Origin of the sequence: Rhizobium sp. S163, assembly GCF_030380805.1 — a bacterium.
Classification (GTDB): Bacteria; Pseudomonadota; Alphaproteobacteria; order Rhizobiales; family Rhizobiaceae; genus Rhizobium.
Window position 1 is genome coordinate 1 of record NZ_JAUDSA010000007.1, and the last position, 229596, is coordinate 229596.

The 229596-nt window shown below is 58.0% G+C and carries 213 protein-coding genes, 2 tRNA genes, 11 pseudogenes and 2 riboswitches (1 of these 228 only partly in view); of the genes and pseudogenes, 117 read left to right on the forward strand and 109 right to left on the reverse strand.

What is annotated here, in order from left to right:
* Both QTL96_RS08620 and QTL96_RS31255 read left to right on the forward strand, forming a co-directional pair.
* Positions 1–499 (forward strand): ATP-binding protein (locus QTL96_RS08620; RefSeq protein WP_289727432.1); only part of this gene is annotated, 499 nt, incomplete at its 5' end.
* Positions 500–532: 33 nt separating this feature from the next.
* Positions 533–673 carry a hypothetical protein gene (locus tag QTL96_RS31255; protein ID WP_354669126.1) on the forward strand — a complete coding sequence of 47 codons (141 nt, stop codon included), beginning with the start codon at positions 533–535 and terminating at the stop codon, positions 671–673.
* A gap of 93 nt (positions 674–766) precedes the next feature.
* Here QTL96_RS31255 and QTL96_RS08625 read toward each other — a convergent pair.
* A pseudogene (locus QTL96_RS08625) lies at positions 767–1050 on the reverse strand (helix-turn-helix domain-containing protein).
* A gap of 582 nt (positions 1051–1632) precedes the next feature.
* On the opposite strand from QTL96_RS08625, the gene QTL96_RS08630 reads away from it, so the two are divergent.
* The 14 genes from QTL96_RS08630 (at position 1633) to QTL96_RS08695 (ending at position 13353) form a co-directional block, all read left to right on the forward strand.
* Positions 1633–1842 carry a hypothetical protein gene (locus tag QTL96_RS08630; protein WP_289727433.1) on the forward strand — a complete coding sequence of 70 codons (210 nt, stop codon included), beginning with the start codon at positions 1633–1635 and terminating at the stop codon, positions 1840–1842.
* 345 nt (positions 1843–2187) lie between these two features.
* Positions 2188–2775, forward strand: a complete 588-nt coding sequence (locus QTL96_RS08635) for a thioredoxin family protein (protein WP_289727434.1) — start codon at positions 2188–2190, stop codon at positions 2773–2775.
* Positions 2776–2828: 53 nt separating this feature from the next.
* Positions 2829–4460 carry an FAD-binding protein gene (locus tag QTL96_RS08640; protein ID WP_289727435.1) on the forward strand — a complete coding sequence of 544 codons (1632 nt, stop codon included), beginning with the start codon at positions 2829–2831 and terminating at the stop codon, positions 4458–4460.
* Complete coding sequence (locus tag QTL96_RS08645; RefSeq protein WP_289727436.1) at positions 4457–4783, forward strand: ferredoxin family protein; 327 nt, start codon at positions 4457–4459, stop codon at positions 4781–4783. Before QTL96_RS08640 ends, QTL96_RS08645 begins: the two co-directional genes overlap by 4 nt.
* Positions 4784–4797: 14 nt before the next feature.
* Positions 4798–5634 carry an ABC transporter ATP-binding protein gene (locus QTL96_RS08650; protein ID WP_132671086.1) on the forward strand — a complete coding sequence of 279 codons (837 nt, stop codon included), beginning with the start codon at positions 4798–4800 and terminating at the stop codon, positions 5632–5634.
* A gap of 14 nt (positions 5635–5648) precedes the next feature.
* The gene (locus tag QTL96_RS08655; RefSeq protein ID WP_289727437.1) at positions 5649–6506 is read left to right on the forward strand and encodes an ABC transporter permease; all 858 of its coding nucleotides are present in this window, start codon (positions 5649–5651) and stop codon (positions 6504–6506) included.
* A gap of 41 nt (positions 6507–6547) precedes the next feature.
* A complete protein-coding gene (locus QTL96_RS08660) occupies positions 6548–7582 on the forward strand; it encodes an aliphatic sulfonate ABC transporter substrate-binding protein (RefSeq protein WP_289727438.1) in 1035 nt (344 codons plus the stop codon).
* Between the two features lie 56 nt (positions 7583–7638).
* Positions 7639–7842, forward strand: a complete 204-nt coding sequence (locus QTL96_RS08665) for a hypothetical protein (protein WP_289727439.1) — start codon at positions 7639–7641, stop codon at positions 7840–7842.
* Positions 7843–8039: 197 nt separating this feature from the next.
* Positions 8040–9602, forward strand: a complete 1563-nt coding sequence (locus QTL96_RS08670) for an FAD-binding protein (protein WP_289727440.1) — start codon at positions 8040–8042, stop codon at positions 9600–9602.
* Positions 9599–9937, forward strand: a complete 339-nt coding sequence (locus QTL96_RS08675) for a ferredoxin family protein (RefSeq protein ID WP_289727441.1) — start codon at positions 9599–9601, stop codon at positions 9935–9937. The genes QTL96_RS08670 and QTL96_RS08675 overlap by 4 nt, the downstream gene beginning before the upstream one ends.
* A gap of 12 nt (positions 9938–9949) precedes the next feature.
* The gene (locus QTL96_RS08680) at positions 9950–11005 is read left to right on the forward strand and encodes an ABC transporter substrate-binding protein (RefSeq protein WP_289727442.1); all 1056 of its coding nucleotides are present in this window, start codon (positions 9950–9952) and stop codon (positions 11003–11005) included.
* An 11-nt stretch (positions 11006–11016) separates the two neighbouring features.
* Complete coding sequence (locus QTL96_RS08685; RefSeq protein WP_289727443.1) at positions 11017–11850, forward strand: ABC transporter permease; 834 nt, start codon at positions 11017–11019, stop codon at positions 11848–11850.
* Positions 11843–12616: an ABC transporter permease subunit gene (locus QTL96_RS08690; protein WP_289727444.1), complete on the forward strand. Its 774-nt coding sequence runs from the start codon at positions 11843–11845 to the stop codon at positions 12614–12616. Before QTL96_RS08685 ends, QTL96_RS08690 begins: the two co-directional genes overlap by 8 nt.
* A complete protein-coding gene (locus tag QTL96_RS08695) occupies positions 12616–13353 on the forward strand; it encodes an ABC transporter ATP-binding protein (protein ID WP_289727445.1) in 738 nt (245 codons plus the stop codon). Before QTL96_RS08690 ends, QTL96_RS08695 begins: the two co-directional genes overlap by 1 nt.
* A gap of 795 nt (positions 13354–14148) precedes the next feature.
* On the opposite strand, the gene QTL96_RS08700 is transcribed toward QTL96_RS08695, so the two are convergent.
* The 3 genes from QTL96_RS08700 to QTL96_RS08710 form a co-directional block, all read right to left on the reverse strand.
* Positions 14149–14343 (reverse strand): hypothetical protein, encoded by a 195-nt coding sequence (locus QTL96_RS08700; RefSeq protein WP_289727446.1) that lies wholly within the window; start codon positions 14341–14343, stop codon positions 14149–14151.
* A 190-nt stretch (positions 14344–14533) separates the two neighbouring features.
* A complete protein-coding gene (locus tag QTL96_RS08705; RefSeq protein WP_289727447.1) occupies positions 14534–16123 on the reverse strand; it encodes an ABC transporter substrate-binding protein in 1590 nt (529 codons plus the stop codon).
* The gene (locus tag QTL96_RS08710) at positions 16120–16677 is read right to left on the reverse strand and encodes a MarR family transcriptional regulator (RefSeq protein ID WP_132671166.1); all 558 of its coding nucleotides are present in this window, start codon (positions 16675–16677) and stop codon (positions 16120–16122) included. Before QTL96_RS08710 ends, QTL96_RS08705 begins: the two co-directional genes overlap by 4 nt.
* A gap of 44 nt (positions 16678–16721) precedes the next feature.
* Between QTL96_RS08710 and QTL96_RS08715 the strand changes: the two genes are divergently transcribed.
* The 5 genes and pseudogenes from QTL96_RS08715 to QTL96_RS08735 all read left to right on the forward strand — a co-directional run.
* Positions 16722–17597 carry a creatininase family protein gene (locus QTL96_RS08715; RefSeq protein WP_354669124.1) on the forward strand — a complete coding sequence of 292 codons (876 nt, stop codon included), beginning with the start codon at positions 16722–16724 and terminating at the stop codon, positions 17595–17597.
* A gap of 26 nt (positions 17598–17623) precedes the next feature.
* Positions 17624–18598: an ABC transporter permease gene (locus QTL96_RS08720; protein ID WP_289727448.1), complete on the forward strand. Its 975-nt coding sequence runs from the start codon at positions 17624–17626 to the stop codon at positions 18596–18598.
* Positions 18598–19476, forward strand: coding sequence for an ABC transporter permease (locus QTL96_RS08725; RefSeq protein WP_289727449.1), 879 nt, complete (start codon positions 18598–18600; stop codon positions 19474–19476). The genes QTL96_RS08720 and QTL96_RS08725 overlap by 1 nt, the downstream gene beginning before the upstream one ends.
* On the forward strand, positions 19473–21179 hold the full coding sequence (locus QTL96_RS08730; RefSeq protein WP_289727450.1) for an ABC transporter ATP-binding protein: 1707 nt from the start codon (positions 19473–19475) through the stop codon (positions 21177–21179). The genes QTL96_RS08725 and QTL96_RS08730 overlap by 4 nt, the downstream gene beginning before the upstream one ends.
* 60 nt (positions 21180–21239) lie before the next feature.
* Positions 21240–21635, forward strand: a pseudogene (locus QTL96_RS08735) (transposase); the annotation flags it as partial.
* 211 nt (positions 21636–21846) lie between these two features.
* Here the strand turns inward: QTL96_RS08735 and QTL96_RS08740 are convergent.
* From QTL96_RS08740 to QTL96_RS08775, 8 genes are all read right to left on the reverse strand, one after another.
* A complete protein-coding gene (locus QTL96_RS08740) occupies positions 21847–22986 on the reverse strand; it encodes a 3'-5' exonuclease (protein ID WP_289727451.1) in 1140 nt (379 codons plus the stop codon).
* A 547-nt stretch (positions 22987–23533) separates the two neighbouring features.
* Positions 23534–24331, reverse strand: a complete 798-nt coding sequence (locus tag QTL96_RS08745) for a 3-methyl-2-oxobutanoate hydroxymethyltransferase (protein WP_289727452.1) — start codon at positions 24329–24331, stop codon at positions 23534–23536.
* A gap of 30 nt (positions 24332–24361) precedes the next feature.
* Entirely contained in the window at positions 24362–24670 is a 309-nt protein-coding gene (locus tag QTL96_RS08750; protein ID WP_112942904.1) for a MocE family 2Fe-2S type ferredoxin, read from the reverse strand.
* Between the two features lie 14 nt (positions 24671–24684).
* Positions 24685–25794, reverse strand: a complete 1110-nt coding sequence (locus tag QTL96_RS08755; RefSeq protein WP_289727453.1) for a fatty acid desaturase family protein — start codon at positions 25792–25794, stop codon at positions 24685–24687.
* 7 nt (positions 25795–25801) lie between these two features.
* A complete protein-coding gene (locus QTL96_RS08760; RefSeq protein WP_289727454.1) occupies positions 25802–27010 on the reverse strand; it encodes an aldose 1-epimerase family protein in 1209 nt (402 codons plus the stop codon).
* A 13-nt stretch (positions 27011–27023) separates the two neighbouring features.
* Positions 27024–27803: an ATP-binding cassette domain-containing protein gene (locus tag QTL96_RS08765; RefSeq protein WP_289727455.1), complete on the reverse strand. Its 780-nt coding sequence runs from the start codon at positions 27801–27803 to the stop codon at positions 27024–27026.
* Between the two features lies 1 nt (position 27804).
* The gene (locus QTL96_RS08770; protein ID WP_289727456.1) at positions 27805–28809 is read right to left on the reverse strand and encodes an ABC transporter permease; all 1005 of its coding nucleotides are present in this window, start codon (positions 28807–28809) and stop codon (positions 27805–27807) included.
* A 42-nt stretch (positions 28810–28851) separates the two neighbouring features.
* A complete protein-coding gene (locus QTL96_RS08775) occupies positions 28852–29790 on the reverse strand; it encodes a substrate-binding domain-containing protein (RefSeq protein WP_112821830.1) in 939 nt (312 codons plus the stop codon).
* 318 nt (positions 29791–30108) lie between these two features.
* Here QTL96_RS08775 and QTL96_RS08780 point away from each other — a divergent pair, with 318 nt between their 5' ends.
* Positions 30109–31131 carry a LacI family DNA-binding transcriptional regulator gene (locus QTL96_RS08780; RefSeq protein ID WP_289727457.1) on the forward strand — a complete coding sequence of 341 codons (1023 nt, stop codon included), beginning with the start codon at positions 30109–30111 and terminating at the stop codon, positions 31129–31131.
* Positions 31132–31310: 179 nt separating this feature from the next.
* Here the strand turns inward: QTL96_RS08780 and QTL96_RS08785 are convergent, their stop codons facing one another.
* From QTL96_RS08785 to QTL96_RS08815, 7 genes are all read right to left on the reverse strand, one after another.
* Positions 31311–32225 (reverse strand): sugar phosphate isomerase/epimerase, encoded by a 915-nt coding sequence (locus QTL96_RS08785; protein ID WP_289727458.1) that lies wholly within the window; start codon positions 32223–32225, stop codon positions 31311–31313.
* A 22-nt stretch (positions 32226–32247) separates the two neighbouring features.
* Positions 32248–33342 (reverse strand): Gfo/Idh/MocA family oxidoreductase, encoded by a 1095-nt coding sequence (locus QTL96_RS08790; protein ID WP_289727459.1) that lies wholly within the window; start codon positions 33340–33342, stop codon positions 32248–32250.
* 24 nt (positions 33343–33366) lie between these two features.
* Positions 33367–34437 carry an ABC transporter ATP-binding protein gene (locus tag QTL96_RS08795; protein ID WP_289727460.1) on the reverse strand — a complete coding sequence of 357 codons (1071 nt, stop codon included), beginning with the start codon at positions 34435–34437 and terminating at the stop codon, positions 33367–33369.
* Positions 34437–35543 carry an ABC transporter ATP-binding protein gene (locus QTL96_RS08800; RefSeq protein ID WP_289727461.1) on the reverse strand — a complete coding sequence of 369 codons (1107 nt, stop codon included), beginning with the start codon at positions 35541–35543 and terminating at the stop codon, positions 34437–34439. The genes QTL96_RS08795 and QTL96_RS08800 overlap by 1 nt, the downstream gene beginning before the upstream one ends.
* The gene (locus QTL96_RS08805; RefSeq protein ID WP_289727462.1) at positions 35540–36496 is read right to left on the reverse strand and encodes a sugar ABC transporter permease; all 957 of its coding nucleotides are present in this window, start codon (positions 36494–36496) and stop codon (positions 35540–35542) included. The genes QTL96_RS08800 and QTL96_RS08805 overlap by 4 nt, the downstream gene beginning before the upstream one ends.
* Complete coding sequence (locus QTL96_RS08810; protein WP_289727463.1) at positions 36493–37260, reverse strand: carbohydrate ABC transporter permease; 768 nt, start codon at positions 37258–37260, stop codon at positions 36493–36495. Before QTL96_RS08810 ends, QTL96_RS08805 begins: the two co-directional genes overlap by 4 nt.
* A 162-nt stretch (positions 37261–37422) precedes the next feature.
* Complete coding sequence (locus tag QTL96_RS08815) at positions 37423–39039, reverse strand: extracellular solute-binding protein (RefSeq protein WP_289727464.1); 1617 nt, start codon at positions 39037–39039, stop codon at positions 37423–37425.
* 402 nt (positions 39040–39441) lie between these two features.
* Between QTL96_RS08815 and QTL96_RS08820 the strand changes: the two genes are divergently transcribed.
* Positions 39442–40668, forward strand: coding sequence for an FAD-dependent oxidoreductase (locus QTL96_RS08820; protein ID WP_289727465.1), 1227 nt, complete (start codon positions 39442–39444; stop codon positions 40666–40668).
* Positions 40669–40730: 62 nt separating this feature from the next.
* Positions 40731–41615 (forward strand): formyltetrahydrofolate deformylase, encoded by an 885-nt coding sequence (gene purU / locus QTL96_RS08825; protein ID WP_132671177.1) that lies wholly within the window; start codon positions 40731–40733, stop codon positions 41613–41615.
* 218 nt (positions 41616–41833) lie between these two features.
* Here purU and QTL96_RS08830 read toward each other — a convergent pair whose 3' ends face one another.
* A complete protein-coding gene (locus QTL96_RS08830) occupies positions 41834–42721 on the reverse strand; it encodes a LysR family transcriptional regulator (protein ID WP_112942918.1) in 888 nt (295 codons plus the stop codon).
* An 81-nt stretch (positions 42722–42802) separates the two neighbouring features.
* Here QTL96_RS08830 and QTL96_RS08835 point away from each other — a divergent pair, with 81 nt between their 5' ends.
* The gene (locus QTL96_RS08835; RefSeq protein ID WP_289727466.1) at positions 42803–43042 is read left to right on the forward strand and encodes a helix-turn-helix transcriptional regulator; all 240 of its coding nucleotides are present in this window, start codon (positions 42803–42805) and stop codon (positions 43040–43042) included.
* 276 nt (positions 43043–43318) lie between these two features.
* Here QTL96_RS08835 and QTL96_RS08840 read toward each other — a convergent pair.
* Positions 43319–43431, reverse strand: a tRNA-Ser gene (locus tag QTL96_RS08840).
* A gap of 405 nt (positions 43432–43836) precedes the next feature.
* Here QTL96_RS08840 and QTL96_RS08845 point away from each other — a divergent pair.
* Positions 43837–45468, forward strand: a complete 1632-nt coding sequence (locus QTL96_RS08845) for a DUF262 domain-containing protein (RefSeq protein ID WP_289727467.1) — start codon at positions 43837–43839, stop codon at positions 45466–45468.
* A 19-nt stretch (positions 45469–45487) separates the two neighbouring features.
* A pseudogene (locus tag QTL96_RS08850) lies at positions 45488–46102 on the forward strand (NYN domain-containing protein); the annotation flags it as partial.
* 174 nt (positions 46103–46276) lie between these two features.
* Here the strand turns inward: QTL96_RS08850 and QTL96_RS08855 are convergent.
* The 3 genes and pseudogenes from QTL96_RS08855 to QTL96_RS08865 all read right to left on the reverse strand — a co-directional run.
* Positions 46277–46402 (reverse strand): annotated as a pseudogene (locus QTL96_RS08855) (integrase core domain-containing protein); the annotation flags it as partial.
* A gap of 283 nt (positions 46403–46685) precedes the next feature.
* A complete protein-coding gene (locus QTL96_RS08860) occupies positions 46686–46997 on the reverse strand; it encodes a hypothetical protein (protein ID WP_289727468.1) in 312 nt (103 codons plus the stop codon).
* 285 nt (positions 46998–47282) lie between these two features.
* Positions 47283–48125, reverse strand: coding sequence for a hypothetical protein (locus tag QTL96_RS08865; RefSeq protein WP_289727469.1), 843 nt, complete (start codon positions 48123–48125; stop codon positions 47283–47285).
* A gap of 135 nt (positions 48126–48260) precedes the next feature.
* Between QTL96_RS08865 and vsr the strand changes: the two genes are divergently transcribed.
* The 3 genes from vsr to QTL96_RS08880 are packed head-to-tail and all read left to right on the forward strand — an operon-like array spanning position 48261 to position 50513.
* Positions 48261–48686: a DNA mismatch endonuclease Vsr gene (gene vsr / locus QTL96_RS08870; protein ID WP_289727470.1), complete on the forward strand. Its 426-nt coding sequence runs from the start codon at positions 48261–48263 to the stop codon at positions 48684–48686.
* Entirely contained in the window at positions 48673–49830 is a 1158-nt protein-coding gene (locus QTL96_RS08875; RefSeq protein ID WP_289727471.1) for a DNA cytosine methyltransferase, read from the forward strand. Before vsr ends, QTL96_RS08875 begins: the two co-directional genes overlap by 14 nt.
* A complete protein-coding gene (locus QTL96_RS08880) occupies positions 49827–50513 on the forward strand; it encodes an Eco29kI family restriction endonuclease (protein WP_289727472.1) in 687 nt (228 codons plus the stop codon). The genes QTL96_RS08875 and QTL96_RS08880 overlap by 4 nt, the downstream gene beginning before the upstream one ends.
* A gap of 20 nt (positions 50514–50533) precedes the next feature.
* Here the strand turns inward: QTL96_RS08880 and QTL96_RS08885 are convergent, their stop codons facing one another.
* From QTL96_RS08885 to QTL96_RS08925, 9 genes and pseudogenes are all read right to left on the reverse strand, one after another.
* Positions 50534–52864, reverse strand: a complete 2331-nt coding sequence (locus QTL96_RS08885; RefSeq protein ID WP_289727473.1) for a hypothetical protein — start codon at positions 52862–52864, stop codon at positions 50534–50536.
* A gap of 154 nt (positions 52865–53018) precedes the next feature.
* Entirely contained in the window at positions 53019–53687 is a 669-nt protein-coding gene (locus tag QTL96_RS08890; protein ID WP_289727474.1) for a GIY-YIG nuclease family protein, read from the reverse strand.
* Positions 53605–54528: a Kiwa anti-phage protein KwaB-like domain-containing protein gene (locus QTL96_RS08895; protein ID WP_289727475.1), complete on the reverse strand. Its 924-nt coding sequence runs from the start codon at positions 54526–54528 to the stop codon at positions 53605–53607. The genes QTL96_RS08890 and QTL96_RS08895 overlap by 83 nt, the downstream gene beginning before the upstream one ends.
* A gap of 794 nt (positions 54529–55322) precedes the next feature.
* Positions 55323–55520, reverse strand: coding sequence for a hypothetical protein (locus QTL96_RS08900; protein WP_289727476.1), 198 nt, complete (start codon positions 55518–55520; stop codon positions 55323–55325).
* A 353-nt stretch (positions 55521–55873) separates the two neighbouring features.
* A tRNA-OTHER gene (locus QTL96_RS08905) sits at positions 55874–55952 on the reverse strand.
* Between the two features lie 63 nt (positions 55953–56015).
* Positions 56016–57321 (reverse strand): annotated as a pseudogene (locus QTL96_RS08910) (NtaA/DmoA family FMN-dependent monooxygenase).
* Positions 57318–58571 (reverse strand): monooxygenase, encoded by a 1254-nt coding sequence (locus QTL96_RS08915; RefSeq protein ID WP_289727477.1) that lies wholly within the window; start codon positions 58569–58571, stop codon positions 57318–57320. The pseudogene QTL96_RS08910 and the gene QTL96_RS08915 overlap by 4 nt, the downstream one beginning before the upstream one ends.
* Positions 58572–58664: 93 nt before the next feature.
* Positions 58665–59750: a rhodanese-like domain-containing protein gene (locus tag QTL96_RS08920; RefSeq protein WP_289727478.1), complete on the reverse strand. Its 1086-nt coding sequence runs from the start codon at positions 59748–59750 to the stop codon at positions 58665–58667.
* 17 nt (positions 59751–59767) lie between these two features.
* Entirely contained in the window at positions 59768–61366 is a 1599-nt protein-coding gene (locus QTL96_RS08925) for an ABC transporter substrate-binding protein (protein WP_289727479.1), read from the reverse strand.
* A 364-nt stretch (positions 61367–61730) separates the two neighbouring features.
* Between QTL96_RS08925 and QTL96_RS08930 the strand changes: the two genes are divergently transcribed.
* The 6 genes from QTL96_RS08930 to QTL96_RS08955 all read left to right on the forward strand — a co-directional run bounded on the left by QTL96_RS08930 (position 61731) and on the right by QTL96_RS08955 (position 68232).
* Positions 61731–62909 (forward strand): acyl-CoA dehydrogenase family protein, encoded by a 1179-nt coding sequence (locus tag QTL96_RS08930; RefSeq protein ID WP_289727480.1) that lies wholly within the window; start codon positions 61731–61733, stop codon positions 62907–62909.
* 11 nt (positions 62910–62920) lie between these two features.
* Entirely contained in the window at positions 62921–64279 is a 1359-nt protein-coding gene (locus tag QTL96_RS08935; RefSeq protein WP_289727481.1) for an LLM class flavin-dependent oxidoreductase, read from the forward strand.
* A 10-nt stretch (positions 64280–64289) separates the two neighbouring features.
* Positions 64290–64631, forward strand: coding sequence for a DUF3088 domain-containing protein (locus QTL96_RS08940; protein WP_289727482.1), 342 nt, complete (start codon positions 64290–64292; stop codon positions 64629–64631).
* Between the two features lie 153 nt (positions 64632–64784).
* A complete protein-coding gene (locus QTL96_RS08945) occupies positions 64785–66005 on the forward strand; it encodes an acyl-CoA dehydrogenase family protein (RefSeq protein ID WP_289727483.1) in 1221 nt (406 codons plus the stop codon).
* Positions 66002–67387, forward strand: coding sequence for an LLM class flavin-dependent oxidoreductase (locus QTL96_RS08950; protein ID WP_289727484.1), 1386 nt, complete (start codon positions 66002–66004; stop codon positions 67385–67387). Before QTL96_RS08945 ends, QTL96_RS08950 begins: the two co-directional genes overlap by 4 nt.
* Complete coding sequence (locus QTL96_RS08955; RefSeq protein ID WP_112821870.1) at positions 67384–68232, forward strand: NADPH-dependent oxidoreductase; 849 nt, start codon at positions 67384–67386, stop codon at positions 68230–68232. The genes QTL96_RS08950 and QTL96_RS08955 overlap by 4 nt, the downstream gene beginning before the upstream one ends.
* A gap of 38 nt (positions 68233–68270) precedes the next feature.
* Here QTL96_RS08955 and QTL96_RS08960 read toward each other — a convergent pair whose 3' ends face one another.
* Complete coding sequence (locus QTL96_RS08960) at positions 68271–69281, reverse strand: LysR substrate-binding domain-containing protein (RefSeq protein WP_289727485.1); 1011 nt, start codon at positions 69279–69281, stop codon at positions 68271–68273.
* A gap of 111 nt (positions 69282–69392) precedes the next feature.
* The gene (locus QTL96_RS08965) at positions 69393–69650 is read right to left on the reverse strand and encodes a hypothetical protein (RefSeq protein WP_289727486.1); all 258 of its coding nucleotides are present in this window, start codon (positions 69648–69650) and stop codon (positions 69393–69395) included.
* 13 nt (positions 69651–69663) lie between these two features.
* Here QTL96_RS08965 and QTL96_RS08970 point away from each other — a divergent pair, with 13 nt between their 5' ends.
* Positions 69664–71280: an ABC transporter substrate-binding protein gene (locus QTL96_RS08970; RefSeq protein WP_289727487.1), complete on the forward strand. Its 1617-nt coding sequence runs from the start codon at positions 69664–69666 to the stop codon at positions 71278–71280.
* A gap of 69 nt (positions 71281–71349) precedes the next feature.
* Here QTL96_RS08970 and QTL96_RS08975 read toward each other — a convergent pair whose 3' ends face one another.
* From QTL96_RS08975 to QTL96_RS09005, 7 genes and pseudogenes are all read right to left on the reverse strand, one after another.
* Entirely contained in the window at positions 71350–72765 is a 1416-nt protein-coding gene (locus QTL96_RS08975; RefSeq protein WP_289727488.1) for an FAD/NAD(P)-binding protein, read from the reverse strand.
* 238 nt (positions 72766–73003) lie between these two features.
* Positions 73004–74261 (reverse strand): annotated as a pseudogene (locus QTL96_RS08980) (acyl-CoA dehydrogenase family protein).
* A gap of 69 nt (positions 74262–74330) precedes the next feature.
* Positions 74331–75389, reverse strand: coding sequence for an aldo/keto reductase (locus QTL96_RS08985; RefSeq protein ID WP_289727489.1), 1059 nt, complete (start codon positions 75387–75389; stop codon positions 74331–74333).
* 22 nt (positions 75390–75411) lie between these two features.
* Positions 75412–76347 carry an oligopeptide/dipeptide ABC transporter ATP-binding protein gene (locus tag QTL96_RS08990; RefSeq protein ID WP_289727490.1) on the reverse strand — a complete coding sequence of 312 codons (936 nt, stop codon included), beginning with the start codon at positions 76345–76347 and terminating at the stop codon, positions 75412–75414.
* Positions 76328–77320 carry an ABC transporter ATP-binding protein gene (locus QTL96_RS08995; RefSeq protein ID WP_112821880.1) on the reverse strand — a complete coding sequence of 331 codons (993 nt, stop codon included), beginning with the start codon at positions 77318–77320 and terminating at the stop codon, positions 76328–76330. Before QTL96_RS08995 ends, QTL96_RS08990 begins: the two co-directional genes overlap by 20 nt.
* Positions 77320–78324, reverse strand: a complete 1005-nt coding sequence (locus tag QTL96_RS09000) for an ABC transporter permease (RefSeq protein WP_289727491.1) — start codon at positions 78322–78324, stop codon at positions 77320–77322. The genes QTL96_RS08995 and QTL96_RS09000 overlap by 1 nt, the downstream gene beginning before the upstream one ends.
* The gene (locus QTL96_RS09005) at positions 78321–79310 is read right to left on the reverse strand and encodes an ABC transporter permease (RefSeq protein ID WP_289727492.1); all 990 of its coding nucleotides are present in this window, start codon (positions 79308–79310) and stop codon (positions 78321–78323) included. The genes QTL96_RS09000 and QTL96_RS09005 overlap by 4 nt, the downstream gene beginning before the upstream one ends.
* A gap of 267 nt (positions 79311–79577) precedes the next feature.
* Here QTL96_RS09005 and QTL96_RS09010 point away from each other — a divergent pair, with 267 nt between their 5' ends.
* The 12 genes from QTL96_RS09010 to QTL96_RS09065 all read left to right on the forward strand — a co-directional run bounded on the left by QTL96_RS09010 (position 79578) and on the right by QTL96_RS09065 (position 90727).
* Entirely contained in the window at positions 79578–81185 is a 1608-nt protein-coding gene (locus QTL96_RS09010) for an ABC transporter substrate-binding protein (protein ID WP_289727493.1), read from the forward strand.
* 22 nt (positions 81186–81207) lie between these two features.
* Entirely contained in the window at positions 81208–82386 is a 1179-nt protein-coding gene (locus QTL96_RS09015; protein WP_289727494.1) for an LLM class flavin-dependent oxidoreductase, read from the forward strand.
* Positions 82387–82396: 10 nt separating this feature from the next.
* Entirely contained in the window at positions 82397–83434 is a 1038-nt protein-coding gene (locus QTL96_RS09020; RefSeq protein WP_289727495.1) for an ABC transporter substrate-binding protein, read from the forward strand.
* A gap of 300 nt (positions 83435–83734) precedes the next feature.
* Positions 83735–84817, forward strand: coding sequence for an LLM class flavin-dependent oxidoreductase (locus tag QTL96_RS09025; RefSeq protein WP_289727496.1), 1083 nt, complete (start codon positions 83735–83737; stop codon positions 84815–84817).
* A 271-nt stretch (positions 84818–85088) separates the two neighbouring features.
* A complete protein-coding gene (locus tag QTL96_RS09030) occupies positions 85089–85787 on the forward strand; it encodes a hydratase (RefSeq protein ID WP_289727497.1) in 699 nt (232 codons plus the stop codon).
* A 190-nt stretch (positions 85788–85977) separates the two neighbouring features.
* Positions 85978–86172, forward strand: coding sequence for a hypothetical protein (locus QTL96_RS09035; protein WP_289727639.1), 195 nt, complete (start codon positions 85978–85980; stop codon positions 86170–86172).
* Positions 86173–86314: 142 nt separating this feature from the next.
* A complete protein-coding gene (locus QTL96_RS09040) occupies positions 86315–86857 on the forward strand; it encodes an NUDIX hydrolase (RefSeq protein WP_289727498.1) in 543 nt (180 codons plus the stop codon).
* 268 nt (positions 86858–87125) lie between these two features.
* Positions 87126–87695 carry a type 1 glutamine amidotransferase domain-containing protein gene (locus QTL96_RS09045; protein WP_289727499.1) on the forward strand — a complete coding sequence of 190 codons (570 nt, stop codon included), beginning with the start codon at positions 87126–87128 and terminating at the stop codon, positions 87693–87695.
* A gap of 608 nt (positions 87696–88303) precedes the next feature.
* On the forward strand, positions 88304–88930 hold the full coding sequence (locus QTL96_RS09050) for a HipA domain-containing protein (protein WP_289727500.1): 627 nt from the start codon (positions 88304–88306) through the stop codon (positions 88928–88930).
* A 108-nt stretch (positions 88931–89038) separates the two neighbouring features.
* The gene (locus QTL96_RS09055; protein WP_289727501.1) at positions 89039–89251 is read left to right on the forward strand and encodes a hypothetical protein; all 213 of its coding nucleotides are present in this window, start codon (positions 89039–89041) and stop codon (positions 89249–89251) included.
* Between the two features lie 18 nt (positions 89252–89269).
* Positions 89270–89542: a hypothetical protein gene (locus QTL96_RS09060; RefSeq protein ID WP_289727502.1), complete on the forward strand. Its 273-nt coding sequence runs from the start codon at positions 89270–89272 to the stop codon at positions 89540–89542.
* 927 nt (positions 89543–90469) lie between these two features.
* Positions 90470–90727 (forward strand): helix-turn-helix transcriptional regulator, encoded by a 258-nt coding sequence (locus QTL96_RS09065; RefSeq protein WP_289727503.1) that lies wholly within the window; start codon positions 90470–90472, stop codon positions 90725–90727.
* A gap of 700 nt (positions 90728–91427) precedes the next feature.
* Here the strand turns inward: QTL96_RS09065 and QTL96_RS09070 are convergent.
* Together QTL96_RS09070 and QTL96_RS09075 are read right to left on the reverse strand one after the other, a co-directional pair.
* Positions 91428–91952, reverse strand: coding sequence for a hypothetical protein (locus tag QTL96_RS09070; RefSeq protein WP_289727504.1), 525 nt, complete (start codon positions 91950–91952; stop codon positions 91428–91430).
* Between the two features lie 865 nt (positions 91953–92817).
* Positions 92818–93081 carry a hypothetical protein gene (locus QTL96_RS09075; RefSeq protein WP_289727505.1) on the reverse strand — a complete coding sequence of 88 codons (264 nt, stop codon included), beginning with the start codon at positions 93079–93081 and terminating at the stop codon, positions 92818–92820.
* Positions 93082–93650: 569 nt separating this feature from the next.
* Here QTL96_RS09075 and QTL96_RS09080 point away from each other — a divergent pair.
* The 4 genes from QTL96_RS09080 (at position 93651) to QTL96_RS09095 (ending at position 97788) form a co-directional block, all read left to right on the forward strand.
* Complete coding sequence (locus tag QTL96_RS09080; RefSeq protein WP_289727506.1) at positions 93651–94778, forward strand: helix-turn-helix domain-containing protein; 1128 nt, start codon at positions 93651–93653, stop codon at positions 94776–94778.
* 246 nt (positions 94779–95024) lie between these two features.
* Positions 95025–95837, forward strand: a complete 813-nt coding sequence (locus tag QTL96_RS09085; protein ID WP_289727507.1) for an NAD(P)H-dependent oxidoreductase — start codon at positions 95025–95027, stop codon at positions 95835–95837.
* Positions 95838–95841: 4 nt separating this feature from the next.
* The gene (locus tag QTL96_RS09090; RefSeq protein ID WP_289727508.1) at positions 95842–97095 is read left to right on the forward strand and encodes a cation:proton antiporter; all 1254 of its coding nucleotides are present in this window, start codon (positions 95842–95844) and stop codon (positions 97093–97095) included.
* A 534-nt stretch (positions 97096–97629) separates the two neighbouring features.
* On the forward strand, positions 97630–97788 hold the full coding sequence (locus tag QTL96_RS09095; protein WP_289727640.1) for a cold shock domain-containing protein: 159 nt from the start codon (positions 97630–97632) through the stop codon (positions 97786–97788).
* A 165-nt stretch (positions 97789–97953) separates the two neighbouring features.
* Here QTL96_RS09095 and QTL96_RS09100 read toward each other — a convergent pair whose 3' ends face one another.
* Entirely contained in the window at positions 97954–98205 is a 252-nt protein-coding gene (locus tag QTL96_RS09100) for a hypothetical protein (RefSeq protein ID WP_289727509.1), read from the reverse strand.
* Positions 98206–98408: 203 nt separating this feature from the next.
* Here QTL96_RS09100 and QTL96_RS09105 point away from each other — a divergent pair, with 203 nt between their 5' ends.
* The 4 genes from QTL96_RS09105 to QTL96_RS09120 all read left to right on the forward strand — a co-directional run bounded on the left by QTL96_RS09105 (position 98409) and on the right by QTL96_RS09120 (position 100413).
* Positions 98409–98879, forward strand: a complete 471-nt coding sequence (locus tag QTL96_RS09105) for a hypothetical protein (RefSeq protein ID WP_289727510.1) — start codon at positions 98409–98411, stop codon at positions 98877–98879.
* 151 nt (positions 98880–99030) lie between these two features.
* A complete protein-coding gene (locus QTL96_RS09110) occupies positions 99031–99378 on the forward strand; it encodes a hypothetical protein (protein ID WP_289727511.1) in 348 nt (115 codons plus the stop codon).
* A gap of 75 nt (positions 99379–99453) precedes the next feature.
* Positions 99454–100044, forward strand: coding sequence for a hypothetical protein (locus QTL96_RS09115; protein ID WP_289727512.1), 591 nt, complete (start codon positions 99454–99456; stop codon positions 100042–100044).
* A 165-nt stretch (positions 100045–100209) separates the two neighbouring features.
* Entirely contained in the window at positions 100210–100413 is a 204-nt protein-coding gene (locus QTL96_RS09120) for a hypothetical protein (RefSeq protein ID WP_289727513.1), read from the forward strand.
* Between the two features lie 214 nt (positions 100414–100627).
* Here the strand turns inward: QTL96_RS09120 and QTL96_RS09125 are convergent, their stop codons facing one another.
* Positions 100628–101068: an OmpA family protein gene (locus QTL96_RS09125; RefSeq protein WP_289727514.1), complete on the reverse strand. Its 441-nt coding sequence runs from the start codon at positions 101066–101068 to the stop codon at positions 100628–100630.
* A gap of 776 nt (positions 101069–101844) precedes the next feature.
* Here QTL96_RS09125 and QTL96_RS09130 point away from each other — a divergent pair.
* The 3 genes and pseudogenes from QTL96_RS09130 (at position 101845) to QTL96_RS09140 (ending at position 102840) form a co-directional block, all read left to right on the forward strand.
* On the forward strand, positions 101845–102219 hold the full coding sequence (locus QTL96_RS09130; RefSeq protein WP_289727515.1) for a response regulator: 375 nt from the start codon (positions 101845–101847) through the stop codon (positions 102217–102219).
* 109 nt (positions 102220–102328) lie between these two features.
* Positions 102329–102520, forward strand: a pseudogene (locus tag QTL96_RS09135) (sigma factor); the annotation flags it as partial.
* Complete coding sequence (locus tag QTL96_RS09140; RefSeq protein ID WP_289727641.1) at positions 102514–102840, forward strand: sigma factor-like helix-turn-helix DNA-binding protein; 327 nt, start codon at positions 102514–102516, stop codon at positions 102838–102840. The pseudogene QTL96_RS09135 and the gene QTL96_RS09140, both read left to right, overlap by 7 nt.
* Before the next feature lie 246 nt (positions 102841–103086).
* Here the strand turns inward: QTL96_RS09140 and QTL96_RS09145 are convergent.
* Positions 103087–103667 (reverse strand): annotated as a pseudogene (locus QTL96_RS09145) (cysteine hydrolase).
* 450 nt (positions 103668–104117) lie between these two features.
* Between QTL96_RS09145 and QTL96_RS09150 the strand changes: the two are divergent.
* The 8 genes from QTL96_RS09150 to nrdF all read left to right on the forward strand — a co-directional run bounded on the left by QTL96_RS09150 (position 104118) and on the right by nrdF (position 112108).
* The gene (locus tag QTL96_RS09150; RefSeq protein ID WP_289727516.1) at positions 104118–104528 is read left to right on the forward strand and encodes a hypothetical protein; all 411 of its coding nucleotides are present in this window, start codon (positions 104118–104120) and stop codon (positions 104526–104528) included.
* Positions 104529–104608: 80 nt separating this feature from the next.
* Positions 104609–105982, forward strand: coding sequence for a PepSY domain-containing protein (locus QTL96_RS09155; RefSeq protein WP_289727517.1), 1374 nt, complete (start codon positions 104609–104611; stop codon positions 105980–105982).
* A 14-nt stretch (positions 105983–105996) separates the two neighbouring features.
* On the forward strand, positions 105997–106914 hold the full coding sequence (locus QTL96_RS09160) for a copper uptake system-associated protein (RefSeq protein WP_289727518.1): 918 nt from the start codon (positions 105997–105999) through the stop codon (positions 106912–106914).
* Complete coding sequence (locus QTL96_RS09165) at positions 106911–107513, forward strand: SCO family protein (protein WP_289727519.1); 603 nt, start codon at positions 106911–106913, stop codon at positions 107511–107513. Before QTL96_RS09160 ends, QTL96_RS09165 begins: the two co-directional genes overlap by 4 nt.
* A gap of 334 nt (positions 107514–107847) precedes the next feature.
* A riboswitch (cobalamin riboswitch) is annotated at positions 107848–108070 on the forward strand.
* Between the two features lie 249 nt (positions 108071–108319).
* Positions 108320–108541, forward strand: a complete 222-nt coding sequence (gene nrdH, locus QTL96_RS09170; RefSeq protein WP_112942244.1) for a glutaredoxin-like protein NrdH — start codon at positions 108320–108322, stop codon at positions 108539–108541.
* A gap of 10 nt (positions 108542–108551) precedes the next feature.
* Complete coding sequence (nrdI, locus tag QTL96_RS09175; RefSeq protein WP_289727520.1) at positions 108552–108965, forward strand: class Ib ribonucleoside-diphosphate reductase assembly flavoprotein NrdI; 414 nt, start codon at positions 108552–108554, stop codon at positions 108963–108965.
* Positions 108935–111103 carry a class 1b ribonucleoside-diphosphate reductase subunit alpha gene (gene nrdE / locus QTL96_RS09180; protein WP_289727521.1) on the forward strand — a complete coding sequence of 723 codons (2169 nt, stop codon included), beginning with the start codon at positions 108935–108937 and terminating at the stop codon, positions 111101–111103. The genes nrdI and nrdE overlap by 31 nt, the downstream gene beginning before the upstream one ends.
* 15 nt (positions 111104–111118) lie before the next feature.
* On the forward strand, positions 111119–112108 hold the full coding sequence (nrdF, locus tag QTL96_RS09185) for a class 1b ribonucleoside-diphosphate reductase subunit beta (RefSeq protein ID WP_289727522.1): 990 nt from the start codon (positions 111119–111121) through the stop codon (positions 112106–112108).
* A gap of 219 nt (positions 112109–112327) precedes the next feature.
* Here nrdF and QTL96_RS09190 read toward each other — a convergent pair whose 3' ends face one another.
* The 9 genes from QTL96_RS09190 to QTL96_RS09230 all read right to left on the reverse strand — a co-directional run bounded on the left by QTL96_RS09190 (position 112328) and on the right by QTL96_RS09230 (position 122582).
* Complete coding sequence (locus tag QTL96_RS09190) at positions 112328–112612, reverse strand: hypothetical protein (protein WP_289727523.1); 285 nt, start codon at positions 112610–112612, stop codon at positions 112328–112330.
* Between the two features lie 367 nt (positions 112613–112979).
* Complete coding sequence (locus QTL96_RS09195) at positions 112980–114071, reverse strand: sn-glycerol-3-phosphate import ATP-binding protein UgpC (RefSeq protein WP_289727524.1); 1092 nt, start codon at positions 114069–114071, stop codon at positions 112980–112982.
* Positions 114071–114919, reverse strand: a complete 849-nt coding sequence (gene ugpE, locus QTL96_RS09200) for a sn-glycerol-3-phosphate ABC transporter permease UgpE (RefSeq protein ID WP_112822024.1) — start codon at positions 114917–114919, stop codon at positions 114071–114073. The genes QTL96_RS09195 and ugpE overlap by 1 nt, the downstream gene beginning before the upstream one ends.
* A gap of 8 nt (positions 114920–114927) precedes the next feature.
* Positions 114928–115809: a sn-glycerol-3-phosphate ABC transporter permease UgpA gene (gene ugpA, locus QTL96_RS09205; protein WP_289727525.1), complete on the reverse strand. Its 882-nt coding sequence runs from the start codon at positions 115807–115809 to the stop codon at positions 114928–114930.
* Positions 115810–115877: 68 nt separating this feature from the next.
* Positions 115878–117185, reverse strand: a complete 1308-nt coding sequence (gene ugpB, locus QTL96_RS09210; RefSeq protein WP_289727526.1) for a sn-glycerol-3-phosphate ABC transporter substrate-binding protein UgpB — start codon at positions 117183–117185, stop codon at positions 115878–115880.
* A 167-nt stretch (positions 117186–117352) separates the two neighbouring features.
* Positions 117353–118153, reverse strand: a complete 801-nt coding sequence (locus QTL96_RS09215) for an inositol monophosphatase family protein (RefSeq protein ID WP_289727527.1) — start codon at positions 118151–118153, stop codon at positions 117353–117355.
* Between the two features lie 20 nt (positions 118154–118173).
* Positions 118174–119247, reverse strand: coding sequence for an ABC transporter ATP-binding protein (locus QTL96_RS09220; RefSeq protein WP_289727528.1), 1074 nt, complete (start codon positions 119245–119247; stop codon positions 118174–118176).
* Positions 119244–121484 carry an iron ABC transporter permease gene (locus QTL96_RS09225; protein ID WP_289727529.1) on the reverse strand — a complete coding sequence of 747 codons (2241 nt, stop codon included), beginning with the start codon at positions 121482–121484 and terminating at the stop codon, positions 119244–119246. The genes QTL96_RS09220 and QTL96_RS09225 overlap by 4 nt, the downstream gene beginning before the upstream one ends.
* A gap of 69 nt (positions 121485–121553) precedes the next feature.
* Positions 121554–122582, reverse strand: coding sequence for an ABC transporter substrate-binding protein (locus QTL96_RS09230; protein ID WP_113197693.1), 1029 nt, complete (start codon positions 122580–122582; stop codon positions 121554–121556).
* 159 nt (positions 122583–122741) lie between these two features.
* Here QTL96_RS09230 and QTL96_RS09235 point away from each other — a divergent pair, with 159 nt between their 5' ends.
* The gene (locus QTL96_RS09235) at positions 122742–123752 is read left to right on the forward strand and encodes a LacI family DNA-binding transcriptional regulator (RefSeq protein WP_289727530.1); all 1011 of its coding nucleotides are present in this window, start codon (positions 122742–122744) and stop codon (positions 123750–123752) included.
* A gap of 44 nt (positions 123753–123796) precedes the next feature.
* Here QTL96_RS09235 and QTL96_RS09240 read toward each other — a convergent pair whose 3' ends face one another.
* Positions 123797–124699 (reverse strand): LysR family transcriptional regulator, encoded by a 903-nt coding sequence (locus QTL96_RS09240; protein ID WP_289727531.1) that lies wholly within the window; start codon positions 124697–124699, stop codon positions 123797–123799.
* 226 nt (positions 124700–124925) lie between these two features.
* Here QTL96_RS09240 and QTL96_RS09245 point away from each other — a divergent pair, with 226 nt between their 5' ends.
* Genes QTL96_RS09245 through QTL96_RS09260 form a run of 4 tightly spaced genes read left to right on the forward strand, consistent with a single transcriptional unit; the run spans position 124926 to position 129558 of the window.
* Positions 124926–126212, forward strand: a complete 1287-nt coding sequence (locus QTL96_RS09245; protein ID WP_289727532.1) for a sugar ABC transporter substrate-binding protein — start codon at positions 124926–124928, stop codon at positions 126210–126212.
* Positions 126213–126216: 4 nt separating this feature from the next.
* On the forward strand, positions 126217–127170 hold the full coding sequence (locus QTL96_RS09250; RefSeq protein WP_113197696.1) for a sugar ABC transporter permease: 954 nt from the start codon (positions 126217–126219) through the stop codon (positions 127168–127170).
* Positions 127167–128024, forward strand: a complete 858-nt coding sequence (locus QTL96_RS09255) for a carbohydrate ABC transporter permease (RefSeq protein WP_289727533.1) — start codon at positions 127167–127169, stop codon at positions 128022–128024. The genes QTL96_RS09250 and QTL96_RS09255 overlap by 4 nt, the downstream gene beginning before the upstream one ends.
* 37 nt (positions 128025–128061) lie before the next feature.
* On the forward strand, positions 128062–129558 hold the full coding sequence (locus tag QTL96_RS09260; RefSeq protein WP_289727534.1) for a sulfatase: 1497 nt from the start codon (positions 128062–128064) through the stop codon (positions 129556–129558).
* Between the two features lie 105 nt (positions 129559–129663).
* Here the strand turns inward: QTL96_RS09260 and QTL96_RS09265 are convergent, their stop codons facing one another.
* Positions 129664–130158 (reverse strand): MgtC/SapB family protein, encoded by a 495-nt coding sequence (locus tag QTL96_RS09265; RefSeq protein WP_289727535.1) that lies wholly within the window; start codon positions 130156–130158, stop codon positions 129664–129666.
* A 213-nt stretch (positions 130159–130371) separates the two neighbouring features.
* Complete coding sequence (locus QTL96_RS09270) at positions 130372–132579, reverse strand: EAL domain-containing protein (protein WP_289727536.1); 2208 nt, start codon at positions 132577–132579, stop codon at positions 130372–130374.
* A 409-nt stretch (positions 132580–132988) separates the two neighbouring features.
* Between QTL96_RS09270 and QTL96_RS09275 the strand changes: the two genes are divergently transcribed.
* Both QTL96_RS09275 and QTL96_RS09280 read left to right on the forward strand, forming a co-directional pair.
* The gene (locus QTL96_RS09275) at positions 132989–133270 is read left to right on the forward strand and encodes a hypothetical protein (RefSeq protein ID WP_289727537.1); all 282 of its coding nucleotides are present in this window, start codon (positions 132989–132991) and stop codon (positions 133268–133270) included.
* A gap of 524 nt (positions 133271–133794) precedes the next feature.
* Positions 133795–133974 (forward strand): hypothetical protein, encoded by a 180-nt coding sequence (locus QTL96_RS09280; protein WP_112942269.1) that lies wholly within the window; start codon positions 133795–133797, stop codon positions 133972–133974.
* A gap of 171 nt (positions 133975–134145) precedes the next feature.
* Here QTL96_RS09280 and QTL96_RS09285 read toward each other — a convergent pair whose 3' ends face one another.
* Both QTL96_RS09285 and QTL96_RS09290 read right to left on the reverse strand, forming a co-directional pair.
* Positions 134146–134424 carry an HU family DNA-binding protein gene (locus tag QTL96_RS09285; RefSeq protein WP_112942270.1) on the reverse strand — a complete coding sequence of 93 codons (279 nt, stop codon included), beginning with the start codon at positions 134422–134424 and terminating at the stop codon, positions 134146–134148.
* A 339-nt stretch (positions 134425–134763) separates the two neighbouring features.
* Positions 134764–136083 (reverse strand): LLM class flavin-dependent oxidoreductase, encoded by a 1320-nt coding sequence (locus QTL96_RS09290; RefSeq protein WP_289727538.1) that lies wholly within the window; start codon positions 136081–136083, stop codon positions 134764–134766.
* A 691-nt stretch (positions 136084–136774) separates the two neighbouring features.
* Between QTL96_RS09290 and tkt the strand changes: the two genes are divergently transcribed.
* The 6 genes from tkt to QTL96_RS09320 all read left to right on the forward strand — a co-directional run bounded on the left by tkt (position 136775) and on the right by QTL96_RS09320 (position 144061).
* Complete coding sequence (gene tkt, locus QTL96_RS09295; protein ID WP_289727539.1) at positions 136775–138805, forward strand: transketolase; 2031 nt, start codon at positions 136775–136777, stop codon at positions 138803–138805.
* A gap of 370 nt (positions 138806–139175) precedes the next feature.
* A complete protein-coding gene (locus tag QTL96_RS09300; RefSeq protein ID WP_289727642.1) occupies positions 139176–140324 on the forward strand; it encodes a GGDEF domain-containing protein in 1149 nt (382 codons plus the stop codon).
* Positions 140325–140644: 320 nt separating this feature from the next.
* Positions 140645–141043, forward strand: a complete 399-nt coding sequence (locus QTL96_RS09305; protein WP_289727643.1) for a 2'-5' RNA ligase family protein — start codon at positions 140645–140647, stop codon at positions 141041–141043.
* 373 nt (positions 141044–141416) lie between these two features.
* Complete coding sequence (locus QTL96_RS09310) at positions 141417–142250, forward strand: MetQ/NlpA family lipoprotein (protein WP_112942276.1); 834 nt, start codon at positions 141417–141419, stop codon at positions 142248–142250.
* Positions 142251–142341: 91 nt separating this feature from the next.
* Entirely contained in the window at positions 142342–143427 is a 1086-nt protein-coding gene (locus tag QTL96_RS09315) for a methionine ABC transporter ATP-binding protein (RefSeq protein WP_289727540.1), read from the forward strand.
* Complete coding sequence (locus tag QTL96_RS09320; RefSeq protein ID WP_132669616.1) at positions 143408–144061, forward strand: methionine ABC transporter permease; 654 nt, start codon at positions 143408–143410, stop codon at positions 144059–144061. The genes QTL96_RS09315 and QTL96_RS09320 overlap by 20 nt, the downstream gene beginning before the upstream one ends.
* Here QTL96_RS09320 and QTL96_RS09325 read toward each other — a convergent pair whose 3' ends face one another.
* Positions 144062–145417 (reverse strand): LLM class flavin-dependent oxidoreductase, encoded by a 1356-nt coding sequence (locus QTL96_RS09325; RefSeq protein WP_289727541.1) that lies wholly within the window; start codon positions 145415–145417, stop codon positions 144062–144064. It abuts the gene before it with no gap.
* Between QTL96_RS09325 and QTL96_RS09330 the strand changes: the two genes are divergently transcribed.
* The 4 genes from QTL96_RS09330 to QTL96_RS09345 are packed head-to-tail and all read left to right on the forward strand — an operon-like array spanning position 145370 to position 149589.
* Complete coding sequence (locus QTL96_RS09330; RefSeq protein WP_289727542.1) at positions 145370–146650, forward strand: ABC transporter substrate-binding protein; 1281 nt, start codon at positions 145370–145372, stop codon at positions 146648–146650. The genes QTL96_RS09325 and QTL96_RS09330 overlap by 48 nt on opposite strands.
* A complete protein-coding gene (locus QTL96_RS09335) occupies positions 146650–147513 on the forward strand; it encodes an ABC transporter permease (protein WP_289727543.1) in 864 nt (287 codons plus the stop codon). Before QTL96_RS09330 ends, QTL96_RS09335 begins: the two co-directional genes overlap by 1 nt.
* Positions 147510–148238, forward strand: a complete 729-nt coding sequence (locus QTL96_RS09340; RefSeq protein WP_112942282.1) for an ABC transporter ATP-binding protein — start codon at positions 147510–147512, stop codon at positions 148236–148238. Before QTL96_RS09335 ends, QTL96_RS09340 begins: the two co-directional genes overlap by 4 nt.
* Before the next feature lie 13 nt (positions 148239–148251).
* Positions 148252–149589, forward strand: a complete 1338-nt coding sequence (locus QTL96_RS09345; RefSeq protein WP_289727544.1) for an LLM class flavin-dependent oxidoreductase — start codon at positions 148252–148254, stop codon at positions 149587–149589.
* 159 nt (positions 149590–149748) lie between these two features.
* On the opposite strand, the gene QTL96_RS09350 is transcribed toward QTL96_RS09345, so the two are convergent.
* Complete coding sequence (locus QTL96_RS09350) at positions 149749–150144, reverse strand: hypothetical protein (protein WP_289727545.1); 396 nt, start codon at positions 150142–150144, stop codon at positions 149749–149751.
* Between the two features lie 291 nt (positions 150145–150435).
* Here QTL96_RS09350 and QTL96_RS09355 point away from each other — a divergent pair, with 291 nt between their 5' ends.
* A complete protein-coding gene (locus QTL96_RS09355; RefSeq protein ID WP_289727546.1) occupies positions 150436–151113 on the forward strand; it encodes a dimethylsulfonioproprionate lyase family protein in 678 nt (225 codons plus the stop codon).
* 186 nt (positions 151114–151299) lie between these two features.
* Here the strand turns inward: QTL96_RS09355 and QTL96_RS09360 are convergent, their stop codons facing one another.
* The 3 genes from QTL96_RS09360 to QTL96_RS09370 all read right to left on the reverse strand — a co-directional run bounded on the left by QTL96_RS09360 (position 151300) and on the right by QTL96_RS09370 (position 153312).
* A complete protein-coding gene (locus tag QTL96_RS09360) occupies positions 151300–151422 on the reverse strand; it encodes a hypothetical protein (RefSeq protein ID WP_289727547.1) in 123 nt (40 codons plus the stop codon).
* Between the two features lie 336 nt (positions 151423–151758).
* Positions 151759–152244: an Lrp/AsnC family transcriptional regulator gene (locus QTL96_RS09365; protein ID WP_112821979.1), complete on the reverse strand. Its 486-nt coding sequence runs from the start codon at positions 152242–152244 to the stop codon at positions 151759–151761.
* A gap of 33 nt (positions 152245–152277) precedes the next feature.
* Positions 152278–153312 carry a fatty acid desaturase gene (locus tag QTL96_RS09370; RefSeq protein ID WP_289727548.1) on the reverse strand — a complete coding sequence of 345 codons (1035 nt, stop codon included), beginning with the start codon at positions 153310–153312 and terminating at the stop codon, positions 152278–152280.
* 224 nt (positions 153313–153536) lie between these two features.
* On the opposite strand from QTL96_RS09370, the gene QTL96_RS09375 reads away from it, so the two are divergent.
* The 5 genes from QTL96_RS09375 to QTL96_RS09395 are packed head-to-tail and all read left to right on the forward strand — an operon-like array spanning position 153537 to position 158902.
* A complete protein-coding gene (locus QTL96_RS09375; RefSeq protein ID WP_289727549.1) occupies positions 153537–155111 on the forward strand; it encodes an ABC transporter substrate-binding protein in 1575 nt (524 codons plus the stop codon).
* Positions 155112–155153: 42 nt separating this feature from the next.
* On the forward strand, positions 155154–156128 hold the full coding sequence (locus tag QTL96_RS09380) for an ABC transporter permease (protein WP_289727550.1): 975 nt from the start codon (positions 155154–155156) through the stop codon (positions 156126–156128).
* Positions 156109–156966 (forward strand): ABC transporter permease, encoded by an 858-nt coding sequence (locus QTL96_RS09385; protein WP_289727551.1) that lies wholly within the window; start codon positions 156109–156111, stop codon positions 156964–156966. Before QTL96_RS09380 ends, QTL96_RS09385 begins: the two co-directional genes overlap by 20 nt.
* On the forward strand, positions 156963–157937 hold the full coding sequence (locus QTL96_RS09390; RefSeq protein ID WP_289727552.1) for an ABC transporter ATP-binding protein: 975 nt from the start codon (positions 156963–156965) through the stop codon (positions 157935–157937). Before QTL96_RS09385 ends, QTL96_RS09390 begins: the two co-directional genes overlap by 4 nt.
* Entirely contained in the window at positions 157934–158902 is a 969-nt protein-coding gene (locus tag QTL96_RS09395) for an oligopeptide/dipeptide ABC transporter ATP-binding protein (RefSeq protein WP_289727553.1), read from the forward strand. Before QTL96_RS09390 ends, QTL96_RS09395 begins: the two co-directional genes overlap by 4 nt.
* On the opposite strand, the gene QTL96_RS09400 is transcribed toward QTL96_RS09395, so the two are convergent.
* Positions 158884–159690, reverse strand: a complete 807-nt coding sequence (locus QTL96_RS09400) for a PhnD/SsuA/transferrin family substrate-binding protein (RefSeq protein WP_289727554.1) — start codon at positions 159688–159690, stop codon at positions 158884–158886. The genes QTL96_RS09395 and QTL96_RS09400 overlap by 19 nt on opposite strands.
* Positions 159691–159778: 88 nt before the next feature.
* On the opposite strand from QTL96_RS09400, the gene QTL96_RS09405 reads away from it, so the two are divergent.
* Together QTL96_RS09405 and QTL96_RS09410 are read left to right on the forward strand one after the other, a co-directional pair.
* Positions 159779–161356: an FAD-binding protein gene (locus QTL96_RS09405; RefSeq protein WP_289727555.1), complete on the forward strand. Its 1578-nt coding sequence runs from the start codon at positions 159779–159781 to the stop codon at positions 161354–161356.
* The gene (locus tag QTL96_RS09410; RefSeq protein WP_112821986.1) at positions 161356–161676 is read left to right on the forward strand and encodes a ferredoxin family protein; all 321 of its coding nucleotides are present in this window, start codon (positions 161356–161358) and stop codon (positions 161674–161676) included. Before QTL96_RS09405 ends, QTL96_RS09410 begins: the two co-directional genes overlap by 1 nt.
* Positions 161677–161949: 273 nt before the next feature.
* On the opposite strand, the gene QTL96_RS09415 is transcribed toward QTL96_RS09410, so the two are convergent.
* The 8 genes from QTL96_RS09415 to QTL96_RS09450 form a co-directional block, all read right to left on the reverse strand.
* The gene (locus QTL96_RS09415) at positions 161950–162669 is read right to left on the reverse strand and encodes an ABC transporter ATP-binding protein (protein WP_289727556.1); all 720 of its coding nucleotides are present in this window, start codon (positions 162667–162669) and stop codon (positions 161950–161952) included.
* Positions 162666–163490, reverse strand: coding sequence for an ABC transporter ATP-binding protein (locus tag QTL96_RS09420; RefSeq protein ID WP_289727557.1), 825 nt, complete (start codon positions 163488–163490; stop codon positions 162666–162668). Before QTL96_RS09420 ends, QTL96_RS09415 begins: the two co-directional genes overlap by 4 nt.
* Positions 163483–164340, reverse strand: a complete 858-nt coding sequence (locus QTL96_RS09425) for an ABC transporter permease (RefSeq protein ID WP_113197730.1) — start codon at positions 164338–164340, stop codon at positions 163483–163485. The genes QTL96_RS09420 and QTL96_RS09425 overlap by 8 nt, the downstream gene beginning before the upstream one ends.
* Positions 164337–165419 (reverse strand): ABC transporter permease, encoded by a 1083-nt coding sequence (locus QTL96_RS09430; protein ID WP_289727558.1) that lies wholly within the window; start codon positions 165417–165419, stop codon positions 164337–164339. The genes QTL96_RS09425 and QTL96_RS09430 overlap by 4 nt, the downstream gene beginning before the upstream one ends.
* Positions 165420–167000 carry an ABC transporter substrate-binding protein gene (locus tag QTL96_RS09435; RefSeq protein ID WP_289727559.1) on the reverse strand — a complete coding sequence of 527 codons (1581 nt, stop codon included), beginning with the start codon at positions 166998–167000 and terminating at the stop codon, positions 165420–165422.
* Between the two features lie 185 nt (positions 167001–167185).
* The gene (gene cysE, locus QTL96_RS09440) at positions 167186–168034 is read right to left on the reverse strand and encodes a serine O-acetyltransferase (protein ID WP_289727560.1); all 849 of its coding nucleotides are present in this window, start codon (positions 168032–168034) and stop codon (positions 167186–167188) included.
* Between the two features lie 26 nt (positions 168035–168060).
* Positions 168061–169095: a 2-oxoglutarate and iron-dependent oxygenase domain-containing protein gene (locus QTL96_RS09445; protein ID WP_289727644.1), complete on the reverse strand. Its 1035-nt coding sequence runs from the start codon at positions 169093–169095 to the stop codon at positions 168061–168063.
* Positions 169096–169156: 61 nt separating this feature from the next.
* On the reverse strand, positions 169157–169327 hold the full coding sequence (locus QTL96_RS09450; protein WP_289727561.1) for a hypothetical protein: 171 nt from the start codon (positions 169325–169327) through the stop codon (positions 169157–169159).
* Positions 169328–169949: 622 nt separating this feature from the next.
* Here QTL96_RS09450 and QTL96_RS09455 point away from each other — a divergent pair.
* Positions 169950–170198, forward strand: a pseudogene (locus QTL96_RS09455) (TOBE domain-containing protein); the annotation flags it as partial.
* A 227-nt stretch (positions 170199–170425) separates the two neighbouring features.
* On the opposite strand, the gene dhaL (QTL96_RS09460) reads toward QTL96_RS09455, so the two are convergent.
* From dhaL (QTL96_RS09460) to QTL96_RS09500, 9 genes are all read right to left on the reverse strand, one after another.
* A complete protein-coding gene (gene dhaL / locus QTL96_RS09460) occupies positions 170426–171067 on the reverse strand; it encodes a dihydroxyacetone kinase subunit DhaL (protein WP_289727562.1) in 642 nt (213 codons plus the stop codon).
* Between the two features lie 58 nt (positions 171068–171125).
* Positions 171126–173150, reverse strand: coding sequence for a bifunctional sugar-binding transcriptional regulator/dihydroxyacetone kinase subunit DhaK (locus QTL96_RS09465; RefSeq protein WP_289727645.1), 2025 nt, complete (start codon positions 173148–173150; stop codon positions 171126–171128).
* A gap of 200 nt (positions 173151–173350) precedes the next feature.
* Complete coding sequence (dhaL, locus tag QTL96_RS09470; RefSeq protein ID WP_289727563.1) at positions 173351–173998, reverse strand: dihydroxyacetone kinase subunit DhaL; 648 nt, start codon at positions 173996–173998, stop codon at positions 173351–173353.
* A gap of 11 nt (positions 173999–174009) precedes the next feature.
* A complete protein-coding gene (locus QTL96_RS09475; RefSeq protein ID WP_289727564.1) occupies positions 174010–175002 on the reverse strand; it encodes a dihydroxyacetone kinase subunit DhaK in 993 nt (330 codons plus the stop codon).
* A gap of 33 nt (positions 175003–175035) precedes the next feature.
* Entirely contained in the window at positions 175036–175809 is a 774-nt protein-coding gene (locus tag QTL96_RS09480; protein WP_112942326.1) for an SDR family oxidoreductase, read from the reverse strand.
* 63 nt (positions 175810–175872) lie between these two features.
* A complete protein-coding gene (locus tag QTL96_RS09485; RefSeq protein WP_018897678.1) occupies positions 175873–176859 on the reverse strand; it encodes a substrate-binding domain-containing protein in 987 nt (328 codons plus the stop codon).
* Positions 176860–176943: 84 nt separating this feature from the next.
* Positions 176944–177948, reverse strand: coding sequence for an ABC transporter permease (locus tag QTL96_RS09490; protein WP_112942327.1), 1005 nt, complete (start codon positions 177946–177948; stop codon positions 176944–176946).
* A gap of 54 nt (positions 177949–178002) precedes the next feature.
* Entirely contained in the window at positions 178003–179481 is a 1479-nt protein-coding gene (locus QTL96_RS09495) for a sugar ABC transporter ATP-binding protein (protein ID WP_113197756.1), read from the reverse strand.
* A gap of 495 nt (positions 179482–179976) precedes the next feature.
* The gene (locus QTL96_RS09500) at positions 179977–181083 is read right to left on the reverse strand and encodes a Fic family protein (protein ID WP_113197757.1); all 1107 of its coding nucleotides are present in this window, start codon (positions 181081–181083) and stop codon (positions 179977–179979) included.
* Between the two features lie 446 nt (positions 181084–181529).
* A riboswitch (TPP riboswitch) is annotated at positions 181530–181641 on the forward strand.
* 91 nt (positions 181642–181732) lie between these two features.
* On the opposite strand from QTL96_RS09500, the gene thiC reads away from it, so the two are divergent.
* From thiC to QTL96_RS09525, 5 genes are read left to right on the forward strand one after another with little or no spacing between them, the layout of a single operon-like run.
* Entirely contained in the window at positions 181733–183559 is a 1827-nt protein-coding gene (thiC, locus tag QTL96_RS09505; RefSeq protein WP_289727565.1) for a phosphomethylpyrimidine synthase ThiC, read from the forward strand.
* A gap of 1 nt (position 183560) precedes the next feature.
* Positions 183561–184535 carry a glycine oxidase ThiO gene (thiO, locus tag QTL96_RS09510; RefSeq protein ID WP_289727566.1) on the forward strand — a complete coding sequence of 325 codons (975 nt, stop codon included), beginning with the start codon at positions 183561–183563 and terminating at the stop codon, positions 184533–184535.
* Complete coding sequence (gene thiS, locus QTL96_RS09515) at positions 184532–184729, forward strand: sulfur carrier protein ThiS (protein ID WP_289727567.1); 198 nt, start codon at positions 184532–184534, stop codon at positions 184727–184729. Before thiO ends, thiS begins: the two co-directional genes overlap by 4 nt.
* Before the next feature lie 3 nt (positions 184730–184732).
* The gene (locus QTL96_RS09520; RefSeq protein ID WP_289727568.1) at positions 184733–185506 is read left to right on the forward strand and encodes a thiazole synthase; all 774 of its coding nucleotides are present in this window, start codon (positions 184733–184735) and stop codon (positions 185504–185506) included.
* Entirely contained in the window at positions 185503–186114 is a 612-nt protein-coding gene (locus QTL96_RS09525) for a thiamine phosphate synthase (protein ID WP_289727569.1), read from the forward strand. The genes QTL96_RS09520 and QTL96_RS09525 overlap by 4 nt, the downstream gene beginning before the upstream one ends.
* A gap of 26 nt (positions 186115–186140) precedes the next feature.
* On the opposite strand, the gene QTL96_RS09530 is transcribed toward QTL96_RS09525, so the two are convergent.
* The 9 genes and pseudogenes from QTL96_RS09530 to QTL96_RS09570 all read right to left on the reverse strand — a co-directional run bounded on the left by QTL96_RS09530 (position 186141) and on the right by QTL96_RS09570 (position 195141).
* The gene (locus QTL96_RS09530; protein ID WP_289727570.1) at positions 186141–186806 is read right to left on the reverse strand and encodes an acyltransferase family protein; all 666 of its coding nucleotides are present in this window, start codon (positions 186804–186806) and stop codon (positions 186141–186143) included.
* Between the two features lie 100 nt (positions 186807–186906).
* A pseudogene (locus QTL96_RS09535) lies at positions 186907–187230 on the reverse strand (acyltransferase); the annotation flags it as partial.
* A 610-nt stretch (positions 187231–187840) separates the two neighbouring features.
* Complete coding sequence (locus tag QTL96_RS09540) at positions 187841–188767, reverse strand: SMP-30/gluconolactonase/LRE family protein (protein ID WP_289727571.1); 927 nt, start codon at positions 188765–188767, stop codon at positions 187841–187843.
* Positions 188768–188795: 28 nt separating this feature from the next.
* On the reverse strand, positions 188796–189563 hold the full coding sequence (gene otnI / locus QTL96_RS09545) for a 2-oxo-tetronate isomerase (RefSeq protein WP_289727572.1): 768 nt from the start codon (positions 189561–189563) through the stop codon (positions 188796–188798).
* Position 189564: 1 nt separating this feature from the next.
* On the reverse strand, positions 189565–190479 hold the full coding sequence (ltnD, locus tag QTL96_RS09550) for an L-threonate dehydrogenase (RefSeq protein WP_289727573.1): 915 nt from the start codon (positions 190477–190479) through the stop codon (positions 189565–189567).
* Positions 190479–191459 (reverse strand): ABC transporter permease, encoded by a 981-nt coding sequence (locus tag QTL96_RS09555; protein ID WP_289727574.1) that lies wholly within the window; start codon positions 191457–191459, stop codon positions 190479–190481. Before QTL96_RS09555 ends, ltnD begins: the two co-directional genes overlap by 1 nt.
* Positions 191456–192424, reverse strand: coding sequence for an ABC transporter permease (locus QTL96_RS09560; protein ID WP_289727575.1), 969 nt, complete (start codon positions 192422–192424; stop codon positions 191456–191458). The genes QTL96_RS09555 and QTL96_RS09560 overlap by 4 nt, the downstream gene beginning before the upstream one ends.
* Positions 192421–193956 carry a sugar ABC transporter ATP-binding protein gene (locus QTL96_RS09565; RefSeq protein ID WP_289727576.1) on the reverse strand — a complete coding sequence of 512 codons (1536 nt, stop codon included), beginning with the start codon at positions 193954–193956 and terminating at the stop codon, positions 192421–192423. The genes QTL96_RS09560 and QTL96_RS09565 overlap by 4 nt, the downstream gene beginning before the upstream one ends.
* Positions 193957–194013: 57 nt before the next feature.
* Entirely contained in the window at positions 194014–195141 is a 1128-nt protein-coding gene (locus QTL96_RS09570) for a sugar ABC transporter substrate-binding protein (protein WP_289727577.1), read from the reverse strand.
* Between the two features lie 160 nt (positions 195142–195301).
* Here QTL96_RS09570 and QTL96_RS09575 point away from each other — a divergent pair, with 160 nt between their 5' ends.
* The 8 genes from QTL96_RS09575 (at position 195302) to fhuB (ending at position 205468) form a co-directional block, all read left to right on the forward strand.
* Positions 195302–196306, forward strand: coding sequence for a LacI family DNA-binding transcriptional regulator (locus QTL96_RS09575; protein ID WP_289727578.1), 1005 nt, complete (start codon positions 195302–195304; stop codon positions 196304–196306).
* A gap of 23 nt (positions 196307–196329) precedes the next feature.
* Positions 196330–197598 carry a 3-oxo-tetronate kinase gene (otnK, locus tag QTL96_RS09580; RefSeq protein ID WP_354669125.1) on the forward strand — a complete coding sequence of 423 codons (1269 nt, stop codon included), beginning with the start codon at positions 196330–196332 and terminating at the stop codon, positions 197596–197598.
* Positions 197598–198242, forward strand: coding sequence for a 3-oxo-tetronate 4-phosphate decarboxylase (otnC, locus tag QTL96_RS09585; protein WP_289727579.1), 645 nt, complete (start codon positions 197598–197600; stop codon positions 198240–198242). The genes otnK and otnC overlap by 1 nt, the downstream gene beginning before the upstream one ends.
* A 275-nt stretch (positions 198243–198517) precedes the next feature.
* The gene (locus QTL96_RS09590; RefSeq protein ID WP_289727580.1) at positions 198518–199030 is read left to right on the forward strand and encodes an RNA polymerase sigma factor; all 513 of its coding nucleotides are present in this window, start codon (positions 198518–198520) and stop codon (positions 199028–199030) included.
* Positions 199031–199088: 58 nt separating this feature from the next.
* Complete coding sequence (locus QTL96_RS09595) at positions 199089–200030, forward strand: FecR family protein (RefSeq protein ID WP_289727581.1); 942 nt, start codon at positions 199089–199091, stop codon at positions 200028–200030.
* A gap of 101 nt (positions 200031–200131) precedes the next feature.
* A complete protein-coding gene (locus QTL96_RS09600; protein ID WP_289727582.1) occupies positions 200132–202612 on the forward strand; it encodes a TonB-dependent siderophore receptor in 2481 nt (826 codons plus the stop codon).
* A 74-nt stretch (positions 202613–202686) separates the two neighbouring features.
* Positions 202687–203499, forward strand: coding sequence for an ABC transporter substrate-binding protein (locus QTL96_RS09605; RefSeq protein ID WP_289727583.1), 813 nt, complete (start codon positions 202687–202689; stop codon positions 203497–203499).
* Positions 203462–205468, forward strand: a complete 2007-nt coding sequence (fhuB, locus tag QTL96_RS09610) for a Fe(3+)-hydroxamate ABC transporter permease FhuB (protein ID WP_289727584.1) — start codon at positions 203462–203464, stop codon at positions 205466–205468. The genes QTL96_RS09605 and fhuB overlap by 38 nt, the downstream gene beginning before the upstream one ends.
* 299 nt (positions 205469–205767) lie before the next feature.
* On the opposite strand, the gene QTL96_RS09615 is transcribed toward fhuB, so the two are convergent.
* Positions 205768–206028: a YMGG-like glycine zipper-containing protein gene (locus QTL96_RS09615; RefSeq protein WP_112820797.1), complete on the reverse strand. Its 261-nt coding sequence runs from the start codon at positions 206026–206028 to the stop codon at positions 205768–205770.
* A gap of 294 nt (positions 206029–206322) precedes the next feature.
* Here QTL96_RS09615 and aztD point away from each other — a divergent pair.
* A pseudogene (gene aztD, locus QTL96_RS09620) lies at positions 206323–207548 on the forward strand (zinc metallochaperone AztD).
* Positions 207549–207798: 250 nt separating this feature from the next.
* On the opposite strand, the gene QTL96_RS09625 reads toward aztD, so the two are convergent.
* The 5 genes from QTL96_RS09625 to QTL96_RS09645 all read right to left on the reverse strand — a co-directional run bounded on the left by QTL96_RS09625 (position 207799) and on the right by QTL96_RS09645 (position 214605).
* Positions 207799–208311: an RES domain-containing protein gene (locus QTL96_RS09625; protein WP_289727585.1), complete on the reverse strand. Its 513-nt coding sequence runs from the start codon at positions 208309–208311 to the stop codon at positions 207799–207801.
* Complete coding sequence (locus QTL96_RS09630; protein WP_289727586.1) at positions 208311–208976, reverse strand: hypothetical protein; 666 nt, start codon at positions 208974–208976, stop codon at positions 208311–208313. The genes QTL96_RS09625 and QTL96_RS09630 overlap by 1 nt, the downstream gene beginning before the upstream one ends.
* Positions 208977–209142: 166 nt before the next feature.
* On the reverse strand, positions 209143–212400 hold the full coding sequence (locus tag QTL96_RS09635; protein WP_289727587.1) for an error-prone DNA polymerase: 3258 nt from the start codon (positions 212398–212400) through the stop codon (positions 209143–209145).
* Positions 212397–213908, reverse strand: a complete 1512-nt coding sequence (locus tag QTL96_RS09640) for a DNA polymerase Y family protein (RefSeq protein ID WP_289727588.1) — start codon at positions 213906–213908, stop codon at positions 212397–212399. Before QTL96_RS09640 ends, QTL96_RS09635 begins: the two co-directional genes overlap by 4 nt.
* Positions 213829–214605, reverse strand: coding sequence for an ImuA family protein (locus QTL96_RS09645; protein ID WP_289727589.1), 777 nt, complete (start codon positions 214603–214605; stop codon positions 213829–213831). The genes QTL96_RS09640 and QTL96_RS09645 overlap by 80 nt, the downstream gene beginning before the upstream one ends.
* Positions 214606–215384: 779 nt before the next feature.
* Between QTL96_RS09645 and QTL96_RS09650 the strand changes: the two genes are divergently transcribed.
* The 4 genes from QTL96_RS09650 (at position 215385) to dinB (ending at position 218172) form a co-directional block, all read left to right on the forward strand.
* Positions 215385–216158: an SOS response-associated peptidase gene (locus tag QTL96_RS09650; RefSeq protein ID WP_289727590.1), complete on the forward strand. Its 774-nt coding sequence runs from the start codon at positions 215385–215387 to the stop codon at positions 216156–216158.
* A gap of 162 nt (positions 216159–216320) precedes the next feature.
* Entirely contained in the window at positions 216321–216590 is a 270-nt protein-coding gene (locus QTL96_RS09655; RefSeq protein ID WP_289727591.1) for a hypothetical protein, read from the forward strand.
* A gap of 60 nt (positions 216591–216650) precedes the next feature.
* Positions 216651–217073 carry a hypothetical protein gene (locus QTL96_RS09660; RefSeq protein WP_289727592.1) on the forward strand — a complete coding sequence of 141 codons (423 nt, stop codon included), beginning with the start codon at positions 216651–216653 and terminating at the stop codon, positions 217071–217073.
* A 10-nt stretch (positions 217074–217083) separates the two neighbouring features.
* On the forward strand, positions 217084–218172 hold the full coding sequence (gene dinB / locus QTL96_RS09665; protein WP_289727593.1) for a DNA polymerase IV: 1089 nt from the start codon (positions 217084–217086) through the stop codon (positions 218170–218172).
* 16 nt (positions 218173–218188) lie between these two features.
* Here dinB and QTL96_RS09670 read toward each other — a convergent pair whose 3' ends face one another.
* Positions 218189–218497: a hypothetical protein gene (locus tag QTL96_RS09670; protein WP_289727594.1), complete on the reverse strand. Its 309-nt coding sequence runs from the start codon at positions 218495–218497 to the stop codon at positions 218189–218191.
* A gap of 597 nt (positions 218498–219094) precedes the next feature.
* Positions 219095–220216, reverse strand: coding sequence for an NAD(P)/FAD-dependent oxidoreductase (locus tag QTL96_RS09675; protein WP_289727595.1), 1122 nt, complete (start codon positions 220214–220216; stop codon positions 219095–219097).
* Between the two features lie 78 nt (positions 220217–220294).
* Between QTL96_RS09675 and QTL96_RS09680 the strand changes: the two genes are divergently transcribed.
* The 3 genes from QTL96_RS09680 (at position 220295) to QTL96_RS09690 (ending at position 221108) form a co-directional block, all read left to right on the forward strand.
* The gene (locus QTL96_RS09680; protein WP_289727596.1) at positions 220295–220585 is read left to right on the forward strand and encodes an acylphosphatase; all 291 of its coding nucleotides are present in this window, start codon (positions 220295–220297) and stop codon (positions 220583–220585) included.
* A gap of 93 nt (positions 220586–220678) precedes the next feature.
* Entirely contained in the window at positions 220679–220879 is a 201-nt protein-coding gene (locus QTL96_RS09685) for a cold-shock protein (RefSeq protein WP_112943077.1), read from the forward strand.
* The gene (locus QTL96_RS09690) at positions 220809–221108 is read left to right on the forward strand and encodes a DUF1289 domain-containing protein (RefSeq protein WP_289727597.1); all 300 of its coding nucleotides are present in this window, start codon (positions 220809–220811) and stop codon (positions 221106–221108) included. The genes QTL96_RS09685 and QTL96_RS09690 overlap by 71 nt, the downstream gene beginning before the upstream one ends.
* A 331-nt stretch (positions 221109–221439) precedes the next feature.
* Here the strand turns inward: QTL96_RS09690 and QTL96_RS09695 are convergent, their stop codons facing one another.
* From QTL96_RS09695 to QTL96_RS09720, 6 genes are all read right to left on the reverse strand, one after another.
* Positions 221440–222270, reverse strand: a complete 831-nt coding sequence (locus QTL96_RS09695; protein WP_289727598.1) for a ThiF family adenylyltransferase — start codon at positions 222268–222270, stop codon at positions 221440–221442.
* Positions 222271–222282: 12 nt separating this feature from the next.
* On the reverse strand, positions 222283–223011 hold the full coding sequence (locus QTL96_RS09700; RefSeq protein WP_113197865.1) for an amino acid ABC transporter ATP-binding protein: 729 nt from the start codon (positions 223009–223011) through the stop codon (positions 222283–222285).
* Between the two features lie 69 nt (positions 223012–223080).
* Positions 223081–223722: an amino acid ABC transporter permease gene (locus QTL96_RS09705; RefSeq protein WP_113197803.1), complete on the reverse strand. Its 642-nt coding sequence runs from the start codon at positions 223720–223722 to the stop codon at positions 223081–223083.
* Between the two features lie 9 nt (positions 223723–223731).
* Positions 223732–224400 (reverse strand): amino acid ABC transporter permease, encoded by a 669-nt coding sequence (locus QTL96_RS09710; RefSeq protein WP_289727599.1) that lies wholly within the window; start codon positions 224398–224400, stop codon positions 223732–223734.
* A 28-nt stretch (positions 224401–224428) separates the two neighbouring features.
* Positions 224429–224875, reverse strand: coding sequence for a type II 3-dehydroquinate dehydratase (gene aroQ / locus QTL96_RS09715; protein WP_289727600.1), 447 nt, complete (start codon positions 224873–224875; stop codon positions 224429–224431).
* A gap of 91 nt (positions 224876–224966) precedes the next feature.
* Positions 224967–225797 carry a transporter substrate-binding domain-containing protein gene (locus tag QTL96_RS09720; protein WP_289727601.1) on the reverse strand — a complete coding sequence of 277 codons (831 nt, stop codon included), beginning with the start codon at positions 225795–225797 and terminating at the stop codon, positions 224967–224969.
* 207 nt (positions 225798–226004) lie between these two features.
* On the opposite strand from QTL96_RS09720, the gene QTL96_RS09725 reads away from it, so the two are divergent.
* A complete protein-coding gene (locus tag QTL96_RS09725) occupies positions 226005–227900 on the forward strand; it encodes a sugar phosphate isomerase/epimerase and 4-hydroxyphenylpyruvate domain-containing protein (RefSeq protein ID WP_289727602.1) in 1896 nt (631 codons plus the stop codon).
* Positions 227901–227918: 18 nt separating this feature from the next.
* Here QTL96_RS09725 and QTL96_RS09730 read toward each other — a convergent pair whose 3' ends face one another.
* On the reverse strand, positions 227919–228593 hold the full coding sequence (locus QTL96_RS09730) for an FCD domain-containing protein (RefSeq protein ID WP_113197806.1): 675 nt from the start codon (positions 228591–228593) through the stop codon (positions 227919–227921).
* A 173-nt stretch (positions 228594–228766) separates the two neighbouring features.
* On the opposite strand from QTL96_RS09730, the gene QTL96_RS09735 reads away from it, so the two are divergent.
* Positions 228767–229444, forward strand: coding sequence for a GntR family transcriptional regulator (locus QTL96_RS09735; RefSeq protein WP_289727603.1), 678 nt, complete (start codon positions 228767–228769; stop codon positions 229442–229444).
* A 3-nt stretch (positions 229445–229447) separates the two neighbouring features.
* Here the strand turns inward: QTL96_RS09735 and QTL96_RS09740 are convergent, their stop codons facing one another.
* Positions 229448–229596, reverse strand: partial view of an IclR family transcriptional regulator C-terminal domain-containing protein gene (locus QTL96_RS09740; RefSeq protein ID WP_113197808.1) — the 3' end only. It continues 613 nt past the right edge of the window; only the last 149 of its 762 coding nucleotides appear in the window; the start codon falls outside the window, past its right edge; it ends in the stop codon at positions 229448–229450.

The window sequence follows — 229596 nt, forward strand, 5'->3', positions numbered from 1 at the left end:
TACGACCGAGCTCGTTCAGAAGCTGCAGGTGGCTCGTCGCGAACTCCAGCTCGAATCCGCCATTGCCAAGCTCGACAAATTCGATCTGCTCATCCTCGATGATCTCGCCTATGTAACCAAGGATCAGGCCGAAACGAGCGTGCTCTTCGAGCTCATCTCCGCGCGCTACGAGCGGCGATCAATCATGCTCACCGCCAACCAGCCCTTCGGTGAATGGAACAGGGTTTTCCCCGATCCCGCCATGACACTCGCCGCCGTTGATCGTCTCGTCCACCACGCGACTATCTTTGAGATGAATGTCGAAAGCTACCGGCGTCGATCCGCGATGGAAGCCAAACGCCAGCGTGGCAGGCCCGCTTACTTCGCGACAATGAAAAATGCCGCCGAGATTGACGCTGCGCGACAATCAGAACCCAACGAAGCGCTTGCCAGCGACAATCACGATGATACCGTCGACGACGACCGCGACACTAGAATCTCATCCAGATTGTCGCGCTGATCTCATCCAGATTGTCGCCCTACAGATCTTCATATTTCGCGGCAGACCGCTGCAAAATATCTCGATCTGCTCGCTGAAAAAGGGTTTGTCGCCAAACATCGTTCGGGCCGCAGCAATTACTATGTCAACGAAGAACTTTTGCGGCTCTTCCTTGACGTTTCGGGAGGGCGGTAACGAGCATGTCGAAGGAAGCCGATATGGCATTGTGAAATGGGCGTATGGCTGCGCGTGGGCCAATTCCAGACAAAGGCTTCGCTACTGTTCGCCCTAGAAGTCATCATCGACCTCCTTCACAGTGTGGCGGACGCTCTTCGGCAGAAGAGTCAGTTTTTCGTCAAGGCGAGCGTTGTGCATCTGAAGGGTGCGCTCGTCATAGTCGAACAGGCGCACGCCGACGATCGAGGCGACCTCGAAGACGATGCCGATCTCAGGCCCGGCGCGCCTTTTTCGATGCTGGATAAGGTCGTGCGGCTGATGCCGGCGCGGTCGGCTAGTTCCTGTGCGGTCAGGCCGCGTTCCGACCGGCCAACGCGGATCAGCTTGCCAAGCATGGTGAGGGCTGGGCGCGTGACTCTGGAGTAGCTCCTCTGGCGGGGCACGGTTATACCTGTTGTTCATTTTAGTGGACGTGAAGCCATCTCATGTCCAGAATTTTGTACTTTTTGCCAGGGGGATTGGGTTAAGTTAAGTTTGGCTCATTTGATTGGTCATAAGACTGGTTCATGGCCAAAATTTTGAACAAATTTTGTGCCATGTGCGACCGCAGGCGGTCAGGCTCTAGGCTTTGCCCGGAGTCGCGCAACGGTCTCCGCCCATACGGGTGACGATCCTTCGCGCGGGAGAAAGGGCTCGGTAGCCCACCACTAAAGCTGGCGCTGGAGCTTTTTCCGCCGTTGTACCTCAGCTGGTGAGGGCGACGGGCGGCTCCAGACGAAGAAGGCGCGAATACTTCGCTTTGGACAATGTTCCATGTTTTTCATAAGGTTGTCATCGATGTACGCCCTGAGATGGTCTGGCATCTCTATCAGTGCGGCGATGCGGTGGAAGTGCTTGAACCAGCCGGGTCGCGCGCGATGGTGGCTGGTTAACCCCAGCGCAGACTTTGCATCTCCACTGCAGCTTCGGCAAGAGGCATGAGTGAAGACTTAACCACCGGAATAGTAAAGGAGCTGATCGGCCAGCTTCCCATCAAAGATGCTTACAACGACGCCATGTCCAGCGGCATGAAGCAGAGTGGCCGGCACTTCGAGGACATCGCGAAAACGGTCAGCGATCCCGTAGTCGTGATATCGGCATCCTCCAGCTTCTTAACCTGCCCCTTTTTGATGTTGGCGACGGTGTAAAGGCTGCCTTGCTCTGTCCAGAAACTGTCGCAGTGATCCGCCCAAGTGCGGGCGTCGCTTTAGCTCGGCGGCTCAGGGACTGGGGCTTTAAGTTGATCGAGGATCCGCGATGTCCTCAAAGTTGCCCTGTCTTTTTTCTCCCGAGAGATGCGTGGTGACTTGCTAGTCAATGCGAAAGCCGGGTGTCCGCAATAAGCAAACAAATGCAATCAGTGGCCGACGCTTTTGCTCCTAGGCCTCACCGGATAGGACGTTAATTTTAAAGGATAGACCAGGAAGCAATTATATTTTCTTTAGTATCTATGTTTTTGGTCGATTATTAAGTCCCATCCAAAGGAGGGCTTTATGCCAAAGACGACTTCGAACTCAATCGCGATCGGCACTAAAGCGGCGGATTTTTCCCTGACCGATGCGAGCGGTGCTTTGCATCAGCTTTCCGACTTTGATGCCGCACCAGCACTACTCGTGGCGTTTATCTCCAACCGCTGTCCTTTCGTGCAGCTCATCCGCGACGAATTCTCATCCTTTGCGCGCCAGTATGGCGCTAGTGGCCTTCAGGTCATTGCCATCAACAGTAACGACTCCGAGGTTCACCCCGAGGAAAGCGTTGAAGCCATCGGCCGCGAAGTCGAAGTGATCGGCTACTCCTTTCCTTACCTGAAGGATGAAAAGCAGGCTGTCGCAAAGGCCTATGGCGCTGCTTGCACGCCAGACCTTTTCCTCTTCGATGGAGGCCGCAGGCTCGTTTACCACGGTCAATTCGATGATGCGCGTCCGGGCAATGGTAAGACACCGACCGGCAGGGACCTGCGAGCTGCAGCGGATGCCGTTTTTGCCGGACGGGAGCCTGCAGCCGAACAGACACCGTCGATTGGGTGCAACATCAAGTGGACTCTAGGAAATGAACCATCCTGGTTTTCTAGCGCCGCGTAACTGGATCGCAGCGGTCTTGGCCGCCCAGTCGAAATGAGTTTTCTGGAAATCCCATGTCCCTTCAACGAAAAGTCCTTGTAGGCGGAGAACCTCTACACTTGCAAGCAGATGTGCTTGTGCTGGGAGGAGGTCCCGCCGGCGCATGGGCCGCGCTGTCTGCAGCGCAGAACGGTGCGCGAGTCGTGTTGGCCGACAAAGGTTATCTCGGCACCAGTGGCGCCACGGCACCGTCGAACACCGGCACCTGGCTGGTGCCGCCAGGTGAAAGCCGGGCGCAGATCGTCGAGCGGCGTTGGCAGCGCACCGGCAATCTTGCCGATCAGCGCTGGATGCTGCGCACCGTCGATCAGGCCTACGAAAACCTGCTAACACTGGCCGAATGGGGCTATCCCTTTCCCGACGACGAAGACGGCAATCTCTACATCGCCAATCTCCGTGGGCCCGATTACATGGCCTTCATGCGCCGCCGCGTCCTTAAAGCCGGCATCACCGTTCTCGATCACCACCCCGCCCTCGAACTTTATTTCGACGGCGAAGCGGTTACCGGTGCTGCGGGCATGGATCGTCAGCGCAACCGTGACTGGCGTGTCGATGCCGGCGCTGTGGTGCTGGCAACGGGCGGCTGCGCCTTTCACGAGCGCATCATGGGGGCTGCGGCTCTAACCGGCGACGGCCTTCTGATGGCGGCCGAGGCCGGCGCAAGCCTTTCGGGGATGGAGTTCACCGGCAAATATACGCTTGCCCCCTTCGGCTCTTCCCTCAACAAGGGATTGCCGTTCCGCTGGGCGTCGTTCTTCCGTGAGGATGGCACGCACATTCTCGATAGCGATGGCAACCATCTGCGAAACGGTATCGGCGAGCGCGAGAAGGAAATCGCCAAGGCGATGATCGAAGCCCCCGTTTACGCGGTACTTGATCAGGCGGAGCCGGCGCTGCAGGATTGGCTGCGCCGCGGCCAGCCGAACTGTTTTCTGCCCTATGACAGGGCACCCGTCGATCCCTTTCGAGACATGTTCCGGGTCACCTTCCGTGCCGAGGGCACCGTTCGCGGCACTGGCGGCATCCGTATCGCCGCACCGGATTGCGCCACCGATGTCGCCGGTCTCTATGTCGCCGGGGATGCCGCAAGCCGCGAGAAGGTCGCTGGCGCGACGTCGGGCGGTGGCGGGCCAAACTCCTCATGGGCAATCGCCAGCGGCTGGTGGTCCGGCCACGGGGCTGCTTCGCATGCCAAGCGCCGTGTCGACAAGTCCTTCAGAACCAATTCCAACCCTCTCGGCCAGGCCGGCTTGCGCCCGGGATCGACAGCGAAGGCGTCGCTTACGCCGAAGGACGTCATTGAAGGCGTACGTGCAGAAGTAACGCCGCTGGAGAAGAACTATTTCCGAGAAGGCGGACGGCTGCAGGAGAGCAGCGAGAGGCTCGATGCTATCTGGAGCGACGTCAGGAACCACCTTTCGGGCTCTGGCCTCGATCGCCTAAAGGCGCGCGAGGCGGCCGCAATCGCTGCGTCCGGCCGCTGGTCGGTGGCGGCGGCACTTGCCCGCAAGGAGAGCCGCGGCATGCATCGCCGCAGCGATTGCAAAGGGAGCGTTCCGGCCTTCACACATTCAGTCACCTTGCGCGGCGTCGACGAGATCAATGTGTCCGCCGCGGCGGACAGCCGCCAGGAGATCGCGTCATGATCGAGATCATTTCGGAAAGCCGCTGCGTGGAGTGCGATATATGCGTTAAAGTTTGCCCGGCCAATGTCTTCGATGCGACCGACGGCGTTCCTGTCATCGCCCGGCAGGACGACTGCCAGACCTGTTTCCTCTGTGAAATCTATTGCCCGACCGACGCTGTCTACGTGGCTGAGCGCGCCGACGGGCCGCTTGCGATAAGCGAGGCTGAAGCCGAAGAGCGAAACCTCTTCGGAAGCTATTCCCGCGCGCTCGGATGGAAGCGCGGCAAGCCGGGCGGATCGGAACTTGATCCGACCCACCGCATCCGCGTCGCGCAAGTCTGAAATTGGAGAACCGCATGGACCGTATCACCGTCACCGACGTCCACAAGACCTTTCAGCTCAAGCCAGGCCAGTCGGTGCTGATCGACGGTCGGCCTTCCGAACACGTCACCGTCCTCAACGGTGTCGATCTTGCTATCCGGAAGGGTGAGTTCATTACGCTGGTCGGCCCGAGCGGCAGCGGCAAATCGGTACTGCTCGACATCATCGGCGGATTAACGGACGCCTCCGACGGGATTGTCAGCATCGACGGCAAGCGGATCGTCAAACCGGACCCGAAGACTGGCTACGTCTTCCAGCAATATGCGCTGTTTCCATGGCGCACAGCGCTCTCCAACATCGAATATGCGCTGGAAGTTCACGGCGTTGCAAAGCGAGAGCGGACCGAGAAGGCGCGCTATTTCTTGTCGCTGTTCGGGCTTTCAGGTTTCGAGGATCGCTACCCGAACCAGCTCTCGGGCGGCATGCAGCAGCGCGTCGCAATTGCCAGGGCGCTCGCGACCGACCCCGAGGTGCTCTTGATGGACGAACCATTCGCCGCACTCGACGCGCAAACCCGCGAGATCCTGCAGACAGAGCTTCTGCGCATCTGGGAGAAGATCAACACAACGGTTGTCTTCGTCACCCATTCCATCGATGAGGCCATCTACCTCGCTGACCGGATCGTCGTCATGACCGCGCGTCCCGGGACGGTCAAAGAGATCATCGACATCGACCTGCCCCGTCCGCGCGACGGCGATATACGCGCAAGTTCGGAGTTCAATGCGCATCGCGGCCGCGTCTGGGAGGCGCTGCGCGATGAGGTTAACAAGGCACAAAAAGACTGGGCGCTTTCGCCCGCCTATGCTCACTGAAGGGACGAACGCTTATGGCCTATGCAGCAGACAAGACCGCCTTCGGTGCGCGCCTCACATCCGGCAACAACACGAAGCGAGCGCCGAAAGTCCGGCGGCGCCTGGAATTTGGCACGTTCATCTATGGCTTGCCGCTGATGGTGGTCTTCCTTGCCCTCTGGGAGATCGCGCCGCGCCTCGGCTGGCTGAACCGGATTTTCTTTCCGCCGCTGAGCGAGGTCTGCGAGGCTTGGTATGTGATGCTGCTCGACGGAACGCTGACGGCCAATATCGGCATCAGTCTCCAGCGCGCAGCCATCGGTTTCGTTCTCGCAGTTATTGTCGCCGTGCCGCTCGGCTTCTTGATGGGTCGCTACACACTGTTCGAAAAGGTCTCAGACCTGCTGGTGCAGACGTTGCGAAACACCTCGCAGTTCGCTCTGTTGCCCGTCTTCATTCTACTGCTCGGTATCGGCGAGGCATCGAAGATCGCGATCACCTTCTACTCGTCGATCTTCTTTCTGCTGATCAACACGATCTCGGGCGTCAAATCCGTCGACCCCCTGCTTCTGAAGGCGGCACGCTCCATGGGCACGTCGGATATCGACATGTTCCGTAAGGTCATTTTGCCGGCCAGTATCCCGTCGATTGTCTCCGGTATGCGGCTTGCCGTCAAATCCTCGATCTTCGCCGTCATCGGCGCTGAGATGCTGGCGGCGAAATCTGGCCTTGGATTTCTGATCCAACAGTCGCAGCTGATGATGGAGACCGCCGACATGTATGCCGGCATCATCACGATGACCGCGATCGGCCTCTTGGTGAACTATCTACTCGTCTGGTTCGAGCGCTGGGCCACCGCCTGGAAGGGAAGTTCCGACATCTCGCACGCCTGAATTCGCATCCGCTTTCAACCTGGTTTCAATGGGGACACAAAATGATCGCTCTCAACTCATCCACACTGCGCCGTGCCGTGCTCGGCGGCCTTGCAGCACTCGCCTTCGGCAGCGTTACGCTGGCATCGCCGGCCTTTGCCCAAGACAAACCGAACGTGATCCGAATCGGCAGCACAGCGCCCGGCCACCTAAAATTCATCCTTCAACGGCACAACGGAACGCTCGCCAAGGAATTCGAGAAGGACGGCATCAAGGTCGAATTCATCGCCTTTACCAATGGCGGCTCTGAGGCCACGACTGCGCTCGCCACGGGCGCAGTCGAATTCATCTACACCGGTAATAACCCGGCATTGCGCGTTGCGGCAGCCGGTGCTGACGTCAAGGCGATCGGCCTATCCAGCTTCGTCAAGGAAAACGGCTCTGCCATCATCGTCAAGTCGGATTCGCAGATCAAGACGCTGCAGGACCTGAAAGGCAAAAAGGTAGCCTACTTAACCGGGACAGTGCGTCACTCGACTTTCGCCAAGGCCCTGAAGTCTGCCGGTCTCTCGCTTAACGATGTGGAATCGCTCAACCTTGCCTTCGACGCTTCGGGTCCGGCACTGGTGCGCGGTGACGTCGATGCGGTCGTGGAAAGCGGTGATGTCGCCGCCAAGCTCGTCGAAACAGGCCAGGCGCGCGTTATCCTTGATGCCTCTTCGCATCCAGAATGGTCGGCCCCCTTCCTGATCTCGGCAAATGGCGAATTCGTTCGCAACTATCCTGACCTCGTCAAGCGCCTGCTGAAGGTCGATATCGAAACCGCGCGCTGGGCTGATGCTCATCCCGAAGAAACGATCAAGATTTTTGTCGATGAGACCAAATCGTCGGAGAAATCTGTGCGGAAAACCTTCAAAGAAAATGTCTTCTACCAGGATCCTAAGATCACTCCGCAGGCACTTGCATCCTTGAAAAGCGAAGAGCAGTTCATGGCTGACGCCAAGCTTCTCAAAGGGTCGGTCGATTACGACAAGTGGATCGACACCAGCTTTCTGGACGCCGCCTACAAGGAGGTAGATCAGAAACAATCCAATTAGGCTCAGGAGTTCAGGGCGTACCCTATCGCTCGGGGTGCGCCCTAGAGGATGTCGCGATGCTTACAATTAAGCGCTGCCGAAAAATTATAGAAAGTCTTCGTGCCGTCGAGCGCTTGCGTGGGGAGCGAGCGGTGTGGGAACGCCAGGAAGCCGAACGCTACGAGAAGCTGGTCACCGTCTGTCTGCTGCTTGGGATGAGCGATATGGAAGAGATCGACGAAGCGGCCATGACAGCGCACGCTTCTGGCTTAGACCCCTAGCTCTCTGGCACCCCTCTAGACTTGCCCGCAATTCAACGTTGCCCCCGTTTGCCTGATCTGCGGCCCAATTTGCTGATGCCCCTTGTTCGCCGAACAAGCCCAGCTGGAATTGTTTTCCCAAAATTGCGGCCACACTGGCAACCCCTACCTCGATTAAGACTACTAATCTTATAGTCTATTATCAAACGCGAGGGACCATGAGCGAAACAGCAGGCAGAATTGATGTCGACGTCCTGGTTGTCGGCGGCGGACCCGCAGGTTGCTGGGCAGCTTGGAATGCGGCGGCAAGTGGTGCCAAGGTCCTCCTGATAGACAAGGGTTACGTCGGCACCAGCGGCGCGACGGCGGCGGGCAACACGACTACTATCTACACGCAGCGCGGCACAGTCGAACGTGCAGCCACCGTAGGTCAGCGTGTTCGGTTGGGACACGGTTTTACCGAGGCCGAGCGCGTGGAGCGTGTCCTTGATAGGACACTCGAAAACCTCGATCTGCTTGCCGAGTGGGGCTACGACTTTCCCAGCTATGAAGACGGACGCCCCTATCGTGGCATGCTCCGCGGTCCCGACTACCTCCGTTTCATGCGCCAGAAGCTCATCAAGGCGCGGGTGAAGGTAATCGATCACTGTCCCGTGGAGGAGCTCCTGGTCTCGGATGGGGCCGCGGCGGGCGCAATCGCGCGGTTCCGTCGGTCTGGTGAAACGTTGGCAATTCAGTCCGGCGCCGTTGTCATCGCGACGGGCGGTTGCGCATTCCTTAGCGGAGCGATTGGAACGAACAACCTGACGGGTGATGGCTACCTGATGGCGGCCGAAGCGGGCGCAGTTCTTTCCGGAATGGAATTCTCTGCGCAGTACGGGATATCACCTGCTTATTCGAGTGTGACCAAGGGCGTCGTATACTTCTGGGGCACATTTAGCGACGAGCAGGGCAACGTGCTGACCTCGCCCGGTGATCGGCAAAGCGTGGTGGCGAGCGAACTCATTCGCGGCCCGGTCTACGCCATCCTCGACAAGGCATCACCACGCCTACAGGAAGGCTTCCGCCGAGGGCAGCCGAACATCTTCGTTCCCTTCGACCGAATGGGCATCGATCCATTTAAGGAGCGGTTCCCTATCACCCTCAGGCATGAGGGTACTGTCCGTGGCACGGGTGGTCTCAAGATAGACGAGCGGTCCACGACCACGGTGCCGGGACTCTTTGCGGCCGGCGACGCCGCTACCCGGCAGGGCATGTCGGGAGCGTCGACGGGCGGTGGTGGGCCGAATTCGAGCTGGGCCATGGCGACGGGCTCATGGGCTGGCGAGGACGCAGCACGCTACGTGCGGTCGCTCGGTGCGAACTGGAAAACGAGAGAGGTTCGTTCGGCTAACCAGCGTGAAGCATCCCCATCGTCGCACAATGCTGTCGATCTGGATTCCGTGATCACCCAGACCCAGCAGCAGATCCTGCCGCTGGACGGCGGATACTTCAGGAGCCAGGAGAGCCTCTCAAAGGCGTCCGGCATACTGTCGGCTCTTTGGAACGATGAATCTTGGCGGTCAGGAGATCGGACCAAGGTTCGGGAGGCCGAGGCGCTGATCGCGACTTCGCGGTGGGCCACAGAGAGCGCGCTGCTGCGCAAGGAAAGCAGAGGTCTTCAACGCCGGACGGATTTTCCCGATGCCAATCCGCTGCTCGCACGATCGATCGATTCCGGTGGGACCGACAACATTTGGGCTTCTTTCCAACCCCAGCAGCAAATGAGCGAAGCATCATGATCGAGATCGTCAGCGAAGATCGCTGCGTAAAGTGCGACCTCTGTGTCGACGCCTGCCCGGACAACGTTTTCGATGCCGTTCCGGACGGCGTTCCGGTCATTGCCCGGCAATCCGACTGTCAGACGTGTTTCCTCTGCGAACTATTCTGCCCGACGGACGCCCTGTACGTGTCACCGCTTTCGGAATCTATCGAGGGCTCGACTGAAGCCGATCTGGTCGCAAGAGGCATCATGGGAAGCTTCCGTCGCGAGATGGGTTGGAAGAACGCAAAGCCGCGGGGGACCGCAGGCGACATGAGCTACCGGATCTTCGAGACCGGAACCATTACACCTTAACTGGAGAGATCAATGAGACGACTTCTATCGACACTCCTCTTGGCGGCGACCGTCGCTTTGGGCGCGGCGGCGGCTAAGGCTGAAGATGCCCCCGCGACCATTCGCTTCGGCGACGTCGGCTTCGGATTTGGAACGCCCTTTGGGGTCGGTCTGCAGGCCATCGCGGACGCCAAGGGGTTCGTCGTGGACGAATTCAAGGGCACGCCCACCAAGGTCGAGTTCACCTACTTTACCGGGACCGGTCCGGCGATCAACGAGGCACTCTCGAACGGCCAGCTCGACTTCGCATCATATGGTGCCGTGCCTAACATCATCGGCAAGGCCAATGGGCTGGATACCGTAATCCTTGCTTCTTATGGTGGCACGACGATCTTCGGAGCAGCACGTCCGGATCTCGACATCAAGTCGATCGCGGATCTCAAGGGCAAAAAGGTTGCCATCCAGAAGGCGACCATCATCCATTGGGGCCTCATCACCGCCCTGAAGAACGCCGGGCTGTCCGAAAAGGACATTACGATCGTCGATCTCAAGAATGCCGATCAGCTCGCTGCGATCGCAGCCAAGAGCGTCGACGCAGTGTTCGGCGCAGACTTCCTGCTGCCGCTTGAGGACAAGGGCGTCGCCAAGATTTTCTACAAGTCATCGGACGCCGGAGCTTCCGGCGATGGTTTCGGCGCGTTCCTCGTGACCGACAAGTTCCGAAAGGCATATCCGCAAGCCACGCAGAAGGTTGTGACGGGCTTCGTCAAAGCGGCTCAATGGCTTGCAGACGACAAGAACCGCGACGAGGCATTCAAGATTTGGTCACGCGCCGGATCGCCGATCGAAGTGATAGCCAAGTCGAATGCCGGGAGCTCGCTTGGCCAGAAATACAATCCACGTCTCGACGCCTTCTTCAGGTCCCGGTATCAGAGCGGCATCGCCTTCGACCGCGAGCAAAAGCTGATCCGTCGCGATGTCGATCTCGATGCATGGGTTGACCGTACCTATGTCGACAATGCCGTGAAGTCGCTCAAGCTCGAAACGCTGTGGCCGGATCGCTCCGCCACAGGCGCCCTTCAGAACTGATCGGAACGTCAATGGCAACGATCGGTGCAGAAGAAGATATTCGCGTCGCTCGCAGCGTACCGGAATTGCGCCCCGCAAGGCTCAAGTCGTTCTTCGTCAGCACCTTACTCGTTGTCATACTGCCAGCAGGGCTGCTCACACTCTGGTGGGCAGCCTCGACGCAGGGCTGGGTATCAGCGCAAGTCTTGCCTCAGCCGGACTGGGTTTTTCAGACCTTCCTCGATCTGGTCGCCAGCGGCGACATCCTCGCCGCGGCCGCAGTCAGCTTCCGCCGAATCGCCGAAGGCTTCCTGATTGGGGCATCCCTGGGGTTCCTTTTCGGTCTGCTAATCGGAAAGTCAAAGACAGCGGACGCCTATCTCGGGCCGACCTTCAGAGCGTTGGCTGCGGTGCCCTCGCTGGGTTGGCTGCCGATATTGATCCTTCTTCTCGGCATTGAGGAGAGCCTAAAGATCGTCATTCTTGCCAAGGCCTGTTTCGTTCCGATGGCAATCAGCACGGCTGCGGGCGCCAGAAATGTGCCCAAAGGCCTAACGGAAGTCGCAGAAGTGCTGCGCCTCCGGCAGACCACCCGGTTCTTCAAGCTGACTATCCCGGCGATGGCGCCCTTCATTGCGAATGGTGTCCGGCTTTCGCTTAGCCAGGCTTTCGTCTCGCTGATCGTCGTGGAGATGCTCGCTGGAACTGACGGGCTCGGCTACATGATGGTCTGGGGAAGAACTCTGTTTCAGCTTGATATCGTCATGGTCGGCATGATCGTCGTCGGGGTGGTTGGCTTCGCCTTGGATCTCCTTCTGAAGCGCGCAGAAGTGCTCGTTCGTCGAGGGAGTGGTGCTCATGTCTGACCGTTCTGCACGGATCAACGGATTTCCTCGTGGCGCAGTGCTGCCACTCGCCGCCGCGCTAATCTGGTTCGCAGCTTCGGCGGCCGGATTTCTCTCTGGCCCCATGGCGGTCACTCCCCTCGAAGTGTTCGTCACCCCCTTCGTCGATCCCTCCGGTCGAGAACTCTGGATGGCCCTGCTCGCGAGCGTCGCCCGTGTACTTTCGGGAGGAATCCTTGGCGGCCTGCTTGGTCTGGTTTTGGGTTATATTGCCGGAATGTACAGGATCGCGGCCCTAGGACTGGCGCCGACTGTCCACACAGTCAGACAGGTCGCCCTGTTCGCGTGGATACCGCTGCTCACGGCATGGTTTGGAAATGGCGAAAGTACAAAGTTGGTCTTCACCGCTCTGTCGACGTTCTTCCCTTTGTTTCTGGCCACTGAGCAAGGTGTCAGGCAGGCTCCCCTACCCCTCATCGAAGCGGCACAGACGCTGGGCCTGCGACCTTGGACCCGCGTTCGCAAGCTTTACCTTCCTGCTGCTCTTCCGAGCATATATATCGGGCTGCAGATTGCAGTCCTTTCGGCATGGATCGGAGCCATCGGTGCGGAGTATGCGATCGGGAATGGCCGTGGTCTCGGAAGCTATATCGCCAGCGCTCGCGATCAGTTCAGAATGGACATCGTTATAGTTGGCGTCTTTGCGCTCGCCGGAGGCGGCGTCGCGTTATCAGCGGCCGTGCGGCTCGTCACCGCCAAAATTTCACCATGGAGCCAGGAAGCCTGATGAACGCCCTCGCACTTGAACACGTGAGCAAAAGCTACATCCTGGAGGGTACAGAACGACCCGCTCTCAAGGACATAAACCTCAAGGTCCAACACAACGAGATCGTCGCGATCGTTGGGGCATCCGGGTGCGGCAAGTCCACGCTGCTGCGTCTGGTGGTCGGCCTCGATAAGGACTACCGCGGCACGATTTCATGGGGTGGTCAGGACACCGCGTCCTTGTCCAAAGTTGGCATGGTGTTTCAAGACCACCGTCTTTATCCCTGGCTGACTGTTCAGGGAAACGTAAATCTGGCCTTCGACAATACCAGCCTTTCGGCTGCGGAGCGACGGGATCGGACTAGCCACTATCTTCAACTCGTTGGTTTGAGTGATTACGCCAAGGCCTACCCGCGCCAATTATCTGGCGGCATGGCGCAGCGTGCAGCGATTGCCCGTGCATTGGCGCAGGAACCAGAAGTCCTTCTCATGGACGAGCCGTTTGGAGCGCTGGACTCGATCCTAAGGATGCGGCTTCAGGATGAACTCCTCTCGATCTGGGAAAGAAACAAGGTTTCCATCGTCATCGTTACACACGACGTCGAAGAAGCTCTGTATCTCGCGGACCGCGTTCTTGTGATGGAGCCCAACCCTGGGCGCATCCGCGATGTCGTGGAAGTCGAGTTGCCTCGACCCAGGGACCGCGGCGATCCTGCTCTCGCTGCGCTCAAGCGGAGGTGTCTGGAAACTCTAATTTAAGGTAATGCCGGATGATCATGAGCGTCTCTCAGAGACATTATGCTCACTCCCCTCGTCATCATAGGGGCGGTTTTCGATGGGAGAATAACCCCGGCTGGCGGAAGTGAATCCATAGGATGCTGATCCAGGGCGGCGGGTGTTCACCTCGGTCGCATAGCGATGGGGCGCGTCGATTCGCGTCGCAAGCGCTCCAATGATGTAAGAAAACGCCTCGCCTGCTCTACAGCGGAGGCGAAGTTATTATCGTCAACAGCCGCAAAGGTCGAAGCGAGGCTCTCTGTCTCGCTAACAAGTTCAGCAAGGGGCAGTGAGCTTCCGGCGGCGTCATGCAAAGACGCTATTTCCAGAACGCTCGTGAGCTCGCATACCAATTTGTCGATGATTGCCCGCCGGTAAACTCTTTTAGGGGATATGGGAGTGCTGTCGGCAGCGAGTGGGTCGACGTTGTTTGAATTTGTCATATTTGAAGCAGCTTTCCGGGACTGAAATGGCTAGCGCTCTGAGCATTAAGAGAACGCCCAGAAGCCCGAAACTATGACGCCCAAAAACATAATGAGGACGATGATCCTTTCTGCTCGGGCACTCATCATAGGCTCCTTGCAGTTCCGGTCATCTCGATCGACCAACATAAAGAACGCGCATGTCCCGCCCTTCTCCCGATACCAATGAACGATAGGAGTTGGGGGCCGGAATTCTGAAAGTCGTCGATCAGCATGTTTCGATACCCGTGAGCCAATTTCCTGTCTCGGCTCCCGCCGAGGCAAAGCAGCGTCGGCAGTTTCCCATTCTTCTACCTCAAGCGGCTCTCGAGCTGTCGCTGGCACGGCCCAAAAGCGTGTGGATTGCCTTGAGGACCTCAGCTTGTGAGCCGAAAGAGTGTCCGTCCAGATCGTGCACATGGAACTTCACGGCAATAAAGCGCAGGCGCCCCTCGTCCGGCACAACTATGCCGACTGGCAATCCCCGATATTCGATAACCTGCTTTGACATGTCGCTCTTTCGTCGCTGCTCGATCGCATAATCTAGTATATGATAGACTATATCCGCGCGGGCCAGGCTTGGCGTGGTCCGCCTTGCTGAATATCGAGTGCTACGAGGAAAAATGTTTTCCTTTAAATTGCAGTAGGAGAGATTGAAGGTAGCGCGGGGCGATCGTGGTACGACCGCCCCAATGATGATCTCATTTTACAGGACGGATGTTCATTGCCAACGTATCCTCGTCAGACCGGGGAACGATAGTGAGTTTCTTGCTGAGGCCCCACGCGGTGATAACCGAAGTGATGCCCAAGTTTGGTCGGTCCGAAGCGACCAGCGCGTTTGCGTCCTTGAGCTGTTGCTCGCGCTTCTTAGGGTCCATCTCGACGCCTGCCGCCGCGATCAGTTTGTCCAGGGCTGGATTTGAGTAGCCGCGATTGTTGTAAGCGCCGAGCTTTGTCTTGGGATCAAAGGTATGAACCAGTGACGAAAGCGTGTAGTTCGATTCACCGGTCAACGTGCCCCAACCGGACATCGTAAACGAGTAGTCGCCGCGGGTGTTTGCGGGGAAGAAGACGGCACCGGGAACTGCGTTGGCGACCGCGTTGATGTTGATGGCAGACAACATTTGGACGATCGTTGTTCCGACATCCTTATCGCCCGGCAGGCGATCGTTGGTGAAGCTGAAGGTAACCTTGAAGCCGTCAGGGTAGCCGGCCTCCGCCAGGAGCCCCTTTGCTTTCGCAACATCCGGCTCAGGGACCTTGATATCCGGATTGTATCCAAAGATATTCGGCGTCACCAGCTGTGACTGAGGGGTGCCCAGCCCTTCCATTGCAACCTCGGCAAGGGCAACACGATCAATCGACAAATCGATGGCCTCGCGGACCTTCGGATCCTGGAACGGGTTTTTTGGAAGTGGCGTGCCGTCGTTGGCGGTAATCTGCGCCGGCTTATCCCTGAAATCGAACGAGAGGTTGAACCGATACACACTGTTCTGCTTGACGATCGAGACATTGGGATCGGTTTCCAGTGTCGGGACGTCAGATGAGGGAACACGCGAGATCAAATCGACTTGGCCGGCTTTGAGCTGGGCTACACGGGCAGCATCGTTTGGAAGCTCCTTGCGGACAACCTTTTCCCAAGGCTCCTTTCCACCCCAATAGCCGTCGAAGCGCTGCAGGACGAGTTCTTCTTTGGGAGTCCAGGACACGAACTTGTAGGGGCCTGTACCGATTGCTGCTTTGCCTGAATTGAAAGCGGCTGACGATTCCTCCGGCGTATTGAGCCCCTTGGCCGCATTGTGTGAGACGATGAATAGGCGGATGAAATCGTTCGGCAGAGTAGGAGCTGGTCCGGTCGTCTTTACGCGAATTGTGTGATCATCGATGATCTCGGTGCTCGCTACGCGACGCACGTAAATCGTCGGCGGATTGGGACCGGCAACGTGAGGAATTCGTTCGATCGAGAACTTGACATCCTCCGCGGTAAAATCCGATCCGTCGTGAAACTTCACACCCTTACGAAGTTTGAATTCCCAGGTCGTGTCATCAATCGCTGCCCAGCTTTCCGCAAGGCCGGGTTCAAGCTCCAAGTTGTTTCCCGACTTAATGAGCGTATCGAAAATGTGCTTCATCGCTTCGGCGTGCGTGCCGGCCGATGTAAAGTCCGGATCGATTGATAGCGGGCCTGCACGGACGCCGATCGTCAGATCGTCAGCAAGTGCAGGGAAAGATATCCCACCTATCAGGATCGCCGCTAATGCAAGCGTTTTGGTATTCCGTTGAATAATCATTCTTCATTTTCCTCTGATGAAATGTCCGTTGACCAGTTTGGTGAATCGACGACGACCTTGCAGAGCAATTCGGAGAGCATCAGCTTTTCAGCGGCCGTGAGGCCGGCAAGCATTTCCTGCTCTCTTTCGATTTGCGGCTGCATGCATTCGTCGACAATGCGCTTCCCTTCGTCCGTAAGGTAGAGGACGAAGCTTCTGAGGTCGGCGGGATCGATTTCCCGCCGAACTATGTCTTTGTCGAGCAGCTTTTGAATCGCACGGCTGATCGTATTTTTGGGAAAACCGGAAGAGGTACACACCGCGCTAGCGGTCAATCCATCTTTGAGTCCGAGCGCGTAGATGACGACGAATTCAGCTCGTTGCATCCCGAACTTCTTCTCGATCCAGCGATAGATCGGAACATTGAAATTCAGCGCCAAGAAATTGATCCGGAAGGAGAACCAGCAAGGATTGTTCCAAAGTTTGGCCGCCACGAGTTCGTCGACATTTGCCTCGTTGAAGCGCTGCCTCCCTCCCTCCCGCAGTAGCGCCGAGAAAGCTTCAGTATCAGCCATTGACAACCCTCGCCCTTTACTTCGCTCCTGGTGTTTCGTCCCGCATGGAACTTGACTGTGGAGTTTTTGGCTGTCAATGTCTTTTTTTAGTTCCGTACGGGACTTTATTTGATCTTTCATCGCCACAAAACGCAGCCACTAAAATCCAGCCGCTTGGTAGGTTTTTCTTCCTGACCAAGCGGGTACGCAGCGCAGAAAATGCTACGCAGGAGACGGTATTGAGAATTGCTGATATGAACTGGATGATGGTTGAGGCGCGTGTTGTGACCGACGACCGTTGTATTCTTCCGATAGGAAGCGTCGAGCAGCATGCTTATTTGAGCCTCTGCGTTGACATGATCCTCGCGGAAAAAGTCGCGGTTGACGCGGCAGCTCCGCTTGGCGTTCCGGTCTTCCCTGTTCTTCCATATGGATTGGCGTCATCGTTCGCCGCGTTTCCTGGAACACTCTCTTTGAGCCTTTCAACCTACGTCGGCGTCATCCGTGATCTGCTCGATAGCATCCACCGCTCGGGCTTTCGAAGAGTTTTTGTGGTCAACGGGCACGGAGGCAATTCGCCGGCAGCAACGGTTATCTCGGAGTGGCTGAATGACAACCCAGAGACCTCCGTCAAATTTCACGACTGGTGGCGGGCCCCGAGGACTTGGGCAAAGGTTATGGCTACAGACCCCGACGCATCGCACGCATCCTGGATGGAGAACTTCCCGTGGACACGACTGGCGGGAGTGGAGCAACCATCGCACGCCAAGCCTCTTGTCGACCTTGCGCGATTTGCACGGGTTGATGCTCGTCACAAGCGCGAGATGATCGCGGACGGAAACTATCACGGGCGCTTCGAGCGCCCGGATCATGAAATGCTAGCGATTTGGGATGTCGCAGTTGCCGAGACGCGTGAAATGATCGAGCAAGACTGGGACTAACGCCCTCACTAAGCGTGGAAATATTTATGACTGGTTTCATACTTCAACGCCTGGTCCAGGCTGCAATCGTGATTGTCGCAATGTCTATGCTTGTGTTTGCCGGCATATATGCGATTGGCAACCCGATCGATGTCCTGATCTCGCCGGATGTCACACAGGACATCCGCGCCGCCATCATTACCCAGTATGGCTTCGACCAGCCGCTCTGGCGGCAATATCTGAGCTTCGCCATGAGGCTTCTTCACGGCGATTTTGGCAATTCCTTCGTCTACAACATGCCGGTTTCGCAGCTGATTATCTCTCGCGTCCCAGCCACTCTCGAGCTCACTCTGTCTGCCGTGCTTTTTGCCAGCCTCATCGGCATTCCACTTGGCATGTACGCGGGATATCGCTCACAGAGCAGCATCGCGAAAACGATCATGGGGCTTTCAATCCTGGGCTTTTCCGTACCGACTTTCTGGTTTGGGTTGATGCTGATCATGACGTTCGCTGTCCAATGCGGATGCATGCCGGCCGGCGGACGGGGTGCAACCGCGACTTTTCTCGGTACCCAATGGAGCTTCTTAACTCTTGACGGCCTGTCGCATCTGGCGATGCCGGCGCTGAACCTGGCATTATTCAAGTTTTCCCTGATGATCCGTCTGGCGCGTGCGGGAACACGCGAAGTGATGGTCAGTGACACCGTCAAATTCGCTCGCGCCGCAGGACTTGCTGAGTTCACCATCCTACGTCACCATGTTTTGCGCCTCATCGCAATTCCGCTGGTTACGGTTTTCGGGCTCGAACTTGCCTCTACGCTAGCCTTTGCCGTTGTGACTGAAACCATCTTTTCCTGGCCGGGCCTGGGCAAACTAATAATCGACAGCATCACGTCGCTCGACCGTCCCGTCATGGTTGCTTATCTGATGTTCGTCGCTCTCCTTTTCATTGTTATAAACCTCGCGGTGGATTTCGCATATCTCGCGTTGGATCCGAGACTGCGGACAGGACGCTCTTCCTAATGTCAAACGACACCTTTCTTCGACAGTTCTGGCGCGACTTCTCGAGAACTCGCATCCCGGTTATAGCTGCTCTCATTGTGCTTCTCATTGTCCTGCTGGCGGTCTTTGCTCCATTGTTGACGCCGCAGAATCCTTATGATCTTTCCCATCTTGTGCTTCGTGATGCTCGCAGGCCACCGGGCTACATCGGAACCGGGGGATATGTTCACTGGCTTGGCACTGACGCGCAGGGCCGCGACCTCTTCTCGGCGATTGCCTATGGATTGCGCATTTCACTGTTGATGGGCGTTGTTGCGACCGGGACAGCACTGGTCATCGGCGCGATTGCAGGCTGCGGCGCAGCTTACATGGGAGGGCGACTGGAAACCGTCATTATGCGGTTTGTCGACCTTCAGCTCTCTTTTCCCGCGATGCTGCTTGCCTTCGTCATCGCCGCGGTACTTGGCCAGGGGCAATACCAGCTGATCCTAGCCCTTATCTTTGCCCAGTACGCCTATTTTGCCCGAACCGCGCACGGAGCTGCGGCTGCGGAACGCCGGAAAGACTACATCGAAGCCGCACTTTCGATCCCGCTGAGTTCATGGCGGGTGCTCAGTCGCCATATCCTCCCCAATGCCATCCCGCCGCTTATCGTCGTCGCAACGGTACAGGTCGCGAGCGCCATTTCGCTTGAGGCGACCCTCTCCTTTCTCGGCGTGGGACTGCCACCGACTGAGCCGTCCCTCGGAATGCTGATCGCAAATGGGTTTCAGTATTTGCTGTCCGGACGTTACTGGATCTCGATATACCCAGGGATCGCACTTATTATTTTCATCGTTTCCCTCAATCTGTTGGGGGACCAGATTCGCGATCAGCTCAATCCAAGGCTCCAACGATGACGGCACCGCTTCTAGAAGTACGGAACCTCAAAACAAGCTTTGAGACGTCTCGCCGCCTCGTGAAGGCCGTTGATGGGATATCCTTCGATGTACATGCAGGCGAAATCGTCGGCCTCGTAGGTGAATCGGGGTCGGGAAAGAGCATCACCGGCTTTTCGATCATAGGGCTTCTTGACGAACCCGGTCGGATTGTTGAGGGCTCGATCAAATTCGATGGCCGTGAACTGGTTGGCCTTCCCTGGCACGAACTCAGGGCTATCCGGGGAAAAACCATTTCCATGGTCTTCCAAGACCCTCTGATGACACTCAATCCAGTTCTCACGATTGGAGCGCAGATTGGACTGGCGCTTGCCGCACACGGTCGGGTATCGGCATCTGACGCTCGACGGCGCGCGATCGAGGCACTTGCACTGGTCAAGATCCCGGAACCAGAGCAAAAGGTCGACTTCTATCCTCACCAATTGTCAGGCGGAATGCGCCAACGCGTAGCAATCGCAATCGCGGTTTTGCATAAGCCGAGGCTCATTATCGCGGATGAACCGACGACGGCCCTTGATGTGTCGGTCCAAGCCGAGATACTGCGCGAGGTGAAAGAGCTCGTTGCAAAGCTTGGAACCGCTTTGATCTGGATAAGCCACGACTTGGCAACAGTCTCGGAAATCTCGCGACGCATCATGGTCATGCAGACTGGTAAGATCGTGGAAACGGGCAGCACGATAGAAGTGTTGACGGCTCCTCGCCACCCATACACCAAACGACTTCTCAACTCTTTGCCGTCGCGAGCAGTTCCGGGCGAGTACCTCGCCCGTGATATCGGTGTTGAGGACGAAGCGCCGCCCACCGCTCCAATTAAAAAAAATGCTACAATTCCTCTCGGTGGTCCATTTCTAGTCATTGATAGCGTCAGCAAACGGTTTGAGAGCAGGGTTGGGCTAATCCGGTCGCTTGGGATTCGAACGGGTCTTGCATCGCCGCCGGCTGACGTTCAGGCTGTCGATGCCGTGAGCCTTGTGCTCAATCGAGGCGAGGTACTTGGGCTCGTTGGGGAGTCGGGCAGCGGAAAGTCGACCTTAGGAAGGATGGCAGCGGGAATTCATGTTCCGACGTCTGGAAGTGTGAGACTTGCTGGGAAGAGCTTGATGAGCAACGGCAGAACTCCGCGAAAGATCACGACGTCGGTTCAGACGATCTTTCAGGACCCGTTTTCGTCCTTGAACGGACGGATGAAGGTTGGCGACGCTATCGCGGAAGGACCGCTGGCCCACGGATTGATCAGCAATGCACACGCCAGCGACTATGTCGCGAAATGGCTATCAGCGGTGGGTCTCGATCCAACATTCGCCGATCGCTACCCCCATCAGTTCTCAGGGGGGCAGAGGCAGCGGGTCGCCATAGCCCGCGCTCTGGCAATGCAGCCCGATGTGGTTGTCTGCGACGAACCTGTCGCATCCCTGGATGTTTCTATTCAAGCTCAGATCATCAATCTGCTGATACGCCTGCGCAGAGAACTGGACCTTTCACTCATTTTTATCTCGCACGATCTAGCCGTCGTGCGACACCTGTGCGACCGAGTTGCGGTCATGTTCAAGGGTGAAATCGTTGAGGAGGGATTGACCAATGATATCTACCGGCAGCCGCGTCATGAATATACGCAGCGATTGCTGGCCGCGGTTCCTGAGCTTCCGGTTGCTCACGACCGCTAAGAAAGTTTCGATAAGCAATGATAGGCCGTGGGAACCTGCACCTTTTCCGAAAGGGCCACAGGTCTGATCGCGAACCGGACCGAACTGACCTCGGATGCCATCCTTGCCTGGCCGAAGGATAACAAGGTCGAGTGGCACTACATCGCGCCGGGAAGTCCGATGCAAAATGGCTATGTCGAGAGTTTCAACGGCCGCATGCGCGACGAGCTGCTCAACGAGAGCCTGTTCTTTGGGCTCGATCATGCCCGCAGCGCCATTGCAGAATGGGCCGACGATTATAGCAATTCCCGGCCGCACTCATCGCTCGGATACCAAACCCCGGCGGACGATGCCGGGATCATCGCCGCAACCGGCTTCAACGCTTTGCAATATGGAAGCTTCGCGTTTCCGCCGGTTGCGTCCATCACGCCTTTTAGCTTATCAAAAACTGCCGAAACTCTAATCGCAGCAGGATGAAACGTCAGTGGCAGGTCACAGCTCATGGCCTTAATGGCCGGAATGGATTGGAAGAAGATCCGCCGGGCAGATTTTGATCTTCGCGTAACCTTCCACGGGAAAACGATGATCATTTAGACAGAGGATGGGGTTCCAGATCGAGCCCCCAAGCTATCGGTTGCCAGCATTCGGAAATCGCTGGACAAGGCGGCGGAGCGAAGTCTTTTGTAGCCTAACAGCTGAACACAAGCTCCGGCAGAACCGCCTCCCAGGTATCACGGCGAAGGTGTACTCGAAACTCTTCGAGATTGTCATACCTGCACCAGCGCACGATTGCACCCACCTCGCCGCGGAAGAAGTTGAGCCCATCAGGTGGCGACCAGCTTTTGGCCATTCGTCCGACAACTTGTCCCCGAGCATCTTGTATTATCCAGGTGAGGCCATGGCGCACGATCTGAAGTGGGTCTCCTACCTTCGCCGCCGAGATCGCGGCCAGCGAGGGATCACCGGGCGCGAGACGACCAGCCCACGACAGGTCCACTGTCTTGAGGTTTGGCACCTGATATTGTTCGTCGGGAAAATCAGTTCCATCGGAGATTGCAGGCGCGGCACGGCGGAGCACATGCTCTTTGCTTTCCGGTACAAATGGATGCTGTCCTTCGGAAATAACTGCAAGGCTACGACGCGCCCTGGTCATGGCGACATAAAAGAGGCGGCGTGGCGCATCGGGATCCTCACCCTTAGAAGGCCTATCCCAACCGCCATTCAGAATAACGACATCGTCGAACTCCAGCCCTTTCGATCGATGCGCGGTCAGCAGCAATAGTCCACGCTGATCGCTGCGTGCATCACGAGCCCACTCGGCGAACCACTCGACAATGTCTGGCACAGGCATAGTTTTGTTTGCGAGTTCCTTCGTCAGCGCGGCGATGCCTTCGGCGATCAGCTCCGTCCAGCGGTTGGCCGGTATAGCGTTCAGGACCGTCAACAGATCGCGAATTCCCAAGAGAAGAGTAGTATCGCGCCGTATTGCGTCGATGAACTGCTGCATTTCGCGCAGACGCCAAATGCTGGGCAGGCTCTCGTTTGCCATCTCTACCGGAATACCCAGTTTCTCCGCATAAGCACGTACCGGCGCCAATCGCCGCCAGTCACGAGCGATCACTGCGGCACGCGACCAACTCCAGTCTGGATCAAGGCGCGACAGTCGTATCAGTTCGTCTATTGCGGTCATTGCTTGAGCGATTTCGCTTGATGGGCAGTCTAAAACCTGAACCCGCCCATGTGCGACCGGGTCAACCCCCGCCAACTCGCCACCGGGTGGTTCCTTGCTGCGTTTGCGATCAATCGCTATGTCATGACCGGTTTTCATACGGGCCGCGGCTGGCGCGATGACTGCATTGGCCGCCGCAATGATGTGTCCAGTGGAGACAACAACAGCGGCTTGGTGATAGGTTACCAGGGAAAGAGCGATGCCAGTTCGTACATGGTTTCGACGAATGTTGCGTTCGCACCCCGTCAGATTAATTCGGTTTAGCGAGCAATTCCTTGCGACAAATCATGGGATACGATAGTTATTCGGTCGGGCCTGGCCCACGAGATCGCCTTTGCGGTCGCCCAAGAGCCTCGATGGAAACGTCGGAGGCTTTTGAGTTTTTAGGCCTTCCGTTCGACATTCTCAAAGCAGCTATGTTTGGATCCGAGCATCGGCCGCTCGTCTTCCTTGATATGCCAGTTGTGCCATCGGCGAAGTCTCTGCCTAGTCTTGAACTCGTCAGGTGCCCACAAACGTAGGTTTTAAATGGGCGGACAGAGCGTGTCCCCTGATACCAGGTAAAGGTGCTGTCGAAAGCGAGCGCAAGAACATGCCTGGCAGCATTATTAAATTTAGTATCCACCACACGTTCCGTGACGGCTAGCTAACGATCGAGCATCTCGAGGAAGCGCTGAAGTTCCCCACTCGGCATGTTTACAATGTGGCCATCTTCCGGATAGGCAGCCGAATTGACGTCGGCGACGTATTCTTGGAAGGCGGCGATCCTCTCGGCTTGCAGCCGCTCAAACTCCGCAGAAAAATTGCGATAGACCTTGGAATGGCGAGGGACCCGGCCCTTGGTCTGACCGAGAATGTCGTCTGCAAAAAGGTACTGGGCGTCGCATCCAGCGCCGGCGCCCATCGAGAGCATAATGAGCGGGGTGCGTTGAGATATGGCGGTTGCCACTTCGACCGGAACAACCTCGATTTCCGCTCCGATGGCACCTGCAGCCTCCAGCTGACGCACGGCATTGAAGACGTCCATTGCCTGTACGGCAGTCTTTCCTACCGCCTTGAAGCCGCCAGTCCAGGTGGCGCGTGACGGAATGAGCCCGACATGGCCTATCACTGGAATCGCCTCGTCGGCCATGCGCTTAACAGTCGCAAGGCTCGCGCTGCAATAGACCGCGTCGGCACTGGCTTTGTAGACGCGAAACGCCCATCGCACGAAATCATCGGCGGTTCCGATTTCGAAGAAATTGTCGCCCGGCATGGTGAAGAGGTTCGGCGCTGCATCACGGTAACGCGGATCACAGATGAGCTCCGGCGGAACGGAAACAATATCGATGCCTGCCCTGTCGGCGGCTTCGGCTTCCTCTAGCGTCAAGACGCGCAGCATAGTAAGCTGCCGCTTACCTTTCATTGATCGCAGATCTGCAACAGTCGGTCGTGTCTGACGCATGGTAGCCTCTTTTATCCGTCGATGTTTCTGTCAGCCGATCATCATCCAGACGGTGTCGGCTTCCGTCTTGATCGGGAACGTCTTTAGGTTGACGCAGACCGGGGCGCCCTTGGCTTCACCTGTCTTGTAATTGAAGCGCCCGTTGTGTTTGGGGCACTCGATGATGTCACCCATTACCAGGCCGTCAGCGAGATGGACCTTCTCATGAGTGCAAAGTCCCGCTGTTGCAAAGTACTCGTCGTCCTCGGAGCGGTAGATGGCGAACGTCTGGCCGTCGTGATCAAACCGGATGAGATCTTCGGCTTCGATGTCGTCGACCTTGCACACTTCAATCCACATTATGGTTCACTTCCTTATTCCGCAGCGCTCGTCGCACCGTCTAGATGATGAAATTCGTCCTTGTAGGGCCGCGCCGTCGGAGGCAGTTCGCGCTTGAGGAAGTAATCCTCATTTCGCAGCTGCCGGATCAATACCGGGAAAACTTCCCTGTAGGCGTGCCACATCGAAGGGTTGGGTTCGGGTAGATCGTGCTTGATCAGGGCATGCAGTCGCGGCAAAGCGTGGAATGGCACCATCGGAAACATATGATGTTCGACATGATAGTTCATGTTCCAGTAGATGAACCGGCTGATCGGGTTCATGTAGACGGTGCGCGTGTTCAGCCTGTGGTCGATGACGTTGTCGGCAAGCCCAATATGTTGCAGCAGCCCGGTCAACACCATGTGCCAGCAGCCATAAAGACGCGGTAGTCCAATGAGCATCAAAGGCAGGAACGAGCCAATGAGCAGGCTAAGAGCGATCGCTGCAACGTAAATCGCAATGTGAATGCGGGCAGCAAAAACGACCTTCGGCCATTCGCTTTCCGGCACGAATGTCTTTTCTTCTGGTGTCACTGTCCCGAGGCTGTTTCGAATAAGTGCGATCATCGAGTAGCAGGCATCGAGAATACCGAAGAAATTGACGATCACCCGGATCAGGTCGGGCGGGCGCATGACGGCAATTTCCGCATCGCGCCCGACAATGGTTGTATCGGTGTGATGACGCGCATGGCTCCAACGCCAGGTCACCGGATTGCGCATCAGCATGAAGCTTGCGATCTGGTAGATGACATCGTTCATCCAACGGGTCTTAAAGGCGGTACCATGGCCGCATTCATGCCAGCGCGAGTCCGATGACGATCCGTAAAGAACACCGTAGACGAACAGGAAGGGAATGCAGAACCAGGTTGGCCAAAAATAGATCGCGCCCGCTGCCGAGACAGCGAATGCAGCGAACCAGATAAGCGTGTCGCGAATGGCCGGTAGATCGGAGCGTTGCATTAGCTCCTTCATGGTTTTTCGCGGTACGTCTGTATGATACCAGTCCGCCGAGGCCAGCCCGATCTCGATTGCTCGCTTCGTGCTTTCTCCGACAAGACTGTAATCGCGCTTCATCATGATCTTTTCTTGCTGTTTATCTGTCATTGCGACATCACCTCGACCAGGCGCTCGACGCGGCGTTGGCGGGCCGCGCAAGCTTGGGAAAAACATTGGATGGCTCTGGGAACTCATCGTCCGGGGCTGCTGCAAGGGAGGTAATCCTGTGGGCTGCATCATCGAATGCGCCTGCACCGTCGAGTATCCGGAAGGTCAGGTCGTACGCTCGCTCGTCACCATGCGAGAGCCAGAGAATTTCTCCACGCTCTCGCGCAAAATTTTCTCCGCGCACGTGATTGGTCGAAGGCTCGATGCCAAGGGCGTACTGGCCGGCCTGGAAGTTTTGCCAGACGTAAGCGCAGGGAAGTTGCTCCTTGATTGTCTCGATCTCCAAACCCAGCTTCAATCGATCATTGAGGACGGCGACAGGCACACGTCCAGCTTCGTCTGCGGTCATGGAGTGCTGCCAGACCTGTTCACGAAATTGGGGCTGCGGGGCGACAGCTGTTCGATACCCGGCATCCTGTCTGCGAAGATCTTTCCCCGCATGCGACGCCCAGACCACGTCTTCGATTGGCGCCAGGTACCGTGTGCCGGCATCAAGCAACGGATAGCTGACATTGATGTGGTAGAAGAGCATGTGAGGCGTTGGCATGAAACCTTGGTTGATAACCCGGTCGGTCACCCTGATTTCGTTACCGCCGACGTCGGCTTCTATCCTGCGAACGAGATGCAGATTTTCTCCAAACACGGCTGCCTGCTGGACGACGCCTTCAGCCCACAGGACACAACGGTTATCGATCCAACGTTCACCATAGCCGACCAGGCGGGCTGGGATATTGCCGATCCGGCCATGGAGCGAGTGGTGAATGGTTCGCTTGCCCGGATAATTGAAGTGGTCAGCAGGGACTTCTTCCGGGCCAAGAATATGATCTAGGCCGCAGGTGACCAGCAATCCTGAAAATGACCGCGCCCATGCCAGCCCCCCCTCACCCTCGTACTCATGGAGGGCCGGGTTTCTAAATCCCGTTGGCGAATTCCAGGCAATGCCAAGCCCCTTGTAGTCACAGTCACCGATGTCCATCGCCCGATCGACGAGGACTGTGAAGCGCAATCCGCTTCCCGTGCGAAAGTCGAGCATACGCACACCGCGCTCGACGCCGTCGGAAAGCGTCATCAATCTGACGCCGGCGACCTGCGAGAGGCAACCCGCCCGCTCGGCAAGTTGGCGTTGAGTTAGCGTGTGACCGAACAGTTCTACCATGGTCGATCCACCCTCAATGTAGCGCCGCTTCGCCCGCAAAGGCCGATTTGTCGACGCCCATGATAAGGCTTTCCACCGTCAGGAGATCCGTCTGGGCAACGCTCATCTCGGCCACCACCTCACCGCGCCGCATGACGACAATCCGATCGGCCACCTGGAAGACGTGATGGATATTGTGTGTGATGAACAGGACGGAATGGCCCGCTTGACGCATGTCTTTTACGAAACGCAATACGCCGTGCGTTTCTTCGACGCCCAGATTGTTGGTGGGCTCGTCGAGGATGATGACCTTTGCGGCGAATTGCATGGCGCGCGAAATGGCGATGGACTGTCTTTCGCCTCCAGACAGTGTGTTGACGGCTGCATCAGCATCAAGTTTCTTGGAGATGCCGACCCGCTTCAAGAGTGTGGATGCGGCTTCGCGCAGTCTTGCGAAATCCATCGGGGCGAAGACGCCAAGAAAGGAAAGTGTCGTCGGTTCGCGGCCTAAGAACAGGTTGCGCGCGATACTCAGGTCTGGCGCAAGCGAGGTATCTTGGTGGATTGTCTCGATCCCGAGATCCATGGCGTCCCGGGGCGACTTCACCGACACCTTGTGGCCACCGACAAAGATGTTGCCGCCGTCGGCGGGGTGGATGCCGGAAATGGCCTTGATCAGGGTCGACTTGCCGGCGCCATTGTCGCCGAGCAGCGCAACGACTTCGCCCTCGTTCAATGTGAAAGAGGCGTTGCGCAAGGCGCGAACATTGCCAAAGGACTTTTGCAGGTTTTCCAGTCGAAGGACTTCCACCATTTCAGCTCCTTGCGACCGTCTTTTGCAGCAGCGCGTGCAAGACGAGCATGACGAGGATGATGCCGCCGACAAAAATGTTGTATGCAAGGCCAGGCACGCCGATCAACACAATGCCATTGCGGATGGCGCGCAGCATCACGACGCCGACCACTGTCCCAAGGATGGTGCCACGCCCGCCGGTCAGTGCGGTGCCGCCGACAACGACCATCGCAATGACCTCCAGCTCGTAGCCGGTTCCCGCAACCGGTGACGCAGCTGAGATGCGAAAGGCACTGATCATGCCTGCGAGGCCCGCCAGGACAGACGTCAGGATGAACAGCCAGATTTTGACGCTGTCAGCCGGCACGCCACGGGCAATTGCAGCATTGCGGTTTGAGCCGATGGCCGAGATCCAGTTGCCAAGTTTCGAAAAGCGCAACACGTAGGTCGCAGCCAGGGCAAGCGCTATGAACCACAAGAGTGATACATAGAGCCGGAAGGGTCCGATGGCAAAATCACCGGCGAGAAGCGTCACGAAGATGCCAGGTTGGTCCCATGACTTCAGGGGAAAGCCCTGGGTGATGTAAAGCGCGATACCGCGGACGATCAGCAGCATCGACAGCGTCACGAGGAAGGACGAAATCCTGACCTTGGTGACGATCAGCCCGTTGATTGCGCCGACGAGGACGCAGAGCAAGAGGCCGGCAAGAAGCGAGAACCCGATACCCCAATCTGCATTTTGTACGAGCAGGGTCACGAGAACAGGGGCAAGTGCGAAGACGGCACCCACTGAGAGATCGAACTCGCCTGCCGTCAGCAATAACGTCATTGCCAGAGCAATGATGCCAAGTTCGGGCAGGAAGGCCAGCATGTTGGACAGGTTGAGAGGCGACAGAAAGTTTCCGTCGGCAATCGCAAAGGCCACCAGCACCACGATGAGAATGATGAGCGAGGCAATTTCAGGGGACCGGCCGATAACAGGCAGTCCCCTTGCCCTGGTTGTCGTCACTGATGTCAGCATCGTCATGTTACGCGCTCGCAATCGCCAGACTGTCTTTGTGCCTGCAGCTCACTTCTTGTCGTAGAGCTTGAGGATCGGGTCGACGCTAGTGGCGTCGTAGAGGCTGAACGTATGGATATCGTAGCCGATTGGTTCGCCCGAAGCCGCCAGTGACAGGAGCGAGACGGGCATGAAGCCTTGGGCAGATGGAAACTGCCAGGCGGCGGCGTTGACATAGCCGGCCTTGACCGCTTCGGCCGTTGCCTTCGAATTGCCCCAGCCTACGACCGGGACTTTGCCAGGTGCTAGGCCCGCACTATCAAAGACCTGCTTGACGCTTGCAGCAACCGAATCCCCTAGCGCGATGATAGCTGGTGGATTGTTTGCGAGCATGTAGTCGCTCATCTTCGCGATGATGCCGGCTGGATCTGTGCCGCAATCGACGACATCGTACTGGATGCCAAGCGGATCGAAGACGCTGGCGATGCCTTCCGTTTCCAACTGCTGGTAGCTAGCGCCGGGGACCTCGACGGGAAGGAAGACCTTGTCGCCCTTCTTGACTGCTTTCTTGTCGACCAGGTACTGGGCCCACATCACGCCGGCCGCCTTTAGATCGGCGCCGACATAGGCCTGGCGGTTGGTCGATGTGTCGTCGGTGTTGAAGAAGACGACGGGAATATTGGCCGCACGTGCGTCCTTGACCTCTCCGGTCCACAGGCCCGGCTGCGCCGATGTCGTGGCTATACCGTCGGCCTTGGCGGCAATCGCAGAGCGAAACGCCTCCTTTTGAGAGGCCATGTCGCCACCGCTGAACGAGATCTTGCAAGTGACCTTCAACTGGTCGCACGCCTTTTGGGCACCGGCGTTCCAGTCGAGCCAGAAGGCGTCTGACGGACCGCCGTGCGAAAGCAGGTAGAAAGTCTTCTGGCTGTCGGCCGCCTGCACTGCAGGGCCTGTGAGCGTAAGCGCAATGCCAGCGGCAATGGCGAGCGTGGTGTTAAATCTCATGACCAATCCTCCCGGCCGGCCGATCTCAGGGCCGGATCGCAATCCTTCGGCTCAATCTTCGAGTGACGTTTCCTTGCAGCTTTTTCTCGCCGCTAGGGAAAGGACACCGACGCCTCCCCGCGGCGATGTCTGTTCTGAGGAATAAAGATGGTTTGAGTTCATGTCAACATCAAAACAAATCATAAAGCATCATTCAGTGAATCCGGCGTCACATCATCACTTGACAGCAGACGCTTTGTGGCCAATTGAATGGAGCATTGCATCAATTCGCATCAACATGGCCTTTCACCGAGGCCGCAGCGATCAGAAGGTCCACGGTTGCGGTCCACCATCTTAGACATTGCGCGCGAAGCCGGCGTTTCCCCGGCGACAGTCGATAGGGTTCTTAACAACCGGCCCGGCGTGAAGCTGCGCACCAAGCAGGTCGTTCTTGCGGCTGCGCAAAAGCTTGATTATTCCGCCGAGATCGACAGCGGCCCTGTCGCAGTCAACCCGGGCCGGATCAGGCTGCATTTTGCTTTGCCGGCCGGCAGCAATGCGTTCATATCGACATTTCGCCGACAGATAGAAATCCTCGCAGCAGCCCGTCCGGAGCTCGATGTTTCGGTTATGATGATCGAAGGTTTCAGCCCCGATTCACTGGCGCGCACGCTAAGAGAGCTCGAAGGCCGGACGGACGGCGTGGGCGTCATCGCGCTCGATCATCCGACTGTGCGCGAGGCGATCCGATCGCTGGCTGCAAGTGGCGTCAAGGTTGCGACCGTTGTTTCCGATATCTCGCATGTGCCCCGTACCGCCTATATCGGTATCGACAACAGAGCGGCGGGCCGCCTCGCCGGCTATCTCCTGAGCCGCTTCATCGGGGCACGTCCGAATGCCAAGGTAGCGCTTTTGGCAGGCTCGCTTTCCTATCGCGGGCACGAGGAGCGTGAGATGGGTTTCCGCCACATCCTGAAAGAGGAATTCCAGTCCATCGAGATCGTCGAGATCAGGGAGATGCTGGATGATCAGGATCGGGCATATTCGGAGGCGGCTGCCCTGTTGGAAAAACACCCGGATCTCGCTGGTATCTATAATGTCGGCGCTGGAAGCATGGGGATAGGCAAGGCTCTGAAAGACCGCAATCTTCAGTCTTCGATCGTCTTTGTCGGTCATGATGCTACCGAAGACACCAAGCCATTGCTCCTCGACGGTACCATGGACGCAGCCATTGACCAGAACCCGAGGGTCGAGGCGCGTGAAACGCTCAATATCCTTACCCATGCCGTGCGTGGCCTGCCCTATGAGGGTCATCCACCACGACTGCAGGTGATCTTCAAGGAAAACATCCCGGAATTTTGATCGCAGACGCCGGCAAATTCCGTTCGCGCACTGATGCAGCCGCGAGGCGCAGATATGGCCGTGGCATTGCCACGACCATCAACTTGTCAAAGATATCCAGGCCGAAAGCAGCGATGCGCTGCGATCTCAAGAGGTCGATTGGGTAGCGCGCGCTGCCCTCGGCGGCGCGCGCCTTGTCCTCAAAGGCCCTGTGCGCGCAGTTTCCCATCGAGGAACTTCTTGGCGCGCGGCACGTCGGGCTCATCGAGGTGTTCAATGATCATCGCGATGTTGGGGTGCTTTTGCGCTAGACGCTTGAGATAGAGGTCGTAATTCATCGAGCCGAGACCTGGCGCCGGCAGCTCAATTTCACCGACACCGCGGAATGTGTGGCTCTCGGAGGCGTTCTCGTCGCCGATATCGGCGTGCTTTTCGCTCTTGTCGTCGCCGGAGCGCTTGACGTCCTTGGCATGCCCGATCTTGATCTTGTCGGAGAGCGTGTCGAACACCTGGTTCAAGATCGCATCCATGCGGTCGATATTGTGGGTCTCGAAGTAGTTTGTCGGATCCATCAGGAGGCCGAGGCCCGGGTGGTCAACCTGCGCGAACATCCTGACAGTTTCCTCGACCGAGCCGACGACGTTGTTCACATAGGTTTCGAGCAGGAACATCGCGCCGTGATCATAGGCGTACTGCGCCAGATCAGCGACCACCTTGCGGCACTCCTCGAAGCCCTCTTCCGTCTTGTTCTTGGGATGGTGGACCCAGTCCGATTCCGTGTTGAATGTGCCCGTCTCCGAGATCACATAGGGCGTACCGAGATACTGGGCGTGACGGATGATCTCCTTGAGATAGCCAACACGACGTTCGCGCTCTGCCTTGTCGGGATGAATGATATTGGTGTAGCCGGAAATGCAGGATATCGGCAGATTGTGGTCGCGAAACGTCTCTCGGATGCGAATGCACTTTTCCTTGGTGATCTGGCCCGCAGAGACGTCGATGTCCTTGAAATGCACGTCGAGCTGGACGGTATTGAAACCAAGTGTGCGGATCTTGGCGGCGGTCTCGTCGAGACCATAGGGGAAATAGCCGGTGAATATACCTGTCTGCATCATGATTTTGTTCCTCCCTTGGAATCTATGACTGGATTGAGATTTCGGTGAGTTTGACGGCGCGGCCATTTGCCATGGACCTGTAGCCGGCCTCCACCAGCGCCATGGTCCTGACATTGTCGGCAACCGACAAGGCCGGTGCCTCGCCGCTTTTGATCGCATATTGCAACTGCTCCATCACGCCAATGAAGGCCTGTGGGAACCACATCGTATCCCAGCTTGGCGTCACCCATTTGCCGCCGGTTGCAGTTTTCGATGCGTAAGTGAGGGTCGATGGCTTGCCATGAGGCCAGCCGATCGTGCCTTGAGCGACACCGGCAGTGCCCTCCACGCGCCATTTGATGTAGTTGTCGCTATCGAACCCCTCTTCGCGTGGCCCCGCCCAGACGTCTTCCATCGACACGGCCAGCACATTGCCCGGAAACTTCATCGTCGAGACGGTGATGCCGTCTTTGTGAGCGAAGGCGGTTCTCGGGTCCACACGCGAGACGGTCGTGATTTCCTCGGGCTCACCGAGTAAGAAGCGCAGAACGTCAAGGTGGTGCACGCTCATATTGGCGAGGGTGAGCCGGTCATAACCTTCCAGAAAACCCTGCCAATGGGGGATGGCGCGCATCTCGATCGTCGCCATCACGACATCGCCGAGATCGCCGCGATCTAGGATCTGCTTGAGGACGCGCATCGACTGGTCATAGCGCATGTTCTGATTGACCGAGAGGATCTTGCCTGCCCGTGCTGCTTCGTCTCTAAGCGCAATCGCTTCTTCGAGCGAAAGTGCGAGCGGCTTTTGTGCCAGAATTGCCTTTATGTGTGGGGCCTGAAGCGCCTTGCGGATCAGGGCTGGCTGCTGGTCCGGGGGGAAGGCAAGATCGACGATGTCGACAGTCTCGTCGGCAATCAGTGCCTCGGGGGTGTCATGGACTGTCGCAATGTCCCAGCGTCTGGCCACAGCCTCTGCCTTCGACCGCGTCCGCGATGCGATGGCAACGACCGGGAAGCCGGCTTGGCGATATGCGGCGAGATGACACTCCGCCATGATCATGCCGGCCCCGATGCAGCCGATGCGATAGTCACGGGAACGGATCGGCGGATCCGGGGTGAACCCATTTGTGTCTGACATGTTTCCTCCCAATTTTCTTTTCGTTTATCGGGCCAGCGCCTCACCCGCCGGACCGAAGAAGTGCATTTTTGCCGGATCGCAACTCAATGCGACGGCGCTGTCTGGCGTAACCCGCGGCTGACCGCGCATCAGGGCCCTGAGCTTCTGGTTGCCCGTGTCGATCGTCACGACCGTATAGCCTCCAAGCGGTTCGACTTCGAACACGCGCGCGGGCTTGCCGTGACGACCATCCGACCAAGCTTCGACCTTGAGGTCCTCCGGCCTGATACCGACAGCCGTTACCGTCTTCGGCAAGGCCTCCTGCGATATTCCAATCGTTCCATGTGCAATGTGCTGGCCCCCACCAGGATTGCCATTGAGTTCGGCCGCCATGATGTTCATGACCGGCGCGCCAAGCAAGCGCGCAACGTACTCGCTGGCCGGCCTGTCATAGATTTCGACCGGGGAGCCGATCTGCCGGATCCGACCGTTTTCCATGATTGCCATCCGATCGGCGACCGACATTGCTTCTTCCTGATCGTGGGTCACATAGATCAGCGTCTGGCCGAGTTCCCCCTGGATGCGCTTCAGTTCGACGCGCGTCTCCTCGCGAAGCCTGGCATCGAGCGCAGAAATCGGGTCGTCCATTAGATAGGCGACCGGGTCGCGTACCAGTGCTCTGGCGATAGCGACGCGCTGACGCTCGCCGCCCGACAACTGTGCCGGCGGCTTGTGAAGGAGATGCGCAATGTGCAGCTTGGCCGCCACAGCCTCGACACGCGCTGCGATCTTCGTCTCGGGTACCTTGCGTTCAACCAGCGGGAAACGGACATTGTCACCGGCGCTCATGTGCGGGAAAAGCGCCAGGTTCTGAAACACCATGGCGACGTTGCGGGCGGCCGGCGAGATGTCGTTGACCGGCTTTCCACCGATCAGCACCTCTCCCTCATCGGGTCTTTCGAGCCCGAGGATGAGCTTGAGGATCGTCGATTTTCCCGAAAGCGGTGGGCCGAAGAAACAGAAGAACTCTCCGGGCCTGATGTCGAAAGACACGTTTTTGACCGCAACTGTCTTGCCGTAGGACTTGGAGACATTTCGAAAGGATATGCCGGCCATCAACGCACCTTTGGAGTTGCGGGTCGTATTGCGACGCCACTTGCGGCGTCAAAGAGCCGCACGGCGTCCGGTTCGACGACGACATGGACCACCGCTCCGGCAGACAGGCCGACATTGTTGTCGAGAACGGCCTTGACCGCGACTTGACCGCGGCCGAGATGCACGATGGTGCGCGCGCCGATGCGTTCGACGAAAGTGACCTCCATGGGAATACCGCCCTGGTCGGCAAGTGAGACGCGCTCCGGGCGAAATCCATAGATGACCTGCGTGACGCCGGCGCGCCGAGCGCCTTCGGCCACTTCGGCAAGGAGCGGTGCGCTCACGCCCAATGGACCAAGATCGATCAGCAGCCCGCGATCTGCCTGTGCGAGGGTGCCCTTTAGGCGGTTCATGCCGGGCGCTCCGATAAAATCGGCGACGAAGAGATTGATCGGATCGTCATAGACCTGAAGCGGTGTGCCAACCTGCTGAAGCACGCCGTGATCCATCACGGCGATCCGGTCGGCCATGGTCATGGCTTCCAGTTGATCGTGGGTGACGTAGACCATCGTTTGCCGGAACTGGCGCTGCAGGTGCTTGAGCTCGGTTCGCATGACGGCGCGGAATGCGGCGTCGACATTCGACAAGGGTTCGTCGAGAAGAAAGATCGCCGGCTCGACGATCGCCGAGCGGCCGATCGCCAGTCGCTGGAGAATATTCACCGACAGCTTTGCCGACGGCTGCTTCAGGAAAGGCGTCAGTTGCAGGAAATCTGCCATTGCCAAGACGCGCCGGTGTGTTTCAGCTGCAGCGACGCCGCGCACCTTCAGCCCATAGGCCAGATTGTCGTAGACGCTCATGTGGGTGAAGATCGCATAGTTCTGGAAGACGAAGCCGACGCCACGCCGGCCCATGGCCACGCCGTTCATGTCCTTGCCGTCGAAGAGGATGCGTCCTTGCGACGGGTTTTCCATGCCGGCAATCATGTTCATCGTCGTCGACTTGCCGCAACCGGATGGCCCAAGCAGCGCCATGAACTCGCCGTCGTGAACCTCGAGCTCCATTTCCTTGAGAGCGGTGAATGTCCCGAAGCGTTTGACGAGATTGTTAAGGTGAATGGTGGTCACGCAACGCGCTCCTTCCTGGCAGCGTTCATTCGCCCGATGGCGAAGGCAACGAGGATCGAAAGGACAAGGAGGATCGCAAGGGCGATGGCAGCGACATAACCCCAGATCAGATCCTGCTGCGTGACCTTGTAGATGTAGACCGAGATGGTTTCTGTCGCGACACCGGGGCCGCCGCCGGTCATGATGTAGAGCGTATCAAAGATCTTGAAGTTCTCGATGACGCGGATCGCAAGGGCGATGATGATGATCGTCTTCATCTTCGGCAATACGATCGTTCGGAAACGCTGGGCCCAGGAGGCGCCGAGCAGGGTCGCCGCACGCATTTGGTCTTCGGGAACGCCGACGAGACCCGCAAGCAGGATGAGAAACATCAGCGGCGTCCATTGCCAGATATCGGCCACCATCACCGCGATCAGTGCAGTCGTCGGGCTTGATAGCCAGGCAAGCGTGATCGGTGTTCCTGTCAATGTCGACAGGATGTTGTTGATCGGTCCGCCCGACTGAAACAGCATGAAGAACATGTAGCCCGCCACAGCCGGCACGACCATCATCGGGATCAGCATGATGGAGTAGAACAGCCGCTTTCCGACAAAGTCGTCGATAAACAGGATGGCAAGGCCGAGGCCGAGCAGGAATTCGACGGGCACGCAGATGGCCATGATCAGCGCAGTTCGCCCGAGCGCGCTCCAGAAGCGACCGTCGACGGCAAGATCGGTATAGTTTGCAAAGCTGTTCCAGGACTGCCAGGCTTGCCACCAGCCGACGCCATCGAGCGGAGACCAATCTGTCATGCTTATATAGAGCTGCATAAGCAGCGGAAAAAGCGCGATAAACAGGACGAGTACTTGCGCTGGCAGCGTCAAAAGGAGCCCCAGCTTACGTGCCTCGGGCGCAGTGTCGGATGTCTCTGGCGCTGCGATGGGCAGCTTCTTTTCGGTTGCAACGGCACTCATTGCTTGAGAGCTCCAAAGGTCAGCCCGCGAACGAGATGGCGCTGGATGGCGATCCCCATGACGACGGGCGGAACGGCGGCGATCAGGCCAAGGGCGGCCTTGGCGCCGTAGAGTTGCCCCGTCATCGAAGACGAGAGTGAAGCCATGTAGACGGGAATGGTCACCCATTCGCGCGTCGTAAGAAGCAGCGAAATGAGATAGTCAGACCAGTTCAGGATGAAGACGAAGAGCGCTGAGCTGGCAAGCGCCGGACGCATCATCGGTAGCGTGATCTTCATGAAGACCCGCATCCGAGTGCAGCCCTCGACGAGTGCTGCATCCTCAATCTCCCGCGGCATGTCGTCGAAGAACGTCTTCATCAGCCAGAATGCGAAGGGCAGCGTGACGATACCGTAGATCAGAGAAAGACCCCACCAGGTATCGATCATGCTAAAAAACGCCCACATGATCATAACCGGGATCATAACGGCCATGGGCGGAAAGAGCCGGAGCTGGATGAGCGCGAGTGGAAGGTTCTGCCCGGATCCGAAGCGCGACAGTCCGTAGGCGGCCGAGGTGCCGCACACCATGGCAATCAGGGTTCCGAAGATCGCAGACAGCAGGGACGCGACAATTGGCTTGGCGGCAGTGCGATCCAGGGCGACGATGAGGTCCGTTGTCGAGGTGCCGAAGATGAAGCGGAAATTGTCGAGCGTCGGGTTCCTTGGCCACCATGTCAGATCTGCGCCGCTGGCCGACCACTCGGCAATCGGCTTGAACGCCATAGAGGCCATCCATACGGTCGGCACGAGCGTGACTGCGAGCGCTGCAAGGATTGTGCAGTATCGGAAGATTTCAAAAGGTAGCGAACGGTTCATGACAATCACGATCGAGACAGGGTGATTGGGTGTGCGGGCATATTCGCCCGCACATCCAGCGTCTGGTCGTCAGCTTTCCAGCGGATCCAGCAAGGTCGGCCAGGCCTGCTTGTTGGTCTTGATGGCTTCAACGAGCTTGTCTTCGCCAACGCGGCGCGCAATGCGCGTCCATTGTTTTTCGGTGTCGGCCATCGCTTGCTGGACGGTCTTGGCCTTGGTGAGCGCTGCGACAAGGTTCTCGTCGAGTGCGCTGTGGAAGGCCGTTGCACCGGGATAGTTGATCGAAGGGACGACACGGCTGACGGTCTCACGCACGACGTCCATGTGATAGGCGTGGTAGGTATCGCGAACCAGCGGATCAGCGAAGTTGGCTAGCTGGAACGGATCGAAATAGCCGCCCGGATTTGCCGTCATCCAGGAATAGATCCGGCTTGAACCGAGCCACTGCAAGAGCAGATAACAGATCTCCGGGTTCTTGCTTTGTGACGAGATCGAAGCCGACAGATTGAGCCATAGGACGGAACGACGTACCAGGTGCCCATCGATTTCGCGACCGGGCGGCAGCATTGAGCCGATCTTGCCGGTGATCTTCGAGCCTTCATTGGCCTTGTTGTCTAGGAATTTCGGCAGATTGGAAAAGGCGCATGTCATGGCCGCCCCGCCGCTCGCAAAGTTGCCGTATTGCTCCGGCCAACCCCAGGAGACGGCATCCGGCGAATGATAGGCCAGTGCGCCCACATATTCCTGCGTTGCCTGATAGCCGGCATCCGAGTTGATCAGCGGCTTGCCATCATCACTGAAGAGATACTGGTTCGGCGACGCCATCGAGGTGAAGCGCTGATACCAGTTGGTATAGCCCCATCCCTGGTTTCGAAGATCGGTGCAACCAAAAAGACCCTTGTCCGGCCGATGGAAGAAGGCCGCGATCTCGTCCAGTTGCTTGAAGGTGCGCGGTGGCGCGAGTGCATAGCCGTGCTTGTCGGCAAATGCCTTCTTTTCGACTTCGTCGTTGAACAGATCCGTACGATAGTTCCACGTCTGGAAGTCTCCATCGAGCGATACGCCGTAAGTCGATCCGCGATACTGGTTAAGCAGGGATACGCCGGCCTTGCCATTGACGTACCCGCGCTGCGGGTCGTCCCATTCCGGTTTGTACTGGGCGACGAAGTCGTCCATTTTGATGATGCCGCCGGTTTCTGCGAGATCGCCGAGACGGTTCCACTCGACCGCATAGATGTCGAAGGCGCCGCCCTTGGTGGAGATATCCTGCATCGTCTTGGTGAATTCCTGGCCGTTTGGTACGCCGACCACGTCAAGAACGATGCCTGTCTCCTTTTCCCACAGATCCTTGATGGAAGGAGCGCCTGCAGGGAAGGGCTTTGTCAGTTGCCCGATCGAGCCATCCGATAGACCGAGCACAATCTTGGTCGGCGCCTTGCCGGACCCCTTCAGTGCTTTGACGGCTTCGATTGCGCGCCCTTCCGGCGTATCGGGTCCATATTGATAGCGCTCGGCGCCGTCAAAACCTGTAGGGCCGCCGATCATGCCTGGCGCGAGTGCGTCGGCGGCATAAGCGCGGCCAGGCCGGATGAACTGGGGTGCAATACCCGCGGCTGCAGTCAAGGCCAAGGCACGGCCACTGGTGCTCAGCAGGTCGCGTCGCGACATGCGCATAAAATCTGACATTTGGTGTTCCTCCCCATCGACGGTTCCTCCTCCGTCGATTTTGATGATTATTGACGCGTCATCGGATTGATGTCAACATCATTTCCAATCATCCCAAAGGTTGGTCATCTGGCCGGACTGGCGCCGCTTCACCGCGGGTCTTGGGCTGGATACCGAAAAGAGAAATTGCTGATGCCAGTTAGTTCTATCTGCTCGAACACATCAAAACCAATCATTTTTGTGCGGGCGCGTGGCAGTGAGATGTCGTATTGGCGTTGCGATCTGGTCGAGAGACTTGAATATGAAGCGCCAGAGTGCGCGGCAGCCGCGCGGGGTCTGATGTGTCGCGCCTGATCGCCATGCGCGCCTGTAGAACCAGGCGCGCGTCGCGAATTCTATCCCAAAAGATGACAGAGGACGAAAATGACAGGAACGATCATCATCGCCGGCGCAGGATTGTGCGGTGCGCGCGCAGCCTTCGCCGTGAGGGAACGTGGCTATGAGGGAAAGGTCGTCCTTATCGGAAGTGAGCGGCACGCCCCTTATGATCGCCCTCCCTTGTCCAAGCATGTAGATGATGGATCGCTGTCAATCCAGCACGTTGCCGACGAAAAAAGTTACCGTGTCGCCGGCATCGATCACCTGGGCGGCGTTGACGTGACGACCATCGATCCTGTTGGCCATGTCGTCACACTGAGCGATGGTCGCCATCTGACTTACGACAAGCTTCTCCTGGCTGTTGGTGCGCGACCGCGACTGCTGCCTGGCACTGAAAATCTGACGAAGGTTCTGACCCTGCGTTCGTTCGACGACGCCCTGAAAATCCGTGACGGCATTGGGCCAGGTCGCAGGCTGGCGATCATTGGTGGAGGTTTTATCGGGCTCGAGCTTGCCGCAATGGCGCGCAAACTCCAGACGTCGGTAACGATTATCGAGAGCATGCCACGCCTTCTGGCGCGCGCTGTGCCAGCCGAAATTGCATCCGTCATCGAGGAACGCCATCGGCTAGAAGGGGTCGAGGTGCTGTTGCAGGCGGGAATCTCGTCGATCGGTGAAGACGGTGACGGCGTTCAAATAGAGCTCGCCGATGGCAGTGCCATTGTTGCAGATCTCGCGGTTGTCGGTATCGGAGCCATTCCCAATATCGAGATCGCCGCGGCTGCCGGTCTTGCGATCGAAAACGGTATTGCTGTCGATCACTTCATGCGGACGTCGGATACTGACATCTTTGCAGCTGGCGATTGCTGTTCATTTCCACTTCAGACGTATGACGGTAGCCGAGTGCGTCTGGAATCCTGGCGCTGCGCTCAGGATCAAGGGATTATTGCTGCGGCCAACATGCTTGGGATTGCGACACCTTACGAAGGGGTACCCTGGTTCTGGTCGGATCAATACGACCTCACGCTGCAAATTGCCGGCCTTCCTGGCCTGGCCGTCGAAACGGTGCGGCGCGAGCATTCAGACGGTTCATTTCTTCTGTTTCACCTTGGTTCCGACGGAAGGCTGGTGGCAGCGAGCGGGATCGGGCGAGGTAATGCGATTGGACGGGACATCCGTCTGTGCGAGATGCTCATCGCAGCAAGAGTCCATCCAAAGCGCGAAGAGCTTGCCTCTCCATCTACGCGATTGAAGTCGCTTCTGGCTGCGTGAACCGCAACTTATTAACGGTCCCCTCCTCTCCCCCTTCCATTCCCATAAGGCCGAAAACATCCATGAAAAGCTATGTCTTGACCGTATCGTGCACGTCGACACGCGGCATTGTCGCGGCAATCGCCAATTATCTCGCCGACCAAGGGTGCAACATTACCGATTCCTCCCAGTTCGATGATCTCGGAACCGGGCAATTCTTCATGCGCATCAGCTTTATTTCAGAGCAAGGTGTATCTCAGGACCAGCTCATCGATGGCTTCGGGCCGCTAGCCTCCAGGCTCGGGCTGGAATTTGCTCTGCATGACGCAGATAAGCGCATGAAGGTGCTTCTCATGGTGTCGCGCTTCGGGCACTGCCTGAACGACCTTCTATACCGGTGGAAGATTGGCGCATTGCCGATCGACCTTGTAGGGGTCGTCTCGAACCACTTCGACTATCAGAAGGTTGTGGTGAACCATGACATTCCGTTCCACCACATCAAAGTGACCAAAGAGAACAAGCAACAGGCTGAAACACAGCTTCTCGATCTCATCGAGCAGAGCGGAACGGAGCTCGTCGTGCTGGCACGCTACATGCAGGTACTGTCGGACGCCATGTGCAAGAAGATGTCTGGACGCATCATCAACATCCACCACTCGTTTCTTCCAAGCTTCAAGGGGGCCAATCCCTATAAGCAGGCTTATGAGCGCGGGGTGAAGTTGATCGGTGCAACGGCCCACTACGTGACCGCGGATCTCGATGAAGGCCCGATCATTGAACAGGATGTTGCCCGTATCACGCATGCCCAATCTGCCGAGGATTACGTCTCGATAGGCCGCGATGTCGAAAGCCAGGTGCTTGCGCGCGCCATTCACGCCCACATTCACCACCGTGCCTTCATCAACGGCAACAGGACAATCGTCTTTCCCGCGAGCCCCGGCTCGTTTGCGTCCGAGCGGATGGGCTAACGAATACAGTCCCGTTCAACGGTGGAGCCGTGAAGTTCGAACGCGCGCCAATGCGGGCAAATAACCCATGCGCGTGACGCTTCTTGCAGAGTTTGCCGAACGTCTGCGCGAGGAAGCTGCAAAGGCGAAGGATCAGCGTCATAGTTCAATGAACTGTTTGGCCTCGACGCCGGGTCGCCCCACGTCAAGACCGAATTGGCGGCCCATTAGAACGAGTATCACCCGCGCCGGACCATCGATTTCGCGATCTCGACGATATCATCGCGGGACGCTGTGGGATCCTCCTTCGACCAGGCAATGCCAAGCCCGATCTTGAAGTCGATCCCCCTCACCTTCTTGAGCACGAAGCTCCGGTTCGGGATATCGGTCGTCCATTCCGGTGCGAAACCGATCCCAAGACCGGCAGAGACGAGTGAAACCAGCGAATAGGTGTCGTCACAGCTATAGGCGACGTTTTTGGTCAGGTCGTATTCCTCAAACTTCTCATTGAAGTACCGTTCGGTGAAGGAGAGGTTTTGCCGGTTGAAGGCAATGATCTTCTGATCGCGCAGGTCCTCGATCGAGATCTCGTTGAGCGAAGCCAGAGGATTGCTCTCGGCAACAGCCAGCAGATAGCGTTCATGGGCAACCGAGAAGAAGCGGAGTGACCCGATGTTTTCCACCGGCCTGATGAAGCCAAGGTTCAATTGCCCCGTCTCCAACCCGCGGATGATGTCTCCGGTGTTGCCTGAAGCGATATGGATGCGGACATCGGGAAACTTGCGGGCGATCTTGCCAAGGAACAGGGGTAGCATGCCCATGGTGGCTGGATAGACGGTACCGATCTTGATCTGGCGGATGCGACTGCCGCCTGCGGCGCGTGTCAGCTCGGTCGTCAGCTCCATCTCGCTGAGGATCCGGACGGCGCGGTCATAGAAGGTCTCCCCTGCCCGCGTCAGCTCAACCCGTCGTGTCGACCGGATGAACAACGGACAGCCCAATTCCCTCTCCAGCGCCATGACATGATTGCTGAGCGCCGGCTGAGCAATATTCATCTTGATCGCAGCCCGACCAAAGTGAAGCTCTTCAGCCACTGCTCGAAATAGAGATAGTTGGCGCAGTTCCATTGGCCCTGACCCTCGCAGCGCTACGTTTATTTACATACTATAGTTGATAAACATAAAGTATGTAAACTGCGAGTTTCACGCATGGATATGCGGAAACTTGTCGGTCGCAATTTTGCTCGCCTTCGTCGGGAAAGGGGCCTGACGCAGGAGGATGTCGAATTGCGCTCAGGTTATAGCCAGCAATACCTGAGCGGACTCGAGAGAGGGCTTCGCAATCCGACAATAATTACGCTTTACGAACTGGCACAGGCACTAGGTGTAAGCCACGTCGAACTAGTGATACCCGAGGGTGCGGGCATCCCCAAAAGGCAAGAGCATTGAGGCTCGTGAGCGTGTCCTAACGAGGCACCAAGATTGAGAGACAACGATAACGTGGCGGTTGCTGACTACCGTATGCCCTGGCGCGCCGCTTTATCGAGCAAGGAATCGAGTTGGTCGCGCATGGCGGTAAGTTTGAACCGCTTCGACCAGCCTAGCAAAGTCTCATGGTCGACAGACATCACTAAGGTCCCCCTGCCAATTGTTCGTACTCGGTCAGGGGCGCAGCAAGTCAGGGACAAGAACAACAGCCTCTTCAGTAGCTGAGGATGGATCAGGTGGCCCTCGGCATGGGAGACAAGCTCGCTGACCTTGGTGAACTGTACCTGTGCCATCGATAGGGTTGCGCGTATGCCGCATTTCGAGTGCGGTGCTTTCGACCACTCAGCAACCTCTCGCTTGAGCATGATGACGCGTTGGTCAGCGCGGGCTGTCTCATAGCGGCGAAAAATCGGGCTGGCAATTTGTGCCTCCGGCGTCGCCAGTGCGGCCGAGGCGTACCCTCCAGAATCTGTCGCCGTAATTTATGGTCGTTAGCCACAGAGCTAACATAGAGAACCTCTGTGCCAGTCGCTGCTGACACAGCGCTTCGCCTCCCCCCGTTTTTGCCATATCGAGAAATCGGGACATGTTCAGTTTCTTCCAGATGCACGGGCAGGGTAAACAGAGGTGTTTCACTCTCCTCAACCTAGTGATGCCGCTTCATTATCTCCTTAGCCTAGCCTAGTGTGTTTTCTGAGGCTGATTCGGCGCAATTTGTCAGTGCTCATCCATGGTTAGTAAATTGAGGCAACACAATGGAAGCTTCCGAGCGGACCATCTCGCAGATACTTACCGAGCAAATCCGATACGAGATACCGCCATATCAGCGACCTTATTCCTGGGAAAAGGGAAACGTTGAGCAGCTCCTTGATGATGTCTGGGAGGCTTATCAGGCTGGCGACGAAGAGTATTTTATCGGATCGCTGATTACGATTGAACGGGCGAAGGATGCGCTCTACGACGTAGTTGATGGGCAGCAACGGCTTACGACGCTCAATTTAATATTTGCAAAACTCCGTGGCAGGATAAGTGATCCTTACGCCATGGTGGATCTTGAAGCACGCGTCCGGCTCCCCAAGAAAAACAAGAACGACGAGAGCAAACCAAGGCTAACTCTGCGCAATCGCGATCAAGCATTCTATCTAAAACATGTGCTAGATAACCAGCCGGTGAGCGTGAGCCTTCGACGCGAGATCGAAAAAGCGCAGGACAAACCAAAGCTCAACATCCTTGAGAACATTGAGGCGATTGACCGTTTTTGTGAAAATAAAGATGAGCTGACGATTCAAGCGTTCAAGGACTATCTTCTTGACAAGGTATTTGTCGTTTTGGTGGCGACACAATCAACAAAGTCGGCCTACCGATTGTTCAATGTTCTCAATGCTCGAGGCATGCCACTTTCTAATGCTGACCTGATAAAGAACTTGCTTTTTGCCCGCCTGATAGAAGGCCGGAGAAGTGATGAACTTGAAGAGCGCTGGCTTGAACTCGAAGAAACCATTGGTATTGACCGGTTGGATCAGTTCTTTGCGCATCACCGCTCGTCCTTCGTCGCGATAAAGTCACGAAAATCGCTCCACGAAGAATTCGAGCCGCTCATCGAAAAAAGCCCAGATCCCTTCCTTTTTCTTGAAGGAATAACGGCTTCTGCCAAGAATTATGTCAGAATTCTTCAAGCTAGCTTCGACGACAGCTCGGCTTTGAGATCGCTTCGCTCACTCCATCGCGTCGCGTTCGAGGAGTGGATTCCGCCGCTCCTGGCATTTCTCAATCAGCCAGTTGCAGGAATGACAGAGGGTGAATTTATCATCCTTCTCGAGAAAATAACGTATCAGAACTGGATCCGTCGGCTTGCGTTCACCGCGCGGCTGACTGTTTATTTCCAACTGATAAACGCCATACGAGACGGCAAAAACGCCGACGAAGTTGTAGCCATAATTCAAGCCAGTTCCAATGATGTCGAGTTCAAAACGCTGCTCGACGGTGAAGTCTATGGCAGGCCGTTCGCGCACGCCGTGCTCATGCGATTGGAAGAAGCTGATCAAGATGAATCCGTTACAAAGACTTATCGCGGCAAAATCACTATTGAGCACGTCCTTCCGCAGGCACTAAAGGACTCCTATTGGATTGAAAGATTTACGGAGGATCAGCATCGTTCTTGGCTTCACCGGTTAGGAAATCTAGCTTTATTGGCAGGGACAAAAAACTACAAAGCGCAATATTTCGCATTCGACAAAAAGAAACAAATATACGCAGAGAAAAATAAAATTGTATCATTCGATACGACAAAACAAATCCTAGGCAAAAACCATTGGACTTCAGAAGAGGTCGGAACGCGCCACGACGACCTAATATCTAAGGCAATGACCATTTGGGCGATTGGATGATGCAATGGCGTCAGCATCTGGTGATTTCGCGAATTCGCGGTCGACGGCCTGGACTGACGTTCTTGCTCGGCACGCCATTTTCCCACAGCAGCAGTTCGCTTATAAGACCGGCAAAAACGCGTCGGACATCACTCTTGTCATCGACGCGATGGATCTGCTGCACAGCGGTCGCTTCGATGGGTTCTGATTGGTTTCTTCCGACAGCGACTTTACTCGCCTAGCTGCAAGGATCCGCGAGCAGGGCGTTGATGTCTTCGGCTTTGGTGAGCAGAAGACACCGGAGAGTTTTCGGCAAGCGTGCCGTAGATTCATCTACACTGAGAACCTGCTTCCGGCTGTTGCGCCTAACGGCATCGAGCCCGTTCAGGCGCCTACATCGCTCCAGCCACCCACCGCTGCAACGCCGGTCATTAAGCGCGTTATCGCGCAGATGGAAAGTGAGGACGGATGGGTGCCACTCGGTGCCGTAGGCAATCAGCTCGCGAACCTGGCATCGGATTTCGATCCGAGAACATATGGCTTCCGCAAGCTCAGCGATCTCGTGCGAAAAACCAATGCCTTTGACGTCGATCAGCTTGAGGGTAAGCAGCTACGGATCCGGGTCAAGCAGACAGCCAGCAAAAAGAAGAGGTGATTGGAGAGTGAAACGTGTCTGGTTGAAGCAAAGACGCTCACTGGCCTGCTCGGTCCCTCCCGACGTTGCTTCGCTGCTCTCGACGCGCCAAGCGCGCCTGTGCGTCGATACGTCGGCAGGGTTCAACGGTGCTTGGGTAATCCCCCCGTTTTTAACAGGGCTCCGCAGTAGAATTCACGCGGCCATTTTCAGTTTCTGTGCGGGCGTTATGCCGCCGATGCCCATATTGGGCCGTTCGTTGTTGTACGTCCATAGCCACTGCGTGGCGAATTCCTGTGCCTCCTCGATGCTTTCGATGATGTCTTTATCGCCTCGAAGGCAGCGACAAACTCCGCTGGAAGGAGCTGCCATCGCACCCGGCCACTCGGTTTCCTTCTTCCCGTTCTAAAGCCATTTTATCGCCCGCACCGACAGGTCAAGCCCGCGCGGGTTCCCCGCGCCCGAAGGCTTCGGGGCTTGACCTGATCGGCTTTCGGGCGAATGGCTGTTCGGGACGAAGGAATGTTCGCAAGCCTCTTCCGGAGGGATCGAACAAAGGAACACAGGTTGGAAGCCGGTCAATAGGCCAGGCCTGGGCGTGGGCTCATCGCACTCTGGATTTTTCGACTCTCACGGCAATTTGAGCAAGATAATCTGCGTGCCCCTGCAGCTTGCCCAATTCATGCGACAACAACGATAGCGAGACAACGGCGAACTTACTGTGTCCATTGTCGAGTGGGACGCCATCTCGCTTCTTGGCTTCGGCGCTATTCATTGTGAGGAAAAGCAAAAATTCCGACTCCTTGAATTTGCGGACCACCCAATGCGCGAAATTGTGCCTGTGTACGCGATGCATTTCCAGCGTGTCCAAGGCCCTTGCGACGCCATCCGGTATATTTGGGTCGGATGGGATCATACTCAGTGCCCTGCGAAGATGTAAAAATACGTCCGTGTCATTTAGCTTACCCGCGATTGGATCTGTGGTCGGATCATTCAAGCGACGTATTGCATCGAGAACACGTCTCGCATTCAAATCTGCCAAGCAATAGGTTTGTATGAATTTGCCGAGTAACAAAAATTCGTCGTCACCCGCTGGCCGCGTAAGTAACTCGACCGCGCTATCTTCGCCATCGAGCCTAGCAATTAGTCAGTGTATGTCCTTGCTGACTTCCATAGATGTGCTTTTTCAAACCTCAGTCTTTCAATTTCTAGAGTTTTTTGCGGCTCGTAGGCTTGCCAGTACGTCCGCGTTTCCCTCGACATGTTGAGCAACTTGTAGGCCGTCGCGAATATCCAAAGGCCCAGCTTCAGGGTTAAGTAGGATAGGAATGTCAATTAATGACGAAAAGGTAGCCTTCAGGCCAAGTCGCGGATGAGACCATTCGATTTCCGGGCCGAGATGAAGCCATGTGGGGCGGCCTTGGAAAAGTGCCATGTCCACGTAAAAATTCGCCCCAGGCAAGCCCCCTGCTGATCCGGCACTTTCCGCGACATAGGCTTTCGTGAACGCAAAATTGGCCTGCAATTGGGGCACGATGTCGAATGCCGGACGTATCGACGCTGCTTCCCGGATCGCGCGGTCGGCGGTTATATTGCCCTGGTTGTATCGCTTCATCAATGATTCAAAGTGTCCGGCACTCGCGTCCATGCCCGCGCGGCGTCCTCTCATTCTGTATCCAGAAGCCAACACTAACCGAGCGCCGGGATAGCCATCTCGAAGTTCGGATTGCCTTATATCGACAAAGAGCTTCCAAGCGCGATTCAGAAAATCATGCGTATTCGATCTCGATCGCAATGATAAATCACGGTAGGCCACCGCACCGTCGTTCATCACGAGTGTTGGGAAGTGTCTCACGCTGTGGCTGGCAACAATTTCATGAAATCGCCGAAGACGTTTGAGGGCTTGCGCGGCTTTTGGACGCAAAGGGCTAAAGCCAGCCTCCGCGATCATTGAACCGTAGCCGAGCAAGTCAATCCAGCAGGCCACGGACACCTGAAACGGGAAAATTGCGTTCTTGCTAACGGTCGGCTGCGAGTTGCTCATTCGTGACACGTCCTTAAGTTACGTCCTAACATGCCGTAAGCTTTGGGTTATTTCTATTCCCTTATCACTAAGGGATTCTTACCGATTTGGTCCCCAAGAATTGCGTGATCGGGAGTTTCAATATTAGTATCCGGTATGGTCGACACATTGGGTAAGGCTGCTCGATCCGAGCGAATGTCACGCATAAGAGCCAAAGACACCGGTCCAGAAATGGCCGTGCGTAGGTTGATCCACGGCATGGGCTATCGCTACAGGCTGCATAAAAAAAAGCTGCCGGGGCGGCCCGATATTGTCTTTGGGAAGAGACGTAAAATTATTTTCGTGCATGGTTGTTTCTGGCATCGCCATTCTGATTCGGCCTGCAAGCTCTCTCGCGCGCCCAAATCTCGATTGGAGTTTTGGATGCCTAAGCTCGAAGGTAACGTGGCGCGAGATGCCGGGAACGAAGAGGCGTTGCGATCGATGGGGTGGGATATCTTGGTGATATGGGAATGCCAGTTGAAAGACGAGGCTTCCCTTAAACTTGAAATAGAGTCATTCTTAAATCATGAAATCGATTGAATTATTCGCGGGTGCCGGTGGGCTTGGTCTTGGACTGCATGAGGCGGGTTTCAAACCCGTCAATGTCATTGAGTGGGACTCATACTGTTGCGACACCATTAGGGAAAACAAAGCTCGCGGTATGAAGGCGGTCAAGAACTGGAAGGTCACCGAGGGCGATGTGCGCGAGGTGGATTTCAAGGGATACGAGGGTGCGGTACGCCTCGTCTCGGGCGGGCCGCCATGTCAGCCATTCTCTATGGGCGGCAAACATGCGGCTTATGATGATGCTCGGGACATGTTTCCACAGGCAATTCGGGCGGTTCGCGAGGCGAAGCCGCAAGCGTTTCTGTTCGAGAACGTCAAAGGGCTAACCCGCGCGAGTTTTCGCAATTATTTCGAATACATAAGGCTTCAGCTAGAGCATCCCGAGATAAAATCACAGAGGGGCGAGGAGTGGGCGGATCACCTAGCTCGCCTCCAGCAACACCATACAAGTGGTAGCCGGTCGGGTTTAAACTATCGCGTTGTTACTCAACTCGTGAACTCCGCGGACTACGGAGTTCCTCAACGGCGGGAGCGAGTTTTCTTCGTCGGTTTTCGGGAGGATCTCGAAATCAGTTGGCATTTTCCGCTTCAAACACATTCTAAGGAAGCTTTGCTTTGGGATCAGGCCCGTGGAGAATATTGGGATCGTCACAAAGTAGCAAAAAAAGACCGACCTAAGCCAGCGTCGAGACCGGTACTTCGCGAGCTTCCAAATTCGCTTGTACCTTGGCGTACGACCCGCGATGCTTTGGTAGGGTTGCCGGATCCTGAATTCGATCCCCGAGCGAGTGAGCTATTTTTAAACCACCGGTTCCAACCGGGGGCACGCTCCTATACCGGGCATACGGGGAGTCCTCTGGACGAACCAGCAAAGACATTGAAGGCGGGCGTGCATGGTGTTCCGGGTGGTGAGAACATGCTGTTGCGACCCAATGGGTCAGTTCGTTACTTCTCAGTGCGTGAAAGCGCGCGACTTCAGACATTTCCAGACAATTTTCTTTTTCACGGATCCTGGTCGGAGACAATGCGCCAACTTGGCAACGCGGTGCCGGTTGAGCTCGCGAGGATCGTCGGCGAGAATGTAGCCGAACACTTGTCCGCGAGGAAAGCCGCGTGACGGGAACTTCCTATAATCCGCTCGACAAAAGCAATCTCGCTAGAAGTATTGAAAACGAATTGCTCGGTCGGGACCCTGTGCAGTTGTCCGCAGCCGCTGGAATCCAAGGTGCGGGCGTTTACGTGATCTACTACGTCGGTGATTTCCCGCCATATCAGCAGATAAGCGCGAAGAATAAGGAGGGCATGTTCAGCCAGCCAATCTATGTAGGCAAAGCCATCCCGAAAGGCGGGCGCAAAGGTGGAATTTCAACCGATGCCTCGAAGGGAAAAGCTCTAGCTGATCGATTGGGACAGCACGCCGCATCCGTCGAGCAAGCCGCCAATCTCGCACTGGACGATTTCCTTGTTCGCTATCTTGTGGTGGATGATATCTGGATCCCGCTCGGTGAAAACATGCTGATCGAGACGTTCAAGCCAGTTTGGAACCGCGCGATCGATGGGTTCGGCAATAAGGATCCAGGTCGAAGACGCGCCACTCAATATAAATCCCCGTGGGATGTCTTGCACCCTGGTCGGAAGGCCATGGAGAAACTCGCGGACAGTGGAATCACGCCCGAATTTCTAACAGCTCGTGTCGATGATTATCTTGCTGGTCGTCCGCTCGCGAAGCTGCCAAAAGCCATACAGACGCAAGTCGAGGACGAGCAAGACGAGGCGGAGGAGAGTGCGGATGAGGCCTGAGACCTCATCATGCCATCGCTTCAATCAATGAAACCAGCGTTTTGCTCTTCTTGCGCATTCATCAGCCGTCGATAAGCGCTCTTGTCATTTGGATAGGTCGCCAGTCCTTCCTGAAGCTCCCTAACAGGCTCAACTAAAGGCAATGTGATCATGCGCGCTCGCCAGTGACCTTCACGCTTGATTGCGTCACGTTTGTCAAAGATCACTTCCCCAGTCTTGGGATCGAATTTCTCCATGTGAATCTGTGGTTCGAGGCCGTCAGCAGCCTTGGCACGGTCAGTGGCGTCACGTGCGCCGTAACCACGGCTAGCCAAGCCTGTGTGCGATGTTTCATCCGCTGTCCAACGGAAAGTGAACCGACAATCACCATTGCCGTCCAGCGTGTAACTCAAGCGCCGATCTGCATCGCGGGTATGTTGAGCAGTCCCGCCAGCTCGAACGATTTCGAATCCACCTGGCAGTTGAGGGAAGAGCCGCTCAGCCACATCCGCTTGCTCTAGATGGTCGAACAGTCCAGTTTCTTCCGCGAGTCGTAGGATCGGTCCGGTCCGATACTCACCCGACCTGTTGCGCGTGGTCTGAAGTGTCGCCCGATTTTGAATGATGCGTCCGTCCACCACCTCTCTCTCGATCCTTTCGAAGAAGGTCCTGACAACAGGATCATCAACATTTGCCTTGAGGCGAATAAGACCGGACGGCGCACCTCGGCGATAGCCGCCGACGATAATGCTGTGACGGCTTGTCTTGTAAAAATAGCCCCCCTGGGTGCGGCGATAGTCATCGACAAGAGCTGCGTTATCGTCGGAGAGAAGAACAACGGATTGCTTGCCATAGCCACACGCTCGTCCCAACAGTCCCTGTAGAAGAGAGTTGAGGTCCGATGCCTTGGTGGCAAAATCGACAAACCATTTCACTTGTGACGGAAACGCGTCGCCCATCCGAGCGCGGTTAGTCACCACGATGACGAATGGCCGGTTAGGATGCATCCTTGCGCGAATAGCACGTTTGACACTGCTTCCTGAGTACTCCGCGCCGTAATAGGGAATAATCTCCACGCCCTCGCGCTCAAGATCAAGGCGTCGCACAAACTCCGCGGCGGCGGCGTTGTTGTTGAAGGGCCGGATGCAAATTCCTATCGGTGATCCCTCAGGGTCAGCTTCGGCGATTATCTGTAGGATCGCTGTTCTCAACCCTGTTCGGACGGCTTCTTGATACTCCGCCTGCGTACCGGTGTATCCCAACTTTCGCGCCAGGGACGGAAAGCGCGAACCAGACGCGTTATACGCCGCCATCGAAAGCATCGTGAAAATCGGGATCTGTAATCTACGAGAGAATTCAGTGAAACCCATCGTATCCGGCGGAACCACGACGGTCTGATCGCTGATGACCGTGCCTCCAAAATAGTTGAAACCACGATAGGCTGACGTCAGATACTGCCTTACGACCCAGACGGATTCCAATTCATGCATTTCGTAAGGAGTCGCGGAAAGGCCGATGAAGCTGTGCTGCCCAACATTGCCATTCATGGCTTGCTCGATGGCGTCAAATATTTGAACCAGTACACACGGACGTCGCTCTTCATTGCCATCCGTGTTGATGATGATGCGGTCGCTCGCGCCATACTGTGGCTCGTCGATCATCAAAAGAGTTTCGAAACCTTCTGTTTGTGCTCGGCGACAGAGATCCGAGATTTGAAGTAGGCGCTGACCCTGGACCCTACGGTGCACGAAGTCTTCCAATTGCGGACCCAAATGAATGTCACCGAGGGCATCACGTAGAAGATGACCACGATAAAAGTTGATCGTTGGTGACATTTCGAAGCCGGGATCTAGCTCTCCCCACAGGACGCGAGGGCCTTCGGGATCCAATTCGATCTTGATCGAACCATAGAAATTCAAGAAATGCAGGAGTTCGATCTTGGTCTGATCCTCCTGACTTGTGTGGCTCGTCGTAAGATAGATTGGATAAAGTAGGCGTCCAGTCAGGGCGTAAATTATTGGACCCGCGAATTGAAGGGCTAGGGACGTGGTGGTCTTGCCGCTTTGCATCGCGCCCAGCACCACGCCATTTTGGCCCGGATTATCAATCATGCGAAGAATGCAATCGACTGCCGTCAACAACTGCGCTTCGTGGAGGACACCTGAGTCATCCTCCCGCTGAAAGAAACTTCCCACGCGGTCAAGCAGCATGCCGCTTCGCGCCGCTGCGATCGTATCCGCCACGCTGATGAGTACGCCAAGTCCGACTTCGCGAGAATGACGATTGAAAACGAGTTCGAGGTTATGAAGGTGTTCGATGTACGAATTCACCCCTTCCTGGAAACTAGATATGGCTCGGCGAGTCGAAGTCATCAACAGCTCTTTCGTTTCGGTAATTATATTTACAATCGCGAAGAAAAAAATGCAACATAAATAACTGCAACGTTAAATATCGATGTTTTTCAATTAGATGTACCTGTTCAGGTCTATAAGTGGGCTATTCACCATCTTGGGGTTGCGAGGAGAGTTACCGAACCTGGGAGACATGTAGGCGGCTGCCGTCTTTACGACGCATCTTTCCTTCTTGCATAAGCAGGCCGAGCAAGCTCCAAGTCAGATAGTCCTTCGAGCCGCCCATGTAGTGGCTGGCCAAGCCCAAGGCCTTCACGCAGTCGGAATTCATCACTCCATTGCCGTTGGCTTTCGCTAGCTCTAGGACCGCTTCCTTCAAGAGCTTCAGGCCGAGCTGTGCTTTTTCCTCGACGCCGGAAGGAACAATAATCGTGGATCGCGTGCTTTTGCGGCGGCCCGTTGGCACGACTGAGTTCAGAAGGATTCCACCTGTATCGATGGTCCCAAAAGCGCTTATCAATTCCGCTTCTAACTTCAGCGCTTGCAGTTCCGAGAGATCGTCCGCTAGGAGGGTCACCAAGACATCTTGTCCAGCCGCCACTATTTCCTTGATCCGTTCACCCTTACGGCTGTTGTCGGCCTTGAGGTGATCATACCGCCGGACGCCAGTGCCTTTTCCAATGTAAAAAGCTTGCGCGTGCTTCGCTCTCGGATCCTTAAGCGCATAGACATAATAAGATCCTATGATCATGCAAACCCTCTCATGCCCTGACCTTTTGTCGGCCAGTTGCACGGTAGGGATCACCGCCATCTCCCGCGAGATCGAGATGGTATCGGCGAGCATCCAAGATTTCTAGGAGCTTCGCGTGATCCTGAACGCGGCATTGTAAACGGCCGTTTGGCAGTGTCTTGAAGACGACTTTATGCTGAACGGCCATGGCTTCGATATTCGCTTGCTGAAAATTTGCAAGATTGGGATGCGCGGCGACGGATGCGGCGTGACGTGCCATTTGGCGATGTTTTGAAATCCCTGCTTGGATGCGAGAAAGGTCCAAGAACTGAAGAGTATCATGGATGTGCTGTATTTTATTGGCTGCGGTGGCGGCGACTTGTTCGGTGATTTTGGCCACCAACTCCACATTTCTAGGATTGAGAATGAATACATTCGCGTCGGTGACGATGACGTCGAATATCGAATCGAGTTTCAACGTTTCTTCTTCTATCATGACGACAGTGTCATTCACCAACCGCACTAGGCGATTTCGCGCGCCCAAAGTCCCTTTTAGTTGGGTGGCTTTCCGGATTCCGACCGCCCTGCGCCCCTGTCCATCTGTGAACTCCCCAAAATAATATTCTATATCGCGTACATGATCGTTGAGATTTGCAAGATCAGGCAAACCGCCTATGTCGAATATGGCCGAAAGTTTCGCCATGTATTCGCTGTTTCGCGGGCTATAGATCCGACGTGTATCACCGTAATCCTCGGAGACATCGTAAACTTCCCATGCTGTAGCAACCCCCTCAAAAGTTTGGGCGGTGTCCTGCAAGATAGCGCTCAATGCGCCTTTCGTTCCAGCGTCGGAAGGGATGAAATAGCGGTTTCCGTTTTGTTTGAGACCAACTCCTAGGTTCACCGAGGCGATATTCGCCAAATCAAAATCGTTATCAATCATCGTTTTTTTCATCCACTAGAACGTTTCCACCCAAACGGCAGCCCGTTAACGGCATTTTTTCCGGTAAATAATGCCGACGCGAAATGACCGCGTATGTCGCTAGCCGATCGTCACTCTCTGAAGACATTCCTATTTTCACTTCGACTGTATAGATTCTATATCCAAGTATAGCGAAGACGAGATTCATATAATGGAGACGCATATGCCAGAACAAAAACGTTATGAATAGAAACGCGATCATGACCGATGTCAGATCGCGAAGCTCATCTACATTCGCGTCGAAAAGCGGGAGCAGCATCGCGAACAAGTAGGTGAGGAGATGCTCTCTCTGATCTTTGGCGCTTACGACGGTAATCGTCTTTACGTTTTGATGTTTCCTCGCAGTCCTAAAAATTAGATAGAGAAGCACTGTGGGGAGCGCGAACAGAACTATGCAGACGGGTATCCAGATGCGGTCGCAAATAGCGTCTACGCCCCGAACTGCCCAAAGAAGAAACACCGGGCTTAGGCTGGACCATACTAATACGAACCGGACTAACCCCAGGCCTTCGTTTACTTTCTCACTGCTCATAAAGCCCCCAATTTCAGCAGACTAGAAAGTATTACCCTAGGTTTCAATAGGGAATGCAATCACAGGGTTAAATGCTGAAGCGAGAGTTCCGCGTCTGATTAGGCCGCATTATATTAGATATTGTTGTTTATTCGGAAGCGTTGCGTAGCCGAAGGGTTTATCGCACAAGCGCTCTACCGAGCCTTCGACGCAAAACTAGCTGACGAGAAGGTTTCCACTGGTGACCAAGGCTGCCTCATCCGAAGGCCGGTAATTCCAGATCCTGCCGTTCCTTTGTCTCACGATGCCATTCCTGTTCCTGCATATGACGCAGGCTGGCCCTCTCATCTCGATGATGATGGGTCATTTGCATCTTGAGATGCGCAAGCTTGGCGGCATCCTTGGCGAACCTCGTCCGCGTTTCCGCTATGTGAGTGCGGATCGCTGACGTCATGCGGCCCCCACTTCCCTCTGGGTTTCAGTGACGCCTTTCAGGTCGGCTCTATCACTCAGCCTTGCGCGAATATCCTTCGTCTTCAGATCGAGACAGCGCGGCAGGGAGTAGACTTCGCCGCCATGATCAAAGATGACAAAATCGCGCTTGTCGCCCAAACGTTACCTAGCGTATCCGTGTTGGTCAGGGTAGGGATGGGAGCCATTTTCTGCATTTGCTGAGCAGTGCATTGGCGAGGACGATGAGTTTTCGCATGATTGCTGTGACGGCAACCTTTGGTTCGGCACGAGGTTTCTACCTATGTCTTAGGTACAGATTGTTACCCATGTCTCCGGGTCGAACAAAGACCAGAATGGCGGAGAGGGTGGGATTCGAGCCCACGATACGGTTGCCAGTATGCTGCATTTCGAGTGCGGTTATCTCGAACCTCTCGCCATCGTGCTGACATGATCGAGCGATCACGTTTGCAACCTCGGGAGTCAAGCAAAGCCGTCATCATTTTGGATAGGAGAGCCCGTACCGATCGCGAATCGTCCGTCCCTCGTACTCACGGGGATAGACATTTCGATCCTGCAGGATTGGGATGACGTTACCCACGAACTCCTCGATATCGTCGGGTGCGCGAGGCGGCTGCAGCGTGTAGCCATCCACCGTGCCGTCTTCCCACAGATCGATCATCTCGTCGGCGACTTCTTCGGCTGTACCAAGCAGCAGCCGGTGGTGTCCCTCGGACCGACGCACAGCCTGCCGTGCTGTCAACCGCTCATGCTGCAACAGGTCGGAAAGCCCAAGCCCCATCCCTACGGCCTGCTGCCTGTTGGGATCAGGCACAAAACGTTCGTGTTCCAGTATGGCATCGGGATCGAAACGGTCGCGGTCCAATCCGTGCTCGCGCACAAAGCGCTCCAGCAGGCCATCCTCGGAGCCCATGCCGCTGTAAAGTTCATGCTTGCGCAGCGCCTCTCGCCTGTTTTCGCCGATGATGACCACCAGCCCCGGGACGATCCGAATGCCTGATGGATCGCGGCCGAGCGCAGCTGCCTTGTTTCGAACCTTCTCGCCAAATGCCTTACCCGCCGGTTTCGACAGGATGTTGCAATAGATGATTTCGCCGTGTCGCGCTGCAAGTTCGATGCCCCCCTCGGATGCGCCTGCCTGGGCAATGACCGGATGACCCTGTGGGCCGCGCGGGACGTTGAGTGGACCTCGGACCTGGAAGATGTCGCCCTCATGATCAATGGTTTGTGCGCTCGCATTGTCCCAGAAGCGGTCAGAGGACACTTCGCCGGCTCGGCGCGGATCCCAGCTGGACCAAAGCTTCTTGGCTACATCCAGAAATTCGATCGCGCGGGCGTAGCGCTCGTGGCGCGGGGGAAGCGCTGCACTGCCGAAGTTGGCGGCGACGTTTGGATTAAACGACGACACGATGTTGACGATCAGGCGCCCGCCGGAGACGATGTCGAGTGATTGGGCTCGCCGCGCGAAATTGTACGGCGAGTTGTAAGTCGACGAGACGGTAACGACGAAGCCGATATCCGGCACCTGGGCTGCGAGAGGTGCACAGGATCAGTGGATCGATCGTGTGGAAGGGACGTCCCAGAGGCTCTGTCATCAGCGCTGGATGATCGGAAAAGAACACGGCGTCGAACCGGCCCTTATGAGCGATTTCGGCAAGGCGCCGATAGTAAGCGGGATCGTTGATATCGTGCTGATCGCCGCTGCGGTATTTCCAGGCGTTTGCGAGATAGCCGGTCGAGTTCAGTCCGACATTGAGGTTCATGCGACGTCGTTGAATGCTCATGCGCCAGTCTCTTCCGGTTGCTCCTGTTTGGCGACACCGACGCCGCCTTGCGGGGCCGGCGTGGTGCCTTCAATGGCGAAATCGCCGACGATGCGATCGTGATAGATCCGCGGATTGTGCGAGGCGATGGTGCGGGCGTTGCGCCAATGGCGATCAAGACCGTGGGCGCGCTTGGCAGCGGATGCTCCCAGCGCATCGAACAGCACCGTGCTGGCATCGAGGATCAGCGAGGTAACGACTGTGACGGATTGACTGACCTCGAGCTCGGCGTTGCGACCAGCAAGTGCGATCAGATCCTGGTCACCACTTTGGTTGGCCTCATATGCTCGTTGTAGCGCGTTTGCGGCCTGAAGCACGATCGCACCGGCGCTATAGGCAGCTCCCCTCACCTTGCCTACGACTTGCTGGACCTGCGGATCCTGTGCAGACCGCGAAGCATTGCCACGTGCATAGACCCTCTTGCGTGCCGCCACATGTCGCGCCAGGTCGTTTGCGGCGGCGCGCCCGATCCCTGCAAGCGAAGCCAGGTGAACCAACTGGAAGAAGCCGCCCGAATAGCTGAAGCGGACCGCGCTTGGCTTGATCAGCTCGTCGGCGATTTCGACACCACTGAAGCGCGCGGTACCGCTCGCCGTGAGCGACTGGCCAAAGCCATCCCAGTCGTCGATGATCTCGACACCGGGTGCCGTTGTCGGCACGAGTGCGCCGATCGGCTGACCGTCGCCATCGATGGCGCCAAGGGTGATCCAGTCTGCATAAAGCGAGCCAGTAGTATAGAATTTCTCGCCGTCGAGACGCCAGTTGGCGCCATTGCGCGCCAGCCGCGTCGAATAGCTGCCGAGCGGTGTGTCTCCGAGCTCGGAAAAACCGCTTCCGACGGTCTCGCCCTGGCCGAGCTTCTTTAGCCAATCGTCACGCCAGGTGCTGTCGGGTGCATTGAGGAGATCTTCGGTAAAGCCAAAGTGACTGCGATAGGCGTTGGTGAGGTTCGGATCGGCCGCGGCAAGCTCGATGATGAGGCCGAAAAGCTCCGGCAAGGTTGCGCCGAAGCCTCCTTGGGCCGGGGGTAGTCGCAACCGCGAAAATCCTGACGTCCTCAGCCATCCATAGGCATCAAAGGGCAGTTCGCGCGCCAGGTCGCGATCGACCGCACGTTTGCCAATGCGGGCAAAGACAGGCCTGAAGGTTTCAGCGAGGCTGTCAAAACGCGCGCTCGGCGGAGCGCCCCAGCCGCCGTTGATATCGGTCATGGTTTTGTTTCCTGTTTCAAGCTGCAACACCGCCGGCTGACGCCGACGGTATCAGGAACTGGTTTGTGGTTTGGCAAAATACTGAGCCCTGCCTCAAGCGGCAGCGCGTGTCTGCGCCTTGAAATCGTGAAGCAGGATTGCGATTTCGAAGCCGCGGCGCGAAAGCCAATGGGCAACGATGCGGGCGCGTGGACCGAGGAGATCGTCGACGAGGACGATGCGGGCGCCGCGCACGGCAATCGTACGATAGGAGACGCCTAGCAATTGCCCGCCCTCCGACGAGATCGATCCAGGAAGGCTTTCACGGGCGAATTCCTGCGGCGTGCGAACGTCAAGCAGATAGGTCGTTCGCTCTTCATCCGCGTTCCATTTCTCAGCGGCCTGCCGATCAATGAAGGTCAACTCGTCCCGTGCCGACAGGCGCTCTCCATGCTCGATTGCCTGATGACGGGCCTGTTCGCTTGCCTCGCCGAAGGTCGCCGTGCGCCCCGTTTCCAGTTCAAACCCCGCATCGGTCCAGCCGCGCGTTCCATCGTCGAGATAGGAGACGGCATTGGCAATACCGGCATCGATCAGTGTTTGCGCTCCAATGATGGCGCGTGGCAGGCCGGCGCAGGAGACGACGACTTTCGTCTTGGCCGAGGGGACGATGTCCTTGAAGTGCAGCAGAAGCTCGGCGCCCGGCACGCCGACAGCGCCTGGAACATGCGCCTTTTCGTATTCGGCGATCGTGCGCGTATCGATGACGATGACGTCGGTACCCTGATCACGCAGCGCCTTCAGTTCGGTGGCTGATGTTACTGGTGTCTGACGTTCTTCTCGGATCTTCGTGACGAATGGAACGCCTGGAATATCGAAGGTCGGCAGCGAGACACCTTCTTCCACCCAGGCAGGAATACCGCCGTCAAGAAAATGAATGTCGGTCCAGCCAAGCGCCGCCAGTCGTGCGACAGCCCGTTCGGCCGCGCCATCGCCGCCATCGACGAGGACGGTCCGGACGCTACGGCGCGGGACGAAACGGAGGAGCTCAGTTTCCAGGCGATCGGCCGGCAGGTTCGTTGCAAAAAGCGGGGATGCGTAGCCGACCTCTTCGGTCGGCCGGATATCGAGCACCGCGAGCTCCTGCCCGTCGCTCAGCCAGTCGATCAATCCTGCCTTGTCTAATGAATGTTCAGCCATGTTTTCTCTCCTCGATATCAGGCGTTCGGATCGAGCCACAGATCGCCGAAGCTCCAGTTTAGCCCTTGCGCTCCGGTGACGTAGTTCTTCACCCGCTTGTTGGCGACGATCTGGGCACCGGCGGCGACCAGGTCGACGGAGGCCACCTCGTCATGGATGAGATGCTGGAACTTGCTCCAGATCTCCCAGCGTTTCTTTTCGTCAGGTTCGATCGCTGCCGCCTCGAGCAATGCGTCTGCGTTCGCGTTTTCGTAGTGGCTGGCGTTGGAAAACGGCAGGCCGATCTTGAAGTTCTTGCTCCAGTAGGCGCGCTGGATGCCGAGCGAGGGATCGAAGGTATTGGACAGCGATTCTACGACAAGATCGAAGGCGCGGTCGGTGTAGACGGTCTTCAGGAAGGTCGGCAGATCGTATTTCCTGATCTCGATGCCAATGCCGATCTTTTCCAACTGGCTCTTGATAACATCGGCATAACCTTGCGGAAGATAGGAATTGTAGGTGAGCCTGAGATCAAAGCGCTTGCCATCTGCCTTGCGCGGATAGCCCGCCTCATCAAGAAGCTTTTCGGCCGCGGCCGCATCATGGGGATGGGCGACGACCGCCTTGTCATACCACTGCGGCAATGCGGTGCTGACCGGGCTCGGCGACACCTGGGCATAGCCATAAAGCGCGACGTCGACGATTTCCTGAAGGTTGATCGCCTGTGCGATCGCCAGCCTCACGTCGCGTTTGGCAAAGAGCGGATTATCGTAGTTGAAAAACAACTGCTGTTGCGGACCGGAATAGGCGTAGGTGGTCGTGTCGACGACGAGACTTGGAACCTGTTTCAGGCGGTCGAGATCGGCAAGCGGGACCGGATTGTCGCCGATATCGGCTTCGCCGGTTTCAAGTGCAGCCGAGCGGGCCGCGGGGTCGGTGACGACGCGCAGGATGATGCTGTCGAGATAAGGCTTGCCTGCGTCCCAGTAATCGGGGTTACGCTCGAAGATCAGATGGCTGCCAGCCACCCATTCCGCCAGCTTGAATGGACCGGTGCCAATCGCGGTCTGCAGCGTCTGACCGTCGCCAGGCGCCAGCTTCTCGAAGATGTGCTTCGGCACGATCGGCGATTCCGAGCTCGACTGTGCCGCGATAAGGAAGGGAGCGGGCTTCGATAGCACGATGACGGCTGTGAGCGGATCGGGCGTCTCGACCGCGACCACGTTTTGATAGGTGATGCGCCCACGTGGATGGGCTTCCTTCAGTCTGAAGATCGAAAACGCGACATCTTCGGAGGTGAAGTCCTTGCCGTCATGCCACTTCACACCCTTGCGCAGTTTGAACGTGTAACGAAGATTGTCATCGGAAACGGACCACTCCGTTGCCAGTAGTGGCTTAGGTTTAACGTCAAGATCGAAGGTCAGCAGACCCTCGACGATCTTCGGACCGATCGACTGGCCAGTGCCTGATGACGTGTTGATGGCGAAGAGCGCATTGCCGGGATCCACCCGGTAGAGCCAGTTCAAGGTGCCGCCCCTTGCAGGTGCAGCACCTTGTGCGAACGCGATTGACGGGAGCAAGGTGCTGGCACTTGCAAGCAACATCAGCTGATTGAAACTGCGACGGTTGATGGACACGCGACATGCTCCTCTTCGGTTGGGGTTTGGTCCGCCGAGGGCGAGCTTCCGTGCTGCATGCGAAATGGCGAAGTCATAGTTTCTTCCCGGTCGCGAAAGAAAAATTGCGTCGAAGAGCCCGTTTGCCGCTAACGCGATCTGGAGGAATTGCTACTCACTTTCGATGCTTTGACGGCATGATGTTTGCGCGTGAGAGCTGGTTTGGGAAACGGCGGGTCAGAGCGCGACCACGAAAGAATTTCTTTGCGTATAGCCAAGCAGATGTTTCTGGACTTGAGCGGCGGATCGGCCAACCGTTGACGCCAAAAGCCGGGCTACATGGCCTTCTTGCCCTCATGCTGGGCGCTCATTGCCGGGAGGCAGAATGCCGTTTCAAACAGATGCCGACGATACGCTTCTGGCAAAGGCGATCGAGCTGCGCCAGGCGTTTCATCGCGATGCCGTTGAAAGAGACAAGGCGGGTGGACGGCCCGTCGACCAGATAAGGCTCTTGAAGGAAAGCGGGTTGGCGTCCGCCCAGATACCGAGGGATTATGGCGGCCGGGGCGCCTCATGGCTGACGATCCTGCGCATCGTCAGGGAGTTTGCCAGGACAGACGGATCGCTTGCCCATCTCTTCGGGTATCACCATCTGCCCCTGAACCATATCCTGTTTCGCGGCTCGACTGCCCAGAGGCAACGGTGGCTGACGGGGTCTGTGGCTGGTAATTGGATCTGGAGCAATTCGGGAAACGCGCTTTCGAAAACGTCGACTGGCAAAAGAAGCGCGACGGGCTGGATCATCAATGGCAGCCGCCCGTTTTCATCAGGATCGCATGTTGCCGACTACATCCAGATTTCCTGGGAGAATGCTGATGGCGCGCGCTTGACCGCAGCCGTTCCGGCCGATCGCGATGGTATCGTCATCGAGAACGACTGGGACGGTATCGGTCAACGGCAGACCGGCAGCGGTACCGTGCGCTTCGTCAATCTCGAGATCGACGACGACGAGCTGATTGGTTCGCCCAACCTGCCACTGACACCCTATTCTTCTCTCACCTCGCTCCTCCAGCAAAGCGTTCTCCTCAATGTTTTTGTCGGCAGCGCTCAAGGGATATTGGATGAGGGTCGCGATTACACAACGACAAGCTCGCGGCCCTGGATTTACTCCGGTGTCGAGCGGCATATCGACGATCCCTGGATCAAACGACAGTATGGGGATCTTTTCGTTCGCACCCTGGCTGCGTCAGAGCTTGCCGACAAGGCGGCCCGCAGTCTTGATGCCGCCTATGGCGAGGGGCCGTTACTGACGGCTGCAGGTCGCGGTGCCGCCGCAATCGATATCGCGACGGCCAATGTCTATGCGGGTGACGTCGGGCTTGCAGTGTCGAGCGAAGTCTTCGAGGTCATGGGCGCGCGTTCTGCGACCACGGAAAACGGCTTCGACCGCTTCTGGCGCAACGTCAGGACCCACACGCTGCACAATCCCGCCGAGTACAAGAAGCGCACCGTCGGCACATGGCTGCTGACAGGCGAGTTTCCCGTGCCGGCCATCTATCGCTGAAAGGATTTTCAATGGCAAAGCGCAAGGACAAGATCAAGCTCGGCGCATTTCTGCTGTTTACCGGACACCATGTCGCGGCATGGCGCCACTCGAACGCCTCCGTCGGCACCGAGTTCGAGAACTATGTGGAGCTTGCCAATCTCGCGGAGCAGGCAAAATTCGATGCAATCTTCCTGGCAGATGGTGTTGCCGCGCGCATCAAGGATGTCGAAGCGGCAAGCCGCAAGGCCCATAGCGGTGTCTATCCGTTCGAGCCGATCACCCTTTTGTCGGCCTTGTCGTCGGTTACCCGCAATATCGGGCTGATCGCCACCGCCTCCACCAGTTACTTCGATCCCTACAACCTCGCGCGCCAGTTCGGCTCGCTGGACAGGTTAAGCGGTGGACGAGCGGGCTGGAACCTGGTGACCTCGTCCGACCCCGACGCGGCGTTCAATTTTGGCCACGAGACGCAGATCCTGCATTCCGAGCGCTATGAGCGGGCGGAGGAATTTGCCGATGTCGTGCTTGGGCTTTGGGACAGCTGGGAGGACGATGCCTTTGTGCGCGACCGGCAAAGCGGCCGGTACTTCGATCCGGAAAAGCTGCATCGATTGAACCATTCGGGCCGCCACTTCAAGGTGCGCGGACCACTCAACATTCCACGCTCGCCGCAGGGACGGCCCGTGGTTGTCCAGGCGGGCGCATCCGAGCCCGGAAAGGAGCTTGCGGCGCGCACTGCCGAGGCGATTTTTGCGGCCCAGATCACGCTTGAGGAAGCGACCGGCTATTATGCCGACGTCAAGGGTCGGCTTGCCAAATACGGGCGCTCGCACGACGAGCTAAAGATCCTGCCCGGCATTTTTCCCGTTGTCGGCCGCACGCGGTCGGAGGCCGAGGAGAAATTCCAGTCGTTGCAGGACCTTATCCAGCCGGAGGTCGGGCTGAACCTCGTCTCGCAGATGTCGGGTATCGACCTCAGGGACTATCCGCTGGATGGCCCGGTGCCTGAGGACCTTCCTGCCACCAATGCCGGCAAGAGCCGCCAGGCGCTGGTCCTGGATCTCGCCCGGCGCGAGAAGCTGACAATCCGCCAGCTCTACCTTCGCATCGCCGGCGCGCGCGGCCATTGGCAGGTCGTCGGTACGCCTGAGGATATCGCCGATCAACTCGAGGAGCGTTTCGAAAACTACGGCGCAGACGGCTTCAACATCATGTCGCCGATCATGCCGGGTGGATTGTCGGATTTCATCGCGCTCGTGGTTCCCGAACTGCGCCGACGCGGTCTCTTCCGTCACGAATATGAAGGCGCCACGTTGCGCGAAAACCTTGGCCTCAAGCGCCCTGATAACGCCTTTGTTGCCAGCCGCGGCGCAGTGGCGGCCGAATAAGGAGAACCACATGAGCCGTGATACGCTGTTCCTCATCGCCCCGGGCTTCGTTGATCCGAAACAGCCGGGCCAGACCTTCGTCTGCCCCCATTGCAACGCGATCGAGGGGCTGCTTTCGAGCTTTCCGGAGCTCAGCAGCCGAATTGACGTTCACCGGGTGCCCTTCCCCCGTCCACGTAGGGATGTGATCGAGGCGGTCGGCGAGGAAAACCAGTCCTTGCCGGTGCTGGTGCTCGCCGGTGACCCGCCGCCCGATGCCGCGCAATGGGAAGGCAAATACTTCGTCACGAAGACGGGGCGCATCCTCGAGCTTCTTGCCGAACGCCATGGCTTTGCGCGCCTGCACGACTGACGTCTTGCGACCCACATAGGGCCGCTTACGTCGGAGGCCGCTCATGCCTTAGACCGGTGATGCCTTAGACTGGTGATGACTTTTACCCGTGTTGACTGAAACCGGTGACTGAAGCCGATGACTGGCACCTGACGACTGGACGAAGGAACGACGATGACCGTAAAGCCCGCAGGTTTTGAGCCTGCTTTATTGCCGCCCGTGCCTTTCGAACCGGACCGATCCGATCCCTATCTGGCAAGGGCCGCTAAACTGCGCGATATCTTTGCAACGGATGCCGTTGAGCGGGATCAGCGTGGCGGGCGTCCCGGCGAGCAGGTGCGGCTCATCAAGGAGAGCGGTCTCGTCAACCTTCTCATTCCGAAAGAACTCGGTGGCGAGGGACAACCCTACTCGACGGCGCTGCGCATCGTGCGCGAATTCTCCAAGGTCGACGGCTCGCTCGGTCACCTTTTCGGCTATCACTTCAGCCCGATCCAGAATGCATTGACAAACATTGGCGACGAACGCCTGGCCGCGATTTTGCGACGCTCTGCCAAGGGCCGGTGGTTCTGGGGAAACACCACGAACAGCTTCTCTAAAAGCCTTTTCGGGCGAAAGGTCGAAGGTGGCGCGGTTTTGAACGGCTATCGTCCCTTTGCTTCCGGCTCTCACGTTGCCGACTATCTGATGGTTGCGTGGGAAGACGAAGAAACCAATGCCCGCAGCTTCGCCTATATCCCGGCAGACCGGTCAGGTATCACGATCGCCGACGACTGGGACGGGATCGGCCAGCGCCAGACCGGCAGTGGCCGTGTCCTTTACAAGGATGTCTCGATCACGGATGACGAAATCCTGCCGGAACGGCCGAAGGATGCCATCTCGCTTCTGGCGCCTCAGCAACAGCAGAGCGTCCTCCTCAATGTCTTCATCGGCACCGCGCAGGGTGCTCTTATTGCGGCACGCGACTATACGATCACGAAATCGCGCCCCTGGATCTACTCCGGTGTCGATCGCCATTTAGACGATCCGTGGATCAAGCGGCAATATGGCGAGCTGTGGGTGAAGGTGCAGGCCGCAACAGCGCTTGCCGATCGTGCGGCCGCGGCCATCGACGCCGCCTACGCCCGAGGGCGGGCACTGACCGTCGAAGAGCGCGGTGAAACTGCAATTGCCGTCGCCTCGGCCAATGTTCTGGCCGGCAAGGTCGCACTTGAGGTGACCAGCGAGATATTCGAGGTGATGGGAGCACGCTCGGCGGTACGGGCTTATGGTTTCGATCGCTTCTGGCGAAACGTTCGCATTCACACGCTTCACAATCCAGCCGAGTACAAGACGCGCAATGTCGGTTCATGGTTCCTCACCGGAGATTATCCTGAGCCGGGTGTCTTCCAATGAGCCGGCGACAGTTGCATCTCAACGTCAACATCCTGCACTCCGGCTTTTCACCGGCGGCCTGGCGGATGGAAGGCAGCGATCCGCGTGCTTCCTTCGACATCAATCACTACATCAAGGTGGCAAAGATCGCCGAACAAGGCACGTTCGATGCCGTTTTCCTGGCTGACCAGGCAGCCATTTCCGACCGCATCGACTTCCGGCCACTGACGTCGTTGGAGCCGACCATCGTGCTTGCCCTGATAGCTGCCAATACCGACAGGATAGGACTGATCGGCACGGCATCCACGACCTATAACGAGCCCTATAACATCGCCAGGCGCTTTGCGACGCTTGATCATGCCAGCGGCGGGCGTGCGGGGTGGAACATTGTGACCAGCGCAGACCTGGCGCAAAGCAGAAACTTCGGCCTTGAAAAGCCTGTTGCGCATCAAAGTCGCTATGAGAGAGCGGGCGAATTTACAGCTGTCGTGAAGGCGCTCTGGGACAGTTTTGAAGAAGAGGCGTTCGTCGGCGACGTCGCAACGGGTCGTTTTGTCGATACCGACCGTGTCCACCCGATTGCTCACACGGGCCGGCACTTTTCGGTGCACGGGCCGCACAATATTCCGCGCCCACCGCAGGGACATCCGGTTTTAGTGCAGGCGGGCGGATCGGACGACGGACGCGACCTTGCCGCAGCGCACGCCGAGGCGGTTTTTTCCGCCTCACAATCCTTCGACGAGGCTTTAAGTTACGCAAGGGACCTGCGCCGTCGTGCCGTTCGTTACGGTCGGTCCGACGATGCGATACTGGTCCTTGCCGGCCTTGCTACCATCATCGGCAGCACCGAGGCCGAAGCCAGGCGCAGGCAGGAAGAGCTGCAGGAATTGATTCCTTTGGAATACAGCCTTGCACGACTGGCCGGGGTTCTGCAGGTCGATCAAAAGCGGCTCGACCTCGAAAAGCCGTTGCCCGATGATATCGCGCTGCCTGCCGATGGCGGGCATACGTTCTTTCGTGCAACGCTTTCGCTGGCGCAGCGCAAGGGACTGACCGTTCGCGGTCTTATCCGGGCGCTTAATGGCGGAACCGGACATCGCACGATCGTCGGCACACCTGCCGCCATTGCCGATGACATCGAGACCTGGTTCAGCGCAGGAGCGGCGGATGGTTTCAATCTGATGCCTGACGTGCTGCCGCACGGGCTCGAGGTTTTCATCGACGAGGTGGTGCCAATCCTGCGCCGGCGCGGCCTTTTCAGGCGCGAATATACCGGCCGCACGCTGCGCGAACACCTTGGCCTGTCGCGCCCACACAATCCCTACGCCAGTGCTGCCCCTACGCCAGTGCTGCCCCTAACGCCAGTGCTGCGCAATGACGAGAAGGAAAGGATAGTCCGATGACGCCAACCCTTGCAACCAGGTCAACCGACCTTGATCGCCTTGAGGCACTTTCTTTCCAGCGCTACCGGCAGACACAGCAGATCGGTAGTGTATGGAACGAGACCGTCGACACGCTTCTTGCTCACCGCAGCGTGCGCAGCTATCTGCCGACCCCTGTTCCGCAAGGCGCGGTCGAGCTCGCCGTTGCCGCCGCTCAGTCGGCTGCCAGTTCGTCCAACCTCCAGGCATGGAGCGTCGTTGTCGTAGAGGACAAGGATCGCAAGAACAGGCTGAACGCCGTTGCAGGACAACAGCGCCAGATTGCCGAGGCACCTCTCTTCCTCGTCTGGCTCGCCGATCTCGCCCGGCCCCGTGCGATCGCAACGCAAGGTGGCTCGGCGTCAGAAGGTCTCGATTACACAGAAAGTTTTCTGCTTGGAGTGATCGATGCAGCGCTTGCGGCCCAAAGTGCTGTCGTTGCTCTTGAAGCGCTTGGGCTTGGTACCTGCTATATCGGTGCTATCCGTAACGATCCAGAGACGGTCGCCCGCGAGCTCGGCCTGCCCGAAGGCGTCTTTCCGGTCTTCGGCCTGACTGTCGGCTTTCCTGATCCCGCACGGCCAGCAGACGTAAAGCCACGCCTGCCGCAGTCGACGATCCTGCACCGCGAACGTTATTCGGATGAGACACGCAGGAAAGATCTTGCGCACTACAACGAGGTACTGAGACGCTTTCAGGCAGAACAGGCCATGCCGTCGATCGACTGGACGGATCAGGTTCGCAACCGCATCGGCACGGTAGAGGCGCTGAAGGGCAGGCATGTCCTGGCAGCGGTTGCACGAAGGCTGGGCTTTGCACTGCGATAGCGTGGCAATCTGCCAGGGCCAAGCCTTCAACGATCGAGTTATTCTGCCGCCATCATATCAGCAGCGGGTCGGATGCGCCGCGCAGTAATCTCATCCATTGTCTGAAGCGCACGGGCTTCAGCAAGCAGCCACTGGCGGAAGAGATCGACGCGCATCGAGCGTGCCGAATGCGCCGTGGTTGCGAAGAAGTAAGAGGAGCTGACGGCCTGCGGCACGCCGAAAGGGCTGACCAGCCGTCCGGCGCGAATATCTGCCTCCGCCAGCCTGATCTTGCCGAGCCCGAGCCCCTGCCCGGCCAACGCTGCATCAAGCACCAGAGACGACTGGTTGAGCCGGAACCCGCCTTGGGACTGAGGATGGCTTAGCCCGGCCGCGCGCAGCCATCCGGCCCAGTCCGGACAGGAATGATCATGCTCAGCGCCTTCCTCATGCAAAAGCGCAACGCCTTCGACTGCCTCTGGATTGCCCCATAATCTGTTCGTATCGGCAAATTCTGCACTGCAGAGCGGCAGCACGGCTTCTGAAAAAAGATGATCGACGACGAGCCCGGGGTAAGGTCCGCTGCCGTAGCGAATGACGCAGTCTGCGTCGCCGGCCTCGAGGTTTATCAGCTGGGTCGATGCATCGACCAGGATCTGCAGCCCCGGAGCAGCGCGCCGCAGCGCATCAAGACGCGGGATCAGCCACTTGCTGGCAAAGGATGGGGCGACCGAAACGCGGATCGGCTGGTCATCCGAACTCTCCACGAACTGGGCCATGGCGGCGAGGACCGCGTCGAAAGCGCCGGTTAATCCGGGCATGAGAGCGAGCCCTGCTGGTGTCAGGTGCAACTGTCCACGCACCCGATTAAAAAGCGGCTGGCCGAGGTAGTCCTCCAGCAGACGGATCTGTTGGCCAACCGCTGCCGAGGTGACATGCAGTTCTTCGGCAGCGCGAACGAAATTCAGGTGCCTTGCGGTGGCGACAAACGCCCGCAATGACGTCAGCGGAGGTAGCCGCGCAAGTGTCGGCTGAATTGCTTTTCTACGGGTGTCGGCAAACGTGCTCATGAGACGATTGCACCACAAACGCGCCCATGAAGACGAGAGCCGCCTTTTCGTGTGAACGGGCCCGGGGGAACATTTTCTTGCGCGACGAGCGGCAATCGGAGATGCAAAAACTCATTTTCTGAAATTGTCTATATTTTTAGTAGAGTAAAGATCTGCCGCCACTGAAGGCGCAATAGTTGGCGCTTTCGCCGATACGCTTTCCGGCATCCTCATCGACGCCTTCAACGATGGTTTCAACGAGGAACGGTTGAGAACCCCGGACGCGAAGATTTCCTTTCGAGGATGGCTAGAAAAACATTCTTCCGGTTTTGAACTGCTCTGCCCGATGATCACAGGTGACGACGCTTCGACAGAGGCGTCAATCGCCATTTAGGGGGTATTCATGAATATCAGCAGACGCCAACTCAACACGCTTCTCGCCGCCACGGGGCTCATCTCGCTCCTGCCGCTCAGGGCCTTCGCCGACACCGGGGCACCTGCAAAGGGTGGCACCTTGAATTTCATCGTCGAGCCAGAGCCGCCGACGATCCTGACGCTCGCCCACACGGCTGGCGGCACGCAAAAGATCAGTCCGAAGATCACCGAAGGTCTGCTGACCTACGATTTCGACCTGACGCCGAAGCCGCAGCTGGCGACGGAATGGTCGATCAGCGACGACGGCCTGACTTATACTTTCAAGCTTCGAGCCAATGTGAAGTGGCATGACGGTAGACCCTTTACTTCGGATGACGTCGCCTTTTCGATCGAGCTCTTGAAGCAGGTTCACCCGCGCGGTCGCGGCACATTTGCCAATGTCACCAAGATCGAGACACCCGATCCGCTAACTGCCGTGATCCGGCTTTCCAAACCGGCCCCTTATCTTCTCAGTGCGCTATATGGCGCGGAATCACCAATCGTGCCGAAGCATGTCTATGATGGCGTTGCGATTGCAGACGTCCCGACCAATGCCAACGGCAGCGCACCGATCGGTACCGGTCCCTTTGTCTTCAAGGAGTGGGTGCGTGGATCGCATATCATCCTTGAGCGCAATCCCGATTACTGGGATGGCGGCAAGCCCTATCTCGACCAGATCATCGTGCGCTTCGTACCTGACGGTGCAGCGCGTGCGGCAGGTTTCGAGACGGGCGAATTCGATATCGGTGGAGACAATCCGATCCCGTTGAGTGATCTGGAGCGCGTCAAGGCGCTTCCCAATATCGGCGTTGATTCACGCGGCTACGAGACCAAGGGCGACCAGACGCAGTTGATCTTCAATCTCGACAACGAGTATCTGAAGAACGTTGCGGTTCGTCGCGCGATTGCTCACGCAATCGACCTCGACGTCATCTTGAATACAGTCTGGTATGGTTATGGCCACGTATCGCCGACCCCGATCAGTACCTTCCTGCCGCGCTATCTCGACAAATCGATCAAGCCCTACGCGTTTGATCTGAAGGCTGCCGAAGCGCTGCTCGACGAAGCCGGATACAAGCGCGGAGCAGATGGCGTGCGCTTCAACCTGCGGCTCACCCACAATTCCTACAATGAGGGTTTCAAGCGGGTCGCCGAATATCTGAAGCAGAACCTGACGCGCATCGGTATCAACGCCACAATCGAAAGCTACGACTTTTCGACCTACATCAAGAAGGTCTACACCGACCGCGCCTTCGACGTGACGGCAGAGTATCTGGGCAACCAGTTCGACCCGACGCTTGGCGTGCAGCGCATCTACTGGTCGAAGAACTTCAAGCTCGGCCTGCCTTTTTCGAACGCCAGCCACTACGCCAATCCGCAGGTGGACAAGCTACTGGAGGCCGCATCGATCGAGATCGACGACGCCAAGCGCAAGGAGCAGTTCTTTGCCTTCCAGAAGATCGTCGCCGACGAGGTGCCGGTGGTAAACCTGATTGCGCTTGAAAACGTCACGGTGTTCAACAAGCGGGTCAAGGATCACACGATCGGGGCCGAGGGTGTCCAGTCCAACTTTGCCGATGTTTATATCAAAGACGGTGAAGGCTGAGCAGCTTCTATAAGTTCTGAATGGCAAAGGGGCGCCGTCGGGCGCCCCTTTTCCGTTTCAGCTGCAGGATCAGGCGACACGGACTGGCGTGAATTTCGCAAGGATGCGATCGGCAAGCGCAATCGCCTGGGCGCGTTGCTCGGTGATGGAGCTCGATTCCCACGCAACACCACGCAACGGATGGCCGATGGCGCTGAGATTGCGGTGAACAAGGCCGTCCTCGTTGATAAGATCTCCTGCAGGCGTCGCATCGATGCCGTAACCCGTGCTATGAGGACGGACCTCGCCACTTGCGATGAGGTGCTTCACAAAGGGGTCGGAGATCTGCGACCAGTCGTGCAACTGATGGCCGCGGCAATCGATCACGCCGTCGAACGAGACGCTCTCGACATCCATGCCGACCTTCAATTTTACGCTGATCGCGTCTTTCTTGGTGGAGAAACCGAGGATACGGGCGCGGCCGTGCTGCAGTCGTCGCTCCGCTATCACGCGTTCGACGATCTGGTGGCTTTCCGGTGCGGATCGATGCGCCGTCACATCCCAGAAGGCTCTTAGATGCCGGGTAAATCGCAGCCTCTCGTGATCGCTGGCGCCCTGCCATAGCGACAGAATATGAGGACGGATTGCAAGTGGTAGCCCCTGCCAGTCTGCGCCGGCAGCCGATATCGCCCGGCGTTCGGCCTTGACGCGCGACAGCAGTTCGCGTGCGCTCAACGGCAGCCCGCCATCGGCCAGGAAATCGCGCGCTGCCTCGACGGTCCTTCGTCCTTCTACGAACTGACCACGGCGTGATACCACTCGGTAGCGCCCGCGGTAGCCCCTCGCCTCCATGCTGGCGACGGCGTCGACCATCGAAAGGCTGGAACCGATCAGCAGGATTTCGCTGCTGTCGACCAGGCGATCGAGCGCATGTGCGTCCCAGGGATTGGCTGCAAAACGGGAATGACCGGCAAGCCGGGCCTCGGTTGGCGACAGCCGGGGCTGGAAGACACCCAGCGCCAGGACGGCCTCGTCCGCCTCGACGACAAGGCCGGCAGAAGTCGTGATCTGGATGCGGTTGGGCGTTGCCACGAGCGCAGTTGCAGACGACCTGACATGGCGCAGCGTCGAGCCAAGCCGTGCAGTCTTGGCAGCACGCGCCAGTTCGTCGCGAACATAAGTTCCATATAGGTAGCGCGGCGGACTGCTCGAACCCACGTCATCCGGCGGTGTCCAGCCGTGAGCCGGCCCGTTTTCGACCAGCCATCGCGACAAATGATCAGGTTCGTCAGGATGAAGCGAGAAGATACCTGACGGTCCATTGACGAGGTGGACAGGCTCTGCCGTGCTGTAGGCCACGCCCCGGCCGAGTTCTTCACGCGGCTCGATGATGGTGATCTTGAGCGGCACTTCGGTCCGCTCGAGCAGTTTGAGTGCCGTTACCGCACCGGCAAAGCCGCCGCCGACAAGAACGACGGATTGATGAGCTATACGATCGATACGCAATGAACCTCCTTTCCCATCGCCGTCGATGGGGCAAATTTCTCTTGAGACCGCACCTAAGTGCCACCTGGGGACCGCACCTAAGTGCCACCTGCGGGACCGCACCGATGTGCGGCCTTTCTGATCAGGGGAAGTTGAAGGCGTCGCAGGCCGGCTTCATAGCGGCCAACACGCCCTTTGTTTGCGGGCCGGCACAATTCTTCGGACGTATCTGGTCTTCGGACGCATCTGGAGGATGTCCTCAGAATACCTTGCCTTCCTCGAGATGCGTTGTCGTGCCGTTGATAAAGAAATCGCCGACCACGCGGGCCTTGTGCAGCAGCGGATTGTGGTTGAGGACCGTGCGGATGTTACGCCAGTGGCGGTCCAGATTGAGGTGCCGGGAGGTCGCTGACCCGCCGCCGAGTTCGAAGACGTTGGTGGCGGCGGTAAGCGCAATCTGCGAGGCAATGATCTGCGTGCGCGCCGTCGTCAAAGCGCTGTCGATCAGTGCGGCTTCGAGCGCCTGGGAGTTGCCCGCGCCAAAGGACACAGCTGTCCTATCGAGTGCGCGTGCACTCTCAAGGATGAGCGTGTCGACGGCAAATGAGCCAGCGGCGATTTCTCCCAGGATCTTTTGTACGAAGGGGTCGGCATTGGCGGTTTCGGCTGCGCTATGGGCGGCCGAGCGGGCCTGCCTGCGCACGTATTGCGTTCCTTCGGCGAGCGCACCGCGCACGGCGCCGGCCATCGATGCGGCCAGATGTAGCTGCCGCAGGGTCGAGGCATGTCGGCCGACCAGCGAGTTCAGCCCTCTCGTGGATATCTCGTGCGGCAAGACCTCGACATCATCGAGCAGGACCCCGCCACTTGCGGTCAACCGTTGGCCCATGCCGTCCCAGTCGTCGAGAACGTTGATGCCGGGGCGATCGACCGGGAGCAAGACGCTCACGAGATCGCCCTCGTCATTCTTCGCGCTGAACGAGGCAAAGTCGCAAAATGCAGTGCCTGTTGCGTACCATTTGCGTCCGTTGAGACGATAGTGATCGCCCGATTTTGTCAGCCGCGTCGTCACCTCGCCTGGACGCGTGGTGCCTTGGTTCGGTGTGGGCACCGCCAAAAAGCTTGCCAGACAGGACCCGTCCCAGCTGGGTGCGATCGATGGCCGTATTGGGCGTCAGGATAAGCGTCTCGGTGAAGTTGAAGTGGCTGCGAAGCGCATGCGCGACATTGGTATCGGCCGCCCCGATCGCCATGATCATCTCGATTAAGTCGCTGACCGAACCGCCGGGACCGCCTAGTGCGACGGGGATGCGCAACGCGCCAAGGCCGCTTTCCTTGAATAGCCGAAAGGCTTCGAAGGGAAGTTCCCTGTCCAGATCACGCCTGGCCGCCTCCTTTGCGACTTCTGCCGTCAGTGCCGGGAGTTTCGCAAGCAGCGCCGACAAGTCACCGCCTTCCTGCCCCGTGGCGGGCGTGGCTGGCGTGGCAGACAGTGAGGACGGTGCAGTGTTTGGCATGCAAGACCCTTCTCGGTCGACAAGAGAGGCAGGGGACCTGCCGCAACGACAGGTCCCCTGATGTTTTGATCAGGCTACGGCGCGTGCCAACGGCACGACATTGTCGGTACCTGTCCGGTCGCTGTACGGCACGCGGCCTTCGACCGGGTGGCTGGGGTCATTGAAGCCTGCCGTCGATGGGTGACCTGTTGCGACCAACCGGTCGACCAGCGCCTCGTCCTCCGCATCGAGCTTGACATCGAGCGCGCGGATATAGCTGTCCCAATGCTCCTCAGTGCGCGGACCTGTGATCGCGGCAGAGATCAGCTTATTGTTCAATACCCAGGCAAGTGCGAATTCGGTTGGAGAGATGCCCTTGCGGGCGGCGTGCGCAGCAATCTCGCTGGCGATCGCGATCGATTCAGGGCGCCATTCTGTCTCCAGAATACGCTTGTCGCCGCGACCGGCGCGGGTATCGGAGGCCGGTTCCTTGCCCGGCTCGTATTTGCCCGTTAGCACACCACGGGCGAGCGGTGAGTAGGAGACGACGCCGAGGCCATAGTGATGGGCGGCCGGCAGTTGCTCGGCTTCGGCGGTCCGGTTGACGATGTTGTAAAGCGGCTGGCTTGCCACCGGACGATCGATCCCGAGTTCATCGGCCAGATGTGCGATCTCGGCAATGCGCCATCCGCGGAAGTTGGAGACACCGAAGTAGCGCAGCTTGCCGGCTCGGATGAGGTCGGCGATGGCGCGCACCGGTTCTTCGAGCGGCGCATCGAAGACAGCGCGGTGGAAATAGAGGATGTCGATATAATCGGTGTTGAGGCGGCGAAGCGAGTTTTCCACGGTCTCGATCACCCACTTGCGCGAATGTCCGCCGAGGTTCGGGCCCTTCTTGTGCGAATTGACGAACTTCGTTGCCAGAACCCAGTGATCGCGATGGGCCTTGATGCCCTTGCCGACCACCTCTTCCGACTTGCCGTCGTGATAGACGTCGGCCGTGTCGATGAAATTGATGCCCTGCTCGCGGGCCTTGTCGATGATGCGGAATGCGACGTCGTCGGGTGTAGGCCCGCCGAACATCATCGTTCCGAGGCTGAGCGGTGATACCTTGAGGGCGCTGCGCCCGAGATAGCGATAATCGACCATTGTCTTCTCCTTGTTACTGGGCTTACTGGGCGTGGTGGCAGGCAGCCGCATGGCCGGTGCCGAACTGGCGAAACGCCGGGTCCTCGACCCGGCAGATGTCGGTGGCGAGCGGACAGCGCGTATGGAAACGGCAGCCGGCGGGAGGATTGTGCGGGCTTGGCAGATCACCGGTGATCGGTGCGGCCTGCTTGCGGCGCGACGGGTCGGGTACAGCGGCGAGCAGCGCCTGGGTATAGGGATGCCTGGCGCCGGTCCAAAGCGCGCTAGTCGGTGCACTTTCGACGATGCGGCCAAGGTACATGACAAGCACGCGATCTGCGAAATAGCGCACGACCGAGAGATCGTGCGAGATGAAGAGATAGGAGAGCGACAGCTCCGACTTCATCTCGACAAGGAGGTTAAGGATCTGTGCTTGGATAGAGAGATCGAGCGCCGAGACGGGCTCGTCGCAGATGACCAGTTCCGGCTGCAGGATCAGCGCTCTTGCGATGCCGATGCGCTGTCGCTGGCCACCGGAGAACTCGTGCGGGTAGCGATCAAGCGAATCTTCCGGCAGGCCGACATGGGTCACCATCTGGGCGGCGATTGCTTCGCGTTGCTTGCGCTCGCCGATCCCGTGGACTGCAAGTGGCGCCGTCAGGATGGTTCGGATCGTTTGCCGCGGATTGAGAGAGGCGAATGGATCTTGAAAGATCATCTGGATGCTGCGGCGAACCGACTGCAGTTCGCGCCCGTCCATGGCGGTTACGTCCCTTCCCTTGAAGGCGATCTTTCCCGACGACGGATCGACGAGCCGCACCAGCGACTTGCCAAGCGTGGACTTGCCGCAGCCTGATTCACCGACCAGTGCTACGGTTTCGCCCTCAGTGATTTCGAGCGACACGCCGTCGACGGCGCGTACCGTGCCTGTGGAGCCTTTATAATGGGTTGCGAGCCGATCAACCGACAGAAGCGACATGGGCCTTCTCCGCAATCGCTGGAACATAGGGGCATGCCACCTGCCGGCCGGCCGGCAGCGTGACGAGGTGTGGCACCACCGAGCCACAGGCGGGCCGGGCGAGCGGACAGCGCGGGCGGAACGAACAGCCTTTTTCACCGGCAGCCGAGACGATCGAGCCCGGGATCTCCTGGAGTGGACCGTCGCGGTAGTGGTAGTTTGCCTTCAGCCGCGGCGATGCCGACAGCAGGCCGTTGGTGTAGGGATGATAGGGTTTTTCAAACACCTCGCCTGGGAGCCCCTCTTCGATCTTGCGTCCGGCATACATGACGACGACGCGATCGGCCCACTGTGCGACAATGCCGAGATCGTGTGTGATGAGGATGACAGCCATGTTCAGCTGGGCGCGAAGATTGTCCAGAAGCTGAAGCACCTGCGCCTGGATCGTCACGTCGAGTGCGGTCGTCGCTTCGTCGGCGATGAGCAGCTTCGGGTTGCAGGCGACCGCGATGGCGATCATCACGCGCTGGCGCATGCCGCCGGAAAGCTGGTGCGGATATTCGTCGATGCGCCGGCGCGCTTCGGGAATGCTGACGAGGTCGAGTAGAGCAATGGCGCGTTCGCGTGCCTGACGCCGGCTGAGATCCTCGTGGATACGAAGCACCTCGACGATCTGCTCGCCAATCGTCAGGACCGGATTGAGGGATGTCATCGGCTCTTGAAAGATCATTGCGATGTCACGGCCGCGGATGTGGCGCAGCTCTTTTTCGCGAAGGCCGACAAGGTCGCGCCCATCGAAGCGGATCTGTCCACCGGTCTTGGCGTGTCGCGGCAAGAGACCCATCAGGCCGAGTGCGGTCAGCGATTTGCCGGAACCCGATTCCCCGACAATGGCCAGCATCTCACCCGGATCGGCCGAAAAACTCACGCCCTTGACGGGTTCGGCTGTGGCAAAGCGCACTGAAAAGTCGGAAACTTCCAGAAGCCTCGACATCAGCGATCCTCCGAAAAGCGCGGGTTGAGGCAATCGTTGAGGCCATCGCCGATCAGGTTGAGCGAAAGCACGGTGAAGACGATTGCAAGTCCCGGCAGGGCGGTCAGGTACCAGGCAGTGCGGATAACATCGCGGCCCGCGCCGATCATCGATCCCCAGGAAACCCGGTTGGGATCGCCAAGGCCCATGAAGGACAGGGCCGATTCCATCAGGATCGCACTTGCCACCATGACCGACGAGGTAACGATCAGGGGCGGCAACGCATTGGGAAGGATCTCGCGGAAAATGATGCGGGTATGCCCAAAACCAAGACTGCGGGCCGCCAGCACATAGTCCTTTTCCCGAATGGCCCGGAATTCGGCGCGCGTCAGGCGCGCCACTGTCGGCCAGGAGACAATCGCGATGGCAATGGTTACGGTTCCTGTCGTCGGCTGGGCAATCGCAACGAGGACGACGAGGAAAACGAAGCTCGGTATGGTCTGGAATATCTCGATGAACTTGACGAGGACGTCGTCGATCAGGCCGCCGAAATAACCGGCAACCGCACCGATCACGATCCCCACGGTCAATCCAAGAATGGTCGCCGCAAGTCCGACCGTCAGCGAAATTCGAGCGCCATGCACGATGCCGGCCAGGACGTCGCGGCCCATGGAATCGGTCCCGAGTGGATAGGCCGGGTTCTGGCCGGGCCAAAGGAAGGGACGCGCCACCATTTCGAGGGGATCGCCTGGAAAGACAAGCGGTGCAAATATCGCCGAAAGGGCGACCAGTAACAGGATCGCAGCGCCGAACAGCGCGTTGTAGTTAGCCAGGAAGATCTTCAATTCACGGCTAACGCCGCGCCAGGCAACGCCTGAGACAGAGGCCCGGACGTCCGGCGCATGGATATGGGTCCAGCGCGGTTGCCTGCCGGGCTGAGCGGTGGTTTGGACCGCCTCGGAATTGTCATCCCGCGCAAAGTCGATCGCCCGGCTGGCAAGTGTTGCGGACTTGTGACTGTTCATCGGCTTGCTCCAATTCGGGGATCGATCCAGGCCTGCAGGAGATCGACAGCCGCGTTGGCTATGATCACAAGGAGGGATGAAAGCAGAAGGATGCCGAGCAGCACGCTGAAATCGCGCGCCATGACGGCTTCGAAGGCAAGGCGGCCGAGGCCCGGCCAGCTATAGACGGTCTCGACCACGACCGCGCCACCCAGCGTTCCGCCGAAGTGCATGCCGGCCATGGTGGTGATCGGGATAAGCGCGTTGCGAAGCACATGGCGTGTGGTCAAGGTGAACCGCGAAACACCCTTTGCGCGTGCAGTGCGCACGAAATCCTGCGACTTGACCTCCAGCATCGATGCGCGCGTCAACCGGGCATAGATCGCAAGGTAAAATAGCGCGAGCGAGGTTGCCGGCAGCACCATGTAGCGCGCCCTGTCGACAAGCGCTGCAAATCCCGTGAGCCGTGAGCCGATCGTGCTGTCACCTCCGCTTGGCAGCCAGCCAAGCTTGACCGAAAACAGAAGGATCAGCATCAGTCCGATCCAGAAGCCGGGGATGGAATAGAAGAGCAGCGAGATCACGGAGATGATCCGATCTGGCAGGCGGCCCGAGAAGGCGGCCATCAGCGAGCCGAGGATGAGACCGACCACAATCGCAATCGTCAATGCCGCCAGCATGAGAACCAGCGTTCCCGGCAGCCGCTGGCCGATCAGATCGGCGACCGACATGCCATAGCGCGGCGAAAAGCCGAGGCTGAAATGGGCCAGATTGTTGAGGTAGTTGGCGAGCTGCACCAGGATCGGATTGTCGAGCCCGAAGCGTTCGCGCAGCGCAGCCATGGTCTCAACCGTGGCCGAGCCGGATTCGGCTGCCATCACATCGGCTGCATCACCGGGTGCGAGTTTCAGCAGAAAGAAATTGAGGATGACGATCCCAAGCATCGTAGGCACAGCCTGAATGATCGTCCTTAAGATCGTCCGAGCGATCCGCCTGTAAGCCGACATACTCTCCTCGCAATCTTTTAAAGATTTCGCCTCGTTGCGCCGCTTAGTAGTTGACTAAATCTGTGGGTTTTGTCAAATCGATATTGGTAAAAAATTCCAATGGTGGCGTTCATAATGGATACTTTTGGAATGGATTGCTGTACTTCATCGATAAATAGGATTTCATCCCGCCTGGCCGCCAGGAAAAGGCAAAATTCTCTAAAGCGGGATCGATCTACGCAATAGGACGACCGGGCGGTATCGCCCTTGATCAGGAGGGAGAACATGATGTCATCGATTTCCGCACCCACACGCCGCAGTTTCCTCATGGCTTCGGCCGCACTCGGTGTCGCAGCAACGACACGACTTTCCGCATCGGCAAGCACCCCAACACGCGGTGGCACGGCAACGCTTCTGCTTGCCGCAGAGCCGCCCGTATTAACGACGATCGCTCACACGGCCTATAATGCGGTCTATGTCTCGCCCAAAACGACCGAGGGACTGCTGACTTATGACTTCGATCTCAATCCTCAGCCGTTGCTGGCCAAGGAGTGGACAGTCAGCCCGGACGGACTGACCTATACATTCAAGCTGCGCGATGGCGTCAAATGGCATGATGGACAGCCATTCACATCCGCCGACGTTGCCTTCTCGATCAAAGCGCTGAAGGAAGTGCATCCGCGCGGCCGCAACACGTTTCTCAATCTCGTCGACATCGAAACACCGGACGCGCACACGGCCATCCTCAAGCTCTCAAAGCCGGCGCCCTATCTGATTGCAGCACTTGGCGCCTCAGAAACACCAATCGTGCCGCGCCATATCTATGAAGGTACGAAAGTCGCTGAAAACCCGACCAATCTGGCGCCGGTCGGAACCGGCCCCTTCAGGTTCAAGGAGTGGGTGCGTGGCAGCCATATCGTCTACGAGCGCAACCCGGATTACTGGGACCAGCCCCGTCCGTATCTTGATCAGCTGATCATCCGCTTCATCCCTGACGCCGCTGCGCGCTCGATCGCAATCGAGACCGGCGAGATCGATCTCGCGCCCTCCACGCCCGTCCCGCTTAGCGATCTGGAACGCCTGCAGGCCGTTGAAGCGCTCGCCTTCGAGACCCGTGGCTACCAGTATCAAAACGGTGTCAGCCGCATCGAGTTCAACCTCGAGCGTCCCTTCTTCAAGGATGTTAGGGTGCGTCGCGCCTTTGCTCATGTGATCGACCGCAACGTTATTTTGAATACAATCAACTATGGCTATGGTGCTGCCATCCCCGGGCCAATCAATCCCAACCTGACCAAATGGTACGTGGCGGATCTCAAGACATATCCGATCGATCTTTCCGCTGCCGAAAAGCTCCTCGATGAAGCTGGTTACCCGCGTGGTGCCGACGGGGTGCGCGCCCGCATCAATCTGGATTACGTGCCTAGCGGGGAGAGCTACCCACGGGGCTCGGAATACATCCGCCAAGCCTTGGCAAAAGTCGGCATCGACGCGACCGTTCGCAGCCAGGATTTCGCGACCTACACCAAGCGCATCTATACCGATCGCGATTTTGACTTCGCCTTCGAGGGCATGAGCAACCTCTTCGACCCGACCGTCGGCGTGCAGCGCCTGTACTGGAGCAAGAACTTTAAACCGGGCGTTCCCTTTTCGAACGGTGCTGCCTACAGCAACCCCAAGGTCGATGAGCTGCTTGAGGCAGCTGCGATTGAGGTCGATCCCGCAAAGCGCGTCGGGCAGTGGCGGCAGATCCAGGAGATCCTTGTCGAGGACATCCCGGCGATCGACATCGTCAGCCAGCCGGAACTGACCATTTACAACAAGCGGATCTCAGATCACACGCTCGGCGCTGAAGGCATCGCAGGCAGCCTCGCCTATGCTTTTGTTGCAGCGTCCTGAGCCAGAACAAGGGAGCACAATCATGTCCATTCAACATCCTCCCGGCTCGATCGTCGGCCTGCCGAAATTCGCGGCCCCGACCGATTTCCCCGATAGTCCCTTGTCGCAGGCGCTCAAGCAGCCTGTGCTTCTTGGCCTGTTCTTGCCAATCCAGGCGGGCGGCTGGACGCAATCCACGCTCGAACGAACGACTGACTGGCGCTTCGATTACAACAAGGCGCTGACGCTCAGGGCTGAGGATCTCGGCTTCGATCTTGTCTTTGCCCTGTCGCAATGGCTGCCGAAAGGCGGCTATGGCGGCGTGTTCGACGGTCAGGCGCTTGACAGCTTCGTCTCGACGGCAGCCTTGGCGGGTCTCACGAAGAAGATCATGCTGATCTCGACCATGCACGTGCTTTACGGGCCGTGGCATCCGCTGCATTTGGCCAAGTTCGGGGCAACGCTCGACCACATTACCGGGGGACGTTGGGGCATCAACGTGGTTACCGGTCACCGGGCAGTCGAGCACGAGATGTTCGGCTGGCCGCGTATCGAGCACGACAGGCGCTATGAGCTGGCGGCCGAATTCCTTGAGGTGGTGCAGCGGCTGTGGAGCGACGGCGAGAATTTCTCGTTCGAAGGCGAGAGCAGCTGGAAGCTTGGCGGTGGCTTCGTCACGCCGAAGCCCAATTTCGGGCGCCCGATTCTCGTCAATGCCACGGGTTCGGATGCAGGCATTGCTTTTGCGGGCCGCTACTCGGATATCGTCTTCATCACCAGTCCGACCGGTGCCGATATCGATAGTGCGCTGCAATCCCTGCCCGCACATACCAAGCGCGTCAAGGATGCGGCAGTCGGCGTCGGGCGCAGTGTGCGTACGCTGCTCAATCCAATGGTGATCTGCCGGCCGACCGAAAAGGAAGCCTTTGAGCTAGCCGACCGTATCGTCGCGCATGCCGACCAGCGCTCGCCGCAAGGCTTCCAGTCGCTGAACTCCGACGCGCATGCCTGGAAGGGACGCGACCCGCAGGATCCTTACCGTGCGATCGGCGGCAATATTCGAGTGATCGGCTCGCCCGAGCAGGTTGTCGATCAGTTCGTCAAGCTGAAGGAGGCCGGCGTCGATGGCCTGCAGCTCAGCTTCTTCGACTTCCGCGACGATCTCGAGTTCTTCGGCTCCGACGTCCTGCCGCTGATGAAGCAAGCTGGCCTGCGCCATTAGGAGGAATGCCATGACAGGCAATAGCATTTCCGAAGTCTGGTACACCCGCTGCCCTGTTCCAACACCGGTAGGTCTGGCTGCACAGCTCGGCTATCTCGACGAAGGGTTCCGCAAGGATGGCGTGACACTGAAATCGATCATCGATTCACCTGACCGCAACATTCGCCAAAGCCATTTCGATCACACGCTCGACTGGTCGTTTCGCCATGGTGGCAATGTGCCGCCGATCCGCGCGCGCTCTGAAGGCCGCAAGACGCGGCTTATCGGCATCACCTGGACCGACGAGTTCCAGGCGATCATTACTCTGCCTCAGACCGGCATCCGGACCACAAAAGACCTGAAAGGTCGACGTTTCGGTATCGCACGCCGCCCCGAAGGCATTGTTGACTTCATGCGGGCCACGGCGCTGAAGGGGCTGGTTTCTGCCCTGTCGCTCGAAGGGTTGGTGCTCGACGACGTCGAGACGGTCGACATTGCTCTTTCGCAGTCCATTCTGTCGACGCAGGAAGGCCCATCGCTTTTCGGGCTGAAGCGTCGGCAGGCCTATGGCGAGGAAGTCGCCGCCCTCATCCGCGGCGATGTCGATGCAATCTATGTGAAGGGCACGGCGGGGATCAATGTCGCCAATCTCATCGGCGCCATCCAGGTTGTTGAATTCGGCTTCCATCCTGATGCGAAGATCCGCATCAATTCCGGTTCGCCGCGCGTGTTGACAGTGGATGAGCGTCTGGCAGACGAGAGGCCGGATCTCGTCGCACGCCTGCTCGGTTCGGTCTTCAAAGCGAGCGCCTGGGCCGAAGCACACCCCGATGAAACGAGACGTTTCGTTGCACGCGAGGCGGGCGCCACGGAAGAACAGGTGCTCGCCGCCAATGGCCCCGATGTCCACAAGCACCTCGGGCTTGGACTTGAGCCCGAACTGGTGGCTGCGGTCGGCCACTACAAGGATTTTCTGCACGACTTCGGCTTCCTCGCTGCCGATTTCGACATCGGCGACTGGGCCGATCGTCGTCACATCGACGCCTTTAACCGGCAAGCCGTGGCCTGAACGGGAGACCAGGGGACGATGGTTGATGAAAGGGTCGATCCGCCCACCATGATGCAACGCAAGCCGTGTTGTTCGGCCATTTCATCGTTGATGCCGCACTTGAGCTGCCCGCAAACCGCAGCCTCGACTGCGACTATGCACGTGAGCGTTCTCCTTGCGATGCGATCACGGGCTCTTCACAAACGCTCAAAAACACAATGGTTCGGGCGATCTGCTCGCGACGCCTTCATTCGTCTCGCACAGCAATAACATGACGATGCCCGCAGATTTTACGGTTCGTTTTACAGGCTAAGGACAAGCATGAGCAACGACAGCGAATATCTTTGGTACATTCCCAATGACACGAAGGCGGGTCACCGCGGCGATACCGTCGACGAAAATCATAACAGCCTGGCAACGCTGACGGCGCAGGCGCGCGCACTCGAGGACAATGGCTGGAAGGGTGCGCTCATCGGAACGGGATGGGGCCGACCCGATACCTTCACTGTCGCAACCGCGCTTGCGGCAAGCACGACGACGTTCGAGCCGCTGATTGCAATCCGCCCTGGTTACTGGCGACCAGCAAACTTCGCCTCGGCCGCGGCCACGCTAGACCATCTGACCGGTGGTCGCGTTCGCGTCAACATCGTCTCCGGCTTGGACAATCTTTCCGCATACGGAGACCAGGAGGGCGACCAGGCGCATCGCTACGGGCGCACCCGGGAGTTCATGCGATTGGTCCGCAGGCTCTGGACCGAAGAGAATGTCAGTCATGATGGCGAGCATTTCGGTGTCACGGGCTCGACCGTCATGCCTCGGATCCAGGCACGAGGCGATCGTCGTCATCCGAAGCTTTACTTTGGTGGTGCGTCCGAGGCGGCCGAGCGGGTCGCGGCCACGGAGGCGGACGTCCAGCTTTTCTGGGGTGAACCCCTCGATGGCATCCGTGAGCGCATCGCGCGCCTTAAGGCACTTAGCCAGGAGCTTGACCGGGATTTGCCACCTCTCGAGTTTGGTCTGCGTATCACCACGCTCGTTCGCGAAACGACCGAGCAGGCCTGGGTCGACGCCGAAAAGAAAGTCGCCGAAATGGCCAAAGGCAAGGGCTCCGGCTGGAACGATCACCGTAGGTCAGTTGCCGTTGGCCAGCAGCGGTTGCTCGACCTGCATCGATCCGGCGACGTTCTCGACGACAACCTTTACACCGCGCCCGGCAGATATGGCGGTGGCGGCGCCGGCACGACGTGGCTTGTTGGTTCAGCTGACGACGTTGCACGGTCGTTGCGCAGGTACCAGGAGCTGGGAATCACTCATTTCGTGCTCTCTGACACGCCCTACCTCACGGAGATCTCACGCCAGGGCAACCAATTGCTACCGCTCCTGCGCAACCAGCTCCCTAGATAGTGATCACTTAGACGCTCGGACTGTCGTTCGAACCCACGTTGGCAAGCCCGATCGGAGGCACGTTGATACCGATCACCTGGGCCAAATGGACCCGCCTCCCTATGAGATTTTTATACAATTGCGTGGCACGGCGAATGGATCGTTGACGCGCTGATGTCCATCTTCGCCGGTGTCGAAACTTCGAACCGGAGACGAAGATGTATTTCGAGCTGAAGGACGCGCGACCGCTGAGATTCTCGCGCAAAGCAGACGTCACGATGCGCTCTGTGACTTGCCGCTGCAATTGATTGCTTCGGAAGACGAGGCGTATGACATCCAGGCAGCAGCACAGGACGCGCTGGGGTTCGACAGAAAGGGATATGCGATTGTCGGCGCGAATGAAGCGTCACAGAGAACGCTTTGCCTGACGTCACCCGTTTATTCCGAAATCCCAGCCTCGAGCTTTTTCTCCAACACGAGGGACTTCCGGCTACCGCCTGGCACGATTGGTGTGCAATGTGAGTTCGTCTTCACGATGCTGCGATCGTATCCTGATCTCGATGAGGATGTCGATCTTGACAGTGCGCGCACGGCTATTCTGTCCTGCCGCCCGGCAATTGGCCTGTTGGGACGAAGAACTCGAAGCTCGTTTGCGGGCAACAATGCTGCCATCGCCGACTTTGGACTTCATGTCGCCACGTTGTGCGGCGATCACGTGCCGACAGCATCGCTTGCTGAACTGGCCTGCCTCGAGGTGACAACGTTTCTGTTCAAGGAGACCGTCGTCTCTGGCAAGGCCTCGTCAATTATGAACGATCCAGTCAATGCCATTGTCTGGCTCGCCCGCCAACTCGCCGCGAAAGGGCGTCGACTGGAGCCAAACGACGTCGTTACGACAGGCTCATGTACCACCATCCTGCAGGTCTTGCCCGGACAACACGTCGCCGCGGATTTCGGTCCACTCGGTCAAGTCGACTGCGTTTTCAGATAACCAGTTCCAACAGGCATCAAACGATGCCGCGACACAAGCCAACTCTCATGGAAGACAGAAAGAAGCCACCGATCGTGAAGAACAAGCAGAACACGTCAGCAGAAGCCGCAGTTCGACCGGTTGAAACCGGCAACGAGGCTCAATCGTGATGGTCAGCCGAAGCATTCCGCACGAGTACTTCTTGCTTGACGTGGCAGATCACAGCGGGCCGATTGTCGCCAGACTGGGCGAGCGCGCGGTCCGTGAGGCCGTTATCGACCGCCGTGGCCGGCGTTACCATTTCGCTGGCGTTGCAAGGCGCGACCCGCGGGGGCGTCTCGACGTGACTGCATTGCGGCAAGGTGAGTGGATCGTTGCACCTGACCTCGTCTATCGCAAAGCGTAAGCAGCACAAGATACTGCACGTCTCGCGATCATGATTGATTTCAATCCTGTGGATTGCGCCCATTGCGCATGAAGGTCCGTGGGTCTGACCTATGTATCACCTTCTGGGGCCGCTAGCGTGTGGCGGTTCACGGATGGTCCATATGCCAGGTAAGAAGCAGAGCACTGATATCCCAAGGAAGCGCCGATCGCTGTTGGCGCAACTTGCCGACGAGCCGGAAAAACTGTTCACCGGTGCGTTCCGGCAGCAATATGGTGCCGTCTGCTTTCGCTACGTGGGTGACACGTCGAAGATCGAGGTGCTCGTCATCTCGTCTCGAGACACCGGTCGGTGGGTTGTGCCCAAAGGCTGGCCAATGAAGAAGAAAAAGCCCCACGAGGCGGCCGCGATCGAGGCCTGGGAGGAAGCCGGGGTCCGGGGTGCCGTGCATAAAACGGCAGTCGGACGCTACACTTACCTCAAGTTCCTCGATGACGGTGATGTCGTTCCAACAATCGTGGATCTTTTTCAGATCGAGGTCACCGTCCAGAACGAGACGTTCAAGGAGAAGGGCCAACGTCGACTTGCCTGGGTCGAGCCGGACGAAGCTGCGCGGCGCGTGCGCGAGTTGGAGCTGAAATCGTTGCTCGTTGATTTCAAACCGAAGGGAAAGCGGAAGGGAAAGCGCAAGGGCATCTTACCTTGAAGGTGAGCGGTGTCCGCTCGCATTCGCGTCAACGGGCCTGCTGCGGCAGTTTGCTGAGATCTGGAGAACGAACTCAACTCGAGTTCCAATTTCCCAGGGATCGATTTCAAGGTGACAGGTTCTCAAATCTCACTTGCGAAAGAAGCAGGCCTCGAAACCGATCCGCATCAGAGCCCAATTTGCTCCTTTACGGACGGGAACCTCGAGTACGCTCAGAGGTTTGTCATCCGACACTTCTGTCGAAACCTCAATCGCAAGGAATACTCCCATGACCCTCGCAGGGAAAAAGATCGCCGTTCTCATCGCACCACGGGGAACCGAGGATCCGGAATTCAAGAAGCCGAAGGAAGCCGTCGAGGCGGCGGGCGCAACCGTCACTGTCGTTGGTATCGAGACTGGCGAAGCGAGAACCAACAACGGCGACCTAGACCCTGGCAGCAGCTATAATGTCGACAAGGCGGTCACCGAGGTCTCCGCGTCTGATTTTGATGGCCTCGTCATCCCGGGCGGCACTGTTGGTGCCGACAAACTTCGCTCGAACCCCGAGATTGTCGCCTTCGTAAAATCTTTTTTCGAAGAAGCGAAACCTGTCGGGGTGATCTGCCACGGCCCTTGGCTACTGGTCGAGGCCGATGTTCTCAAGGGTCGGACCATCACCTCATACTCCTCGATCCGAAAGGATATCGAGAACGCTGGTGGTACCTGGGTGGACCAGGAAGTTGTAACGGATAAGGGGCTAGTAACAAGCCGCAAGCCGGACGATCTGCCTGCCTTCTGCGCGAAGATCGTCGAGGAATTCGCTGAAGGCAAACATCCTGAACAGGCCCGTAGTGCCTAAATTCTAGAGGTGCCGGGTCAGCCCGGCATCTCATCGCTTTGGAATTTACCGGTCACCTTAGTGTTCGGGAAGTCTTAATCGCTGATTGCCGCCCGTACAGTGGGTATCGCTCGGTGACCTGAGATCCGCCAGGCCCTCGCCCGCCCCTGCGGTCGACGACGATCTCGGCTACCTGCCACGCTTTTCCCGATTAGGAGCCGCCGTGACGACGATTTATTACGAGGCCTGCCCGTTGCCCAACCTGGCGAATCAGGATGGCCTGTCGCTCACCTATGACGCCGCATCGGAGCAGCGCGCCTCCGCCTATCTATCCGAATTCGCTCACCATGAGCCTGGGTGCTGGAAGCCACGGCCCTAGGTCATGGCATGGATCGCAAACCTCTTGCCGGAAACCCACCTCTCGAAGATGGACCAGCAGCTGAAGGTCTCGCCCCAGGACATCCTCGGTCTGCTGATGCGTGTCGGCACGACACCGCGGGCGCCTTCCCGATCGGCGAGCCGCGACGGGAGGGAAATAATTTCCGCATCGTCGATGACGAGGGGGCGCTTGAGCGCATCATCGACACACTGTTGGAGCGTCCCCTCCTGTCGGCGAACGCGGCGTCTCGATGTCGCTTGCGGGCGTCCAGGACAAGCTGCCTGTCTATAGCGGCCCGGACGGACGGATCGGCATCCCGCTGGACGGCACCCCCTCGACCCACATCCTGAAACGCGACATTAAGCGCCTTGCGGGGAGCGTTACCAACGAAACCTTCTGGATGATCCTCGCAAGGCTCTGTCTCGACGCCGCCGAGGTTGCGATCGGCCGGGCGGGAAAGCGGGACTACGTCCTTGTCATCCGTTATGACAGGGTCGCCGATGGGCAAGACATCATCCGGCGCATTCACCAGGAGGATTTCTGCCAGCTGCTGGGCCTGTTCCCGGCCGGGAAATACGAGCAGACCGGCCTGGGTCGGCGGGGCGGCGCGTCCTTGCCGCAGATGTTCGAGGCCTTGGCGCGTCTCATGTCCCTGGCAGAACGACTTCTATTGCTCGATGCGGTGATCTTAAATATTCTGATCTGCAATTCGGGTTCGCACGCGAAGAACTACTCGGTTGTAGTTGGCGCGTCCGGCTGGGCCAGGCTCGACCCTCTTTATGATCTCATGTGCGCGGCACCGTACCGACGGGTCGACCAATACCTGCCACAGACACTGGCCGGCAAACTTAATGCTGACGAGCTGCATGGACAGTAGCACAAAACATCGCCCCCTGAGTGACCGTTTGAATGGTCCGAGGCGATAACGCATCGCCCGAATCTAGGCAGGCTTGCTAAACTGAGAAGCCTGGAGCAGATTTCGTTGATGACCGATATCGATTCAAGAGCCGCGCTTATAACGCTGCTGAAGGAAATGAGGCTCGAACTAGGAGTGCCGCTCAGCCTTTACGAGCTAGGGCCACCCCTTGTCCGCCAAGGCATCAGCCAGGACAGCATCGTCGACGCGCTGTACGCTCTCAAAGACGAGGGCGTCATAGATCTGCCTGGCAACCGATTGGTGTTGTTGAAAGTCTTCTAGGTTTCGGGACTGCAGACGGTGGACAGGGAAGAGAACATCGAGCGTGAGCTCGGCCGCAAGAAGCTGATGATGCGGTTGCCGACCTTGAGAGATCAGCTTCGACACGCTTCAGGCGCTCAGATCGAGGCTCTCTTCGTAGCCTACGAGCGGGCCGCAGCTCATCAGGAGCGTATACGGGCGCAAAAGAGCGCGCCGGCGCAGTGGACAGCTTATTACGACAAGGTGTTCGCCGAGCTGGAGGAGAGCGTCAGACTTTATCTGACGGGTCAACGATGGCAGGATTTCAGTTGACCTTTTTTGGGGCTGTTTGAGACAGTTCACGAACGCCGAGAGAACAAAGTCGGCGCAGTCGGAACTTATCGCCTTCGTGCAGGTTTGTTGACCGCCGAGATAGTCTCCCAACGTCTTGCTCGGCACGTGGAGGGCCTTGAGCCCCTGTAACTCTCTCGGCTCTCCACATCCATTCTTTCTTGGAACAGGTAAGCAGCCTGATCCATGGGAGCGACGGGCGGCTTTTGTTTCAGCTGGGCAGGCACAGCTCGATACGGGCCGGCATGGGATCAAGAGGAAGGTTCGGGAGCGCATCGTCGCGAGGCTTGCTCGCACGGCAACGGAGCGGCTTGTCGCTCGACTAGAGAGGCCCAGAACGCGGCGATTTCGCCATCACGGGAGATTCCTGGAAGCAGCTTAATCTTGAGGTTTCCGAAGGGAATGCTAATATAATCGCTGCACTCAACGATACCGTTTTGCCCCGCGCTTGGCGGGGCTTTTTTTAACTCGCCTTCCGGATCTGCCGTGACGTCAGGCAGGATAGGCATGCCGGCAGCATGGGCGTCATCGACGAAGGGGGCGCGGGCCGCAGCGGGATCAGCCGCCGCCATGGCTGCGAGATCACTGCTCTCCTGGGCAGCGGCGGATATATTATCGGTGATGCTGAGCTTTCCCCGGAGGAAAATAAGGTCACAGCGCGGAAGTTGCTCAATCCAGATCTGCGATCAATACGGCCTTCGCGATCACCTCGTCCGCGAGATCGCGCAGTATCTGATCTCGATCGGCCGGTACTATTATAGAGATACCGACCTTCCCGGGCTGGGCGGCCGTAATGGCCCGAATCTAAGCGAGTTATTTCCCAAAGTTGTATTTTTCTGGATCACGTGAAATCCACTCAGTCGCTTTCAACGTGTAAATAGATATCTGCAATTGATAACAGGTTGAAAGATGAATTCGGCGGATCAAAATAAAGAAGAGATCGAAGTCAACAATAAGTTGGGGCGACGTATAAGGATGGCTCGCAAGACGCTTGGATTAAGTCAGACCCATCTTGGGAATGCTCTCGGAGTTTCGTTCCAGCAGATAGGAAAGTATGAGAGCGGCAAGAATTCAATGTCCGTTTCAACCTTCCTGACGATCTGTCGCACCCTTCGTTTAAAGCCGTCATCGCTGCTGGACGACTATCTCGGGCAGGAAAAACCATAAGGCATTGGAACGTTCTGCTGCGTCATAGTTATGAATGCAGCCGCGTTTGTCCCCATGCCCGCGGGGCCACCCTCTCTCCAGTTCAGCCCGCCTTGTGCGGGATTTCTTACAGAACGGCCCAACACGCCTTCCGATCTTGCTCTCGACCTTAGATCGGTTAACATAGGCGGTCGCTTGGAAGTTTCTGGACGCCTGGGTGACAGGCGAAGGGCTCGTTACCCCAAAGCTCGATGCCCTTCGCCACAATAGCCATCTTCGCCAGTCGACTTTGAAGCAACGTGTCGTGAACTTGATTGGCGGCGACACGACGTGGATCGGACCTACCCAGCTCTGCAGCGGGTCACACAAGTAGTCGAGTGTGACATTTTAACACACTGGGCCGGGTGTTGCTGCCGTCGGCACGGTAATTGGCCGCTGTATGTCTCGCTCGCTACCAGCAGAACGCCGGTATCGAGTGTCCCTCGCCGGCCTCGTCGTACAGCCAGTGTTTCGTGATGAGCGGACAAATCCTCTTCCGAGAGACAGAGAACTCGATCTCGAGCGCCTCGCCCTGTGGCACGGTGGGTGAGAGGGCCACGGCGCTTACGCACTCGATCGGCGGCGCGCGCTCGGCAACCCATACGGAAGCCGCGGAGAAGGCTGCTATCTTCGTCGACGCACCAGACAGTGCCAGGAGCGCCTTGTGTAGGGCTGCGCGCGTCTAAGGCGCCAGGATCGCCATCAGCATCGGAACCGGCGCTTCTCTGGAACTGCTCAACGGCGTTCGGGGCACATATCCGAGGACCACAAGCGACACGCGAACGAAGCGGTCGATGCGATCGGCGAAGCCTCTTATGCTGCCGTTCCACTTCTTGGTGATCGTCTCGATGTCGGCTTGGTCGGCCCAACGATTGAGGTTACGGCTTTGCCAGTACCAGATACCAGGCCCTGCCATGGATCCGTGTTGACGCGCACAGTTGTAGAACGCCTCGTGGTTCCCCTTCCCAGTCAGTTGGCCAGGCGTCCACCCGATGTAGAGCTTGCCGCCATCGTCGTCCACCTGCGGCGGGTTGCCGAGATTCCGTGCTCGTGCGTAGCGCTTCTGCGCTTCGGTCGGGCCCTGACCTCGCGGTCGAAGCGGAAGCACCGCTTTCGCCTGATAGCTGGACAAGGGACTACACCGATCGGTGCAAACGGTCGCGGTATCGGGCGCCATAGCGTCGAGCGCTACGAGGACAGAGTTCATGTTCTCGGCGTTCACCCCCTTTCGCAGCCGCGCGCAGATGCGCTGCAGTTACCCGCAAAGCATGGAACTCGCCGAGTTTTAATGGTGATTGGTGGCGGGGCGATCTGTGGGGGAGACAGGTTCAGGCAAGCTTCGTGGTGTCAAGACCTGCCGACATCAATGACGCGAACATTCTTTCGCGGGTGATCATGAGGATCTTCGGTATGGCATATGATTGGAAAGGCGTTCGCACTCGGCGTATTCGACGCTTCAAACTGGGGCTATCGTCCTTGATAGCTCTCGCTGTCGTGGCGCTGCCATTTGTTTGGCCCGTGGTGAACTGACCAAGTCGCTTTTCTTGATACGCTAGAGGTCGGCCACCACGTCGGCGGGCCTTTGCGTGTGGATAGTAACATTCTGCTAACTACGCCGCGGCCGAGGAGATGGACCGCATTTCGATTCACTGATCAGGTCTGAGAGTGTCGTACACCCCAAACGCATGCGGCGCATGAGATCCGGTGAGCGGACCCACGAGGAAAACGACCGGATCTCAACCTTGCTTCCATGCCCTTAGCCCGGCACGTGTCAAGCTAGCCGCCGAACAACGACGTGTGCACCGCAGCGGAGAAATTTGCGCGGTTCATTGGTGGTTTCCGATGATGATTGAAATGCTGATGGTGCTGCGAGGCGGCTGTGATCAGTCCAGAAGAGCACCAGCGCGTCAGAAGCCATCCATGTATTTGCTCGAAAGCGACTCCATGGCGGCGAAGCAGTTGACGAACCAGTGGCTGCGTTTGAACTCAGTGGCACCGGTAAGCAGCATTCTCGCCAATGGGTGGGAGTTGGCGACGAGCTGTTTGCAGAAGTATCGCATTGATTCAGTTCCTTACGCAGATGCCAGGGCGCTCTTCGCCGCACGAGCACGGACAAGCTGATCAGCCCCAGAGGTGTTGTTGTAAGCCTCCTCGGCAAACGCGATGATGCGGTTGTCGGTGGTGGCGAGGACGAATTGGCCGGAGGCGCTCGTGGTCAGCGCCCCCGCGGCAACGTTGACGCCCTTCGGGACGCGAACGTTGAAGAGGCGCTCGTCGATCACCTCCATGCCGATGATGCGGTCGTTGGCCAGCCAGGCGTCATCAATGCCTTTCATTGCGAGGTAGTTGTCCTGAGCAAGGTAGACCTTGGCTTTGGATGCTGCGCCGGCCTGGGCGAAGCTCGAACCGAACGCGGCGAGTGCGGTACCGGGCAGGATGGCAGCAGCGCTAAGACGCTCCTGTACCTGCGGGAGGTTCTCGGAGACCGGACCTGCGTAGATCTCGCTGTAGCGGGCAATGGATTATTCTCCCTTCGGAAGCCGGAAGCCGGAAGCCGGAAGCCGTTTGCCTGGCGCCACCCTTAAAGGCGGCGTTCAGTGCGGCCGCAGCCTCGGCGTCTGCCTTCGGCGCCAGAGCGCGGAGGTGGGGAGCGGCGGCGCTCTTCAATGGGTGTCGTATCCGCCAAACACTGGGATGTCGTGGTTGGCCGCTCTGCGAGAGAGTTTTCGAGATCGGGGATGAGGGTGGGAAAGTCGTTGCCCACGTTCCCGTTTATACATAGCCTATGTTCGAAAAAGCCCGGTTGACGTCTTCACGCAATTCGTCTCCGTCGGCCTGGGCAGGCCACACTTGCCTGGTGTCGGCATCGCCCCATGTAATGGGTTCACCCAAAAGGATCCGAGTCATGGCCACGCACGAAGATCTGGCCGGGAAGTCTATCCTCCTGGTCGAAGACGACTATTTCGCGGTCACCGAGCTGGCCGCTCGACTCGAGACGCTTGGCGTCAATATCGCTGGATTATCGCCAGGCGTTGCCGAGGCGCTCGAAACCATAGCCTCGGTTCCTGATCTCGACGGTGCTATACTGGACATCAACCTCCGGGGCGAGATGGTCTTTCCGGTGGCTGATGAACTAGAGCGGCTGGGCATACCGTTCATCTTCGCCACCGGCTACGATGTCGACATTTTGCCCGACCGTCACGCCGACAAGATCGTCCTGCGCAAACCTTTGGAAGAGGAAGTATTGGCGCTCGGGCTGTCGAGGGTATCCCGTCCGCGGCCGGTATTGCTGGAAGAAGCCTCGAAAAACCAGATTCTTGCTCGACTTCCGGAGGCAATCCTCAAGGGCCTGTTGCCACTGCTCACGCTTGTTCATGTGCCGAGAGGGGCCATACTCGAGGTTCCCCACCAAGCTATCAGCCGTGTCTACTTTCCGATCGACTGCGTCGCTTCGCTAATTGCGGTTGGCTCCAACGGCTCGAAGATAGAAACAGGACTTATCGGATTAGAGGGCATGACTGGTACTGGTATTGCGCTCGGAGATAACCGGACGCCGCACGAACTCATTAATCAAGCGGAAGGCAGAACATTCGCAATGGCAGCGGATGAGTTTAGCCTGGTGCTCAGGGATTTTCCCGAATTTGACTTGCTGGCTGGCCGCTTTGCTCGCTCGCTCGGCATCCAAGTAAGTCATACTGCGCTCGCGAATGGAAAGTTCGATTTGCGTATCCGGCTCGCCCGTTGGCTCCTGATGATGGATGACCGAACGCCGATCGGCGCGTTCGAGCTCACTCATGAATATCTCTCTATCATGCTTGGCGCTCGGCGAGCTTCAGTGACCGACGCCATCCATGTCCTCGAAGGCGAGCATTTGATCCGGTCCACCAGAAGCCGTCTTGAAATTTGTGACCGTTTTCAACTGATCAAGTTCGCTGGCGAATCCTATGGCACTCCTGAAGACGAGCACCGCCGATTGATGGCTCTACCCTTGTTTCGCGCGGAGAAGGTGGGTCAAACTGCGCTATTTGCGTGAGCATGCTGTTGGTTACTAGCCAATCGCTCGGTCCGCTCAAGCATCACAAATACGCCAAAGGACAGTGAGCCAGACCCCGAGAGGTGAGCTACGACGGCCCCAGTCAACTAACCCTTAAACTCGTCAGTTCACTCGCCCAGCGTCGTTTGGAACGGTAGCGACAAGGGCCAGTTCGAACCGAAAAGCTCTCGTCGGAACTGGTGCCATTGCCCGACGTTTAACGTGCTTCGTCACAGGAGCGATCCAATGTCTGGCACCATACTTGAGAATCTGGATCCGCGAAAAGGCAGCCCGAGCCCGCGACTTGCCGAGGATGAATTCGAGCGACGCTTTTTGAACCAGTTCCAAGATCGTGCCTTTGAGTCCCTTGGAGAGGAACTCGCCAGAATTGCCGACGCCGCGTGGGACGTGCTGGACCTTAGCCGGCTAGCCTCCGAATATGGTCGGCAGATCCATCCATGCAAGGCTTGCTTCTCGACCGCGGCAGCGCTCTGTCATTGGCCGTGCTCTTGCTACCCGAATTATTCGCTCGGGCAGACCCTTGATTGGATGAACGAAATCTATCCGCTTTGGGTGGAGACGCACGAAATCCTGATCGTGACGCCGGTGAATTGGTATCAGACTTCCTCACCATTGAAGTTGATGATCGACCGCCTCGTCTGCGCCGACGGTGGCAATCCCGAACCGACTACGACCCATGACAAGCAAGCCAAGGAAGCCAAGAAACTGAAAGGTTGGGACTATCCTAGGCATCTTGAGGGCCGTCTTTTCTCGGTGATCGTTCATTGCGACACCGAGGGAGCCGAGAATGTTCGTCGTTCGGTATCGGATTGGCTCAAATCCATGGAACTCGTACCAGTCGGCGTACGCGCCGAAGTAGACCGCTATATCGGATACTGGGAGCCTTACGCCACCAATCACGTGGCTTACGAGAAGGACGCAGGTTTTCAGGAAGAAGTGAAGGTCGCTGCGCGTACACTGTACGATGCGGTAGCCGCGACGCGCACCGGTCAGCAGGTCGCGGCCGGCACCGGCCTAAAGTCGCCGCGGGAGAAGTAGGTCTTTGAACAGCTACGTCATCACACTCTTCATCTTCGGAGTGGTCGTACTTCTGACGACGTGGCTGCCGCTGGCTCTGAAACGTATGCCGCTATCGCTGCCGATCTGCTGCATCGCCATCGGCATTCTGCTGACCTGGTCGCCGTTCACACCTCTTCCCCGGTTCAATCCATTGCAAAACACCATGTGGGCGGAGCGTCTGACGGAGTTGGTCGTGATTGTGGCCTTGATGGGCGCCGGACTGAAGATTGACCGGGCGCTAGGGTGGAAACGCTGGATGATCACCTGGCGCCTGCTCGGGATCGCTATGCCGCTGTCAATCGCGGCCATCGCTCTTCTTGGCTGGTGTATACTTAGACTGCCCCCCGCTTCGGCGCTTCTGCTTGGCGCGGCGTTGGCACCGACCGACCCGGTCCTTGCCGCCGATATACAGGTTGGCCCCCCGCACACAGGTGAGGAGGACGACATTCGCTTCGCCCTAACGTCGGAAGCAGGCCTCAATGATGGGCTAAGCTTTCCTTTCGTTATGGCAGCGATCGCCATGGCGGCAAGCAACGGACAGGGTTGGATCGGTCATTGGTTGGCCATCGATGTTGTCTGGAAGCTCGTGGCTGGTGTGGGGGTCGGGTGGTTCGTTGGGCGATTGCTCGGCTATTTGACCTTCAAACTTCCCGAGACCGGACGGATCGCAAAAACCGGGGACGGCTTGGCTGCGCTCGGATTCACGTTCCTGGCTTATGGCGCGACCGAACTGGTTCACGGTTACGGGTTTGTCGCGGTGTTCGTGACCGCACTGACCATTCGGCACGTTGAGCGTCGGAGCCATTTCCACAGTGAACTGCATGATTTCGGCGAACAGATCGAGCGGCTCCTTATGATGGTCCTGCTCGTCTGTTTCGGGTCGATTGTCGCTGAAGGATCACTGCTGTCTCAGGTCGACTGGCGGGTCGCCATCGTAGCGGCTTTGACGCTCCTCTTGGTTCGGCCGCTCGCTGGCTGGTTGAGCCTGGCAGGATGCGGCCACCCAACAGCGGAAAAGCTTATCGTCTCGGTTTTCGGTATCCGTGGTCTCGGATCGATCTACTACCTTGCCTACGCCTCGGACAAGGCGGACTTCGAAGGAATGGAGACGGTTTGGTCCACCGTCTTCGTCATCATCCTTGCATCTATCGTCCTGCATGGGATCGCAGTTACTCCTGTGATGGGATGGATCGATCGAAAGCGTGGCGTTGATGCAATGAAACCGACTGCGATGTGACTTCACGGGAGGGAGACTTTATGGATTTAGCGACAATGATCGGATACGGCGCTTCCATATGCTCGGTAGCAAGCTCCATTCCCCAGGCCGCCAAGGTCATTCGGAGCCGTTCGCGTCAGCTAGGGTCAAATTTGAAAAGCCTCCACCATGCGCGTCGGCTAGCTACAGTACACGGTACCCGGATGTACGCTCATTTTCGATCGTAGCTGGAGCTGTGTAAGGTGGCGGTTCAGAGTTCGGCATAAGCATATTGGGCCGTGCAAACGTTGGGGCCGCCAAGAGCCGGCGGAACCGGAAGGTGCGCCTTGCTCGGCTAGGTCAATACCCGTTCTGATAGTTTGATCGGGTCATCCGTCTGTTGAGCGATACATCATCGCTGTCGCCAATATCGCCAAGCGCCGCCACAGTGGCTTTGCTCGGAAACAGTTGATAACGACTATAACTGACAGCATGTTGGTTCCCATAAGTTTCTAGGGGGAAAACATGGCATCGGGTACAGTATAGTTCTTCAACTCCGACAAGGGTTTTGGCTTCATCACACCCAGCGGCAGCGGTGCTGATATCTTCATTCACATCTCCGCGTTGCAGTCGTCTGGACTACAGGCACTTCCGGAAGGCCGGAAGGTGACGTTCGATACGGAGCCGGATAAGCGCGGTAAGGGCCCCAAGGCTAGCAACATCAAGCTTGGGTAAAATACCTGAGGCAGCAGGCTTTCCCATCGACCGATCTAGTCATCCGCGGGTGGGTGTTAACGCGCTCCCTGTGTTAGCCAGCACTTGTCGAGCCGCTTGAACGCTATTGGGTGCGCCACGCGCCCGAGCAATAGCTTACCGACGCCCACTTCGCCCACTACACTTCTAATGGCTGGTATACAGCGGTTGAAATTGCTCATCGGCACGATCGGGAAACAACTGACGCCTTGTCTTTCGGATTGAGTCAGCGTGATGTCGCTGTCTCGCAAGCACACTGGCCGTCACCTCTTTGAATGCGGCCCCGTCCCCATCGGCGACACGCACCGTCCCACCGTTTGCAAGAAAGTCGCAAAACGCCTCGATTGAGCGCAATTGCGTCGTCAGCTCGACATAGCGGTCTTCGTATCTATTACACATGACAACCTCCAAACCCAGTTCTGTGACGACAACTCGGCAAGATGATGGCTGGAGAATGGTCAAATCAGTGTGAACGTATAAGAGGTACGGTGATCTTTGCAGCCGCACTGATTGAAAGTATTCGGTAAGAAGATTACTGGTTTTTTTTGTGTGAGAAGAGGTCTGCTTTGGTGCTGCCGCGTATAATCGCTTTGACGTGTCTGATGTCCCTCGCCTTCCTCGATGCCGCCCGCGCGGATATCACGCTGCGCACCGTTCCAATGGATGGCTCGCCACCAGTAATCGTGTTGAAGGGCGAATTCACTCAACGCGACGATCCGAACCCCCTGGCGAAGGAGATCGCCACGAGTGGTGCCAGGACGGTGACCTTCGATAGCAACGGCGGGAACGTCGCCAAAGCGATGGAATACGGTCGATTGATCCGGTCGCTTGGGTTGTCGACGCTTCGGCTGCGCGCCGCACAGTGCGCCTCGGCTTGCACATTGGCGTTTTCCCGAGCGACGATATGCGTTACCTCACCGCGAGCGAGATGCAGAACTACAAGCCTGAACGGCCGCGACAGCGCTTGGGCCGTCTATCAAACTTTCCGGCGAGAACGACGATTGATGGACGCCGATCGAACCCGGTTCCGCCTCTCGAACGACGCCGCCGACAACCTCCGGGTCAAAAGGTAGCTATTCGGCCCAAGCGACGGTTGAGAGCTCGGCTCCCTCATGATCGAAGGTAGAATATTTCCTCGACAACACGCCGCAGACCACCGTTATCAAAAATGGAAATACCGAAGAAGAAAGCTTATTCGGGACGAAGCCAATCAGTAAAAAATCAGTGCAGATCAAGAGATGCACGCAGTACGCGTCGAACGAAGACGAGGGAAAGAGGCTGGGCTCAAGCAAGTCCGCCGACGAAGGTGGTCCCGGCTACTTCCAAGGGAAATGGACAGGATCGATCGGCTGGGGCATAGCGCGCGGACCTATTACCTTGGACGTCTCAGTCAACGGAAACCGTGGGAGCGGCTCGTCGCAGTCCAGCGTTGGTGGGCCGCAACGGATTGAAGGGGCAATCTCGGGCAACAGCATGACGTATCAACACACCGACGAAGATGACACCGTGACAGTCGTACCGAAAAAAGTGAACAACAACACCCTCTCCTACGGCGCCACCTCGGCACAGTGAGGATTGATCCACGTCACCGGGAGGCTTACTCGCCAGTAGGACTGGCACAATATATCTGAACTAGAGGGGACAACCATGCATTTCCACAGGGACCGCCGCGAGGTTTGGTACGTGCAATTTCTACGAGCCATAACGAGGGTTGTTCAAGTCGTGTTGGCGATGCTCTTCATCTTTATTGTAGTGCCAATCGCATGGGTTAAAGTTTTCCCTTTTTCGCAAGCAACCGCCGACCTTGGGAAGGGCACGACTGTGACAGTCAGAAAGTGGTTCGGCGTTCTCGACAACAGTGACTTTGATGTTGTTGTGGTCGCAGGTAGAAAGATCAACGCCGGGCCCATTGTTGACACGTCGATCGCAGACCCTCGTTTCAATATTTACATCCTTCCGTCGGATACCATCGGCGTAATCGGCACCACAGGCGTATCTAGTTTCATTGACGTTTCGAATGGTTCGCAGCCGCGGGTGATCAGCTCGCAAATGATCGATCTACATACATCTGCAGAATGGCGTTTTGTCGGAACGATCTTGGAAACAGAGAAGAGACGGCTAGTGTATTTTCCAGCTTCCGAAATCGCCGAGTGCATTTCCCTTTTAGGAGCAGGAAGTAGCCCATTCCGGACCGAGCACCAGGCTGAGAGCCGCTGGACAAAGACCAATACCGATTAAAGAGACGCGATCGTCAGGTAAGGCCCAGCGCGCCCTGCTGGTAAGAAGCGGTCGTTGAGATCGGGTTGGGTTTGGGGAAATACACGGATGCATCGTGCGACAACTAGACTCTCCAACTCCGCGGATTTATGTTGAGTTCTCGATCAATAACTCGGTGGGAAGGTTATGACGCTCGACGCTTTCGAATTGCACCAGTTGCGCAAGATCGGCGGCAGAGATGTGGTCTTTCTCGACCCGCATACCACGTTCAAGCTGCGTGTTTTGGGCCTTGTGAACGGAAGCGACGACAAGCCGCAGCTCACGAAGGCAGGCTGGCGATTAGCCACTCCCGTCGCCCTAGCCAACCCTGCGATGAAATCGAGTGGTTAGCTCACCTATACACGACTGCCCATTTCGCGACAATTTAGGCTTGGGCGCTATCGTCAAAGGCCGTGAGCTGGACAATCATCGGTAGTTCGTTGAAGCCAGGCGAAACTAAAGATCGCGCCTACCTTCAACTGCCCGGACGCGATCAGGGCTGTAGCGATTCCGCCCGTCTGCGTATTCGGATTTCAATGCGTCGACGCTCTTGGACATCTCCTACCTACCCCGCAGTGAGCTTGTCATCTGGGACGACGAGCTGTGCGGCCGAAATCGGCAACACCGTGACGTCCTTGAGGTTTGCCTTGGCTTTCAAGACATTCGCAACCGCGATTGCCCGGGCAAGCCCAAGTCCGGCGTTATCCGCCGGCTGGAGAGCATCGACCGGGAGCCGGCCATTGATGACACCGATCGACGCGTCGTCGAGGTTGGAGGTGCTCCTGGCGACACGCTGCTCGTCAGTGTGACCGATCACCTCGACGACGTCGACCTTGTAGCGCTCGAGGTTGTCGGCAATCTGGTCAGCGATAGAAGTCTCGACTTTGCCCTCGAACTCAGGTGTCAGCGCCGCGCTACCCGACGTGAAATAGCCCCCGGCTTCGGAGAGATTGATAATCGGAGGCCACTCGTGCCGGTCGGATGTTGCCCTTGAGCATCTCCTCAAGTTTCGCCGGTGCTTGGTCGAGGGACACGTTGTTTTTGGCGAGGACCTTCGCGACGGCCGTGAGCTTTTCAAGATGATCTGGCGCGCGGACACCAGTTCACGCCACTCGCTCTCGAACTTGGCGCGGTCAGATGGCGTCATATGCGAACCAAGCTAAGACTGCGCCTCGACAAGCTGTGCCGACAACTCGTTATTCTGTGTCTCCAGCTGCACCATGCGCTGTTCCGCAGCAATGCGCTAACCGGCGCGGACGTGCGTCTTACGCTCGGGACCACAACATACTGCCATCGAAGTGGTCGGATGAAGCCGTTCGGGGGAACCGCGAAACAACGCACTCACTAGTTGGAATAGGGGGATATCGGCTGCACTGACCCGCGCCGAGCGGAGATCGCTCCTTTCAGCTATATCGTTGGGCCGTCTCATACGTAACAGCTCTCAACGTTGAGAATCTCCGGAAACTTTTGGCACTCCTTCAAGTTAGGCGAGAGCTTCCACTAGAGGCACTCTGTCGATCCGGGCAGTTAGCCTCGCATTCTCTGGCAAGGAGCAGCAGATGAGGTATTTGATATTCGCAGTTGTAATGCTGGCGATTGCCGCGATCGCTGTCGGAACACGCCACTCTTCCCAGCAAGCTGATGAGAGTAAAGGCCAGCCCTCGCCACACGCCCTGGATCAAAGTCAGTAGGGGAACGGCTTTAGACACGACCTGCGATCGCTGGGTTTAGCAATACCGAGCCATTTGGCAGTACACCTTCAAAGCAAAGCGATCGTTACAAATGATCACGAGATCTGTCCCGCTACTTCAAGGAAAACGCATCCTAATCGTCGAGAACGGTTTTTTTGTTTCCAGCGACGTGAGCACAGTGCTGACGCGCGTAGGTGCCGTTATACTTGGTCCAGCTCCGTCAGTCGTATCCGGGATCGAAGTGGCCAAGCGATCCTCTCCGGATGGTGCCATCGTCGACATTCGCATTGACGGCGAACTGGTTTATCCGATGGTCGAGTTCCTTAGTGAGCGTCGCATTCCCTTTGTCTTTGCAGTAGCAGACTTGGGTATCCCTGTTGACAGGGCCTACGGCGGCTACGTTTTGTCAAACAATCTTGAGGACTTGCAGGAAATAGCCAAAGCTTTGTTCGGTGGAAATGCGTGAAATCCATGGCCAGATAGCAGTCAGCGTCATTGGTCGGAACCGTACGGTTTCGCTGCCTTCGGAACAAAGCTCCGCGACAATTCTTCATCCCTAGGGCAGAGGAGTTGACATGGCCTATGAACAATCAGTTAGCGGGTCGATTGAGGAGCAAATCGTCGAATGTGTCCCAGCACTAACGGCGTTCGCTCGTTCCTTCCAACGTCAGCAAGCAGATGTAGAAGATCTTGTTCAAGAAACGTTGGTACGCGCACTTGCGAATGCCGACCGTTTTGAGAGGGGGACAAACCTGAAGTCATGGCTCTTCACGATCATGCGAAATGCGTTTTGCTCGCGCTACCAGCGCCTGAAGCGCGAAGTGACGGGATTGACGAGAAGGTTGTTCGACAGGCTTGCCACGGACCGCCTCAGGAGTGGCATGTCGTCGGCCATGAACTTGAGCGGGCTTGCGGGGCCTTGCCCGAGCCGTACAAATCGGCATTTGAGTTCGTCTTCATTCTCGGAAGGTCATATGAGGAGGCCGCCCTGCACTTCCACTGCCCCGCCGGGACTGTGAAGAGTCGTGTCAATCGAGCACGAATGCGGCTCTCACATGATATGGACCAGCGCACAGCATTATCTTAACCGGAGATTCGCACCGGTGCACACCAGACCGTTTGGGTCTCCTCTGGTCCGCGTGTTCCCCTCAAGGGTTTGATATCACTCCGCACCCTTTGTGACGACGCATCTTACCATTGGAAATGCAATAATGGTGGCAGATCACTCTGCAGGATAAGTTGGCGTGTTTCGGACGCCAAGTCTCGGCGTACACTGCGGTCAACATCGGAAGCTGCTTTGGGAAACCGGGGCCGGTCGTCCGCCCCAAGTCGCTCAAACAGAGGATAGAAATTTTTCAATCGTCATCATGGTGAGTTGTACGGAGACCGCGCTGCGAAGAGATGGGTCGCGGCATCATGGGCCCCATTGGCTCCGCTGCAAACTGCATCACTCAGCACGATCACATGGAAGGCTAGATCGATGGCCCCGAGCACCGTGGCCAAAACGCATACATCGGTTTCGCCTCCCGTCACGACAACCGTGCTAACGTGGTCCTCGCGCAAATGAGCAAACAGCCGGCCGTCGATCCAAGGTGAATAGGTGGACTTTTCAAACACACGCGCTGGAGGAACAAAACGCTCCAGAGAAGATACGAGGCCGGTCATCCCTCGCGGTAGGTGCTCGCTGGTCATCGCCCTCCATTTTTCATAGTAGTCGCGCCACGCCCCGATTGTGTCCGCGGCACTGGCAGGCGGGATAAAGCGCGTGAAAATGGTGCGCTCGGCGTGAGATCGAGAAATTTCTTCAACCTGAGGCATCACCCGGCGCATCCAAGGGACGAACCATGGCGTGTCTTCGGCGAACATGCGCTGAACGTCGACGCAGATATGTCGCCACTGTCCGATCTTGATCATTTCTGTCTAACGACGACAGTAGCGAAAAGTTGCCTGCCCCTATAGCACGCTCTCACGAACCATCTATAGAGCATCGTTGGGCGGCCGTCGGCTGGCTGGCCAAGGTTTCCGAAAACCGTCATGAACTGACCGCCTCAGAGCGCAGTATGGTCTAGTGAAACTTTACGACGGAGGTCCGAATTTCGAGATCGCGGATAAGCTCGTCATCCGCTGCCTGTCGTCAGCTTCTAAGAACGGATCGCGTTGCGTGATATCGTGGACACGGTCAGCAAACTGTCGGTGAGCTCGGGTATAGGCAGTGGAATTGGTATAAGAGTAAAGCGGAGACCACGGTCGTCGGCTATCGCAAGAGGGCTCGAGCGATCCCGCCAACACTAGGCGATATTGCCGCATTGAGTTTCAATTTCGTTCCGTTTATCAGTGGATCACGCCGCAGGGCGGGGGGGAATTATGCGGAACTCTGTTACCCGATTTGAAGCGTGGCTGGTGCGAAGTCTTTGCGCCATCGCTCTCGTTTTCGTCGGGTTTGCACATCAGGCTCCCGCCGCTGCTTTTGATCCGACAGATCCCGTGCAATTCGCGCAGTTCGTTATGCCGGACGGAACATTGCCGACGCTCTGCGCGACGGTGACGGATGCCGACGGCAAGACGAACACTCACCACAAATTTCACAATCAGGGCTGCGAAGCCTGCCGCATTGGCGCTTCCGTTCTTTTGCCGGCGCCTGGCGACATCGCTGGCTTGGCAGTCGCATTCGGGCTTGAGAACGAACTTCCCCGGCGCGTGATCGAGTTTCATCGGCAACTGTACCCGCCGAATACTGGGCCCCGAGCCCCGCCGTCCGATCCGACCATTGCCTGAACCGCGCGTCAGCCAGGGCTGGGGCGTGCCCTGTTTTTCGGCTGCGCTCCTGGCGACTGCCGCGGATATCGGACCTCATCATGTCTATTATCACCTCCGCCATTCCGGCGGATGACGCCACATCGGGCGTCTCGCTTTACCGCGCCATCTGGCGCTGGCATTTCTTTGCCGGGCTGCTTGTCCTCCCCTTTCTGCTCAACCTTGCGGTCACTGGCTCGATCTATCTCTTCAAGGACGAAATCAACGATAGTGTCTTTGCCTATCGCTACGACGTGATCCCCGCTGGCAAGGTGCTGGCACCAGAAAAGCTCGCAGAGATTGCGGTAGCTGCCATTCCCGGCTCCAAACTTAGCTCTTACAAGGATCCGGCGACGCCCGAGCGCTCCGCCATTGTCACAGTGTCCGGCAATACCGGCTCAACTCTTGTCTTCATCAACCCTTACGATGGGAAGGTTCTCGACACCGTAGGATCAACGCAGGAGTTCAACTACGTCGTCAAGCGCATCCATAGTCTCGCGCTCTTCGGAGATTTCCCAAACAAACTGATCGAGGTCACCGGCGGGTTCGCCATGGTGCTGGTTGCAACCGGCATTTACTTATGGTGGCCGCGTCGACAGACCGGAGGCGTCGTTACGGTTCGTGGTACACCGAGCAAGCGCGTCTTCTGGCGCGACACCCACGCAGTCATCGGCGCCTTCGCCGGCATTTTGATCTTCTTCCTGGCTGCCACCGGTATGCCCTGGTCGGGATACTGGGGCGCCAACGTCCAGGCTTGGCTCGGCAACCATGGCCTCGGCTATCCCGCGCAGCTCTGGGATGACGTTCCCAAGTCACAAAAGGTAACGCAGGACATTCTTCCCGTCGTTGGTTGGGCCGTCGAACAAGCCCCCGTTCCACTTTCTGATATTGCAGCTGCGCAGTCGAAGGCGCCAATCGGCCTGAACCGCGCAGTCGAGGTCGCGAGGGCCGCAGGGTTGATGCCAGGCTTCGATATGGCAGTGCCTGTCGACGAAACAGGCGTCTACTCCGCGGCAGTCTACCCGGATGATCTCTCGAGGGAACGGATGATCCATATCGATCAGTATTCCGCAAAGCCGCTCGTGGACATCTCCTATGGACAATACCCGGTTTTTGGCAGAGCCATCGAGTGGGGCATCAACGTTCATCAGGGGCAGGAATTCGGTCGCCTCAACCAGTTCCTGATGCTGGCCACCTGCCTTGGTATTATTCTCTGCTGCGTGAGTGGGGTGGTCATGTGGTGGAAGCGACGTCCCTCTGGCCGGATCGGTGTTCCTCCAGCCCCGCCCCGCCGGTCGGTCTATGTTGGTCTTTGGTCGATTGCGCTTGTCTTCGCGCTTGCGTTCCCGCTGACGGGAATTGCCATCGCGGCGATGATACTAATCGATCAGGCCTTCATCCGAACAATCCCGCCGCTTCGGCGCGCATTTGCCTGAACGGAGGCGACACAATGGCGAAATTCGCAGTTTTACTCGCAGGACTTTTTCTGAGCACTTCGGCCCTTGCACACGAGGCCAGCATCGGCCCCATCAGTATCGAAAGGCCCGCCGTTCGTGCCATGGTGCCAGGCGCCAAGGTTGGTGGTGGCTACCTCACCATCAGGAATAATGGAACACAAGCCGACAAATTGGTCTCAGCAAGTGCCGATCGAGCCCGATCAGTGCAGATGCACGAAATGAGCACCAGCAACGGCATCATGGTCATGCGGGAGATGAAAGACGGCATCGACGTGCCTTCCGGGCAGACAGTTGATCTGCAACCCGGCGGGAGCCATCTGATGTTCATGGATGTCCAACAACCCTTCAAGCAAGGAGAAGAGATCAAGGCCACGTTGACGTTCGAACGAGCCGGTAGCGTCGACGTCATGTTCGATGTCGGTCCGATCGCTGGGCCGCTCTACGTTGGACGCGACGGAAGCGACCACACGTCGATGGAGATGCCGGGCATGGACATGGACGCGAAAGCGGCCCCGGATGACCCTTCTCAATCGATTCCCGCGACACTGAAGATCATGTTTGATCGACCGGAAAAGCCGCTCGTTGTTGAACCGGTCGTTGTCCAGGGTGATTGGGCGATTGCCGGATGGCAACAAGATGGCCGGGGTGGTCGGGCTCTTCTTATGAAAACCGCGCACGGCTGGCGACTGCATCTTTGCAGCGGAGATGGGATCAAGGATGCTGCGTCTCTGGAGAAGATCGGCCTGTCGACTGGCGACGCGTCGGCCCTGTCGTCTTCGCTACGCGCAGCCGAGGCAAAGCTCGATCCCAATGTCGTTTCACTCTTTGCCAGTTTCGAAGGCACCGTGATGATGGGAAAGGAGACGAGCGCAGACAGTAGCCATAGTGGACATGAGGGGCATGCACAATGAAAGCGCGAACGCTTGCAATCACCGCGTTGTCAGCCGGCGGTGCGCTCTTCCTCGCCTTGATCGGCGTCATGATATGGGTTTATGCCGATGAACCGCGAACTGGTCGCTTCGATGCCAGCTTCTCCCTCATCGACGATCGCGGAAACGCTGTCGACCAATCGATCTTCCACGGCCGCCCCGCGCTGGTTTATTTCGGATACACGAATTGCCCGGAGGTTTGCCCGACAACGATGTACGAGGTGGTCGATTGGATGAATGCTCTTGGAGATCAGGGAAAGTCCCTGAACGCTTTGTTCTTCTCCATCGATCCGGAGCGTGACACGCAGGAGGTGATGCACAACTACGTCACCGCCTTCAGCTCGCGCATTCGCGGTATTACCGGAAGCCCAGACGAGATGAAGAAGGTGGCCGATGGCTGGTTTATCCATGCCGCAAAGGAGGCCAGCGAGGACGGTGACTATCACATGAGCCACACGGTCTCATTGCTTCTGATTGGTGCAGACGGCCGCCTGAAGGGATTGATCCCCTATGGTGCCGACCGGGAAGATGCGATTGCAAAGATCCGTCATCTGCTGCTCAGCGAACCTAAAGGCGTTTGAGATAACCGTCATTTAACGAGTGGAGAAGCGCCATATGTCGAGCGGACCTGGGCGCTGCGCCATTCGCACGGTGATGGCTTTTTACATCGAAGTTGGAGCCGCGGTCACGTTGAGGCTTTAGTGCCTCGTGACGCATCCGTAATCAGCAGTGCGTCAGCATTGGCTTTGAGTGGCAACAGGACCGGTATCCGACGCCTGGCCCATGGCTTGCTCATGGTTTTTCGCTGTTTGCCCCCCCCGTCATCCCCTGCCCTTGATCCCCAGCCCTTGGATCCGTTGCGAAGGAAGATGAGAATAACCACTCGCACCCGTTGACGAGATTTTAGCCTCGTATACTATATCTAGTGTTCAAGGTTCTTTCGATTCGCGTCGGAAGCTAAGACGGGAATACGGTGCGTGAGGCCCATGATGGGCCAAGTAATGCCGGAGCTGCCCCCGCAACTGTAAGCGGTGAGCATTCGATCGATACGTCCACTGATGCCTTGAGGGCATTGGGAAGGCAGATCGGGTGTGACGACCCGCAAGCCAGGAGACCTGCCTTGTAACGAGAACGTCCACGGGCGGGGTGTCCGGAAGGTCGCGATTGCGTGCGGGATGTTGCCGTGCGTACCGCTTCCCCTGACCGCCGCATGAGCCACTTCGGGGTGCAAGTCTTATGATCTTAAGTTTCGAGTTCCGTCAGCGCGAGTGACGGGCGCCTGAGCGTCCGGCGACCGCAAGCGGCTGCTTTCATCATCCATCATTTTTGCCCGGACATCGGCGGATGTCCGATCGCTATCGCACGCCTATCCGACACGGGGATTATCATGAGCATTACCGTCTACAGCAAGCCCGCCTGCGTCCAATGCACGGCGACCACCCGCGCGCTTGACCGCCAGGGGATCAACTATGACGTGATCGACGTCTCGACCGACACGGCGGCTTACGAGCTCGTGCAAGGTCTCGGCTATCGCCAGGTTCCCGTCGTCGTCGCCGGCGACCTGCACTGGGCGGGCTTCCGTCCGGACATGATCAGCGCGCTGGCCTGAGGATCGGCCGGTGGGTGAGCTCGTCTATTTCTCCAGCAGATCCGAGAACACCCATCGCTTTGTCGAAAAACTCGGGCTGCCGGCATCGCGCATTCCCGTCAGTGCGCAGCTCACGCTGACCGCGCAACGTCCCTTTGTGCTTGTTGTCCCGACCTATTGCGGCGACGGCGGCAAGGGCGCCGTGCCCAAACAGGTCATCCGCTTCCTCAACGATGCGGACAACCGTTCGAACCTCCGGGGCGTGATTGCCGCGGGCAACAGCAACTTCGGCGAGACCTTCGGGCTTGCCGGCGACATCATATCCAAGAAATGCCAGGTGCCTTACCTCTACAGGTTCGAGCTTCTCGGCACGGATGAGGATGTCGCCAATGTCACACACGGATTGGAACGATTTTGGACACGGCAGTTCTCGAACGCCCCTTGAAGGCGACAGACACCAAGATAGCCGACGCGACGCTCGACTATCACGCGCTGAACGCGATGCTGAACCTCTATGACGAGGACGGCAGGATTCAGCTCGACAAGGATCGGCAGGCGGCGAAGCAGTATTTCCTGCAGCACGTGAACCAGAACACTGTCTTCTTCCATAATCTCAGGGAGAAGCTCGATTACCTCGTGACGGAGGGGTACTACGAGCAGGAGGTGCTGGACCAGTACTCGTTCAACTTCGTCCGCGATCTGTTCGACCACGCCTACGACAAGAAGTTCCGCTTCCCGACCTTCCTCGGCGCCTTCAAATATTACACCAGCTACACGCTGAAGACCTTCGACGGAAAGCGCTATCTGGAGCGCTACGAAGACCGCATCTGCATGGTGGCTCTGGCGCTGGCGCGCGGCAATGAGGGGCTCGCCCGCGATATGGTCGACGAGATCATTTCCGGCCGCTTCCAGCCGGCGACGCCGACCTTCCTCAATGCGGGCAAGAAGCAGCGCGGCGAACTCGTCTCGTGCTTCCTGCTACGCATCGAGGACAACATGGAGAGCATCGCCCGCGGCATCAATTCGGCGCTGCAGCTTTCCAAGCGCGGCGGCGGGGTCGCCCTGTCTCTGACGAACCTGCGCGAGGCCGGCGCGCCGATCAAGCAGATCGAAAACCAGTCGTCGGGCGTCATCCCGGTCATGAAGCTCCTGGAAGATAGTTTCTCCTACGCCAACCAGCTCGGCGCGCGCCAGGGCGCGGGAGCTGTCTACCTCAATGCCCACCACCCCGACATCATGCGCTTCCTCGACACCAAGCGCGAGAATGCCGACGAGAAGATCCGTATCAAAACGCTGTCGCTCGGCGTCGTCGTGCCCGATATCACCTTCGAACTCGCCAAGAACAACGAGGACATGTACCTGTTCTCGCCCTACGACGTCGAACGCGTCTATGGCGTCGCCTTCAGCGAGATCTCGGTCACCGAGAAATACCGCGAGATGGTGGCCGACTCCAGGATCAAGAAGAAAAAGATCAAGGCGCGTGACTTCTTCCAGGTGATAGCCGAGATCCAGTTCGAGAGCGGTTATCCCTACATCATGTTCGAAGACACGGTGAACAAGGCGAACCCGATCGCCGGGCGCATCACCATGAGCAATCTGTGCTCGGAAATCCTGCAGGTTAGCGATGCCAGCACCTATGATGCCGATCTCTCCTACGATCACATGGGCAAGGATATCTCCTGCAATCTCGGCTCGCTGAACATCGCCGCGGCGATGGACTCGGCTGATTTCGGCAAGACGATCGAAACATCGATCAGGGCGCTGACCGCCGTTTCCGACATGAGCAATATCACCTCGGTCCCATCGGTCGCCAAGGGCAATGCCGACAGCCACGCGATCGGTCTCGGCCAGATGAACCTTCACGGCTATCTTGCCCGCGAACGCATCTATTACGGTTCCGAAGAGGGCGTCGATTTCACCAACATCTACTTCTACACCGTAACCTATCATGCCATCCGCGCGTCGAACCGGCTCGCGGTCGAGCGTGGCCAGAGCTTTAAGGGCTTCGAGAACTCGAAGTACGCGTCGGGCGACTATTTCGACAAGTACACTGAAAGCGAATGGATGCCAGCGACGGCGCGCGTGGCTGAACTGTTTGAGACGGCAGGCATCCACATCCCGACGCAGGGCGACTGGCTGGAGTTGAAGAAGGCTGTCATGGAAGGTGGGCTTTATAACCAGAACCTGCAGGCCGTGCCGCCGACGGGATCGATCTCCTACATCAATCACTCGACCTCCTCGATCCACCCGATCGTCTCCAAGATCGAGATCCGCAAGGAAGGCAAGATTGGCCGCGTCTACTACCCGGCCGCCTTCATGACCAACGACAATCTCGACTATTATCAGGATGCCTACGAGATCGGGCCGGAGAAGATCATCGACACCTATGCGGCGGCCACCCAGCATGTCGACCAGGGCCTGTCGCTGACGCTGTTCTTCCGCGACACCGCGACGACGCGCGACATCAACAAGGCGCAGATCTATGCGTGGAAGAAGGGCATCAAGACCATCTACTACATCCGCCTTCGCCAGATGGCGCTGACCGGCACGGAAGTGCAGGGCTGCGTCTCCTGCGCCCTTTGATCCCAGGTGAGCAAGATGAACATTCAAGTGAAGACCAAAACCCCGAAGGTCGCCGCGTCCGTGCGCGCCATCAACTGGAACCGGATCGAGGATGACAAGGACCTCGAGGTCTGGAACCGCCTTACCGGCAATTTCTGGCTGCCGGAAAAGGTGCCGCTGTCGAACGACATCCCGTCCTGGGCGACGCTCAAGCCGGAAGAGCAGCAACTGACCATCCGGGTCTTCACCGGATTGACGCTGCTCGACACGATCCAGAACGGCGTCGGCTCGGTGAAACTCATGGCCGACGCTGTGACCCCGCATGAGGAGGCGGTGCTTTCCAACATCTCCTTCATGGAAGCGGTGCACGCACGCTCCTATTCGTCGATCTTCTCGACGCTGTGCTCGACACCCGATGTCGACGATGCCTATCGCTGGTCGGAGGAGAACGAGTTCCTGCAGCGGAAGTCGGCACTAGTCATGGAGCAATACGCGTCCGATGATCCGCTGAAGAAGAAGGTCGCGTCGGTCTTCCTCGAAAGCTTCCTGTTCTATTCCGGGTTCTATCTGCCGATGTACTGGTCGAGCCGCGCCAAGCTCACCAACACCGCCGACATGATCCGCCTCATCATCCGCGACGAGGCCGTGCATGGCTATTATATCGGCTACAAGTTCCAGCGGGCAGTCGAGCGCTTGCCTGAGGCGCGGCGCCAGGAGATCAAGGACTTCGCCTTCGATTTGCTGTTGGAACTCTACGACAACGAGGCGAAGTACACCGAGGCGCTCTATGACGGCGTCGGCCTCACCGAGGACGTCAAGAAGTTCCTGCATTACAACGCCAACAAAGCGCTGATGAACCTCGGCTACGAGGCACTGTTTCCGGCTGAAGCATGCAAGGTCAATCCGGCTATCTTATCGGCGCTCTCGCCCAACGCCGACGAGAACCACGACTTCTTCTCCGGATCCGGTTCTTCCTACGTCATCGGCAAGGCCGTTGCCACCGAAGACGAAGACTGGGATTTCTGAAGTCGCGCACTAGCTGCTTTGGCGAAGGGTGACCACCAGCTTGCGCTGGTGGTGTGATCCTGAAAGCCGATCTGCTCTGCGACCCCGAGCGCCGGCTCGATCACATACTCTTTGGCTAAACTGTTCGCTTGTGACCAACTCATACTCGTTTGTTCTCGGGATTTTGGGAGCTGTGGCACAGCAGTGTCCATGACAAGGCCTGCGCCGCCTCTGATCTTATCACTCGGCGCCGGGCTGGACACCAAGGACGAAGTCGATAACTTTCGACGAAGACATCTCGCACGGCTTCAGCAAAGGAAGCATCTGGCTGGTTTGATAGAGATTGAAGGAGACAACGTCGTTTCCTGCAAGTTCTTCTGCGAACAGCCAGATGCGACGCTCATTGTCGGATCGGCGTATAGTTATGCCCCAGCTCCGGCCGTTAAACTCGCCCTTGAAGAACCCGGTCGGAAGTCGCGCGAGAGCTCGCTGGAAATCCGAGATTTCTGCCTCGGGATCCGTCATGGCGAAAGACACTCTTCGCAGATGCCGCAGCAATCCTCATCCAGTACCGCAGGCCGCCCGCAGCAGTCGCAGGCAGACGTCCGCGACCCCGCGCGTATCCCCGGTTGAGGTGGCAGAATGTCGATCATGTCTTCGTCGTAGTGACTAGTAGATAGGTGTTCGTCCATGCCGGGCTCCAAAATCTGGACTCCAGATAGTGAAGACTTTTCCGATAGCAAGATGGGTGCCTTGAAGGCGACGTGTTGTACGTCGTTTCTCCATGAGCGCCTTGCTGTCACCTCCCCCGGGAGGGGCATCCCAGCCGTTTCCTCATTGTCAGGACGCGATGGATTATGCCTCCTCCAAAATCGCAGGTCGCTGCGCGAACTCAACCGCTTTGCGGATTGATCACGTGGGTGGAGCCGAATGTCTCCACAGGTGTCGCGACACGGCGACCTGCACTGTCGAAACAGTGGACGGCGTCCGGTTCGGCCTGAAGCATTACCCGGCTGCCTATAGCCATCGTCGATCTGCCTGCTACTCGAAAAACAATCTCCACCCCGCCAGTCGTCGTGGCATGAATGTAGCTTTCTGCACCGACAAGTTCGATGGCGCCGATGTCGACCGCAAGGCTGAATGTTGAACCCTTTCGCGTGTCGGAGATTTTCAAGTCCTCAGGGCGAACCCCGATGGTCGCCACTCCAAGGGGAAGCGACAGGCCGGGAGCGTCGGTGCCCAACGCCTCGGCGGTGACGAGGTTCATAGCCGGCGAACCAATGAAGGCTGCCACGAACGTAGTGGCCGGCCGCTCGTAAAGCTCGATTGGCGTTCCGACCTGTTCAATCTGTCCGCCATTCAGCACGACAAGGCGATCGGCAAGTGTCATGGCCTCCATCTGGTCATGCGTCACATAGACGCTTGTCGTGGCCAGCGTACGCTGAAGCCGGCGGATTTCCACGCGCATCTGCACGCGCAATTTTGCATCGAGATTGGAAAGCGGTTCATCGAACAAGAATGCTTTCGGCTCACGCACGATTGCCCGGCCCATCGCAACGCGCTGTCTTTGTCCACCTGATAGCTGGCGTGGCCTGCGGTCGAGCAAAGCACCGATTTCAAGGGAACCGGCGGCTGCGGCGATCCGTCGTTCAATCTCCGTAGCTGCCATTTTCCTGTTCTTCAAGCCGTAGGCCATATTCTGGCGGACGGTCATGTGCGGATAAAGTGCGTAGTTCTGGAAGACCATGGCGATGTCACGCTCTGACGGCTCCAGATTATTTACAACGCGTCCATCGATCGCGATCTCTCCATCCGAGATCGTTTCCAGTCCCGCAATCATCCTCAGCAACGTGGACTTGCCGCAGCCCGATGGCCCCACAAGTACGACCATTTCACCATCGGCGATGTCGAGCGAAACGCCTTTGATTGCCTCGAAGCCACCTGGATATGTCTTGCGAACGTCTCTGATCGTGATGCTTGCCATTACTTTTCTGTCTCCACGAGGCCCTTCACGAACCAGCGCTGCATCAAAACGACAACGAGGATCGGTGGGATGATTGCAAGGATCGCCGTGACCATGACGAGGTTCCAGGGCGTTGCTGCGTCGGCAAAATCGACCATTTTTCGCAGGCCGATGATAATCGTCGACATGCTCGCGTCATTGGTCACAAGCAGGGGCCAGAGATACTGCGTCCAGCCGTAGATGAAGAGAATGACGAAGAGCGCCGCCAGGTTGGTACGTGAAAGCGGGAGGAGGATGTCGCGCATGAACCGCAGAGGTCCAGCATTATCGATACGGGCAGCTTCCACAAGTTCGCCGGGTATCGTCAGGAAAAACTGACGAAACAGGAAGGTTGCGGTCGCCGATGCCATCAGGGGAAGCGTGAGCCCTGCATAGGTATCGATCATGCCGAGATCGACGATGACCTTGTATGTCGGCAGGATGCGAACCTCCACCGGCAGCATCAGGGTAATGAAGATCATCCAGAAAAACACCATGCGCAGGGGAAAGCGGAAAAACACGATCGCAAATGCCGACAGGAAGGAAATGACGATCTTGCCAAGCGCGATCAAGGTCGAAACGATTATCGTGTTGACCATCATCCGCTCGAGGCTGACACCAACAACCCGCTCTACCCCACCAACCAAGGCGTCGTGATAGTTCTCCACAAAATGATCCTGCGGAAGCATGGTGATGGGCGGCCGCAGTATCTGCGCCGATGTCATCGTCGATGCGACAAACGTGTAATAGATCGGAAAGGCAACAATGATGATCCCCAGTACGAGGATCAGATGGCCAGTGATATTTGCAACAGGGCGCCGGTCGATCATCTCAAACCTCAAGCATAGTGGACACGGCGTTCGACGAAGCGAAATTGCACTGCCGTCAGTACAATCACGATGATCATCAATACGACAGACTGGGCAGCGGACGAGCCGAGGTCGAGATTGACGAAGCCGTCATTGTAGACCTTGTAGACCAGCGTCTCGGTCGCCTTGGCAGGCCCTCCGCCCGTCACCGCATGAATGATGCCGAACGTGTCGAAGAAGGCGTAGACGGTGTTGACGACGAGCAGGAAAAACGTGGTTGGCGCAAGCAGAGGAAACACGATTGTCCAGAACCGACGGCTGCCGCGGGCGCCGTCAATGGCTGCCGCTTCGATCAATGATTTCGGGATCGCCTGAAGACCGGCGACGAAGAAAAGGAAGTTGTAGCTAATCTGCTTCCATGCGGCCGCGACGATGACCAGGACCATTGCCTGTCCGCCGTTCAAGAGTGGATCCCAGGCAAACCCTGCTCGCCGCAACATGTAGGCGAAGCTTCCCATCGCTGGATTGAACATGAATAGCCACAACATGCCCGCGACGGCGGGGGCCACGGCGTACGGCCAGATCAGCAGCGTGCGATAAAACGTCTGGCCCCGCCTGATACGGTCGACAGCGGTCGCGAGCGTCAACGCCGCTGCCATCGCCAGTGCTGCAGTTGCGACACTGAACACGACGGTGACCTCGAGCGAATGAATGTAGCTTGGATCGCTCAGGATCCTGCGAAAGTTCGCCAGGCCGACAAAGCCGCTCTTCAGTCCGAACGGGTCTTCCCGCTGCATGGATTGATAAAGCGCCTGACTGGCGGGCCAGAAGAAAAACACGACCGTGAGGACGATCTGAGGTGCCAACAGGAAATAGGGAAGGAATTTATTGGGGAAGACGACATTTTGCACGAGGAGACCCCCTTGAGCGAAGAGGTGATCATCCGCGCCCATGAACGCGGATGATCGACAGGTCAAGCTTACTGGGCGATCGCCTGCTGGATGGCCGCGTTGCCCCGCTCGACAGCCTTGTCGAGAGCGGCCTTGGCATCCTGCTTGCCGGCAAGCATTGCTTCGAATTCCTCGTTCATGATGTCGCGAACCTGAGGCAGGTTGACGAGACGAACGCCTTTGGAATTTTCCGTCGGCGCCTTGCCCATCATCTGCAGGATCGGGGTCTCGCGACCCGGGTTCTTTTCGTAGAAGCCGGACTTCTTTGTCTCCTCATAGGCTGCCATTGTCACAGGCATATAGCCTGACACCTGATGAAGGCGCGCCTGGATCTTGGTCTGCGACAGGAAATGGAAGAACTCGGCGATGCCCTTGTACTCGGCGTCGCTCTTGCCAGCGAATACCCAAAGGCTTGCGCCGCCGGGGATGGTGTTTTGTGGGCGGCCCTCGCCCGGCTCGTAAGGGAGTTGCCCAATTCCGTAGTTCATGCCGCTTTTGATGATATCACCCAGTCCGCCGGATGATTCCGTCAGGATAGCGCACTCACCCGACGTGAAGAGCTGCTTTGCTTCGGATGTGCGGCCACCATAGCGAAACGTACCGTCCTTGGCGAGATCGGCGATATCCTGGAAGTGCTTGACGAAGTCAGGCGTGTTGAAGGCGAGTTTGACGTCGGTGCCCGCCAAACCGTTTTCGTTGCTGCCGTAGGAGAGATTGTTCCATGCCGCGAAGTTCTCGGTCTGGATCCAGGTAAGCCAGGTCGATGTCATGCCGCAAGCTGCGCCGCTTGCCTTGATTTTCTTGGCGGCCTCGATGACGTCAGGCCAGGTCTTTGGTGCGGCCTCTGGATCAAGCCCGGCCTTCTTGAAGAGGTCCTTGTTGTAGTAGAGGATCGGCGAGGACGAGTTGTAGGGGAACGACAGCATCGTCCCGTCCGGCCTCGAATAGTAAGCGGCGATGCCTGGAAGATATTCGTCCTTGTTGAACTTGTAGCCGCCCTTTTCGAGGACTTCGGCGACGGGCATGATGGCCCCTTCAGCTCCCATCATCACGCCGCTGCCTGCGTCGAAGACCTGAAGAATAGCCGGCGCCTTTTTGGCCCGGAAGGCTGCGATGCCGGCGTTCAATGCCTCTGGATAGGTACCCTTGAACACCGGAACGATCTTGTAATCGGCCTGGCTCTCGTTGAATTCCTTGGCGAGCTGGTCGACAACCTCGTTGTTGGCGCCGGCCATGGCATGCCACCATTGCAACTCCGTAGCGGCAAATGCATTGCCCGCAATCGTGCTTGAAAGAAGGGCTGTGGCGAAGCCGATTGCGATTGAATGACGAGACATGTTTCCTCCCTTTGGGTCATTTGCGCATCTTGCGCCTGCGCTGCACAGCCAACCTCCCCGTCGGCTGCGCGTCACAACTGTCAAAGCCGGTAGCCGGCTTCAAATTTCTCTCCTGTCGAAACTAAGGTCGCAAAGCGATCTGTCCAGGTCTCGGCAATCATGCGTTGTCAGATTTGGGCGATGGCGCGAAGATCCTCGACGGCGCCAGGTGCTGCCGCCAGAACGGGTGCTCCCTTCGTCAGCCGGTCCCCGTCCGTCGGGAAGGGGTGGTACCAGCCGCCGGCCTCCTTGACGAGGCAGTAGCCAGCCAGGCAGTCCCATGCATGCATATAGGGTTCGTAGTAGCCCACGAGACGGCCTGCTGCCACATAGGCTAGCATCAGCGCGCCGGATCCATTGCGAATGAAGTTGCCGCCGGCAGACAACAGTTTTTCCACCATCGCCGCAACGAATGCCGGGGTGACATGGTTGTTGGCCCCGATACCGGTCACGGCATTGCGGATCGTGCGGGATGGATCAAGGGACAATGATTGTCCATTCAACGTGGCACCCGATCCGGCAGCCGCAGAGTAAAGTTCGTCATGACATGGTGCAAAGACAACGCCGACGACAGGCACGTTATCCTCAAGAAGCGCGATTGAGATGCACCAGTTCGGCATGCCATTGACGAACGGGCTCGTTCCATCGATCGGATCGACCACCCAGACCCGGCCCGACGTACCGGCTTCCAGCCCATACTCTTCCCCGAGGAAGCCGTCACCAGGATAGGCTTCGTGAACGGCGTCTCGAATGAGGTTTTCGACGTCCCTGTCAGCGATCGATACGACGTCCTGGGGATCGCGCTTGGTTTCTATGACCAGGCTTTCTCTTTTTTCGAAGTATCCAAGTGCAAGGGCGCCGGCCTTCTTTGCGATCGCTTCCGCAAAGGCCCTGCGAGCATCCAGGCCTGGTGAAGTATAGGGTGTCATGTCAAACCTCTCAGAATATCTTAGCCGTTCGTGCCGGTAATCAGTGCTGTTCCACGGTCCTTCAGGCTGATGGTGACTTCGGTCGTCGTATCGAAGGGTGTGTCGGCCGCCGTATCGATGACGAACAAATTCCCCCTGCCCGTCGCCACCTCGTACTCGACGTGATCGCCGAGGTAGGCGGCATGGGTGATCCTTCCGGTGAAGGCACCGTCTGGGGTCGCACGGTTCAATTGAATTGCATTTGGCCGGATGGCCAGTTCGGCCTGCCCGGCCGACGCATTTCTGGCCGCCACGCGATGCTTCAGCCCGCCGATATCGATCAGGGCGACGCCATCTTCGATACGTTCGACCTGACAGGCCAGCACATTGGCCTCGCCCATGAAATCGGCGATGAAGGCTGAGGCGGGCGCATCGTAAAGATCGCGCGGTGCGCCCTGTTGCGCGATCTCGCCATCCTTCATCACGATGATCTGGTCTGACACGGCAAGAGCCTCGTCCTGGTCATGCGTGACGTAGACCGCGGTGAAACCCAATCTCTGCTGCAGGTCGCGAATTTCGGTGCGCACCCGTCGACGCAAGCGTGCGTCGAGATTGGAGAGCGGCTCGTCGAGGAGCAGCACCTGTGGCTCCAGGACCAGGGCGCGCGCCACGGCAACGCGCTGCTGCTGACCACCAGACAATTCGGCTGGCAGGCGCTCGCCCATGCCTTCCAGACCGACGAGCTTCATCGCTTCCCTGGCGCGCTCGCGCGCCTCCTTGCGCTTGATCCCTGACGATTCCAGACCGTATGCGACATTGTCGAGTGATGTCATGTGCGGGAAGAGTGCGTAACTTTGAAACACCATCGACACGTCGCGTTCGTTTGCCGGCAACATCGTCACGTCCTTGCCACCGATCAGGATGCGCCCTGAAGAGGGGTGCTCAAGGCCGGCAAGCATACGAAGCGTCGTCGTCTTGCCGCATCCTGATGGGCCAAGAAGGGTGACTAGCGTTCCCGGTTCGATGGTGAGCGACAGGTCAGGAATGGCGGTGAAGGCGCCAAAGGTCTTTCTCACCTTCTCGAACGTGACGGAGCCGGGCACAGTCTTGCTCATGCTGTTTTCTCCTGATTGAGCGGCAGGGTTGGGTTGGCCGTCGGTGCGGCGAGCGCGACACGGTTTTCGCGGCGCAGCCGGCGTTCACCGACCAGGAGCTGGAAACCACCGATGACGATGACCATGACGACGATGAGTGCCGACGAGTAGGCGATTGCCACGCCATATTCACCGTTCTCGACCAGGCCAACGATGTAGGCCGTCGACATGTTGTACTCGGCGCTGACGAGGAAGATGACGGCACTGATCGAGGTGATCGCCCTGACGAAGGAGTAGACGAGAGCTGCGGTGATTGCCGGGCGCAGGAGCGGCAAGATCACTTTTCTTACGGTCCTGAAACTGTTTGCCCGCAAGGTCAGAGATGCTTCGTCGAGGCTTTTGTCGAGCTGGCTCATGGCCGCCACGCCGCCGCGCACACCGACGGGCATGTTGCGGAAGACAAAGCAGGCAATCAGGATGAGGGCCGTACCGGTCATCTCCAGCGGCGGAAGATTGAATGCCATGATGTAGCTGATGCCAATTACGGTGCCTGGAATGGCAAAGCTCAGCATAAGTGCAAATTCGAAGACGCCACGACCGACGAATTTCTGGCGCACGATCAAATAGGCCGTCAGCAGGCCGACGGCTGCCGTCAGCGGCGCGGAGATCAGTGCGATTTCCATGGTCGTCCAGAACGAATTCCACGCTACACCGGTCCAGGCTATCCCACCGCCCTCGCGCCAGCCGATGGAAAACGCGCTGATATAGTGCTGGAACGTCAGGCTGTTATCCAGGCCCCAGGTGCGCACGAAGCCGCCGAAAAGGATCATTGCGTAAACCACGACGGTAAACAGCGCCCAAGGAATGACGATTGAATGAACGGCGATTGAGAGGCCGCGCGGCAAGGCAGCATGGGCTCCAGAATCGCCCTTGCCCGTGACCGTGGCATAACTTTTCCCTTGCAGCCAAAGTCGCTGGGCGAGGAAGGCCGACATGGTGAAGGCAAGCAGGATCATTGCAAGGACGGCGGCGCGGGCCGGATCGTTTTGCGATCCGACGACGGCAAAGAAGATCTCCGTGGAAAGCACACCATGGCTGCCGCCAAGAACCATCGGATTGCCGAAGTCCGCCATGCTTTCGATGAAGCTGATCAGGAAGGCATTTGCGAGACCGGGCTTCATCAACGGAAGCGAAACCCGCCAGAAGGTACGCCAGCGATCGGCCCGCAACGTTTGCGACGCCTCTTCCATCGAAGGGCTAACGCCCTCGACGACACCAATCAGGACAAGGAACGAGATTGGCGTGAAGGATAGGACCTGTGCGATCCATATGCCGGTAAGACCATAGAGCCAGCGGCCGGGCTCGATACTGAGCGCGGATGCTGCCAATTGTGTCACGACGCCAGCGCGCCCAAACAGGAGTGTCAGTGCCAGGCCAACGACAAAGGGTGGGGTGATGATCGGCAGGATCGTCAACAGCCGCAAGCCCTTCTTGAAGGGGAAGCGGGTCCGTGTTGCGACCAGCGCGAAGCAGAGACCGAGCAAAGTTGCGCCGCCAGCCGTCATGATTGCAAGCCATAGCGTGCGCCAGGCCACGCCGCAGCGTTCGCCCCCGACGACACAGCCAAGGCTCCAGACCGACGAATCCTGGATCGTATTGAGAAAGCCGCTGGGGTCAAACGAACCATCGACGGACTGGAAAGCGGCGATGAACATGCTTCCGACCGGATAAAAGACGAAAACTGCAACCAGGACCACAAGCATCGATATGGCGCTGACCACGAAGGCATCACCCTTCATGACGCCGCGATCGGCAAGACCGAATGAAAAGAACAGCACGAAGACGATACCGGCAACAACGGCACCGGCACCCATGGACGGCTGCCCATCGGGCAAGGCCCCAAAGAGCGCCTCACTGACTGCCCATGACCAGCCGGAGAAGGTGATTGCCAGTCCTTGAAGCGCAAGAAGTGTCAATCCGGCGCCGCCGCAAACCGCGAGCAGAAGGCCGCGGCTTCGGGCGTCTTGAACGAGGCGTGCAAGAGAACCTGCAACAAAGAGCAAAGCAACGATGAGGAGCCACCAGCGCCCAGCGCTTGCAATCTGGATTGCGGCCGGTGCGCTTGCTGCGTCGGAGAAATAGCCTGCCAGCCATTGGAAGCCGAAGAAGCCGCTTTCGATGCGATACCAGGGCAACAAAACATAGGCCACGACACCCATAAGGATGGCGACATCGAGACGGCGATTGCTAGAGGTCATGTCTACTGTCCGCAGCGTTTCATGGCGATGGGAGGGCAGGAGCCACAAGGCCCTGCCCTCGTCATACGATCAGTTGGCCTTGGCGCCAATTTCCTTGTCCCATCGCGACAGGAGGGCCTTGCGGACGTCCGGATCGCCATATTTCTTGAAGTCGTAGTCAATCAGCTTGATGTCTTCGAACTTCGGCGCTTCCTTAGGCACTTCGGCAGACTTGTTGGATGGCAGCTGGAAGGACTTCGCATCCTTCATGTGGGACTGGGCATCCGCACTCAGTGCCCAGTCGTACCACTTCTTTGCATTGTCGAGGTTTTTTGCGCCCTTGACGATCGACATCGAGCCGATCTCGTAGCCCGTCCCCTCGCACGGCGCGACCGCCTTGATCGGGAAGCCCTCAACGGTCTGAGCGACCGCATCATGCATGAAGACGACGCCAATGGTCGATTCCCCTCGCGCTGCAGCTTTCACCGGTGCAGAGCCCGACTTCGTATACTGGGAGATGTTGGCGTTAAGCTTCGACAGATAGTCGAATGCCTTGTCCTCGCCCATGATCTGGACGAGCGTTGCCAGCGTGTTGTAGGAAGTTCCCGAGGAGTTCGGATTAGCGATCTGGATTTCGCCCTTATATGAAGGATCGAGTAGATCGGCCCAGCATTTGGGCTCCTTCAGGCCTTTCTTCTGCAAGATCTCGGTATTGTATCCCCAGCCAAGAGCACCGGCGTAAACGCCGACAGTGCGGAAGTTTGCACTTTCCGCCTGCTTTTTGGCCCAGTCCTGCAATTGGTCAAAGAGTGGCGACTTGTATTCGAGGGTCAGGCCTTCACTGGCTGCCTGCAGGTGGGGGTCACCGGTCCCTGCCCACCACAGATCGGTCTTGGGATTGCGCGCTTCCGCGCGGATTTTTGCGTAGGTCTCGCCGGCCGAAAGGCGAACCATGTTGACCGAAATATCCGTCTGTTTTTCGAAGAGGCCCTTCATCAGGTCACAGACCTGCTGGTCTGCCGAGCAGATGACGTTGAGATTTCCGGCGGCATGGACAGGCAGGGCAAACAACGCGGTGGCTGCCGCTAGCGCGGCCGTGGCGAGCTTTATCGAATTCATGATTTCCTCCGTGTGAACGACGCCTCCACGTCGCCGCCTTTTGCAAGCGTGTGCAAAGCTTGCATATGACGGAAAAGACTGTCAATGGTTTTCTGAAAGGCAAGAGGGATTTTGCGACTGCGAACAGCGTTGCAAGCGCGTGCAGCATCGGAGGGGAGTATGCCGCCTAAGGACTTCATCAGTGCACTCGAAGTAGCGCAACGCGCTGGCGTCTCAAGGTCTGCTGTGTCTCGAACGTTCACGCCAGGCGCAAGCGTCTCGGCGGAGACGAGAAAAAAGGTAACGGACGCAGCCGAAGCCTTGGGCTATCACGTCAATGAGCTTGCGCGTGGTCTAATGCGCAACCAGAGCGGAATTGTCTGTCTAATCGTGTCGGACGTTGCCACGCCCTATCGATCGGCACTGCTGCGCGAGCTCACAGGCAAGCTCCAAAACGCCGGAAAGGTGGCAATGCTGATCAACACCGACCGTTCGGACGGCAGTGTGGATCGTGCTCTGTCACAGGCGATCCGCTATCGTGCCGATGCCTCGATCATATTGTCAGGACTACCTGACACGTCGATCGTCAGACTTTGCCTGAAAAACGGACAAAGACTTGTTCTGATCAATCGCGATGATGACGAGCCGGGGCCGCTGAAGATAAATCTCGACGATTTTGAAGCTGGAGAGCGGATCGTCACGGCATTCGCACGGGCAGGCTGCAAGTCACTGGCCTTTGCCAACTCTGATGCCGGTACGCCAAGCCTGATGGGGCGTGAGCGCGGTTTCGTTGCCGCAGCCACGCGACTTGGTCTTGAGGTTTCCGTCGAACGGTATGGCTGGACCGGTTACGAAGCGGGTCGTGTTCTGGCGCAACGGTTTCTCACCAGGCCCCGCCGGCCGGACGCGGTCTTCTGCGCAACCGATCTTCTTGCCTGCGGTTTCATGGATGCTGCACGCCATCAGTTTGGCATCTCGGTTCCAGATCAGCTATGTGTTGCAGGCTTCGACGACATCGAGCAGGCGTCGTGGTTGTCCTACGGCCTGACGACATTTGCGCAACCAGTTGCCGAGATCGCTGCAAAGGCTGTTGGGTGGCTGTCGATCGACGAGAGTGGCAATGATATCGGTTCGCACTCAGTCCGACTGACCGCTGAGCTGGTCTGGAGAACGTCGATCCGAGCGGGATGAGCTGGGCCGGCTTCCTGCGCTACTCACCTCGCGTGAAGCTCGGGTCATGGCGTTTGTTCCAAAACAGGAAGTTCAAGTAGGGTCACCTCAGACCTCACAAGTCTCAGAAAGTCCCTGATGGCAGATTTTTCGATCGCAGGCGGAGCGTAGATCGCCCCAGAAGCTTGAACGCCGCCGTAGTCACCTACGTCGACGTGCACAATGCCCAGTGTCCTGAAGAGTTCGCGGAACCCGCTTGATGCCGCCATCAGATAAGGGGAACCACGCAATACCAGCAGAGCCTGTGGCATCGAATCCGCCCTCACCGCAAAATCTCTGACGAAGGTCTTCAACAGGTTAGGACCATCCTCGTCGCCGTAGCCCGGGCTGATCCATCGCTGTTCAAGTAGTGCTTCAACATCGATGGTGGTCGAGTTCGCGAGTTCATGATGCTGATCGCAGTAAACGAAGGTTCCTTGACGGACGAAGGTTTCAAATTCGACCTGCATTACAGCCTGGTACTTGTAACTCAAAGTGCCGAAAACCAAGTCGTATACGCCGCGGCGCAGACCCTCGAAGCGGCTTCCATCGTCGGCTATCTTCACTTCAACGAGAACGTCCGGGTGGGTCTTGCCGAACTCCCGAATGACGCGAGGAAGGATGACCAGGCCCCAGAGATCGCCCGTGGCAATCCGAATGACGGCCTTGGTCCGTCCTTGCAGGTGCTCTATCTCGTCGCGAGCTTCGTCCAGAGCCGGCAGTATCTGAACCGCACGGCTATAAAGTGCCGAGCCGTAGGCGCTTAGTTCCACCCCGGCCCCCGTGCGCATGAAAAGTGGCACCCCATAGGTCGCTTCAAGTTGGCGGATCGCGCGCGACAAGGCTGGCTGCGAGATGTTCAGCCGCTTTGCTGCGCTCGATATCGATCGCTGGTTTGCAACTTCCACAAACTGCCGAAGCTCCTTCACATCACTCTCCCTATGCAATTTATGCATAACGTATAGCATGTTTGCATTTGACGAGAAGCCCAAGCGCTATATTCTGCACTTAATAAGTAGACTATTCGCGGTTGCAGCAATTCCTTTAAGGTCATGCAATTGCTGAATAAAAATTTGCCGTATGACCGCCGCCGTGACGCGAGCGTGATTTAGCGGCCGATAGAAAGAGTATTTAATCGGGGTAGGGAGGAAGCATATGCTCAAAAACCGCATAGCCATGGTTTTCTGTTCCACCGCGCTGAGCGTTATCACTTCGGCGGGGTATTCGACCGCGCAGGAAAAGATAGAACTCACATTTCGTCAGTTCGATCCGCCAACCGAGATCCAGGGCCTCGTTGCCGCGGTCGACGCTTGGAATGCTGGTCACCCGCAAATTCAGGTCAAGCTGCAGACGATGTCGGGTGGCGACACGCTTGCTCAGCTGGCACGTGAAGTGCCAGCGGGCGCTGGACCGGATGTGCAGCAGTTGGCATTCGTGTGGACGCGCGATCTCGCAAAATCCAAGCTCCTGCTCGAACTCGATCCGTTGATCGCCGAAAAGAGCCCTGGCGCAGGGATGAAGGACTTTCTGGCCCTCGATCTTGCCACGATGGATGGCAAGGTGTTCGGCGTTCCCTGGACGGCCGATACTTTCTCGATGGCGTATCGTCCAGACCTGCTGAAGGCGGGAGGAGTGACGGATTTCCCTGACAGTTGGGACGCTCTTGCCGAGGCCTCAAAGAAGCTATCGGCAGTAGGCGGCGGGAACGCTGACCAGTATGGGTTCTGTTTCCCCGCAGGGAGTTCTCCCGACAGTGGAATGTGGATCCTGGCAAATTATTACCTATGGAGCAATGGAGCGACCTTCGTCGACCAGGACGATGCTGGCAAATGGAAGGTTTCGGTCACGCCCGAAGAGCTTGCGAAAGCGATCAATTACTTCAACGGATTTTTCGTCGAGGGCACATCACCGGAGAACCTCATCACCGTCAATGCCTGGGGTGATCCCGAATTGGTCGGTGGACTGGGGCGAGGCGATTGTGCCATCACTTTCTTTCCACCGCAGACTTTCAGGGCAGCAGAAAAGCAGTCCGAACAGCCACTGCTGACCGCACCGATCCCAAAGGGTTCTGCCAAGCGGATTTCTCATCTCGGCGGCCGCGCGCTCGGCATCAATCCGAACAGCAAGCATCCAAAGGAGGCTTGGGAGTTCATCCAGTACCTGACCGGTCCCGAGACGTTCAAGACCTATAATCAATATCCCGCACAGAAGTCGCTCATATCCAAATTGGCGTTCCCGCCATCCGAACAGGGCTATGTCCAGATGTTGCCGGTAGCACAGACATTCGAACGCTACATTTCTTCGCCGATCCCCGTCTCTAGCATGACCGCGCTGGTGAATCGCGAGTTCGGAGCCGTATTTTCCGGTCAACGTGATCCCGAAGAAGCAGCCGCTGCGATTATCCAGCAGCTGAACGAACTGCTTGCTCGCGGCAAAGGCTAGTTCCATGGCTGTCCTGATGTCCGAGCGAAGGCGACCATCGGCCAGGGTGACAATGGGTTTTCTGCCTCCCGCACTCGAGCCCTACGCCTTGGTGTTGCCCGCGATGCTGGTTCTCGCATTTTTCTTTGCGGGGCCCGCACTCTATAACATCGCCCTCAGTTTCCAGAACGTAAGCCTCTTTGACCTGGGGCAGTCCAACCAGTGGGTCGGATTTGCCAACTTCGCGGCTGTTTTGACGGGCGGCGGACTGGCCGCGGCCTTCTTCAACACGGCCGTCATGCAGACGCTTGTCACGGTCGTCCTTCGTCTGGTGTTCGGACTAGGGCTAGCCATTCTCTTGAATGCCGAGGTTTTCAAAAGGTGGCGGCTTGGCTGGCTTGTTCGTTCTTTAGTGTTGGTGCCCTTCGTTACCCCACCCGTTGTCGCAGTGGCAGCGTGGAAGTGGCTACTGGATCCGCGCTATGGCGCGGTAAACCAGTTGCTTCTGTCTCTGGGGCTCATCGAGCGCGGCATCCCTTTCCTGTCGAGAACGTCGACAGTATGGGGCGCCATCGAGGCTATGCTAATCTGGAGGGAGCTTCCCTTCGTGATCATCACCTTCCTTGCGGCGCTGCAATCGATACCCAAGGAGCTGAAGGAGTCCGCTCGTATCGACGGCGCGTCGGAGTTTCAAATCCACATGCGGATAGTCCTGCCGATGCTGAAGCCCGTCATTGCGGTGGTCGCACTCCTAACAACGATCTGGACGTTCAACAATTTCGTCTATGTGTGGCTGGCGACGCGAGGCGGTCCTGGGGACTACACGCAGGTCTTGGCGACCAAAATGTACACTGTGTCGTTCGTGGACTACCGCGTCGGGGAAGGTGCAGCGATCGGTGTCCTGATGAGCGTCATCATGTTCGCTTTTGCACTCGGCTACCTTGCTCTGCTCTCGCGCAAAGGCAAGGGAGCGACATGATGCAGGCCCGAAGCAATCATCGCGTTCATGCGCGTTTGGCAAAAGATCTGGTTACAGTCATTTTTGGCATAGGTTTGCTGCTTGTTCTTGCCTTCCCATTCATCTGGGTGGTGCTGATTTCCTTTCGCCCGGACCGGGAAATATTCACGCGGACATTCCGCCTGTTCACCACTGTGACGCTCGACAACTACTACGCATTGCTCGAAAATTCCCCGTTCACCGCGTATCTGAAAAACAGCATTGTCATATGTTCGATTTCGACGGTTGCAGCTGTCACCATCTCTCTGATCGCAGCCTACGGATTTTCGCGCAACCGCAACTTCAAGGGTCGCGGCGTGCTTCTCCTTCTGGTCGTTTGCACGCAGCTCTTTCCCTACGTAATCCTGATCACACCCCTGTATTCGATGTTTCTCAAGATCGGGCTTATCGACAATCCGATCAGTTTGGTGCTTTCCTACACTGCTATGAACCTGCCCTTCGCAATCTATCTGCTGCTGGGCTATCTGGATACAATCCCGCAAGACCTGGACGAGGCTGCCAAGCTCGATGGCGCGTCAACGATGCAGATCATCTTCAAGGTGATCCTCCCGATCGCCTGGCCGGGCGTTGTGACGGTCGCTGTCAACGCGTTTGTCTCTGGCTGGGATGAGTTCCTTTTTGCCCTCACGCTGATGACATCGGACGAAAAGAAGACCGTACCCGTCGGGCTCGCAGGCTTTTTTGGCGAGTACACCACACAATGGAATCTGGTGATGACTGCTTCAGTCATCTCCACCTTGCCCACGCTCATCCTTTTCATGTTCCTGCAGCGAAAACTCGTCTCCGACCTCGCGGCTGGAGCTGTCAAGCTCTAGCGGCCAATTTGCCACTCCATGTCTTTGAAGGTATGCCATGAACATCATCCTTGTGCTGATCGACAGCGTCAACCGCGGTGCCCTTTCGGCATATGGGGGTGCCGAGTTCGCAACACCCAACATTGACGCATTCGCAAAGAGAGCACTGCGGTTCGATAATCACTTTGTTGGAAGTCTTCCCTGTATGCCGGCGCGGCGCGAGATCTTCGCTGGATTTAGCGGCATGCAGTGGCGGCCCTGGGGGCCCCTCGAACCCTTCGACCTTCGCTTGCCCAGATTGCTCGAGGCGGCGGGGTACACGACAGCGATCGTAACCGATCACTATCATTACTGGGAAGAGTCAGCCAACGGCTACATTCAGAGCTTCCAGGGTGCCGAATTCGTACGGGGTCATGAGCTGGACTTCTGGGAACCCCTGGTGCCAGAGGAAGAATTGCCAGGCTGGGTCAGGAACATCGAAAAATGGCGGCCTGGTTACGCACACAGGTATTATTCGAACGTGCGCGGGTTTAAGGACGAGACCGACTTCTTCCCTGCCAAGGTGATGACTGCAGCCGCAGACTGGTTGAAGAAACCCAGGACCCCAAGGCCCTTTTTCCTTCAGGTGGAGTCGTTTGACGTCCACGAACCATTCGACGTTCCAGAGCCATACGCGTCTCTTTATGGCGACGCTTCCGGTCGAGACCGCTTCACATTGTGGCCGCCATATCAGGATGCCGCTCGCCAAGCGGATTTCTTCGCACAGGCGTCACCCGAGGAACTCGCGTTTGTTCGCTCACAATACGGCGCAAAACTCACGATGACCGATCACTGGTTCGGCAAGCTTCTGGAAACCATGGACGACCTCGATCTCTGGAAGGATACGGCGGTCATCGTCACCACGGATCACGGCCACGACCTCGGTGAGCGCGGCGGCTATGGCAAGCAGTTTCCACATTTTGACAGCCACGCAAACATTCCCCTGTTGGTGTGGCACCCCGAATTCCCAGGAAACGGCGCAAGCGTGAAGTCATTGACATCGACTATCGATATCTTCGCCTCTGTCCTCGAAATGGCCGGTGTGGTGCGCCCGGAGCAATCGCATTCGCAGTCATTTGTTCCTCTCCTCGCCGGTGATGTTTCGAGCGCGAGAGAGACCGTCATCTACGGGACATTTGGCCAAGGTCTGTGCTGTACGGATGGCGAATGGACACTCATCCAGCCGCCTGACCGTACAAAGCCGCTGCATGCCTATTCGACTATGATACCGACGACAATCGAACCTCAAGATCGTGCGGTCGGCCACGGCAATTTCATTCCGGGCGTTTCGATGCCTCAGTGGAAAATCCCGATCTCACCTGACGGACCTGGAGATCGAAGGGCACTGGATAGCGAGCCATTGCTCTATAATCGTCGCCTCGACCCTCATCAGGTGACCAATCTGTGGACAGCGGAAGAAGGTCAGCGAGCGCGCATGCAATCCTTGATGGCTGAGCAATTGGCAGCGTATGGCGCACCGGCAGAGCTTTTCCAACGGCTGGGCTTAGGCGACTAGGAAACTCCGTTCGTTGGGTCTGGCGGACAGTGCATCCAAGTTGGATGAGATCTTTGCGACTTTCCGTGCGTCTTCGTGTCGGTGAGGTCAGGAGAAAGCGACAAATCAAGGCGTGACGTCGGGCGGATTTTTACTGGTTTCCGGTTCCGGGATTGCATCTTTTGCTTCTGTCTTGAAGCTTGTCATGAACCGGAGCGTGAAGAAGGTCATTGCGGAAAGTACAATTGCTATGTCGTAAGCGCCAAGACCGACGGCAGCGCCGATAGCTCCGGTTGCCCAAAGACTTGCAGCAGTTGCTGTTCCACGAATGCTTGCTCTGCCGACGAGAATTGCGCCACCGCCGATGAAGCCGACGCCGTTGATCAAACCTTCAACGATCCGCGCTGTGGCTTCGGGGTTGCCGTTTGTGACAGTTTCGGCGGCCTGAATGAAACCGCAGGCCGCAATTGCGACGAGCGGAAACGTTCGAAGGCCAGCGCTTCGTTCGTTTCGTTCTCTATCCCAAGCGATTGGCAGCGCCAGAATATAGGCGACCAGGAGCACAAGCAGATGAGCGACCAGGTCAAAGCGTGAAAGGAAGGGGTCAAGCAATGAGTTCAACAGCGATCTCCGATAAGTCATCGTAGAGATGGCGGAGATCTTCGTGTCGGCAAGGGCGGCACCTGGTTTAGCGCCGCGATCGGATGAAAAACCCCCTGCGGCTTCGATCCCTGTGGGACAAGCTCGGGAAGCAGGCAAACAAGCGCTGCGCCGGTGCGGCAGGGCTGCGTAGAGCCGATTTTCTGCAGATGCCGATCCGTTTGAGATCCAGTGTTAAGCGGCGGCTTCCGTATCCATCTGTTCGCGCGCGCTTGGAGGGTTCCAATTCCTGATGAACGCCGAAAGCTCGGTCGCAGCGACCGGTTTGCTGAAATAAAACCCTTGGACCTGGTCACACCCCTGCTCCCGCAGGAACGCGGCCTGCTCGGATGTTTCAACGCCCTCGGCCGTTGTCACCATCTTAAGGCTCTGCCCAAGCCCGATCACCGACTTGACGATCGCTCCCGACTTTTCCGTGTCGCTCAAGTCTCCAATGAACGACCTGTCGATCTTAATCTTGTCGAAGGGGAAAGAATTCAGATAGCCGAGCGACGAATAGCCAGTTCCAAAATCATCCATTGCAATTTTCACGCCGAGTGCTTTCAGGCCATTCAAGATCTCCAACGCTGCGGCGGTGTCGTTGATCAGAATGCTTTCGGTGACCTCGAGCTCCAGGCGTTCAGGCTCCAGGCCTGTCCGTTGGAGAACTTGCCGGACAGTCTCGACGAGTTCATGGTTCTTGAATTGCACTGGCGAGAGATTGACAGCGATGCGCAATCGATCCCACTTCAGGGCCTCGCTGCACGCTGTTTCGAGGACCCATTCGCCAATTGCCACGATCAGGCCAGTCTCTTCCGCCATTGGAATGAAGTCTGCCGGAGAAACAAGCCCACGTGTTGGATGACGCCAGCGGACCAGCGCTTCGACGGCGGCAACAGTGTGCTGCTCCAGGTCGATGAGTGGCTGGTAATGGAGTTCCAGTTCGTTTTTCAAGACGGCCTGTCGCAGGTCATATTCGAGGCCGCGCCGTTCCTGGAGTTCGGCGTCCATCTGGGCTTCAAATATTCTGTATGTCGCTCGCCCGCCTTGCTTTGCGCGATAGAGTGCAATGTCGGCATTCTTCAGCAGTCGCTCTGGTATGCCGTTAGTGGTATCGGCCAAGGCTATGCCTATGCTGACCCCGATGTGGAGGGTCTGGTCATCGACAACGAAGGGGATGCGGATGCTTTCAATCAGTCTTCGACTTAGTTCCTCCGCGTCATGCGGCTGGTTTGTTCCGATCTGGATGACCGCAAACTCATCGCCACCTAGGCGCGCTACCGTGTCGTTATGGCTGACGCAGGCCTGCAAGCGTTGCGAAACCTGTTGAAGCAGTTGATCCCCGGCGGCATGGCCAAGGCTGTCGTTGACCTCCTTGAAATTATCGAGATCAAGACAAATCACCGCCACTGGAGAGGTATTGAACACAGCCGGGGAAAGGGCCGATTCCAAGTGTTCGCGGAATAGAACGCGGTTTGGTAGACCCGTGAGCGCATCGTGATGAGCGAGGTGGGTTACCCGTGATGCCGACGCCTCAAGGGCGTTGGTCGATCTGCGCGCGTTGCGGACCACCAGTATAGAGAATGTTGCCAGGATGAGCAGCGCGGCAGCAAGCGGTGGAATGATGAAGTTGAGAAGTTGGGTGCCTGGCTTTGGCGCAGCCCAGGATATCGTGCCGAGATACATCCTGTTTTGTGTCATCAGCGGAATGGAGGCATCCTTTGCATTCTCGTTATCGAGCGAGATGGAAAGGTCGCTGAGCAGGTAGTCATGACCCATACTGTCGAGAAACTTCTGGTCCAGTCGCTTGGCGAAGACCAGCATCGTCAATTCGCGGGGATTGATGCTGGCGCGATCGATTGAAGGGGGAAGGATTCCATTGGCGGCGACCACGTAGATGTCGTTGCCGGACTTGATGAGGCTCGTCGTTGGATCCGGTTGAATTGCTGCCACATGAAGGAGGTCGCGTAGACCGCGAGGCATCACCTCAAGGGCGTCGGCCTTGGTCGGAACGCCATCGATAAGAGCGTAGATCGTCTTGTCTCCAGGGGCCACGACGAATACCATCTCATAGCCCAGGTCGTTGCGGATATTGGCACCGACGTTCCCTTCTGTGACGGCCCACCCGAGATCAATCCCTCCATGAAGATGGTCATAGACGTCCGGTCGAATTGTATAGTCACGAAGGTTGCGACCGACTTCGCGCGCCTTCACTTGCAGTGCCGTCGTAGCGAGCCGGGTGGATCCTTGAACCGACAGTCGATTTTGCTGATGGGCAGACGCCACCAGGAAGCCAATCACCACGATTATCATCACCAGCATGATGCCGGCCAAGGGGTAGACGACGCGGTTCGTAAATTGCTGTCCCGAAAAACGGGTCATTTCGGGATTGGAACTCCGCATGCGATCCTCCGCCTGTGCTGCGATGGGACGCTATCGCTTCAATAACAAATGAGTGGTTAAATATAGTTGTCCTGTTTTCCTACAGTTAACGGAAAGCATAAAGTTCGTGCTAAAAACCACACTGGTACGAACAAGGTGGGCATGCAACTGAGCGCGGCATCCGTATATCATCGGACCATCAGCCGGACTGCACTGCATCTGCCGACCGGCCAGCACTTGGATCGAACGTGCACTCCGAGGCTCCGGTTTCCAGATCGGTCGCTCTTGCTACCCCAACAGCGCAAGTAGGACGGCTTGCCCGGAGCGGGATGGAGACTTGATCTGATTGGACGCGATCACCACATCCGCGGCATGTCCAAAATGCAATTTTTAAGAGATCAGTACTTTGACATGCTGGCGTCTGGCCAACATGTTTGCGATAGATGGCAAACGAGTTTTCAGAACTTTTGTTGACGACCTCGAGCACGTAACGCCCACCAATCCCGGACGACGGTATCTCTCCCTCAAGGCCAAGGATCCGGGCTTCACCCCTGAAAACGTCGAATGGCATTTTCACTCTACGGTCAAGGTTCGATTCAGGAGCGAAAAGGCTGTCGAGATGGCGCGGGATCAGGCCAGGGATGGGAGACGCAAGATGATTGCGGAGCAGTATCGTCAATGGGAAGTGAAGATGGCCCAGCGTAAGAGGTAGGACGTGGCTGCCGCCGGTTGAATTGGGTTAAACTCCACCGAACCGTGACCAATGTTCGGCTATCTGCAACCTGTTGCCCAGCCGTTGTCAGGGTGAAGGTGCCTTTCTGGGGCGCAGTCCATGATGACGGAACCTTGTGCCAACGAGGCCGTTCTACTTCTCGACATCGAAGCAATAAGCGCGCAGTACCCGATGACTTGAGAGATCCTCATCAAGCATTGGTGGGATCTGCCGAACAAGGTGGACCACTGCGATGACGGACAACCGCGATGATATTGTCAGTTCGACATCAGACGTCGCCCGCGCATACGGAGTGTCCGAGGGCCAAGCGGAGCGTCTTCTCAGCCGCTTCAGCCGTTCCTGGAGTGAGCTGGACATGCTTTTGGCTGCCAATGGTCGGACACGAAAGCACCGGGCCGGCGAGGTGGAGACACCATCCGCGAAAGTGCCCTTCGGGATCGACTAGATCTGTTGCCAGCACCGGTTACTCACGCAATGACAGGTCTATCAGATACAGGTGATGAATGAGCAAAGACAAGAAGGCACGCGAAGCCGTCGAAGGCGTTCAGGAGGAAATTGCCGGCAGCGATAATCCAGCAGCCGGTCCTCACGCCAAGAAGGAGCTTGTGGACAGATCGAAAACGCCCGGTAGTGGATCGCTTCCAGATGAAAAGGAGGAGAGCGTTTCGCCGGGTTCCGGTTGATCCGTCTGAAAACCCATACCCCCGGCCGACAGATGACGGCCGCGGGTGTTCGTCGGTTCGCTCAGCGCGACAAATGACCGCGTATTTCTTGTGGTCGTCCGTAGTACGGGGCGACCACAGACAATGTCGGATCTTAGCCGCCACTTCGATCGTTGTGGCTGCAATCTTTGGCTACTTGTTGAGAGCTTCCTTTAGGGCTTTGGCCGGTTGGAAGGTTAGCTTGCGAGCGGCTGCAACCTTGATGGTGGCACCGGTGGATGGATTGCGGGCTTCGCGTTCAGGCGTATCCTTCACCTTGAACTTTCCAAATCCGGGAATTGATGTTTCGGCATTCGACGATGCTGCATCAGTGATTGCGGCGAAGACATATTCGACGATTGCCTTGCCCTGAACCTTGGTCAATCCATGTTCCGCAGCAATCTTGTCGGCGATTTCATTGGTGGTGGTCATTGTTGATCCTTTCCTAAGGAAGAGAATCCTTCCACTTTGATCCAGCCTTGTCATTCCATCAAAGTGCAAAAACGCTTGGAATCCCTGCTTTTCCACAAGATGAGAACTGCGTTTGTCGTCCAGCACGCCAAAGCGATTGGCGCAAATTCGCTGCTGCGGGTCGCTGAAGCTAGCGGATCAGAGTGTCTAGCGAAGTAGATGCGAGGCATGAATGGCTCACTCGTCAGGGGATCGTTGGCGACAATTCGGTTTGAGGGTCTGCGCCGGTCTGCCGGCGTTGCAAGCACAGCCTAGTTGGCTGTACGAGCTTCGCGCTGCATCCGGCCCGACGGCCCGGCTTCATGCGAAGAACCGGTTTGCCGGTCGCGGGAGTTGCAGATGGTCACGCAAAGTGGACCCCTCGTAGTCGTGGCGGAAGATACCGCGTCGCTGCAACTCGGGAACAAGTTGTTGCGTGACATCGTCGAGGCCTTGTGGGAGATAAGGAAATACCACCGTAAAGCCGTCGGCAGCCTGCTCGCCAAGCCATATTTCCATTTCATCAGCGATGGATTGCGGCGTACCGACGAAAGCGAGCCCGGCATAGCCCCCGTAGCGCTGGGCAAGTTGGCGAACTGTCAATTTCTCTTCTTCTGCAAGGCGCAACGCCTGCGCCCGCCCGGTCTTGCTGGCATTCGTGTCAGGGATCTCCGGGAGAGGTTGGTCCGGGTCGAACTGCGAAGCGTCATGACCCAATGCAATTGAGAGGGAGGCAATTGCGCTCTCATAGTGGACGAGACCGTCAAGCCTGGCGCGCTTTTCCCGGGCCTCCTCGACAGTGTTTCCGATCACGATGAGTGCTGCAGGCATGATTTTCAGGTGGCCAGGATCTCTACCCACAGCCTGCATGCGGCCCTTTATGTCGGCATGAAGAAGTTTAGCTGATGCAAGATCGCGCGGTGAACAGAAAACCAGTTCCGCAGTTTCTGCCGCAAGCTGTCGACCAGGTTCCGATTGACCAGCCTGGACGATCACAGGCCAGCCCTGAATGGGGCGAGCGATGTTGAGGGGGCCCCGCACGCTCAACTCTTCTCCCTTGTGATCAAGAACGTGCATTTTCTTTGGATCGAAAAAGATGCCGCTTTGCTGGTCGCGGATGAATGCATCGTCAGCAAAACTGTCCCACAACCCGGTTACGACATCGAAGAACTCGCGCGCCCGGGCGTAGCGTTCGCCGTGCTCGACGTGTTCAGCCAATCCAAAATTGCTGGCTGCGTCGGGATTTGACGTCGTCACGATGTTCCAGGCGGCACGACCATTGCTTATATGATCCAGCGAGGCAAAACGACGTGCCACATGGTAGGGTTCGTCAAAAGTGGTCGACGCCGTGGCAGCCAGGCCGATCTTGTCTGTCACGGAAGCCAGGGCGGAAAGAAGGGTAAATGGTTCGAAGGACGTCACGGTCTGGCTGCGCGCAAGGGCATCGATCGGCATGTTCAGAAGTGCCAGATGGTCGGCCATGAAGAAGGCATCGAACTTTGCCGCTTCAAGCTTCTGAATGAATGACTTGATATGTCCGAAGTTGAAATTGGCGTCAGCGAACGATCCGGGGTAGCGCCATGCTCCCGTGTGAAGGCTCACCGGGCGCATGAAGGCAGTCAAATGCAGGGATTTTGTCATAGTGGATGCTCTCGAGATCACGAAATGCAAGAGTAGCCAAGGACGCCAGCAAAAGCGAAGGCAAAGCGTTTCGCCAATCCGCGTGGGGATAAAAAATCTCTCTCGCCGTCAGTTCTTCTATCATTGCGCGTCCGGCGATGAAGCCGCGCCAATGAGGATGTCGCTGCGTGAAGAGCAATCGATTGCTGGGGTGGCCGCATCACGCAATCCCGCGCAGACATGATGCCATCTACCACCGCAAGGCTATGATCGACCTTACCCTGGCGTGCAAAGCGGCGTCGGCCTGCCCTCGCTGTGGGCTGTAGGTTGGTTCTCGCTCGATAAATGAAGGGACATTTCGTTTGGCCCCCCGCATTCGATGGCTGGGGTGTTCACGCGCGGATTGGCAAGATGTGCATGACCTTCATCCTCAACACTGGGCAGCGTCGAAACGCAATTGCCGGCAACCGAATACCTCCAAAATCGTCACCTCCATCGCCATGAACGAATTCGTGATCGCCATCAAGCCGGCAAACCCGGCCATTAGCACGGGTGCGGGTGGCGCGCGGGTTGTCTTTCGTGGTGAGGCGCTAGGTACGTGTTGATGACTTTCGTCCACACGTGCCGGGCGGTCATTGTGCAGAAATTACAGAGGTGATTTCCGCGCTTGCGGCTTTCGAAATAGCGGTTTCCAAGAAGAGGAAGTATCAGGATGTCTGAGGCTCAGAAATCGGTACCAAAACCCCGAGACGAGCATCTGCGCAGGCTCGCCAATTGTATTCGCTTCCTCTCGATGGATGCGGTTCAAAAAGCCAAGAGCGGCCATCCCGGAATGCCGATGGGCATGGCTGATATCGCGTCGGTGCTGTTTTCTGAATTCATGAAGTTCGATAGCAAGGATCCGTATTGGTACGACCGCGATCGGTTCCTGATTTCGAACGGCCATGGCTCGATGCTGCTCTACAGCCTTCTGTATCTCACCGGCTATGAGGACATGACCATCGACGAAATCAGGAATTTTCGCCAGATCGGGTCGAGAACAGCTGGGCATCCAGAGTACCACCACGCGACAGGTATCGAGACGACGACCGGACCGCTCGGACAGGGGTTGGCCAATGGTGTCGGGATGGCGCTGGCCGAGCGCATCATGAACGCGACATTTGGTGATGACCTTTCGAGCCACTATACCTACGTCTTCCATGGCGATGGTTGCTTGATGGAGGGCATCAGCCAGGAGGCCATCGCACTTGCCGGGCATCTGAAACTCGGAAAGCTTATCTATTTTTGGGACGACAACTCGATTTCCATTGACGGTGCGACCAGCCTAGCCGAGTCTGACGACCACAACGCGCGGTTCAGATCGGCCAACTGGCATGTTCAGCAGATCGACGGACATGATACCGATGCCATCCGTGCAGCGATCATCGAAGCGCGAGAGGTGACCGATCGTCCGTCAATGATTGCCTGTAAGACCATCATCGGCTTTGGTTTTCCAACCAAAGCTGGAACCCAGAAGGCGCACAGCGATGCGCCGGGCGAAGACGAGATTGCGGGCGCAAGAAAACTCCTGGATTGGTCGTCGCCGCCCTTCGAAATCCCAGATGAGCTCCTTGAAGCTTGGCGCGCGATCGGCTCAAAGGGAAAGAACGAGCGGATGGCCTGGGCCGTGCGCGTCCAGACCACGCGTGAGAAAACCCGCGCGGAGTTCGAGCGCCGAATGAAAGGCGAGCTGCCGCACGAGTGGCGTAAGGCGATAGACGCCGCCAAGAAGGAACTGTGGGCAAGCGAAAAGGAGTTGGCCACTCGCCAGGCGAGCGGCATCGTCCTTGATCATTTGGCGGAAGCCCTGCCCGAACTGATCGGAGGATCGGCCGACCTGACGCCATCAAATAACACGAAAGCCAAGTCGCAGGTCGAGGTTGCACCTGGTCAGTACGTGGGCTCCTACATCCATTATGGGGTTCGTGAGCATGGCATGGCCGCAGCGATCAATGGTATTGCGCTTCACGGAGGCCTGATCCCTTACGGTGGCACGTTCCTGACGTTTTCAGATTACGCTCGACCGGCCATTCGCCTGGCCGCCATGATGGAGATCCGCTCGATCTTCGTGATGACGCACGATTCCATCGGCTTAGGCGAGGACGGCCCCACCCACCAGCCTGTCGAGCATCTATCGGCACTCCGGGCAATTCCCGACCTTGCCGTCTATCGCCCCGGTGACCCGATCGAGACGGCGGAATGTTGGGAGGCAATCCTTGATGCCCCTCGCAAAGCAGCGTTGATCGCTTTGTCGCGGCAACCGATGCCGTTACTGCGTAGAGAGCCAGTAAACGAGAACCGGTGCGCGAAAGGCGGCTACGTTCTTTTCGAAGCAGAAGGCGGAGAGCGTCAACTGACGATCATGGCAACCGGATCGGAACTTCATCTTGCTGTTGAGGCTAGAAAAACGCTCCAGGCCGAGGGAACGCCGACCGCAGTCGTCTCAATGCCCTGTCGACTGTTGTTCGAGGCGCAGCCGCTAGAATACAGGAAGAAGGTTCTCGGTCCTGAAACGGCTCGAGTTGCGGTTGAAGCTGCCGTTCAAGACAGTTGGGACCGCTATCTCGGGTTCAACGGACGCTTCGTGGGCATGCACAGTTTCGGCGCTTCAGGAAAGATTGACGACGTCTACCGCAAGTTCGGTATCACGGTGGATGCCGTGGTCGCGGCTGCTCGGGAGGCTATCTCGAAGCGAGAGGTTTGACGTGCGCTGAAAGAGGTGGCCAGAGACCACCAATCGCCATGGTCGCCGCATGGACTCCGCAAGGTGCGCCTGCCACCGCTCCGTCTGGCATCATCCAATGCTCAACCCCGCTCGGGATCGCGATGGCATAAGAGCGTGGCTGCACGATCAGTGCCACAGAAAACAATAGGCCAAATGTCAATATTCTGGTCGGCACGGTCTCGAAGCTTACACGCGACGGTGATGCGCCTTGCAACGAGAGAAGCACGGGCAATCTCGCCTGCCTCCGCAAGCGCAGTCGGCGTCCCCGGCCTTCTCAGAAAGAAACTTTTACCTTTTGTAGCTAAAGTGTCCATTCATGTGCAGTGCGATAAATTAGAGTGACGGCTTGATGAACGGTGCGGCGTCTCTCCTGGTGGTGAACTTCATTATTGCTGCGTCATTCGGTGCCGTGTTTGTTGTTGTGGCCGCACACAGCCGCTCGCGTAGACCAGCGTTTTGGATTGGCGCCGGTTTCGCGGTGGCTTCACTATCGGCAATCTGCGAACTGCTCGTTGCCTATAGCTTCACGCCGAAGCTCTGGGCTCTTGGGGCCTTCTCAACGGTCCTGATCGGCATGGTCATGCTTTGCACCGGGATTGGCGAACTTTACGGAAAGCGGTTACCGGGCTGGATCACTTGCGTGTTTGTGGGAGCGAGCGTCGTGCTCGCCTATCTCATCTTCGATCTTCCGCGCGGCACGCCACCACAGGCCTTCCTGTATCAAACCCCGTTTGCAATTGTGCTCCTGACGAGCGCTGTAACGGTTCTTCCGTTTCGAAAACGCTCCTTGATCGACAGGTTTCTTGGTGGCCTCCTATTGATCACAGGTCTGCATTTCTACGCCAAGGCAGGGCTGGCGGTAATTGCTGGAGCAGGTGCATCGGCGCGTGACTACGTTCACACAGACTATGCACTGATCTCGCAGAGCGCGACCGCCGTGCTCGTGGTGGCGGTCGGTCTGACGCTTCTTGCAACTCTTATCCTCGCAATCATGTCAGATCAGCAGGATGAATCAGACACCGACACGCTCTCGGGGCTTCCCAACAGAAGGAAGTTTGAGCGGACAGTTCAATCGATGCTGGCGCGCGCGCCTGATGGCAAGCATGCAATCATTCTATGCGATCTTGATCACTTCAAGACCATAAACGACACTTTTGGCCACCACATCGGTGACCTCGTCATCCGGGAGTTTGGCCGCCAGCTGCTTCACCATTTGCCCAAGGAGGCTGTGGCGGGGCGTATCGGAGGCGAAGAATTCGCGGTCTTCGTTCCAAATACCGAAACTGACGTCGCCGTAGGGCTCGCTCAAACAATGAGATCAGCCACGATGAAGCTGCCGGGATTGCCTGCAACGCTGAAGGTCACTGCCAGTTTCGGAGTCTCCTCATTGACCTCTGCCTCAGACCTTACAGAAGCCCACAGGAAAGCTGACATGGCACTCTACCAGGCCAAGAACGCCGGCAGAAACAGGGTGAAGATTGCACGTGGGAAAGCATGAAAGCGCGCCCCCGCGTTTTTCCGGCTCGGCCACGGTGGCGCATGGTAACATTGTCCCTGGTGAACTTGGCGTGGTGAGCCCGTGACAGGCAGACACAACACGATGATTGGCAGCAAAATGGCGGGAACCCTTTTTGCCGCCAAGATGATGCTTCGATGCAGTCTCGGGCTTCCCGAAAGACAAAGAGCGGAATTTAATTGAAGACGCGTCATCCTTTGATCCTCACCGCCCGGATTGCCGGACCCGATCTCCAGACATTTGACCTCCTGCGACAAACGCATTTCCCGCCGCAACGAAACTTCCTTCGAGCGCATCTGACCATGTTTCACCGGCTGCCTGGGGAGTACTGTGAACAAATCGCGCACGACCTTCGGTCCGTCGCCGAGCGCCAAACCCCGATCCTGGCAAATGTCGCAGGTATTCGCCATCTTGGGGCGGGCGTTGCCTTTGCCATTGAAAGCCCAGCCTTGGAAGCGGTCAGGGCCGAGCTGCGAGGACGGTTTTGCAATTGGCTTGTTTCTCAGGACACGAGAAAGTGGCAACCGCATATCACGGTCCAGAACAAGGCATCCCGGACGCAGGCTGATAGGCTTTACGGCGAGTTGTCGAGCGGATTTCAGGCGGGCGGCATCAGGGTGCAGGGCCTTGATCTCTGGCAATACCTAGACGGTCCTTGGGCGCCTGAATTGTCAGTCACATTTTCAGGGACGTCGACCTGAGCCAGCTCAACTGCCAATGCTATCACAGATGAAAATCGGATAAGGTTGATACTCAGGGGATACGCTCTCGCGTTAACATTCTCCCGAATGAACGAGCGCTTTATCTTCGTTGCCCTGCGATGTCCTTCGGGGGCATGTCGAGTGCCCTTTTTATGGGCCAAATCGTCAGTTCTGCTATCACCCACCAGGGTCAATTCATAAGATACTCTATTATATTGGTAGAATATTTTTACTGCCTGCCCCCGGTCAGCTCCAAAGGTTTTTCACGTGGCAAAGAGAAAGTGGATTGTCGTGCTTGGTTTCATCGGCGGTGTTTTGAAAAGATCGTAGCATTCATTGCAATTCTTATTCAAACGCGACGGGAAACACCAATATGAAACAAATCGAAAAGAACGCTGGCCGCGCACGCCGTGCTGGTCTCGCTGCCATCTTTGCGTCGGTTGCCGCTCTGTCAGCCTTTGCGCTTCCTCAATCTTCTTCTGCTGCCGATAAATCTATCAAAGTTGGGATCATGAGCGGCGAGGACGAAGACGTATGGCGCGTCGTGACCGCCGAGGCAGAGAAAAAGGGTTTGAAGATCGAGACGGTCGTGTTCAACGATTACACCCAGCCGAACGAAGCTCTAGAGCGCGGCGAGGTCGATGCGAATGCATTCCAGCACCAGCCCTATCTCGACAACCAGATCAAGCAGAACGGCTATCATATCGTTCGTGTCGGTTATACCGGTGTTTGGCCAATCGGCCTTTACTCGAAGAAGATCAAGTCGGTTTCTGATGTTCCAGAAGGTGCGGTAATCGGCGTTCCGAACGATCCGTCCAATGAAGGACGCGCACTTCGGGTTCTGCAGAATGAAGGTGTTATCAAGCTCAAGGACGGCACTGGCATCCTTGCCACTATCGCCGATATCACCGAGAACCCGAAGAAGGTCGAGATCAAGGAACTCGACGCCGGCGTCGTGGGCCGCGCAATCGAGGACCTGGATGCGGCTGTCGTCAACACCGACTGGGCGCTGAAAAGCGGCCTTTCTGCCGACAACCGCATCGCTCAGGAACCGGTAGCCGACAACCCGTACCGCAATTTCATTGCCGTCAAGCAGGGCAGCGAGAATGAGGCATGGGTAAAGACGCTCGTTTCCTCCTACCAGAACGACGTCGTCAAGGCCGAGTTCGATAAGGTGTACAAGGGCACGGGTATTAGCGCCTATTGATTTATGATTTGCGCGAGGGGCGAGCGCAAAATCGAGGCGGTCCGGGTGTTCCTTACCCGGGCCGCCTTGAGCATTTTCCGAAGGGAAGAAGATGAACTCTCATGTTTCAGGAGCGCTGATAGAGGCGCCAGAACAGGCAGGAGCCGATGAGGTTGTGCGGCTTGTCGATGTGAGGCGCCGTTTCGGCGCAACCGCTGCGCTCGACGGCATTTCGCTTACCGTGCGCAAGGGAGAAATCGTCGGCATTATCGGCCGTAGCGGCGCCGGAAAGTCGACGTTGATCCGCTGCCTGAACGGTCTGGAACGACCTGATGGCGGGGAGATCAAGATCGAGGGCCGCAGCATCGTCGGTCTTAGCGAAGCTGATTTGCAGCCTCTGCGCCGGCGTGTCGGCATGATCTTTCAGCATTTCAATCTGTTGGCCGCCAAGACCGTCGAAGATAACGTAGCGCTTCCCTTGAAAATAGCTGGCGTTGCAAAGGCCGAGCGATTGGAGAGGGCGCATGACCTGCTCGATCTCGTCGGCCTTGCGGACAAGGCAAAGGCCTACCCTGCATCGCTTTCTGGGGGACAGAAGCAGCGCGTCGGCATTGCTCGCGCCCTCGCCGCCCGACCTGCCCTCCTGCTGTCCGACGAGGCGACCTCGGCGCTCGACCCGGAAACGACAGGGTCGATCCTGGCGCTTTTGAAAGACATCAATCGTAAGCTCGGCCTTACCATCCTGCTCATCACCCATGAAATGGAGGTTGTGCGTACGATTGCTGATCGCGTCGCGGTCATCGATGCTGGCCGAATTGTCGAGGAAGGTCAGGTATGGTCCGTTTTTGCTGATCCGAAAACAGCGATCAGCCGCAGCCTGCTTTCCGGCAGCCGGCCGCAATTGCCCGAGCACATCGCTGCTCGCCTCTTACCCACTGCGGGAAGCGAAGCGATACTGAGCATCGACCTTGCCGGCCCGGAGGCACAGGGCGCTTTGTTCGCCGATCTTTCATCGGCCTTGCCGCATTCGTTCCGTTTGGTGCACGGCGGTATTGAGCACATTCAAAACCAGCCGGTGGCGCGGTTCTTCATTGCCGTTCCAGTGCGCGATCCAACGCTCAAGGACAAAGTGGAGCAATTTTTGACGGCGCGTTCGGCGCGAGTGGAGGTCCTCGGCTATGACACCGATCATGTTTAACCTATTGCTGCGCTCACTTTGGGAGACGATCGTGATGACCGGGGCTTCCGGCTTGTTGTCACTGATTTTCGGCCTGCCGCTCGGCCTGGCGCTGATTGCCACCAGCCAAGGCGGCATTTGCGAGAACCGCTGGATCAATGGGATCCTTGGCTCCGTCGTCAACGGCTTCCGTGCCGTGCCCTTCATCATCTTGCTGGTGGCGCTCATTCCTCTCACGCGCATCATCGTGGGTACAGCGCTCGGCACCTGGGCTGCAATCGTTCCGCTGGCAATCGCTGCAACGCCCTATTATGCGCGCATTGCGGAAGTCTCGCTGCGCGAGGTCGATCGAGGGCTCATTGATGCCGTGCGCGCGATGGGTGGCAATCGCTGGACCATCATTCGCGAGGTTCTGGTGCCAGAAGCGCTGCCGGGGATCGTGGCAGGGTTTACCGTGACACTCGTCACGCTGGTCGGTGCCTCGGCCATGGCTGGAGCAATCGGCGCTGGCGGTCTCGGTGATCTTGCGATCCGCTACGGCTATCAACGGTTCGAGACGGCTGTGATGGTTGCGGTTGTGGCGGTGCTTATTGTGCTCGTATGTGGCATGCAGTGGCTTGGCGACCGTCTGGTCGCAAGGTTGGACCATCGTTGATCAGCGACGGAAGCGAGCGGCAGGGTGCTCGTAAGGTATCCTGCCCTCACCTCCGAAGAGCTTCGTTCTAAGCGTGCCCTTGCTATAATCGGTCTTGAAGAGGGCGCGTTCCTGCAGCACGGGCACGACGAGATCGACGAAATCGCGCAAGCTCTCAGGCGCGACCGTGCGCGCAAGGTTGAACCCATCGATATCGCCTTCCTCGACCCATGCCTGCAGCCGGTCAGCGACGTCTTCCGGCGAGCCAACGATCGGTTTCATTCGACTGCCAAGCGCCATCTGGTCAACGATGTCACGCAGCGTGACCGGCTTCGAGGTCTGGCTGGTGATCGCCGAAAGAGCGGACTGGTTGGCGTTGGTAGAGGTCTGCACAATCGGATCATCCAAACTGTATTTTGCGAAATCCACACCTGTCGAAGCAGAGTAGTGGGCAAGGGATGCTTCGAGGCTGGCATGGCGGCGATAGTCTTCGAGCTTGTCTTGCGCCTCACGCCTCGTACGTCCTACGACGACGGACACAAGATTGAGGACCCGCAACGCATCTGCGCCCCGTCCGGCCCGGGCCGCCTTGTCACGTAGCGCATTCACCGTGGCTCGAGCCGACTGAGGGGTCGGGCTGGCGATGAAGACGCATTCTGCATGGCGAGCAGCGAAGTCTTGCCCACGCGCCGAGGCTCCCGCCTGAAAAAGTACAGGGGTGCGCTGCGGAGAGGGTTCGCTAAGATGGATGCCCTCCATTTGGTAATACTTGCCTCGGTGGGTGACGGCACGCACCTTCGATGCATCCGCAAAGACACAGTTGGCCCTGTCGCGCAGCACTGCGCCATCGTCCCAGCTGCCCTCCCAAAGCTTGTAGAGGATGTCGAGGTACTCCTCCGCAGCATCGTAGCGTGCATCATGTTGGGGGAGCTTTTCGTAGCCCATGCTACGCGCTGCGCTGTCCAGATATCCGGTGACGATATTCCAGCCGATCCGTCCTTTTTTCAGGTGATCCAGCGTCGACATCCGGCGTGCCATGAGGAATGGCGGCTCATAGGTCGTGTTGACGGTGACGCCAAAGCCGAGATTTTTTGTCACATAGGCCATCGCGGAAATCGGAATGATCGGATCGTTGACCGGGATCTGTGCGCCTGTCTCGATAACCGGTACAGCGCTCCCCTTATAGACGTCGTAGACACCGACAATGTCGGCGAGGAAGACGCCATCAAGTTTGCCCCGCTCGGCTGTGCGAGCGAGATCCGTCCAGTAGTCGAGATCTGTGTAGCGTAATGACTGATCGCGTGGGTGCGTCCACATGCCGTGATTTATGTGGCCGACGCAGTTCATGTCAAAGGCGTAGATCTGCATCTGCTTCATCGCTTTATCTCAACCTCAACCGTTGTTATGGAATCCCACATTCGGCCCTTCACGCCAGACGCGGGCCTCTTTGTTTTATTTCGCTCGCGCTCCGGCGCAATGAATGGCGTTCTAACATCCAAGGTGATGTCAGAAGAGTTTTACACCGGTGAAAGCGCACTTGAAATCCTAATCCCGACAAAGTCGATAGTCCTACTATACATTCCACCTGGAAAGTTTGTTGAGATAGAAGGTGGAGCGCACGACATGAAACGTAGAACTCTTTTCCAGGCTGCATTTGTTGGAGCTGTCGCGGCCTTCTGGTCTGGTGCGTCATTTGCTGCCGACACGGCTTCCAAACTTGTTGTCGCTGACCAGAGCGAACTTGTGCGCAACCTTCTGGATGCAAGCGGTCAGAAGAAGAGCCTCGACTTCAACATCGAGTTTCCGAACTTCGCTGGAGGACCTGCCATCCTCGAGGCAATCCGTGCAGGCGCCCTCGATATCGCCTATGTCGGCGATACGCCGCCTATCCAGGCGCGGGCGTCGGGAACTTTGCTTCCGATCGTCGGAACTTTTACCCGCGAAGTGGCGCAGTACAGGCTGACCAGCCGCCCCGGCCTCGTCATTAACAAGCTATCCGAGCTCAAGGGCAAGAAGGTCAGCTATGTCGAGGGTTCTGGACGTCAGGTGTTCTTGATCGAAGCCCTGAACCGCGCGGGGCTGAAGCTTTCAGACGTCGAACTCGTCAATCTGCGAGTAGCAGACCTTCCCGACGCCATCCGGTCTGGTACGGTCGATGTCGCTGTTCTCCAGGAGCCGCACGTAACAAGACTGGTTAAACAGGTTGGGGCGTCGCCGGTGCTGGATCCCGAGGAACGCAAGCTTCTGCCAAGCACCTCCTATTTTTATGCCCGTCCCGAGGCGCTGGCCGATCCGGTCAAGGTTGAGGAAATCAAGAAATTCCTCACAGCCTTCGTGCGCGCCGGAAAATGGAGCAACGAGCACGAAAAAGATTGGGCAAAGTTCTATTTCTCGGATTTCCAGCGCGTTTCGCCGGAAGACACAGATGCCATCTTGAAGGGCCAGTCGCCACTTATCTTCCAGACGTCGGCTGAGGCGATCCCGCATCACCAGAAGCTTATCGACATTCTCTACCAGGCAGGTTCGCTCAAGGAGCAGTTCGACGCGAAGGGTTCGTTTGTCGATACCTTTGATGCGACCATCGAGCAGGCACGTGAAGGTGGAAGCTGATGGCAAACGTCGTTGATGGAAGATATGTGGCGAGCGACGGAGAGCCGCGAGCAAGAGGTGAGCCAACAGCCACAGCTCCGCGCAAGCCCGCCCGCCTCGTTCCTGGAAAGCTACCGCGCGGCGCGCGTTTGATCGGACCGTTGCTTGTTCTCTTCGGGTGGGAGTTGGCGTCCCGTCTCGGCTATCTGTCACCCTACACGCTTGCAGCGCCATCGACCGCACTGAAGACCGGCTATGAGATGGTCGTGGACGGTACGCTGGTGCCACACCTGCTCGCATCGGCAGCGCGTGCCTATTCGGGGCTCTTCCTCGGCGTCCTTGTAGGCGTCATCCTTGCGTTGCTTTCCGGTCTGACCAGGACGGGTGAGGCCCTGATCGATGGCATTGTCCAGATCAAGAGAGCTGTTCCGACCTTGGCACTGATCCCATTGGTCATCATCTGGCTGGGTATCGGCGAGGCGATGAAGGTATTCTTGATCTTCACAGCGGTCCTGGTGCCTGTCTACATCAATACCCACGCAGCCCTACGCAGCATTGACATCGGACACGTCGAACTCGCGCGTACTCTTGGACTTTCGCGCCTCGAATTCGTCCGTCATGTTGCACTGCCAGGAGCGTTGCCAGGGTTTTTTGTGTCACTGCGGCTGGCGGTTGCACTCTGTTGGACAGCTTTGGTCGTGCTCGAGCTCGTCAACACGCAGACGGGCATCGGTTACCTGATGAACCGAGCGCGTGACTGGGGGCAGACGGAAATCATCGTGGTCGGCATCATCATCTATGCCGTGCTCGGCCTTTTGTCGGATGCTGTCGTTCGTTTCATCGAAAGCCGCGCCCTATCGTACAGGAGAGCGCTCGGATCATGAATGCCCATATCCCCGTTCCAAATGCTGTCACGCTTCGCAACCTCTCGCGGAGTTTCGAAGGCAGGACCATTCTCGACCGGGTGTCTCTCGACATTCCTCACGGACAGTTTGTCTCCCTGTTGGGTGAATCCGGTTCGGGCAAGACAACATTGCTGCGTGCGCTTGCTGGCCTGGACGATGATGCCGAGAGCCAAGGTCATTTTCAGGTACCCGCCAGCACATCGGTTCTCTTCCAGGATTCGAGGCTGCTGCCTTGGAAAACGGTAATCGACAATGTGACGCTCGGACTGCGTCGCACCGATGCGAAGTCGACTGCGCTCGATATGCTCGAGGCGGTGGGGCTGGGCGACAAGGCTCACGTGTGGCCGTCTACGCTTTCTGGGGGGCAGAAGCAGCGCGCATCACTTGCGCGATCCTTGATCCGCTCCCCTTCCCTGCTGCTTGCAGATGAGCCATTCGGCGCCCTTGATGCTTTGACCCGGATCCGCATGCAGGAACTTTTGATGCGCCTGGTCGAGCGTGAGAGGCCAACGATCATTCTGGTCACTCATGACGTCGATGAGGCGCTCCTGCTCTCCGATCGCATTCTTGTTCTGCAAGATGGTCGAATTTCGGAAGACCATGCCATTTCACTGCCGCATCCGCGGCGGTCACATCAATCCGAACTGCTCGATCTCCGCGCTAAGCTACTCACCAGCTTTGGCGTCAGCGCAGATAGAGTTTGAAAGGCTACGATAAATGACACGCCAACTGCACCTGAACCTCTTTCTGATGTCGCGTGGTCACCACGAAGGCGCATGGCGCCATCCCGGTTCCAACCACAAGGCCCTCACCGATCTTGAGCTTTATGTCGAGGCTGCTCAAATTGCGGAGGAAGCCAAGTTCGATGCGGTATTTCTCGCCGATACGCTTGCGGCCGGCAACAGCAGCGGTCTCGCATCGTCGGGATCATTGGAGCCGATTGTGCTCCTTTCGCTACTGGCCGCACATACGAAGAAAATCGGGCTGATAGGAACGGCATCGACGACCTACAGCCTTCCCTATACGCTTGCACGTCAATTCGCCACGCTTGACCACCTGTCCAAGGGACGCGCGGGTTGGAACATCGTCACGTCATGGGCGCCAGAAGCCGGTGCCAACTACGGCCTTGCGCAAAACGTCGACCACGGCGATCGCTATCGGCTCGCCGAAGAGTTCGTCGAGGCTGTCGACGCGCTCTGGAAGAGCTTCCCGGCCGATGCCGTCGTCGATGACCGTGAAGCCGGCCGTTACCTCGACACGAACCGGATGCGGCCCGCCAACTACGAGGGTAGCCACTATAAAACGAAAGGGCCCCTCAATGTCCCGGGCAGTCCTCAAGGACGGCCCGTCTATATTCAGGCAGGGCAGTCAGATACCGGACGGTCTTTCGCCGCACGCTGGGCAGAAGCAATTTTCACCGCTCACATGGCAATAGATAGCGCCAAGACGTTCTATTCGGATGTGAAGAACCGGGCCGTCGCCTATGGTCGCAGACCCGAAGACATCGTGGTCTTGCCTGGTATCAGCGCCGCGATCGGTTCGACCAAGAAGGAAGCTGAACAGGTATGGGAGGAACTCGATGCCCTGACGAGTACGGAAGTCGGCTTGACAAGACTTTCAGCGCGTTTTGGCGGCCATGATTTCAGTCACATACCGCTTGATCGACCACTTGCCGCGGGTGACTTCCCCGACCCTAACGCTGTCGAAGCATCCAGAAGCCGGGTCATTGGCTACGTCGAAATGACGCTTCGCGAAAAACTCACCCTTCGGCAATTGCTGCGCAAATTGGCCGGTGCGCGTGGCCACCTTGCGGTTGCAGGCACGCCGGACGAAATCGCAGACCTCATCCAGGAATGGTTCCAGTCCGGCGCGGCGGACGGCTTCAACGTGATGCCGCCGATCATCAACAGCCAGCTCAAATTGTTTGCTGAAGAGGTCGTTCCCCTCCTGCAAAAGCGCGGACTGTTCAGGCTGGACTATCAGGGCTCGACACTGCGATCACATTTCGGTTTGGGCGCGGTCGGCGTTGACGCAACACTGGCTCGTTCAGCCTAGGCTAACCTAGCCTAACCTCGCTGGTGTTCTTCAAACTAGCACGATGGGGTATGGTCGCGCTCCCGCTTTTGGGACGTAGCGCCAGTGATGGCAGCATGCTCATCTTTTGACGGCACGGCTGGACGAGGACTAGAGCGGCGGGTCATCCAATCAAGGCTTTTAAAAATTCGGCCTTTGATTGCCGTGCGCCCGTTCGACCCTCGTTCCAGGTGCTGAAACATCTGCCTGACGCAGAACGACAAGCGCCTCCGCGTAGATCTCACGACGTCTCGTCTCCCTGATCAAGACCAGTCGCTTTCGCTCTTGTTGCGAGATTTCCCCGATGGCGCTCTGCGGCTTCATATCTTCCGCTTCGACAATGTCGATAAGCAAGTTTCGTATCACGCCGTTGAGTTCGCGCAGATCACGGACCTCCGCCATCACGGGTGAAGCCTGAAGCCTTCTGGCGATTGCTTCGTCGATCGACTTTTCGGTCAGCCTGGTTTTCAAGGCATAGTAACGAATATAGACGATCGCGCAAATCGAGGCGCAGACAGACACGATAACGGCAAGCATGAGAATGGCTCCTGACACTCAACGTAGATCGGCACTCGGCAATAAATGTTCAAGACCAGAAAGGCCTCTTGAAGTAGGCGAGCCTCTACAGATGATCATTCCTGGCGCTCCAGCGCAATGCCCGCATGAAAGGTTCGATCCAACGCTGGATGAGGGTAATATTCATACGCTACCAGTTCAAACGCTCCTTGGGCTTGCTTCCAGATGGCAGTCGTGGCTAACACAGCCCCTGGTGCAGGTATCGCAAGACCTGAGCGATCTCGACAACGAGCCAGATGTGGATCCGAGTGAATGAGTAAGAAGACCGACCACTCCGCGGACCTCCTTGTGACGGAGAAGGACGGTGTGGTGGCAAGGCTTGTCGTGCGAGGCGGGGTTCGTCGGCCGAACGAGTTGCAAGCCTTCCTCAATGCCTTAGCTTCCGTAATGTTGTCGTCTGACGCTTCTTCAACGGCCAGCTTCATTGCAGGCAAAGTGCTTCAGCGCACAGAACGAACAGGGAGCTTCAATCTGGAAGAGGCGGCGCAACGCAAGCAGTCATTCGAAACAGCGGTGCGCCACGCTCAGAGATCCGTCCGACCAGGACCGAGCTTGGCAAATGCGCTCGCCAATCTCAGCCGGCATATTGTATGGAAGAGCGGCCGATCTGGTCCATTTGCCAGCGTAAACTTCTCGAAAGCACACGCACACAGCGTCCTGGTTGGACCTTCAGGGCTTGAGACGCGCCCGGACATCAGGATCTGTCTGATCCTCATGGAACCCTATACCCGGTTCCCCGATAATGTGCAGGCACGCTCAAAGGCATTCGTAATGCTGAGCCCATCGGAGATATGCATCGATGGGGAAGCATGGATGAAGGCTGATGCCGGATCGGTCTTTGCGGTTGAGGAAGCGCAGACCTTCGCAATACGATGCACCTCGCAGCCACTACTTGCCGTCTGGTGCCAGCTCGAGGAAGGCTTCAAGTAGCTGCTTGGCGCCTTGCCAGACAGTACGCGATCGCCTGGAGTGTGCTCATCGGTGCTGTTAAACTAGAGACCCAACAATCCGAGACACAATCCGTCAAGGAGTTGCATGCGCTGGACCATCCATATCGGGCTCTGACCAAGCGCCGTTATAATGGTGTGACGTTCGCTCAAAATCGTGCGGCATTTCTCAAAGAAAAGCCATGATGACCATCACGGCGCCTGCGACGATCGTTGCCCCAGCCAACGTGGATGCAAGCAGCAAAAACTCGATGGGCTCGTCTTCCCAAAAATACTCGTTCTTCTGATGCATCCTGATTCCCTCCCAGTTCAACTGCGTGAATCGAATCCCTGAAGGCAGAGTAACCTGCGATGGTATTTCTGCAAGGGCTATCCAGCCGCGCTCATTCAACTACAATGCTTCTGCGCCCTTATCTCTCGATTAGCCTTTCACCTTCCCCGTTGGCGTTACTTGCAATCGCCTTCCATTGGATCGGTTCGGCACTTGCCATTACCTTGAATGCGATGTGCCCGTTTGCTGGCAGGTCATGCAGATCAATGTTTCTTGGAGCGCGACTGAACTGATCGGTCAGCGACTTCATCAGTGGCGCAGATACTCGCCTTGTCCGTCTTCGCGTTCGGCCTTTGCCTATCCGGAGTACCGCGAGCTGGAGAGCTGCATATACTCGAGTGGCAGCTGCGTCGCATACTTGATCTTCTCGATCGCAAAGGACAACGAGACAGTTCGGATATCCAATTTTGAAACCAGCCGCTTGTGGAATGCATCGATCGCCGACATGTTCGGCACAAGCACCCTCAACAGATAGTCGACGTCCCCACTCATGCGATAGACCTCGACAACTTCTGAAAGCGACGTGACATGGCGTGAGAAATCGTCAAGCCATTCGACTGAATGAGTGCTGGTATTAATAGACACGAAAATCGTGATGCCGGCGTTGATCTTTTCAGGATCGAGGATCGCGACCCGTTCCTTGATAACCCCGTCCTCCTCCATCTTCTGAATGCGTCTCCAGCACGGTGTTGTAGACAGGCCGACTTGCCGAGCGACATCAGTGACGGGCAAAGTTGCATCTTCCTGCAACAGCGCGAGGATTTTTCGATCGAGCCGATCCATTATATGCTCCTTGAAAACGTCCTGGGTACGACGTCAGTCCGTCGCCACCAGGGTGGTCCTTCGACCCGCCGAATTGTCGCTCGAATTGCCGCCGGCCCGCTGAAAAGAAGTAGTTTCGGAGCTACCGGCATTGCGGTGGTTGGGATGACGCGGATCATCGTGCGGTTTAAAAAGGAACCGCCGGGCCACATCGGCGTAGCCATCATAGACGAGCCCGCCATTGGCCGCGACAAATGCGCTACGGTTGTCGCGGTAGATCTTAGGGATCTGATACCACGGTATGCCCGGACGCAGATGGTGAAGAACGTGCAGATTATTATACAAGAATAGCAGCCCGAAAAGCGGGCTGTTTTCGACGATCGCCGTTCGCTCGCTATGGTGATCGGCATAACGGTGCTCGGCGTAGGAGCGAAGTCGCGTTAGCGCGGCACCGACATAGACAAAGCCGATCAGGTAAAGCCAAAGAGGCATTGCACAGACGACGAGAACCCAGGTGAGGACAAGGCAGACACCTAAACTGTGCACGCACCACAGTCGAAGTCTCCGCTTGTCGCCACGCACGATGAGTATCGCCTCCTCGACCAGAAAGTTACCGATCATGACGATAGGACCGATCGTCAGCCTTCCGAGCAATGTCGTATTCCAGTCCGCCAGGGATCGACCGAACCATCCCAGGGCATTCCAGGTGGCCTGCGTAAAGTAGGATGATTCTGGATCTTCGATCGGATCAGTCAGGTGCTCGTCGCGATGGTGGACCAGGTGTCCCTCCCGGTAGATCGCATAGGGAAGCCACAGGGACAGGGGTGGCCAGCCAATTGCGTCGTTCAAGCGCTGGTTACGTGTTGGGTGCCCATGGATGACTTCATGTTGCAAAGATCCATGCCAGGCAACGAGCCAGCCACCGGCGGCGATGACGGCGACGAGCGGAAGCGACGCCCAAAAGTATGTCAGCAGCAAGAACCCGCTGTATATTCCCATTGCAAGGAGAGCCGTCGGCCATTCGACGCGCGCGATAGCCGAGCGCGCTACCGTTGGCGGATAGCGGTCTGAAGGCGATTGATTAGACATGATGTGATTCCGCAAACAACGAGCGTCTTTGTGAGCCGGCACTATAAGAAGACGGGCACCGTGACGCGCCGCATCGCTTTGCCTTGAAAGCAAGGAAAAGGAAACGCGGTTGCGAAATAGCGGCTTTGCGAGGAATATTTAGTCTATGTATTTAGTGAATTACTGGCTTTAATCCCGACATTCAATCAAGCGCTCGGGCCGGTTTGCGGTTCCGAGTTCGGTACGTGGGGGATTACATGTCATTTAAAAGCACACGTCGTCAGGTCCTTTTCGGCGGCGCATCACTCGCGGCCATTGTCGCCTTAGGCGGCGCCAGCCCCGCCTTTTCCGGCTCTGACCGGAACAAGATTGTCGTGCGTGTCGAGAAAGATCTATCGAACCTCGATCCCGCCAATCGCTCCGGCCCCGTCGACCTTAATGTGATCTGGTCGGTTCAGCAGGGTCTGATATCCTTCAAGCCTGGATCGACGGAATGGCAACTTGACGCCGCGCAAGAACTGACGCAGGTCAGCGACACCGAAATCCACTTCAAGCTTCGAGATGGATTGATCTTCACAGATGGCTACGGCGCCTTGACCGCTGATGATGTAAAGTTCTCCTTTGAACGGTTCATCAAGCCGGATGCCGACGGTAAGCCGGTGACCTATGCCAAAGATTGGGCGGCGCTCGAACGGGTCGACGTCATCAGCCCCTTGGAGGGGAAAATCATCCTGAAAAAGCCGGCACCCGCGCTTTACACGATCGCGCTTGCAGACGGATCCGGCCGTATCGTGTCCAGAAAAGCCTTCGAGGCACTGGGCAAGCAGGTCTCCACGAAGCTGGTCGGCAGCGGTCCTTACATCCTCAAGGAATGGGTTCCGCGCGAGCAGTTCGTGCTGGAGATCAATCCCACCTACAAGGGGCCGATCAAGCCGCATTTCCAGCAAATCGTCGGTAGACCGATCGGCGAGCAGAAGACCGCCGAGATCGCTTTCAAGGCTGGGGAGATCGATTTTACCGCAATCGACCCGGAAAACGGCAAGGCTTTGGGCGATCAGCCTGACGCCACGGTCACCGAGATACCCGCGATCGACTATGTTTGGTTCGGTCCAAACATTGAAAAAGCGCCCTTCGATGATCTGCGTGTGCGTCAGGCAATCCGATATGCAGTTGATGTCGACGCGATCCTGCAGGGTGCCTATTCCGGGATCTACCCGCGAGCCAACGCCTTGCTGGCGCCAAGCCTGCTTGGATACTGGAAAGATGCGCCGGTCTATGCGCGCGATCTCGAAAAGGCCAAGGCCCTGCTTGCCGAGGCTGGTCAAGGTGACGGCTTCAAAACCAAGCTTACCATTGAGGCTGGCGCCAGAAACGAAGCGATTGCTCAGATCATCCAGGCCAACCTGGCAGATGTTGGCATCGAAGTCGAAATCGAGGCGCTGGAATCGGCTGCTTACTGGGCACTTGGCAATAACGACGCCAGTAAGGACCTAGAGCTGTCCTTGATCAAATACAATGGAAAGTTCGATCCGGGCTTTCAGACCCAGTGGTTCACGTCGGACCAGGTGGGCCAATGGAACTGGCAACGTTGGAGGAATGCAGATTTCGATGCCCTCCATGAAAAAGGTGGTGTCACGGTCGACCCAGCTGAGCGTGAAAGGATCTATATCGACGCGCAAAAACTGCTCGACGAATCTGCAGCGTTCATCTGGATCACGCACAATCTTAATGCCTTTGCCTCTCGCAAGTGGCTGAAGCCCGGCGTTCTGCCGAACGGCAACAACTGGCTCTACACCGCATTCTCCGACGTGACGGCCTGATCTCGTGGGCATCCTGTCAATGACGAAGTGGGAAGCGCTGTCTTGAAATTTGCTTCGCTTCCGATCCATTTCGGTCTCAAGCTGGCCACATCCCTTCTTGCTGTGGCCGGCTCCGTTGTCATTCTCCTTTCTTTGACGCGCCTGATACCGGGTGATCCGGCAACGGTGATCCTAGGGTCGCGAGCGACACCTGAAGCGGTCGCGCTGCTCAATGGCCGGATGGGGCTGGACAAACCTCTCTTCGACCAGGTCATGGGGTTCCTGGCGCGGTTGATTTGCGGCGACCTGGGTCAAGATATCTTCAACGGCCGCCCTGTGTCCTCACTTGTCGCAGCAGCTCTTCCCAACACGGCAGCGCTGGCTATCTGTGCCATTGCCGTTGCTATCATCCTCGGCGTGCCGCTGGCGCTGGTTTCGGCACGCTGTGCCGGTGGCCGGGTCGATCGTCTCATCGCCTTTTTCAGCATCGGCTTCATCTCGACGCCCAGTTTTGTCGTTTCGATCTTCATGCTCATGCTATTTGCCGTGACGCTGCGCTGGTTTCCAGTTCTTGGCGCCGGAGACGATGGAAACATCGCAGACCAGCTTTGGCATCTGGTTCTGCCGACCTTAGCCCTAGCTGCTGGTTGGGTCGGCTACATTGCCCGCCTGCTGCGGTCGTCATTGCTCGAGGTGCTGACCGAGAACCATATCCGCACGTTGCGTGCCTATGGTATCAGTGAAGCAAAAATCTTGATGAAATATGCCCTGAAGCCAGCTGCCTTGCCGACGATAGCAGTGCTCGGCATGGGCTTTGGTGAGCTTTTGGGCGGAGCTGTCTTCGCGGAAGTCATCTTCAATCGGCCGGGACTGGGATCGCTGGTCTATGATGCAATTCGCACCCGCAACTATCCGGTTGTTCAGGGAGGCGTTTTCGTCATCGTTTCTCTTTACGTGCTCACCAACCTGATCAGTGATTTCAGCCAGAGCCTGATTGACCCTCGCGAGCGCACGCGCCTTGTTTCCGGGCGGGCTTAGCGACATGGCAATAATCATCAACCTCTCCCGTCGACCGGGTGGAACGTTTGCCCTTCTTGCCGTGTCTCTGCTGTGTCTCGTCGCGATCGCCGGACCCTTGATTTCGCCCTATGGCCCCAACGCGATCGCCCCGGCAACCCGCCTGATGAGGCCCTCGCTAGAGCACCTGTTTGGTACGGACCAGCTTGGTCGCGATATAATGAGCCGCCTGATATTCGGAACTCGCGTGGCGCTTGGCGTCTCGCTCTCGGTCATTGCCATATCGTTGACCGCGGGTGTCGCACTTGGCGTCCTGTCGGCGTTAGCTCCGCGAGCCGTGGATCTTGTCATCGTGGGAATATTCGACCTCGTTACCTCGTTTCCAAGTATCATTCTCGCCCTTTCGCTCGTGGCGGTCCTGGGACCAGGTCTCGGCAATGTCGTTCTTCTCGTCAGCATCGTCTTCATTCCGCATTTCGGTCGCGTAGCCAGGGCCCAGACAATCGCGATCAAGAACAGCGCCTTCATAGAAGCGGAAAAAGTGCTTGGCGCACAGACGTGGCGGATCGTGCTCCATCACGTCGTTCCGAATATCATTGGCCCGATCTTTGTACTGGCATGCATGGACATTCCTGTTGTGATCACGATCGAGGCAGGTCTGAGCTTCCTCGGCCTCGGCGTGCGGCCGCCACTGGCCAGTTGGGGCAATCTTTTAAATGACGGCTACACCTATCTCGACCAGTCTCCGTGGCTTGCGACTTTTTCCGGCCTCTCATTGATCTTTGCCACCCTGGGCTTTGCACTGCTTGGCGAGGCCATGCGAGACACGCTCGACCCTAAACTGAGGAGGGCCCATTGAAACCCCCTTTGCTCAGCATCGAGAACCTTGGCGTGTCTTATCGCGCCGGCGGTCAATCTACTCACGTCCTTGATGGCGTTGACCTTGAAATCGGCTACGGACAGTCCGTCGGCCTTGTCGGTGAAAGTGGTAGCGGAAAATCGACGATTGCTTTCGCCATTCTCGGACTGCTTGCCGAAAATGCGGAGGTTTCGGCCGGCCGGGTCACCTTCGACGGGCTTGAGCAGAGGCTTGGCACCGCCGACATCGCCCGATTGCGCGGCGCCGATGTTGCGATGATTTTCCAGGATCCGATGACGGCCTTGAACCCAATGTTCACCATCGGTACGCAACTCGTCGACGTCCAGCGGCGACGCTTCCCGAGAGAAGGTCGGCAAGCACTTTGGGCACGCGCTGAAGCCATGCTCACTGACGTTGGTGTGCAGGATGCAGCACAGCGGATGAAGCGCTACCCACATGAATTTTCGGGCGGCATGCGCCAGCGCGTGGTGATTGCCATGGCACTGCTTGTCGAGCCCAAGCTCCTGATCGCCGATGAACCGACCACTGCTCTCGATGCCACCGTGGAGGCGCAGGTGGTCGAGATGCTGCACCGCCTTCGTCGACGCACCTCAGCCTCAATGTTGGTTGTCAGCCATAGCCTGGGTCTGATCGCAGAACTTTGCGACAGCGTCGTGGTCATGTATGCGGGCACGGTTGTCGAAAGCGGGCCGGTCGACAGTGTGCTGCGTCAGCCTCGTCATCCCTACACCCGGGCACTGCTTGCCTGCGAGATCGATCCTTATGTCCCCTTTGATCCTTCAAAGGATCTTGCGACAATTGCCGGCAGCGTGCCCGACCTTTCCCATCGTCCCCCGGGCTGCATCTTTGCCGCGCGCTGTGCGAGCCGCCATGAGCTTTGTCTTGAGAAGCCTCGCACGAAACGTGTGGAGGGTGGTCACGCCTATCGGTGCTGGCTGGAGGCGGCATGATGAATGCCCTGACCTTGAAGGATGCCACGATCCGCTACGGCAGGCTGACGGCAGTTGACGGCGTATCGCTGGAACTGCGCAAGGGAGAAACACTGGGCCTCGTTGGCGAAAGCGGCTGCGGCAAATCCTCACTTGCACGTGCGATTGCAGGGTTGCAACCGCTCGCGGGCGGTTCGCTGTGCGTCGAAGACGGCTTGCGAGCGGACGACACCGGTCAACGTCCCGTGGACCGACGAAGCAAGATCCAGCTGCTTTTCCAGGATCCGGGTGCTTCGTTGTCACCTCGAATGACAGTGCAATCGCTTCTGGCGGAGCCGTTGAAGATCCGCCGTCGACATAACCCGCAAAATTGGGAAAGGATCGTGACGCTTGCGCGCAGCATCGGCCTTGGCGATCAGCTTCTTGAGCGCTACCCTCACCAACTGAGTGGCGGGCAAGCCCGCCGCGTGGCGCTGGTTAGAGCGCTTGCCACGGAGCCCTCGATCATCGTTGCCGATGAACCAACTGCTGGTCTAGACATCTCGGTGCAAGGAGATCTCCTGAACCTGTTGCGCGGCCTGCGCGGCCCTCTTGGGCTCAGCTACTTGCTGATCTCTCACAATCTGAACGTCGTGGGGCGCGTCACCGATCGTGTGGCCGTCATGTATCTCGGTCAGATTGTCGAAACCGGGCCGACTGCCGAGCTCTTCAACGCTCCCGCTCATCCCTATACGCAGGCCTTGTTTTCGGCCAACCTCACACTTGATAGCGCCCGTCGTCGCGAACGCAGGTTGCTGAAGGGCGAAGTGCCAAGCGCCAGCAATCCGCCTTCTGGCTGCCGTTTTCACAAGCGCTGTCCGGTAGCGCAAGCGGTCTGTGCGAGCCAGATCCCCCGCCTTAGACCAGGTCAGAACGATCGCAGCGTGGCATGCCATTTTCCGCTTGCCACTGCTTCAGCCAACTCCTCTCAGGCAATTTCGGGGTAGCCATGCCGAGCAGCCTCGCGATCAAGATCAGCCAAGGCCTCGTAGTCGGCATCGTCGAGCAAAGCGATGTCGCGAAGCGACAGCGTGTCGGTGACATCGGCAAGATCGGGATCCGAGATCGTTTCGGCCAAGGCCTGACGAAGAATACTAAGATTGCTCAACGGGTTCGAAGCCGCGGTGATAAACGGCAGTCCGGGCCCTTTGGCTGTTTCGGCCAAGACCCGAACGCCTGCGACCCGGTCGGGCGAAAAGCGCAATGTGTTGCCGAAAGTGACACAGTCGATCGATGCGACGTCCGCCGTGCCGTGCGTCACCGCATCGATGCTCGCCAGGTGCCCTCCCGTCTCGATCACCGACGAGAAGAAGCGTCCATTGATCGCGTGAGGTGCGACAAGGTGGCGGAAAAGATTGTAGCCCGAATTGCTGCCGGGTTCATTTATTGCGGCACGCTTGCCGCGCAGGTCCGCGATCGTTTCGAATGGCGAGTTGGCGTTGACGACGATGAAGCTACATTTCAGGGGTCCATCACAACCAGGCAGCCCATAGACCGGCGTTGCCACCAGGCGCACCTGCCCGCGCAGTTTGCGGACGTAGGGATAGCCACAGGTCTGGGCAAAAAGCAGATCAGATCGAAGCCACGCCTCGTCATAACGGATGGCCTCGTCCAGCGCCTGTGGAGCTTGCAGGCCAAGCGAGCGGATGCGCGTGCCCAGAGCCTGCCAGAACAGTCTTGTCGCCTGTGCGATCGGTGCGGGGCTGGCATACATGGCAAGGCTGGCAACGGACATGTCGGATGCTCCAGAAAATCGATCAAAATTCTATGCACCTCTTCTTTTCCGACCTCAATGTGGTTTCGTCCAGCAAAGGATATCGATGATGGTCCCGGCACAAACTGAAATGACATGCGATGTCCTTATTGTTGGCGGTGGTCCTGCCGGATGCTGGGCTGCGATCGAGGCGGCGGCAAATGGGGCCAAGGTCGTGCTCGTCGACAAGGGCTATTGTGGCAGCTCCGGTGCCACGGCGGCTGCAGGAACGCAGATCTGGTACGTTCCTCCAGATGCCAGCGAGCGCGAGAGCGCCATGGCAAGCCGCGAGGCAATGGGTGGGTTTCTTTCTGAACGCGCATGGATGGCACCTGTGCTCGACCGCACCTATGAAAGCGTCAACAGGCTCGCGGACTGGGGTTATCCCTTTCCCGTCGACGAGACCGGGAAGCAGCAGCGTATTTCGGTTCAGGGTCCCGAATACATGCGCCTGATGCGGCGCCGGGCAAAGAACGGTGGTGTGACGATCCTCGACCACCACCCGGCGACGCGGCTGTTGATCGACGACGGCGCGGTCGTCGGCGCTACCGGCCTTCGTCAGCAGGAGGGTGGTCTTTGGACCGTACGCGCCGGCGCTGTCGTACTTGCGGCGGGCGGTTGTGCCTTCAAGAGCGGAGCGCTCGGGTGCAATGTTTTGACAGGCGACGGTTACCTGATGGGCGCGGAAGCGGGTGCTGAGCTGTCAGGAATGGAGTTTTCGTCCGCCTATGCGATCTCGCCGGCCTTCGCGTCGATCACAAAGACCGCGCTTTATCGCTTTGCCAGTTTCTATCGGGAAGACCGGACACTAATCGAGGGCGCCGGCTCTGCGCGCGGCCGCTCGATCATAGCCCGAACACTTCTTAAGGAGCGCGTCTATGCGCGCCTCGACCTTGTCGACCAGGAGGAAACCAAGGAGATCCTGCGGCGTGCGCAACCGAACTTCTTCGTACCCTTTGATCGCAGAGGCATCGATCCGTTTCGTGACTTCTTCGAGATCAGGCTTCGACTTGAAGGAACTGTGCGCGGTACGGGAGGACTGACACTAAGCGGCCTTGACTGCGCTACGACGGTCCGTGGTCTTTATGCCGCGGGCGACAATGCGACGCGAGAACCGATTTGTGGCGGGTTCACGGGTGGGGGAAGCCACAACGCTGGATGGGCGATAGCGACGGGCTCATTCGCCGGCACCTCGGCAGCTATCCATGCGTTGCGCCAGCCCGCCACGTCCACCGGTCGACATGTCGCGCTTGCGCGGCAACATCACACTGCAATCGAACCAGCCGACATTATCAAGGCAGTACAGGCCGAGGTCTTCCCGCTCGATATCAACTACTTCCGCACGCATGCCGGCCTCACTGCCTCGCTGGAGACATTGGATCGACTTTGGGAGGAGGTCTCACTTGCGCAGGCGGACGATAACGAGCGCGCTCTTTGCCTGCGCGAGGCGCAGGCGATGCTCGCCACGGCGCGCTTCATGTATCGGGCTGCCATTGCACGCACTGAGACCCGTGGCATGCATCGTCGGGACGATTTTCCAGGACAGGATACCACTCAACATCATCGGCTCATCGTGAGCGGCCTCGACCAGGTTGTCGTCAGACCGTCCGCAATCGATCCCGGCGAGTACAGCGAGGCTGCAGAATAATGATAGAGCTGCTTGACCAGGAAGCCTGCACGGATTGCAATTTGTGCGTCAAGGTCTGCCCGACGAACGTCTTTGAAGCTGTTGCGGACGGGCCGCCCGTCATTGCCCGGCAGGACCGTTGCCAGACATGCTTCATGTGCGAGCTATACTGTCCTGTCGACGCCCTCTACGTCGATCCCGACGCCGCGGTTGTTCACGGCCGGACGATAGAAGACGTTCGGCGAGATGGTCTGCTGGGAAGCTACCGAAAGGCGATTGGCTGGCACAAGGACACGCGTGATCGGCGTCACGTTGATGATCACTTTCGTTTGCCACAATGACGGCAAGAGGGTTGGAGCGATCGCCGACGGGCAAGTGCCACCATTGCCGGTTCGTTCCTCAAGCGACCGGATCACCTGACCGTCCTGCAAAGACCGCTCAATTCGGATGACCCGGGTTGAAGTGCTCGCGAAGGCCCGAGCACTGGCATGTTCAATGATCGTCGCGATGCAGAGATGTTTCAGAACTGTCGCTCAAGCAAGCGCCCAACGGCAGCCAGTCTCGTCGAAAGGTTACTGCAGCCGCCATGGTACGGCGCCTCGAAGCCAGGCGGTCTATGCTTGGCTTTGAGCGTAAATCTTGGCAATGTTGGGCCTGTCCAGCTCGGCGGCGACACGTCCAGATTCCATCAAGACAGCCCGATCGCACATGTGGGCGACAACGCCTGGGTCGTGACTGACGAGGACCAGCGTCATGCGGTTCGTCGTCTTAAGCTCATTTAGCAAGTTCAGGATTTCCGCCTGGACCGATACATCGAGAGCAGAGGTCGGCTCATCGAGCAACAGGAGCCTTGGCTCGAGCAGGAGCGCCCGGGCAATGGCCACCCTCTGGCGTTGCCCCCCTGAAAGCTGGTGCGGGTATCGGTCGGCTGCAGCCTGCGGAAGTCCCACTTGATCGAGGAGATCGCGCACACGCTGTGTCGCATCAGCAACGCGCCTAATTGCGAGCGGCTCCCCGAGAATGCGGGAGATCCGATGACGCGGATGCAAGGAGGAGTAGGGATCCTGGAATACCATCTGAATATTGTCGCGCTGGGCGCCAGTAATTTTCTGGCCGGGCGTCAATGCAGTGCCGAACACCGAGATGGAGCCCTGCCAGTTGGTGTTGAGGCCGGCCACGGCCCTCAGTATCGTTGTCTTGCCGCAGCCTGACGGGCCAATCAGGCCGAACGTCTCGCCCTCCGCGACTTCAAGGCTCGCGCCGCGAACGGCCGCATATCCCTTCCCGCCGTTTTGAAATGTCACTGACAGGTCGGCAATCGACAAGGCGATCATTCGTCGCCTCCGTAGACCGGAAGGCGCGTCCGGTAGGTCTCGGCGCTCGGGCGGGCTGCCCAAAGAGCGCGGGTATAGCCGGAGCGGGCGCTTGCAAGATCGACCGACGCCATCTCCTCCTCGATCACGCCGCGCCGCATCACGATTACGCGGTCTGCATACCGGGAGACCTGTTTCAGATCGTGACTGATCAATAGCAAGCCCATGCCAAACTCTTCGCTCAACGTTCTCAAGAGCGTCAGGATCTGGTCCTGCAGCTCCTTGTCCAACGCCGAGGTTGGTTCGTCAGCAATCAGCAGCTTAGGCCTGTTGGCCAGCATCGAGGCGATCATTACACGTTGTCCCATCCCGCCCGATAGGGTCGCCGGATAGCTGGAGTAGATGCGCTTCGGATCGGCTAGTCCGACCTTGTTGAGCATATCGAGTGCTTTCTCGCGTCGTTCGGCAGAAGACAGATTTGCGTGCAGGAGAAGCGTTTCCTCCACTTGCCGGCCAATCCTGTGTGCCGGGTTCAACGAATACTTCGGATCCTGAAGGATCAGGCCCATTTTGTTGCCACGCAGTCGGTTCCATTCTCTACTGGAAAGCGTCAGCAGGTCGCGCCCCTCGAAGACAAGTCGCTTGGCAGCCACGCGCGCATTTGCAGGCAAAAGTCCCATGATTGCGCGACCCGTCATCGACTTCCCCGAGCCAGATTCGCCAACCAGGGCAACGATCTCGCGTCCGACGGTAAAGGTGATGTCGTTGACGACTTGCGACATTCCCTTCGCCGACGGGAACGCGATCGAGAGGCCATCAACATGAAGCAACGGTTCAGTCATGACGCGGATCCAGTACGTCGCGCAGGCCATCAGCCAGCAGATTGAAGGCGAAGGAAGTGATCAGGATGGCAAACCCCGGCACGGCTGCTACCCACCACTGGTCGAAAATTACCTGTGTGCCTTCAGAAACCATGGATCCCCACTCGGCCGTTGGTGGACGAACTCCGAGACCAAGGAACCCGAGACCCGCGGCCGCAAGGATAATGCCGGAGAGATCGAGGGCCAGGCGGATGATTGCCGAGGGCAGGACCAGTGGCAGTACATGGCCCCAGAGCAACCGAACGCCGGAAATGCCGACCATCTCTGCCGCTGCCAGGTAATCGCTACGTCCAAGTGCGCTCGTTTCCACGCGCGCCTGCCGGGCATAAGCGGGCCAGCTTGTCAAAGCCAAAGCCAGAGCGCCGTTGATCAACCCAGGTCCCATGATCGCGACGAATGCAAAGGCCAACAGCAACCGGGGGAAGGACATCACGATATCCGTTATTCGCATCAAAATGCGTTCGACAACGCCACCGAAGTAGCCGGCAACTATGCCGACGACAATACCGAGCGGCGCCATCAGTGCCACGACTACGAGAACCAGCAAGAGCGTTGGCCGCGTGCCGTAGATGATGCGCGAAAGAATGTCGCGACCGAAGCCGTCGGTTCCAAACCAGTGGGTGGCATCGGGCGGCATCAAGCGGGAGGCCACCTGCTGGAAATCAGGATCATAAGGTGCAATCAACGGAGCAAAGACAGCAAGGAAGAGGAAGAAGAGGATGAGCGTGCCGCCGGCAGTCGCTGCCGGTGAACGTAATGCGCGTCTCATCAATGGCGCGTCATCCAGCGACGCGTGGAAGGAGAAGGTCATCTTGTCTTACGTGCTCCAAGCCAAGTCACGCCAATGTCGGTCAGAGCGTTGAGGAGCACGAAGGCGGCGCCCACAACCAGCGTCGCGCCTAGGATCGCGGGCATGTCCCCGGCAAACATGGCCGTGGTCAGATATCGTCCTATGCCGGGCCACGCAAAAACGGTCTCGGTCAGTACCGCGCCTTCCAACAGGCTTGCATAGGAAAGGGCGACAACAGTCAGTATCGTGCCAAAGAGGTTGGGCAGGACATGAACGAATACGACACGCCAAAGCCCCGCCCCCTTCGCGCGCGCGGTCGTAACATATTCCTGGCCAAGCTCGGTGATGATCGAAGCGCGCGTCAAACGCGAGATCGCCGCAATTGAATGGAGCGCCAGCACGCCTGCTGGCAGTGCGAGGTGTGCGATAGCATCGACAAATGCGCCCGCCTTGCCGGAAATCAAGGTGTCGACCAAAGCGAACCCTGTGACCGGTTTGACGGTGTACTGGAAAACGACATCCGCCCTGCCCGGTCCCGGCGCCCAGTGCAGCCGGGCATAAAAAAGGAGCAGCATCAGGAGGCCGAGCCAGAAGATCGGCACCGAATATCCAACCAGGGAGACAAGGCGACATAGGCTGTCGATCCAGGTACCCCGTCGCATCGCTGCAGCGATCCCGAGCGCCAGACCAAGGCCAGCGCCAATCAATATCGCAACTGTCGCAAGTTCGACCGTTGCGGGAAACGTGCGGGCGATGTCCTTGGCGACGGGCTGCCCCGTCGAAATGGACTGGCCGAGATTGCCCGACAAGGCCGTACCGAGATAGTGGAGGAATTGTATCGGAAGCGCCTGATCGAGCCCCAGCTCCTGGCGTGCCTGCTGGTAGGTCGACTGACTGGCATGATCACCCACGAGCTGCAGTGCCGGATCGATCGGCGATAATCGGGTCATGGCAAATGTCACCAGTGTCAGTCCCAGCAATGTGAGGGCAACGGACCATGCCCATCTCACGAGTGACACCATCAAAGACAACTCCCGCCAGCCTTGTCGCTGACGGGAGTTGTCGGTGTCGATAGGTGCTTTGATTGCCGTTTGCGGCACTTATTTCTCTACCTTGTCGTAATAGACCTGGTCCGCGTTAAGACCCTGGGCATAGTTCTTTATCTTGTCGCTTAGCACGACCTGGTCGTTACCCTGAAGCGTAAAGATGTAAGGTGAGCTCTGCTGGATCTTCTTTTGGAGGTCCTCATAGAGGGCGACACGCTTGGCGGCATCCTGCTCCTTCACAGCCGACAGCGTTTCGGCGGTCAGTTCCGGAATGAGCCAGCCGGCCTGCTTAGCTACCGTATTGGCCGAATTGTCCTTGTTGATGGCAAAGGCACTCGCATTGGAGTGGGCGTCGAAGTAGTCCGGGATCCAGTAGCGCAAGGTCATTTCGAACTTTCCGGCACGGCCGCGCGCATAAATGTCGCTTGCGACGCCCGGCTGAATGTCGAGCGTCACACCTGCCTGCGCAAAGGTTGATTGCAGCGACTGAGCGATCGAAAGGAATGGCTGGTCGTTGAAAACGATGAACTCGATCTTCAACGGCGTCTTTATCCCACCGTCAGCCAGGATCTTCTTTGCTTTCTCGACATTGAGCGTGAAAGGGTTGTCAGTCAGCGCACCAGGAAAGCCAACTGGCAGGAATGCCTGATGGACGCTGCTTTGCCCGCGCAGAAGGCTTTTGGAAATACCGTCGTAGTCGACAAGATATCGTGCAGCTTCCCAAAAGGCCGGGTTGCCGAGAGTGGGGTTGGCCTTGCTGTTGATGAGGATGTAGTCCGTGCGAGCCGAGGGGACCGCCAGAACCTTGATCCCGCTCTTGGTCTTCAGCGCTTCGATCTGGTCGGCCGACAAGCCTCTTGCAATATCGGCATCTCCCTGTTCGACGAGCAGTCGGCGAGCGCCCACATTAGGAACGTTTCGGATGATGATGTTTTCGAGCTTCGGCTTGTCTGAAGACTGTGCATTTGCCTGCAGCACCAGCGCCTCGTGCGGCGTGTAATTGGCAATGACGAATGCGCCGCTGCCGGCGGAGTTGATCTTCAGCCATTCATTTCCGAAGTCATTGCCCTTGATTTGCGCAGAGACGGTTTGCTCATCGACAATCGAGGCTATTGGCGCGGTCAACAGAGAAAGCGCAAATCCCGTGCCGACATCAGCCGTCCAGGTCAGCTTGACATGCTTGTCATCCAGTTTCGTCACAGCGGCATCGACGTTGTCTGCAGTCCAGCCGAATTCATTCAGGATGAATGCTGGCGATTTGTTGAGCTTGACCGCGCGTGTCAGCGAAAAGATGACATCTTCCGGACGAACGGGGTTGCCAGATGCAAATTTGGCATCGGCGATCGCAAATGTCAGGCTCTTGCCGTCGCTTCCTGCTTCCCACGATGTGGCCAGCGCCGGCTCGATCTTTGTCCCGTCGTCTCGGTTGGACTGTACGAGGCGCTGATAGAGATTGTTGAAGGACTGAACGGTTGTCAGCTCGAAGCCTTCGGCCGGATCAAAGCTGACTGCGTCGTCGATCGACTGGGCGACAACCAGCGTGTCATCAGGTGTTGCGGCAAAGCTGGCCAATGGCAAGACGGCTACGGAAAAAACGGCGCCTAGCAGGGCGGCCCGGAAAGATCTCAACGACACCTTTAAACTCCTAAATTATGTTCACTTGCCGACCCCGGCGGGATTTGACCGTTCGTGCAGCCGGCAATCTAAAAGGAAGCATGGTTTTCAGCAGGCGCAATCGTTGCGATTTTCTCTAAAGAGCGAGAATATTTTTCCATTTCGCTCATTACATCGGATCGGGCCCCCGATCGACGGTTCATTCGTTAGATTACATAGTCCGGCTCTGTCATAACCTGATCCATCGTAACGCCTGGAAGCGAGGCATGCCGCTGCCCGATCGGTCGCGCAGGAACGCCGACCACTGAGGTATACGGCTCAACTGGTGAAACGACCACGCTGCCCGCGCCGACCTTCGCACCGATGCCAATCTCGATATTGCCGAGAACTTTCGCGCCCGCCCCGATCAGCGCGCCACGTCGGACTTTAGGATGGCGGTCGCCGGTTTGCTTGCCGGTGCCGCCCAGCGTTACGTCCTGAAGAATGGAGACCTCGTCTTCGATCACCGCGGTCTCGCCGATGACGAGCCCGCCACCATGATCGAGCATGATACCACGGCCCATCACGGCAGCAGGATGGATGTCGATGGACAGAACTTCCGAGATCCGGCTTTGGATGTGCCGCGCCAGGTGGCGCCGCCCGTCGTCCCAAAGCCAGTGAGCCACACGGTGGCCTTGGAGCGCGCTGAACCCTTTGAAATACAAAAACGGCGTGAGCAGCTCGTTGTTGCTCGGATCGCGGTCCTTGATTGCCAAGAGGTCCGCTGCTGCCGCACCGAGAAGGCCGGGGCGACTGGTGTAGGCTCCGTAGATCAGCGCCAGCAGTTCATCGCGATCGACGTCATGATCGGCGAGTTTGATTGCCAGGCGATGCGATAGCGCATGTCCGAAGCTTGGATGCATCAGAACGGCAGAGTTCATCGCCCGGGTCAGAGCTGCATCTCTTGCCGAGGCGGCATGAGCTTCACCTTGCAGGTTGCTCCAGATCCTTGCGGTTTCACCGCGGGCTGCGTCATCGACGGGCAAGAAGACGAGCTTGCTCTCCAGTCCCGGCATGTTCACTCCTCCACATTGCAACAAAGTTATCGGTCTGCTGGCTGGTCCAGAAGATGAAGGAGATCTGAATGGTGTCTGGCCGCGACATCGGGATGGGAGCGCAGCCGGCTTTTCAAGTTGTTGAGGCCAACCTCACGAAAGATCGGATTCAATGGATCGACCGTTACCCCGCGCTCGCTGCGCCTCAGTTCGTCTGGTAACGTGATCAAGGGAATTGTCGCATCGTAACGGGCGCCAAGAAAGAATGCGACGGAATAGCGCTCGGTGCCCGACGGTGGAGTGACGACGTCATGGACATCAGCGCGCACGAAACCGTTGGTCGCCAGTTCCAGCAACTCGCCAGTGTTCATGACGAATGTACCGGGAACCGGTGGTGCCTCGATCCACAGCCCCTCTTCCGTGCGAATGCGCAGGCCAGGCGTCTCGTCTTGCAGCAGGACGGTGACGAACCCGCCGTCCTTGTGGGCGCCGACACCTTGCGCGCTGCCGGTATTCTCACGGCCCGGATAGCGGATGATCTTCAGCAGCTGCGAGGGTGATGGTTCGTAAATGTCAGCGAAGACGGTTTCGGCCTGACCGAGTGAAACTGCGATCGCCTTCAGCACATCGATGCCGAGGCGCGTAACCTCCGCCTGATAGCGCAACAACAGAGGCTTGAGTTCGGGCAAAGCCTGTGGCCATTGGTTTGGCCCATGAAGCCGGCGCCACGGAGCATCGGCGGTCGCAGCAACAGGCTCGCCTTCCGTGTTGATGTCGAGCTGCTCACGCCAATCCTGCTCCCCACGGGTGCGCTCGTAACCAGCACGATTGTAGCCACGGAAATTTGACGACTTGACCATCTCGATCGACAGCTTCTCGTCTTCGCTCAGAGCAAAAAACCGTTTGGAAGCGGCCAGCACATCATCAATCAGCGTTTGTGGCACCCCGTGACCCGTCAGGTAAAAGAAACCATGATCGTGCAAGGTTCGCGTCAGGGTCCGAATGAATTTCGAACGATCATCGGCAGCGCCATAGAACTGAGAGAAATCGATGGTGGGCAGATGGGTTGGGGCGCGCTTAATGGCCGATCTATGCCCCTTGATCGGCTATCGGTTCACGGTGTCTCATCGCTCTGATTCAGCCTTAAGGCCAGTAACCCGGACCTGTTCCCCAGTGGTAGCGCCCGTATTCAAGCAATTGATCATCGGCTTCATGGTCGCGCGAAACACCGGTGCGTTTTTCCACCGGCTCAGCACATCGTGCGAGGAACGCTTCGAACCCTACTTTCAAGCGATGGATGAAGTTCTGTGTCATGCCAGCCTCTCGTCTTCAAAGTTCGTTTCCAACTGCCCCTATTTTGTCGACAAAAATGGTAGATTACAGAAATTACTGTTCTCTTTTGGCTGCGAGGGGGGAAAATCCAACCGCTTTCGCCCTGCTCTTGGGTGGCACGAAGCAGCGTCTCAAGATCCTTGGTCAGACCAGGTAGCATCGCCCGCCCGCGGTACTAAGCAATAGGCTTGGCTTGGCCTCTAATCTGCGTAGAAACGTTGTAATTGATCCTAACGGATGTTCAGCCGTCCTGCCGATGCCGATGCCGATGCCGATGCCGCTGGCGCGTTTGGCCTAGTGAGCGGATCAACCGGGGCCGGTAATGGTCCAGCGCATTGAGCCGTGACCCGGCGAAACGTATTGGTGGCGAGGCGCTCGCGCCATTCGATCTTGCAGTCGGCGCCAGGTGCTCCAGATAAGGCAGTTCGATAAGACGCAATGAAAGAATTGATGACCCCATCTGATACTACCAAGTCCAACAAGACGTTTTATGCCAGGCTTTTGGCGGGTCTCGGCGGATTTCTCGCCGCAGCGCTCTCGCTTGGACTATCGCTTTACGAAGCGCGTACGGCGGGCGAGATCAAGGAGGCGGCAGTCGACACAGGGCGCCCACACGATCGGCGTGCGCCCGGAGCATGTCCAGCTTTCGATGGAGAGCGGCGAGTGGAAGGGCAAGGTCGTGGTCGCCGAACATCTCGGCTCCGACACCTTCCTGCATGTCAACGTCGAGGGCATCGGCCAGATGACGGCACGCGGCGACGGCAGCTTCCCGGCCAAGGCCGGCGACACCGTTTACCTGACCGCAGACAAGGCCCGCATTCACAGGTTCAACGAGCAGGGCCTCGCCATCTGAGCAATGCATCCGGGGTGAGGAAGAACGCGCGTGCCGGCTGATTGTCATTCCCGGCAAGATATCGTGGCGCTTGGCAGCGTGGCTTCACCGACAAAGCCTGTATGCTAAGCGCGGTGGCAGGAGGGCCAGCCGCGTTGATAGGTACCATCGTGACACGACAATCGATGGCCAGAGCGGATCTCGTGTGTTTTCTTCGCAAGCCTTGAGACCGCCTGGAAGTCACGTGATCAATCCACGAAGACTTCTGCCATGGCCTTCAAAATCAAAACCGCGGACGCTGCTCCGGGATCGACATGGCCGAGTGAGCGCTCCCCCAAACGAGCGGCCCGGCCGCGTACCGCGACCATCGAACGTGTGGCTGCAGCGCCGCTTTCGCCCGCGGCCGTGATATCGCGCCAGAGTTCGCCAGGTCCGCTTTCGCGCTCCAGAGCTGCGACGCCGGCCTCTGCTGCGGGGATCCAGGTGTCGAGCATTGTCTTGTCGCCGCGCTGTCCCTTCCCGCGCTCCTGTATTCCAACGGTTATCGCTTGCAACATGGCGACCTGGCCAGCGGCATCAAGAGACTGGCGCGCTTCAAGCGTCTTTGCCGCACGCAGGAAGGCCGTAGCATATAACGGTCCGGTCGACGCCCCGACGGCGTTCAGGAACACGGACGCGGCTGTGGTCATCACGGCTGACGGAAGCAGGTCCTCGAAATCGGATCGCGCCAGCTCACTGGCCACGGCGCCAAACCCGAGCATCATCGTGATACCATGGTCGGCATCACCGATCGCGCCGTCCAGTTCGGTCAGATAGTCCTTTTCGGCGGCAATCAGGTTCGATATCCGGTTGAACATCTGGTTGAGTTTGCGCGCATCATTCTCTTGCATTGATTGCCCTCCCATTATCAAGGCACGCTCGTCTAGGCGCCGAACGCATCTCGTTGTCTTATTTTATCGTTAGGACTGCGGTGTCGCATGGATGGTGCAGGAGTTCCGTCAGTTCCTGATCAAGTTCCATGATGGAAATCGATGCCCCGGCCATATCGAGTGACGTACAGTAGTGCCCGATCCAGTTCGCCTCGATGGCAATGCCCCTGGCGCTCAAACGCTGCTCGACGCGTCTGAAGAGGACGTAGAGCTCCATCATAGGGGTCGCCCCGAACGAATTTACGAGGACAGCAACTCGACTGCCTTCGACCGGGTTCATCTCGGCAAGGATCCGGTCCATCACTCTGTCGACGATCTCGTCGGCGCTGATCATCTTTTCGCGAATAACGCCCGGCTCACCATGGATACCCATGCCGAACTCGATGTCGTCTGCCCCGATCTCGAAATTGGGGCGCTGGGTCTGCGGCATCGAACACGCCTCGAGCGCCACGCCGACCGTGTACGTCTGCATATTGGCTTTGCGGGTCACTGCTTCACAAAGGTCGAGTGGAAGACCGCGATCGCAGGCGGCTCCGGCGATCTTGAAGATGAAGAAGTTGCCTGCCACGCCGCGACGGCCATCTCGATCCTCGAGGGGTGAAGAGGTGATGTCGTCGGTGGTCAGAACCGTTCGAATTGGAATTCCGGCACTTTCTGCCATCTCCGCAGCCATCTCGAAATTCATCACGTCGCCTGCATAGTTGCCGTAGACGAAAAGAACGCCGGCCCCTCCAGATGCTGCCTGCGCGCAATGGAGGATGGGCAAGGGAGGGGGTGAGGAGAAGATGTTTCCGATCGATACGGCATCGGCGAGCCCCTTGCCGACATAGCCGAGGAATCCTGGCTCGTGTCCGGAGCCGCCGCCAATAACCAGACCGACCTTTCCCGGTCTTGGCCCGTCGCGAGCGACAAGGGCCCGGTTCGACTTGTCGATCGGCGAAAGATATTTGCGATGCGCGCGTACCACGCCATCGAGCATCTCTTCGACGATCTTGTCGGGATCATTCAGGAACTTCTTCACGCGCGTGCGTGTGGACGATGGCAGCGGTGCCTGATTATCGGGCCGCAGACGTTGCGACGATCGCTGGTCGATATCGGTTACGCCATCAGCGTTCAATATGCCGCGGCCGGTCGCAGCATCCGTAATCAATACGTTCACATAGCCGCCGCGCAACGCAGCGAGAATGGCCGGTACCTTGTCGAAGCCACCCGCAGCAGCGATGCGCAGATTGATGTTCTTCAGCATATCGAGGGAAATGCCGATTGTCCGATCATCGAGCGGACCTGCGATTGGGCGACCATGTCCGTCGATAAAGCGACCAGCCACGACGCCGACGGCACCTTTGGCAAGATACTCCTGCAGTGGCACGGATTCAAAAAAGCCACTGGTGTGGATGGTGGAATTAGGACGCAGCGACGAAATGCCGAACAGCGCCTTGTTTGCGCGCGCGAGCACGTCGAACTGGCTCTCGATGAGAGGCTCCTGCAAAAAGGCCTCTTTCACTGCGGTTGACGAAACAATGGCAGGTGCTGAAATATTGATCAGCTTTCCATTGACGGCATCGGCCAACGCCGATGCGCAGAGCTCTGGCGTATAGGCGAAACTCGCGCGCGTCCCGCCGGTTGCTTGCACGACGGTGACATCCTGCAAACCCGGAACCTCGGCGCGTTCGCTGATCGCCAGGACCGTGCGCCCCCATGAGACCGCGATCGTATCACCCGACTTGATCAATCTATGAAGCGCCTGCCCACCTGCGACACCTATCCTGTCGATCAACGGCCTGGCGGTATCTTCACTTGGAACGACGAGACAATCGGCAAGGCCGAAGTGTCTCTTGAGTGCTTGAGCTACCGTCAGTGATGCAAGCCGGGCCGGCTCAATGGTGATGTTGACGATGCCGCGATCTCGCGCCTCGGCTAGATAGCTGTTCACGGTCGCACGGGATATGCCCATGACGTCGGCGATATCGCCCTGGGTCAGACCGTCTTCGTAATAGAGCCAGCACGCCCAGACATAAGGGTCGTCGCCGTAGCGCAAAGGCATCGCATCAGGTGCCTGAGCGAGGTCGCTTTTGCCTGGGCCGGCCTTTCTCGCCTGCTGCGTCTTAACCGTTGCCACCGTGGAATGAACTCCCGCTTACATGTGCCGGGAAGATGCCGCCAATGCGACCTGTTTGCAACCGCGTGGTGCGCGGCCTGCCGCGATCAGACATGCCGCGCCGTCTTGGGAGACAACAGGGAAGATCAAACGCCTTCCAGCCGGGAGGAGACGCCGATCGAGATTTCGCTCAAAATGAGTGCACAGGAAGTGGCGCCGGCGTCCAAAATGCCGAGCGACCGCTCACCGAGACGGCTGGCGCGGCCAATTTTCGCGACCAGGTCGATCGTCGAATCGCGCCCCTTTTCGGCGGCTTCAGTCAGCGCGGTCAGTGCCTGGGCGAAGGAGCCCCCGGATGCCGTGGCCTCGTCGAAAGCATTCACCGCGGGGACGAAGGCGTCAATCAGCGTCTTGTCGCCGACCTTGGCCGACCCGATCGACTGGATACCATCCAGCCCTGCGTGGAGCATGTGGCTGAACAGTCTGGCGTCCACAGTGTCCTTGCCTTCGAGCGTCTCACCGAATTCGGTGAACATGACACCATAAAGCGGGCCCATCGAACCGCCGATCTCTGTCATCAGCAACGTTCCGAGGGTCTCGAACGCTACACTCAGCGAGGCATCCTGCCCCTTGAGGCGTTCGGCTGCCATTCCAAAACCCTTGGCCATGTTGACGCCGTGGTCACCATCACCGATCTTGCCGTCGATCTCGCTGAGGTAGGCCCGATTTTCGATGATGCGCTCTGCCAGCGAAAGGACGATGGCGCCCGCCGAGGCGTTCTTGAAAGTTTGCATGTCAGCGTTCCTCAGAGCAAGATTGTGCAGGACGTTTCGAGGTCGAGAAGCGGCTTGGTCTCGGCATCGAGCGCAAAGACCGTCAATGTGGCGCCGACCATTTCAAGCGATGTGAAGTAGTTCCCGACATAGGTCTTGTAGACGACGAGGCCGCGACCGGTGATCTCGCTCTCGATTGTGTCGTTGAGAATGTAAAGTTCGTTGAGCGGTGTCGCACCCAGTCCCGAGACCAGAACGGCAACCTCGGTTCCGGCAGGAAGATCGTGATCATCCAGAACGATCTTGCACATGTCCCTGGCGACATCTGCCGCTTGCTTGAGTGGCTCGACGCGCACACCAGGCTCCCCGTGATGGCCGATACCAACTTCCATCGTACCCGGCTCAATCTGGAAATTAGGATGACCGACAGCCGGCAGGGTGCACGGCCCGAGGCCGACGCCGATCGACCGGCAGTTGTCGATCGCCTTTTGTGCGGCCGCTCGAACCTCTTCGAGACTTCCGCCCTGCGTGGCCTTGGCGCTTCCGATCTTCCACATGAAGATCTCGCCGGCAACACCGCGACGCTTTTCGCGCTCCGACAGCGGTGCGGAGCAGACGTCGTCATTGGCAACGACGGTTGCGACCTCGATACCGTCCTTGCTGGCGAGCTTTGTCGCCATCTTCACGTTCATGTTGTCGCCGGCATAATTGCCGTAGAGGCAGACCACGCCTGCCCCGCCGTCAGCCGCACGGATGGCGTCATGAAAGCTCTTGGCAGTCGGGGAAGAAAACAGTTCGCCAACGGCAACGGCATCCAGCATGTTCTTGCCGGTGTAGCCCATGAAGCCAGGCTCGTGGCCGGAGCCGCCTCCGGTGATAACGCCGACCTTGCCGCTCACCGGTGCATCCTTGGCGACAACCACACGCGGGTTCTCGGCAAGGCGCACGATATCGGAATGGGCTTTGATGAAGCCCTTGACTGTATCCTCGACGACGAGGTCGGGATTGTTGACGAAGCGTTGCATGAAGTCTCCTTGAAAATGTCCTGGCGCTTCGGCTCAGAGAATTGTGTAGCCGCCATCGATCAGGAGATCGGCGCCGTTGATCATGTTGGCGCCATCCGAAACCAGGAAGACGGCAGCGGCAGCGATCTCTTCGGGATAGGCGAAACGACCGGTGGGAATGCGCTTCTTGGCGGCCTCTCCCTTTTCACCAGCCCAGGCCTTCTTGCCGAGCTCGGTCAGGACCACGGTCGGTGAGATGGTGTTGACTGTGATGCCGTATTTGCCCCATTCGGCAGCGAAGGTCTTCGACATGCCGATGACGCCGAATTTCGAGGCGCAGTAGGCGACATGCTCCTCGATCGCGACGGTGCCCGCCTGCGACGCAAGATTGATGATCTTGCCGCCTTGTCCTGCAGCGATCATGGCGCGGCCGACGGCTTGGGTAACGAGAAAACTGCCCTTGAGATTGATGTTGATCGTCTTGTCCCAATAGTCGAGCGACAGATCTTCGGCTGGCGCCAGGAAGACAACGCCCGCGCTGTTGACGGCAATGTCGATGCGGCCGAATGCTGCGACGACATCCGATATGGCGCGATTGACAGAGTCTGGCTGGGAGACGTCACAGACGAAAGATTTGGCACCGCCACCGAGCGCGGCCGCCTTGGCAGCGGCGATATCGGCATTGATATCGAGTACGGCCACCGTGGCGCCTTTTGCTGTCAGCGCGTCGGAGATCGCCGAGCCGATCCCGGATGCGGCGCCAGTCACGACGGCGATCTTGCCTGTCAGCGGGAAGTTGAGGTCAATTTGGGGTGCAGTGTCTGTCATCTCTTCAAGCCCTTGCGATGTGGAGGCCAGGGCGGCATGTTGCCCGCCCTGGCTTTGCGTTCGTTACTTGCGGGATTCGAGCAGTTTGTCGGCATTTTCCTTGGTGACTGGCGTCCAGGGGACGAGGTAGTCCTTGGAGGCGCCGTCTTCCCACTTCATTTCCGGATACTGGGTCCAGATCGCCGATTCCGGCTTGGCATCCTTGTTCGCGGCCTTGATGGCAACGTCGAGCGCGCCCTGTGCCTGTGCGTTGGCATCTTGCAGGATCGATGCCATTTCGCCACGCTTGACGGCATTGATGGCATCGGTGACGCCGTCGACGCCGGCGATTGCGAAGTCTTCAACCTTCAGGTTTGCAGCCTTGATCGCCTCGATCGCGCCGAGCGCCATTTCGTCGTTCTGGCCGATGACACCGTTGATCTGGCCCGGATGCGACGTCAGCCAGTTTTCCATCAAGGTCTGGGCTTCGGCGCGCGACCAGTTGGCGGTCTGCTTTTCGAGAACCTTGACGTCAGGGCACGCCTTGAGCGCCTTTTCGTTGCCTTCGAGGCGCTGGATCTGGCCGGACTGTCCGATCGGGCCCTCGAGGATGACCAGGTTGCCCTTGCAACCCATCTTGTCGAGAACAGCCTTGGCTTCGAGTTCGCCTGCTTCCACGTCGTTCGAGCCGACATAGGAGGTCAGGAGATCGGAATTGACGCGAGCGTTGGAGCCGACAACAGGGATACCGGCATCATGGGCGGCCTGAACGGCAGCAGCACCAGCTTCGATGTCCATCGGCACGAAGATGATCGCGTCGAACTTCTGGGTGATCATGGTGTTGAACTGCTCCTGCTGGACCAGTGCGTCATAGCGACCGTCGAACACCGTCAGTTCCACCTGACCGCTCTTCACTGCAGGATGTTGCTTCAGCGCGGCCGACCAGATCTGCATGAACTCGGCATTCAGGCCGTAGGTCGTGGCGCCGATCTTCAGCTTCTTTTCCTGCGCCATGGCTGGCGCAGTCAGGATCGCCGCACTGGCGATAAGTGCGAGCATCAACTTCTTCATCTGTTTCTCCTCCATAGAGATGTCCGGTCGCCGGTATGACGCGCGGTTTGCCAACGGATCGCGGATACGATCCGAATTATCAGGTCAGAGACCTTGATTTCGTTTCTGGTCCAGCATGACGGCGCCGACGATGAGTGCGCCCTTGAGCACTTGCTGGTAGTAGGATTGGATACCCATCAGATCGAGGCCGTTGTTCATGACGCCGATGATGAGTGCGCCGATCAGCGTTCCAGTCACCCTGCCGACACCGCCCGAGAGGCTGGTGCCACCGATGACGACTGCCGCAATTGCGTCGAGTTCGTAGGCAATGCCAGCCTGCGGCAGTGCCGATCCCGTGCGGGCGGAGAGTATCATGCCGGCGAGACCTGCAAGCGAGCCCGAGATGCCGTAAACGGCGAAGCGGATACGGGTGACGTTGATACCCGAGGTGATTGCTGCATGCGGGTTGCCGCCGACGGCATAGATGTAACGGCCAAAGCGCGTGCGCGTCAGGACCCACCAGGACACAATGAAGACGACGGCAAGGATGACCACCGGCATCGGCACACCGAGAATGTTCCCGGTGCCAATCCAGCGGAATTCCGGGATCAGCGCCGGCACAGGCTTTCCACCGCCGTAGATCAGGGTCATGCCGCGTGCTGCCGACAGCATGCCGAGCGTGGCAACGAAGGCGGGGACGGCGAAGCGGGAAACGATGAAGCCTACGATGGCGCCACAGGCCAGGCCCACGCCGATACCGACCAGCAAAGCGACCGCTGCAGGATAAGGCGCACCCGCAATACCGGCTGTTGCCGAGGTCGTGACGAAGCTGGCGCTGACGATGCCGGCGAGCGCCACGACCGATCCGACCGACAGATCGATGCCGCGCGTCAGGATGACGAAAGTCATGCCGATCGCGAGAACACCGTTGATCGACGTCTGCAACAGCACGTTCGAGATATTGCCGGCCGTGAGGAAGTACTCGTTGGAAAACGATAGGATCACAGACAGAAGCAGGAAGGCGAGAAAGATGCCGTATTCCTGAATGAGCAGCCTGCGGCGATCCGAGTTGAACCAGCCCGTCGTTGGTTTGTTATCTGTAAGGGACACTGTTTCTGACCTCTTCCCATGCCGATCCGTATTGAGAAATTCGCGGTGTGCCGATCACGTCGACAGATGCACCAGCGCCTGCGCGTCGGTCTCCGACCGCGGATAGACGCCCGCCGAGCGACCGTTGCGCATGACGAGGATGCGGTCGGACATGCCGAGCACCTCGTCTATCTCCGATGAAATCATCACCACCGTGCCTCCCGCGGCCGCGAATTCGCAGATGATGCGATAGATCTCGCGCTTGGCGCCGACGTCGACTCCTCGTGTCGGTTCGTCCAAAAGCAGCACCTTCGGATTGCGCAGGAACCACTTGCCGAGAACGACCTTCTGCTGGTTGCCGCCGGATAGTCCCGAGACCGCCATGGTGTCGCGTGCGGTCTTGATACCGAAGCGTTCGATCATCTTCTGGCTGGCAGCCTGCTCCTGGCCGCGACGCATGATGAAGCCCGGGCTGAATTCCGGCAGGCTGGCGAGCGCGATGTTGCCCCTAACGCTGTCAACGAGGTTGAGGCCCGTCAGCTTGCGATCCTCGGTGACAAAGGCAAGCCCGTGCTCCATCGCGTCGACCGGCTTGCTGACGGTGATCGCCTTGCCATCAAGCTTGATCTCACCCTTGTCCATCCGGTCGAGACCGAACAGACAATTGAAGATCTCAGAACGGCCGGAGCCCATCAGCCCATAGATACCGAAGATTTCGCCTTTCTTGACGGAGAAGGACACATCTTCGACCTTGCCCGTCGCGCTCAAACCCGTGACCTCAAGCCCGGTGACGTCAGTCGGCGTGTTTGTCTTGACATATTCTTCGCCGAGTTCACGGCCGACGATCATGCGGATCAATTCAGGACGATCGATATCCGCAAGGTCGCCCGCACCAATATACAAACCATCACGGAACACGGTGTAGGCGTCGGCGATCTGGAAAATCTCGGACAGTCGGTGGGAGACGTAAACGACACCCTTTCCGGCAGTTTTCAATCGCTCGATGGTCTTGAAAAGCTGCTGCGCTTCCTTCTCGCCGATCGCCGACGTCGGCTCGTCCATGAAGATCACTTCTGCATCGTGGCTCAGTGCCTTGGCGATTTCGACCAGCTGGATCTGCGCAACAGACAGGTTCATCATGAATTGCGTCGGACGGATGTTGAACTCGAGTTGCTCGAGCAGCCGCTGCGCATTTTGGTTCATCGTCTTGAAGTCGATGCCGCCAAAGCGGCCTTTGGGCTCCCGACCGAGATAGATGTTTTCCGCAACCGTCATGTGCGGCACGGGGCTGAGCTCCTGCTCGATGATGGCGATGCCTGATGCCAAGGCGGCCGCCGGACCGGAAAACTCGACATCTGCGCCGCGGCGGCGGATCGATCCGGCGTCGCGCTTGTGAATGCCCATCAGGATCTTGAGGAAGGTCGATTTCCCTGCGCCATTGCCTCCACACAGTGCGTGCACGGATCCAGCTTTGAGCTGGAAACGTCCGTCACGCAGCGCTGCGACACCATTGAAGGACTTTTTCAGCCCCTCGACTTCAAGAAGATATTCCACCTCAGCTCCTCCATGCACCGGCCATCCCTGGGGTGGTCGATGGGTCACCGCTCCATCTCCATTGAAGCGATTTTTACAAGTGTCAATCACTGGTCGACAAATGTCAATCATGTAAATTGTCGGTTCACGAATTGCTTGTGGCCTTCGCTCTTCGTGTGCCGATAATGATGGCTGGTGGACGAAAAACGGCCGTCGTGCAAAGGAACGCCTTAGCCGAGATGACTAGGGCGACGTGCTGTTTGCGTGAATGAGGAAAGCAGTCCAATGCGGTTGATGCAGGCTATCAGGCAGCTAAATTCTCGGCATTCTTCCGGATCATCCCAGTGAAGGGCTTGGTTTTCAATTTCGAGCGTCGCAGCGAAGACAGCCCGACATGGCCGCGATGGAGATCGGGGCACTGTGCCCCGTATAGTCGAGGTTTTTTAGGAAGTAGGTCGGCACATCGCCTTCAGTACAGCGGGAAGCCAAGCTCAGTGGAATCCCGCTTATCAGCTCTTAGCCCTGAAGGTATAGCGCATAACGCGTGTGCCGGCGCTCTCCGGTGCGTGTGAAGGCGCCGATCTCCACGAGTTGCTGGAGATCACGTGTCGCTGTTGCGCGCGAGATTCCGGTGATCGAAATGTAATTCTCGGCGCTTAGACCGCCTTTGAAACCAGCAATACCTTCCCGGAAAATGCGTGCGACAACCTTCTCCTGTCTCTCGTTGAATTTTCCTCGAAACCGATCGTAGAACTTTGTCTTGCGAATGAAGAAAGCTGTTCGATCGATCGTTGCTTGCTGGGCTTCAAGGATCGTCTGGGAAAAATAGGCCATCCAACCGTCGATATCGAGCGACCGCTGGTGACGCTCGAGTGCCAGGTAGTATGCTTTCCGGTTGATCTCGATTGTGAAAGCAAGCGAAATGAGGCTTGGCTGTCCCACGTTTTGGGCGAGAGACTTCTCGGCGAGTGCACGCCCAATCCTGCCGTTGCCATCCTCGAAGGGATGTATGCTCTCAAAATAAAGATGACCGATGGCTGCGCGCGTCAATGCCGGCAGTTGAAATGGCCCATTCGGTCGCGATTGGTTGAACCACGTGATGAATTGATCCATCTCCCGTACAACCCGCAAAGACGCAGGCGCCTCGAAGTGGATCGTCGGTTTATCCAGTCGACCCGACACGATCTGCATCGCGTCTTCGTGTCGGCGATACCCGCCGATCGTGTCCAGATGTCGATTTCCTGCCATAAGCATCGAGTGCCAGTTGAAAAGCTCCTCGTGGAACAGCGTTCGGTCCCAATTTCTATAAACATCTGCCATCATCTGTGCGATCCCCCGCTCTTGAGGACGAACGGGGCGGTCATCGGTCGTCAGTCCGAACTGCCGACGAAGCGAAGACTGAACGCTCACGCGGTCAAGATATTCGCCTTCAATTTCAGAGGTCTTGATAGCCTCTTCGCTCAGCAGCTCTATGCGCAGCTGACTGCTGTCGTCGTTACTGAGATGTCGAACGGCCCCTATCAGCTCGCCAGAAGCTTGCAAAAATCTCTGCTCCAACGCGAGCATAGCGGAAGCATCATAGTTAAAATTCGGCCAGTCGGCGTGCTGCCAGTTCCACGGCATGAGTTATAGGCACCTTTTCTATAGCTCATAAATACCGACTTCTATGAGTTATTGCAATCAGTGCTATCGCTCATCCGAGATGGAACAGCATGCGACTAGAGCAAAGATCCATGACGAAACGTGACTGGCGACAGTCGACAATCCTTGATTGCTGCAGTCAAAAAATCACAGCGATGTGCGGATTGGTTGTGACCCGCCACCAACAGGCTTGGCGATGCCGCAACCAAATGAATTCTGAGGGCTTCGGTGACGCCCTATGATTGGAGCGCCACCGGTGCCTGTGGCGACTAACGTCAAAAAACCTCACGTGCCCGGCTCTTCCTGCCTGGTACGGTGTTCGCCGCTAAAGCTGGAAGCGGTAGGGAGTCTTGTGTCGTCTGCTCTCTTCACAAACGTCCATAAAGCTTTTGCGCTTGACGAAACCGCTTGGGCCGCAATACCCTCGACCCATTCACCAGGGGTGTCCCGACAAGGGGCTGAGATTCTGCTATCGCGCGCAGTGACCCGTTGAACCTGATCCAGTTCATACTGGCGTAGGGACGGTGCAAGCGCTCGAGGCTCTGGATTTCCGCGTGGAATCCGTGCCCGCGTCTTTTCATCATTCCGGCTGAGGACTGGGTCTCCAAACGAAAACTTGGAGCCTCAAACCATGAATATCGCCGCAAAGACCATCACCCCCACAGTTACCACCGGCCCGCTTCCGGCTTCCCGAAAGATCTACATTCCGGGCAGCATCCACCCCGGTATCCGCGTTCCCATGCGCGAGATCAGCTTGCACCTCACCTCCGGAGAGCCGCCGGTCACGGTCTACGATTCCTCCGGGATCTACACTGTTGAAGGCGCCGACATCAGCATCGAACGCGGCCTGCCTGCGCTGCGCCGCGACTGGGTTGTCGCCCGCGGCGACGTGGCGGCCTATGACGGAAGACTGGTGCGCCCCGAAGACAACGGCTTTGCCAGCGGCGAGCGCCTGACACCCGAATTCCCGGGCAAGCGCCAGCCGCTGCGCGCCACTGAGGGGAAGGCGGTGACCCAGCTCGCCTATGCCCGCGCCGGCATCATCACGCCCGAAATGGAATTCATCGCCATCCGCGAAAACCTCGGCCGCAAGATCAAAGCTGAGGCCATGATCCGTGACGGCGAGAGCTTCGGAGCCCATGTTCCCGATCACGTCACCCCCGAGTTCGTCCGCCAGGAAGTGGCAGCAGGGCGCGCCATCATTCCCGCCAACATCAACCACCCGGAAGCCGAGCCGATGATCATCGGCCGTAATTTCCTGGTGAAGATCAACGCCAATATCGGTAACTCCGCCGTCACCTCCTCGATGGCCGAAGAGGTCGAGAAGATGGTCTGGGCCGCGCGCTGGGGCGCCGATACGGTCATGGATCTGTCCACCGGCCGCAACATCCACAACATCCGAGAATGGATCATCCGCAACTCGCCGCTGCCGATCGGTACCGTGCCGCTCTACCAGGCGCTGGAAAAAGTGGAGGGCATTGCCGAGAACCTGACCTGGGAGGTCTATCGCGACACGCTGATCGAGCAGGCCGAACAGGGCGTCGATTACTTCACCATCCATGCCGGCGTACGACTTCACTACATCCCTTTGACCGTCAACCGTGTCACCGGCATCGTTTCGCGCGGCGGCTCGATCATGGCCAAGTGGTGTCTTCATCACCATCGCGAGAGCTTCCTTTATGAGCACTTTGAGGAGATCTGCGACATCTGCCGCGCCTATGACGTATCCTTTTCGCTTGGTGACGGCCTGCGCCCCGGCTCGATCGCCGATGCCAACGACGCCGCGCAATTCGCCGAGCTGGAAACGCTGGGCGAATTGACGAAGATCGCCTGGGCGAAGGATTGCCAGGTCATGATCGAGGGCCCAGGCCACGTGCCGATGCACAAGATCAAGGAAAACATGGACAAGCAGCTGGCCGTCTGCGGGGAGGCGCCGTTTTATACGCTCGGGCCGCTGACGACAGATATCGCACCGGGCTACGACCACATAACGTCCGGTATCGGTGCGGCGATGATCGGTTGGTTCGGCACGGCGATGCTCTGCTACGTCACGCCGAAGGAGCATCTCGGCTTGCCGGATCGAAACGATGTGAAAACCGGCGTCATCACCTATAAGATCGCTGCCCACGCCGCCGATCTCGCCAAGGGACATCCGGCCGCCCAGCTGCGCGACGATGCGCTGTCGCGTGCCCGCTTCGAGTTTCGCTGGGAAGACCAGTTCAACCTCTCGCTCGATCCGGAAACCGCCCGCAGCTTCCACGATGAGACGCTGCCGAAGGAGGCGCATAAGGTGGCGCATTTCTGCTCGATGTGCGGCCCGAAATTCTGCTCCATGCGGATCTCCCACGATATCCGCGCCGAAGCACAGAAAGAGGGGCTGGACGCCATGGCTGCGAAGTATCGCGACGGCGGCGATCTCTACATGGCGGTTGATGCCGAGGGCCAGGTGGCCGGCTGAGATGCGCGTTCTCGTCAAGGGGGCCGGCGTCGCCGGCCTCACGGTCGCCCATGCGCTCGCCGTGCGCGGCGCCGAGGTCACGGTTTCAGATCCCAGCTGCGGATTTTCGGGTGCCGCCTCCTGGCTCGCCGGCGGCATGCTGGCTCCGTGGTGCGAGCGCGAGAGTGCCAATGAGGCCGTGTTGCGCGAGGGGCAGGATGCGCCCGACCGCTGGGAGGCGATGATGCCGGGCGACGTTAAACGAAACGGCACGCTGGTGCTGGCACTGGCGCGCGACCAGGGGGAGCTCAAGCGCTTCGCCGGTCGCACGACGGGATATGAGTGGTTGGACGAACAGCAGATCGCGACGCTCGAGCCTTCCCTGGGGGGGCGCTTCCGGCAAGCGCTGTTTTTCCCGCGCGAAGCCCATCTCGATCCGCGCCGGGTGCTGACAACAATGCGCGCGAAGCTGATCGCGTGCGGCGTTGTCTTCGTCGAAACTTCCCCCGACGGGCAGGACTTCGAAAGTGTCGTCGATTGCACTGGCTCCGCGCGCATTGGCCAGACAGCTTCGCTGCGCGGCGTGCGCGGCGAGATGCTTTATCTGAGCACGGACGAGATAGCTCTGAACCGCCCGGTGCGGCTTTTGCATCCTCGCATCCCCGTCTATGTCGTCCCGCGTGGCGACGGCCTCTTCATGGTTGGCGCGACGATGATCGAGACGGAATTCGCAGGCCCGATCACCGCCCGCTCGCTGATGGAGCTGTTGAACGCCGCCTACGCGCTGCACCCGGCATTCGCCGATGCGATCGTGGTGGAAACCGGCGCCGGCATCCGCCCCGCCTTTCCCGACAACTTCCCCCGCGTCGAGCGACGCGGAAAGCTGATCTCGCTGAACGGCCTTTACCGCCACGGCTTTCTCCTGGCGCCCGCCATGGCCGCGAAAGCGACCGACCTTGTCTTTAACCCCGATATTGCAGGAGGACACGCATCATGAAACTGATCGTCAATGGCGAACCCAAGGAGATCGCCGCCGCCACGCTCGAGGAATTGCTGGCGCTGATGGATTACGAAGGCGACTGGCTGGCGACCGCCGTGAACGGTGAGCTCGTTCATCGGGAGGACCGGTCCGTGCACTCGCTGAACACTGACGACCGGATCGAGATCCTGTCGCCGATGCAGGGAGGTTGACCGATGCTTGAACTCTACGGAACGAAGCTGAGCTCACGCCTTCTTCTGGGCACGGCGCGCTACCCCTCTCCGTCAATCATGGCCGATGCGGTCAGCCGCTCCGGCACCGAAATTGTCACCGTCTCGCTCCGTCGTGAGACGGCGGGCGGCCGCAATGGTGGCGCCTTCTTCGACACGGTCCGCTCGCTCGGCGTCAAGGTGCTTCCCAACACTGCCGGCTGCCATGGCGTGTCGGAGGCGGTACTGACGGCGAAGATGGCGCGCGAGCTGTTTGCCACCGACTGGATTAAGCTTGAAGTGATCGGCAACCACGACACGCTGCAACCGGATGTCTTCGGCCTCGTCGAGGCCGCCCGCATTCTGGTCAGTGAGGGCTTTCAGGTCTTACCCTATACGACTGACGACCTGGTCGTCGCCGAGAGGCTGCTGGAGGCCGGTTGCCAAGTGCTGATGCCATGGTGCGCGCCGATCGGTAGCGCCACCGGCCCGCTAAATCCAATGGCGCTGCGCTCCATTCGCGCGCATTTCCCTGATGTGCCTCTTATTGTCGACGCCGGCATCGGCCGACCCTCGCACGCAACTGCTGTGATGGAGCTCGGCTTCGACGCCGTGCTGCTCAACACAGCGGTCGCGGGTGCTGGCGATCCTGTCTTGATGGCCGGCGCCTTCTGCGCTGCCATCGAGGCGGGCCGCAAGGCCTTCGAGGCGGGGGTGCTGGAGCCGCGCGACATCGCCGTCCCATCAACGCCTGTTATCGGAAAGGCGGTATTTTCATGAAGCTCGATCCCTTCTACCTCATCGTCGACAGTGCCGACTGGATCGAGCGGCTGGTGCCTGTTGGCGTCAGGTTGGTGCAACTGCGCGTCAAGGATCGCTCCGAGGCCGATCTGCGCCAAGAGATCCGCAGCGCTCGGGCGATCTGCGCGCAGCATCGCTGCCAGCTGATCATCAACGATTACTGGCAGCTGGCGATCGAGGAAGGCTGCGATTTTGTCCATCTCGGCCAGGAGGATCTGGAAACCGCTGACCTCGCCGCGATCCGCGCCGCCGGCGTCAAGCTCGGCCTGTCCACCCACGACGCGGTCGAACTTCAGACCGCCCTCGCCGCGCGGCCCGACTATGTCGCGCTCGGTCCAGTCTACGCGACGATCCTGAAGCAGATGAAATGGGCGCCACAGGGGCTCGAGCGATTGCGTGGATGGAAAGAACGGATTGGCGACTTGCCTTTGGTGGCGATCGGCGGCCTGAACGTCGAACGCATCGAGGGCGTATTTGTTCATGGCGCAGATAGCGCCGCTGTCGTGACCGACATCACCCGCAACGCTGATCCCGAGGCAAGAACGCGGCAATGGCTAGCAGTGACCGAGCCGTGGCGATCGATATAGAGGAAGGCCTGACAGGCTGGATACTGTCAGGACCCGGACGGCGTCGCGGAGTTCGTTGAGCGCCTCCACCCGACGCGTCTGTCGAGATATGACCGAACAGGCTTGTCGTATAGTTGAAGGAACAGATGGCTGGCTGCCAGTACGGCAAACACCACGACCAGCGTCTCCAGTGCAGGATTTTTTCCACCTGTAAACGCCTGAATTACGCCATTGACCCAGCAAAAGATGGGATAATGCAATGCATATATTGGATAGGAAAGGTCTCCCAGATAGCGACAGAGCCTGGTCTGGATTGCGCTGAGGTCCACACTTGAGCCAGTCCAGACAAGAGCGGGGGCAAACGCGAACTTCCACAGCAGCTTGATCGAAAATAGGGCCTCTACCTGAATGCAAAACAGCCCTAGCATCAGCAGTGCCAAGCACCAAAATAGAGCGCTGAGCGCATGGCGCTTTTTTGGCGCTAGAGCTTCGTTCAGGTGATAAATCAGCACACCTAATGAGAACGATGAACCGACATGTGCGAAACCGAGCCAGAACGTGGCTGTCGTATCGCCACCAATGCCATAAACAATGACGCAAGATGCCGAAAGAAGGAAGGTTGCAACCGCAATGGAGACTTGAGGCCCAAACCGGACAGCCCACCAGACACCGTTTGCAACCACTTCGAAAAACAGTGGAAAACTGAGGTCCATTGAGTGGAAAGAGCTGCGGGCCACCTATGTTGGACGGGGCACCGAAAAAAGGCAGGTTCAAAGCGCCAGTCAAAAACGCGAGCAACAATGTTGAATACAAGATCTCGTCGGTTCGCCATATGGCTTTCGACAGAAGGTACGAGCTGCTTATCACGGTTGCCAGAACGATTATCGGCATGAACCTGATCGCGCGCTTCAGCAGAAACTCCCACAGGCTCATGGAATGGATCCGCCGGGAATATGCTACCGCTAGAACGAACCCGCTCAGGGTAAAAAACATGTCGACGGACAGATTTCCGTTCGTTGCGAGCCCCGGCTCACCAAGCCATCGTTCGAGGTGGAAAAGCACGACCGACAGCGCGGCCACACCCCTAACTCCGTCGAGCGCAGGATAGTGTCTCGTTGGCTTCTGATCGCTCGTCATGCGGATGGCCCCCAGCGGTCGTAACCAGTAAGGTGACAGGGTTCAATGCAGTCTGCAAATCTCTTGCTGGGCGTCACTGCATTTCGCCTCTAATGCCAGCCGGAAAAGGTGCTGGAGAGCGGGTACACTGGCTGGTATCGTCAGGTGCTCGACCCTGGAACCTGTGCGCTGGCGATCGCCCGATGCAAATGGAGCGCCGGTGTTCGCACTGGTCGGTATTCGCACAAGGGACGATCGCTCGAAGCTGGAAGACGTTTGCGTCAAGAGCCTCGAGCGATTTTAACTTGCCGAAATCGCGGCCACAAGAATACCAGGAGAGCGATAACCGATATGTCGACGTTACCGGGTATCGACGCTGTTTGCCGGTTGTCGATCATGACGAGAATTCCCTGTCCCTGCTTCGCACCTGCTGGCAATTCAACGAGGTTGGAAAGCGACTGTTCCCGGCCATGGACCTTCGTCTGAGCTCGGCTACGAGCGAGGTCCGGGTGTCAAAGTGGGAAACAGAACTGTGCGATCTCTTATCGGTGGTACAGGCTGTTGCGATCGACGGCCGGGCAAATTCGGCTGGCCGGCCAGGCAGCTTGACGACCTCCTCCACCGTGACGGATCATACTCCGGTCGCATCCGTGCGATATGCCTGCTGCGGATGCGCGGCGGTCGTGTTCAGGTAGACAGCAAAGAGGCTACGCGTCGCACAGATATACAATCTGTTCCTGGCTGGTCCCCCGAAACTCAGATTGGCGACCGCTTCCGGCAGGATGATCCGGCCGAGCAACGCGCCGTCTGGCGCCAGGCATTGAACGCCATCGCCAACCCCGGCCCAGATGTTGCCGTGCCGGTCGAGGCGAATACCGTCATAGATGCCAATATCGCATTCACGCAGCAATCGTTTGTTTTCCAGAACGTTGTCATGGCCGACATCAAAGGCATAAAGCGCTGCCGGCTTACGGCCGCTGTCGACGACATAGAGTGTTCGGCCAACCGGTGAAAAAGCGATCCCGTTGGGCTGGACGAAATCCGTCAACACCGCCTTGATCGATCCGTCCGTCGCAACGCGATAAACGTTGCGACTGCCGATCTCGCTCTTGATCCGCCCGCCTTCATATTCGGTGGAGATTCCATAGGTCGGATCGGTAAACCACACCGCCTCGTCGGCAGCGACAACAACGTCGTTGGGCGAGTTCAGCCGCCGGCCTTCGAACGTGTCTGCGATCACCGTGACGCTGCCATCATGCTCCACACGTGTCACCGAGCGCGACAGATGCTCGCACGATAACACGCGCCCCCGTGCATCGAGCGTGTGACCATTGGTGAAGCTGGCGGTGTGCTCGAACGGGGTGACGAGGCCTGTGACCTCGTCGAAGCGCAGCACGCGGTTGTTCGGGATGTCCGAAAAAAGCAGATAGCGGCCGGCCGGTACATAGACCGGTCCCTCCAGCCATCTTCCCTCGGAAAACAGCGTGTCCACATGAACATTCGGCAGCACGAGTTTTTCAAACCGCTCGTCGCGCACTTCGAACCATTTTGTCAGCACGTCGTCCCCTCCCGTCCTGTCGATCGCCTCAGTGCCGCTTCATCCATCCAAGCCCGGCAACCGTTTCGCCCGCCGGGCGATATTCGCAGCCGACATAGCCGTTGTAACCAAGGCCATCGAGTGCGGCGAAAATCCTGAAGTCGTCGAGCTCTCCTGTTCCCGGCTCGTTGCGTCTGGGCACCGATGCGGTCTGCACATGCCCGATCACAGGCATTGCCCTTTCCAGGCCGACAAGCACGTCGCCGTGGATGATTTGCCGGTGATAGATATCGAACTGCAGCTTCACGTTTGTGTGGTTCAGATCGGAGATGAAGCTGATGGCGCGGTTGAAATCGTTGAGGAAGTAACCGGGCATATCGCGGCCGTTGATCGGCTCGATCACGAGGCCGATCCCGTCGCGCGCCGTGGAGTCGGCAGCATAGCCGAGCGCGTCGCGGTAGGAGGCAATTGCCGCTGGATCGTTCGCATCCGCGATCCCCGCCATCATGTGCAGGAGCGGCGATCCGATGACCTTGGCATACTCGACCGCCTTGCCCACCGCTTGGCGGAATTCGTCTCGATGCTCCGGCAAGGCGGCCAGGCCACGAGCGCCGGCGGCCCAATCGCCGGGCGGCATGTTGAAGAGTGCCTGTTTCAATCCGGTCGCATGGAGCCTCTGGGCAATGACGTCGGCTGGATGGTCATATGGGAAAAGATATTCGACGGCTTCGAAGCCAGCGTCGGCTGCTGCCTGAAAGCGATCGAGAAACGCGTGTTCGTTGAACATCATGGTGAGGTTGGCGGCAAAACGTGGCATCTCAGACCTCCTTGTCCATGCCGGGCAGTTGCAGCCCGGCGATCGACGCCAGAAGGCGGGCGACTGAAGAATCGTCGTCTTGCCCCATGCCAGCCGCTTCGGTCATGAGGAAAAGCTGCAAAGCGGCGCTGGCGATCGGAAGGGGGAATTTCTGCTGCCGGCCGATGTCGGAGACGATGCCGAGATCCTTGGTGAAGATCGATACGGCGCTGTGGGGCGTGTAATCGCCGGCGACGACATGCGGGATGCGGTTTTCGAACATCCAGCTGTTGCCAGCCGATTTTGTGATGACGTCGAAGACCCTGGAGATATCGAGCCCGAGGCTTTTGGCGAAGGTGATCGCTTCGCAGGCAACGGCGATATGGACGCCCGCCAGCAGCTGGTTGACGATCTTGAAGGATGAGCCAACGCCGACATCGTCGCCCAGTCCGTAAACGGTTGCTGCCATCGCATCGAGCGCCGGCCGGGCCGCGGCGAAGCTCTCGGGCGAACCGGAGGCCATGACCGTCAGCGCGCCTTGATCGGCCTTGGCCGAACCGCCACTGATCGGGGCATCGAGATAAAGGATCCCATGCTTGCCGGCCCTTTGGGCGAAGTCCTTGGCCTCGGCCGGTGAGATAGTTGCCGACGATATCACGACGGAGCCGGGCGCCAACGCCGCGACGGCGCCGTCGGGACCGAACAGTACGGACTCTGTCTGCGCCGCGTTGACGACGACGATAACGGCGATCTGCGCATCCCTCGCGGCGGCTGCCGGTGTTGAGAACGGCTTGCCACCGGCGGCTTCCAGGCTGTTCAATGCCGCATCGCTGATGTCGCAGCCAGAAACCGTGTGGCCGGCTCGCAGAAGCGAGCGTGCCATGCCAAGGCCCATCGAGCCCAATCCGACGATTGCTACGTGGGTGGATCCGGCCATTATCGATTGTTCCTTTCAAATCTGCGTATCAGCAACATGGAGAGTATGATCAGACCGAAAACGATCTGACGGAAAGCTTCCGGCATCTGCAACACCGAAAGAATGGAAGACAGGAGCGTGATGAACAGTGCGCCGACAACGGTTCCGGCGTAACTGCCCTTGCCACCGAGGATGGACGTTCCGCCGATGACAACGGCGGTGAGCACCGGCAGCATGTAGGCATCGCCCATACCCTGATAGGCCTGGTTGGCGTAGCCGGCCAGAAGGATCGCACCGATGGCGGTGAAGACGCCGGCGGCCACGAAGGTCATCGTCGTCACCAGCCGTACCCTGATACCGGAGAGATAGACCGCCTTTTCGGAACTGCCGGTGGCAAGGATGTAGCGACCGTAGACCGTGCGTTTGAAGAGAAGGCCGATAATGATCATCACCGCGATCCAGAACAGGAAGGCATTGGGAATGCCAAGCGTGCGATCGAGCGCCAGCGATATCGAAAGCGGCGGCGCCACGCCGCGCGGCTTGAAGCCGCCTGTGAAGAACACCACCGCGCCGACGAGCATCGAATTCATGGCCAAGGTCCAGACCATGGATGGTAGTCGGAAGAAGGCAACGCCGATGCCGTTGATCAGCCCGATCAGCGCTCCGCCGAGAAGGCCGATCGGAATGGCTACTGCCGCAACCGAAGGCGTGGACGAACCCGCGACCGTGGTGGTCAACACCGCGACTGCCGTGATGCCAGCGGGCACTGAGAGGTCGATATGTCCGAGCAGGATGACCAGCGTCGCTCCGGCGGCTATCACGCCGAGAAATGAGGCGATCTGCAATTGCTGGAGGAGATAGCCCGGACTTAGAAAAGCCGGGAAAATAATGCCGCCAATCGCCAGCAACAGGATACAGCCCGCTGTAACGACAAGAATGGCGGGATGAGCAGTGAACCGGCCAAGGAGGCGTCGGGGAAGTTCTGGGGTGATCACGGTCATTGTGCAAACAACTTCAAACGATTGCGAACCTTGAGAATGCCGAGCGAACCGAGCGCAATGGCAAGCGCCAAAATCAGGCCCTCGAAGAACGGTTGGGCAAGCGGCGGCAGGCCAGAGAAGAACATCAAAGCGGCAACCGTCTTGAGTAGCAGCGCGCCGACCACCACGCCAAATGGGCCGCCGATGCCGCCGGAAAGTGAGACACCACCGAGGACGATCGCAGCGATCGAGTTAAGGGTGTAGGTCGGGCCAATCCCGGCGTCTCCGGTCAGGGTCACCATGCTCACATAAAATCCGGCCATGCCAGCGCACAGACCACCAAGCGCGTGCGCGGCGATGCGCATCCGCAGCAATGAGATGCCAGTCAGTTGCGCGGAATGCTCGGACGAACCGAGACCGTACAGAGACAGGCCGAAAGCGGTGAAGCGCAGGATCAGCGCGAAGGCGACCAACACGACGACGATCAGTATCAACGACGTCGGCACGCCGGCGATTGAATATGTCAGCGCGTCGGAGAGGTCGCTGTTGACATCACCGCCGGGCGTCGGACGCAGAAAGAGTGCGATGCCGGAATAGACGGCACCGGTCGCAAGCGTCGCGATGATCGGCGGAATGCGCCCGAAGGTGACGACCAACCCGTTGATGAACCCGCAGGCAAGACCGGTGCCGATGACGGCGACAATACCGAGCCACAGTATGGCGCCCTCGCCCGCGAGAACATGGGATGCAACGACATTGCTAAGCGCCACCATGGCGCCAACGGACAAATCGATACCGCGCACCAGAACCACGAAGAACTGCGCGAACGCAGCAAAGAACAGCAGCGCTCCCTGGTTTGCCCAGATCGTCACCACATAGGTGGAAAATCCTCGCGGATGAGTGCCGACATATATCGCGAACAGCACGATGAAGGCAGCGGCCGGAATGAGAAAGCGGATGTTGCGCTGAAGTGCAATGCGCGTCATGCGGCTTCTCCTTGACCGGCATGTTCATTGGAGAGACCCATCGCCGCCGAAATCAGGTTCTCGGGTGTCAGCGTGTCGCCGGCCAGTTCCCGCGCGATGCGCCCGTGATAAAAGACGGCAACCCTCGCGCAAAGATGGACGAGCTCTTCGTAGTCGGTTGACTGCAGCACGATTGCCACGCCGGCATCTGCAAGATCGCTCAGCAGCTGATAGATCTGCGCCTTGGTCTTGACGTCTATGCCGCGGGTCGGATCGAGCAGGAGGAGACAACGCGGCTTCAGTGCCAGCCACTTTGCCAGCAGCACCTTCTGCTGGTTGCCGCCGGAGAGCGAGGCGACCGGATCCGACATTTGCCCGTAGACAAGCTCGAGCCGGTGGAGGAGCGCCTCATAATGCGCCTCGCGTGCAGCATTGTCGCGGACCAGAATACCGTCCCGGCCGAGGCCGGCCAGACGCATGTTGTCCTCGATCGACAGGCTTGGGATCATTCCCTCCGTCTTGCGGTCCTCGGGGATGAAGGCGATGCCGACATCCTCGGCTTTCGCGTGGAATGGCGAGCGCCGGCTGAAGGGCTTGCCACCGATCTCGATTGCCCCCGACACTCCGCTGAGAATGCCGAAGATGGCCTCGAGCACCCGCTGCTGCCCCTGCCCTTCCAGGCCGCCAAGGCCATATATCTCGCCGGGACGGACGTCGAACGAGATATCATCGAGCTCGCTCGCCCATGACATGTTCCGCACGGACAGGAGAGGCTGGACATCGACAGCAACCGCCGCGCGCTGTGCCGGAAACAGTTGCTCCATCGACTGCCCGATCATCAACGAGACAATCCCCTCGTGATCGATGGTGCCAGCCGGGAATGTCTTCACATGCGCGCCGTTGCGGAACACCGAGATGCGGTCCGCGAGCGCGTGAACTTCATGGAAGCGATGCGAGATGAACAGCACGCACGTTCCCTGATCGCGCAGCCGGCGGATGACGGAGAATACGCGCTCGACCGCATCGGCGCCCAGGGCCGATGTCGCCTCGTCGAGGATCAGCAGTCGCGGCTTCTGATAGAGCGCCTTGGCGATCTCGACTAGTTGGCGTTCGGCAAGCGTGAGTTCGCTGATCAGGCTGTCGAGCCGAATGCGCTCTGCACCGATCATTGCAAGGCAAGCCGCCGCATCACGGTAGGCTGCGCGCCGGACGAAACCGAACATGGTCCGTGGACGCGCCAGGACGATATTGTCGCCAACGGTGAGGCTTGGCATCAGCGAGAGCTCCTGGAACATGCACACAATGCCATGATTTGCTGCATCGCGTGTCCCGGAGAAGCTGACGGGCGCGCCGTCGAGACGGATCATACCTGAAGTCGGCGCGATAACGCCGGAGAGTAGCTTCATCAGGGTCGATTTTCCGGCGCCGTTTTCGCCGAGGATCGCATGGATCGTCCCGGCCTCGCAGGTGAAATCGACATCTCTGAGCGCCATCACAGCGCCGTAGGTCTTTGATATGCCCGCAAGTGCAATCAGGGGGGAGTTATCTGTCATCGATCTATCCGTGATCCGGCCGGAGCATGGGCAGCGCCCTGCCCCGGCCTTCCTCGATCAGGTATTGTCAGGCTTCTGGCCGAGAAGCTCTTCCGGCGTGAACACCGGGAAGCAATTCGGGTAGCCCGTTGTCGTGTAGAAGGTGTCCGGCAGCTTCGGGAAGAAGTCCGTCCCTTCCTTCAGCTCGGCATTGTCCTTGCTTGGGATCGGCAGGAAGATCTTCTGCGGCAGGGCATTGCCCTCAAGCAGCGAGACGATCGCTTCCAGCGAAACCGACGACATGACCGGAGCCTGCGCCGCTGTCACACCAGGATACTTGCCTTCTGCAAGCAGCCGCCGCGTGCCGTTGCCGGCGTCGCCGCCGAAGGGAACGACCGGGTGGTTGGCGTTCTTCATGGCGTTGAGGGCGCCGATCGAGCCTTCCTGCACCATCACGCCATCAAACTGACCATTGGTCGCGATCGCGTCCGCGGTCACCTTCTGCACCGTGCCGGCATCCCAGTTACCGACGACCTGCACCACCTTGAGACCAGCTTCCTTGTCGAGCACCGAGCGCATGCCATCGTGGTTGTCGCGGTCCGTCGCGTTGCCCGGAAGACCCGAGACTTCAAGCACGCTGCCTTCGACCTTGCCCTTGGCGTTCTTGATGGCATCCACCACCGCCTGTGCCTTCATCTTTCCGAGTTCGAACTGGTTCTCGTTGACCTGGACGATCTCGTCGGTATCAAGCACGTTGTCGAAGGGAACAAGAACGGTGCCGGCTTGCGCGGCACGCTTGATGACTGCCTTGAATGCCGTCGGGTTGACGGCGATGAAGCTGATGCCGTCATAGCCGGCGGCGATGAAGTTATCGATGGCGGCGATCTGTGCGGCGCTGTCGTTACCCACAGATACCACCGTGAACTCGGCGAGCTTTGCCTTGTTTTCCGGGCGCGCGGCCCAGGCTTTGGCACCCTGAATGGCGGTCACGCGCCAGTCATTGCCAGCAAAGCCGTTTACGAAGGCGATCTTGTATGGTCCCTCGCGCTTCTCGTAGCGGATGACCTTCTTGTTGTCTGGTGCCGGCGAGAAGCACTCCGGCCGAAACGTGTCTTCTGCATGTGCTGCGGACCAAGCCCCTGACAGGGCCGTAAATGCGCACAGTGACGCCGCCATCGCGACGACGGCTCTCCGATTATTCTTCACGGTGTTTTCCTCCCGAAAACCTTAAAAACGCTCCCAAAAGCACTATCTCAGCGCTAACATAAAAATTATAAGCACATCCTCTAGCAATCTTCAAGCGAAATATGTTAGCGCTGAGATACCGAATTCGGCTTCAATCAATTGCCGCGGAAAGGAGGGCCTTGTGACGCAGTATGAAGTACCGACCCTTGCACACGTGGCCAAGCTTGCCGGTGTCAGCGAAAACACAGTGTCGCGCGTGATCCGCAACAAAGGACCGATCGCCGATGACACGCGCAGCCGCGTCGTCAAGGCAATCGAAACCCTGGGCTATGTACCGAACCGCGCGGCGGGATCGCTTGCCTCTTCCGGTTCGTTGTTGATCGGCGTTCTCTTGCCGTCGCTTTCCAACATCGTCTTTCCCGAAGTGCTGCAGGGGATCCATGCAGCACTTGCCACCACCGCCTACCAGCCGGTGGTGGGTGTGACGAATTATGATGCGAACAAGGAACAGGATATCCTGTCTTCGCTGCTCGCATGGCAGCCGGCCGCCATCGTCACCACCGGGTTCGACCACACGGACGCTGCGCGGCGCATGCTGGACAACAGCCGGGTGCGCGTCGCTGAATTGATGGATATCGATGCCGAGCCGATCGACGTTGCCGTTGGCCTGTCTCACCGCCAGGCCGGATACGCGACCGCGCGCCACCTGATTAAGCGTGGCTACCGACGCCTCGGCTATGTCGGTCACGACTGGGTCGCCGATCGGCGTGCCCGGCTGCGATATGAGGGCCTGTGCCAGGCCCTGTCGGAAGCGGGATTGACGCTACGCGCCGAGCAGCGCTTTGACGGCCCGAGCTCGACGATGGCGGGTCGCGACACGCTTGCGAGCTTGTGTTCGCGCGCACCCGATATCGATGCTGTCGTCTTTTCCAACGACGACATGGCCGTTGGCGGGTTTTTCCATTGCCTCGCGGCCGGCATTGCCGTGCGCGACCGGCTTGCCCTCTTCGGCTTCAACGGCCTGGACATCGGCCAGGTGCTTCCAATGCCTCTTTCGACGATACGCTCTAACCGGTTCCTGATCGGCAAGACGGCGGTCGAGAAGCTTCTGGAGAGCCCTACCCGGCCGGAGGAACGCGTGGTGGTCGATACAGGTTTCGATATCATCGAAGGCGCAACGGCCTGAGAATTTCTGTCTTTGGGGAGTAAATGAAGATGCTGTTGGGCGCGGTGGCTGATGATTTGACGGGAGCGACGGACCTCGCTCTGACGCTGTCTCGAGAGGGAATGCGGACGGTGCAGGTGGTCGGTATTCCACCGGTCGACTTCGACTATGGCGATGCCGAGGCCGTGGTTGTCGCGCTGAAATCGCGAACCATAGCGGCAGACGAAGCGGTCGCCTTGTCTCTCGAAGCCTGCCGCCGCCTGATCGCGGCTGGCGCCGAACAGGTCATCTTCAAATATTGTTCGACATTCGATTCGACGCCTGAAGGCAATATTGGCCCGGTCGCCGAAGCCTTGCACGGGCATCTGGGCGGAGCGCTCACGCTGGCATGCCCCGCCTTTCCCGCAAACGGCCGAACGGTCTATCGCGGCCATCTGTTTGTCGGCGACATGCTCTTGTCAGACAGCCCGATGAAGAACCATCCGTTGACGCCGATGACGGAATCCAATCTTGTTCGCGTGCTCCAGCAGCAGACGGCACTTAAGGTCGGATTGATTACCCGCGACTGGGTTAGTAAGGGCAGCGACCAGATCGGTGCTGCGTTCACACAGGCGGCTGCCCGAGGCGAGGAGATCGTCATTGTCGACGCCCTCACCGACGACGATCTTCGCGCGATCGGACGCGCGGCAGTCGGTATGCGCCTGATCACGGGCGGTTCTGGCATCGCGCTTGGCCTGCCCGAAAACTTCCGGCGCGCTGGCAAGCTGCGCTCGCAAAGCACCGCAGCGGACTTCGCGGCGCCGCAGGGCAAGGCCGTGATCCTCGCGGGCTCCTGCTCGGCGGCCACCCGCCGCCAGGTCTCGGTCGCGATTGAGGCCGCAACGCCGGCACTGAAACTGGACCCGCTCGACATTGCGGCCGGCCGCACCACCGTTGATGCAGTCGTCGACTGGGTCATGTCCGCCACTGACGCGACCCCCCTTGTCTATTCGAGCTCCGAGCCAGACGATGTCAGGCGCGCACAGGAGGCGCTTGGACGCGATCGTGCGGGTGAATTGATAGAGCAGCTGTTGGCACAAGTGGCCGCCCGCCTGACGAGCCTCGGCTACTGCCGCTTCCTCGTAGCAGGTGGCGAAACGTCTGGCGCGGTGGTTAATCAGCTCGGCGTCCAGGCGCTATTGATCGGTCCCGAGATCGATCCGGGGGTTCCGTGGACGGTTAGCATCGGCCGCAAGGAACCCCTGGCACTTGCGCTCAAATCAGGCAACTTTGGCGGCGACGACTTCTTTTTGCGGGCATGGGATCTGGTGTGATGGTGGCGATCATTTCGGAAGAGACGAAGTTGAGGGACGACATCGCCACTGTCGGTCGATCCCTGTTCGATCGGTCGCTGACGTTTGGATCGACGGGCAATATCAGCGCACGGCTTGCCAATGGTGACGTTCTCATGACGCCGACCAATGCGTCGCTTGGCGATCTGGATCCGGCCCGCCTGTCGCGCTTCACGGCCGAAGGCGTCCACGTGGATGGCGACAAACCCACGAAAGAAGCATTTCTGCATCAATGCATGTATTGCCAGCAGAAGATGAGTGGCGCCGTCGTCCATCTTCACTCCACCTACGCGGTGGCGGTCAGCGTACTCGACGATGTCGATCCAGCTGATGTATTGCCACCTTTGACGGCCTATTACGTGATGCGCGTGGGAAAGCTTCCGCTTGTCGAATACTTTCCACCTGGCGATCCCGCCCTTGCAGCGGCAGTCGCGGACAAGGCAAAGGACAGCCACGCGGTGCTTTTGGCCAACCATGGCCCGGTCGTCGCGGGCAAGACGTTGCGCGAAGCGCAGTACGCAACCGAGGAGCTTGAAGAAACTGCCAAGCTGCATCTGCTGTTGCGTCCGCACGCAATTCGCCCGCTTACGCCTGCTCAAAGGGCTGAACTCCTGTCCAGGAAATAGTTGGAAAATCGCCGCCAGACGCTCCCGAAGCTCGTCATTTCGTCCGATCAACGTCTTTCGAGGGCGTTTGGGCAGCACCTGTCGACGAGCGGACGTCTGGCGGGTTTCATGCCTTTCGGTTTGAACACTGGCTCGCGCAACCGGGATCTTCATGCGGTGACGGTCATCATTACAGCGCGTCGGCCTTGTGACAAAAGGGCCGCGCCTACAAAATATGATTTTAATAATCAACTTAAATATTGCGTCTATCCGTTACCGGATGCTAGCAGCATCCTATGACTAGCGCTCATCGACCCGAAATCCTAGATACTTTTCTGCACGTACGCACGCGTCTTTCGGCTGTCATCTACCAGCGAGTTCGATGCAGCGCGACGACAGCGGATTTGTTGCAGGACACCTTCCTTCGTTTTTGGGAGCGACGCTCGTTGTTGCGAGAGGTCGCGGACCTGGCCGGCTATTTCATGACGACAGGGCGCAATCTCGCACTCGACCACCAGCGGCGCAAGAAGATCGCGCCCTTCGTCGATGGGATCGATGGGCTGGAAGCGGTATCCGATCCTTCACCATCGGCCGAACAGGTGGCGATCGGCCTGAATGAACTGCGGCGTATCTCGGCGGTCATCGATGACATGCCGCCCCGTGCAAGGCAGGTCTTCCTGATGTCTCGTATCGACGGCCTAACCTACCAGGAGATCGGAAACCATCTCGGTATTTCCCCCAAGACCGTTTTCAGCCATATGGTCGTTGCGCTTGAACGCCTGAGAAGCGCTATGCGGGTAGATGAGTAACAGATGACTGGAAGCCGATGTCGCATCGCGCGGTAGTGCGTCGGGAGCCGTGAGATCCATGCAGGACACAAGCCAAGAACCCCAGCCGCAATCACCGCGCGACGCATCACGAAGCGCTGCCGAATGGTTTGCGCATCTGCTGGACGACAGTGCGACACCGAATGACTTGGCCGATTTCAGGGCATGGCTGCAGGCCGATCCGTCCCACGCAGCAGCCTATGCTGACATTGAACGACTTTGGCTGGGTGCAGGCATGGTACCGGATAAATCGGAACCAACGCGACTGTCGCGTCGAAAGCTGCTGAAGACGGGAAGTGCATTCGTGGTCGTCGCGTCATCCGCCCTGGCAACGGCCGCCTATCTGCGCCCTCTCCCGGCAGACTTCAGGACGGGGACAGGCGAGACCCGAACCGTCACATTGCCGGATGGCTCGACCGCCGAGCTGTCTACCGCATCGGCGATCTCCCTTGCCTATACGATGACGCAGCGCGTCGTCACTCTGGTCGAAGGAGAGGTATTCTTTACCGTCGCAAAAGACAGCTCCCGTCCCTTTGTCGTCAATGCAGGGCCTCTTAAAACCGTTGCGCTTGGAACGCAATTCTCGGTGTCTGCGGAAGACGATCGCATCGTTGTCGCGGTCGCCGAACATTCAGTGCGTGTTTCTTCGCCCTTCGAGGCTATCGACGTGCAGGAGGGACAGTCCGTCGTGTTCTCTAACGACAGGATCTCGACTCCGTCCGAAACCGATGTTGGATCGCGGCTTTCGTGGCGCGACGGCAAGCTCGTCTTCATTTCGACGCCTCTGGAGGACGCCGTTCGAGCATTGTCGAAGTGGCGCCGTGGCAAGATGATCGTCATGGACGCCGCGCTAGCCCGGCGGCCGGTAACGTTGATCGTCGATGTCAGGCGCGCGGGCAGCATTCTCCAGACATTGGAGAATGGGCTGCCAATCCGCGTGGCCACCTACTCTCCCTGGCTGACACTTATCTACCCGCGATAAAAAATATTTCAGAACCACTCAGGTTTTTCCCATCTTCGATCGTCCCTCTCTTTGAAGCCTCGTATCGCCGGGGTCCGACCATGTTTCTAAGGGGGCGTTGAGTGTCTGTGTTGAACTATTTCGCAAGCGATCGTCGAAGCGCACTGGGGTTGGCGCGTGGGGCCCTGCTGGCGACCTGCGTCGTCTTCTGCCCATTTGCTGCAGTGACGACGCTTCACGCCCAGACCGCCAAGAGCTATCAGTTTTCGATATCAGGGCAGTCGCTATCGGCCGCGCTCGTCCGTTATTCGTCGATCACAGGCGTCGATGTCGTCTTCGACGGCGCACTACCCGGCAATCTGCGCACCGCGGGGCTTTCGGGTGACATGCCCGCAGAAGCCGGCCTCTCTCGACTTCTGGCTGGAACCGGCCTGTCTTACCGGTTTTCATCAGCGAATACCGTCGTTCTGGTGAATCCAGCCGGAGGCGTGAGTGTAGCGCCGTCGGATGGATCGACCGTGCTCCAGCCAATTAGCGTGACGGGCGAACAGGCCTTCGGCCCCGTCGACGGTATCGTTGCCAGACAGAGCGCAACCGGAACGAAGACCGATACGTCGCTGAAGGAGACGCCTCAGGCCATCAATGTCGTCACCAAGGACCAGATGGCGGCACAAGGATCTGCGACACTGACACAGGCGCTTCGCTATACGCCCGGCGTTATCAGCCAGTACGGCGACGATTCCCGCTATGACTGGTTTACCATCCGCGGCTTTCGCCCGGGGCGCTATCTCGATGGTCTGCGCTTGCCGTTCGGCTCACGCGGCTATGCGCAGCCGCGCGTCGAGCCCTACAGTTTGGAGCGGGCAGAAGTCCTCAAGGGCCCCTCATCCGTCTTGTATGGCCAAGGCGAGCCAGGTGGCCTGATCAACATGGTGTCGAAGCGACCAAGTGCGACGGCCAAGAACGAGGTCGAACTGCAGCTGGGGACCGACAACCGTGTCCAGACGGCTTTCGATCTTGGCGGCCCGGTTAATGGCGACGATGCCTTTCTGTACCGTATCGTGGGCGTTGGCCGCATAACGGATACCCAGTACGACTTCGTCAAGGAACGGAAAGCCTACATCGCACCGTCGTTCACGTTCAAGCCGGACGAAGCAACATCGCTTACCATTCACGCTGACTACCAGAAGATCTATTCGCCCGGTGGTGGTGGTGCACCGGCGTTACCGGCAAATGGGACGCTTTACACTAGCATCTATCCCGAGCTGTCCCGTGGAGCCTTTCCCGGCGAACCCGGCTACGACTATTACAAGAGTGACCAGGCATCGGTCGGCTACGAATTCGAGCACGAGTTCGATGACACGTGGACCGTTCGCCAGAACCTGCGATACTCCTACATCGGAACAGACACCCAGCGCGTACAGCCATATTGCCCGACCGCGGTGTGCAATCCGGCCGGCTTCTATCGCTATGCCTGGGCGTTCCCTGAGAGTGCTCGGGCTGTGACGGTCGACAATCAGGCCATTGCAAAGTTCTCTACGGGTGAGTTTGATCACACGGCCTTGTTCGGGCTCGATTATTCCTATGAAAGCAGTCGCTACGAGGAGTCTACGCTTGCAGGCATTCTGACGCCGTTCAACGCCTATGATCCCAACTACGGCGCGAGCACCGTCACAAGGCCACCAATTGCAACGAGGATCGATCAACACCGTAGCCAGCTCGGAATCTATGCTCAGGATCAGATCGAATGGGATCGTTTCGCGTTTTCCGTCGGCGGTCGCTATGATTGGGCTAATACCGATACCCGGACACGAACAAGTTCGTCCAACACCCTAGTCGATCAAAATGATGGACGCTTCACCTGGAAGACCGGCATCGTCTACAACTTCGACAATGGAATTTCGCCATACGCGGGCTACTCGACGTCCTTCAATCCTGCAAGCGGCACGGATCGGTCCGGAAATGCGTTCAGTCCAACGACGGGCGAGCAGTTCGAAGTCGGCGTGAAGTACCAGCCGGAAGGGATGAATAGCTTCGTTACGCTGTCGGCCTATCACCTGACACAGGACAACGTGCTTTCGCCTGATCCCGTTAACACTAATTTCCGGGTGCAGACTGGCCAGGTTACGATGAAGGGCCTCGAAATTGAAGGAAAGGCCGAACTGAGCGACGCCTTCTCGGTAATTGCCTCCTATGCATACACAGACAGCGAAATTACCAAGGACAATACGAATGCTGCGGGCGTCAGCAATACAGGTAACCGCTTTGCCTTCGTGCCACGAAATCAGGCGTCCATCTGGCTGGACTACGCCTTGCAGAGCTCGACGAACTGGGATGGGTTGAGCCTTGGAGCTGGAGCCCGATACACGGGCCAGACATTCGGTGACAACGCCAACAAGTTCGACATCCCGAGCTATACCGTCTTCGACGCCGCCATCCGCTACGATTTTGGCAAAGCCAATCCGAAGCTGGAGGGGCTGAAAGCAGCGCTCAACGTGAGCAATCTGTTCGACCGCAAATACGTGTCGACCTGCATAGCGGCGACCGGATGCTACTGGGGCGAAGGACGCACCGTCTATGCCACGTTGAAATATAGCTGGTAACGGTGGAAAGACCTCGAAAACCTCATCCCGGTCAACTGACGCGGCGGCAATTTGCTGCCGCGTTGGCTGCGTTCATGGTGCCGAATGCGGCGTCAGCTGAACTTGCTCATTCCAAAATCGCGGTCCTGGATTGGGGCTGGGCAGAAAGCCTACTGGCGATCGGCGTCGCTCCGCAGGCTGTCGCGGAAACGCCACTTTATGGCGACCGTGTTGTTGTCCCGGCGCTTCCGAAGGACACGATCGACCTTGGTCTGCGTTCGTGGCCCAACATGGAACTCCTAAGGTCGTTGCAACCCGACCTTATCCTGTCTCAGGCCAATTACGGCGTGTCTGAAGCGCGTTTGCAAGACATAGCGCCAACCATGGCGCTACCGCTTTACACAGCCGAACAGCAGCCCTTGCGGCGATCCCATGAGGCACTGGTTGCGATCGGACAGCGTATTGGACGCTTGGCGGCAGCCGATGCTTATCTGGAAGGCGCTCATGCCAGGCTGGCTGCCATCAAGGCTGAGATGAGTAGCTATGACGGCCGGCCGCTGATGATCGTCAAGTTCACAGATGACCGCGTTATCGACATCTATGGAACCGGCAGCCTGTTCGACGATGTGCTCGCAAAGATCGGCATCACGAATGCCTGGAACGAACCGACCAACAATTGGGGCTTTGCTACCGCGGGCCTCGACGCCATCGCAAGACACCCCGAGGCGCGGCTGCTCATCATCGAACCCGGTCCGCCCGATACATTCTTAAAAAGTGCACTGTGGCAGTCCCTGCCTGCAGTCCAGCGAGGCGATGTCTCAACCATTCCTCCGACCTGGGTGTTTGGAGCGTTTCCATCAGCAATGCGCTTTGCTGAAGTTCTTCGAAAGGCGCTTGGCTTTGCTTAAAAACCAATACGTGACGCCGGCTCGTTTTTACTGGGTCGCCATGATCGTCGGGTTAGTCCTTAGCCTCACTGGACAAATGAGGTACGTTCCAGCCGATCGACTGCTCGAAGCTTTTGTCAATCCCGACAGCGCCGCGTTTGGAGAAGTCTATGTTCACTTTTCCCTGCTGCCGCGCATAGCAGTTGCCATTCTTGCCGGGACGGCCCTGGGTTTTACGGGTACGATCTTCCAGCAACTCCTGAAAAATCCGCTTGCGGAGCCATCTACGCTCGGCGTGCTTTCGGGCGCCCAACTGGCAATTACGGTTGCCTCCCTCACCTTTGCCAGTATGTCGGCACAAGGGCGCGAACTTGCAGGCGTTGCCGGTGCATTGGCCGCAGTCGCGCTTGTCTGCGGACTTGCAGCCAGGAGTGGCTTTGCGCCGGTTACGCTGCTTCTGTCGGGAATGATCGTCAGCTTTGCGGCTGGCTCCGCGTCAGTTGTGATGGCACTATTCCATCATGAATATCTGCGCAGTGTGTTCATCTGGGGAAGTGGCTCGCTTATTCAAAACGACTTTTCCAACGCCGGCGCGCTTTCGTTGCGAATGCTCGTACTTATCCCAATGCTCCTGCTTTTTGTCCGACCGCTCGCGATTGCCGGGATTGACGATGCGGGCGCGCGAAGTCTTGGGGTATCTCTCTCGAAGCTGCGCCTGGCCGTGCTCATCCTGGCCACGACGCTGTCGGCAATGGTCGTCGCCCGCATTGGGGTCATCGCATTCATTGGCCTTGCTGCCCCCCACATCGCGCGCCTTAGTGGCGCGCGGAGGTTCACGCAAAGGCTTGTATGGGGTGCGTTGATCGGCGGTGGCTTGTTGCTATTGGCCGATGGCGCGGTGCTCGTCCTGACGCCCTACATGGGAGAAGTGCCGACAGGAACCATCACCGCTCTTGGAGGCGCACTCATGATGCTGTTCATGCTGCGCGAGGTACCTGCGGCCCCATTCCAGGCAACTATTGAGCGCGTTCACCACGCCGTGGCCCCCATCACCAGAAACCTTGCGCTGCCGCTATCGGTCGCGCTGATGATCGTGGTCGCAGTCCTTTCGCTGAGCGAGCATGTTTCTTCTGCGAACATTGAGGTTTCGGTTCTTGTGCAAGGCCGCTGGCCGAGGGTTCTCACATCGTTGTCCGCCGGCGCCATGCTGGCGTTGGCAGGAGCCGTCCTGCAGGCGGTTGCGCGAAACCCCTTGGCAAGTCCCGAGGGGTTGGGGGTGAGCGGCGGTGCTGGCTTGGGCATAATTGCGGCCCTGTTTTTGGGCGGCATGAGCTCGCCGATCCTGCCATTGGCGGGCGGAATGATCGGCGCTCTTCTTGCACTCGCCATTATCTTCGTCATCGCCAAGCGGCACAATTTCGCCCCTGGCCCGGTCATGCTGGCGGGCGTCGCAGTGGGGGCATTGGTCACCTCGATCATTTCCGTCATCGTCGCCAGTGGCGATCCGCGCGCAACCTATGTCCTCGCATGGACAATGGGGCCGACGTTTCGCGCCACCGGAATGGTTGCGATCGTCGCCGCACTCATCACCGTTCTTTCACTATTGCTTTCGCCGCTTTTTCGTCGCTGGATCGAGATCCTGCCGATGGGCGATGCATTGGCGCGATCAATCGGGATGCGCCCTGCGCGCGTGCGCGCCGCGCTCTTGTTGTTTTGTTCGACATTGACTGCAGCCGCTACGCTGATTGTTGGCCCATTGAGCTTTGTCGGCCTCATGGCGCCCCATATGGCGCGCATGGCGCGTCCAAAGGGTCCGGGATCCTTCATGCTGATGTCGAGCGCAATTGGCGGATTGCTGATGATGCTCGCGGACTGGATTGGCCGACGCGTGGACTTTCCCTATGAAATCCCGGCGGGTGTTCTAGCGGCTTTTATCGGATGCCCTTATTTCATACTCCTGGTCTTCCGCCAAAAGGGCGAACAGGGATAGCCGAGCGTGTCACTCAAATGGCATGCGGCTTGGTATGTGAAGGTCAGATCCGTGTCGAAGGGTCGCGCTAGCTCACGAAGAGCTTGACGACGCGCGAAGTGATGGGTCGTGGTGCCAAGATGACAGGTCCTGGATCTTGCTTCCGCTCGTCGCGTCCAGTGTTCCAGATCCTGGCTGCGAGATGTGCCGAACGGGCGGACATTACAAGCTGGTCGTGGGTCATCAGGCGTGGAGACAATCTCCAGAAAGCATCAGCCCCCTACCTTGGACAAAAATCGACGATAAGGGGCTGAGATATTCTACTGAGGGCAAGCCGCCACATATTGCTGACCGTTGCGATCACGATAATAGCATTTGCCAGGTTGACCGGCCACGTTGCCAATCACCGCACCGGCGACGCCGCCAACCGCTGCGCCAACTGCCGCACCGCGGACGTTACCGGTCGCAACGCCGCCCACGACAGCACCTGTTGCTGCGCCGATACCGGCACCCTGTTGCGTTGGACTACATCCGGCCAAACCGGATGCAGCGAGGAGTAGAAGAGCTGGAATGCGTTTCATCTCGTTCCCTTTCCTATCGTCTTGCTGCCTCTGCGATCGCGTAACATAGCAGAATGGACAGCAAGATCTGCGAAAGCTCGGTGCCTCGTCAGGAAAGTCAAGGTTTGGTGGTGGGTGTCCGGTCCTCTTCGTCCTGTTTCCTGAAAACGCCGATCGCGTCTTGACTAAACAAACCAGTCACGATTTATAGTAACGGTATAACGTTACGATTCGATGCTCAATCGTGGCCGTCGACTGATTTGGAGGTCACGAAGACCGCTTCGACAGCCGAGTTTTCACAGTTGGGAGACATTCATGTTCCGATCCAAAATCCCTCTACTTCTAGCCACAACCATTATCGCCGGGACCGTTGCGCCCCTGACGCTGCGTGCCGAGGAGGAGCGCCGCGCGACCTGGCGCCTTTTTATCGCCGACCACACGCAACCTACCGTGCGCGCCATCGATCTTGGTAGCGACAAGGAGATCGGTCGCTTCGAACTGGAGGGTTATGCAGCAATGTCGCTCAGCGATACCGGCCGTACCGTGTTCGCAATCCAGGGCGACCACGATGTTGTCCACGCGATCGACACGGGCATTCACCTGTCCGACCATGGCGACCATCGCGACATCGAGATCAAGGACCCGGAGCCGCTGGCGACGATCAAAGGCGAGAAGCCGGGCCACGTCGTCGCGCATGGAGACGACATTGCGGTCTTTTTCGATCGCGGCGGCAGCTTCGACCTTCTCAAGGAAAGCGCGCTGCAGGAGGGCAAGGTCGATCCCAAGCCATACAACACCACGGCTCCTCATCACGGGGTTGCTGTTCCTATGGGCAAACATCTCCTCGTCTCCGTGCCAAACATGGAAGCACCGGTCAGAGAGGGGGAATTGCCGCCACGCCTTGGTCTTCGCGTGCTCGACAGGGAGGGCAAGCAAATCGGTGACGTGGAACAATGCACGGGCCTCCACGGTGAAGCGACCTCCGCGCGTCTTGTTGCCTTCGGTTGCGAGGAAGGTGTCCTTGTCGCGCGGCCTGGCGGCATCGATGGGCCGAAGTTCGAGATGCTGAGCTACGGCGACGCATTGCCCAAGGGCAAGGTCTCGACGCTTCTTGGCGGGACCTCCATGCAGTTTTTTCTTGGCAATTACGGGGAGGACAAGGTGGTGCTGATCGACCCTGATGACAAGAAGCCCTATCGCCTCATCGACCTGCCGCTCCGCCGTGTCGATTTCGCGCTGGACCCGCAAGGCCCCACAATGCCTATATCCTGACGGAGGACGGTAAGCTTCATCTGCTCGACGTTGTGGACGGCAGCATCAAGAGGTCGTTATCGGTTACCGAACCCTATAGCAAGGATGGCCATTGGCGCGACCCGCGGCCACGCCTTGCCGTTGCCGGCGACCACATCGCGGTGACCGACCCGCGCCGTGGTATGGTTCGCATGGTTGACGTCGAGACATTCAAGCAAGACCGAACTATTGACGTCGAAGGGCAGCCTTTCGCAATTGTCGCGGTCGGAGGATCGGGCGCAGTGCACTAGCTGCAGTGAAGCGCCGGCACATGCCGGCGTCCTTCACATGGAGAGACCTTGGATCCAGGTTTGTCCGGTGGCAGCAGAGCGGACAACACGTAACAAGGTTGCGCAGGAAGCGTCAGCCGCATCCCTGTGCGACTTGGCGTGTCACCAGATCGAGGATGTATCCCGCCCGTCACCGGTAAGTTTTTGCGCTATTTTGGAGGCATAGGCATAAATCCGTGGTGGCACAGACAGCTTAAGCAATTGCCTGTGGTCAGGTCCAGGAATCCTGGTTCTTGGGCAGCGCGCCGTCCGGGTCGTGATGCGCGATAAAGAATGGAAGTTTATCTCCAAACTTCCACAGGACCAGATTCGTTCCAGAGGAACCTCCTGTGGCAAAGCTATCGACCAAGATCCCAGCGTAGCCGTCGGCAATGAGATCGGCGGCAATTTTCCACGACGGAGGAGTTTGTGTATGCATTAGAAGCGCCCATGCACATTTCAAGTCCGCCAGGGTTATACCCCGTTTGCTCCGAAACGCTGGGTCGGTCAAATCAGCAATGGGATCACAATCGACAGTGTAAGATACCAAAGTGCAAGGCTTGAACTTCGGGTCTACGCCACCCTTGAATTCTGCTAGTGCCGTTTCCGGCTCCAGCGCAGTATAGAAGGCAGGTGTACCGAGCGCGTTGAAGCGCCCGCCTACCAATGCGGCGCCTGCACCTGACACAGGGTCATGAGCCCATTTCGGTGAATGGGCTCGATAGACGATATTTTGGAAGCGCATTATGCGAAAGAGCCGGCAAACATACCATTGATGTAGTGGAGCAGCGCCTTCGTTTGCCCTTTACGCACCAATTGGAGCGAAGTCAGACCACCAAAGCCTGGGATATGGTATTCCTTGAACCATCTCTCAGCTTCTTTACGGTCACCAATATACTCGATCAAGCGACCAAGGACCTTGTCTTTGTCTTGTTGTGCTCGTGCTGTTCTTTGCAACTGCGTTAATAGTGGTTTGGCCATCTCACCAACTCCCACACCTTTAGGCTTTACTAATACTACACCAAATCCAGCGGTCGTGTCTTTAGGACGAGCCGGACGAACTCGGTACTGTGCCAAGGCAATCCGTTCGATCACCATCGTTAGATTGTGGGCGTTCGCTAGCGATTTCGCCTTTTGATCGGCGGCAGATTTTCCCACGACGTTAATCACCAATTGATTATCGTCCAACGGATCCGATATCGCAAATACTCCTAACGACTGAAAGGACGGCGCCGCGCTCGCCGCACGAAAGAACATTTCGGTTGGGGATACACCTACTGTCGGATGTGTCTTGCGACGGGGCATGGCAGACATTTCGGTTTGCTTCTTTTTAAAATCAACTAGTTCGCGACCACGTTTTCGTTTCGACCAAATCAATACCGAAATGTTTTGCGGCCTATCTGGTTCCACTCCTAGTTTGCAAAAAAATTTAACACAATCAAGGCGTCCAAAGACATCCAAGGCACTTTTTGAGATTAAACGACGATTCTCATTACCATTTCATTTCGCTCAGCACCGCGCATTGAGTAACTAAGAGATCTTCGTGCAAAGAGGGGAACCGGGCAGGGTCACCCAATCAATGAAAATTTCGCGCCTTCACCTTCAGCGTGTCGATATGCAAATCACGCACAAACATGTCCCGTGCCTGCACGACCGGCTTCGGCGCATCGCGTGGATCGGGACCACCTCCATGCGCAAACTCGTCCCCCCTGCCCGTTGGCAACCTGAACTCTGTATCGCGATCGGCGAGCCCGGAAAGATCGGCCGATAGATCGAACAGCTGCTGCGCCACCAGGTGTACCACCTCCCCTTCCCGCTGGATCCGCCCATTGATCGCCATCATCGAGGATCCCAGCACGACGCGCCTGCGCTTTTCAAACAGCGTCGGCCAGACAACGATGTTGGCCGGCCCGGTCTCGTCCTCGATGGTGATGAACATCACGCCTTTGGCCGACCCTGGTTTCTGGCGCACGAGGACGAGGCCAGCTGTATAGACCCATCGTCCATCACGCGCATTCATCGCCTCGCTGCAGGTGATGATATTGCGCTCCTGCAGATCCTTGCGTAGGAAGGCAATTGGATGCTGGCGCAATGTCAGACCGGTATGGCTGTAGTCCTGGATAACGTTGTGGCCATCCGTCATCTGCCGAAGCTCCACGTCTGGCTCCTGTTGTTCGGCGATGGTCTGCATCTCGCGCTCAGCCGCCGCGGCAAACAGCGGCAGGGGTTCGTCGCGCAATGCCTTGACCGCCCAGAGTGCATCACGGCGCTCGAGCTTTAACGACGGCAGGAAGGCATCGGCCTGGGCGAGCTGAACGAGCGCTTCAGCGGGCACACCGGACCGACGCCACGTATCATCGACCGACTGGAAATCCCGGTTCATGCGACCGGCGACAATGCGGGCAGCATCTGCGACCGCCAAGCCCTTGACCCGCCGGAAGCCCAGCCGGACGGCATGCCGGTCGCCGTTACCTATTCTCTCCAAGGTACAGTCCCACCGGGATCGGTTGATGCAGACGGGACGCACCTCGACGTCATGGGCTCGCGCGTCGCCGACAATCTGGGCTGGCGCGTAAAACCCCATGGGCTGACTGTTGATCAGCGCCGCGCAGAATGCCTCGGGGAAATGACGCTTGATATAGTTCGAGGCATAGGCAATCAGGGCGAACGAAGCCGCGTGGCTTTCCGGAAAACCATAGGATCCAAACCCCTCAAGCTGACTGAATGTCTTCTCGGCGAATTCAGGGGTGTAGCCGTTCTTCACCATGCCGGACACGAGCTTGTCCTTGAAGCGCGACACGCCACCGGTGAACTTGAAGGTCGCCATGGATTTGCGCAGCTGGTCCGCCTCGCCGCCGGTGAAGCCGGCGCAGACCATGGCGACCCGCATCGCAGATTCTTGAAACAGCGGCACACCAAGCGTCTTGCCAAGAACCGCTTCAAGCTCAGGCGTCGGGTACTCGACTGCCTCTTTGCCTTCGCGTCGACGCAGATAGGGATGCACCATGTCACCCTGGATAGGCCCGGGGCGAACGATCGCCACCTGCACGACGAGATCATAGAAGGTTCGCGGCTTCAGTCGCGGCAGCATGGCCATCTGGGCGCGGCTTTCGATCTGAAAGGTCCCGAGCGTATCGGCCTTGCGGATCATCGCATAGGTCGCTGGATCCTCCTGCGGGATGGTTGCGAGATCAATGTCCCGATCCTTGTGCTCGCGAATGAGCTCGAAGGCCTTGGCCATGCAGGTGAGCATGCCGAGGGCCAACACGTCGACCTTCATAAACTTCAGCGCCTCGACATCATCCTTGTCCCACTCGATGATCTGTCGATCCTTCATGGTCGCCGGCTCGATTGGAACCAGATCATCGAGCCGATCATGGGTCAGGACAAAGCCACCCGGGTGCTGACCAAGATGGCGCGGCGCCCCCATCAGTTGCTGCGCTAGTTTCAGGGTCAAGGCGAGACGCCGATCGTCGGGATTGAGATTGAGTTCACGGACATTGCGATCGCAGACCTCTTCCGACCAGGACCACATGCCTGAGGAAAGCGCCTTGATCACGTCTTCAGGCAGCCCGAGCGCCTTGCCGACATCGCGGATGGCGCCGCGGGCTCGGTAGCGCGTGACGGTGGCACAAAGCGCTGCTTTCTCCCGGCCATAGGTCCGATAGATCCATTGAATGACCTCTTCGCGGCGCTCGTGTTCGAAATCCACGTCGATGTCAGGTGGCTCGTCGCGCTCCTGGCTGACGAAGCGTTCGAACAGCAGGTCGTTGGTCGAAGGGTCGATCGAGGTGATGCCGAGAATATAGCAGACCGCACTGTTGGCGGCCGAACCGCGGCCCTGGCACAAGATCCCCTGACTGCGGGCGTAACGGACGATCGAGAAGACGGTCAGGAAGTAGGGCGCATATTTCATGGTGCGGATGAGGTCGAGCTCATGGCGCACGATCTTCAGTACTTCAGGTGGCAGGCCTTCCGGATAGCGATCGGGCACGCATTCCCAGACATAATGCTCGAGCGAAGACTGGGCATCCTTGCCTGGTACAATCGCTTCCTCGGGATACTGATAGGTCAGCTCCTCGAGCGAAAACGTGCAACGCCGCACGATCTCCATCGTCCGCGCCAGCGCTTGCCGGTAACGCGGAAACAGCCGCTGCATTTCCTCTGGTGGTTTCAGATAGCGATCGGCGTGGCGCTCGCGCTCGAAGCCGACGTCATCGATTGTGGTCTTGTGACGGATGCAGGTGACGACATCCTGCAGCTGTCGCCGACCCGGTTCATGGAAGAGCACGTCATTGGTGACGACGGCTTTGACCTTGAACCGCACGGCCATGTTGGAGATCTCGTGCAGACGCAGCTGGTCATTCGGCCGCCGGCGCAGACAGAGCGACACATAGGCACGATCGCCAAAGATTTCGGCCAGCTTGCGCAGCTGCACGGCGCAGGTCTCGTCGGCGAGATCAGGCACCAGAATGCCGATCATCCCGTCGCAATAGGCGACGACGTCGTCCCAATGAAGAACACAGTTGTTCTTGCCGCCACGGCTCTTTCCAAGGGTGATCAGGCGCGTCAGCCGGGAATAGGCGGCGCGATCGGTCGGATAGACCAGGACAGACATGCCATCGGCAAGATCCAGCCGACAGCCGACGACCAGTCGCAGGTCGGTGGCGCGCGACGCTTCGAGCGCACGAACGATACCGGCCAGGCTGTTGCGATCGACGACCCCGATCGCCTCGATGCCAAGCTCTTTTGCCCGGGTGAAGAGCTCGTTGGCAGACGACGCGCCGCGTAGAAACGAGAAATGCGTCGTGACCTGAAGCTCGGCATAGCTCATGCGAATATTCCGTGTATGAACCAGCGATGGTCACCGGTCTCAGGATCGACACCATCACCTGCTCGAAACACCCAGAGCCGTTCGCCGGCTTCATCCTCGATGACGAAGTAGTCTCTGACCGCCTCCATCTCGGCGTCGCGCTGCCACCACTCGCCGAAGATGCGCTCAGGACCGTCGGCACGCTTGACCTTGCGCCGCCGGCCGCGCCAGACAATCGAGGCCGGTGGATGATCCGGCATGAGGGCGATTGCCGTGATCAGTTCCGGTCGCGGCAGAAGGCGGACTGGCCGGCGCCAATGACCGACCCATGCGACTTCGAGCGGATCTGATGCGGCGGCGATGCGCTGAACCGAGCGTTCGGGTACGTCTGATGCAACCGGCGCCACACGATAGACCCGTTGTCCGCGATTGCCGTAAATGTCGATCAGCGGGGTGACATCCCTCACCTCGTCCTCGACCAGGGACGAGACCCTTTGCATGTCCTCAAGCGGTTCAGCCATGACGGCAACCAGCGTCAATTTTTCGATCCCGAAGCCGGGCTCGATCTTTTCCGTCCGGTCACGAAACAGCTTGGTGAGCCAGGCGATATCACGGGCGGGCTTGGCCGTTCCGGCGCGGATCGCCTGCCTGCTGCCGTCGACCTTCTCGACGATCAGGTCGGCGCGGCGCACGCCGAGACCGCGCTTCTGCAGCTCGCCAATCAGCTGTACGACGAGGCGGCCGACATATTTGTCGATGGTCTCGGCAGCCCCGATTGGCTCTGCGAAGGCTCTTGCGACCTCGATCAGCTCTGGCGTTCGTATCGGATCGATCGGCTCTGCGACGCGACCGAACATCTGGTCAAGGCGCCGGGCGATTTCTGGTCCAAAGCGCAGCGTCAGCGGCGCGCGTGGGGTATTGGCCAACTCGCCAACAGTGTGGAAGCCGAGCGTGCGGAGATCACTGAGGATCTTCTCCGGTATCCGCAAGAGCGTGATCGGCAGCTTTTCGACGGCAGCTACGGTCTTGCCAACAGGTACGATGACGGTCTCGCGGCTAATGGCCCGCGCGCAGGCATGGGCCGCACCCCAGGTGTCGGCGATCGCAACGCGCGCTGTCAGCTTGCGCGCCAGGAACTGGTTGGAGATCTTCGTGACCATGGGCAGTTCACCACCCTGAAGATGATCGGCGCCTTCCGTGTCGAGCACGATCCCGTCTGTGCCGTCGACGGCAACGATTGGGGAGTATTGGGTGAGCGCCCATAGCGTTATCCGTTCAAGTGCCGCCGCATCGACATCAGGCTCAGCATCGACAAGCATCAATCCGCGAAACAGCGCCTGGGCCTTGGCTGCCGGCATGCCAACACGCAGGCCAGCTTTGCGCGCAGCCGCATCCACTGATGATACCCAACGTTTCGAACCGCTCTTGGCAATCACCGCGATTGCCTGCTCAGCCGGAATGGACGGATCGTCGCGTCTGATCCGATCGGTCGGCAGATCCGGGAGATAGATCGATACGACCCTTGTCATCACATGCCCTTACGAGAAACTCAGCACACTCACCCGCTTTCACGCGCATCAATTCCAGAAACCACTGCGCCCGACCGACACCAGGCACCGGAAGGTCTTCCGACGGCATGACGCTGACACGCCACCGCGTCGTCGAGGCGGTCGGCTGACCAAAGTCGTTTGCCTCCGTCTGCCGTCGCCATCGCCGCACCGCAAGCGCCATCGTGCCCGTGCGTTCCGCGGCAAGCTGCAGCCGCCGGGAGCTGACCATCGGTAATCGGACGAGTTCGCCGACCACGGCGCCAAGACCGCCAAAGGCCAAGCCCTCCTCCATGTTGGCAAGCACGTCCTCTTCCTTGTCGGACTCGACGAAGATCACCCGGTCGGGATGAAGACCAACCTGCGCCAGGGCTGGGAAGAACAGGTCGGGCCGGGTCAGGCACCAAACGATCGGGCCCTTGGTTCGCGCGGCAATGCCGGCGGCACACAAGGCTGCGGCGGCGCCATCGACAGTCCCCGCCCCGCCGCCGGCGAATTCATGCAATGCCCCGTAGGCCAGCCCACCGCCCGGCAGGATCGCATCGATCTCGGGAACGCCGAAGGCAAGACAGCCGACCTTTCTGGCCGATACGCCTTCCATCGTCGCAATCCGCTCACGCAAATCTGCGATCACATCCGATATCCCGTCCGATATCCTTGGGGCTCGGGCAGCAGTCATCGTTCACGGCTTCCTTCAAGGTCGTGTGGCAGATATTCTGGACCAGCATCATGCTGGACAAAATGCGGATGTTCCGTTTCTGTTCCCACTGCAACAAAGAGTCAAGCAGCCGAATGGGTGGGAATATTATCCTGATGATTGGAAAATCAGCGAATAGTTATCGGAATCAGGCAGGTAGCTACCTTGAGAATTTTTTCCGCTATCGCCTCTCTAAATCACAATCTGCTTGGATAACGGGGATAAAGCTGAGATCGTCACATTGTTCTTAAGCTTTCCCCTCTGCATGCATGGCCGACGTAAGGCTCCACCATGCAACATACGGGGGCTGCGTGAACAACAGACACCACAAAAATTTTCCGCCTCGATTAGAAGGAGGTGCGCCGATCATTTCCACGTCGCCGCCATCGGTAAAAAATCGGAAACAAACACTCGCAATCATGAACTCGAAAGTGCCGACCTCTCCATATGACCTTTTTTGAGTACTTGCGGAGATAACACGATTTTACTCCGCATATTTGCGGAGAACAGACTTGCTAGACCCAACCGTCTGCATTGGAGTAAAAGCCGCGCGGACCCGGCTGACGCCGCGAAGGTCATATCATCGCAAATGACCGTAATTGCGGAGATACAGTCCCTGCCGGGCCGACGGACGGAAGGCTTCGCCATGTATCCTAAAAGGGATTGTGTAAGCGTCAGGACAATGCCGAAGTTCCACCTCGACTAGCGAACGGCGCGACATACGCTAAGATAAATCGGGTCAATCGGGAGTGAGGCGTCGCATGTGCAATCTATATCGCATGGAAGATAAGGACTGGGTCAGCAGATGGGCACAGGACATTGAGAGCCTGATCAATATAATGCCGGCCTACCAGATGAACCCGGACCAGACAGGGCCGATCGTTCGAAATTCCCCCGATGGTCGCAAGCAACTTGTCCATGCACGCTGGGGGCTGCCCTCGCCAATCTTCGTCCAGAAACAGGCAGCGGAGACCCGCGCCGACAAGCTGAGAGCCAAGGGCCAGACCGTCGAAATGGACGAGCTCATTCGCATGGAGCCCGACCGTGGCGTCACCAATGTGCGCAAACTTAACCTGCCACACTGGAAGCGCTGGTTTGGCATTGAGCATCGATGCCTCGTGCCCGTCACCAGCTTCGCGGAGCCGGATCCTTCCAGCCAGGAGGACGGCGGCAACGTGCCGAATGCCTGGTTTGCCCGCGATGAGGAAAAGTCGCTGATGTTTTTCGCCGGCATCCACGTGCCGCAATGGAAGAGCGTCAGGAAGGTCAAGGATGGGCTGACGACAGATGATCTCTATGGTTTCCTCACCACCGACCCGAATGCGCTGGTGAAGCCGATCCATAAAAAGGCGATGCCGGTGCTGCTGCTCACACCTGAGGAAACCGACGTCTGGATGCGGGCGCCATGGGATGAGGCCATGCACCTGGCGCGACCGCTAGCCGACGACGCGCTGATCATATCGTCTCGCGAGCCATATGGCTCATCGATCGTCGCGAAAGACGGCGAACCGCTACAGCAGGCTATGCTTTTGTGACCGCAGCAATCGTGAATCGCTGCTGAGTGGGCAGAGTCGATTATTGGGCTATTCATCTAAGGAAATGAGAGTAAGCTACTGATTACCGGCGTCAGGGATAACTGGTAGGCGCCGCTTGGGAGTTCATACTTGCTCTTGCCGATCGAACGGGGGAGCACGTGCATGTTATTGTCCCTTATTTCCCTTTCCGACAATGAGATTGAAACTGTCACCTCCGCTGTGCGCGAGTGGTGCCACCTGAACCATTGCGATATCGATAGCTCACAGGGTCGCCATGCGATCACGATTGCGGTTGAACTCGTTCACGCCAAGCTCGAAAGACCCTTTCTTGCTTGCTTGATCGAAGCGCTCCGCTCACCGTTCGAGAGCCAGCCGCCGATTTCAGGAGAGGCGATCAATCACGCTGGACCTGTGACGCCTACAACGGTCTGAGATTTGACTCTCAGGCCAAATGTTCTTATTTTGTTCTTTACGATAGGAAAGGATAAGGACATGAGCTGGCTCAAACTCGACCCCGCAATATCGTCAATGCCGGAACCTAAATTTCGCCTGGTGGTCCAGGATCATTTTCTGAAGCTGTTTCTGCCGCATTACGACAGCCTCGACTGGGACGTCGCCGCCTTTTACCGAAGCCGCGATGAGCAGCCGATCTATTATTTCTCGCCCGGCGCCGCGGATCTGCTCACAAGATTCGGCGAATACCGCTACGGGCCATGCGACCGGCCGGACTCCACCGCAGTCACGTTGCAGAGCGGATCGGCGCTTGCCGTCGATACCGCCTGGGTCGAATTGCCCGATGACACGCGCCCATACCCGGAGTTGGACCAAGAGTTAGAACACGCCGAGGCGGACTTTTGGCCTGAACTCATGGGATCGGGTGGAAAGCACGGCTCGAATGGTGGCGGTCCCGCCTGAGATCTTACTGATGGATATCATGACCTCTGCGACCATCAGAAAGATCATCCATGTCGACATGGACGCCTTCTATGCGTCGGTGGAACAGCGCGATAATCCAGAACTGCGCGGCAAGCCGCTGGCGGTTGGCGGCGCTGCAGCACGTGGTGTAGTTGCCGCGGCTAGCTATGAGGCCCGAAAATTCGGGGTTCATTCGGCAATGCCCTCGGTCACGGCCGCTCGCAAATGCCCAGATCTGATTTTCGTGACGCCACGCTTTGATGTCTATCGCGCCGTCTCGCAGCAGATCCGCGAGATCTTTTCTGAATACACCCCTCTTATCGAGCCGCTGTCGCTCGACGAGGCCTATCTAGATGTCACAGAGAACCTGAAAGACATGCCTGTTGCCACCGAGATCGCGCTGGAGATCCGCTCCAAGATCAAGGCGGCCACCGGACTGAACGCGTCAGCCGGCATCTCATATAACAAGTTCCTCGCCAAAATGGCGTCCGACCTCAACAAGCCCAACGGGCAGGCTGTCATCACGCCGAAGAACGGCCCCGCCTTTGTCGAAGCGCTGGCAGTGAAGAAATTCCACGGCGTCGGGCCGGCTACCGCCGAGAAAATGCATCGGCTCGGAATTCAGACCGGCGCCGATTTGAAGGCCCAGTCGCTGCAATTTTTGACGCAGCATTTTGGGAAAGCGGGTCCCTATTTTTATGGCATCGCGCGCGGCATCGACGAGCGCCGCGTCAAACCTGACAGGGTCCGCAAATCCGTTGGCGCCGAGGACACCTTCGCGCAGGACATCCATAGCTATGATCCAGCGCTTGAGGGCGTTCGGCCGCTGATCGCAAAGGTCTGGCGCTATTGCGAAGCTAATGCCATACGGGCGAAAACCGTCACTTTGAAAGTAAAGTACGCTGACTTCACGCAGATCACCCGAGCCCGGACGGGAGAGCGGCCATTCTTATCGGCTGGCGAGATCGAGGAGACCATCGCCTCTTTACTCAAGCCTGTTTTCCCGCCACCGAAGGGCGTGCGCTTGTTAGGCGTTACCCTGTCCTCGCTCGGACAGGCAGATGTCATTCAGGCCGGCCAGCTGCGGTTGACGCTCTGACGTGCCGAAGACTTTCTCAGTCCTTAGGGACGAGTGTGAGACCGCCACCTGGTGGCTGTGCGTCATTCTTCGCCAGCGACGCCACGTGTTCGCGAAAAAGCTGAGTTGCTCTGACCGCCTGTTCAGTAAGACCCGACATCGCTGTCATAAGATCATGCATGCGCTCGGCGGCTTGCGCGGGATTGACGGTGCCGGCCTCCACCAACTGCTCGGTGATGGCGATAACGCCGAGCTGGGTCGCGACAAAGGTCGAGTGTATTTCCAAGACGAGCTGATGGGTCGCCTCGAGGGCGTTGGCGATTGATTCTGCGTCGTCATCGGTCATGCTGAAATGCTTTATGCCAGTCTTATCAACACTCGGGCTTAATCGTCGACTTTTTGCCTCAAGCCGCCCGTCTCTGCAAACGTGTCAGCCTCAAAATCAGGCAGAAACTGTCGCAAAACTGGACACAAAATCATCCATAAAAACTCGCGGATATTGGCAAGTGTAAGATCCGTGATACTTGGTGTTTAACAAGACAGTAAAATAAAAACTATATATATAAAGGTAACTATAAGTATAATGTACGTTGTATCGATCGATGACCAAGGGCAAGAACGCAACTTCTTGGCGACCCATATCTGTTTTTCAGACCACCACTTCACCGCGACGATCAACGGTCGCTTGATGACGTTTAGCGTATCGGAAATAATCTCCGTCGCAGCTGTCGACGAGCCGGGTGAAGAAAATCAGCCGACGCTCTTGCCGAGCGAGCATTAAGCAAACGTTCTTCGTGCCGAAACATGCGCTGATCATACCGGATGGACATCTCTGCAAGATCCTCTGATTCATCGCCTGCGTCCTTCGCAGAGCGACGCGGGGAGTGTCGCAATGCCGACTAAAGCGGAGCTATGTCACTACGTCCCACGATTTTGCACTCGCCTAACATGCTTGGGCTACAATCGAGCTTGCTATTACCTCTGCCTCAATGCCGATCTGCCTCAGCAATCCGGTTGTGGCGGGATTGAAGCCGCAGAAATAAAGTTGATCGCCGTGCGGATGAAGATCACCCCTGTTAGGCCGAAGTGTTTCCGGAAACCTCCAAGTGATATCAGGGAGCAAAGAACCAAGTGCCGGAGCATAGCCCGTCGCAAGCACGATCGTGTCGCAGTCAAACGTCAGACCATTTTCAAACCGAACAGATGAACCGGCCAGGCTGGCAACGCCTGGGAACACCTTTATGTCACCTCTCCTGATTGCCGCAATGGTTCCGATGTCGATCAGCGGCGTGCGGCCACGCTCCGCCATTGTGGTAAGCGGGCCCTTCGCGGCTCGTTGCAACCCGAATGAAGTCAGATCTCGGTATCGCAGCCAAAGCAGCGGTGCGTTCAATGCATCGACGATGCGTGGCGGCAGATGGCGTTCGGCAATTGCAATTGTCGCGCTTGGTATTCCCAGCAGCTCCCGCGGGACAATGTTCACAGGCCCACGCACGGATATGGCGACGTCGAGGCCGGCAGATGCACACTCCAAGGCGATCTCGCCGGCTGAATTCCCAAACCCGACGACGAGCACCTTGCGAATGTTTAGCGCCGTCGCATTGCGGTAGTCCGAGGAATGTATGATCGTTCCAGCGAACGACGTCTCTTTCGCCCAATCGGGAATGACTGGCTTGCGGGATAAACCAGTCGCGACAACGACAGCGCTCGCACCAAATTGTTCCCCGTCCTCCGTTCCAATCACCCAGTCGCCCAGCCGCTGAATACGCGTGACCCTTTTGTGTTTGCGGATCTGGAGGCCCTGGGTGCGGGCATAGTTCTCCAGATATTCGATGATCTGTCGCCGAGACGGATACCGTGCGAAAGTGGCGGGCATTGGCTGCCCTGGCAAGGCGGAGTGGGCCTTTGAGGTATGGAGATGCAGCCTGTCGTAATGGCCATGCCATGACGCTGCAACATGATCAGTCGCCTCGAAAATGGTGGATTTGCGTCCCCGAACCCGCAGCGCAGCTGCACAGGCAAGTCCCGCAGGCCCGGCTCCAACTATGACGATCTCGCCTGCCACCGCAGTCTCCTCATGCGCTTGCCAAGGTGATACCGAGCTACATTTTACACGAGATCGAGCGCGCAATCAGGAGCCCTCATGAAACCCGATCTGTTTGCATTTCACGTTAGGATAACCGGAAGGGTTCAAGGTGTGAGCTATCGTGCCTGGACGCGCGATCGTGCAATCCAGCTGGGACTGACGGGCTGGGTCAGGAACGAGAATGATGGATCCGTTTCCGCTCTTATCGTCGGAACATCCACATCAACGTCGGCAATGCTGGAGCTCTTCTGGGACGGGCCACCTGGCGCAAACGTAAGCGGTGTTGAGCCGCAGGCGACCGCCGTGGATCGGACAGCAACTGCCTTCCTCATTGTCGCAACGCAATAGGAGGTTCGGCCGACGAAGCAGACAGCGCTGCTTGCTTGCGAGCGCTCTTCGGTCTATGACTTCGCCTTCAAAAGCTAAAATTGGGAGAAGTTCGTGGCGAACGGCACTGTAAAGTTTTTCAACCATGACAAGGGCTTCGGCTTCATCACACCGGATAACGGCGGCCCGGACGTCTTCGTCCACATCTCTGCAGTGCAGGGCGGTTCGCTACGAGACGGCCAGAATGTCAGCTACGAGCTGGGTCAGGATCGTAAGACCGGAAAATCCAAGGCAGAGAACGTCCAGCCGGCCTGATCTCGATCGAGGAAGCGGGCGATCCTTAAGGTCCCCGCACTCACATCGAAATGAAGATCGAGACCCCTGCATAGATATCTGCCAATTCGACCCACGCAACAGATGGTGCGTGGGATGCGCGCGAACAGTCGAGGAAATCAGAGTTTGGCGCAAGCTCACGCCATTCCGTCGAACTGCCCTTTTCAACGAGTTGAAGCACCGCATGAAGCGGCTTCGCACTAACGTTTGACCGCAACTCCGATTAGATTGTCAGCATGGCTTGGCAACTCGCAACGGGCGGACGCGCACCGAGGCTCGGAGATGTCTGGTTTCTTTGAAGGTTCCAGTTGGCAGGCCGTAAAGCACCCCCCTGCTCGTGAATGACTTTGAACCGGTGGCATTTCAATCGTCAATCGACAGCATCCCGATGGATCGAATGCCGCATCATCGTCCTGAAAACAGGCACTCGCGAAAACCAACTGCTAAATCATGAAATCACCGGTCTGAGCGCAGAGGGTAAGAGCTATCGCTTCGCTCACTAAGAGCAAACAGATCTGGCCATGGTAGGTTCGGTCCAGGCTTCAACTTATGCAAGCGATGGATCTCAGCTCGCTGGCTGTTGTAGTCGGAAAGCCGAAGAATTCGAGATAGGCTGGAATTTGCTCGAACAGCATGTCGGTGCCGACCTGGAAGTCGCAGCCGCGGGCACGCGCCACTTCGAGAAACGGCGTGATCTCCTGCTTCATCACAACCTCGCCCACAAAAGTGGAAGACGAAAGCCGCGAGACATCGATCGGCAGCGGATCGTCGCTTTTCATGCCAAGCGGCGTTGCGTTCACCACAATGTCGAACCCTTGGGGATCGCGAGAACCGGCCGCCACCTCAACACCGGGATAATACTGACGAATTCGCGCCATCAGACCATGCATGGCCTCTGTGTTCGCATCGAAAACCGCGATCCTGCGAACGGCGGCTGCAGCTAGCGATGCAGCGATCGCCGAACCAACGCCGCCGGAACCGACGACGAGTACCTTGGTGTCAGCAACGGGCCTGCCCTTGCGAAGCACGCCACGCACAAACCCCTCCCCATCGAACATGTCACCGATCAGCCGCCGATGTTCGTCAAGGCGGATGGCATTGCAGGCGCCGGCGACCTGGGCACGCGTCGACAGCTCATGAAGAAGGTCCATCGTGGTGACCTTGTGTGGCATGGTGATCAACGCACCATGGATGTTCGAAAGACGAAACACGAGCCTCAGGAATTCCGGAAAGTCCTCCGCCCGGCAGCCCATAGGCACAACGACCGCGTCGATGCTGTGTTTTTCGAAGTAAGGGTTGTAGATCAACGGCGACTTGAAGGTCTCCGTCGGATAGCCCAGATGGGCGATAATCCTGGTGGTGCCCGAAATCATGCAGATGAACTCTCAGTGACGCAAAATTTCACCAAGGAACTTGCGGGTGCGCTCATGCCTTGGATTGCTGAAAAATGTGGCAGGTGGTGCCTCTTCGACGATGGCGCCGCTCGCCATGAAGATGACGCGATCGGCGACCTGACGGGCGAATCCCATCTCGTGGGTGACGCAGATCATCGTCATTCCCTCCTCCGCCAGTCCAATCATCGTATCGAGAACTTCCTTGACCATTTCTGGATCCAGCGCCGATGTCGGCTCGTCGAACAGCATCACCTTCGGCCGCATGCAAAGCGCTCGTGCAATCGCCACGCGCTGCTGCTGACCGCCAGAAAGCTGCGCCGGGTATTTCTCGGCTTGTTCGAGGATCTTTACGCGGTCTAGCAGGCTGCGCGCGCGTTCTTCCGCTTCTGCCTTGCCGAGGCCGAGTGCGCGCATCGGCGCCAGCATGCAGTTCTGCAGCACGGTCAGATGCGGAAAGAGATTGAACTGTTGAAACACCATGCCGACATCGCGCCTGATGGCGTCGATATCTCTGGAGCGATGTGCGAGCAGCGTGCCGCCGACGCGAATCTCCCCCTTCTCATATCTCTCCAGGTGATTGATGCAGCGGATCAGCGTAGACTTGCCGCTGCCCGATGGACCGCAGAGTACGATCCGCTCGCCCTGGCGGACATCCATGTTGATGTCGTGCAATGCCTGAAAGGCACCGTACCATTTCTCGACCTGCGCCAGGCGGATCATCGGTTCGGTGGTGGTCGTCGTCGTCGACACATTGGTCATCGTTCAAATCTCCCGGCCAAGCGAGTGTGCTCAGCGCCCCGACATCGCAAAGCGCCGCTCGAGGCGGGCACCGAGGATCGTCAGCGGGCAGCACATGATGAAGTAGAGGATGCCGACGATGCCAAAGACCGTCAGCGGTTCGAAGATCTGGTTGGAGATGATGTTGCCGGCGCGCGTCAGTTCGGTGAAACCGACAATGGCGGCGAGCGACGTTCCCTTGATTAGCTGCACCAGGAAGCCGATCGTCGCCGGCAGCGAGATGCGGATCGCCTGCGGCAGAATCACGTCCTTCATGCGCGAGACGTATTTGATGCTGAGCGCTTTGGCGGCCTCTGTCTGGCCACGCGGCACGGCCTCGATCGAACCGCGCCAGATCTCGCCGAGATAGGCACTGGCATGCAATGTAAGACCGATCGCGACCGCGACCCACGCGTCAAGCTTCAGGCCCACTAGCGCCAACCCGTAGTATACGACGAAGAGCTGCATAAGGAGTGGCGTGCCCTGAAACACGCCGATATAGCCGGCCGTTACCCGTTCCAGAGCCGGCAGACCGCAAGTCCGCAGCAGCGCGACGACGAGACCGCCGATCGAGCCGCAGATGAAGCCCACGACGGAAAGCACTACGGTCCACTTCAAGCCAATCAGCAGGAAGATGAATTCATCGCGACCCATGGGAGCCTCCTACTTGACCGGATAACTGAAATAGCGGGACGAAAAGAGCCCGAAAAGGCGCATCATCACCCAGGAGATCACGAGGTAGAAAACCGTGACGGTGAAATAGACCTCGAAGCTACGGAAGCTTTCGGATTCGATCCGTTGCGAGACAGAGGTCAGCTCGTAGGCCGAGATCGCCGAGGCGATGCTGGTCGACAGTGTCAAAAGCACGAACTGGCTTGTGAGCGATGGATAGATCGCGCGCAGCGCCGGCTTCAGCACGATGAAGCGGAAGACCTGCGCCTTGTGCAGGCCAAGCGCCAGGCCGGCCTCCTTCTGGCCTGCGGGGATGGATTGTACGCCGCCGCGAATGATCTCGATCGCGTAGGCGCCGCCATTGATGCCGAGCGCAATGATTGCTGTCGGCGTCGGATCGAGCCTGACGCCGGCGAGCGGCAGGGCAAAATAGATGAAGAAGATCTGCACAAGGAACGGCGTATTGCGGATGATCTCGACGAAACCGATCACCAGCCAGCGCACCGGCTTGAAGGGGGAATCGCGCAGCATGACACCGCCGATGCCGATCACGATCGCAAGCACCATGCCCGAGATAGCGAGTAGGAAGGTGCCGAGACAGGCAAGGAGCAGGCTCGGCAATCCATCGATGACGGGCGAGAAATCCAGCGTGTAGTTCATGGTCTTTGTTCTGGCCTTTCCTGTCAGGTCAGCGGCTGCGAGCGACCAGCTGCGTCATTGCCTGGATCGCGAGCTCGTAGCCATCCGCACCGAAACCGATCATGATCGACGTCGCGATCGGCGAGATCAGGGACTTGTGGTAGATGCTCTCGCGGGCATGGACATTGGAGATATGCAGCTCGATCTTCGGCGGATCGAAGGTCTTCAGTGCATCGAGAAGCGCGATCGAGGTAAAGGTGAAGGCAGCCGGATTGATGATGATCCCACAAGCCTTCTCTCGCGCCTCATGAATGCTTTCGATCAGTGTCCCTTCGAAGTTCGTCTGGCGAAAATCCACCTCGAAGCCGAGGTCGCCCGCCTTGGCCGCACAACGTTGCTCGATCTCAGCGAGCGTCGTCGAGCCGTAGATTTTCGGCTCCCGCTGGCCCAGAAGATTGAGGTTCGGCCCGTTCAGTACAAAGATCGTCTTGCTCATCATCGCTCCCGCGTTCGGCGAGACACTGATCGCCGCGGCAAAAGCGGCGGCGGCCGTCTTCAAGACGCCGCCGTCGCTTGTCAGGAAGGGCTTACTTTGCAGCGAAGGGAATGCCTTCAAGGCTTGCGGGGAACTCGGGCACGGGAACCTTCATCCACTTGTCGTAGACCTTCTTCAGCTCGCCATTTGCCTTGATCTTGTCGATGAAGGTATTGAGCGATGCGTTGATTTCCTTCTCGCCAAGGCGCGTGCAGGCGCCGTTGTAGAGTTTCTGGAACTCGAGCTTGTTTTCGAACTCGCCGGGACGGGCCTTTTCGACGCGATCCATGTAGAAGATGTTGCCGCCGAGCGCTTCGGCCTGTCCGGAAACCAAAGCCTGGACGCTCGCCGCATCGCCGTCGAAACGGCGAATTGTGGCCGAAGCCGGGGCATTCTTGGTCACCTGCGTATCTTGTGCTGCGCCCTTCGCCACGGAAATGGTCATATTGGCCATGTCGTCATTCGTCTTGATCGACTTATTCTTCGGGCCGATCAGTACGATGGCATTGGCATTGTAGGGCTGACTAAACTGAACCGCCTTGGCGCGATCGGGCAGCATGGCCATCGTTGCGAATAGAACGTCGACGCGGCCTGATGTCAGCGCCGGAATGCGGTTGTTGACCTCAAGCGGTACAAATTCGACCTCTACGCCAAGTTCCTTTGCGTAGAGCGCGCCCATATCGGCGTCGAACCCGTCCTGCTTGCCGGCGCTGGTGACAAAGCCCCATGGCGGATTATCGCCCTGGATGCCGACGATGAGTTTGCCGCGAGCTTTGATTTCTTCTGGGGTCACGGCGGCGGCCGGGTAAGCCAACGCGATGCCGGTCAGCAGAGCGGCCGCGCCAAGCATGGCGCTGCGACGTGACAACATGGATTTCAACATCTTTTCCTCCTCCTGAATGGTCGTTGCGACCCTACAGCCTTCCTTCTCCTCCGACTGTGAGAGCAAAACTGCCTCACACCAGTCGATAAATCAACATAGTTTTTGAAAAACGTATGAGACTTCTATTTTCAAACGTTGAATTGAACTTCTCACGACATTCGTCATAATGATGATCACGGCGATATCGACCAGGGAAGGACGAACGAGATGAAGACCTCGATAGCGACGGTTTCGATAAGCGGCGATCTGCCGGAGAAGCTTGAAGCGATCGCGCGGGCGGGCTTCGATGGCGTAGAGATTTTCGAAAACGACTTCCTGGCCTTTGATGGCAGCCCCGCCGATGTCGGCAAGATGGCCCGTGATCTCGGCCTGAAGATCACGCTGTTCCAGCCATTCCGTGATTTCGAAGGCATGCCGGAACCGTTACGTGGCCGAACTTTTGACCGGGCCGAACGCAAGTTTGACATCATGCAGCAGCTCGGTACGGACCTCGTGCTCGTCTGCTCGAACGTCTCGTCCGCCTCACTCGGCGGCATTGATCGCGCCGCGGCAGACTTCCGCGAACTGGGCGAACGCGCAGCAGCACGCGGACTGCGTGTCGGCTACGAGGCGCTGGCATGGGGCCGTCACATCAACGACCACCGGGATGCCTGGGAGATTGTGCGTCGCGCCAACCACGACAATATCGGTCTGGTGCTGGACAGCTTTCACAGTCTCTCGCGCAAGATCGACATCAATTCCATCCGCTCCATCCCGAAGGAGAAGATCTTCATTGTCCAGTTGGCGGACGCACCGCAGATCGACATGGATCTGCTCTACTGGTCGCGACACTTCCGCAACATGCCTGGCGAAGGCGACCTTCCGGTGACGGCGTTCACCTCAGCCATCGCCGCGACCGGCTACGACGGCTACTACTCTCTGGAAATTTTCAACGACCAGTTCCGTGGCGGTTCGACACGCGAGATCGCGGCCGATGGCCACCGTTCGCTGATATACCTGGGCGATCAGGTACGCCGCGGCCTCGGCGGCGGCAACCCGATTGGAAAACCCATGCCGCCGCGCGCAGCGGTTACGGGCGTGGGCTTCGTCGAATTTACGGCCGATGAAGGCGATGCGGCCGAACTGATCGGCATCCTCGAGGTATTGGGCTTCCGCAAGACCGCGAAGCATCGCAGCAAGGAAGTCAGCCTCTATGAACAGGGAGGCATCCGCATTCTTGTTAACGTCGACCAGGCGGGCTTTGCAAATGCTGCATACGCCGTGCACGGCACGCTCGCCTATGCATTTGCGCTTGTCGTGGACGATGCCTGGGAGGCCCACCGGCGCGCAGTCGCGCTTGATGCCGAACCCTTCCGGCAACCGGTCGCCGAAGGCGAACTCGAGCTGCCGGCAATCCGCGGCGTCGGCGGCGGCATCGTCTATCTGATCGACGAAACATCGCAGCTCGGCCGCTTCGCGGAAGTCGACTTCATTCACCTCGATGAACAGCGATCGGCCTCGGACGCGGGGCTGCTGCGCATCGACCACATCGCGCAGACCGTCGCCTACGACGAAATGCTGACCTGGCTGCTCTTCTACACCTCGATCTTCGCGACCGAGAAGACGCCGATGGTGGATATCATCGATCCCGGTGGCGTCGTGCGCAGCCAAGTGGTCGAGAACGAGGAAGGATCGCTGCGGATCACCCTCAACGGTGCGGAAAACAGGCGGACGCTTGCCGGCCATTTCATCGCGGAAAAATTTGGCTCGGGCATCCAGCATCTCGCTTTCAGCACCGACGATATCTTTTGCACCGCCGAGAGCTTGCAAAAGGCCGGCTTCAAACCGCTGCACATTTCCCCGAACTACTACGGGGATGTGGAAGCGCGCTTTGGGCTGGATCCAGAGCTCACCGAACGACTGAAGGAACACAACATCCTCTACGACCGCGATGAGGACGGCGAGTATTTCCAGCTTTATAGCGGGACTTACGGTGAAGGCTTCTTCTTCGAGATCGTCGAACGCAAAGGCTATCGAGGTTATGGCGCGGCTAATGCCATCTTTCGCATCGCGGCGCTGAAAAAGCAGATGCGTCCGGAGGGCTTGCCGCGCGACAGCGACTAATCAAGGAAGAGCACGCGATCAGGCGACGATGCCGCTCTTCAATATGTGCTCGACCCCACTATGAACGTGCCGGCGGATCACGGCCCTGGCCTGTTTCGCATCGCGTCGAAGCGCGAAATCGAAGAGTGCCTGGTGATCTTCGACCACTGGCCTGCCACGGAAACTCTGCGCCAGCATGTGATAGCGCAGGAATCGATCGAACACCGAGGACAGTGTCGCCATCAGCGTCGCGGAGTTGCAGGCTGAGACGATCGCCTGGTGGAACTCCCAGTCATAGCGAACCCATTCAATGGTGCGTGAGGCATCGCCGGCAAGAAGCCGCCGTTCCGCGGCCGCCAACTTGTGATGCGCGGCGACAATCGAGGCTTCCCACTCCAGATCACCAGCGGCGAAAGCGAGATCGAGTGCGTGAGTTTCGAGCACCACCCTGAGGTCGGCAAGTTCAAGCAGTTCGCGACGCGACGCCGGGCTGACCTCGAAACCTTTCTGTCCCTCGGCAACGACAAGATTTTCTGTCGTAAGGCGGCTAAGGATCTCCCGCAGCGGCGAGACGCTGATCGAATAGCGCTCGCGCGCCTGCTCCAGCTTGATCTTGGATCCGGGCGGCAAGATGCCGGAAATGATATCCTGGCGAATCTGCCGAAACACGACTTCGCTGACGGTTTCGGCCGTCTCCCCCGTTTTCTTCAGCATTGCGTTGCCTTGGCTCCAGTCGCGATGATTTGGAAAATCATACAGCAGAACGCCTTTCCTATGTCTTTCTTAAATATGGCAGACAATAGGATTTCGGCCGCTGTGACAATGAGGTAACGTGCTGAGAGGTAAGGTGCGGCCCACAGTTCGCATCGAAGTAGCAGAGCATCGTGATGTTGCAGCAGACAGTAAACGAGACCATCGCGGAGAGCAGCTACCGCCGCATCCGTGCCGACATCATCTTCGGCCGGCTCGCACCGGGCCAGAAACTGAAACTGGATGCCCTGAAGGAATCCTACGGCACCTCGATCAGCACATTGCGCGAGATCCTCAACCGTCTTTCCTCGGAGGGGCTGGTACTGGCGGAGGGCCAGCGAGGGTTCCAAGTATGCCCTGTCTCGGTCACCGACCTCAAGGAGATCGCCGCCTTGCGGCTGCTGCTGGAGACGCATGCGCTCGAGCAGTCCTTCGCGCAAGGCGACATGGAGTGGGAAGCGCGCCTCGTGTCGGCTCACTACAAGCTCGCCAGCCTGGAGCGACTGATGGCGACCGGTGATGCCAGCCGCGCCGAAGACTGGAAGCGATACGACTGGGAGTTTCACCAGGCGCTGATTTCGGCCTGTGGCTCGAAGCTTCTGATTGAGACGCACTCGGTCATCTTCGACAAGTATCTGCGCTATCAGATGGTCGCTCTATCCTATCGAGGCAACGTGGCGTCTCGGGAACATCAGGCGCTCCTTGATGCCGCCCTTGGACGCAATGCCGATGCGGCCAAGCAAATCCTTGCCGCGCATATCGAAGGCGGTGTCGAGCATGCGTTGGCGCGCGGTCTGCTCAAGCAGAATAGCTGAGCCTCACACCAGAATTCCGCTCAGCTCGGCCTTTATCCGCAGCAGCGCCGGCAGATAACGTGATACCATGGCGTGCATGGGCTCCTCCGTCGCCGCCAAACCGACATTAAGCGCCGCCAGCGTCTGCCCGCGAGCGCCGACCAGCGGGACAG

Bases quoted from the DNA above. Each gene is read 5' to 3' on its own strand.
- QTL96_RS08630 (WP_289727433.1), top strand. From the start codon at position 1,633: ATGAGTGAAGACTTAACCACCGGAATAGTAAAGGAGCTGATCGGCCAG.
- QTL96_RS08635 (WP_289727434.1), top strand. From the start codon at position 2,188: ATGCCAAAGACGACTTCGAACTCAATCGCGATCGGCACTAAAGCGGCG.
- QTL96_RS08640 (WP_289727435.1), top strand. From the start codon at position 2,829: ATGTCCCTTCAACGAAAAGTCCTTGTAGGCGGAGAACCTCTACACTTG.
- QTL96_RS08645 (WP_289727436.1), top strand. From the start codon at position 4,457: ATGATCGAGATCATTTCGGAAAGCCGCTGCGTGGAGTGCGATATATGC.
- QTL96_RS08650 (WP_132671086.1), top strand. From the start codon at position 4,798: ATGGACCGTATCACCGTCACCGACGTCCACAAGACCTTTCAGCTCAAG.
- QTL96_RS08655 (WP_289727437.1), top strand. From the start codon at position 5,649: ATGGCCTATGCAGCAGACAAGACCGCCTTCGGTGCGCGCCTCACATCC.
- QTL96_RS08660 (WP_289727438.1), top strand. From the start codon at position 6,548: ATGATCGCTCTCAACTCATCCACACTGCGCCGTGCCGTGCTCGGCGGC.
- QTL96_RS08665 (WP_289727439.1), top strand. From the start codon at position 7,639: ATGCTTACAATTAAGCGCTGCCGAAAAATTATAGAAAGTCTTCGTGCC.
- QTL96_RS08670 (WP_289727440.1), top strand. From the start codon at position 8,040: ATGAGCGAAACAGCAGGCAGAATTGATGTCGACGTCCTGGTTGTCGGC.
- QTL96_RS08675 (WP_289727441.1), top strand. From the start codon at position 9,599: ATGATCGAGATCGTCAGCGAAGATCGCTGCGTAAAGTGCGACCTCTGT.
- QTL96_RS08680 (WP_289727442.1), top strand. From the start codon at position 9,950: ATGAGACGACTTCTATCGACACTCCTCTTGGCGGCGACCGTCGCTTTG.
- QTL96_RS08685 (WP_289727443.1), top strand. From the start codon at position 11,017: ATGGCAACGATCGGTGCAGAAGAAGATATTCGCGTCGCTCGCAGCGTA.
- QTL96_RS08690 (WP_289727444.1), top strand. From the start codon at position 11,843: ATGTCTGACCGTTCTGCACGGATCAACGGATTTCCTCGTGGCGCAGTG.
- QTL96_RS08695 (WP_289727445.1), top strand. From the start codon at position 12,616: ATGAACGCCCTCGCACTTGAACACGTGAGCAAAAGCTACATCCTGGAG.
- QTL96_RS08700 (WP_289727446.1), bottom strand. From the start codon at position 14,343: ATGTCAAAGCAGGTTATCGAATATCGGGGATTGCCAGTCGGCATAGTT.
- QTL96_RS08705 (WP_289727447.1), bottom strand. From the start codon at position 16,123: ATGATTATTCAACGGAATACCAAAACGCTTGCATTAGCGGCGATCCTG.
- QTL96_RS08710 (WP_132671166.1), bottom strand. From the start codon at position 16,677: ATGGCTGATACTGAAGCTTTCTCGGCGCTACTGCGGGAGGGAGGGAGG.
- QTL96_RS08715 (WP_354669124.1), top strand. From the start codon at position 16,722: ATGGAACTTGACTGTGGAGTTTTTGGCTGTCAATGTCTTTTTTTAGTT.
- QTL96_RS08720 (WP_289727448.1), top strand. From the start codon at position 17,624: ATGACTGGTTTCATACTTCAACGCCTGGTCCAGGCTGCAATCGTGATT.
- QTL96_RS08725 (WP_289727449.1), top strand. From the start codon at position 18,598: ATGTCAAACGACACCTTTCTTCGACAGTTCTGGCGCGACTTCTCGAGA.
- QTL96_RS08730 (WP_289727450.1), top strand. From the start codon at position 19,473: ATGACGGCACCGCTTCTAGAAGTACGGAACCTCAAAACAAGCTTTGAG.
- QTL96_RS08740 (WP_289727451.1), bottom strand. From the start codon at position 22,986: ATGAAAACCGGTCATGACATAGCGATTGATCGCAAACGCAGCAAGGAA.
- QTL96_RS08745 (WP_289727452.1), bottom strand. From the start codon at position 24,331: ATGCGTCAGACACGACCGACTGTTGCAGATCTGCGATCAATGAAAGGT.
- QTL96_RS08750 (WP_112942904.1), bottom strand. From the start codon at position 24,670: ATGTGGATTGAAGTGTGCAAGGTCGACGACATCGAAGCCGAAGATCTC.
- QTL96_RS08755 (WP_289727453.1), bottom strand. From the start codon at position 25,794: ATGACAGATAAACAGCAAGAAAAGATCATGATGAAGCGCGATTACAGT.
- QTL96_RS08760 (WP_289727454.1), bottom strand. From the start codon at position 27,010: ATGGTAGAACTGTTCGGTCACACGCTAACTCAACGCCAACTTGCCGAG.
- QTL96_RS08765 (WP_289727455.1), bottom strand. From the start codon at position 27,803: ATGGTGGAAGTCCTTCGACTGGAAAACCTGCAAAAGTCCTTTGGCAAT.
- QTL96_RS08770 (WP_289727456.1), bottom strand. From the start codon at position 28,809: ATGACGATGCTGACATCAGTGACGACAACCAGGGCAAGGGGACTGCCT.
- QTL96_RS08775 (WP_112821830.1), bottom strand. From the start codon at position 29,790: ATGAGATTTAACACCACGCTCGCCATTGCCGCTGGCATTGCGCTTACG.
- QTL96_RS08785 (WP_289727458.1), bottom strand. From the start codon at position 32,225: ATGATGCAGACAGGTATATTCACCGGCTATTTCCCCTATGGTCTCGAC.
- QTL96_RS08790 (WP_289727459.1), bottom strand. From the start codon at position 33,342: ATGTCAGACACAAATGGGTTCACCCCGGATCCGCCGATCCGTTCCCGT.
- QTL96_RS08795 (WP_289727460.1), bottom strand. From the start codon at position 34,437: ATGGCCGGCATATCCTTTCGAAATGTCTCCAAGTCCTACGGCAAGACA.
- QTL96_RS08805 (WP_289727462.1), bottom strand. From the start codon at position 36,496: ATGAGTGCCGTTGCAACCGAAAAGAAGCTGCCCATCGCAGCGCCAGAG.
- QTL96_RS08810 (WP_289727463.1), bottom strand. From the start codon at position 37,260: ATGGCGTTCAAGCCGATTGCCGAGTGGTCGGCCAGCGGCGCAGATCTG.
- QTL96_RS08815 (WP_289727464.1), bottom strand. From the start codon at position 39,039: ATGTCAGATTTTATGCGCATGTCGCGACGCGACCTGCTGAGCACCAGT.
- QTL96_RS08820 (WP_289727465.1), top strand. From the start codon at position 39,442: ATGACAGGAACGATCATCATCGCCGGCGCAGGATTGTGCGGTGCGCGC.
- purU (WP_132671177.1), top strand. From the start codon at position 40,731: ATGAAAAGCTATGTCTTGACCGTATCGTGCACGTCGACACGCGGCATT.
- QTL96_RS08830 (WP_112942918.1), bottom strand. From the start codon at position 42,721: ATGGAACTGCGCCAACTATCTCTATTTCGAGCAGTGGCTGAAGAGCTT.
- QTL96_RS08835 (WP_289727466.1), top strand. From the start codon at position 42,803: ATGGATATGCGGAAACTTGTCGGTCGCAATTTTGCTCGCCTTCGTCGG.
- QTL96_RS08845 (WP_289727467.1), top strand. From the start codon at position 43,837: ATGGAAGCTTCCGAGCGGACCATCTCGCAGATACTTACCGAGCAAATC.
- QTL96_RS08860 (WP_289727468.1), bottom strand. From the start codon at position 46,997: ATGATCCCATCCGACCCAAATATACCGGATGGCGTCGCAAGGGCCTTG.
- QTL96_RS08865 (WP_289727469.1), bottom strand. From the start codon at position 48,125: ATGAGCAACTCGCAGCCGACCGTTAGCAAGAACGCAATTTTCCCGTTT.
- vsr (WP_289727470.1), top strand. From the start codon at position 48,261: ATGGTCGACACATTGGGTAAGGCTGCTCGATCCGAGCGAATGTCACGC.
- QTL96_RS08875 (WP_289727471.1), top strand. From the start codon at position 48,673: ATGAAATCGATTGAATTATTCGCGGGTGCCGGTGGGCTTGGTCTTGGA.
- QTL96_RS08885 (WP_289727473.1), bottom strand. From the start codon at position 52,864: ATGACTTCGACTCGCCGAGCCATATCTAGTTTCCAGGAAGGGGTGAAT.
- QTL96_RS08890 (WP_289727474.1), bottom strand. From the start codon at position 53,687: ATGCTCGCCGATACCATCTCGATCTCGCGGGAGATGGCGGTGATCCCT.
- QTL96_RS08895 (WP_289727475.1), bottom strand. From the start codon at position 54,528: ATGAAAAAAACGATGATTGATAACGATTTTGATTTGGCGAATATCGCC.
- QTL96_RS08900 (WP_289727476.1), bottom strand. From the start codon at position 55,520: ATGACGTCAGCGATCCGCACTCACATAGCGGAAACGCGGACGAGGTTC.
- QTL96_RS08915 (WP_289727477.1), bottom strand. From the start codon at position 58,571: ATGACCGATATCAACGGCGGCTGGGGCGCTCCGCCGAGCGCGCGTTTT.
- QTL96_RS08920 (WP_289727478.1), bottom strand. From the start codon at position 59,750: ATGGCTGAACATTCATTAGACAAGGCAGGATTGATCGACTGGCTGAGC.
- QTL96_RS08930 (WP_289727480.1), top strand. From the start codon at position 61,731: ATGCCGTTTCAAACAGATGCCGACGATACGCTTCTGGCAAAGGCGATC.
- QTL96_RS08935 (WP_289727481.1), top strand. From the start codon at position 62,921: ATGGCAAAGCGCAAGGACAAGATCAAGCTCGGCGCATTTCTGCTGTTT.
- QTL96_RS08940 (WP_289727482.1), top strand. From the start codon at position 64,290: ATGAGCCGTGATACGCTGTTCCTCATCGCCCCGGGCTTCGTTGATCCG.
- QTL96_RS08945 (WP_289727483.1), top strand. From the start codon at position 64,785: ATGACCGTAAAGCCCGCAGGTTTTGAGCCTGCTTTATTGCCGCCCGTG.
- QTL96_RS08950 (WP_289727484.1), top strand. From the start codon at position 66,002: ATGAGCCGGCGACAGTTGCATCTCAACGTCAACATCCTGCACTCCGGC.
- QTL96_RS08955 (WP_112821870.1), top strand. From the start codon at position 67,384: ATGACGCCAACCCTTGCAACCAGGTCAACCGACCTTGATCGCCTTGAG.
- QTL96_RS08960 (WP_289727485.1), bottom strand. From the start codon at position 69,281: ATGAGCACGTTTGCCGACACCCGTAGAAAAGCAATTCAGCCGACACTT.
- QTL96_RS08965 (WP_289727486.1), bottom strand. From the start codon at position 69,650: ATGGCGATTGACGCCTCTGTCGAAGCGTCGTCACCTGTGATCATCGGG.
- QTL96_RS08970 (WP_289727487.1), top strand. From the start codon at position 69,664: ATGAATATCAGCAGACGCCAACTCAACACGCTTCTCGCCGCCACGGGG.
- QTL96_RS08985 (WP_289727489.1), bottom strand. From the start codon at position 75,389: ATGGTCGATTATCGCTATCTCGGGCGCAGCGCCCTCAAGGTATCACCG.
- QTL96_RS08990 (WP_289727490.1), bottom strand. From the start codon at position 76,347: ATGTCGCTTCTGTCGGTTGATCGGCTCGCAACCCATTATAAAGGCTCC.
- QTL96_RS08995 (WP_112821880.1), bottom strand. From the start codon at position 77,320: ATGTCGAGGCTTCTGGAAGTTTCCGACTTTTCAGTGCGCTTTGCCACA.
- QTL96_RS09000 (WP_289727491.1), bottom strand. From the start codon at position 78,324: ATGAACAGTCACAAGTCCGCAACACTTGCCAGCCGGGCGATCGACTTT.
- QTL96_RS09005 (WP_289727492.1), bottom strand. From the start codon at position 79,310: ATGTCGGCTTACAGGCGGATCGCTCGGACGATCTTAAGGACGATCATT.
- QTL96_RS09010 (WP_289727493.1), top strand. From the start codon at position 79,578: ATGTCATCGATTTCCGCACCCACACGCCGCAGTTTCCTCATGGCTTCG.
- QTL96_RS09015 (WP_289727494.1), top strand. From the start codon at position 81,208: ATGTCCATTCAACATCCTCCCGGCTCGATCGTCGGCCTGCCGAAATTC.
- QTL96_RS09020 (WP_289727495.1), top strand. From the start codon at position 82,397: ATGACAGGCAATAGCATTTCCGAAGTCTGGTACACCCGCTGCCCTGTT.
- QTL96_RS09025 (WP_289727496.1), top strand. From the start codon at position 83,735: ATGAGCAACGACAGCGAATATCTTTGGTACATTCCCAATGACACGAAG.
- QTL96_RS09040 (WP_289727498.1), top strand. From the start codon at position 86,315: ATGCCAGGTAAGAAGCAGAGCACTGATATCCCAAGGAAGCGCCGATCG.
- QTL96_RS09045 (WP_289727499.1), top strand. From the start codon at position 87,126: ATGACCCTCGCAGGGAAAAAGATCGCCGTTCTCATCGCACCACGGGGA.
- QTL96_RS09050 (WP_289727500.1), top strand. From the start codon at position 88,304: ATGTCGCTTGCGGGCGTCCAGGACAAGCTGCCTGTCTATAGCGGCCCG.
- QTL96_RS09055 (WP_289727501.1), top strand. From the start codon at position 89,039: ATGACCGATATCGATTCAAGAGCCGCGCTTATAACGCTGCTGAAGGAA.
- QTL96_RS09065 (WP_289727503.1), top strand. From the start codon at position 90,470: ATGAATTCGGCGGATCAAAATAAAGAAGAGATCGAAGTCAACAATAAG.
- QTL96_RS09070 (WP_289727504.1), bottom strand. From the start codon at position 91,952: ATGAACTCTGTCCTCGTAGCGCTCGACGCTATGGCGCCCGATACCGCG.
- QTL96_RS09075 (WP_289727505.1), bottom strand. From the start codon at position 93,081: ATGAAAGGCATTGATGACGCCTGGCTGGCCAACGACCGCATCATCGGC.
- QTL96_RS09080 (WP_289727506.1), top strand. From the start codon at position 93,651: ATGGCCACGCACGAAGATCTGGCCGGGAAGTCTATCCTCCTGGTCGAA.
- QTL96_RS09085 (WP_289727507.1), top strand. From the start codon at position 95,025: ATGTCTGGCACCATACTTGAGAATCTGGATCCGCGAAAAGGCAGCCCG.
- QTL96_RS09100 (WP_289727509.1), bottom strand. From the start codon at position 98,205: ATGTGTAATAGATACGAAGACCGCTATGTCGAGCTGACGACGCAATTG.
- QTL96_RS09105 (WP_289727510.1), top strand. From the start codon at position 98,409: ATGTCCCTCGCCTTCCTCGATGCCGCCCGCGCGGATATCACGCTGCGC.
- QTL96_RS09115 (WP_289727512.1), top strand. From the start codon at position 99,454: ATGCATTTCCACAGGGACCGCCGCGAGGTTTGGTACGTGCAATTTCTA.
- QTL96_RS09120 (WP_289727513.1), top strand. From the start codon at position 100,210: ATGACGCTCGACGCTTTCGAATTGCACCAGTTGCGCAAGATCGGCGGC.
- QTL96_RS09130 (WP_289727515.1), top strand. From the start codon at position 101,845: ATGATCACGAGATCTGTCCCGCTACTTCAAGGAAAACGCATCCTAATC.
- QTL96_RS09140 (WP_289727641.1), top strand. From the start codon at position 102,514: ATGGCTCTTCACGATCATGCGAAATGCGTTTTGCTCGCGCTACCAGCG.
- QTL96_RS09150 (WP_289727516.1), top strand. From the start codon at position 104,118: ATGCGGAACTCTGTTACCCGATTTGAAGCGTGGCTGGTGCGAAGTCTT.
- QTL96_RS09155 (WP_289727517.1), top strand. From the start codon at position 104,609: ATGTCTATTATCACCTCCGCCATTCCGGCGGATGACGCCACATCGGGC.
- QTL96_RS09160 (WP_289727518.1), top strand. From the start codon at position 105,997: ATGGCGAAATTCGCAGTTTTACTCGCAGGACTTTTTCTGAGCACTTCG.
- QTL96_RS09165 (WP_289727519.1), top strand. From the start codon at position 106,911: ATGAAAGCGCGAACGCTTGCAATCACCGCGTTGTCAGCCGGCGGTGCG.
- nrdH (WP_112942244.1), top strand. From the start codon at position 108,320: ATGAGCATTACCGTCTACAGCAAGCCCGCCTGCGTCCAATGCACGGCG.
- nrdF (WP_289727522.1), top strand. From the start codon at position 111,119: ATGAACATTCAAGTGAAGACCAAAACCCCGAAGGTCGCCGCGTCCGTG.
- QTL96_RS09190 (WP_289727523.1), bottom strand. From the start codon at position 112,612: ATGACGGATCCCGAGGCAGAAATCTCGGATTTCCAGCGAGCTCTCGCG.
- QTL96_RS09195 (WP_289727524.1), bottom strand. From the start codon at position 114,071: ATGGCAAGCATCACGATCAGAGACGTTCGCAAGACATATCCAGGTGGC.
- ugpE (WP_112822024.1), bottom strand. From the start codon at position 114,919: ATGATCGACCGGCGCCCTGTTGCAAATATCACTGGCCATCTGATCCTC.
- ugpB (WP_289727526.1), bottom strand. From the start codon at position 117,185: ATGTCTCGTCATTCAATCGCAATCGGCTTCGCCACAGCCCTTCTTTCA.
- QTL96_RS09215 (WP_289727527.1), bottom strand. From the start codon at position 118,153: ATGACACCCTATACTTCACCAGGCCTGGATGCTCGCAGGGCCTTTGCG.
- QTL96_RS09220 (WP_289727528.1), bottom strand. From the start codon at position 119,247: ATGAGCAAGACTGTGCCCGGCTCCGTCACGTTCGAGAAGGTGAGAAAG.
- QTL96_RS09225 (WP_289727529.1), bottom strand. From the start codon at position 121,484: ATGACCTCTAGCAATCGCCGTCTCGATGTCGCCATCCTTATGGGTGTC.
- QTL96_RS09230 (WP_113197693.1), bottom strand. From the start codon at position 122,582: ATGAATTCGATAAAGCTCGCCACGGCCGCGCTAGCGGCAGCCACCGCG.
- QTL96_RS09235 (WP_289727530.1), top strand. From the start codon at position 122,742: ATGCCGCCTAAGGACTTCATCAGTGCACTCGAAGTAGCGCAACGCGCT.
- QTL96_RS09245 (WP_289727532.1), top strand. From the start codon at position 124,926: ATGCTCAAAAACCGCATAGCCATGGTTTTCTGTTCCACCGCGCTGAGC.
- QTL96_RS09250 (WP_113197696.1), top strand. From the start codon at position 126,217: ATGGCTGTCCTGATGTCCGAGCGAAGGCGACCATCGGCCAGGGTGACA.
- QTL96_RS09255 (WP_289727533.1), top strand. From the start codon at position 127,167: ATGATGCAGGCCCGAAGCAATCATCGCGTTCATGCGCGTTTGGCAAAA.
- QTL96_RS09260 (WP_289727534.1), top strand. From the start codon at position 128,062: ATGAACATCATCCTTGTGCTGATCGACAGCGTCAACCGCGGTGCCCTT.
- QTL96_RS09270 (WP_289727536.1), bottom strand. From the start codon at position 132,579: ATGCGGAGTTCCAATCCCGAAATGACCCGTTTTTCGGGACAGCAATTT.
- QTL96_RS09275 (WP_289727537.1), top strand. From the start codon at position 132,989: ATGTTTGCGATAGATGGCAAACGAGTTTTCAGAACTTTTGTTGACGAC.
- QTL96_RS09280 (WP_112942269.1), top strand. From the start codon at position 133,795: ATGAGCAAAGACAAGAAGGCACGCGAAGCCGTCGAAGGCGTTCAGGAG.
- QTL96_RS09285 (WP_112942270.1), bottom strand. From the start codon at position 134,424: ATGACCACCACCAATGAAATCGCCGACAAGATTGCTGCGGAACATGGA.
- QTL96_RS09290 (WP_289727538.1), bottom strand. From the start codon at position 136,083: ATGACAAAATCCCTGCATTTGACTGCCTTCATGCGCCCGGTGAGCCTT.
- tkt (WP_289727539.1), top strand. From the start codon at position 136,775: ATGTCTGAGGCTCAGAAATCGGTACCAAAACCCCGAGACGAGCATCTG.
- QTL96_RS09300 (WP_289727642.1), top strand. From the start codon at position 139,176: ATGAACGGTGCGGCGTCTCTCCTGGTGGTGAACTTCATTATTGCTGCG.
- QTL96_RS09305 (WP_289727643.1), top strand. From the start codon at position 140,645: ATGTTTCACCGGCTGCCTGGGGAGTACTGTGAACAAATCGCGCACGAC.
- QTL96_RS09310 (WP_112942276.1), top strand. From the start codon at position 141,417: ATGAAACAAATCGAAAAGAACGCTGGCCGCGCACGCCGTGCTGGTCTC.
- QTL96_RS09315 (WP_289727540.1), top strand. From the start codon at position 142,342: ATGAACTCTCATGTTTCAGGAGCGCTGATAGAGGCGCCAGAACAGGCA.
- QTL96_RS09320 (WP_132669616.1), top strand. From the start codon at position 143,408: ATGACACCGATCATGTTTAACCTATTGCTGCGCTCACTTTGGGAGACG.
- QTL96_RS09325 (WP_289727541.1), bottom strand. From the start codon at position 145,417: ATGAAGCAGATGCAGATCTACGCCTTTGACATGAACTGCGTCGGCCAC.
- QTL96_RS09335 (WP_289727543.1), top strand. From the start codon at position 146,650: ATGGCAAACGTCGTTGATGGAAGATATGTGGCGAGCGACGGAGAGCCG.
- QTL96_RS09340 (WP_112942282.1), top strand. From the start codon at position 147,510: ATGAATGCCCATATCCCCGTTCCAAATGCTGTCACGCTTCGCAACCTC.
- QTL96_RS09345 (WP_289727544.1), top strand. From the start codon at position 148,252: ATGACACGCCAACTGCACCTGAACCTCTTTCTGATGTCGCGTGGTCAC.
- QTL96_RS09350 (WP_289727545.1), bottom strand. From the start codon at position 150,144: ATGCTTGCCGTTATCGTGTCTGTCTGCGCCTCGATTTGCGCGATCGTC.
- QTL96_RS09355 (WP_289727546.1), top strand. From the start codon at position 150,436: ATGAGTAAGAAGACCGACCACTCCGCGGACCTCCTTGTGACGGAGAAG.
- QTL96_RS09360 (WP_289727547.1), bottom strand. From the start codon at position 151,422: ATGCATCAGAAGAACGAGTATTTTTGGGAAGACGAGCCCATCGAGTTT.
- QTL96_RS09365 (WP_112821979.1), bottom strand. From the start codon at position 152,244: ATGGATCGGCTCGATCGAAAAATCCTCGCGCTGTTGCAGGAAGATGCA.
- QTL96_RS09370 (WP_289727548.1), bottom strand. From the start codon at position 153,312: ATGTCTAATCAATCGCCTTCAGACCGCTATCCGCCAACGGTAGCGCGC.
- QTL96_RS09395 (WP_289727553.1), top strand. From the start codon at position 157,934: ATGATGAATGCCCTGACCTTGAAGGATGCCACGATCCGCTACGGCAGG.
- QTL96_RS09400 (WP_289727554.1), bottom strand. From the start codon at position 159,690: ATGTCCGTTGCCAGCCTTGCCATGTATGCCAGCCCCGCACCGATCGCA.
- QTL96_RS09405 (WP_289727555.1), top strand. From the start codon at position 159,779: ATGGTCCCGGCACAAACTGAAATGACATGCGATGTCCTTATTGTTGGC.
- QTL96_RS09410 (WP_112821986.1), top strand. From the start codon at position 161,356: ATGATAGAGCTGCTTGACCAGGAAGCCTGCACGGATTGCAATTTGTGC.
- QTL96_RS09415 (WP_289727556.1), bottom strand. From the start codon at position 162,669: ATGATCGCCTTGTCGATTGCCGACCTGTCAGTGACATTTCAAAACGGC.
- QTL96_RS09420 (WP_289727557.1), bottom strand. From the start codon at position 163,490: ATGACTGAACCGTTGCTTCATGTTGATGGCCTCTCGATCGCGTTCCCG.
- QTL96_RS09425 (WP_113197730.1), bottom strand. From the start codon at position 164,340: ATGACCTTCTCCTTCCACGCGTCGCTGGATGACGCGCCATTGATGAGA.
- cysE (WP_289727560.1), bottom strand. From the start codon at position 168,034: ATGCCGGGACTGGAGAGCAAGCTCGTCTTCTTGCCCGTCGATGACGCA.
- QTL96_RS09450 (WP_289727561.1), bottom strand. From the start codon at position 169,327: ATGACACAGAACTTCATCCATCGCTTGAAAGTAGGGTTCGAAGCGTTC.
- dhaL (WP_289727562.1), bottom strand. From the start codon at position 171,067: ATGCAAGAGAATGATGCGCGCAAACTCAACCAGATGTTCAACCGGATA.
- QTL96_RS09465 (WP_289727645.1), bottom strand. From the start codon at position 173,150: ATGCCTTTGCGCTACGGCGACGACCCTTATGTCTGGGCGTGCTGGCTC.
- dhaL (WP_289727563.1), bottom strand. From the start codon at position 173,998: ATGCAAACTTTCAAGAACGCCTCGGCGGGCGCCATCGTCCTTTCGCTG.
- QTL96_RS09475 (WP_289727564.1), bottom strand. From the start codon at position 175,002: ATGCAACGCTTCGTCAACAATCCCGACCTCGTCGTCGAGGATACAGTC.
- QTL96_RS09480 (WP_112942326.1), bottom strand. From the start codon at position 175,809: ATGACAGACACTGCACCCCAAATTGACCTCAACTTCCCGCTGACAGGC.
- QTL96_RS09485 (WP_018897678.1), bottom strand. From the start codon at position 176,859: ATGAAGAAGTTGATGCTCGCACTTATCGCCAGTGCGGCGATCCTGACT.
- QTL96_RS09500 (WP_113197757.1), bottom strand. From the start codon at position 181,083: ATGCCGTGGAACTGGCAGCACGCCGACTGGCCGAATTTTAACTATGAT.
- thiC (WP_289727565.1), top strand. From the start codon at position 181,733: ATGAATATCGCCGCAAAGACCATCACCCCCACAGTTACCACCGGCCCG.
- thiO (WP_289727566.1), top strand. From the start codon at position 183,561: ATGCGCGTTCTCGTCAAGGGGGCCGGCGTCGCCGGCCTCACGGTCGCC.
- thiS (WP_289727567.1), top strand. From the start codon at position 184,532: ATGAAACTGATCGTCAATGGCGAACCCAAGGAGATCGCCGCCGCCACG.
- QTL96_RS09520 (WP_289727568.1), top strand. From the start codon at position 184,733: ATGCTTGAACTCTACGGAACGAAGCTGAGCTCACGCCTTCTTCTGGGC.
- QTL96_RS09525 (WP_289727569.1), top strand. From the start codon at position 185,503: ATGAAGCTCGATCCCTTCTACCTCATCGTCGACAGTGCCGACTGGATC.
- QTL96_RS09530 (WP_289727570.1), bottom strand. From the start codon at position 186,806: ATGGACCTCAGTTTTCCACTGTTTTTCGAAGTGGTTGCAAACGGTGTC.
- otnI (WP_289727572.1), bottom strand. From the start codon at position 189,563: ATGCCACGTTTTGCCGCCAACCTCACCATGATGTTCAACGAACACGCG.
- ltnD (WP_289727573.1), bottom strand. From the start codon at position 190,479: ATGGCCGGATCCACCCACGTAGCAATCGTCGGATTGGGCTCGATGGGC.
- QTL96_RS09555 (WP_289727574.1), bottom strand. From the start codon at position 191,459: ATGACCGTGATCACCCCAGAACTTCCCCGACGCCTCCTTGGCCGGTTC.
- QTL96_RS09560 (WP_289727575.1), bottom strand. From the start codon at position 192,424: ATGACGCGCATTGCACTTCAGCGCAACATCCGCTTTCTCATTCCGGCC.
- QTL96_RS09565 (WP_289727576.1), bottom strand. From the start codon at position 193,956: ATGACAGATAACTCCCCCCTGATTGCACTTGCGGGCATATCAAAGACC.
- otnK (WP_354669125.1), top strand. From the start codon at position 196,330: ATGAAGATGCTGTTGGGCGCGGTGGCTGATGATTTGACGGGAGCGACG.
- otnC (WP_289727579.1), top strand. From the start codon at position 197,598: ATGGTGGCGATCATTTCGGAAGAGACGAAGTTGAGGGACGACATCGCC.
- QTL96_RS09590 (WP_289727580.1), top strand. From the start codon at position 198,518: ATGACTAGCGCTCATCGACCCGAAATCCTAGATACTTTTCTGCACGTA.
- QTL96_RS09595 (WP_289727581.1), top strand. From the start codon at position 199,089: ATGCAGGACACAAGCCAAGAACCCCAGCCGCAATCACCGCGCGACGCA.
- QTL96_RS09605 (WP_289727583.1), top strand. From the start codon at position 202,687: ATGGTGCCGAATGCGGCGTCAGCTGAACTTGCTCATTCCAAAATCGCG.
- QTL96_RS09615 (WP_112820797.1), bottom strand. From the start codon at position 206,028: ATGAAACGCATTCCAGCTCTTCTACTCCTCGCTGCATCCGGTTTGGCC.
- QTL96_RS09625 (WP_289727585.1), bottom strand. From the start codon at position 208,311: ATGCGCTTCCAAAATATCGTCTATCGAGCCCATTCACCGAAATGGGCT.
- QTL96_RS09635 (WP_289727587.1), bottom strand. From the start codon at position 212,400: ATGAGCTATGCCGAGCTTCAGGTCACGACGCATTTCTCGTTTCTACGC.
- QTL96_RS09640 (WP_289727588.1), bottom strand. From the start codon at position 213,908: ATGACAAGGGTCGTATCGATCTATCTCCCGGATCTGCCGACCGATCGG.
- QTL96_RS09645 (WP_289727589.1), bottom strand. From the start codon at position 214,605: ATGACTGCTGCCCGAGCCCCAAGGATATCGGACGGGATATCGGATGTG.
- QTL96_RS09650 (WP_289727590.1), top strand. From the start codon at position 215,385: ATGTGCAATCTATATCGCATGGAAGATAAGGACTGGGTCAGCAGATGG.
- QTL96_RS09655 (WP_289727591.1), top strand. From the start codon at position 216,321: ATGTTATTGTCCCTTATTTCCCTTTCCGACAATGAGATTGAAACTGTC.
- QTL96_RS09660 (WP_289727592.1), top strand. From the start codon at position 216,651: ATGAGCTGGCTCAAACTCGACCCCGCAATATCGTCAATGCCGGAACCT.
- dinB (WP_289727593.1), top strand. From the start codon at position 217,084: ATGGATATCATGACCTCTGCGACCATCAGAAAGATCATCCATGTCGAC.
- QTL96_RS09670 (WP_289727594.1), bottom strand. From the start codon at position 218,497: ATGACCGATGACGACGCAGAATCAATCGCCAACGCCCTCGAGGCGACC.
- QTL96_RS09680 (WP_289727596.1), top strand. From the start codon at position 220,295: ATGAAACCCGATCTGTTTGCATTTCACGTTAGGATAACCGGAAGGGTT.
- QTL96_RS09690 (WP_289727597.1), top strand. From the start codon at position 220,809: ATGTCAGCTACGAGCTGGGTCAGGATCGTAAGACCGGAAAATCCAAGG.
- QTL96_RS09695 (WP_289727598.1), bottom strand. From the start codon at position 222,270: ATGATTTCGGGCACCACCAGGATTATCGCCCATCTGGGCTATCCGACG.
- QTL96_RS09700 (WP_113197865.1), bottom strand. From the start codon at position 223,011: ATGATCCGCCTGGCGCAGGTCGAGAAATGGTACGGTGCCTTTCAGGCA.
- QTL96_RS09705 (WP_113197803.1), bottom strand. From the start codon at position 223,722: ATGGGTCGCGATGAATTCATCTTCCTGCTGATTGGCTTGAAGTGGACC.
- QTL96_RS09710 (WP_289727599.1), bottom strand. From the start codon at position 224,400: ATGAACTACACGCTGGATTTCTCGCCCGTCATCGATGGATTGCCGAGC.
- aroQ (WP_289727600.1), bottom strand. From the start codon at position 224,875: ATGAGCAAGACGATCTTTGTACTGAACGGGCCGAACCTCAATCTTCTG.
- QTL96_RS09720 (WP_289727601.1), bottom strand. From the start codon at position 225,797: ATGTTGAAATCCATGTTGTCACGTCGCAGCGCCATGCTTGGCGCGGCC.
- QTL96_RS09725 (WP_289727602.1), top strand. From the start codon at position 226,005: ATGAAGACCTCGATAGCGACGGTTTCGATAAGCGGCGATCTGCCGGAG.
- QTL96_RS09730 (WP_113197806.1), bottom strand. From the start codon at position 228,593: ATGCTGAAGAAAACGGGGGAGACGGCCGAAACCGTCAGCGAAGTCGTG.
- QTL96_RS09735 (WP_289727603.1), top strand. From the start codon at position 228,767: ATGTTGCAGCAGACAGTAAACGAGACCATCGCGGAGAGCAGCTACCGC.